This is a genomic window from Bradyrhizobium sp. UFLA03-84, from assembly GCF_002289535.1.
GTDB classification, from domain to species: Bacteria; Pseudomonadota; Alphaproteobacteria; order Rhizobiales; family Xanthobacteraceae; genus Bradyrhizobium; species Bradyrhizobium viridifuturi.
Genome location: NZ_NSJY01000006.1, coordinates 1 through 230,686, shown reverse-complemented (window position 1 = coordinate 230,686; position 230,686 = coordinate 1). Strand labels below are relative to the sequence as shown.

At 64.3% G+C, this 230,686-nt stretch carries 209 protein-coding genes, 4 tRNA genes and 1 pseudogene (1 of these 214 cut by a window edge); 111 read left to right on the top strand and 103 right to left on the bottom strand.

Annotated features, from left to right (window positions below; all coding sequences use genetic code 11):
- Positions 1-817: the 3' portion of an N-acetylmuramoyl-L-alanine amidase gene (locus tag CK489_RS09240; RefSeq protein ID WP_095732078.1), read on the top strand. Its footprint begins 194 nt before the window's first position; only the last 817 of its 1,011 coding nucleotides appear in the window; its start codon lies beyond the left edge, outside the window; it ends in the stop codon at positions 815-817.
- Positions 818-843: 26 nt separating this feature from the next.
- On the opposite strand, the gene CK489_RS09235 is transcribed toward CK489_RS09240, so the two are convergent.
- Positions 844-1,944 (bottom strand): hypothetical protein, encoded by a 1,101-nt coding sequence (locus tag CK489_RS09235; protein ID WP_095732109.1) that lies wholly within the window; start codon positions 1,942-1,944, stop codon positions 844-846.
- A gap of 90 nt (positions 1,945-2,034) precedes the next feature.
- On the bottom strand, positions 2,035-2,409 hold the full coding sequence (locus tag CK489_RS09230; protein ID WP_050631302.1) for a response regulator: 375 nt from the start codon (positions 2,407-2,409) through the stop codon (positions 2,035-2,037).
- A gap of 200 nt (positions 2,410-2,609) precedes the next feature.
- Between CK489_RS09230 and CK489_RS09225 the strand changes: the two genes are divergently transcribed.
- From CK489_RS09225 to CK489_RS09185, 9 genes are all read left to right on the top strand, one after another.
- Positions 2,610-3,374 (top strand): Crp/Fnr family transcriptional regulator, encoded by a 765-nt coding sequence (locus CK489_RS09225; RefSeq protein ID WP_095732077.1) that lies wholly within the window; start codon positions 2,610-2,612, stop codon positions 3,372-3,374.
- 99 nt (positions 3,375-3,473) lie between these two features.
- The gene (locus CK489_RS09220) at positions 3,474-4,193 is read left to right on the top strand and encodes a prolipoprotein diacylglyceryl transferase (protein WP_095732076.1); all 720 of its coding nucleotides are present in this window, start codon (positions 3,474-3,476) and stop codon (positions 4,191-4,193) included.
- Positions 4,174-5,619: a radical SAM protein gene (locus CK489_RS09215; RefSeq protein ID WP_095732075.1), complete on the top strand. Its 1,446-nt coding sequence runs from the start codon at positions 4,174-4,176 to the stop codon at positions 5,617-5,619. Before CK489_RS09220 ends, CK489_RS09215 begins: the two co-directional genes overlap by 20 nt.
- Positions 5,616-5,864 (top strand): hypothetical protein, encoded by a 249-nt coding sequence (locus CK489_RS09210; protein WP_095732074.1) that lies wholly within the window; start codon positions 5,616-5,618, stop codon positions 5,862-5,864. The genes CK489_RS09215 and CK489_RS09210 overlap by 4 nt, the downstream gene beginning before the upstream one ends.
- A 40-nt stretch (positions 5,865-5,904) precedes the next feature.
- Complete coding sequence (locus tag CK489_RS09205; RefSeq protein ID WP_198960878.1) at positions 5,905-6,189, top strand: hypothetical protein; 285 nt, start codon at positions 5,905-5,907, stop codon at positions 6,187-6,189.
- Positions 6,190-6,207: 18 nt separating this feature from the next.
- Entirely contained in the window at positions 6,208-6,441 is a 234-nt protein-coding gene (locus tag CK489_RS09200; protein ID WP_095732073.1) for a hypothetical protein, read from the top strand.
- A 13-nt stretch (positions 6,442-6,454) separates the two neighbouring features.
- Positions 6,455-6,694, top strand: coding sequence for a hypothetical protein (locus CK489_RS09195; RefSeq protein WP_095732072.1), 240 nt, complete (start codon positions 6,455-6,457; stop codon positions 6,692-6,694).
- 282 nt (positions 6,695-6,976) lie between these two features.
- Complete coding sequence (gene typA / locus CK489_RS09190; protein WP_050631296.1) at positions 6,977-8,803, top strand: translational GTPase TypA; 1,827 nt, start codon at positions 6,977-6,979, stop codon at positions 8,801-8,803.
- A 175-nt stretch (positions 8,804-8,978) separates the two neighbouring features.
- Complete coding sequence (locus tag CK489_RS09185; RefSeq protein ID WP_095732071.1) at positions 8,979-10,226, top strand: flavin monoamine oxidase family protein; 1,248 nt, start codon at positions 8,979-8,981, stop codon at positions 10,224-10,226.
- A gap of 98 nt (positions 10,227-10,324) precedes the next feature.
- On the opposite strand, the gene CK489_RS09180 is transcribed toward CK489_RS09185, so the two are convergent.
- The 3 genes from CK489_RS09180 to CK489_RS09170 are packed head-to-tail and all read right to left on the bottom strand — an operon-like array spanning position 10,325 to position 12,603.
- Positions 10,325-10,732, bottom strand: a complete 408-nt coding sequence (locus tag CK489_RS09180; RefSeq protein WP_095732107.1) for a thiol-disulfide oxidoreductase DCC family protein — start codon at positions 10,730-10,732, stop codon at positions 10,325-10,327.
- A gap of 59 nt (positions 10,733-10,791) precedes the next feature.
- Positions 10,792-12,120, bottom strand: coding sequence for an SDR family oxidoreductase (locus CK489_RS09175; RefSeq protein WP_095732106.1), 1,329 nt, complete (start codon positions 12,118-12,120; stop codon positions 10,792-10,794).
- 15 nt (positions 12,121-12,135) lie between these two features.
- Positions 12,136-12,603, bottom strand: coding sequence for a DUF2269 family protein (locus CK489_RS09170; protein WP_095732070.1), 468 nt, complete (start codon positions 12,601-12,603; stop codon positions 12,136-12,138).
- Positions 12,604-12,964: 361 nt separating this feature from the next.
- Between CK489_RS09170 and CK489_RS09165 the strand changes: the two genes are divergently transcribed.
- Complete coding sequence (locus tag CK489_RS09165; RefSeq protein WP_021078234.1) at positions 12,965-13,474, top strand: GNAT family N-acetyltransferase; 510 nt, start codon at positions 12,965-12,967, stop codon at positions 13,472-13,474.
- 166 nt (positions 13,475-13,640) lie between these two features.
- Positions 13,641-14,171, top strand: a complete 531-nt coding sequence (ppa, locus tag CK489_RS09160) for an inorganic diphosphatase (RefSeq protein ID WP_016847249.1) — start codon at positions 13,641-13,643, stop codon at positions 14,169-14,171.
- A 166-nt stretch (positions 14,172-14,337) separates the two neighbouring features.
- Here the strand turns inward: ppa and folD are convergent, their stop codons facing one another.
- Genes folD through CK489_RS09145 form a run of 3 tightly spaced genes read right to left on the bottom strand, consistent with a single transcriptional unit; the run spans position 14,338 to position 15,884 of the window.
- A complete protein-coding gene (gene folD, locus CK489_RS09155; protein ID WP_095732069.1) occupies positions 14,338-15,222 on the bottom strand; it encodes a bifunctional methylenetetrahydrofolate dehydrogenase/methenyltetrahydrofolate cyclohydrolase FolD in 885 nt (294 codons plus the stop codon).
- Position 15,223: 1 nt separating this feature from the next.
- A complete protein-coding gene (locus CK489_RS09150; RefSeq protein ID WP_094194316.1) occupies positions 15,224-15,559 on the bottom strand; it encodes a DUF167 domain-containing protein in 336 nt (111 codons plus the stop codon).
- Positions 15,560-15,593: 34 nt separating this feature from the next.
- The gene (locus tag CK489_RS09145; protein WP_021078230.1) at positions 15,594-15,884 is read right to left on the bottom strand and encodes a YggT family protein; all 291 of its coding nucleotides are present in this window, start codon (positions 15,882-15,884) and stop codon (positions 15,594-15,596) included.
- Between the two features lie 298 nt (positions 15,885-16,182).
- On the opposite strand from CK489_RS09145, the gene CK489_RS09140 reads away from it, so the two are divergent.
- Positions 16,183-16,258: transfer RNA gene (locus CK489_RS09140), tRNA-Ala, on the top strand.
- A gap of 118 nt (positions 16,259-16,376) precedes the next feature.
- Here CK489_RS09140 and CK489_RS09135 read toward each other — a convergent pair.
- The 7 genes from CK489_RS09135 to CK489_RS09105 all read right to left on the bottom strand — a co-directional run bounded on the left by CK489_RS09135 (position 16,377) and on the right by CK489_RS09105 (position 24,192).
- The gene (locus CK489_RS09135) at positions 16,377-17,186 is read right to left on the bottom strand and encodes an enoyl-CoA hydratase (protein WP_050631292.1); all 810 of its coding nucleotides are present in this window, start codon (positions 17,184-17,186) and stop codon (positions 16,377-16,379) included.
- 116 nt (positions 17,187-17,302) lie between these two features.
- Entirely contained in the window at positions 17,303-18,118 is an 816-nt protein-coding gene (locus CK489_RS09130) for a glutamine amidotransferase (RefSeq protein ID WP_095732068.1), read from the bottom strand.
- 163 nt (positions 18,119-18,281) lie between these two features.
- Positions 18,282-19,061: an SDR family NAD(P)-dependent oxidoreductase gene (locus tag CK489_RS09125; protein WP_095732067.1), complete on the bottom strand. Its 780-nt coding sequence runs from the start codon at positions 19,059-19,061 to the stop codon at positions 18,282-18,284.
- Between the two features lie 227 nt (positions 19,062-19,288).
- The gene (locus CK489_RS09120) at positions 19,289-19,792 is read right to left on the bottom strand and encodes a tellurite resistance TerB family protein (RefSeq protein WP_050631291.1); all 504 of its coding nucleotides are present in this window, start codon (positions 19,790-19,792) and stop codon (positions 19,289-19,291) included.
- A gap of 118 nt (positions 19,793-19,910) precedes the next feature.
- On the bottom strand, positions 19,911-21,320 hold the full coding sequence (locus tag CK489_RS09115; protein ID WP_095732066.1) for an adenylate/guanylate cyclase domain-containing protein: 1,410 nt from the start codon (positions 21,318-21,320) through the stop codon (positions 19,911-19,913).
- 41 nt (positions 21,321-21,361) lie between these two features.
- Entirely contained in the window at positions 21,362-22,747 is a 1,386-nt protein-coding gene (locus tag CK489_RS09110; RefSeq protein WP_095732105.1) for a cytochrome P450, read from the bottom strand.
- Between the two features lie 83 nt (positions 22,748-22,830).
- Positions 22,831-24,192 (bottom strand): hydrolase, encoded by a 1,362-nt coding sequence (locus CK489_RS09105; RefSeq protein WP_095732065.1) that lies wholly within the window; start codon positions 24,190-24,192, stop codon positions 22,831-22,833.
- A 151-nt stretch (positions 24,193-24,343) separates the two neighbouring features.
- On the opposite strand from CK489_RS09105, the gene CK489_RS09100 reads away from it, so the two are divergent.
- Complete coding sequence (locus CK489_RS09100; RefSeq protein WP_095732064.1) at positions 24,344-26,023, top strand: MFS transporter; 1,680 nt, start codon at positions 24,344-24,346, stop codon at positions 26,021-26,023.
- A gap of 6 nt (positions 26,024-26,029) precedes the next feature.
- Here the strand turns inward: CK489_RS09100 and CK489_RS09095 are convergent, their stop codons facing one another.
- Together CK489_RS09095 and CK489_RS09090 are read right to left on the bottom strand one after the other, a co-directional pair.
- Positions 26,030-26,245 (bottom strand): cysteine rich repeat-containing protein, encoded by a 216-nt coding sequence (locus CK489_RS09095; protein ID WP_050631287.1) that lies wholly within the window; start codon positions 26,243-26,245, stop codon positions 26,030-26,032.
- A gap of 158 nt (positions 26,246-26,403) precedes the next feature.
- Positions 26,404-26,685 carry a hypothetical protein gene (locus CK489_RS09090; protein ID WP_095732063.1) on the bottom strand — a complete coding sequence of 94 codons (282 nt, stop codon included), beginning with the start codon at positions 26,683-26,685 and terminating at the stop codon, positions 26,404-26,406.
- Between the two features lie 217 nt (positions 26,686-26,902).
- Between CK489_RS09090 and CK489_RS09085 the strand changes: the two genes are divergently transcribed.
- Complete coding sequence (locus CK489_RS09085; protein WP_095732062.1) at positions 26,903-27,961, top strand: polysaccharide deacetylase family protein; 1,059 nt, start codon at positions 26,903-26,905, stop codon at positions 27,959-27,961.
- Positions 27,962-28,044: 83 nt separating this feature from the next.
- On the opposite strand, the gene CK489_RS09080 is transcribed toward CK489_RS09085, so the two are convergent.
- On the bottom strand, positions 28,045-28,473 hold the full coding sequence (locus tag CK489_RS09080) for a hypothetical protein (RefSeq protein WP_095732061.1): 429 nt from the start codon (positions 28,471-28,473) through the stop codon (positions 28,045-28,047).
- A gap of 311 nt (positions 28,474-28,784) precedes the next feature.
- On the opposite strand from CK489_RS09080, the gene CK489_RS09075 reads away from it, so the two are divergent.
- Together CK489_RS09075 and CK489_RS09070 are read left to right on the top strand one after the other, a co-directional pair.
- Complete coding sequence (locus tag CK489_RS09075; protein WP_245350298.1) at positions 28,785-29,852, top strand: hypothetical protein; 1,068 nt, start codon at positions 28,785-28,787, stop codon at positions 29,850-29,852.
- Between the two features lie 406 nt (positions 29,853-30,258).
- Positions 30,259-32,331 (top strand): carboxypeptidase-like regulatory domain-containing protein, encoded by a 2,073-nt coding sequence (locus tag CK489_RS09070; RefSeq protein WP_245350297.1) that lies wholly within the window; start codon positions 30,259-30,261, stop codon positions 32,329-32,331.
- Between the two features lie 268 nt (positions 32,332-32,599).
- Here the strand turns inward: CK489_RS09070 and CK489_RS09065 are convergent, their stop codons facing one another.
- The 5 genes from CK489_RS09065 to CK489_RS09045 form a co-directional block, all read right to left on the bottom strand.
- A complete protein-coding gene (locus CK489_RS09065) occupies positions 32,600-35,197 on the bottom strand; it encodes a glycosyltransferase (RefSeq protein WP_158226423.1) in 2,598 nt (865 codons plus the stop codon).
- Positions 35,198-35,538: 341 nt separating this feature from the next.
- Positions 35,539-35,614 (bottom strand) — tRNA-Thr (locus CK489_RS09060).
- Positions 35,615-35,723: 109 nt separating this feature from the next.
- On the bottom strand, positions 35,724-37,508 hold the full coding sequence (locus CK489_RS09055; protein WP_095732058.1) for a heme biosynthesis HemY N-terminal domain-containing protein: 1,785 nt from the start codon (positions 37,506-37,508) through the stop codon (positions 35,724-35,726).
- A 20-nt stretch (positions 37,509-37,528) separates the two neighbouring features.
- Complete coding sequence (locus tag CK489_RS09050; RefSeq protein WP_095732057.1) at positions 37,529-38,776, bottom strand: COG4223 family protein; 1,248 nt, start codon at positions 38,774-38,776, stop codon at positions 37,529-37,531.
- 189 nt (positions 38,777-38,965) lie between these two features.
- Positions 38,966-39,694 carry a uroporphyrinogen-III synthase gene (locus tag CK489_RS09045; RefSeq protein ID WP_095732056.1) on the bottom strand — a complete coding sequence of 243 codons (729 nt, stop codon included), beginning with the start codon at positions 39,692-39,694 and terminating at the stop codon, positions 38,966-38,968.
- A gap of 173 nt (positions 39,695-39,867) precedes the next feature.
- Between CK489_RS09045 and tsaD the strand changes: the two genes are divergently transcribed.
- Together tsaD and CK489_RS09035 are read left to right on the top strand one after the other, a co-directional pair.
- Positions 39,868-40,941, top strand: coding sequence for a tRNA (adenosine(37)-N6)-threonylcarbamoyltransferase complex transferase subunit TsaD (tsaD, locus tag CK489_RS09040; RefSeq protein ID WP_095732055.1), 1,074 nt, complete (start codon positions 39,868-39,870; stop codon positions 40,939-40,941).
- A gap of 13 nt (positions 40,942-40,954) precedes the next feature.
- Positions 40,955-41,932 carry an NAD(P)H-dependent glycerol-3-phosphate dehydrogenase gene (locus tag CK489_RS09035; protein ID WP_095732054.1) on the top strand — a complete coding sequence of 326 codons (978 nt, stop codon included), beginning with the start codon at positions 40,955-40,957 and terminating at the stop codon, positions 41,930-41,932.
- Between the two features lie 6 nt (positions 41,933-41,938).
- On the opposite strand, the gene CK489_RS09030 is transcribed toward CK489_RS09035, so the two are convergent.
- Entirely contained in the window at positions 41,939-42,700 is a 762-nt protein-coding gene (locus tag CK489_RS09030; RefSeq protein WP_095732053.1) for a haloacid dehalogenase type II, read from the bottom strand.
- A gap of 204 nt (positions 42,701-42,904) precedes the next feature.
- Here CK489_RS09030 and CK489_RS09025 point away from each other — a divergent pair, with 204 nt between their 5' ends.
- Both CK489_RS09025 and CK489_RS09020 read left to right on the top strand, forming a co-directional pair.
- The gene (locus CK489_RS09025) at positions 42,905-44,017 is read left to right on the top strand and encodes an alpha/beta hydrolase (protein WP_095732052.1); all 1,113 of its coding nucleotides are present in this window, start codon (positions 42,905-42,907) and stop codon (positions 44,015-44,017) included.
- 96 nt (positions 44,018-44,113) lie between these two features.
- Positions 44,114-44,527, top strand: coding sequence for an EVE domain-containing protein (locus tag CK489_RS09020; RefSeq protein ID WP_095732051.1), 414 nt, complete (start codon positions 44,114-44,116; stop codon positions 44,525-44,527).
- 163 nt (positions 44,528-44,690) lie between these two features.
- Here the strand turns inward: CK489_RS09020 and CK489_RS09015 are convergent, their stop codons facing one another.
- The gene (locus CK489_RS09015) at positions 44,691-45,866 is read right to left on the bottom strand and encodes a DNA topoisomerase IB (protein WP_050631278.1); all 1,176 of its coding nucleotides are present in this window, start codon (positions 45,864-45,866) and stop codon (positions 44,691-44,693) included.
- Between the two features lie 274 nt (positions 45,867-46,140).
- Positions 46,141-46,653: a DUF2059 domain-containing protein gene (locus CK489_RS09010; protein WP_063781912.1), complete on the bottom strand. Its 513-nt coding sequence runs from the start codon at positions 46,651-46,653 to the stop codon at positions 46,141-46,143.
- Positions 46,654-46,851: 198 nt separating this feature from the next.
- Between CK489_RS09010 and acs the strand changes: the two genes are divergently transcribed.
- Positions 46,852-48,792 (top strand): acetate--CoA ligase, encoded by a 1,941-nt coding sequence (acs, locus tag CK489_RS09005; protein ID WP_095732050.1) that lies wholly within the window; start codon positions 46,852-46,854, stop codon positions 48,790-48,792.
- A 375-nt stretch (positions 48,793-49,167) separates the two neighbouring features.
- Positions 49,168-49,683 (top strand): L,D-transpeptidase, encoded by a 516-nt coding sequence (locus CK489_RS09000; protein WP_095732049.1) that lies wholly within the window; start codon positions 49,168-49,170, stop codon positions 49,681-49,683.
- Between the two features lie 89 nt (positions 49,684-49,772).
- Here the strand turns inward: CK489_RS09000 and CK489_RS08995 are convergent, their stop codons facing one another.
- Both CK489_RS08995 and CK489_RS08990 read right to left on the bottom strand, forming a co-directional pair.
- Positions 49,773-50,381 carry a thermonuclease family protein gene (locus CK489_RS08995; RefSeq protein ID WP_198960877.1) on the bottom strand — a complete coding sequence of 203 codons (609 nt, stop codon included), beginning with the start codon at positions 50,379-50,381 and terminating at the stop codon, positions 49,773-49,775.
- A gap of 51 nt (positions 50,382-50,432) precedes the next feature.
- Positions 50,433-50,666, bottom strand: coding sequence for a DUF1674 domain-containing protein (locus CK489_RS08990; protein WP_245350296.1), 234 nt, complete (start codon positions 50,664-50,666; stop codon positions 50,433-50,435).
- Between the two features lie 194 nt (positions 50,667-50,860).
- On the opposite strand from CK489_RS08990, the gene CK489_RS08985 reads away from it, so the two are divergent.
- The 3 genes from CK489_RS08985 (at position 50,861) to purH (ending at position 55,989) form a co-directional block, all read left to right on the top strand.
- Positions 50,861-52,207: an RsmB/NOP family class I SAM-dependent RNA methyltransferase gene (locus tag CK489_RS08985; RefSeq protein ID WP_095732047.1), complete on the top strand. Its 1,347-nt coding sequence runs from the start codon at positions 50,861-50,863 to the stop codon at positions 52,205-52,207.
- 137 nt (positions 52,208-52,344) lie between these two features.
- Positions 52,345-54,096, top strand: a complete 1,752-nt coding sequence (locus CK489_RS08980) for a heparinase II/III family protein (RefSeq protein WP_050627949.1) — start codon at positions 52,345-52,347, stop codon at positions 54,094-54,096.
- A 300-nt stretch (positions 54,097-54,396) separates the two neighbouring features.
- Positions 54,397-55,989: a bifunctional phosphoribosylaminoimidazolecarboxamide formyltransferase/IMP cyclohydrolase gene (gene purH / locus CK489_RS08975; protein WP_095732046.1), complete on the top strand. Its 1,593-nt coding sequence runs from the start codon at positions 54,397-54,399 to the stop codon at positions 55,987-55,989.
- A gap of 144 nt (positions 55,990-56,133) precedes the next feature.
- Here the strand turns inward: purH and CK489_RS08970 are convergent, their stop codons facing one another.
- Entirely contained in the window at positions 56,134-57,513 is a 1,380-nt protein-coding gene (locus CK489_RS08970; protein WP_095732102.1) for an MFS transporter, read from the bottom strand.
- 125 nt (positions 57,514-57,638) lie between these two features.
- On the opposite strand from CK489_RS08970, the gene ggt reads away from it, so the two are divergent.
- The 3 genes from ggt to CK489_RS08955 all read left to right on the top strand — a co-directional run bounded on the left by ggt (position 57,639) and on the right by CK489_RS08955 (position 61,864).
- Positions 57,639-59,384, top strand: coding sequence for a gamma-glutamyltransferase (gene ggt, locus CK489_RS08965; RefSeq protein WP_095732045.1), 1,746 nt, complete (start codon positions 57,639-57,641; stop codon positions 59,382-59,384).
- 103 nt (positions 59,385-59,487) lie between these two features.
- Positions 59,488-60,786 carry an MFS transporter gene (locus tag CK489_RS08960; RefSeq protein WP_050627952.1) on the top strand — a complete coding sequence of 433 codons (1,299 nt, stop codon included), beginning with the start codon at positions 59,488-59,490 and terminating at the stop codon, positions 60,784-60,786.
- A gap of 202 nt (positions 60,787-60,988) precedes the next feature.
- Positions 60,989-61,864: an SDR family oxidoreductase gene (locus CK489_RS08955; protein ID WP_095732044.1), complete on the top strand. Its 876-nt coding sequence runs from the start codon at positions 60,989-60,991 to the stop codon at positions 61,862-61,864.
- A gap of 1 nt (position 61,865) precedes the next feature.
- Here the strand turns inward: CK489_RS08955 and CK489_RS08950 are convergent, their stop codons facing one another.
- On the bottom strand, positions 61,866-62,201 hold the full coding sequence (locus CK489_RS08950; protein WP_095732043.1) for a GIY-YIG nuclease family protein: 336 nt from the start codon (positions 62,199-62,201) through the stop codon (positions 61,866-61,868).
- Positions 62,202-62,303: 102 nt separating this feature from the next.
- On the opposite strand from CK489_RS08950, the gene CK489_RS08945 reads away from it, so the two are divergent.
- Positions 62,304-62,729, top strand: coding sequence for a DUF1330 domain-containing protein (locus CK489_RS08945; RefSeq protein WP_095732042.1), 426 nt, complete (start codon positions 62,304-62,306; stop codon positions 62,727-62,729).
- A gap of 8 nt (positions 62,730-62,737) precedes the next feature.
- On the opposite strand, the gene CK489_RS08940 is transcribed toward CK489_RS08945, so the two are convergent.
- Positions 62,738-63,403, bottom strand: a complete 666-nt coding sequence (locus tag CK489_RS08940; protein ID WP_095732041.1) for a glutathione S-transferase family protein — start codon at positions 63,401-63,403, stop codon at positions 62,738-62,740.
- 131 nt (positions 63,404-63,534) lie between these two features.
- Here CK489_RS08940 and CK489_RS08935 point away from each other — a divergent pair, with 131 nt between their 5' ends.
- The 4 genes from CK489_RS08935 to panE all read left to right on the top strand — a co-directional run bounded on the left by CK489_RS08935 (position 63,535) and on the right by panE (position 67,450).
- Positions 63,535-64,122 (top strand): DUF2239 family protein, encoded by a 588-nt coding sequence (locus tag CK489_RS08935; protein WP_095732040.1) that lies wholly within the window; start codon positions 63,535-63,537, stop codon positions 64,120-64,122.
- A 254-nt stretch (positions 64,123-64,376) separates the two neighbouring features.
- Entirely contained in the window at positions 64,377-65,693 is a 1,317-nt protein-coding gene (locus CK489_RS08930; protein WP_198960880.1) for an MATE family efflux transporter, read from the top strand.
- 111 nt (positions 65,694-65,804) lie between these two features.
- Positions 65,805-66,410, top strand: a complete 606-nt coding sequence (locus tag CK489_RS08925; protein WP_095732039.1) for a 2-hydroxychromene-2-carboxylate isomerase — start codon at positions 65,805-65,807, stop codon at positions 66,408-66,410.
- A 119-nt stretch (positions 66,411-66,529) separates the two neighbouring features.
- On the top strand, positions 66,530-67,450 hold the full coding sequence (gene panE / locus CK489_RS08920; RefSeq protein ID WP_050627959.1) for a 2-dehydropantoate 2-reductase: 921 nt from the start codon (positions 66,530-66,532) through the stop codon (positions 67,448-67,450).
- Positions 67,451-67,614: 164 nt separating this feature from the next.
- Here panE and CK489_RS08915 read toward each other — a convergent pair whose 3' ends face one another.
- From CK489_RS08915 to CK489_RS08895, 5 genes are all read right to left on the bottom strand, one after another.
- Positions 67,615-68,193, bottom strand: coding sequence for a c-type cytochrome (locus CK489_RS08915; protein ID WP_050627960.1), 579 nt, complete (start codon positions 68,191-68,193; stop codon positions 67,615-67,617).
- 203 nt (positions 68,194-68,396) lie between these two features.
- Positions 68,397-69,674 (bottom strand): PQQ-dependent sugar dehydrogenase, encoded by a 1,278-nt coding sequence (locus tag CK489_RS08910; protein ID WP_095732038.1) that lies wholly within the window; start codon positions 69,672-69,674, stop codon positions 68,397-68,399.
- A gap of 262 nt (positions 69,675-69,936) precedes the next feature.
- The gene (locus tag CK489_RS08905) at positions 69,937-70,590 is read right to left on the bottom strand and encodes a DUF2865 domain-containing protein (protein ID WP_245350295.1); all 654 of its coding nucleotides are present in this window, start codon (positions 70,588-70,590) and stop codon (positions 69,937-69,939) included.
- A 256-nt stretch (positions 70,591-70,846) separates the two neighbouring features.
- Positions 70,847-70,921, bottom strand: a tRNA-Gly gene (locus CK489_RS08900).
- Positions 70,922-71,081: 160 nt separating this feature from the next.
- Complete coding sequence (locus CK489_RS08895) at positions 71,082-71,537, bottom strand: SRPBCC family protein (protein ID WP_095732037.1); 456 nt, start codon at positions 71,535-71,537, stop codon at positions 71,082-71,084.
- Between the two features lie 259 nt (positions 71,538-71,796).
- On the opposite strand from CK489_RS08895, the gene trxA reads away from it, so the two are divergent.
- Positions 71,797-72,717 carry a thioredoxin gene (gene trxA, locus CK489_RS08890; RefSeq protein ID WP_198960876.1) on the top strand — a complete coding sequence of 307 codons (921 nt, stop codon included), beginning with the start codon at positions 71,797-71,799 and terminating at the stop codon, positions 72,715-72,717.
- Between the two features lie 30 nt (positions 72,718-72,747).
- Positions 72,748-73,422, top strand: coding sequence for an LON peptidase substrate-binding domain-containing protein (locus tag CK489_RS08885; RefSeq protein WP_050627964.1), 675 nt, complete (start codon positions 72,748-72,750; stop codon positions 73,420-73,422).
- Between the two features lie 94 nt (positions 73,423-73,516).
- Here the strand turns inward: CK489_RS08885 and CK489_RS08880 are convergent, their stop codons facing one another.
- From CK489_RS08880 to CK489_RS08850, 7 genes and pseudogenes are all read right to left on the bottom strand, one after another.
- Entirely contained in the window at positions 73,517-74,071 is a 555-nt protein-coding gene (locus tag CK489_RS08880) for a cytochrome b/b6 domain-containing protein (protein WP_050627965.1), read from the bottom strand.
- A gap of 34 nt (positions 74,072-74,105) precedes the next feature.
- Positions 74,106-74,389, bottom strand: a pseudogene (locus tag CK489_RS08875) (PepSY domain-containing protein).
- A gap of 217 nt (positions 74,390-74,606) precedes the next feature.
- Entirely contained in the window at positions 74,607-77,141 is a 2,535-nt protein-coding gene (locus tag CK489_RS08870; RefSeq protein ID WP_245350294.1) for a bifunctional diguanylate cyclase/phosphodiesterase, read from the bottom strand.
- 216 nt (positions 77,142-77,357) lie between these two features.
- On the bottom strand, positions 77,358-78,170 hold the full coding sequence (locus CK489_RS08865; RefSeq protein ID WP_095732035.1) for an SDR family oxidoreductase: 813 nt from the start codon (positions 78,168-78,170) through the stop codon (positions 77,358-77,360).
- Positions 78,171-78,193: 23 nt separating this feature from the next.
- Entirely contained in the window at positions 78,194-78,616 is a 423-nt protein-coding gene (locus CK489_RS08860; protein ID WP_095732034.1) for a PaaI family thioesterase, read from the bottom strand.
- The gene (locus CK489_RS08855; RefSeq protein WP_095732033.1) at positions 78,613-79,419 is read right to left on the bottom strand and encodes a crotonase/enoyl-CoA hydratase family protein; all 807 of its coding nucleotides are present in this window, start codon (positions 79,417-79,419) and stop codon (positions 78,613-78,615) included. The genes CK489_RS08860 and CK489_RS08855 overlap by 4 nt, the downstream gene beginning before the upstream one ends.
- An 11-nt stretch (positions 79,420-79,430) precedes the next feature.
- Complete coding sequence (locus tag CK489_RS08850; protein ID WP_050627968.1) at positions 79,431-79,781, bottom strand: hypothetical protein; 351 nt, start codon at positions 79,779-79,781, stop codon at positions 79,431-79,433.
- A gap of 103 nt (positions 79,782-79,884) precedes the next feature.
- Between CK489_RS08850 and CK489_RS08845 the strand changes: the two genes are divergently transcribed.
- Together CK489_RS08845 and CK489_RS08840 are read left to right on the top strand one after the other, a co-directional pair.
- Positions 79,885-80,421, top strand: a complete 537-nt coding sequence (locus CK489_RS08845; protein WP_095732032.1) for a TetR/AcrR family transcriptional regulator — start codon at positions 79,885-79,887, stop codon at positions 80,419-80,421.
- A 127-nt stretch (positions 80,422-80,548) separates the two neighbouring features.
- Positions 80,549-80,746 carry a Trm112 family protein gene (locus tag CK489_RS08840; RefSeq protein ID WP_029080935.1) on the top strand — a complete coding sequence of 66 codons (198 nt, stop codon included), beginning with the start codon at positions 80,549-80,551 and terminating at the stop codon, positions 80,744-80,746.
- Positions 80,747-80,816: 70 nt separating this feature from the next.
- Here CK489_RS08840 and CK489_RS08835 read toward each other — a convergent pair whose 3' ends face one another.
- Positions 80,817-82,037, bottom strand: a complete 1,221-nt coding sequence (locus tag CK489_RS08835; protein ID WP_095732031.1) for a ubiquinone biosynthesis hydroxylase — start codon at positions 82,035-82,037, stop codon at positions 80,817-80,819.
- A 238-nt stretch (positions 82,038-82,275) separates the two neighbouring features.
- On the opposite strand from CK489_RS08835, the gene tesB reads away from it, so the two are divergent.
- On the top strand, positions 82,276-83,136 hold the full coding sequence (gene tesB / locus CK489_RS08830; RefSeq protein WP_095732030.1) for an acyl-CoA thioesterase II: 861 nt from the start codon (positions 82,276-82,278) through the stop codon (positions 83,134-83,136).
- 32 nt (positions 83,137-83,168) lie between these two features.
- Here tesB and CK489_RS42765 read toward each other — a convergent pair whose 3' ends face one another.
- Both CK489_RS42765 and CK489_RS08820 read right to left on the bottom strand, forming a co-directional pair.
- A complete protein-coding gene (locus CK489_RS42765) occupies positions 83,169-83,729 on the bottom strand; it encodes a GYF domain-containing protein (RefSeq protein ID WP_095732029.1) in 561 nt (186 codons plus the stop codon).
- Between the two features lie 147 nt (positions 83,730-83,876).
- Positions 83,877-84,767, bottom strand: a complete 891-nt coding sequence (locus tag CK489_RS08820; protein ID WP_095732028.1) for a DUF4339 domain-containing protein — start codon at positions 84,765-84,767, stop codon at positions 83,877-83,879.
- 304 nt (positions 84,768-85,071) lie between these two features.
- On the opposite strand from CK489_RS08820, the gene CK489_RS08815 reads away from it, so the two are divergent.
- The 8 genes from CK489_RS08815 (at position 85,072) to CK489_RS08780 (ending at position 91,029) form a co-directional block, all read left to right on the top strand.
- Positions 85,072-85,410: a P-II family nitrogen regulator gene (locus CK489_RS08815; protein ID WP_016841426.1), complete on the top strand. Its 339-nt coding sequence runs from the start codon at positions 85,072-85,074 to the stop codon at positions 85,408-85,410.
- Positions 85,411-85,491: 81 nt separating this feature from the next.
- Complete coding sequence (locus CK489_RS08810) at positions 85,492-86,811, top strand: ammonium transporter (protein WP_095732098.1); 1,320 nt, start codon at positions 85,492-85,494, stop codon at positions 86,809-86,811.
- Positions 86,812-86,952: 141 nt separating this feature from the next.
- Positions 86,953-87,267 (top strand): ArsR/SmtB family transcription factor, encoded by a 315-nt coding sequence (locus CK489_RS08805; protein ID WP_095732027.1) that lies wholly within the window; start codon positions 86,953-86,955, stop codon positions 87,265-87,267.
- Entirely contained in the window at positions 87,264-87,617 is a 354-nt protein-coding gene (locus CK489_RS08800) for an SRPBCC family protein (protein WP_095732026.1), read from the top strand. Before CK489_RS08805 ends, CK489_RS08800 begins: the two co-directional genes overlap by 4 nt.
- Before the next feature lie 51 nt (positions 87,618-87,668).
- Positions 87,669-88,271, top strand: a complete 603-nt coding sequence (locus CK489_RS08795; RefSeq protein ID WP_050627975.1) for an ATP-dependent Clp protease proteolytic subunit — start codon at positions 87,669-87,671, stop codon at positions 88,269-88,271.
- A gap of 316 nt (positions 88,272-88,587) precedes the next feature.
- The gene (locus CK489_RS08790; protein ID WP_021082517.1) at positions 88,588-88,926 is read left to right on the top strand and encodes a P-II family nitrogen regulator; all 339 of its coding nucleotides are present in this window, start codon (positions 88,588-88,590) and stop codon (positions 88,924-88,926) included.
- Positions 88,927-88,965: 39 nt separating this feature from the next.
- On the top strand, positions 88,966-90,414 hold the full coding sequence (locus tag CK489_RS08785) for an ammonium transporter (RefSeq protein WP_050627976.1): 1,449 nt from the start codon (positions 88,966-88,968) through the stop codon (positions 90,412-90,414).
- Positions 90,415-90,624: 210 nt separating this feature from the next.
- Positions 90,625-91,029, top strand: coding sequence for a GFA family protein (locus CK489_RS08780; protein WP_095732025.1), 405 nt, complete (start codon positions 90,625-90,627; stop codon positions 91,027-91,029).
- Positions 91,030-91,090: 61 nt separating this feature from the next.
- Here CK489_RS08780 and CK489_RS08775 read toward each other — a convergent pair whose 3' ends face one another.
- From CK489_RS08775 to CK489_RS42135, 3 genes are all read right to left on the bottom strand, one after another.
- Positions 91,091-91,864, bottom strand: a complete 774-nt coding sequence (locus CK489_RS08775; protein WP_158226422.1) for a GGDEF domain-containing protein — start codon at positions 91,862-91,864, stop codon at positions 91,091-91,093.
- A 145-nt stretch (positions 91,865-92,009) separates the two neighbouring features.
- Positions 92,010-92,312 (bottom strand): NUDIX hydrolase, encoded by a 303-nt coding sequence (locus CK489_RS42140; protein WP_245350293.1) that lies wholly within the window; start codon positions 92,310-92,312, stop codon positions 92,010-92,012.
- Complete coding sequence (locus CK489_RS42135) at positions 92,313-92,540, bottom strand: NUDIX domain-containing protein (protein ID WP_245350292.1); 228 nt, start codon at positions 92,538-92,540, stop codon at positions 92,313-92,315. It lies immediately after the preceding gene.
- Between the two features lie 131 nt (positions 92,541-92,671).
- On the opposite strand from CK489_RS42135, the gene CK489_RS08765 reads away from it, so the two are divergent.
- The 4 genes from CK489_RS08765 (at position 92,672) to CK489_RS08750 (ending at position 98,238) form a co-directional block, all read left to right on the top strand.
- The gene (locus CK489_RS08765; RefSeq protein WP_095732023.1) at positions 92,672-93,898 is read left to right on the top strand and encodes an aminotransferase class I/II-fold pyridoxal phosphate-dependent enzyme; all 1,227 of its coding nucleotides are present in this window, start codon (positions 92,672-92,674) and stop codon (positions 93,896-93,898) included.
- A 16-nt stretch (positions 93,899-93,914) separates the two neighbouring features.
- Positions 93,915-96,395 carry a DNA translocase FtsK gene (locus CK489_RS08760; protein WP_095732022.1) on the top strand — a complete coding sequence of 827 codons (2,481 nt, stop codon included), beginning with the start codon at positions 93,915-93,917 and terminating at the stop codon, positions 96,393-96,395.
- Positions 96,396-96,495: 100 nt separating this feature from the next.
- A complete protein-coding gene (locus tag CK489_RS08755) occupies positions 96,496-97,308 on the top strand; it encodes an outer membrane lipoprotein carrier protein LolA (protein WP_050627981.1) in 813 nt (270 codons plus the stop codon).
- 114 nt (positions 97,309-97,422) lie between these two features.
- Positions 97,423-98,238: an exodeoxyribonuclease III gene (locus tag CK489_RS08750; RefSeq protein WP_050627982.1), complete on the top strand. Its 816-nt coding sequence runs from the start codon at positions 97,423-97,425 to the stop codon at positions 98,236-98,238.
- Between the two features lie 135 nt (positions 98,239-98,373).
- On the opposite strand, the gene CK489_RS08745 is transcribed toward CK489_RS08750, so the two are convergent.
- On the bottom strand, positions 98,374-98,814 hold the full coding sequence (locus CK489_RS08745; protein WP_050627983.1) for a Crp/Fnr family transcriptional regulator: 441 nt from the start codon (positions 98,812-98,814) through the stop codon (positions 98,374-98,376).
- A 57-nt stretch (positions 98,815-98,871) separates the two neighbouring features.
- On the bottom strand, positions 98,872-99,558 hold the full coding sequence (locus CK489_RS08740; protein WP_016841446.1) for a response regulator transcription factor: 687 nt from the start codon (positions 99,556-99,558) through the stop codon (positions 98,872-98,874).
- Positions 99,559-99,798: 240 nt separating this feature from the next.
- On the opposite strand from CK489_RS08740, the gene CK489_RS08735 reads away from it, so the two are divergent.
- Together CK489_RS08735 and CK489_RS08730 are read left to right on the top strand one after the other, a co-directional pair.
- Positions 99,799-100,338: a L,D-transpeptidase family protein gene (locus CK489_RS08735; protein WP_095732021.1), complete on the top strand. Its 540-nt coding sequence runs from the start codon at positions 99,799-99,801 to the stop codon at positions 100,336-100,338.
- A gap of 105 nt (positions 100,339-100,443) precedes the next feature.
- Positions 100,444-101,229 carry a 2-keto-4-pentenoate hydratase gene (locus CK489_RS08730; RefSeq protein ID WP_095732020.1) on the top strand — a complete coding sequence of 262 codons (786 nt, stop codon included), beginning with the start codon at positions 100,444-100,446 and terminating at the stop codon, positions 101,227-101,229.
- Positions 101,230-101,385: 156 nt separating this feature from the next.
- Here the strand turns inward: CK489_RS08730 and CK489_RS08725 are convergent, their stop codons facing one another.
- A complete protein-coding gene (locus tag CK489_RS08725; protein WP_050627986.1) occupies positions 101,386-102,090 on the bottom strand; it encodes a YggS family pyridoxal phosphate-dependent enzyme in 705 nt (234 codons plus the stop codon).
- Positions 102,091-102,198: 108 nt separating this feature from the next.
- Here CK489_RS08725 and CK489_RS08720 point away from each other — a divergent pair, with 108 nt between their 5' ends.
- The 5 genes from CK489_RS08720 to holA all read left to right on the top strand — a co-directional run bounded on the left by CK489_RS08720 (position 102,199) and on the right by holA (position 111,429).
- Entirely contained in the window at positions 102,199-103,890 is a 1,692-nt protein-coding gene (locus CK489_RS08720; protein WP_095732019.1) for a sensor domain-containing diguanylate cyclase, read from the top strand.
- A 348-nt stretch (positions 103,891-104,238) separates the two neighbouring features.
- Positions 104,239-106,839 carry an MASE1 domain-containing protein gene (locus tag CK489_RS08715; protein WP_095732018.1) on the top strand — a complete coding sequence of 867 codons (2,601 nt, stop codon included), beginning with the start codon at positions 104,239-104,241 and terminating at the stop codon, positions 106,837-106,839.
- A gap of 381 nt (positions 106,840-107,220) precedes the next feature.
- Entirely contained in the window at positions 107,221-109,845 is a 2,625-nt protein-coding gene (gene leuS / locus CK489_RS08710) for a leucine--tRNA ligase (protein WP_095732017.1), read from the top strand.
- Complete coding sequence (gene lptE, locus CK489_RS08705; protein WP_050627989.1) at positions 109,832-110,389, top strand: LPS assembly lipoprotein LptE; 558 nt, start codon at positions 109,832-109,834, stop codon at positions 110,387-110,389. Before leuS ends, lptE begins: the two co-directional genes overlap by 14 nt.
- 8 nt (positions 110,390-110,397) lie before the next feature.
- On the top strand, positions 110,398-111,429 hold the full coding sequence (holA, locus tag CK489_RS08700) for a DNA polymerase III subunit delta (protein ID WP_095732016.1): 1,032 nt from the start codon (positions 110,398-110,400) through the stop codon (positions 111,427-111,429).
- A 156-nt stretch (positions 111,430-111,585) separates the two neighbouring features.
- On the opposite strand, the gene CK489_RS08695 is transcribed toward holA, so the two are convergent.
- The 5 genes from CK489_RS08695 to mnmE form a co-directional block, all read right to left on the bottom strand.
- Positions 111,586-112,476, bottom strand: a complete 891-nt coding sequence (locus CK489_RS08695; RefSeq protein ID WP_050627991.1) for a ParB/RepB/Spo0J family partition protein — start codon at positions 112,474-112,476, stop codon at positions 111,586-111,588.
- A 141-nt stretch (positions 112,477-112,617) separates the two neighbouring features.
- A complete protein-coding gene (locus CK489_RS08690; RefSeq protein WP_050627992.1) occupies positions 112,618-113,469 on the bottom strand; it encodes a ParA family protein in 852 nt (283 codons plus the stop codon).
- Between the two features lie 31 nt (positions 113,470-113,500).
- Positions 113,501-114,166 (bottom strand): 16S rRNA (guanine(527)-N(7))-methyltransferase RsmG, encoded by a 666-nt coding sequence (gene rsmG, locus CK489_RS08685; RefSeq protein ID WP_095732097.1) that lies wholly within the window; start codon positions 114,164-114,166, stop codon positions 113,501-113,503.
- Between the two features lie 138 nt (positions 114,167-114,304).
- Complete coding sequence (mnmG, locus tag CK489_RS08680) at positions 114,305-116,188, bottom strand: tRNA uridine-5-carboxymethylaminomethyl(34) synthesis enzyme MnmG (protein WP_095732015.1); 1,884 nt, start codon at positions 116,186-116,188, stop codon at positions 114,305-114,307.
- A 231-nt stretch (positions 116,189-116,419) separates the two neighbouring features.
- Entirely contained in the window at positions 116,420-117,688 is a 1,269-nt protein-coding gene (gene mnmE / locus CK489_RS08675) for a tRNA uridine-5-carboxymethylaminomethyl(34) synthesis GTPase MnmE (RefSeq protein ID WP_245350301.1), read from the bottom strand.
- On the opposite strand from mnmE, the gene CK489_RS42595 reads away from it, so the two are divergent.
- Positions 117,645-117,767, top strand: coding sequence for a hypothetical protein (locus tag CK489_RS42595; RefSeq protein WP_283806272.1), 123 nt, complete (start codon positions 117,645-117,647; stop codon positions 117,765-117,767). The genes mnmE and CK489_RS42595 overlap by 44 nt on opposite strands.
- A 290-nt stretch (positions 117,768-118,057) precedes the next feature.
- On the opposite strand, the gene rho is transcribed toward CK489_RS42595, so the two are convergent.
- Both rho and hemJ read right to left on the bottom strand, forming a co-directional pair.
- Positions 118,058-119,323: a transcription termination factor Rho gene (rho, locus tag CK489_RS08665; protein ID WP_021078151.1), complete on the bottom strand. Its 1,266-nt coding sequence runs from the start codon at positions 119,321-119,323 to the stop codon at positions 118,058-118,060.
- 252 nt (positions 119,324-119,575) lie between these two features.
- Positions 119,576-119,998 carry a protoporphyrinogen oxidase HemJ gene (hemJ, locus tag CK489_RS08660; protein ID WP_095732096.1) on the bottom strand — a complete coding sequence of 141 codons (423 nt, stop codon included), beginning with the start codon at positions 119,996-119,998 and terminating at the stop codon, positions 119,576-119,578.
- A gap of 464 nt (positions 119,999-120,462) precedes the next feature.
- Between hemJ and CK489_RS08655 the strand changes: the two genes are divergently transcribed.
- The 4 genes from CK489_RS08655 to dnaQ are packed head-to-tail and all read left to right on the top strand — an operon-like array spanning position 120,463 to position 123,307.
- Complete coding sequence (locus CK489_RS08655) at positions 120,463-121,299, top strand: pyruvate, water dikinase regulatory protein (RefSeq protein ID WP_050627995.1); 837 nt, start codon at positions 120,463-120,465, stop codon at positions 121,297-121,299.
- A gap of 10 nt (positions 121,300-121,309) precedes the next feature.
- On the top strand, positions 121,310-121,918 hold the full coding sequence (locus CK489_RS08650; RefSeq protein ID WP_095732013.1) for a Maf family protein: 609 nt from the start codon (positions 121,310-121,312) through the stop codon (positions 121,916-121,918).
- Between the two features lie 37 nt (positions 121,919-121,955).
- Positions 121,956-122,555: a dephospho-CoA kinase gene (coaE, locus tag CK489_RS08645; protein WP_095732012.1), complete on the top strand. Its 600-nt coding sequence runs from the start codon at positions 121,956-121,958 to the stop codon at positions 122,553-122,555.
- A gap of 29 nt (positions 122,556-122,584) precedes the next feature.
- On the top strand, positions 122,585-123,307 hold the full coding sequence (dnaQ, locus tag CK489_RS08640; protein WP_050627998.1) for a DNA polymerase III subunit epsilon: 723 nt from the start codon (positions 122,585-122,587) through the stop codon (positions 123,305-123,307).
- Positions 123,308-123,435: 128 nt separating this feature from the next.
- Here dnaQ and secB read toward each other — a convergent pair whose 3' ends face one another.
- Positions 123,436-123,924 (bottom strand): protein-export chaperone SecB, encoded by a 489-nt coding sequence (secB, locus tag CK489_RS08635; protein WP_021078157.1) that lies wholly within the window; start codon positions 123,922-123,924, stop codon positions 123,436-123,438.
- Positions 123,925-124,344: 420 nt separating this feature from the next.
- On the opposite strand from secB, the gene CK489_RS08630 reads away from it, so the two are divergent.
- From CK489_RS08630 to CK489_RS08620, 3 genes are read left to right on the top strand one after another with little or no spacing between them, the layout of a single operon-like run.
- A complete protein-coding gene (locus CK489_RS08630; RefSeq protein WP_095732011.1) occupies positions 124,345-125,049 on the top strand; it encodes a Tim44/TimA family putative adaptor protein in 705 nt (234 codons plus the stop codon).
- The gene (mltA, locus tag CK489_RS08625; protein ID WP_198960879.1) at positions 125,033-126,634 is read left to right on the top strand and encodes an MltA domain-containing protein; all 1,602 of its coding nucleotides are present in this window, start codon (positions 125,033-125,035) and stop codon (positions 126,632-126,634) included. Before CK489_RS08630 ends, mltA begins: the two co-directional genes overlap by 17 nt.
- The gene (locus tag CK489_RS08620) at positions 126,631-127,221 is read left to right on the top strand and encodes a Smr/MutS family protein (protein WP_095732009.1); all 591 of its coding nucleotides are present in this window, start codon (positions 126,631-126,633) and stop codon (positions 127,219-127,221) included. Before mltA ends, CK489_RS08620 begins: the two co-directional genes overlap by 4 nt.
- Positions 127,222-127,223: 2 nt before the next feature.
- Here CK489_RS08620 and CK489_RS08615 read toward each other — a convergent pair whose 3' ends face one another.
- The 5 genes from CK489_RS08615 to hslV all read right to left on the bottom strand — a co-directional run bounded on the left by CK489_RS08615 (position 127,224) and on the right by hslV (position 131,494).
- A complete protein-coding gene (locus tag CK489_RS08615; protein ID WP_095732008.1) occupies positions 127,224-128,348 on the bottom strand; it encodes a hypothetical protein in 1,125 nt (374 codons plus the stop codon).
- Between the two features lie 159 nt (positions 128,349-128,507).
- Positions 128,508-129,812 (bottom strand): ATP-dependent protease ATPase subunit HslU, encoded by a 1,305-nt coding sequence (hslU, locus tag CK489_RS08610; protein WP_095732007.1) that lies wholly within the window; start codon positions 129,810-129,812, stop codon positions 128,508-128,510.
- Positions 129,813-129,855: 43 nt separating this feature from the next.
- Positions 129,856-130,452: a DUF2585 domain-containing protein gene (locus CK489_RS08605; protein ID WP_095732006.1), complete on the bottom strand. Its 597-nt coding sequence runs from the start codon at positions 130,450-130,452 to the stop codon at positions 129,856-129,858.
- The gene (locus tag CK489_RS08600) at positions 130,449-130,934 is read right to left on the bottom strand and encodes a GNAT family N-acetyltransferase (protein WP_050628004.1); all 486 of its coding nucleotides are present in this window, start codon (positions 130,932-130,934) and stop codon (positions 130,449-130,451) included. Before CK489_RS08600 ends, CK489_RS08605 begins: the two co-directional genes overlap by 4 nt.
- 2 nt (positions 130,935-130,936) lie before the next feature.
- A complete protein-coding gene (hslV, locus tag CK489_RS08595) occupies positions 130,937-131,494 on the bottom strand; it encodes an ATP-dependent protease subunit HslV (RefSeq protein ID WP_024583062.1) in 558 nt (185 codons plus the stop codon).
- A gap of 184 nt (positions 131,495-131,678) precedes the next feature.
- Here hslV and hisB point away from each other — a divergent pair, with 184 nt between their 5' ends.
- The 7 genes from hisB to coaA all read left to right on the top strand — a co-directional run bounded on the left by hisB (position 131,679) and on the right by coaA (position 136,476).
- Positions 131,679-132,272 (top strand): imidazoleglycerol-phosphate dehydratase HisB, encoded by a 594-nt coding sequence (gene hisB, locus CK489_RS08590; protein WP_021078165.1) that lies wholly within the window; start codon positions 131,679-131,681, stop codon positions 132,270-132,272.
- A gap of 87 nt (positions 132,273-132,359) precedes the next feature.
- Entirely contained in the window at positions 132,360-132,890 is a 531-nt protein-coding gene (locus CK489_RS08585; protein ID WP_095732005.1) for a DUF2628 domain-containing protein, read from the top strand.
- Positions 132,887-133,537, top strand: a complete 651-nt coding sequence (gene hisH, locus CK489_RS08580) for an imidazole glycerol phosphate synthase subunit HisH (RefSeq protein ID WP_050628007.1) — start codon at positions 132,887-132,889, stop codon at positions 133,535-133,537. The genes CK489_RS08585 and hisH overlap by 4 nt, the downstream gene beginning before the upstream one ends.
- Complete coding sequence (gene hisA / locus CK489_RS08575) at positions 133,534-134,265, top strand: 1-(5-phosphoribosyl)-5-[(5-phosphoribosylamino)methylideneamino]imidazole-4-carboxamide isomerase (protein ID WP_095732095.1); 732 nt, start codon at positions 133,534-133,536, stop codon at positions 134,263-134,265. Before hisH ends, hisA begins: the two co-directional genes overlap by 4 nt.
- Before the next feature lie 9 nt (positions 134,266-134,274).
- The gene (hisF, locus tag CK489_RS08570; RefSeq protein ID WP_095732004.1) at positions 134,275-135,051 is read left to right on the top strand and encodes an imidazole glycerol phosphate synthase subunit HisF; all 777 of its coding nucleotides are present in this window, start codon (positions 134,275-134,277) and stop codon (positions 135,049-135,051) included.
- 109 nt (positions 135,052-135,160) lie between these two features.
- Positions 135,161-135,484, top strand: coding sequence for a phosphoribosyl-ATP diphosphatase (locus CK489_RS08565; RefSeq protein ID WP_050628077.1), 324 nt, complete (start codon positions 135,161-135,163; stop codon positions 135,482-135,484).
- A 35-nt stretch (positions 135,485-135,519) separates the two neighbouring features.
- A complete protein-coding gene (coaA, locus tag CK489_RS08560; RefSeq protein WP_050628009.1) occupies positions 135,520-136,476 on the top strand; it encodes a type I pantothenate kinase in 957 nt (318 codons plus the stop codon).
- Between the two features lie 189 nt (positions 136,477-136,665).
- Here coaA and CK489_RS08555 read toward each other — a convergent pair whose 3' ends face one another.
- The 7 genes from CK489_RS08555 to rsmI all read right to left on the bottom strand — a co-directional run bounded on the left by CK489_RS08555 (position 136,666) and on the right by rsmI (position 144,771).
- Complete coding sequence (locus tag CK489_RS08555; protein WP_095732003.1) at positions 136,666-138,915, bottom strand: PAS domain-containing hybrid sensor histidine kinase/response regulator; 2,250 nt, start codon at positions 138,913-138,915, stop codon at positions 136,666-136,668.
- Positions 138,916-139,018: 103 nt separating this feature from the next.
- Entirely contained in the window at positions 139,019-139,534 is a 516-nt protein-coding gene (locus CK489_RS08550) for a hypothetical protein (RefSeq protein ID WP_095732002.1), read from the bottom strand.
- Positions 139,535-139,664: 130 nt separating this feature from the next.
- Complete coding sequence (locus CK489_RS08545) at positions 139,665-141,203, bottom strand: YifB family Mg chelatase-like AAA ATPase (RefSeq protein ID WP_095732001.1); 1,539 nt, start codon at positions 141,201-141,203, stop codon at positions 139,665-139,667.
- Positions 141,204-141,309: 106 nt separating this feature from the next.
- On the bottom strand, positions 141,310-142,281 hold the full coding sequence (locus CK489_RS08540) for an MBL fold metallo-hydrolase (protein WP_050628013.1): 972 nt from the start codon (positions 142,279-142,281) through the stop codon (positions 141,310-141,312).
- Between the two features lie 188 nt (positions 142,282-142,469).
- Positions 142,470-143,417, bottom strand: coding sequence for a glutathione synthase (gene gshB, locus CK489_RS08535; RefSeq protein WP_050628014.1), 948 nt, complete (start codon positions 143,415-143,417; stop codon positions 142,470-142,472).
- A gap of 30 nt (positions 143,418-143,447) precedes the next feature.
- Positions 143,448-143,831, bottom strand: a complete 384-nt coding sequence (locus CK489_RS08530; RefSeq protein ID WP_050628015.1) for a YraN family protein — start codon at positions 143,829-143,831, stop codon at positions 143,448-143,450.
- Positions 143,818-144,771, bottom strand: a complete 954-nt coding sequence (gene rsmI, locus CK489_RS08525; RefSeq protein ID WP_095732000.1) for a 16S rRNA (cytidine(1402)-2'-O)-methyltransferase — start codon at positions 144,769-144,771, stop codon at positions 143,818-143,820. Before rsmI ends, CK489_RS08530 begins: the two co-directional genes overlap by 14 nt.
- Positions 144,772-145,091: 320 nt before the next feature.
- Between rsmI and CK489_RS08520 the strand changes: the two genes are divergently transcribed.
- Positions 145,092-146,297, top strand: a complete 1,206-nt coding sequence (locus CK489_RS08520) for a penicillin-binding protein activator (protein WP_095731999.1) — start codon at positions 145,092-145,094, stop codon at positions 146,295-146,297.
- A gap of 76 nt (positions 146,298-146,373) precedes the next feature.
- Here the strand turns inward: CK489_RS08520 and hemW are convergent, their stop codons facing one another.
- The 3 genes from hemW to rph are packed head-to-tail and all read right to left on the bottom strand — an operon-like array spanning position 146,374 to position 148,878.
- Positions 146,374-147,531, bottom strand: a complete 1,158-nt coding sequence (hemW, locus tag CK489_RS08515) for a radical SAM family heme chaperone HemW (protein ID WP_095731998.1) — start codon at positions 147,529-147,531, stop codon at positions 146,374-146,376.
- Positions 147,518-148,153, bottom strand: coding sequence for an RdgB/HAM1 family non-canonical purine NTP pyrophosphatase (gene rdgB, locus CK489_RS08510; protein ID WP_095731997.1), 636 nt, complete (start codon positions 148,151-148,153; stop codon positions 147,518-147,520). The genes hemW and rdgB overlap by 14 nt, the downstream gene beginning before the upstream one ends.
- 11 nt (positions 148,154-148,164) lie before the next feature.
- Entirely contained in the window at positions 148,165-148,878 is a 714-nt protein-coding gene (gene rph, locus CK489_RS08505) for a ribonuclease PH (RefSeq protein WP_050628020.1), read from the bottom strand.
- A 218-nt stretch (positions 148,879-149,096) separates the two neighbouring features.
- On the opposite strand from rph, the gene hrcA reads away from it, so the two are divergent.
- Together hrcA and grpE are read left to right on the top strand one after the other, a co-directional pair.
- Complete coding sequence (hrcA, locus tag CK489_RS08500; RefSeq protein ID WP_050628021.1) at positions 149,097-150,185, top strand: heat-inducible transcriptional repressor HrcA; 1,089 nt, start codon at positions 149,097-149,099, stop codon at positions 150,183-150,185.
- A gap of 164 nt (positions 150,186-150,349) precedes the next feature.
- Positions 150,350-150,955, top strand: coding sequence for a nucleotide exchange factor GrpE (grpE, locus tag CK489_RS08495; RefSeq protein ID WP_095731996.1), 606 nt, complete (start codon positions 150,350-150,352; stop codon positions 150,953-150,955).
- An 18-nt stretch (positions 150,956-150,973) separates the two neighbouring features.
- Here grpE and pncA read toward each other — a convergent pair whose 3' ends face one another.
- Complete coding sequence (pncA, locus tag CK489_RS08490; protein WP_095731995.1) at positions 150,974-151,684, bottom strand: bifunctional nicotinamidase/pyrazinamidase; 711 nt, start codon at positions 151,682-151,684, stop codon at positions 150,974-150,976.
- A 100-nt stretch (positions 151,685-151,784) separates the two neighbouring features.
- Positions 151,785-152,720 (bottom strand): hypothetical protein, encoded by a 936-nt coding sequence (locus CK489_RS08485; protein ID WP_050628024.1) that lies wholly within the window; start codon positions 152,718-152,720, stop codon positions 151,785-151,787.
- A 577-nt stretch (positions 152,721-153,297) separates the two neighbouring features.
- Here CK489_RS08485 and dnaK point away from each other — a divergent pair.
- The 8 genes from dnaK (at position 153,298) to CK489_RS08445 (ending at position 160,419) form a co-directional block, all read left to right on the top strand.
- On the top strand, positions 153,298-155,199 hold the full coding sequence (gene dnaK, locus CK489_RS08480) for a molecular chaperone DnaK (protein ID WP_050628025.1): 1,902 nt from the start codon (positions 153,298-153,300) through the stop codon (positions 155,197-155,199).
- A 160-nt stretch (positions 155,200-155,359) separates the two neighbouring features.
- A complete protein-coding gene (gene dnaJ / locus CK489_RS08475; RefSeq protein WP_050628026.1) occupies positions 155,360-156,487 on the top strand; it encodes a molecular chaperone DnaJ in 1,128 nt (375 codons plus the stop codon).
- A 100-nt stretch (positions 156,488-156,587) separates the two neighbouring features.
- Complete coding sequence (locus tag CK489_RS08470; protein ID WP_095731994.1) at positions 156,588-157,190, top strand: class I SAM-dependent methyltransferase; 603 nt, start codon at positions 156,588-156,590, stop codon at positions 157,188-157,190.
- Positions 157,191-157,233: 43 nt separating this feature from the next.
- Entirely contained in the window at positions 157,234-157,812 is a 579-nt protein-coding gene (locus CK489_RS08465; protein ID WP_095731993.1) for an NADPH-dependent FMN reductase, read from the top strand.
- 6 nt (positions 157,813-157,818) lie between these two features.
- Complete coding sequence (pyrF, locus tag CK489_RS08460; protein WP_095731992.1) at positions 157,819-158,541, top strand: orotidine-5'-phosphate decarboxylase; 723 nt, start codon at positions 157,819-157,821, stop codon at positions 158,539-158,541.
- A 23-nt stretch (positions 158,542-158,564) separates the two neighbouring features.
- Positions 158,565-158,867, top strand: a complete 303-nt coding sequence (locus CK489_RS08455; protein ID WP_050424071.1) for a DUF1330 domain-containing protein — start codon at positions 158,565-158,567, stop codon at positions 158,865-158,867.
- A 67-nt stretch (positions 158,868-158,934) separates the two neighbouring features.
- Complete coding sequence (gene dapB / locus CK489_RS08450) at positions 158,935-159,747, top strand: 4-hydroxy-tetrahydrodipicolinate reductase (RefSeq protein ID WP_050628029.1); 813 nt, start codon at positions 158,935-158,937, stop codon at positions 159,745-159,747.
- 48 nt (positions 159,748-159,795) lie between these two features.
- Positions 159,796-160,419: a 2,3-bisphosphoglycerate-dependent phosphoglycerate mutase gene (locus CK489_RS08445; RefSeq protein WP_095731991.1), complete on the top strand. Its 624-nt coding sequence runs from the start codon at positions 159,796-159,798 to the stop codon at positions 160,417-160,419.
- A gap of 196 nt (positions 160,420-160,615) precedes the next feature.
- On the opposite strand, the gene CK489_RS08440 is transcribed toward CK489_RS08445, so the two are convergent.
- Both CK489_RS08440 and CK489_RS08435 read right to left on the bottom strand, forming a co-directional pair.
- A complete protein-coding gene (locus CK489_RS08440; RefSeq protein ID WP_095731990.1) occupies positions 160,616-161,512 on the bottom strand; it encodes a methylated-DNA--[protein]-cysteine S-methyltransferase in 897 nt (298 codons plus the stop codon).
- A 111-nt stretch (positions 161,513-161,623) separates the two neighbouring features.
- On the bottom strand, positions 161,624-162,163 hold the full coding sequence (locus CK489_RS08435; RefSeq protein WP_050628031.1) for a DUF2244 domain-containing protein: 540 nt from the start codon (positions 162,161-162,163) through the stop codon (positions 161,624-161,626).
- 22 nt (positions 162,164-162,185) lie between these two features.
- On the opposite strand from CK489_RS08435, the gene nth reads away from it, so the two are divergent.
- From nth to CK489_RS08405, 6 genes are all read left to right on the top strand, one after another.
- Positions 162,186-162,983 carry an endonuclease III gene (nth, locus tag CK489_RS08430; RefSeq protein WP_198960875.1) on the top strand — a complete coding sequence of 266 codons (798 nt, stop codon included), beginning with the start codon at positions 162,186-162,188 and terminating at the stop codon, positions 162,981-162,983.
- A 66-nt stretch (positions 162,984-163,049) separates the two neighbouring features.
- Complete coding sequence (locus tag CK489_RS08425; protein WP_502694108.1) at positions 163,050-164,201, top strand: HlyD family secretion protein; 1,152 nt, start codon at positions 163,050-163,052, stop codon at positions 164,199-164,201.
- Positions 164,188-165,816, top strand: coding sequence for an MFS transporter (locus CK489_RS08420; RefSeq protein ID WP_095731987.1), 1,629 nt, complete (start codon positions 164,188-164,190; stop codon positions 165,814-165,816). The genes CK489_RS08425 and CK489_RS08420 overlap by 14 nt, the downstream gene beginning before the upstream one ends.
- A 132-nt stretch (positions 165,817-165,948) precedes the next feature.
- Positions 165,949-167,010, top strand: coding sequence for a type III polyketide synthase (locus CK489_RS08415; protein WP_095731986.1), 1,062 nt, complete (start codon positions 165,949-165,951; stop codon positions 167,008-167,010).
- Positions 167,007-167,519, top strand: coding sequence for an isoprenylcysteine carboxyl methyltransferase family protein (locus CK489_RS08410; protein ID WP_095731985.1), 513 nt, complete (start codon positions 167,007-167,009; stop codon positions 167,517-167,519). Before CK489_RS08415 ends, CK489_RS08410 begins: the two co-directional genes overlap by 4 nt.
- Positions 167,520-167,581: 62 nt before the next feature.
- Positions 167,582-169,090 carry a DHA2 family efflux MFS transporter permease subunit gene (locus CK489_RS08405; protein ID WP_095732094.1) on the top strand — a complete coding sequence of 503 codons (1,509 nt, stop codon included), beginning with the start codon at positions 167,582-167,584 and terminating at the stop codon, positions 169,088-169,090.
- Here the strand turns inward: CK489_RS08405 and CK489_RS08400 are convergent.
- The 3 genes from CK489_RS08400 to CK489_RS08390 all read right to left on the bottom strand — a co-directional run bounded on the left by CK489_RS08400 (position 169,082) and on the right by CK489_RS08390 (position 172,450).
- Positions 169,082-169,834: a sulfate transporter family protein gene (locus CK489_RS08400; protein WP_095731984.1), complete on the bottom strand. Its 753-nt coding sequence runs from the start codon at positions 169,832-169,834 to the stop codon at positions 169,082-169,084. The genes CK489_RS08405 and CK489_RS08400 overlap by 9 nt on opposite strands.
- A 94-nt stretch (positions 169,835-169,928) precedes the next feature.
- On the bottom strand, positions 169,929-171,341 hold the full coding sequence (locus CK489_RS08395) for an MFS transporter (protein ID WP_095731983.1): 1,413 nt from the start codon (positions 171,339-171,341) through the stop codon (positions 169,929-169,931).
- A gap of 185 nt (positions 171,342-171,526) precedes the next feature.
- Positions 171,527-172,450: a LysR family transcriptional regulator gene (locus CK489_RS08390; protein WP_050628037.1), complete on the bottom strand. Its 924-nt coding sequence runs from the start codon at positions 172,448-172,450 to the stop codon at positions 171,527-171,529.
- Positions 172,451-172,568: 118 nt separating this feature from the next.
- Here CK489_RS08390 and CK489_RS08385 point away from each other — a divergent pair, with 118 nt between their 5' ends.
- Together CK489_RS08385 and CK489_RS08380 are read left to right on the top strand one after the other, a co-directional pair.
- Positions 172,569-173,738 (top strand): CaiB/BaiF CoA transferase family protein, encoded by a 1,170-nt coding sequence (locus CK489_RS08385; RefSeq protein ID WP_095731982.1) that lies wholly within the window; start codon positions 172,569-172,571, stop codon positions 173,736-173,738.
- Between the two features lie 7 nt (positions 173,739-173,745).
- Positions 173,746-174,693 carry a hydroxymethylglutaryl-CoA lyase-like TIM-barrel protein gene (locus CK489_RS08380; RefSeq protein WP_095731981.1) on the top strand — a complete coding sequence of 316 codons (948 nt, stop codon included), beginning with the start codon at positions 173,746-173,748 and terminating at the stop codon, positions 174,691-174,693.
- A 169-nt stretch (positions 174,694-174,862) separates the two neighbouring features.
- Here the strand turns inward: CK489_RS08380 and CK489_RS08375 are convergent, their stop codons facing one another.
- Positions 174,863-175,786: a YiiX/YebB-like N1pC/P60 family cysteine hydrolase gene (locus tag CK489_RS08375; RefSeq protein WP_095731980.1), complete on the bottom strand. Its 924-nt coding sequence runs from the start codon at positions 175,784-175,786 to the stop codon at positions 174,863-174,865.
- 198 nt (positions 175,787-175,984) lie between these two features.
- On the opposite strand from CK489_RS08375, the gene CK489_RS08370 reads away from it, so the two are divergent.
- Positions 175,985-177,394, top strand: coding sequence for a flavin monoamine oxidase family protein (locus CK489_RS08370; protein ID WP_095731979.1), 1,410 nt, complete (start codon positions 175,985-175,987; stop codon positions 177,392-177,394).
- Positions 177,395-177,684: 290 nt separating this feature from the next.
- Here the strand turns inward: CK489_RS08370 and CK489_RS08365 are convergent, their stop codons facing one another.
- From CK489_RS08365 to pheS, 4 genes are all read right to left on the bottom strand, one after another.
- A complete protein-coding gene (locus CK489_RS08365; protein ID WP_050628041.1) occupies positions 177,685-178,629 on the bottom strand; it encodes an MBL fold metallo-hydrolase in 945 nt (314 codons plus the stop codon).
- Between the two features lie 39 nt (positions 178,630-178,668).
- Positions 178,669-179,445, bottom strand: coding sequence for a sulfite exporter TauE/SafE family protein (locus tag CK489_RS08360; protein WP_095731978.1), 777 nt, complete (start codon positions 179,443-179,445; stop codon positions 178,669-178,671).
- Between the two features lie 259 nt (positions 179,446-179,704).
- Positions 179,705-182,113, bottom strand: coding sequence for a phenylalanine--tRNA ligase subunit beta (gene pheT, locus CK489_RS08355; protein WP_095731977.1), 2,409 nt, complete (start codon positions 182,111-182,113; stop codon positions 179,705-179,707).
- 81 nt (positions 182,114-182,194) lie between these two features.
- Positions 182,195-183,277, bottom strand: coding sequence for a phenylalanine--tRNA ligase subunit alpha (gene pheS / locus CK489_RS08350; protein ID WP_095732093.1), 1,083 nt, complete (start codon positions 183,275-183,277; stop codon positions 182,195-182,197).
- A 216-nt stretch (positions 183,278-183,493) separates the two neighbouring features.
- Between pheS and CK489_RS08345 the strand changes: the two genes are divergently transcribed.
- Positions 183,494-183,904, top strand: coding sequence for a hypothetical protein (locus CK489_RS08345; RefSeq protein ID WP_198960873.1), 411 nt, complete (start codon positions 183,494-183,496; stop codon positions 183,902-183,904).
- 15 nt (positions 183,905-183,919) lie between these two features.
- Here the strand turns inward: CK489_RS08345 and rplT are convergent, their stop codons facing one another.
- The 3 genes from rplT to infC all read right to left on the bottom strand — a co-directional run bounded on the left by rplT (position 183,920) and on the right by infC (position 185,445).
- Entirely contained in the window at positions 183,920-184,279 is a 360-nt protein-coding gene (rplT, locus tag CK489_RS08340) for a 50S ribosomal protein L20 (protein WP_018269297.1), read from the bottom strand.
- 74 nt (positions 184,280-184,353) lie between these two features.
- On the bottom strand, positions 184,354-184,554 hold the full coding sequence (gene rpmI / locus CK489_RS08335; RefSeq protein WP_008539890.1) for a 50S ribosomal protein L35: 201 nt from the start codon (positions 184,552-184,554) through the stop codon (positions 184,354-184,356).
- Between the two features lie 351 nt (positions 184,555-184,905).
- On the bottom strand, positions 184,906-185,445 hold the full coding sequence (gene infC / locus CK489_RS08330; protein WP_024584293.1) for a translation initiation factor IF-3: 540 nt from the start codon (positions 185,443-185,445) through the stop codon (positions 184,906-184,908).
- A 227-nt stretch (positions 185,446-185,672) separates the two neighbouring features.
- Between infC and CK489_RS08325 the strand changes: the two genes are divergently transcribed.
- On the top strand, positions 185,673-186,467 hold the full coding sequence (locus CK489_RS08325; protein ID WP_095731976.1) for an alpha/beta hydrolase: 795 nt from the start codon (positions 185,673-185,675) through the stop codon (positions 186,465-186,467).
- Positions 186,468-186,490: 23 nt separating this feature from the next.
- Positions 186,491-186,958, top strand: coding sequence for a nuclear transport factor 2 family protein (locus tag CK489_RS08320; RefSeq protein WP_095731975.1), 468 nt, complete (start codon positions 186,491-186,493; stop codon positions 186,956-186,958).
- A 74-nt stretch (positions 186,959-187,032) separates the two neighbouring features.
- On the opposite strand, the gene CK489_RS08315 is transcribed toward CK489_RS08320, so the two are convergent.
- From CK489_RS08315 to CK489_RS08305, 3 genes are read right to left on the bottom strand one after another with little or no spacing between them, the layout of a single operon-like run.
- The gene (locus CK489_RS08315) at positions 187,033-187,830 is read right to left on the bottom strand and encodes an acyl-CoA thioesterase domain-containing protein (RefSeq protein WP_095731974.1); all 798 of its coding nucleotides are present in this window, start codon (positions 187,828-187,830) and stop codon (positions 187,033-187,035) included.
- A 34-nt stretch (positions 187,831-187,864) separates the two neighbouring features.
- Entirely contained in the window at positions 187,865-189,055 is a 1,191-nt protein-coding gene (gene queG, locus CK489_RS08310; RefSeq protein WP_095731973.1) for a tRNA epoxyqueuosine(34) reductase QueG, read from the bottom strand.
- Positions 189,004-189,696, bottom strand: a complete 693-nt coding sequence (locus tag CK489_RS08305; RefSeq protein WP_050628049.1) for a glutathione S-transferase family protein — start codon at positions 189,694-189,696, stop codon at positions 189,004-189,006. Before CK489_RS08305 ends, queG begins: the two co-directional genes overlap by 52 nt.
- Before the next feature lie 262 nt (positions 189,697-189,958).
- Between CK489_RS08305 and CK489_RS08300 the strand changes: the two genes are divergently transcribed.
- On the top strand, positions 189,959-190,765 hold the full coding sequence (locus CK489_RS08300) for an undecaprenyl-diphosphate phosphatase (RefSeq protein ID WP_050628050.1): 807 nt from the start codon (positions 189,959-189,961) through the stop codon (positions 190,763-190,765).
- Positions 190,766-190,917: 152 nt separating this feature from the next.
- Here CK489_RS08300 and CK489_RS08295 read toward each other — a convergent pair whose 3' ends face one another.
- Positions 190,918-191,886, bottom strand: coding sequence for a complex I NDUFA9 subunit family protein (locus CK489_RS08295; protein ID WP_095731972.1), 969 nt, complete (start codon positions 191,884-191,886; stop codon positions 190,918-190,920).
- 144 nt (positions 191,887-192,030) lie between these two features.
- On the opposite strand from CK489_RS08295, the gene CK489_RS08290 reads away from it, so the two are divergent.
- The 9 genes from CK489_RS08290 to CK489_RS08250 all read left to right on the top strand — a co-directional run bounded on the left by CK489_RS08290 (position 192,031) and on the right by CK489_RS08250 (position 208,466).
- Positions 192,031-192,117: transfer RNA gene (locus CK489_RS08290), tRNA-Leu, on the top strand.
- 85 nt (positions 192,118-192,202) lie between these two features.
- Entirely contained in the window at positions 192,203-193,795 is a 1,593-nt protein-coding gene (locus CK489_RS08285) for a DUF6538 domain-containing protein (protein ID WP_095732091.1), read from the top strand.
- Positions 193,796-194,221: 426 nt separating this feature from the next.
- Complete coding sequence (locus tag CK489_RS08280) at positions 194,222-195,502, top strand: DNA cytosine methyltransferase (RefSeq protein WP_095731971.1); 1,281 nt, start codon at positions 194,222-194,224, stop codon at positions 195,500-195,502.
- 63 nt (positions 195,503-195,565) lie between these two features.
- Entirely contained in the window at positions 195,566-197,650 is a 2,085-nt protein-coding gene (locus CK489_RS08275; RefSeq protein WP_095732090.1) for a DEAD/DEAH box helicase family protein, read from the top strand.
- Positions 197,647-199,170: a hypothetical protein gene (locus CK489_RS08270; protein WP_095731970.1), complete on the top strand. Its 1,524-nt coding sequence runs from the start codon at positions 197,647-197,649 to the stop codon at positions 199,168-199,170. The genes CK489_RS08275 and CK489_RS08270 overlap by 4 nt, the downstream gene beginning before the upstream one ends.
- Positions 199,167-204,638, top strand: coding sequence for an ATP-binding protein (locus CK489_RS08265; RefSeq protein WP_095731969.1), 5,472 nt, complete (start codon positions 199,167-199,169; stop codon positions 204,636-204,638). The genes CK489_RS08270 and CK489_RS08265 overlap by 4 nt, the downstream gene beginning before the upstream one ends.
- Before the next feature lie 42 nt (positions 204,639-204,680).
- A complete protein-coding gene (locus CK489_RS08260; RefSeq protein ID WP_502694109.1) occupies positions 204,681-205,073 on the top strand; it encodes a very short patch repair endonuclease in 393 nt (130 codons plus the stop codon).
- Positions 205,074-205,571: 498 nt separating this feature from the next.
- Positions 205,572-207,836, top strand: a complete 2,265-nt coding sequence (locus CK489_RS08255; protein ID WP_143278111.1) for a hypothetical protein — start codon at positions 205,572-205,574, stop codon at positions 207,834-207,836.
- Positions 207,837-208,130: 294 nt separating this feature from the next.
- Positions 208,131-208,466, top strand: coding sequence for a hypothetical protein (locus CK489_RS08250; protein ID WP_198960872.1), 336 nt, complete (start codon positions 208,131-208,133; stop codon positions 208,464-208,466).
- 11 nt (positions 208,467-208,477) lie between these two features.
- Here the strand turns inward: CK489_RS08250 and CK489_RS08245 are convergent, their stop codons facing one another.
- The 5 genes from CK489_RS08245 to CK489_RS08220 are packed head-to-tail and all read right to left on the bottom strand — an operon-like array spanning position 208,478 to position 219,074.
- Complete coding sequence (locus CK489_RS08245; protein WP_198960871.1) at positions 208,478-211,315, bottom strand: helicase-related protein; 2,838 nt, start codon at positions 211,313-211,315, stop codon at positions 208,478-208,480.
- A complete protein-coding gene (locus CK489_RS08240) occupies positions 211,312-213,357 on the bottom strand; it encodes a phospholipase D-like domain-containing protein (RefSeq protein ID WP_095731966.1) in 2,046 nt (681 codons plus the stop codon). The genes CK489_RS08245 and CK489_RS08240 overlap by 4 nt, the downstream gene beginning before the upstream one ends.
- Positions 213,354-214,670 carry a hypothetical protein gene (locus CK489_RS40655; protein ID WP_143278110.1) on the bottom strand — a complete coding sequence of 439 codons (1,317 nt, stop codon included), beginning with the start codon at positions 214,668-214,670 and terminating at the stop codon, positions 213,354-213,356. Before CK489_RS40655 ends, CK489_RS08240 begins: the two co-directional genes overlap by 4 nt.
- Positions 214,671-214,676: 6 nt before the next feature.
- Positions 214,677-218,000, bottom strand: a complete 3,324-nt coding sequence (locus tag CK489_RS08225) for a TM0106 family RecB-like putative nuclease (RefSeq protein WP_095731963.1) — start codon at positions 217,998-218,000, stop codon at positions 214,677-214,679.
- Between the two features lie 51 nt (positions 218,001-218,051).
- A complete protein-coding gene (locus CK489_RS08220; protein WP_095731962.1) occupies positions 218,052-219,074 on the bottom strand; it encodes a helix-turn-helix transcriptional regulator in 1,023 nt (340 codons plus the stop codon).
- A gap of 101 nt (positions 219,075-219,175) precedes the next feature.
- Between CK489_RS08220 and CK489_RS08215 the strand changes: the two genes are divergently transcribed.
- The 4 genes from CK489_RS08215 (at position 219,176) to CK489_RS08200 (ending at position 227,095) form a co-directional block, all read left to right on the top strand.
- A complete protein-coding gene (locus CK489_RS08215) occupies positions 219,176-219,922 on the top strand; it encodes an E2/UBC family protein (protein WP_095731961.1) in 747 nt (248 codons plus the stop codon).
- The gene (locus CK489_RS08210; protein WP_095731960.1) at positions 219,919-221,307 is read left to right on the top strand and encodes a ThiF family adenylyltransferase; all 1,389 of its coding nucleotides are present in this window, start codon (positions 219,919-219,921) and stop codon (positions 221,305-221,307) included. The genes CK489_RS08215 and CK489_RS08210 overlap by 4 nt, the downstream gene beginning before the upstream one ends.
- The gene (locus CK489_RS08205) at positions 221,304-221,639 is read left to right on the top strand and encodes a ubiquitination-like system serine protease family protein (RefSeq protein WP_095731959.1); all 336 of its coding nucleotides are present in this window, start codon (positions 221,304-221,306) and stop codon (positions 221,637-221,639) included. The genes CK489_RS08210 and CK489_RS08205 overlap by 4 nt, the downstream gene beginning before the upstream one ends.
- A gap of 152 nt (positions 221,640-221,791) precedes the next feature.
- On the top strand, positions 221,792-227,095 hold the full coding sequence (locus CK489_RS08200) for a sacsin N-terminal ATP-binding-like domain-containing protein (RefSeq protein WP_095731958.1): 5,304 nt from the start codon (positions 221,792-221,794) through the stop codon (positions 227,093-227,095).
- 67 nt (positions 227,096-227,162) lie between these two features.
- Here the strand turns inward: CK489_RS08200 and CK489_RS08195 are convergent, their stop codons facing one another.
- The 3 genes from CK489_RS08195 to CK489_RS41270 form a co-directional block, all read right to left on the bottom strand.
- Complete coding sequence (locus CK489_RS08195) at positions 227,163-227,963, bottom strand: PP2C family protein-serine/threonine phosphatase (protein ID WP_095731957.1); 801 nt, start codon at positions 227,961-227,963, stop codon at positions 227,163-227,165.
- Between the two features lie 101 nt (positions 227,964-228,064).
- On the bottom strand, positions 228,065-228,436 hold the full coding sequence (locus tag CK489_RS08190) for a DUF4870 family protein (protein WP_095731956.1): 372 nt from the start codon (positions 228,434-228,436) through the stop codon (positions 228,065-228,067).
- Positions 228,437-228,479: 43 nt separating this feature from the next.
- Positions 228,480-228,653, bottom strand: coding sequence for a hypothetical protein (locus tag CK489_RS41270; RefSeq protein WP_158226421.1), 174 nt, complete (start codon positions 228,651-228,653; stop codon positions 228,480-228,482).
- A 132-nt stretch (positions 228,654-228,785) separates the two neighbouring features.
- Here CK489_RS41270 and CK489_RS08185 point away from each other — a divergent pair, with 132 nt between their 5' ends.
- Complete coding sequence (locus CK489_RS08185) at positions 228,786-229,022, top strand: helix-turn-helix domain-containing protein (protein ID WP_095731955.1); 237 nt, start codon at positions 228,786-228,788, stop codon at positions 229,020-229,022.
- 730 nt (positions 229,023-229,752) lie between these two features.
- Here CK489_RS08185 and CK489_RS08180 read toward each other — a convergent pair.
- A complete protein-coding gene (locus tag CK489_RS08180) occupies positions 229,753-230,454 on the bottom strand; it encodes an ATP-dependent DNA ligase (protein WP_095731954.1) in 702 nt (233 codons plus the stop codon).
- Between the last annotated feature and the right edge of the window lie 232 nt (positions 230,455-230,686).

The window sequence follows — 230,686 nt, the reverse complement described above, 5'->3', positions numbered from 1 at the left end:
ATCGACAAGGCCGGCCAAACTGGCAAGGCACCGCGCACCGCCGAAGCTCCACACCACCCGGCTTGCCGCCCTTGGGCCGGTCGCGCTGCCGCCTTCCGTGCTCAAGCCGTCCGCAGGCAAATGCGATCCCGCGACCTTCCGGATCGTTCTCGACGTCGGACATACCGCGGAATCGGAAGGCGCGATCAGCGCCCGCAATGTTGCCGAGTTCGCCTTCAACCTGCGCCTTGCGCGGCAGATCGAGGAGAGGCTGAAGACCGAAGGCTTTGCCGAAACCAGGCTGCTTCTGACCGAGGGCAAGGCAAGACCCAGCCTGTTCAGGCGGGTCGCGAGCGCCAACAATCTGCGCGCGGATCTGCTGCTGTCGATCCACCACGATTCCGTGCCCAACAAGATGCTCGAGGACTGGGAATTCGAGGGCAGGAAAAGCCACTTCAGCGACCGCTTCAGCGGCTACTCCGTATTCGTCTCCCGGGAGAACCCGGACTTCAAGACGAGCCTGCGGTTCGCCGAACTGGTCGCCGGCGAAATGAAGGCCCAGGGGTTTCGCTATGCCGAGCAATACAGCCAGGCGATCATGGGCCGCGACCAGCATCCGCTGCTGAACAAGGAAATCGGCGTCTACAGCTATGATGAGCTGATCGTGCTGAGAAAGACCGCGATGCCCGCCGTCCTGCTGGAGGCGGGCTCGATCATCAACCGCGACGAAGAGCTCAAAATGGGTTCGCCCGAGCGCCGCAACAGCATCGCCGGCGGCGTCGCTTCGGCCGTGAAGGAGTTCTGCGACCCGCGATGGGCCCTGTTCGGTCCGCTCTGACGGCCGGGCGATCGGCAGTTGCCCGCTCAGCCCGGCTTGCCCGCCTTGAGCTCGCCGAGCTTGGCCAGCGCCTGTTCGAACTTGGCATTGAACAGCCACATCGCATCGAGGATTTCGCGGAAGGTCGCAGATGATTTGGCCCGGTCGGCACGTCCGAAGGCGAAGACGCTGTTGTTGCGCAGATACCCCATGATCCTGGGATCGGAAATCCTGTAGCCGACGAGATTGCCCGACTTCAGCGCGGCCTTGGTCGGGCTGGGAATGATCTGGATCAGCTCGAAGAGCTTCATTTGATCGATTGGATCGGGCAGCGCCTTTGCGATCGCCGGGACCTGCGGGAAGACATCTGCATGTGCGTTCATGAGCGCATCGCGCACCGCGGTCCAGTGATTGAACCGATGGTCGAGATTGCCGGCCCGGGCTTCCTCCCTGTCGTCGCGACGGTTTAGTGCCGGATCGAGGGCTGCAATCGATCCCTTGATGGCGGCCCACTTCTTCTGGCCGTTGCGATCTTCGGACGGGCCGGTCTGCAGGCTTCCCTTGTAGGTGTTCGACCGCGCATTTCCCGCATTCTGCTTGCCGTTCGTCTCGGCAAAGAACAGCCCGAGGCTGATGCGGCCCGCGGTGGCGGCGCCAGTCGCATCGAGCCCCTTGGCGCGCGCAATCACCGTCGCCAGGTCGACCACGTCCTTGAATGGCGTATCGGATGTTTGCGCACCGGCGGGCGGCGCCTCCATGACGTCGAACAGCTTCCGGTACTCGTCGAGCAGCGGCTCATTGTCGGCGTCGAAATAGGCCGGCGGGATTCCGAGCCTGTTGGGCCTGCCGATCCGCGACGGCAGCGCATCGGTGAGATCCTTGTAGGCGCTCATCATCTCGACGCGGGCCAGATAGATCGCCTGGCCCGGCAGGTTCGGCAGCGGCTGCCCGGCATCGATCTGCGCGCGCCGCTGGCGCAGGATCGAGATGAAATTCTTCAGCGCATTGTCATAGGCCTTGAGCGCGGCTGCTTGCTCGCTCGTGAGCGCGGCCGGTTCAGCGATGACTGGACCCGTCGCAACCGGCGCAAGCAGCAACCCGAGAGACAGCGCCGCTGCGCGCGCAGCGGCAGACATCCTGCTCGCCATACTGATTGCCATGACGGCTTCCCGAGGCCTGTTCGTCACCGAATCCGACATCTCGGATCGTAGACCGCGAGGCCGAAGCCCGGCAATCGGTCAAAGCTCGTTTCTCAGCGCAGCTTCGAGCGTCTCGCTCGAACACGGCTTGGACAGCCGCGGCTTGCCGGCGAGCGATTCCGGCAGCCTGATGTCCGCGCCGTAGCCCGTGATAAAAGCGAAAGGCACTTTCAGGGCATCGAGCCGCTCGGCGATCACGAACGTCTTCTCGCCCCTGACGAGGCCGACGTCGAGCAGCGCGAAATCCGGCGCGCGTTCGGCGATCAATTCAAGCGCACGGGCGACATTCGCAGCGGTGCGCACCGTCCGGGCGCCGAAGCCGAGGATGGTGTCCTCGAAATAGAGCGAGATGATCGGATCGTCCTCGACCACAAGGACATCACCGGGCATGCCGGAATTGGGGGCGGATTCCATTGCTCAGGGTCCATTTCTTCGATGATGGATGAGAGACCGGAATCAGTCCGGCCGGATGGCCCGCGACCGGCGCCCGAAAGCACGCCGGCTGTTCCCGAGATGAAACCCACCACATCGCGAGCTGCCGCGTCTGTTCACTAGTGAACATAAAAGCTGGAACTTTTTCAGTATGGTCCGCGTTGGGTTTTCAGGATTTTCCAATGATTGCAAAACGGACCGATTTGGCCGGTACGAGCGACCGGCCGTTCAACAATCTCTTGCGCCGGCTCAATGCCGTCGACTACGAGCTGATCGCGCCGCATCTTGCGGTGGTCGAGGCCGCGGCCGGCGACCTGCTCTACAATCCCGGCGACGACGTCCAGATCGTGCATTTCCCATGCGGGCCGAGCCTTGCGTCCTACATGGTGCCCAACGAAGACGGGCGCGATGTCGAGACCATCCTGGTCGGCCGCGAGGGCGCGGTCGGCGGCATCGTCAGCCAGGGCTTCCTGCCGGCGTACACGCGCATCACCGTCAAGTTCGGTGGGCCGTTCGCGCGGCTGCCGATCAGCAAGCTCGACGCCGCCAAGCTGAAGTCGATTTCGGTGCGCAACATCTTCGCGCGCTACGCCGACTGCATGCTGGCGCAGATCTTCCAGTCGACCGCCTGCAACGCGATCCATTCGATCGAGCAGCGCGCCGCGAAATGGATCATCTCGGCGATGGAGCGCACCAACGGCAATGGCGTGGTGCCGCTGACGCATGAGCAGCTCTCGACCTTGCTCGGCGTCGGCCGCAGCTACACCAGCCGGGTGATCCAGAACTTCAAGGCCGAAGGCGTGCTGGATACCCGCCGCGGCGCGATCGTGATCCGCGACCCCGACAAGCTCAAGCTGCGCTCCTGCATGTGCAACGAGGCGGTGAAGGATCACTTCGAGGAAGTGCTGCGCGGCGTCTATCCAAGCGAGGACAACCCCGCGAATTGACACCGCCGCCGACCTCTTCCCGTAAGAACGGGGAGAGGGAGAACAGCTACCGCGCGGATCAGCTATCGCGGACCGCGAAAATCACGCTACACTCGCCCGATGAGTGGGGCTGAACTTCACGCGATTTTCGACGTTGCAGCATGGGGCGCGGCCGCGGTCGCCATGTGGTGGCTGTCGCGCATACGCGGCCTGCAATTCCCGCGGCAATCCTTCGAACTGACCTATATCGCCGCTTTGGTGTTTGGCGCCGGCATCGGCGCCTACATCTTCGGCACGCTGAACCTGTGGTTCTCGGGCATGCCCGGCATCGCCCGCTCGGTCGAGGGCGCGCTGGCCGGCGGCATCGTCGCGATCGAGCTCTACAAATGGCTGCACGGCATTTCGCTGCGCACCGGGGCGCGGTTCGCACTGCCGTTTGCGATCGGCGTCGCGATCGGCCGGCTCGGCTGCTATTTCGCAGGGCTCGAGGATTTCACCTACGGCACGCCGACCACGCTGCCCTGGGGCCACGATTTCGGCGACGGCGTCCTGCGCCATCCGGCGCAGCTCTATGAAAGCCTGGCGATGGCGGCGTTCGCGGTCTTCTACGTCTGGGCCGTATTGAACCGCAACGCCGCTGTGATCACCAATGGATTCTACCTCGTGCTGTTCTTCTACGGCCTGCAGCGCTTCGTCTGGGAGTTCATCAAGCCGTATGGCGCGCTGATCGGCCCGTTCTCGCTGTTCCACCTGCTGTCGCTGTTTGTCATGGTCTATGCCGCCGTCATGCTCGCGACGGCGCCGAATGTGAGTGTGAAGCATGAACGCGCCGCTGCGTAAGGCCCGCCCCTACATCTTCTGGGGCCAGACCCAGTCGCTCTGCGAGACCTGCCTGACCCTGGTGCCGACCAAGATCCAGATATCGGGCAACGAGGTCTGGTACGAGAAGCGCTGCAAGCAGCACGGCGTGCAGTCGACGCTGGTCTCGACCGATTCGGCCTATTGGCGGCTGTGCAAGGATTTCATCAAGCCGGGCGACCGGCCGCTCGCCTTCCAGCGCCACACCGAATTCGGCTGCCCCTATGATTGCGGGCTGTGCCCGGACCACGAGCAGCATTCCTGCCTGGCGCTGATCGAGATCACCGAGCACTGCAACCTGACCTGCCCGGTGTGCTTTGCGGATTCCTCGCCGGCGCGCACCAGCTTCACGCCGCTGGCCAAGATCGAGAAGATGCTGGACGCGCTGGTAGCAAGCGAGGGCGAGCCCGACCTGGTGCAGATCTCCGGCGGCGAGCCGACGCTGCATCCGGATTTCTTCGCGATCCTGGATGCGGTGCGCGCCCGGCCGATCCGCCATGTCATGATCAACACCAACGGCCTCAGAATCGCGCGCGAGCCTGAGTTCGTGGCAAAGCTCGCCGCGAACAAGCGTGGGCTGGAGGTCTATCTGCAGTTCGATTCGCTCACGCGCGAGGCGCTGGTCAACCTGCGCGGCGCCGACTTGCGCAAGATCCGCCAGCAGGCGCTGGAGAATCTCGAGCACCACGGCGTCTCGACCACGCTGGTCGCGACCATCAAGCGCGGCGTCAACGATGCCGAGATCGGCGACATCGTCCGCCATGCGCTGACCTGGAAGTGCGTCCGCGGCGTCACGCTGCAGCCGGTGCAGGACGCCGGCCGCAACCAGAATTTCGACAAGAACACCGACCGCATCATGCTGTCGGAGATCCGCCAGCGCGTGATCGAGACCGGGGTGTTCGGCGACAAGGACATGATCCCGCTGCCGTGCAATCCCGAGAGCATCTCGATCGGCTACGGCCTGCGCAACGCCGACAAGGTGTTGCCGCTGACCTCGCTGATCCCGCAGGAGCAGCTTGTCGCCGTGATGCCGAACACGATCAGCCCCGAGAAATATCCGGTGTTGCGCGAAAAATTCGTCGACCTGTTCTCGCTGTCGTCGGGCCCGCTCAACACCTCGGAGCGGGTCTGCGAATTGCTGTGCTGCCTGCCGAGCTTCGAAGTGCCGGAAGGCCTCTCCTACGAGAACGTGTTCCGCGTCACCATCGTGCAGTTTCTCGATCGCTTCAATTTCTGCGTCGGCAACGTCAAGCGAAGCTGCATTCACTTCGTCACCGAGAGCGGCGCGATCATCCCGTTCGACACCTACAACCTGTTCTATCGCGACGGAAAGATCGACGGCATCCGCGCGAGCCTCGCCGGCCAGACCTATCGCGAGGCGCGCCTAACGGAGGAGATGCCGAGGTGAGCGATACCAGCGCGCCCCCTTCACCTCCGTCCCGCCCACCGGAGCAGCGCAACGGCTGCGTGACGGCGCTGATGATCGTCGCCGGCATCATTCTGTTGCTGCCCGGTCTCTGCGCGCTGATCTTCGTGTTCGCCGGCGTTGCCAAGACGGCGTCCGATGACCTTCAGGTCGTCGCCGCGTGCCTGCTGGTGGCGTGCTTCGGCGTGGCCCTGATCTGGTGGGCCATCCGCAGGCCTGCGTCCTAGGGACGGCCGGCATCGCGAACCGACTGGTGGACCCACAGCCATGAGCGAGACCAATCCCCCTTCCGTGCCGCCTGCACCAGCGCAGCCGCCCGACGTGCACCTCCCTCCGCCGCTCCCGCCACAACGCGGCGGCTGCGCGACCGCCTTCATGGCGCTGTTCGGGGTGCTCCTGCTGCTGCCCGGGCTCTGCGCCCTCCTGTTCGGGCTCGGCGTCCTGAGCGAGTCGAAAACCGATCCCTCCATCCTGTTCCTGATCCTGCTCGGGCTCGCGGTTTGCTTTGCCGGCGTGATGCTGATCCGTGCCGCGATCAAGGGCGATCGGTAACGGACAAATTTGCAGCCCATGAACACGCCGCCCGAGCCGCCGACGAATCCTCCTACAGCTGCGGAAGGCTGCCTGTCGATGTTGATGTTCCTGGCCGGCATAGTCCTGCTGCTTCCCGCGGCCTGCGCGCTATTGGGTCTCGGGCGCGGCGGGTTCGATTCGTCCTTCATCGGCTTTTGGCTCGCCGTCTCCGCGATTGGCTTCGTGGGCGCCTGGCTGATCAGGCTCGCGACGCGCCCCCGAAGTCACTAGACGGACGATGGTCATGGGCAATTCCGACCAGACTCCGCCGACCGAACCGCCGTGGCGGGAACCGCGACTGCCGCTTGGCTGCGCGATCTTCATGCTGATCATCGGGGTGCTGCTGCTGATCCCGGGCGCGCTCTGCGTGGTCCTCAGCGTCAGTCTGGGTGGGTCCAACGACCCGATCACCGGGCACGCCGTACTGGTGGCGCTTATTGGGCTTGGGCTGATTGTGTTCGGGCGAGCGCTGAAGCGAGGCTGAATCGGCGCCGAAAATCCCCTCAAAACCGGCTTCCGGAACCAAAATCAGTCCTCCAAACGGCCAATAAACCGTTGTTTTTTGGCGTTTTCTGACTATATTGCGCCGCAACGCACGAGGTGCCCGGTCCTGAGACCGGGCTTCCTTTTTGGGGTGATGCGTCCCCGTCAAATTTCTTGGGTATGAGCGTGATCCGGGCCCCTGATGGGCCACGCGAGCGAGCGGCCGGCCAAACTGGTCCGGCGAGATCGCGCATCTGACCATTGCACGACCAGAAGAAGAGCCATGAACCTTCGCAACGTCGCCATCATCGCCCACGTCGACCACGGCAAGACCACCCTCGTCGACCGCTTGCTGCAGCAATCCGGCACCTTCCGTGAGAACCAGAAGGTCACCGAACGCGCCATGGACTCCAACGACCTGGAGCGCGAGCGCGGCATCACCATCCTGGCCAAGGCGGCCTCGGTGCAGTGGAAGGACATCCGCGTCAACATCGTCGACACGCCCGGCCACGCCGATTTCGGCGGTGAGGTCGAGCGCATCCTCAACATGGTGGACGGCGCGCTGGTGCTGGTCGACGCCGCCGAGGGTCCGCTGCCGCAGACCAAGTTCGTGGTCTCGAAGGCGCTCAAGATCGGCCTGAAGCCGATCGTCGTGATCAACAAGGTCGACCGTCCCGACGCGCGCCCGACCGAAGTCATCAACGAGGTGTTCGACCTGTTCGCGGCGCTCGACGCCAGCGAGGAGCAGCTCGACTTCCCGATCCTGTACGGGTCGGCCAAGCAGGGCTGGATGGCGGAGAGCCCGGAGGGTCCGAAGGACCTCGGCATGCAGCCGCTGTTCGATCTGATCGTGCGCCATGTCGAGCCGCCGAAGGTCGAGGAAGGTCCGTTCCGAATGATCGGCACCATCCTCGAGGCCAATCCCTATCTCGGCCGCATCATCACCGGCCGCATCTCCTCCGGTTCGATCAAGCCGAACCAGCAGGTCAAGGTGCTGTCCGCCGACGGCAAGCTGATCGAAACCGGCCGCCTGACCAAGATTCTCGCCTTCCGCGGCCTCGAGCGCACCCCGCTTGAGGAGGCCGAGGCCGGCGACATCGTTGCGATCGCGGGCCTCACCAAGGGCACCGTCGCCGACACCTTCTGCGATCCCTCGGTCGAGACGCCGCTGCCGGCGCAACCGATCGATCCGCCGACCGTGTCGATGTCGTTCATCGTCAACAACTCGCCGCTCGCCGGCACCGAAGGCGACAAGGTGACCTCGCGCATGATCCGCGACCGCCTGATGCGCGAGGCCGAGGGCAACGTCGCGCTGCGCGTCGTCGAGGCCGCCGACAAGGATTCCATGGAAGTCTCCGGCCGCGGCGAACTGCAGCTCGCGATCCTGATCGAGACCATGCGCCGCGAGGGTTTTGAGCTCTCGGTGTCGCGCCCGCGCGTCGTGCTGCAGAAGGACGAGGCGACCGGCAATTGGCAGGAACCGATCGAGGAAGTCGTGATCGACGTCGACGAGGAGCATTCCGGTGTCGTCGTGCAGAAGATGAGCGAGCGCAAGGCCGAGATGATCGAGATGCGCCCGTCCGGCGGCAACCGCCTGCGGCTGGTGTTCTACGCGCCGACCCGTGGCCTGATCGGCTACCAGGGCGAACTGCTCACCGACACCCGCGGCACCGCGATCATGAACCGCATCTTCCACGGCTATGCCGCCTACAAGGGCGAGATCCAGGGCCGCCGCAACGGCGTGCTGATCTCCAACGATCAAGGCGAGGCGGTGGCTTACGCGATGTTCAAGCTGGAAGACCGCGGCCCGATGATGATCGAGCCGGGCTGGAAGGTCTACAAGGGCATGATCGTCGGCGAGCACACCCGCGACAACGATCTCGAGATCAACGTGCTGAAGGGCAAGCAGCTCACCAACATCCGCACCACCTCGAAGGACGAAGCGGTGCGCCTGACGCCGCCGATCCGGATGACGCTGGAAAAGGCGCTGGCCTATATCGAGGACGACGAGCTCGTCGAGGTGACGCCGAAGTCGATCCGGCTGCGCAAGAAGCATCTCGATCCGAACGACCGCAAGCGCGCGGAAAAGGCCAAGGAAGCCGTGGCGTAAGCCATCGCGTAAACCAAACTGTCATGCCCCGGCTCGATCGGGGCATCTAGTACGCCGCGGCCTATCGGTTCAATCACAGCTGTCTCTGGAATACTGGATCACCCGCCTTCGCGGGTGATGACAGTTATGCGTGGGTTGACTTTAGACGCTTCTCCAGACGTGCTAGAGCCGGGACATGAGTTCCCTTCCCTCCACGGTCGATGTTGCCATCATCGGCGCCGGCGCCGCAGGCCTCGGCGCCGCGCATGCGCTGAGGGGCACCGGCCTCTCCACCATCGTGCTGGAAGCCCGCGACCGGCTCGGCGGCCGCGCCCACACCATCCAGGCCGCGCCTGACGTGGTGTTCGACGTCGGCTGCGGCTGGCTGCACTCGGCCGACCAGAACAGCTTTGTCGGCATCGCCCGGCAACTCGGCTTCGAGCTCAACAAGGACCTGCCGCCGTGGCGCGAGCGCGCCTATGGCAAGGCGTTCCCGCAGGCCGACCGCGATGCGTTCATGCTTGCGCTCGACGAGTTCTATGATCGCCTCGAAGAGGCGGCGCGCGGCGGCAAGGACGGTTCAGCCGATCGCTACCTCGAGCCCGGCAACCGCTGGAACCCGATGATCGATGCGATCTCGACCTATGTGAACGGCTGCGAGCTCGACCAACTCTCGATTCTCGATTTCGACGCCTATGAGGACAGCAACGTCAATTGGCGGGTCAGGCGCGGCTATGGTTCGCTGGTCGAGGCCTATGGTCAGCAGGTGTCTGTCGCGCTGAACTGCGAGGTGAGGCTGATCGATCACTCCGGCAAGCGCGTCCGCATCGAGACGTCGCGCGGCACACTCGAAGCGGACAAAGTGATCGTCACCGTGCCGACCAACCTGATCGCCGACGCGGCGATCCGCTTCTCGCCGGCGCTTCCGGAAAAACTCGATGCCGCGCGCGGCCTGCCGCTCGGCCTCGCCGACAAGGTGACCTTGGCGCTCGCCGAGCCCGAGGCGCTGCCGAAGGAAGGCAATCTGCGCGGCGCCACCATGCGCACCGAGATGGGCACCTACCACATCCGTCCGTTCGGCCAGCCCTGCATCGAGGGGTTCTTCGGCGGCCGTTTTGCGCAGGCGCTCGAGGATGCCGGCGACGGCGCCATCGCCGCGCACAGCATCGACGAGATCGTCTCCTTCCTCGGCAATGATTTCCGCCGCAAGCTGAAGCCGCTCAGCGAGTCCCGCTGGGCCCACGACCCGTTCGCCCGCGGCTCCTACTCGCACGCGCTGCCCGGCCACGCCGACAAGCGCGCCGTGCTCGCAGCCCCGGTCGACGGCCGGCTGTTCTTCGCCGGCGAAGCGACGTCGCCGCATTTCTTCTCGACCGCGCACGGCGCGCGGGACAGCGGTGAGCGGGCGGCGAAGGAAGTGTTGGCTGTCGTAGCTAGCAAGTAGCCGCATCGTCATTGCGAGCGGAGCGAAGCAATCCATCGCGCCGCGTAACGGATGGAGTGGATTGCTTCGTCGCGTCGCTCCTCGCAATGACGGGGAAACTACTCCAGCACCCTCGCCCGCTTATCCGCGTCGGGCACGAAGCACGTCTCGTACTTGCCGAAGATTTTGTAACGATTGCGGGCGACGAGGCTGTAGACGGCGTCGCGCAGCGGTTTCGGCACGGCGAACAGCACGCGCGTCCAGCCCCAGCCGGGGAGATGACTCAGCACCGTCAGCGCGGCGTCCGACTTCATCCAGGCGACGCCGCCATGGACCACGGCGTTGGTGTCGGGATTCTCGGGGTCGATACCGAAGGTTTTTGCCAGCCGCGTGCCGTATTCGGACTGGATCGGCGTGAAGCGAAAGCGGCGTGCCTTGTCGCGGTCGACGACGAAGCGGACCCAGCGCGAGCAGAAGATGCAGACGCCGTCGTAGAGGATCACGTCGTCGTCGGGCCAGCTCGTCATCTTGATTCCCTTCGACGCGTTTTCTTCACGCGAACCGGTTGCCACTTCGCTTGAAAACGCTATCGGTTGTCCATTGTCAGCAGCGCCACCAGCATCAGCACGATCGCGGGTCCGGTCTTCACCAGCGCGCCGAGCGGCTCGATCCAGAGATCAGGTGTCAGGACCGCCGATCCCGCCATGTAGCCGAGCGAGGCAATGATGCCGGCGACAAGACCGAACGCCGCGGTGCGGCGGATCGCGATCAGCACGCCGATGCTCATGTCCATCAGGCTGGTCAGTACCGTCACCGGCCCGACCAGGGCGGGCGGGAAGTGATGCGCGCTCAGGATGCCGGCGGCGGCGTCATAGGAGATCACCAGCGAGATGAAGCCGGAGGCGACCCAGAACAGCACGAGGCTTGCGAAGATCAGCGCCTTGATCAGGAACAGCCGCGCGAACCATTTGTCCTGGATGGTCGCGGGTCGGCCGCCGATCGCCTGCGCGATCGTCTTCGGCACGATGCCGGTCGTTGCCACCCAGGCCGTGGGATCGCCGGTGACGCCGCGGCGCAGCTCGGCAATCGCATTGGAGCGCATCGGCGGCATCCAGCCGAGGCGGCTTGTGAGATCGCCGAGACGGGCGCCGAGATCGATCAGGAACGACGGCGAGGCGATGCGGAATTGCTTCGCCGTGCCGAACGACCAGCGGAATTGGGCGATGACGCCGCCGAGCGAGATCGGCTGCTTCTGCATCAGGTCCCAGCTCACCGATCGCACCGCTTCGTCGTCGATGTCGCGCGAGGCAAGCCAGGCGATGGTGGCGGCGATATCCTCGACTGCAACCGGCTGGAATGGCGTAGCGGCCTCGTCGGCCGGCAAATCCACCGGCAGCGCCGCCAGCGCGCGCAGCATGGCGCTGCCGCCATAGGCCGACGGCGCGATGACAAAGCCCGGGCGCAGGATCGCATGGGCGATCCCCGATGCCGCGATCAGCCGTTCGGCTTCGCGCTTGGTGGTGCTGAAGGCGGTGCGATCCTGATCGGCGCTGCCGGGAATCGAAATATGCACCAGACGGATGGCGCGATGGCTGTCGCGGATCGCTTCCAGCAGTCGCGCCACGAAGTCGCGATGCACCGCGCCTGTGTCGCTGCCCGGACCGTCCTGCAGCACGCCGAGGCAATTGACGACGACGTCGGCCTCGTGGGTGCGAAGCAGCTGTGTCAGCTCAGCGACATCCATCGACATCACGGGCAGCTCGAGATCGGCTGCGCTCATCTTTTGTGCAGCCGTGAATTGCCGCGCGATCCCGATCGCGTGAAAGCCGCGCGCCCTGAGATCGTCGGTGACATAGCGTCCGATCAGTCCCGACGCGCCGAGCACGAGGATATTGTGTGATGCGCCGTCACTCATGAATTGGATCATGCGTTAGAATGGTTTTGCGATCATCAGCCAGAGGATGATCATCACCGAGCCGAAGCCGGGAATCCCGAACAGGAACCAGCGGCGAAACAGCGCAGTGTAGCGCGGCGGTAGCGGCAGACCCTTGTCGGCCGCCGCCTGTGCGAGGTCGCGCATCTCCATCTGCATGAAGACAACGGGAACCCAGAACACGCCGGCCAGCGCGTAAAGCGCAAGCGACAGCAACAGCCAGCGCTCGGTGATGCTGGTTGCCGACAGCAACATCAGCAGCCCCCCGCTCACCGGCTGCAGCAGCACTGCGCTCAGGGTGAAGATCATGTCCGCGACCACGACCGTCGACGCCGTGCGCGCGATGAAGGACGGACTTTGCGTGCGATGCGCCGCCAGCATGAAGAAGGCGATCCCGCTCCCGGTGCCGAGGATCACGATGGCGCCGAGCACATGCAGATATTTGATCAGGAAATAGAGCGTCATCACAGTCCGCTCGCGATCGGGCCGGTTTCGGCACGCACAAATGCCGCCGCTGCCATAGGCCGTGCGCGCGCAAAAATCCACTGCGGCTGCGCACCCGGAGTACCCACATCGCGCTTGGATCGCAGGCCAAATCCTGGCGGCGAATCAGCCCCGAATGAGCCATTTCCAAGCGACGGCACTGTCATATTGCGTGCGGGATTCACGCTTTGCACAGGGCCGAACCGGCGATCGGTCGTCTGAACCCGGCAAGTGTCCTCTTTCGGAACAAGTTTTCATGACACTGATGCAAAAAACCCACAGGTTAACCGATAATTAACGATGGACCTTGAAGGCGGCCCGCTGACTTGCTTTGATTGGCTGCATGAGCACAACGCTAATCGAGGTCCGGCCAGCCAAAGCTGCAGACGCAGCCTCAGTGGCGTCTACCCATGACGAAGCCTGGCGCTCGGCGTATCAGGGCATCATCCCCGGCGCCGAACTCGAAAAGCTGATCAATCGCCGTGGCCCGCAGTGGTGGGACAGCGCCATCCGCAAGGGCAGCCGCGTCAGCGTGCTGGTGTTCGGCGACAGGATCGCGGGCTATGCCAATTATGGCCGCAACCGCGCTCGCAGCTTGCATTTCGAAGGCGAGATCTACGAGCTCTATCTGCGGCCGGAATTCCAGGGCCTCGGCTTCGGCCGGCGCCTGTTCGCGGCAGCCCGCCGCGACCTGATGCAGAGCGGCCTGAAGAGCATGGTGATCTGGGCGCTCTCCGACAACGAGCCGGCGACCGAGTTTTACCGCGCGCTGGGCGGCCGGATGGTGGCGCGCTCCTCGGAACGGTTCGGGCCGAAGTCGCTCGACAAGGTCGCTTTCGCCTGGGCGAACTGAAAATCCTGCTTCTCTCGCAGCTGCAGCAAGGCTAAACCAGCCTCTAGCGCTGCGCGCGACGGCCAGCCCGGCCCCACGGCCGGGCCTGATTCCGTTTTGCGGCCTGGCGGCGCCAACCAAAAAATCACATCGTTCTCAACTTCCAAAAGGCCACGCGGAGCAATCCATGCGTATCGACGCCATATCGATCGGAAAAAATCCGCCCCACGACGTCAACGTCATCATCGAGGTTGCCGTCGGCGGCGAGCCCATCAAGTACGAGATGGACAAGGAGGCCGGCACGCTGGTGGTGGACCGCTTCCTCTATACGCCGATGCGCTATCCCGGCAATTACGGCTTCATCCCGCACACGCTGTCCGGCGACGGCGATCCCTGCGACGTGCTGATCGTCAACACCCGCGCGATCGTGCCGGGCGCCGTGATGAGCGTCCGCGTGGTCGGCGTGCTCCTGATGGAGGACGAGGCCGGCGGCGACGAGAAGATCATCGCGGTGCCGTCATCGAAGCTGACCCAGCGCTACGACAAGGTGCAGAACTACAGCGACCTGCCCGACATCACGCTGCAGCAGATCCAGCACTTCTTCGAGCACTACAAGGATCTCGAAAAGGGCAAGTGGGTGAAGGTGCTGCGCTGGGGCGACGCCGACGAAGCCCGCAAGCTGATCCTCGAAGGCATCGAACGCGCGAAGAAGAAGTGACGGCGTAGCCGATACGGCGCCCTCTCCCGTCATTGCGAGCGAAGCGAAGCAATCCATGCCCCCGCACATGCGGGACGATGGATTGCTTCGTCGCTTCAGCGCAAAATTGCTCTGCAATTTTGTCGCGAGCTCCTCGCAATGACGGTTGAAGCAGGTTGCTCTTAGCTCACACCGCCGGCGCCGGCAGGCCGGCAATCGCGCAGGCGGCGCGCAGCGTGTTGACCAGAAGGCACGCCACCGTCATCTGTCCGACGCCGCCGGGCACCGGTGTGATCGCGCCCGCGACGCCGAGCGCTTCCTGGAATGCGACGTCGCCGACCAGCTTCGGCTTGCCGCCGGGCACCGGAATGCGATTGATGCCGACATCGATCACGGTCGCGCCCGGCTTGATCCAGTCGCCGCGCACCATCTCGGGCCTGCCGACCGCGGCATAGACCAGATCGGCCTGGGCGCAGAGCTTGGGCAGGTCGCGCGAACGCGAATGCGCGATCGTCACCGTCGCGTTCTCATTCAGCAGCAACTGCACCAGCGGGCGGCCGACCAGATTGGAGCGGCCGATCACGATCGCGTTCATGCCCTCGAGCGAGGCATGCACGCTCTTGGTCAGGATGATGCAGCCGAGCGGCGTGCAGGGCGACAGCGCGGCAAGGCCGCCGGCGAGCCGGCCGGCATTGTTCGGGTGCAGGCCGTCGACATCCTTGGCCGGGTCGATCGCGTTGATGATGGTCTCGGTGTGCAGCGATTTCGGCAGCGGCAGCTGCACCAGGATGCCGTGCACCATGGGATCGCGGTTGAGCCGCGCGATCAGCGCCAGCAGATCGGCCTGCGACACATCCTCCGGCAGCTTGTGCTCGAACGAGGCCATGCCGGCGGCCTGGGTCTGGGTGTGCTTGCTGCGGACATAGACCTCGCTCGCGGGATCGTGGCCGACCAGCACGACGGCGAGCCCCGGCGTGAGCCCATGGTCGCGCTTGACCCGGGCGACCTCGTCGGCGACGCGGGCGCGAAGCTCTGCAGCGATGGCTTTTCCGTCGATGATGCGGGCAGTCATGTCAGTCCTTCGTGTCTTGATTCGGCCCGGTCGCAGTCAATTTCTTCAAGGTGTCGCCAAGCTGCCTCGGATCGCCATCGACCGCCACCTGCTTCAGCCGCGAAGTGGCCCCCGACAGCAGCTTCACCCTGGCCTTGGGTACGCCGAGCGCCTTCGCCAATAACTCCGTCACCGCCCGGTTGGCCTCACCGCCCTCGGCGATGGCGCGAACCCGCACCTTCACCACCGAACGGCCGTTGGCCAGCGTCTCGATCCCGTCGATGTCGTCGCGGCCGCCGCGCGGCGTCACGCGCAACGCGATGCTGATGCCCTCGGTGGAATAGCGCCAAGGATCCATCAGCAATCCATCAGCAGCGGTCCATCGCCAGGGATCAGATCACGTTGGGATAGATGTAATAGGCGATCACCCGCTGGATGAACATGATGATCAGGATCACGATGATCGGCGAGATATCGAGACCGCCCAGATTCGGCATCACATTGCGAATCGGCCGCAGCACTGGCTCGGTGATCCGGTACAGGAACTCGGCAACCGCCGAGACGAATTGATTGCGCGTGTTGACCACGTTGAAGGCGACCAGCCAGGACAGGATGGCGGAGGCGATCAGAAGCCAGACATAGAGGTCGAGGACGATGATGACGATGTCGAGAACAGCGCGCATATGATGGGGGCTCGCGGGTAGGACGACCAGGTAAAGCGCAACGAAACCGGACTTGAACCGCCAGCGCGCTTCTTGTTTGAGCAGGATCTTCTCGGAAAACCGCTACGTACTTCTCGCTAACGCGGCCCGCCGGGTCCGGATCATGCTCTAAATATCGGTTCGTCCCCCGGCAAACAAGGGAAGTTCCGGGCGGGAAAGGCCGAAAACCGCTGTTTCAGCGTTCTTGACTTGGCCTTGGGCGGGACTGTAAATGGCGCCCGACTGACGGCCGGGACACTCAGCAACACCCGGCCGCAATGGGGCCATAGCTCAGCTGGGAGAGCGCGTCGTTCGCAATGACGAGGTCGGCGGTTCGATCCCGCCTGGCTCCACCAGCCTTCGCTCGCTTCGCGAGCTTCGGCTCGGCAAGCCGTCTCGTAGCGAAGGCTGCCGCGACGTAGCCCGAAGGGCGAAGCCGGGCTGATCGGCAAAATCGCCCCCCACTATCCCCCCTCACGTCCCCGTAAACCTTGGCGGCCGCTTCTCGACAAAGCTCGCGACGCCTTCCCGGAAATCGTTGCCCTTGAGCGCGATCTGCATTTCGCGATTGGCGTCGATGGTGGCTTCCGCGAGGGTCTGGAACGGCACGTCGTAGACTTGGCGCTTGATCACCGCGATCGCGCTCGGCGAGACGAAATCGGCGAGGTCCCGGGCATAGGCGTAAGTTTCCTCGCGCAGCTGCTCCGGCGAAGAGAGCCGGTTGACGAGCCCGATGCGCAGCGCCTCCGCGGCCGACACGCGACGCGCCGACATCAAGAGATCCAGCGCGTTGGCATGGCCGACGATGCGCGGCAGCATCCAGCTGATGCCGTGCTCGGCGATCAGGCCGCGCCGCGCGAAGGCTGTGGTAAACACCGCGCTGTCAGCGGCGAAGCGCAGGTCGCAATAGAGCGCGTGAACCAGGCCGATGCCGGCGGTGGCACCGTTGAGCATCGCAATCACCGGCTTCTTGATGGCGGGATAATAGGCGTAGCGCGTCTGCCAGTCGGCGCGGCGGTTCATGTCGAACGGAATGCTCTCGCCGCGCCTGACCTCGTTGGGATCGATCCCCTGCAGCGCTTCCATGTCGGCGCCGGCGCAGAAGCCGCGGCCCGCGCCGGTCAGGATGATGACGCGCACATTGTCGTCGTTGGATGCGGCCTCCATCGCATGGCGCACGTCGCGCTCCATGATCGCGGTCCACGCATTCATGCGGTCGGGGCGATTGAGCGTGATGGTCGCGATCCGGTCGCTGACCTCATACAGGATGTGCTGGTAGCTCACGGCGTTCTCCCTGGGCCTTGTTGTTATTGATACGCGCGGCGATACGGCCCGCGCGCGGCAGGCGACAGTAGCACATCCATCAGAATGAAAAGGCGGCGCGAAATTCCGCGCGGCGGCTATTCTGCCGCCTGCAACAGCAGCGGCCGCGGTACGCGCGCGATCCAGCCGTCAATGAAATGCTTCAGCCACGCGCGCTCGGCGGCATCGTGCACGGCGCGCCCGGCGAAGTGCTGATGGGCCGGTTGCGCGCCCGGCTGCTCCATCCGCGCGCAACCGCGCGTGGTCCAGCGATGCATCATCGCGTAGGTCACGTCGGGATGGAATTGCAGGCCGAAGGCATTGCCGAACTGGAAAGCCTGCACCGGGAAATCATCGCCCGCAGCAAGCAGGTCCGCGCCGTCGGGCAGTTGGAAGCCCTCGCCATGCCAGTGATAGACGCGCGCCGGCCAATCCGGACAGAGCGCGAGACCCGCCTGCGTCGGCCTGACCGGGTAGTAGCCGACCTCGACACGGCCCTGCGGATGCGGCGCGACGCGCGCGCCGAGTTGCCGCGCCAGCATTTGCGCACCGAGGCAGATGCCGAGGAACGGGCGCTGCTCACGCAAGGGAACCGAAATCCAGTCGATCTCGCGCCGGACGTAGTCGTCGGGATCGTTGGCGCTCATCGGGCCGCCGCAGATCACCGCGCCCGCATGCGCCTCAAGCGTGTCGGGCAGCGCGTCGCCGAAGCGCGGACGGCGGATATCGAGGGGGTAGCCCAGCGCACGCAGGGCGTTGCCGATCCGGCCGGGGGTCGAGGTCTCCTGATGCAGCACGATCAGCACCGGCCGCCGCGAGGCCTGATCCGAAACCTGATCCACCGGCGTGACCGCGGCCGGCCTTCGGCTTGCGAAGGGCACCACGACGCGGGTTTGGTCAGACCGGAACGACATTGCCTCTGCTTGAAGGTTTGGCCTCTGCTTAAGGATTCGGCACGTAAGGTGCGATCATAGCTAAGTGGTCGTTAACATCGTGTGAGTTTGCGCACAGACGTGGCGAAGCAAATCGCGGGCCAGAAACAGCCTTAACGACGATCGAGGGGGCGCTTCAGGAAGGCTAGCGCTTGCGGAGCTGGAAGCCGCCGACCGCCGTCAGGATGAAGGAGCGCGGGAACAGCCGGAGCAGGAACGGCACGACCTTGATGAAGGCGCCAGGCAGCACGGCGCGCTTGTTGGCCATCAGGCCGCGATAGGCCTGACGAGCGACTTCGGCGGGCGCGACGTTGAGGATCGCGGAATCGAACCCGGGCGCGAAGCCGGCGCGGTCCTGGAACTCGGAGGGCACGGGACCCGGGCAAACCACGGTGACGCGCACGCCCTTCGGTGCCAGCTCACAGCGCAATGCCTCGGAGAACGAGAGCACATAGGCCTTGCTGGCGTAGTACACCGCCATGCCGGGGCCCGGCAGGAAGCCGGCGATCGAACCGAGATTGAGGATGCCGCCGCGGTTGCGGATCAACTGATCGGCAAAACGCAGCGTCAGATCGGTCAGCGCGCGGATGTTGAGGTTGATGATGTTGAGCTGCTCGGCACGGTCGCGCTCGACGGCAAGGCCGAACAGGCCGAAGCCGGCATTGTTGACGAGATATTCGACCTCGACCCCGGCCTCGGTCAGGGCTTGCGCGATCCGCTCGCCCGCATCGGTCTGCTGCAGATCGCAGGAGATCACGATCGGGGCCGCGCCGCCCTTGGCTCCGAGCTCATCGGCGAGTGCCGTCAGGCGATCGGCGCGCCGCGCCACCAGCGCCACGCGGTGACCATTCGATGCAAACACGCGCGCCAGTTCGGTGCCTATGCCCGCCGATGCCCCGGTTATCAGCGTCACACGCTCAGTCACGTTTCAAACTCTTATTGCAAATTCTAGTGAGGGTCCCCAACGGGGCGACGAGAGCATAGGCATGCGGTGGGATGCAAGCCGTGTATGGGCTTGTGGATAGCCGCCGGGGCGCCGGTTTCGGGACGAAACGACCGATTTTCAGTCGGATCGCACCCAATCGAGGCAGACATTAAAGTTTCGTCATCCGTGATGCCGGCGACGGTGCTCCGCTTGCGCAGCCGACCGTGTCAGATTGCCGCGTCTGCCGTGCCCCAGGGGCCCTTCGGCAACTCCGCCTGCTTCTCGGCGACCCGGTGCTTGAGGTCGATGCGGTCGCGCGAGGAAATGCCGAGCAGATCGGCCGCGCGCCAGACCACATTGTCCTCGAACTCGCTGACCTGACCGTCGGCATAGACCAGCTCCCACATCATCTCGACGATGCGCAGCCGCCCCTCCTCATTCACCGAGCGCATGATCACACTGGTGAAGTGATAGAGGTCCACGGCCTCGCCTTCGACGCGCATCGCAGAAGCGATCAGCTTGTCGGCGGTGCCGGGATCAAGCTGGAAACGGCTCTCGATCAGGCTGTGCAGCTTGCGCGTCTCGGCAGGCGTCGGCTCGCCGTCCAGCGAGACCACATGCACCAAGAGCGCGGTCGCCGCCAGGCGATAGTCGCTATCATCGAAAGCGCGGTCGGCCTTTGCATCGGGGGAGACGATATCGGCAATGAATTGGCGGAGTCCGTCGAGCATTGCTCTCTCTATGCAATGAAGCTGAAGTGTATATGGCGTGGAAACAGAACCGGCGCAATCCGCGCGGGTTCCCGCTGCAGCATTACGTTTCGGCAAGCATTACATTTCTGCAATATGATTACGGTATTTCATACACCACGAGCTTGTCGGCAATGCCGCGCAGCGCCGCTTCCTTCTGGATCGGCTTGATCGCCGCGCGATCGAGGATGCCGGCCACTTCAGCCGATTCCATCACCGGTTGGGTCAGATGGATCTCCTGCGACGTCGACAGGCTCTGCACCCTGGCTGCGATATTCACGGTCTGGCCGAAATAATCCTGCCGCTCGTTCAGCGTCACCGCGAGGCACGGCCCCTCATGGATGCCGATCTTGACGACGAGATCCTCCTTGCCGCGCTCGGTGTTGAGCTGCTTCATCGCCGCCCGCATGCGCAGGCCGGCCGACAATGCGTGCTCGGGCCGGATGAAGGTCGCCATCACGGCATCGCCGATCGTCTTCACGACGGCGCCGCGCTCGGAGGCGATTATATCGAGCAGTGCGTGGAAATGCGCGCGCACCAGATCGAATGCGGCGAGATCGCCGACCCGCTCATAGAGCGCGGTCGAGCCCTTGAGATCGGTGAACAGGAAGGTCAGCGCGGTAATCTTCAGCCGCTGGTCGACGGTGAGATTGTCGGCCTTGAACACGTCGCGGAAAGTCTGATTCGACAGCATCCGCTTCGCGGTGAGGATCGGCTTGCGCTTGCCGAGCAATTTGTGCAGCGGATCGCCGGCGATCCACACCGACGGCAGCACGCGAACGTCGGCATGATTCTCCAGCACGAGCCGCAGCGGCCCCGGCCGCATTGTCGAAGTGCCGGTCGGCGCATGCGACTTGTTGAACGCGATCGAGAACTGCTGACGATCGGTGGTCGGCTCGCCCTCGACGGCAAAGAAGTGCGCCGAATGCGTCACCGGCTCGAACACGATGACGAACTGGTTGGGCAGGTTGAGCGACAGGATCGCCTTTTCGCCGGGCGGCAGCTCGAGCCCCTCCAGCGTCACCTCATTGATCAGGGTCGACACCGAGCTCTCGTCGAACTCGATCCCGGAACTCCAGAAGATCTGCCGGAAATATTCCCAGATCGGCAGCGTATTGGGATCGTGCGCGGCAATGTGCCGGACGCGCGGGCTGACGGTGAAGGCAACCTCGACCAACTCGTCGACCGAGGCCTCGTAGCCGGCCGCGCACAGCGCGCAATTGTAATCGTCATGGCGCAGCGACTTCAGCGTGGTGTGGGCATCGAGCACGCCGCCACAGCCCGGACACAGCACGTTCCAGCTCATGTCGAACAGGCCGAGCCGCGACGCATGCAGGAAGCCGGAGATCACCTTCTCCTGGTCGAGCCCGGTACGGCCCGCGAAATCCAGAACGTTGATGCGATTGAGCTCGCGATCATGGCCATCGGAGATCAGCTGCTGCATGGCATCGACGACGGCCGGATCGGTCGTCTGCCTGAGGACTGCGAAGTGGGCCTGCGTATCGCTCATGGTGAGCCCCTAGATGAGCATCGGAACACCGCCGCGCAAGGTCAGCGCGGCTTGATCGTGAACACCGGAGAGCGGTTCGGCTGTGTCGTCACCACGCCGATCGGAAGCACCGGGTCCTTGTCCGCCAGCGCGACGCGGAACGCGCCGATGATCTTCGCGAGCGCGAGCGTCGCCTCGACCAGCGCAAAATGTGCGCCGATGCAGACCCTCGCGCCAACACCGAACGGCAGATAGGCAAAGCGATCCGGCGGCGTTTCCGCCATGAAACGCTGTGGTACGAACGCATTCGGGTCGCGCCACAGTTTCTCATGCCGGTGCAACAGCCACGGCGCGATCAGGATTACGTCACCCTTCCTGACCGGACGGCCCATGATGGTGTCGGGACCGCCCGCCGCACGCGCGATCAGGAATGCCGGCGGATAAAGCCGCATGGTTTCATCGATCACGGCGCGGGTGAACTTCAGCTTCTCGAAATCGAGCGCACCCGATGTCGCCACGCTGCTGACTTCTGCTGCCAATTGTTCCTGGGTCTCGGGATCGAGCGCCAACAGATAAAGCGCCCAGAACAGCGCAGTCGCGGTCGTCTCATGGCCGGCCAGGATCATGGTCGCGACCTGGTCGCCAAGCTGGGCATCGGTGAAGGCCTGGCCGGTTTCAGGATCGCGCGCGGCGCCCATCAGGTCGAACAGGTCGCGGGCCGGCGCGTTGTCATCCTTGCCGGCGGCGCGGCGCTCGGCCATCAGCATGCCGACGAATGCGGTCCAGCGCTTGCGGAAGCGGGCGCGGCGGAAATCCTGCGGAGTCGGCCAGCTCAACGGCAACAGCAGGTCCAGCATGTGCGGCCGCGCCAGCGTGTCGCCATACTCCATCACGAAGTCGCGCAGCGCGGCGCCGTGGCGATCCATGCCGAACGAGAACATGGTGCGGCCGGCGATCTCCAGCGTCATGCGTTGCATCACCTCGCGCAGATCGACCGGACCGCCGCTCGCGGTCTTCAGCTTGGCGATGGTCTCGTCGATCGCCGCGATCATGTAGGGCACCAGCGTCGTCACCGCGCGCGGCGTGAACGCCGGCGCCAGGGTGCGGCGCTGATGCTTCCACGCACGGCCCTCGGCGATCAGCAATCCCTCGCCCAGCATCGGACGCAGCACGCGCAGCCCGGCCGGCGTGCGGTGGTAGTTCTCGTAATTGTCGACCAGCACATGGCGGATCGCATCCGGCGTGTTGAGGATGAAGCTCGAATGGTTGAGGAAGCGGCCCTGGACGATGTCGTCCTCATAGGCGCGCTGGCCCCAGGTCTCGATCGGCGAGTTGCGCATCACCCGCATCCGCTGGAACGCGCCCATGTCGGCGGGTGCGCGAGGCGGGGCCGGCGGGACCAAAGGACGCCGCGTGACCGTGATACCGTAGACTTCAGCTATGCTCATGGTCCTCGCTTCCTGCCTCACGCAACGGCCGATCCGGCCATGCGATCCCGGCGCCATGAAGGCGCGCGGACCCTCCACCAGACCTAATAAGTCAGCTCGGCCACCGCAATCCGGTTCTCCGACGCCGGCCAGGCCCGCATCACGATGCGCTCGGCGTTGAAGATCGCGGCGACCGGACGGCCGACCTCGGCGGCTGCGAGCCGCAGCGTCGTCACCGCGTCCGTCGGCACGCCGGATTTGACGTCGGACGGCTCCTTGCCGTCGAACAGCACGATATCGCGCGGCAGGCCGAAGTAGCCGCGCGGCCGCGACATCAGCACGATGGCGCCTGCACCGGCATCGGCCGGCAGCATGGGTCGCGCGGCGCGCAGATGCACGATCTCGGAGGAACGCGGAAACGGCGAGCGATAGATGTGCGTCGTCACCGCATCAGGCGAGGTCAGCACGAATTCGAGCGGCCAGGACGGAGCGACCTGCGCCGGCCCCCAGCGCCCGTCGGCGCCGGTCTGCGAGCTGTGCAGCGGGCCGCCGAGGCGCTCGCCGGTCTCTGCCGACACACGATAGATGTCGACCACGGCGCCCGGCACCGGCCGGTTGGTCGGCACACCGCCCGGCGTGCCCGTGACAAGGCCGCTCAATCGCACCGCCGTCTCCGGCACGATCTCGATCCGCGACGGCTCACGGCCGGCGACGAACCTGTAGATCTCGCGAAAGGCGCGCGGATGATACGCGGTCTCGCGATGATCGACCGCGCCGAGCACCAGATTGGTCGCGCCCTTCAGCGCCGGACCCTCCGTCGTGACGTTGGTCGGCGTACCCGGCTTGCCGATGAAGCGGCCGTCGGCCTGGGCGTATTTGTCGAGCCCGTCGCTGCGCAAGGTCAGGAACGCGGTGCCCGCGGTCACCTCGCTGTCGCCATCGTTCAGCCCGCGCAGGAACGGACCGCGCCCGTTGAACTCGTTGCCGAGGCCGTCGTCGGACGCATAGACGCCGTGATTGGGCGTACCGCACAGCACCGCGTGGCTGATGTCGTCGCCGCCGCCATTCTTGATGGTGTTGCGGATCGCATTGCCGCCACGCGAATTCCCGACCAGCGCGATCCGCGCGGCGCCGCTGCTCTGTTTGAGCTCCCTGACCGCCTCGGCGAGCGCGCGGCGCTGATCCTCGGTCGAGGAGCGGCCCGCCTGCTCGACCTTGTCGTCGGCGCGCGCCAGCGGATCGGTGAAATTGATTGCGGCCATCCGTTCGCGCGGCACGCCGTTGGACTCCATCCGCCACAGCGTCGTCATCCAGAGCGCGGCGTGATCGCCATTGCCGTGCACGAGCAGGATCGGCGGGATGTCGCCGGCCGGCGCCGGCTGGGCGAGGGCCGGGACAGGGAGGCGGCCGGCCAGCAGGGTCAGGGCGCCGGCCCCTTGAAAAAATCTCCGCCGCGACAGCGCCATTGGTCCCCTTCCCCAAGCCTTTCAGGGCTTTAGCTGTGTCCTACCCCCTTAAAGGATACCGTAAGCGCTGGACAGGACACGCGTTTGCCGGGCATCAGTTGATGCAGCCGGAATCATTCAACAAACCATAGCAGGCCAACCGGAACCGGATATGACCGAACCGCCGAAGCGCCCAGACAGTATCACTGCACCGTTGCGGCATTCAATCTTCCGGCGAATCTGGCTCGCCAGCCTGCTCTCCAATCTCGGCATCCTGATCCAGGGCGTCGGCGCCGCCTGGGCGATGACTCAGATGACCGCGGAGGCCGACAAGGTGGCGCTGGTGCAGACCGCGCTGATGCTGCCGGTGATGCTGATCTCGATGCCGGCCGGCGCCATCGCCGACATGCATGACCGCCGCATCGTGGCGCTGGTGTCGCTGGCGATCGCGCTGTCCGGCGCCACCACGCTGACCGTGCTGGCCTGGCTCAACATGGTGACGCCGAACGTCCTGCTCGCGCTTTGCTTCGTGGTCGGCAGCGGCATGGCGCTGTTCGGCCCGGCCTGGCAATCCTCGGTCAGCGAGCAGGTGCCGTCGGAGACGCTGCCCGCCGCGGTCGCGCTGAACGGCATCAGCTACAACATCGCGCGCAGCTTCGGTCCCGCGATCGGCGGCATTGTGGTGGCGTCCGCCGGCGCCGTGGCGGCCTTCGCGGCCAATGCCGTGCTGTATCTGCCGCTGCTGGTGGTGCTGTTCCTGTGGAATCGCGTCAGCGAGCCGTCGCGGCTGCCGCGCGAGCGGCTCAACCGCGCCATCGTCTCCGGCGTGCGCTACATCACCAATTCACCGTCGATCAAGATCGTGCTGACCCGCACCATGGTGACCGGCATCATCGGCGGCTCGGTCTCGGCGCTGATGCCGCTGGTGGCGCGCGACCTCTTGCACGGCGGCGCACAGACCTACGGCATCATGCTCGGCGCCTTCGGCATGGGCGCGGTGATCGGCGCACTCAACATCAGCGAGATCCGCAGCCGGCTCAGCGGCGAGGCCGCGGTGCGGACCTGCGCGCTGCTGATGGGCGTTGCGATCGCGATCGTCGCGGTGAGCAAGCAGCCGGTCATCACCGCCGCCGCGCTGGTGGTTGCCGGCGCGGTATGGATGCTGGCCATCGCGCTGTTCAATATCGGCGTGCAGCTCTCGGCGCCGCGCTGGGTCGCCGGCCGCTCGCTGGCGGCCTTTCAGGCCTCGATCGCCGGCGGCATCGCGATCGGAAGCTGGTGCTGGGGCCGCATCACCGACCTCGGCGGCGTCGAGATGGCGCTGTTGATCTCCGCCGGCCTGATGCTGTTGTCGCCGCTGCTCGGGATCTGGCTCCGGATGCCGCCGGTCGGCGCGCGCAACGAGGACGCGACCGAGACGCTGGCCGATCCCGAAGTGCGGCTGCAACTGACCGGCCGCAGCGGCCCGCTGGTGGTCGAGATCGAATACCGGGTGGCACAGGACAACGCCCGCGCCTTCCACAATGTGATGCAGGACGTGCAGCTCAGCCGTCAGCGCAACGGCGCCTATGGCTGGTCGATCGCGCGCGACATCGCCGATCCCGAATTGTGGACCGAGCGCTATCATTGTCCGACCTGGCTCGATTTCCTGCGCCAGCGCAACCGCGCCACCCAGATCGAGCGCGAGCTGCATCAGAAGGCGGCCGACTTCCACATCGGCGCCGAGCCGATCCGGGTGCGCCGGATGCTGGAGCGGCCGTTCGGCTCGGTACGCTGGAAGGACGAGACCCCGGACCGCGCCGCCAAGGAAGTGATCCCGGTGGTCGCGACCGCGGCGGGCAGCAGCACGTGAATCTGGTTACTGCCCGTTATCGGTGAGCGTCTGCTGGCAGGCCTTGCTGAGCCGGCTGCGATGCTCCTTCAGGCAGGCCAGCACGACCTGATCGCCCTCGCTGAGATGGGCGCGGCAGAACCGCGAGGCATCGCGCGAGCAGGCATCACGCCCCTGCTGCTGTGCCGAGGCGGCCGACGTCAGCAGAACCAGTGGAACGACGGCAAACAGAAATCGGGTCATCTCTCAAAGCCTCTAAGGAATAGAACGCCGGTTCTATAGCGTTTCAGCGCTGCCAAGAAGCTTGAAACTGGCGCGCCGGCTGGTTTCGGCCCGAGGTGACGGCGTGGGGCGGGCCTGCGTCCCGTCGCCGCAGGTCCATCCCAACCGAGGCCGGCAGATCACTCCGCGGCGGCCCGGCGCTGCGCGGCGAGATCGCGATCCAGCACGACGCGGCAGCTGCTGCTCAGCTGGGAGCGATTCCTGACCATGCAGGCGGTGATCCTGGGGATGTTCGGTATCTCGGAGCTGCACAGGCGGAACGCATCGCCTGTGCACATCTGCTGCGCTTCGGCGCTGAACGCAAAACCCGCGGTCGGCGACAGCACGGCAACGGTGGTCACAATCGCCAGTACGATGCTGGCGCTGCGGACGTGAACCCGGCTCTTGAAGATGGCGGTCATGATCGGCTCCCATCGGCGCCGCAAATCGCGGGCCCTTGTTTGATGGTCCGATCCTGCATGGGAGCGGGCTGGCCGACTGTGATGGTCATCACGCATGGATAAGGCCCGCTTTTTCTTGTCGTTCCGCCGCCTTGTTGGGACCGCGTTAAGACCTTGTTGGCATTAATCGCTCGTTACGGCTGTGGCGTATCCTTAAGTTCCGAGAGAGTGTGTAGCGATGCGTAGTGCGTTGGGCCTGATGCTGGCCAGTGTTGTAGCGGCGATCGTGATTGCCGGCGTGTGGTTCTGGACCTCCTCCCCGCGTGCCGACGCGGCTCCTCCGCAGACAACGGCAGCAGCCCAGGCCGATCCGCTCCCCGCGGCGGCAAAGCAGACCGCCAGGGACGACGTCGACACGACCGCTGCGCTGTCGAAGCGCGCCGACGCCACCCAGGCGGCAGCCCCGGCCGCCGCCCCCGCACCGGCGCCGATGCCGGCTCCCGTCGCGGCCATGCCGAAATGCGCCAATCCCGATGGGCTCGGCGTCAGCCGCACGGTCGTGGTCGACACGACAGGTGGCCCGGGCTTCGGCTTCCTGCAGTACAAGCAATATGACTTCCTGACCGACCATGAGGTCGTGCTGACCTTCGACGACGGTCCGTGGCCGACCACGCCCGCCGTGCTCAAGGCGCTGGCGGACGAGTGCACCAAGGCGGTGTTCTTCCCGATCGGCCTGCACACCACCTATCACCCTGACATCCTCCGCCAGGTCGCCGCCGCCGGCCACACCATCGGCGCCCACACCTGGTCGCACGCACATCTGGCGGGCAAGAAGATCACCGAGCAGCAGGCCAAGGACGAGATCGAGAAGGGTTTTAGCGCGGTGAAGCTGGCGCTCGGCGCCAATCCGGCTCCGTTCTTCCGCTTCCCGGCACTGGCGCACACGCCGGCGACCACTGCCTATCTCGGCACCCGCAACATCGCGATGTTCTCGGTCGACGTCGACTCCAACGACTTCAAGTCCAAGAGCTCCGACGAGGTGATCAACAACGTGATGACCAAGCTCGACAAGGAGCACAAGGGCATCATCCTGATGCACGATTTGCAGAAGCATACCGCGCAGGCGCTGCCGACATTGCTGCGCAAGCTGAAGGCCGGCGGCTACAAGGTGGTCTGGATGAAGGCCAAGACCCAGATCGAGACGCTGCCCGAATACGACGCGATGATGGCAAAGACCGAGAAGCCGATCGCAACGGGCCGGCCGATCGGCAACGTCGTGCAGACGGTCGCCGACTAACGCAGCCAACGCATCGAACACGCTCGACGCAAGGCGCCCCTGGATCCGATCCAGGGGCGCTTTCGTTTGTGACGCCGCCGCGTCTACCAATAGATGCCGTGGCGATGCAGCTCGCCGATGATGCGGCCCTCGGTCCAGCGCCGCGCGTGGCGGCGATGGCTCGACCTGTGCCAATTCGTCGGCTGCTGCGGCGCCGGCCGTGCGTCCGATTGCACTGACGGCCGAACATTTTCTTGCTGTTGCGCCGGCGCCTGCTGCGCGGCCGGCTGAGCTTGCGGCTGCGGAGCGGGAGCTGGCGGCGCGACGGGCGCTGCGCGCTCAACATACTTTGGCGCAACCGGCGGCGCGACGGCGGGCACGACCGGCGGATCGGCAACCTTGCCTGCCGTAATGACCGAATTCGACGCCGTCGCCGGCAACGACCCGGCCCCGCCCAACGACAGGCTTCGTTCGCCCGCCTGCGCGGAGGCAGATATCAAAACCATCGCCGCGATCAGGATGAGTTTGCGCATTGTTGTTCTCCCGTTGTTGGGCGGGAAAATAGCGCGGTCGAGCGGCGTACTTTGTGAGATGCCTCACGCCATCTGGACAGCAGCGGTCAACAGATTGGCATAGTCCAGTCGGATTGTTGGAACTTGGTCCTATCGGCGGCCTCGTATCACCGTAGGTTATGGCCCTGAGACATGGTCTCGACACGACGACGTCCGCCCGTGCACGCCGGCGTCGACAGCACGGGCTTGTGTGCCACGCCTCCGATGATGACCTGGAATAGATTCGTCGGTCTGGCCTTCTCTTTCACGATGCTTGAAGTCTGGAGAATTCAGTGAGTGCATTTGATCAAGGTCGCGTGCGGCCCGGCGATGATGGTTTGGCGAATGCGGCCGCCGAAAAGCTCCGTTCGATGACCCCGGTCGCTGGAGCGATGGCTTATCCGTTCCTGCTCGATGCATTTCACCTCGCGGTCTCACCAACCGATGGGCGAATGTCATTCGGGCGACTCGCCCTGGCGGCCCTCTGCCTGCTGGCCGCGACGGTCGTGCCCTTGCTCGGTCTTGCGTGCGCCTATTGGATGACTATGGCCGCGCCTTCGTCGTTCGAACTGCGTGCACGGCGCCTCGCATACATCAGCGTCGGTGCGCCGCCGTTGTTCGTGCTGACCGGCGTCGGCCTCGGACTGCTGCACATCCCCGTCAGCGACGAGCTGGTATGGGTCGCGGCCTGGCTCGCCGCGGGTCTCTACGTGCTGCTCGGCGGCGAGCCGGAACGGCCGGCGACGTCAGCCGCGATTGCTCCCTCCATTGCCAAATGGCGCGTCACGCATGGCATCGCTGCGGCGATCATCCTGTTCTACGTCGCGTTTCATCTCACCAATCATCTGCTGGGCCTGTTCGGACCCGAGGTTCATGGCGCCGTGATGAAGATCGGACGCACGGTCTATCGCTCCTCCGTGATCGAACCGATCCTCGTCGGCCTGATGCTGTTCCAGATCGCCGTCGGTGTGCGGCTGGCATGGCGCTGGAGCGCGCTGCCGGCGGATGCGTACCGCGTGTTTCAGATCGGCTCCGGCGTCTACCTCGCAGCGTTCATCGTCACCCATCTGAATTCCGCATTCGTCTCGGCGCGGGCCGTGCACCACATCGACACCAATTGGGACTGGGCCTCGGGAGCACCGACCGGCCTGATCCATGACGCCTGGAGCATTCGCCTGGTGCCGCACTACGCGCTTGGTGTCTTCTTCGTCCTCGGCCACCTGGCTTCAGGATTGCGCGGCGTGCTGATCGCGCACGGCGTCGCCACCACCATTGCCAACCGGATCTGGGCAACCGGGCTCGCGATGGGCGCGCTGATCGCGATTGCGATCATGAGCGGATTGTGCGGAGTGCGGATCTAGGCGGAGGACGGCCTTGCGAATTGGTGCCGCTTTGTCGCGCCAGGCCGCTACGGGATGTCACCCACGTCTCCAGGCTGGACAGTTCCTGCGTCGCAGCGGGGAGAGGTACTCGGACCTCCGCCCCCGTCATTACGACGGGTGAGTAGGCTGTGTCCGCCGGCGCCATTGCGAATGCTCGCCAAGGAAACCGCCGGGCCTGCTCACGGGAGCGTCTTTCAAAAATGCCCTTGACCCATAGCCAACGTAAGTCGCAGGCTGCCAATCGAAAATAAAAAGCGGAGGAAGGGAGATGATGCCTGTGAACAGGAAAGCGCAATTGCGCGCGGTGTTCAGCTCTCTGGGTGGCGTTATCGCCATCTTTTCCGCGGTATCGGCCGCTTCGGCTCAGTCCGGTGAGCAGGTTTCTGTGGGGCCCACCGACATCGCCGGCATTGTCTCGAGCACTGCGGGACCGGAAGGGGGCGTCTGGGTTATTGCCGAAACGATGGAGCTACCGACGAGGTACGCCAAGATCGTCGTTACGGATGACACGGGCCGCTATCTCATTCCGGATCTGCCGAAGGCAAAATACAAGGTTTGGGTCCGCGGTTACGGCCTGGTCGATTCAAGCCGTGTGGAGGCCGAGCCGGGACAGCAGCTCAGACTGAATGCGACGCTGGCGCCAACCCCGGCCGCGGCTGCGAAATATTATCCCGGCATGTATTGGTACGCGATGCTGAAAATCCCGGCAGCGGATCAGTTTCCCGGCACGGGCGATAACGGCAATCACGTGCCGAGCTTCATGAAGAACCAGGGAAACTGGATCGACCTCATCAAGAACACCTGTCAGTCCTGTCACGCGCTCGGAAGCGAAAACATCCGTTCGCCTCACGTCAAGGAGCTCGGGGAATTCAAGAACTCGACCGAGATGTGGATGCGGCGAATTCAGTCCGGTCAGGCGATGACGCGGATGGCGACCGGCATCGCCCGCGTCGGGCCGGACCTTGGTCTGTCGCTTTTCGCGGATTGGACAGACCGGATCGCGGAGGGCCAATTGCCCGCGACCAAACCGCAGAGGCCCACCGGGCTGGAGCGGAATGTCGTCGTCACACTCTGGGATTGGGCGTCGCCGACACACTACATGCACGACGCCATTTCGACCGACAAGCGCAATCCGCGCGTCAATGCCAACGGCTACATTTACGGCTCGCCGGAGGAATCGACGGATCTGGTGCCGGTCCTCGATCCCGTGAACAACAAGACCTGGAACATCGAGCACCCGTTCATGCCAGGAACACCGTCGGTGAAGGACGATCCGCTCGGAACCTCGGTTTTCTGGGGCGATGAGCCGATCTGGGATGGCCACACCTCCAACCACAATCTCATCATCGATGATGCCAACCGCGTCTGGTTTGCAGCCCGCGTCCGCAGTGCGGACAATCCCGACTGGTGCAAGGCAGGGGGCGATCATCCGTCGGCCAAGGTCGCGCCGCTGAAAGAGTCGGTACGTCACCTCTCGCTCTATGATCCTGCGACGAAGAAGTTCGAGCTCATTCCCACCTGCTTCACCACCCAGCATCTCTACTTCGGGCATGATCGCGACAACACGTTGTGGACCAGTGCCGGTGGAGCAGGTTTTCCCGCGGTCGGCTGGCTGAACACCAGGAAGTATCTGGAGACCCACGATGCCAAGACTTCGCAAGGCTGGGCGCCGCTGATCGTCGACGTCCCGGGATGGGGCAAACGTGGCGAGTATGTCGAGATCGGCCAGCCGGTGGATCTCACGAAGCAGAAGCGCGTGGTGGCAGGTTGGTACGGCGTCCAAGCGAGCCCGGTCGACGACACGATCTGGGGTCAGTCGATGGACAGCGGCTTCTCCAACCTGGATCAGCCGGGATATCTCGTCCACTTCATTCCCGGTTCGGATCCCGCCAACACCGCTTTGGCCGAACTTTTCCAGCCGCCGCCCGGTACCTGGGGGCCGCGCGGTCTCGATATCGACGGCAAGGGCGTCGCCTGGACCGCGCTGTCGAGCGGCCAATTGGCGAGCTTCGACCGATCGAAGTGCAAGGAGCCATTGACGGGAGCCAAGGCGGTCACCGGCGAACAATGCTATGAGGGCTGGACGGTCTATCGCTTCCCCGGTCCGCAGTTCGAGGGGGTCGACAATAGAGGAAGCGCCAACCACGCCTATTATGTCTGGGTCGATCGCTTCAACACCTTCGGCCTCGGTGAGGACGTGCCTCTCGCGATGACAAACGGCGGCGAGGCCATTACTGCGCTGGTCGGCGGCAAGATGCTCGAATTCCACGTCCCCTACCCGGCGTCCTTCTTCACCAAAAACGTGGACGGCCGCATCGACGACCCTAACGGCGGGTGGAAGGGACGCGGACTGTGGACCACGTCGGGTACACGTGCGGTGTTTCATGCCGAAACCGGGAAATCGGAGCAGCCGCGCGTCTACAAGCTGCAACTGCGCCCCGATCCACTGGCGCATTGAAGAGTCGTCGCGACCGAGGACTTCGCTGCTCCGCGCGTCTCAGGCATCGCTCGCACGCCTGGCGTCCGGGTTGGAGGAAACGCGCGCCTTTGGTTTGGGGGCAGGGCGAACATTGCCGGATGCCGGAGCTGATCGCCGGCCCGCGGGTCGGCGGGAGACTAGCCATGTCGCATGAGCGGCTGTGTGAGTGCATGATCGCGACTGCGATCATGAGCTGGCTGTGCGGCGTGCGGATCTAGGGCGTTGAGCGAAGTGGTAGGGAAGGACTCTAAGCGGCGCAAATCGTCCTATAGGCGGCCAGCTGGAGCGCGACCACGCGCTGCGCGGAATGACATTGCTCGAACCACCGACGCGCGGCGTCGCCGCGGCCATCGTCGTCCAGCGGATCGGCAAGAACTTCGGAAATCCGGGCCGCGCACGACCCGATGCTATCGGCGACCAGGCAGGGCGGAGCCACTCCAAAGAACTCCGCCGATTGGGCTTCATCAAGATTGGTGATGACCCGGCGTCCGAGCGCCATGGCCTCAAAGGTCACTCCGCCCATCGCCGGGATCCTGAACTGATCGACCACGACGTCGCTCGCGCAGTAGAGCTGCCGAAGCTCCGCCTTGTTGAGCGACGGGATCCACGAGACCATGTCTTCGATGCGAAGCTCCCGAATGAGCTCCCTGCTTCGGTGAACGTCAACGCCCCACTCGACCAGGATGATGCGAAAATCGCGATCCGTCTGCGCAACCTGCGCTGCGGCGCTCAAGAAGAGATCATTGCCCTTCTGCATCGAGACAGGTGCGGCGCGCCAGTGATGCCGCGTCGGGCTAAAGAATGTGGTGATCTTGGAGTCCCGCTCCGGGATATTGTGCTTTGCGCGAAAGGTGGAAATCTTTTCATCATCGAAGGCGTGCGGAAGGTAAACCGTCCGCTCCCTCTTCAATCTGAGCCGCTTCACGGACGGCAGCACGTCCGAGTTGGTCACGAACGAGAACGCCGCATTCTTGTACGACGCTGAACAAAGAATGCCATTGTAGGTCTTCTCGAAAGGCACTTCCCGCAGCGTGCCGTGTTCATAACACGTATAGTTCTTGAATCCGTTGATGAACGGAATGAACCCGTCGATCGAATACCCCTGAATGATGTCGTAATGCTCCAACACGTCCGCAAACTCATTGGCGACGGACGATGCGAAGGCTTCGACGGAGACCAGTGCGTCTGCCGGGTAGTCCGTGAACTCCCGCAGCACGTCACCAAGCAGTGCCGCACGTTGCGGGGCGTTTCGATCCTCTCCCTTGCCGTACTTTTCGAAGTAGCGAAACTCCGGACGATCGTTGACGTTCGGGCGGGTGACCACGGGGATGACCAGCGCTCCGACGTCGGCGGCCGCGCTCATGCTTGCGGCCGGCGCTGCGGTGCCAGAATCCGGGATCGCAAGGACATGGCTTTCGCTCGCAACCGGCGTCGCGGCGTCAGGATCCGCGGCCGTGAAGGCATCGGCCGGAAACTCGAATCCAAAACGCGGCAGACCGCGGCTGTGTCGCTGACTTCGCCAGATGGCAACCGCCAGGCTCGACCCGGCGGCAACGCCGGTCTCCGCCTCACGCCGCAAATGAATGAACACATGCTTCATGAGCAAGGCACGATAGGTCGATATCAGGCGGCCTGGCCGCTTGGGATCCGGCGGCTGCGGACCGCGAAACGACCGATAGTCGTTGTCTTCGCTTGCAGTTGGCGCAGCGGCGTCGGGATTCGGGATCGTGAAGACTTCAGGCGGAAACTCGAATCCGAAGCACGGCAGGCCGCGGCTGCGTCTCTGGCTCCGCCAGATTGCGACCGCCAAGCTCGGCTCGCGGACAACCCCGGATTCCGCCTCGCGCCGCAAATGAGCAAACACATGCTTCGTGAGCAAGGCGCGATAAATCGATAAGAGGCGGCCTGGTCCCTTGAGGTCTGGCGGCTGCGGACTGCGAACCGCGCGATATTCGTTGCCTTTGCTTGCAGCCGGCACTGCGGTGTCGGGATCCGGGATCGTGAAGACGCCAGGGGGAAACTCGAATCCAAAGCGCGGCAGGCCGCGGCTGCGTCTCTGGCTTCGCCAGATTGCGACTGCCAAACTCGGCCCGGCGACAATTCCGGTTTCCGCCTCGCGGCGCAAATGAGCAAACACATGCTTCGTGAGCAAGGCGCGATAAATCGATATCAGGCGGCCCGGTCCCTCCGGATCTGGCGATCGCGAGCCGCGAAACGCCGGATCTTCGTTGGCGCCTGAGCGGCCTCGCTCAGTCAGCGGATCCGGCGAGGCAATCTTTGATGACGTCGGCGAAACGGCGGAGAGCGCAGGCTCTATTGCCGAATCCGGCGGAGCGATGGTCTGCTCATCGAGCCGCTGCAGGATTTCTGCGGACTTCTGGGCCTGGAAGTCCTGAAAATCGCGTGCAATCGTGATCGCCTCAGCCAGATGCTCCGGCATTTCCGGACGGACCCGGCTCTCTGCGGCGGCGATGCCGTCAAGCATCTCCCAATATCGCGCCTGCAACAGCGTCCAGAAGAATGTTGCGGCTTCACTGTCGCCGGCGTTCTTCGCGCGAAGGTACGAAAGGCAATCGAGCACGGGGCCTTGCACAAACCAATCCGGTCGCCGCCAACCGCCCAACTCGGTGGCCCACCAATCCGGGAACATGTTGTCGACACGGCCGTCGAAGCTTGCGGCCTCCCATTCCGGGCAACCCATGACGTGGTAGTAGTTGTAGCAGACGACGTCCGCTTCGATGCCAAAGCGACGCTGAATCAGCGCATTGTTGTAAGCGTTGTTCGCGATATTACCGATATGCAGGACGCGCAGCGGGCGGTCGTGAGCGCGCTGGAATTCGTTCACGAACGCAAGCTGTCCTTGAAGCTCGCTGTCATGACCCTCGCGTCCCAACGCCATTCCCCCGGCAATCGCATTTCAAAGTATTAAGCCGCGTTTCAAAGTATTAAACCTTTCGCGCGAGCACATACAACCCAGGATCGTACGACCGGCGAATACTAATTCCGTGTGCGGCAATTTTGCGCCACGTCGCGCCCGATCTCACCCATCATTTAGTCGGCTTGCGCGGACCGAATTGCCGTGATGGCGGCGTGGTCGCGGTGGCGATCGTGAGTGGATGGTGCGGCGCGGGAATCCAGCCGGCCAAGGCGCGACCGCGGATCGAGGCGGGAGATGTTCCTGGGGAGTGGTGCCGCAAGAGGGACTCGAACCCCCGACCCCGTCATTACGAATGACGTGCTCTACCAACTGAGCTATTGCGGCGAACCGTTCGGCGACGGCGTGAGCTCGCGCGCCACCTGATATCGGGCATGACCCCGATTGGCAAGGAAAACGCGGCTATCGAACCACCCACCTGCCATCTAACCGCAAATTAGCTTCCCAAACGTGACAGAAATCCGCGCCAACCGCCCGCCTGGGCCTTGGGCGGGCCGATTTGTTCCGCAAACTCGTCCACGGCACCGTCCTCGTCGACGCCGGGGTCGTCAGGGGCCCGGATGATCGGGATCACGGCCGGAATCGGCGCCGGCGCCGCCTTGGGCAGATCGGTCCGCGAACGGAACAGGGGGGCCGGCGCAGGCGGCGCTGATTCGGCCGCCGGCGGCGGAGCCGGCTCCGGTGCTGGGGGACCGGCTGAAACGGGGGCTGGCTCGGCCTCGGTCGCCGCCGGCAGCGGGGCGTTGTCCTGCGCAGCCGGCGTGGCAGGCTCCGCGGGTTTGGGCTCAATTGGTTTGACCTCGACCGCCTCGACCGGCTTGGCTGCTTCCGTCGGCTTGGCCGCCTCCGGCTCGATGGCCACCTCCCTGGGCGGCTCGACCCGGCGCGGTGCCAGCATCGCCTCCTCGAACGGCGAGGGCTCGATCGCATTGCCCTTGTCGGACGGCAGCGCTGCCACCGGCGTCTGCCACTGGAAGGCATCGAGACGGCCGGTGACCGGCGAGACCGGACGCCAGCGATCCGAGACATAGCCATCCGCGGTCCAGACCGGATCGTGCAGCGCGCGCACCGCGCGCAGGGTCCACGCGCGCGCCCGACCGCTGTCACCATGCTCGGTGCGTTCGATCTCGGCCATCAGCAGCGCAACGCGCTGCGTCGGCGCCGCCGTGAACGGCTCCAGCGCCGCGCGCGCTTTGGCAAACTCGGACGCATCGATCGCGGCCCGCGCGATCGCCAGCGCGCCTTCGATATGGCCTGGCGTTTTCGCCGCCAGCGTCTCGACCCGCACCAGGCGCTGGCGCGCGGAATCGCCGAGCCGCACATGCGAATAGGCGTCGGCCAGATCGGGATGCGGCTGCGCCAGCCACGCGGCCTCGACGATGCGCATCGCGCGGCGCACCTGATGTGCTTCGCTCTCGAACTTGGCCGCGAGCACGGCGGCCGGGATCAGCGTCGGCGCCAGCTTGAGCGCCTCCATCGCGCTCGAGCGCGACAGGTCGCGATCGACGGTTTCGAATTCCAGCGCGCGCGCCGTCAGCAGCACGCCGCGCTGCCGCCGATAGGTCGCCTTGTCGATCAACCCGGCAGTCTGGTTGTTGTCGATGATCGACAGCGCGCCGGCCCAATCACCCTTGGCGCAGCAGAAGCCGAGCACCGCATGCGAGGCCCATGACGAGGACGGCGACATCTTCAGCGCCTCCTCGGCGATCATCACGGCCGCCACCGGATCGTCGGCGCGCTGCGCCTCGATGAACAGGCCGCGCAGGCCGAGCAGCCGCGTGTCGGCGCGTTCGGCCATGGCACGGAAGGCGCGCTGCGCGCCGTCGCGGTCGCCGTCGAGCTGCGCCGATTGCGCGTGCAGCAACAGCGCCAGCGGATCACCTGCCGCATGACGCCGCGCCACCTCGGCATGCGCACGCGCCGCAGAGGAATCGCCATGCCCGATCGCGAGCAGGCCCTGCGTGATGGCGTGACGGCCGCGGGCATGGCGCCGCTCGCGCTGGCCGCGGCGGATGTGCCCGGGGACCTTCCACAGCGCGCGCAGGACCATGCCGGCGACCATTGCGACGACGATGATAAGGCCGAGCAGGTACATCGGCTGCTTGGACGTCAGCCGCAAGCCGCCCCAATTCAGCACGAGATCGCCGGGCTGATCGGCCAACCAGGCGGCACCCATTGCAGCGAGCGCGATCAGCAGCAGGAACAGAATGATCCGGATCATCAAGAACCCATTGCAAGAATCTATTGATTGACCGTGGCGAGCGCCGCCATGGCGTTGTCGGCAAATTTCCGCGACGCGTCGAGCGCGGCACGGCGTGCGTCCACCTTGGCGAGCCAGGCTTGCGCCGCGGTGCGATCGGCCGGCGGCAACGACTTCAATTCGCGTTCGGTCAAGGCGAGATCATTATGTACGGCGGCCGATGTCACGCGCGCGACGATGCTGCCGCGGTCGGTGCCCGTGCCGTCGGTCCGCTCGATGCGGATCAGCTTGGATGCGCCTGCCTGCAGGCGGTCGACCAGCCCGGCGCTGGCCGCAGCAGCTTCCGGCGGCGGCGGCGCAAGCTTCGGCACGATCTCGATCAACTCGCGGCACAGCTGGTTCGGATTCGGCACGCCTGACGCAGCGAACACGTCGAGCGGCTTCAGCATGTCGGGATTGTCGGTGATCGCCTTGGCGGCCTCGAGCGCCGACGCATAGGGATCGCCGTGACGCACCGCGACGTCGAGCAGCGACGCCGCGACCACGCGGCGCAGCGGCACGTCATCCGCCTTCGCCTCGGCCTTGGTGTCGGCGATCTTGCTGTCCTGCTTGGCGATCGCGGCACCCTGCGCCTTCACTGCGCCCTCGACCTTGTCGATGCGCGCCGTGATGCCGGAGATGTCAGGCGCCACCGCGCCATCGCGTGGCGCAGACTTCGCGTCATTGACCGCAGTGGCAAGCTTGTCGGATTGCGCCCGCGTCGCGGCAAGCTCGGTGCGCAGTGCGGCGATCGATTTGTCGAGTGCCTCGAGCCTTGCGGTTGCCGCGGGATCGGCGACCGCAGCGGCCGGCCGGCTCGCCTTTGTTTCGAGCGCGGTCAGGCGCGTGCCGAGTTCGTCGATCGTTGCGGCGCCGGGCTGCGGCGCGGACGCCGACGGCACCGAGGGCCAGCCGAGCAGCCAGCCGACCCCGATCACCAGCGCGGCGGCGACCGCGCCCGACACCGGCGCCACCACCCAGGGCGACACCGGCCGCGACGGCTCGGTATCCGGCGCGGCGGATGCGGCCTCCGGCTGCGGCTCTGCATGAGGGGCAGGATCGGGATGCGGCTCCGCCGCAGGCGCAGCTGCCTCCGCGGCCTTGTCAGCGTCGTTGGCGGCGTCCGCGCTGGCCTCGGCCTTCGACGGTTCGCTGGAGATCTCGGTCGCCTGCAGATCGATGGTCGGCGGCGCGCGCTTGGGCCGGGAATCCGGCGAAGGTCCTGTGTCGTCGGGCCTTTCTTCAGCCATCGCGAGGGTCCTCAAAACTACTGGCCGCACATTCTAGAGCATGATCCGACCCGATTGAATCGGATCATGCCCTCATCCATTTGTTTGGTCGCGTTACCTTAACGCGACCCGCTCCGTCAGGCTCTTAGAGCACGATCCGAAAACCGGAGCATTGCCTAACATCATGGTCAGACGAAAGAATTATTCCGCTCACGGCCGCATTGTACGGTCGAGCGCCTCCAGCAGGGCGTTTTCGTCCGGGCGCGCCGCCACCACCACATTGGTCGCGCCGGCGTCATGGAGCACCGCGGCCACCGCAGCCGAGATGCAGCACTGCGGCAGCGCGAGCGCCGAAATCTCCAGGCCGTCGGCCCGGATTGTGTCCAGGAAGGCCTGCGCGCTGCGGCGGGAATAATGCAGCACCGCCGTGATCCGGTTCGCCATGAAGGCGTCGCTGACCTCCCTTGGAAGGGCGGCCACCGGCGCCATCCGGTAGGTGGTGTGGGTGACGACGGTCAGGCCCCCCTCGCTGAGTTCGCCGGCGAGATCGCGCGACAGGTCGGCGCCGGCGAGGTAGAGCAGCATGGCGGACGCCGGCAGCTCGCCGGCCTTGACCCGCGCGAGCACCAGATCGCGCAGCGAGATCGCGTCGCCCTTGGCGGCGATCACCTTGTCGAAGCCCGCCGCGCGCGCGGCATCGGCGGTATGCTCGCCCACCGCGAACAGCGGCAGCCGCAGCAGCCTGCTGGCGCCGAGATCGATCGCCCGCAGCGCGTTGGCGCTGGTCAGGATGACCGCGTCATAATCCGCATCGTCGTCATGGAACGGCAGCGGCTCGAAGCGCAGCACCGGCGCCGCGATCGCCTCGTAGCCGCGCTGGCGCAGCGTCGCGAGCGTCGCGTCACTGTCCGGATGCGGTCGTGTGACAAGGATGGTCACGGGGTCAGGCCTCCAGCCTCGGAAATTGGACCTTGCCGACCGATTGCACTTTCAGACCTCGCAATGCTACCCCGGAGGGGACATTTGATGAGCATGATCTTGCCGGAAACCGGTTCCGGCCTGGCCGGATCATGCTGGTAGCACAAGGGCCGAATTTGGGACACGAACCACCGATGCTGGTGTTGGGGATCGAGACCACCTGCGATGAAACCGCAGCCGCCGTGGTCGAGCGCCAGGCTGACGGACAGGCAAGGATTCTGTCCAACGTCGTCCGCTCGCAGACCGAGGAGCATGCCCGCTTCGGCGGTGTGGTGCCGGAGATCGCGGCGCGCGCCCATGTCGACCTGCTCGACGGCATCGTCGCTTCCGCCATGAAGGAGGCCGGCGTCGGCTACGGCCAATTGTCGGCGGTGGCGGCCGCCGCCGGTCCCGGCCTGATCGGCGGCGTGATCGTCGGCCTAACCACTGCGAAGGCAATCGCGATGGTGCACGACACGCCGTTGATCGCGGTGAACCATCTCGAGGCGCACGCGCTGACGCCGCGGCTGACCTGCGCGCTGGCGTTTCCCTATTGCCTGTTCCTGGCCTCGGGCGGTCACACCCAGATCGTCGCGGTGGTCGGGGTCGGCGAATATGTCCGGCTCGGCACCACGGTCGACGATGCGATGGGCGAGGCGTTCGACAAGGTGGCGAAGATGCTGTCGCTGCCCTATCCCGGCGGACCGCAGGTCGAGCGCGCGGCGGCCGGCGGCGACCCGACGCGGTTTGCCTTTCCGCGCCCGATGCTCGGGCGTCCCGATGCGAACTTCTCGCTGTCGGGATTGAAGACGGCGGTGCGTAATGAAGCGAGCCGGCTGGAGCCATTGGAGCCGCAGGATATCAGCGACCTCTGCGCGAGCTTCCAGGCCGCGGTGCTGGACGCGACCGCGGACCGGCTGACCGTCGGGTTGAAGCTGTTCCAGGAACGCTTCGGCACGCCGCGCGCGCTGGTCGCAGCCGGTGGTGTTGCCGCCAACCACGCGATCCGCAGCGCGCTGCAGGATGTCGCCGCGAAAGCGCAGACCACGCTGATCATTCCGCCGCCGGCGCTCTGCACCGACAACGGCGCGATGATCGCCTGGGCCGGCGCCGAGCGGATGGCGCTCGGACTCATCGACACGCTGGAAGCGCCGCCGCGCGCCCGCTGGCTGCTCGACGCCAACGCCAAGGCGCCGGCCGGCCACGTCAACAGCCGCGCCGGATATTGAACCGAGGGGTCCAATGCCCGCGCACATGTCAGTCAGCGTGATCGGAGCCGGCGCCTGGGGCACGGCATTGGCCGAGGTCGCGGCACGCGCCGGGCGCAAGGTGACGCTGTATGCGCGCAATGCCGGACATGCGGCGCAGATCCAGGCGACGCGGGTAAATCCGAAGCTGGCCGGCGTCCAGCTTCAGCCAAGCATCGCAGTGACGTCGGATATCGCCGCGGCCGCGCGCGCGGACATCATCCTCGCGGTGACCCCGGCGCAGCATCTGCGTGCAGCGGTCGGACATCTTGCGCCGCACCTCAAACCCGACACACCGGTGATTGCCTGCGCCAAGGGCATCGAGCACGGCACGCACAAATTCATGACCGAGGTGGTCGCGGAAGCCGCGCCGCGCGCCGTGCCAGCGATCCTGTCGGGACCGAGCTTTGCCGACGACGTCGCGCGCGGATTGCCGACGGCGGTGACGCTGGCGGCAAATGACGAAGCGCTCGCCCGCGCGCTGGTCCAGGCACTCGGCTCGGCGACGTTCCGGCCCTACCACACCACGGACGTGCGCGGTGTCGAGATCGGTGGCGCGGCCAAGAATGTGCTGGCGATCGCCGCCGGCATCGTCGTCGGCAAGAATCTCGGCGCCTCCGCGCTCGCCGCCCTGACCACGCGCGGTTTCAGCGAGCTCGCACGCCTGGGCCGCGCGTGCGGTGCGCGTACCGAAACGCTTTCCGGCCTCTCGGGGCTTGGCGATCTCCTGCTCAGCTGCTCGACCGCGCAGTCGCGCAATTTCGCGCTCGGCCTCGCGCTGGGACGCGGCGAAGCGGCACCGGTCGGCAAGCTCGCCGAAGGCGCGTTCACCGCGCCGGTGTTGTGCGAGCTCGCCGCCGTACAAAAGGTCGATATGCCGGTGTCAAATGCAGTCGCCGCGATCCTGAGCGACCGCCTGACGATCGATGCCGCGATCGAAGGCTTGCTGACCCGGCCATTCAAGGCCGAGTAACGCACCTCACGCGGTCGCGAAGGTGATGAGATCGTTCAATCCCGATCCGATTCCATCGGGCACGACGCCGAGCTCCTCGACGGTCGCATGGGCGCGATTGATCCAGAAGGTTGGATAGCCGAACCACTTCGCTCCAGCGACATCCCAGCCCGCGAACGCGGCAAAGACGATCTCCTCTTTGCGCAGCCCGAAGGCATCGACACCCATCTGATAGGCGCGGGCGTCGGGTTTGAAGGCGCGAACCTTGTCGGTCGAGAGGTGAGGCTCGAATAGTCCTTCCAGCCCGGAATTCCTGACCACAGCATCGAGCATCGACGCGGTGAGATTTGACACGAACGCCATGCGCACGCCGGCCGCGCGGAGTTGCCTGAGCGCCGGCAGAACATCGGGCCACGCCTTCAGCTCCAGATATGTCTGCATCAGACGGTCGCGCTGTTCCGATGACAGCTCGATCTTCATGGCCTTGGCTGCGAAGACGAGCGCGTCCTCGGTGATATGCCAGAAATCGGTGTAGCGTCCGCCGAGAGTCCTGAGCCAGCCATACTCGAACTGCCGCGTTCGCCAGGAGGCGCTCAACTCGGCGCCCTTGCCCGGGAACATCTCGTCCACCCGCGCGAACACCGGACGCGGATCGATGATCGGAAAGCCGTCGAAGGCAATGGCCTTGAACGATGGACGGCCTGCGGCGCGGGCCCGGTGCGGCAGCACGGCCGCCGTCGCAACGGAAGCCACGGTGAGGGCGGTGAATGTCCGGCGATTCAGAAGCATGTGATCTCCTGCAAGACAGGCCGACACCGTTCACAGGAAAAGCGTCACGGCACAATTGCCGGATTTCGGCAGAGATCATTCCAGATTTCAGAACAATCAGCGCCTGCAGACCTCCCTTCACGGACTGAACCTGCCGTACTAGCGTGGCGGCGAACCGTCGGATCCCGGTCGAACAATCGAGAAACGGGTCCCAAGGAAAAACCCATGCGTCAACCGCATCGCGCCATCCTCCTGATCAGCTTCGCCGTTGCCATCGCCGCCTCGTCCACCGCAGCCCGCGCCCAGACCACGACCTCCTACGACGACCTCGCAAAGATCGAAGCGGCCGCCAATGCCGACAACGGCAAGCGGGTTGCGCCGCTCAAATCAATCGGCAATCCCACCACCGATGTGTCCCCCGAGATGCAGGCGATGATCGGCACGCCCTATCCGCCGCATTTCAACGCCGACCCGAAGACACCAGCGGAATGGAAGGAGCTGATCGATCGTCGCGCCAAGGAGGCCATCGCGAATATTCCGGCGATGAAGGCGAAGCTCGGCGTCAAGGTCGAGGAAACCAGACTTGCCGGCGTGCATTGCTACATCGTGACGCCGAACAAGATCGCGCTCGAGAACCGGCGGCGCCTGCTGATCCACGTGCACGGCGGCGGCTACGTGTTCGGCCCCGGCGAGGCGGCGTTGCCGGAAGCCATCATGATGGCGGGCTTCGGCGGCTACAAGGTCATCTCGATCGACTACCGGATGCCGCCGGACTTCCCGTATCCGGCCGCGATGGACGACGCGATGGCGGTGTGGAAGGAAGTCCTGAAATCACACGAGCGCCACCGGCTGGCGATCTTCGGCACCTCGACCGGCGGCGCGATGACGCTGGCGATGGTGTTGCGGGCCAAGGACGAGAGGCTGCCGCTGCCCGCCGCCATCGCGCCGGGCACGCCATGGTCCGACATTGACAAGATCGGCGACAGCTACGCCAGCAATGAGTGGGTCGACAATGTGCTGGTGACCTGGGACGGATGGCTCGGCCGCGCGGCCAAGCTCTACGCAAACGGGACCAGCCTGAAGAATCCCTACATCTCGCCGATCTACGGCGACTTCAAGGGTTTCCCGCCGACCATCCTGACCTCGGGCACGCGCGACCTGTTCCTCAGCAACACGGTTCGCACCCATCGCAAATTGCGCCGCGCCGGCGTGATCGCCGATCTCAATATCTATGAGGGACAGTCTCACGCGCAGTATCAGATGAACATCGATGCGCCCGAGACCAGGGAGGCGTTCACCGACATCGCCAAGTTCTTCGATCGATATCTGAAGCAATGAGCGCTGCCATCGTGACCAGATGCCTGTGCTTGTCGCGGGCGTCCGGCTGCCTGTAGATTGCCGCTCAATCGGCGTTCAGGAACGGGGTGAGTCGCGATGAATTACTGGCTGGTGAAATCCGAGCCGTCGGTCTGGTCGTGGGACCAGCAGGTCGCCAAGGGCGCGAAGGGCGAGGCGTGGACCGGCGTGCGCAACTTCACGGCACGGCAGAACCTCGTCAACATGAAGAAGGGCGACAAGGCATTCTTCTATCACTCCAACGAGGGCAAGGAGATCGTCGGCATCGCCGAGATCATCAAGGAAGCCTATCCCGATCCGACCGACAAGACCGGCAAGTTCGTCTGCGTCGACATCAAGGCCGACAAACCGCTGAAGACGCCGGTGACGATGGCCGCGATCAAGGCCGACAAGAAACTCGCCGACATGGCGCTGGTGAAATATTCGCGGCTCTCGGTGCAGCCGGTGACATCGGAGGAATGGAAGATGGTCTGCAAGATGGGCGGGCTGTAGCGTTCCATCTCAACCGTCGTCCCTGCGAAAGCAGGGACCCATAACCACAGGGCTGCGTTGTTGAAGCGCGCTGCGGCCCCAACGCACTCGAATGTTTGGCTACTGTGGTTGTGGGTCCCGGCTCGCGCTTCGCTTGGCCGGGACGACGCTGGGGATGCGGAGCTTACGCCCCCGCCGCCAGCACCACCTGCGCCAGCAACTGCTCGCGCTTGCTCTGGGTGCGGTAGCCGCCCATCGTCGCGGCGAAGCGTTCGAGGATGCCGTCCTCGAAGGCGGTAACGATGGTGTCGTGGACGTAGCTCTTGCGGCAGATCGCCGGCGTGTTGGAGAGCTGGTCGGCGGCGGCACGGATTGCGTCCAGCACCTGGCGCTTGCGGCCGCGCTGGCTGGCGGCCGGGGTGATCCGCGACAGCGATTCCACGACGACGGCCGACGCCATCAAGGTGCGGAAATCCTTCAGCGAGATCTTGATGCCGGCGAGCTCGCGCAGGAACGCGTTCACCGCCGTGGTCGAGGCGGCCCGCACCACGCCGGAGCGGTCGTAATACTGGAACATGCGCTTGCCCGGAACGCCGCGCAGGATGCCGATCGCGCGCACCAGCTTGGCCGCGTCGCATTCCTTGCGCACGGCCTTGCCGCCCTTGGCCTTGAAGGTCAGCACAAGGCTGTCGTCTTCCAGCGTGACGTTGGACTTCAGCAGCGTGGTGGCGCCGCGGGTGCCGTTGAGGCGAGCATAGGATTCGTTGCCGGGCCGGATCGCGGTGCGCGCGATCAGCTCGATCACCGCCGACAGCGCGAATTCGCGGGTCGGCTCGTCGCCGGAGAGGAACGCCGAGACCTTGCGCCGGATCTTCGGCAGCGCGGCCACCAGCTTGGCCAGGCGGTGCGCCTTGCGCTGCTCGCGGACCTTCTCCCAATCGGCGTGATAGCGATATTGCAGCCGTCCGGCGGCATCGAGGCCGACCGCCTGCAGATGCGTGTTCGGATCGGTGGAGTAGCGCACCTGGCGATAGGCAGGCGGCATCGCCATCGCGTGCAGCCGGCGGATCGTGCGGGCGTCGCGGACGCGCGAGCCATTGGCGCGCACGAACGAATAATTCTTGCCGCGCTTGACGCGGCGGATGGTCAGCTCGTTCTGGTCGCCAAGCCGCAGGCCCAGGTCGCGGGCGAGATCCTCGACGGAGGTCTTGATGGCGGCCGAAGCGTCGAGCTTGATCTTGGCTCGCGGCGGCAACTTTGCCTGCGGCGGCTTGGGCCATTGGCCCAGCGCCTTCGCCAAGGCGACAGCGGGATCGGCGGACATGGGCCGCACAGCCGCGATGTTCTGCTGATCCATCATACTCGTCAGACGCCTTGTTCCGCTGTTCTCCCGGTAATGCCGTTGCTTCGGGCTTCGTTCCGGTGGCCGTGGGCCTCGGTTTGGCGATTTAGGGCGTCAGGGCTGACATTGCGAGTCGCGAATCGGTTATTGACGGTTTCCAATTACCTTTCATGGGTGCCATTCGCCCGCTAACCTTGATTTTGGCCCCTCCAGGATCGGTCAAAATGGCGGGAGCGCCGGCCGGGAACCGGATGCCAAGGGGCCGATCTGCACGACCTGCCGCGCGAACAGGTCAGAGATCGTGCCCTTTCTTGCGCAGTTCCTCGATGACCCGCTGCTTCATATCGACACCCACCGACTGGCCGAACTTCTGGCCGGCAATCAGGGATTGCTGCGTCACCGCGGGCGTCTTCGCGAGCAATTTCTGCCCGACGGGGCTCTTGTAGAAGGCGATCAGGCCGCGCAGTTCATCCGGGGTGAAGTTGTTCGCGTAGATGATGGCCATGGCGTCGGACAATTCGCTGAACCGTGTCTGGAAGCTTTCGAGCAACACCGGCGTCACGGCATCATAGTCGCGGTCGACATCGGTGCGGCCCTGGACGATGGCCGGCTTGAGGCTTTTCAGGATCGTCGGCATCAGCGCTTTGAATTGGTCCACCAGATGGATGGTGGTGACCAATTCCTTTGCTACGGCGAGCGCCTCAGGTGAGGACGCCGGTGCGGCGTTCTGGGCGCGGGCAAGCGGCACAGCCGACAACATCACTACGACCAAGAGACCAGTGACCCGGAGCAGGCGATGGAGCATAGGTTTCTCTCGTCAATGCGTTGCGGTAAGCCGTCTTATCACAAACGGAAGCCGGCCTGATGTCTGCCGGCTTCGACGCGACAAAAGTGACAGTCCTTTTTCCTTGCCGGGCCGGAATGCGGCAACGCATAATCGCGGCAATGATCAAGACGGCTTGCCGCCGCGACGTTTGCGATCGGCAATGAGTGGAGGAAAGCGATGTCCGAGAAGATCTATGACGTGTCGGCCGAGTGGGCCAAGCGCGCTTATGTCAACGACGCCAAATATCGCGAGATGTACGCGCACTCGGTCAAGGACCCGAACGGCTTCTGGGCCGAGCACGGCAAGCGGATCGGCTGGATCAAGCCCTACACCAAGGTCGAGAACGTCTCCTTCGCGCCCGGCAACATCTCGATCAAATGGTTCGAGGACGGCGTGCTGAACGTCGCCTGGAACTGCATCGACCGCCATCTCGAGAAGCGCGGCGACCAGACCGCGATCATCTGGGAGGGCGACGATCCCTCCGAGTCCAAGCACATCACCTACCGCCAGCTGCATGACGAAGTCTGCAGGATGGCCAACATCCTGCGCACCCGGAACGTCAAGAAGGGCGACCGCGTCACGATCTATCTGCCGATGATTCCGGAAGCGGCCTACGCCATGCTGGCCTGCGCGCGGATCGGTGCGATTCACTCGGTGGTGTTCGGCGGCTTCTCGCCGGACAGCCTCGCCCAGCGCATCAAGGACTGCGATTCCAAGGTGATCATCACCGCCGACGAGGGCCTGCGCGGCGGCAAGAAGGTGCCGCTGAAGGCCAATGTCGATGCCGCGATCGCCAAGACCGGCGGCGTCGACTGGGTCGTGGTGGTGAAGCGCACCGGCGGCAAGATCGACATGAACCCGACCCGCGACCTCTGGTACCACGAGGCCGCCGCCATGGTGACGACGGAATGCCCGGCCGAGCACATGCATGCCGAGGACCCGCTGTTCATCCTCTACACCTCGGGCTCGACCGGCACCCCGAAGGGCGTGCTGCACACCTCGGGCGGCTATCTGGTGTTCGCGTCGATGACGCATCAATACGTGTTCGACTATCACGACGGCGACATCTACTGGTGCACCGCCGACGTCGGCTGGGTCACCGGCCACAGCTACATCCTCTACGGGCCGCTCTGTAACGGCGCGACCACGCTGATGTTCGAGGGCGTGCCGAACTACCCGGACAATTCGCGGTTCTGGAACGTGGTCGACAAGCACAAGGTCAACATCTTCTACACCGCACCGACCGCGATCCGCGCGCTGATGCAGGGCGGCGACGAGCCGGTGAAGAAGACCTCGCGCAAGTCGCTGCGGCTGCTCGGCTCGGTCGGCGAGCCGATCAATCCGGAAGCCTGGGAGTGGTACCATCGCGTGGTCGGCGACGACCGCTGCCCGATCGTCGACACCTGGTGGCAGACCGAGACCGGCGGCATCCTGATCACGCCGCTGCCGGGCGCCACCAAGCTGAAGCCGGGCTCGGCGACGCGGCCGTTCTTCGGCGTGGTGCCCGAGATCGTCGACGCCGACGGCAAGACGCTGGAGGGCGAGACCTCGGGCAATCTCTGCCTGACCAGGTCATGGCCGGGCCAGATGCGTACGGTCTATGGCGACCACGCCCGCTTCGAGCAGACCTATTTCTCGACCTACAAGAACAAGTACTTCACCGGCGACGGCTGCCGGCGCGATGCCGACGGCTACTACTGGATCACCGGCCGCGTCGACGACGTCATCAACGTGTCCGGCCACCGCATGGGCACCGCCGAGGTCGAGAGCTCGCTGGTCGCGCACGAGGCGGTGTCGGAAGCCGCCGTGGTCGGCTATCCGCACGACATCAAGGGCCAGGGCATCTACGCCTATGTCACGCTGATGAAGGGCACCGAGCCGACCGAGGCCTTGCGCAAGGAGCTGGTCGCCTGGGTCCGCAAGGACATCGGCCCGATCGCCTCGCCGGACCTGATCCAGTTCGCGCCCGGCCTGCCGAAGACGCGCTCCGGCAAGATCATGCGCCGCATCCTGCGCAAGATCGCCGAGGACGAGCCGTCGAGCCTCGGCGACACCTCGACCCTGGCCGATCCCGCCGTGGTCGACGACCTCGTGCAGAACCGGCAGAACAAGAAGTAGCCCGCCGACGGCAATATCGAGACATGCAGCAAGGGCCGCGCGCGATCACCGCCGCGGCCCTTCGCTTGTCTCCATGCGATCCGGCGCCGGCTGCCCTTGAAACGTTATGGGATTGGGCATTTCACGGGATTGTCAGAGACAAGGCGCCACTGCGGCGCGTTTGTGGCCGGGTGTTGTTTTCAAGTCATTTACTTTGATCCCAAGTTTTCCTTTTCTGCCGGCCATCTGGACGTGTCTCGCGGCCGGCGTGAAACCACCCGGTTAAGACACGCGGTTAATATTGCGTGCGTGAGACCGGCGGGCCCGGTTTTTTTCAGGGCTCTGCACCTTCGTTTTTGGCTCCCCGCCGGGAGCTGTTGGGAAGTGGAGAGGTTGATGTCGATGAAGTTTGCGGTGGCGTTCGCTGCCACCCTTGGTGCCGTTGCTTTGATGTCGCAGACGGCCGAAGCGCGGCCGGAAATGGTCGGAATCCACGCCGACAATTATGAGCCAGGCACCATCGTGGTGAAGACCAACGAACGGCGGCTCTATCTCATTCTCGATTCCGGCCACGCGATGCGTTACCCGGTCGGCGTCGGCAAGTCCGGCAAGCAGTGGGCTGGCACCACCCGCATCGACGGCAAGTATCGCAACCCGGCCTGGTCGCCGCCCGCCGAGGTCAAGCGCGACAAGCCAAGCATCCCGGACGTGATCGCCGGCGGTTCGCCGCGTAACCCGATGGGCGTCGCGGCGATGACCCTGGCCGGCGGTGAATACGCCATCCATGGCACCAACGTGCCGGGCTCGGTCGGCGGCTTCGTCTCTTACGGCTGCATCCGCATGCTCAACACCGACATCACCGATCTCTATTCGCGCGTCTCGGTCGGCACGACTGTCGTCGTCACCCGCTGATCGCACAGTCCTTCGCCGAAAGAAAAGCCGCGCATCTGCGCGGCTTTTTATTTGTCGGTCCTGCGCCGCCGCGGCGGTGACGCTATCGTCTAGCGCCCGAAATATCCGCACCAGCCGAAGCGATGCCCGCCATTGTAGGCGCGCGCATGACCGGCCGCGAGCAGCGCCGCCGAGACGTTGTCGGTCTTCTTCGTCGCGACGTCGGCGACGACGCGGCCCTGATATTTGTCGGGACCGATATTGTAGATCGCGACCTCGCCCTGGCCGAGCAGATCGCGCAGCGCCACCGTCGCCGCCTGCGCCATCTGCAGCTCGCGCGCACAGGACGCCTTCAGCTCCGGCGCATCGATGCCGCGCAGCCGGACCCGCGTGTACAGATCGGGCCCCGGCGCGAGATGCACCCGCGCCTCGAACGTGTCGCCATCGATCGTCCTGACGACATCGACAGCATGGCGGACGTCAGGTGCGCCGGCCCGCTGCCGGATCATGTCAGCATCGCGCGACCGGTTCAGCGACCAGTGCGACTGCAAAGGCACCCATTCAGGCACCCATCGGCGGATCGGCAACATGCTGCCAACGGCGATGCCGAGAACGAACACCCATGGCAGCGCCGCCGAGACGCGGCGGCCCCAAGGAGAGCGGCGGAAGGGCGGACGTCCCGTCCCATGATAAGGATTTATTCTCTCGTATGGGGACATATTCCCAGACTGACCTGAGTCGATCCGTCAGGCAAGGCACGACAAAGACCCTCAGAAGTCCGAGGCGATGCCCTTGGTCTCCCAATCGCCGTAACGCGTCGGTTCCGGCCCCTTCGGGCCCTGGAATTCCTTCGGCCGCGCGGCCGCTTCCTTCGCAGCCAGCTCCTCGGCCGCCTTGCGCCGCGCCGCGGCCTCGGCGAGTGCGCGCTGGGCTGCCGGCGTCAGCGGCTTGCGCGGTGCGGGTTCCGGCGGCGATGGCGATTTCTCAGTCATGTTCTCAGACATGGCAGGCCTTCTTGGCAAAACTTTCTGCCTGCGAACTTCGTATCTCTGACTTGGCTCAGTGACGACATCACGATCAAGAAATCCGCAAGGCGATTCTTACATTTGGCATATTCGCATGCCAGAGGTGTTTTCGAGTTGATGGGCATGAGCCGAATGTAACTCAGTACTCAGCACCTTCGAGATATCTCCGCTTCATGCCTCCTTCAAGATTTGCAGTTCCTGCCGAAGTCCCCGGTCTCGCGGCGCGCCGCATCGCGGCGGACATCCTCGACGGCGTGCTGCACAAGCACCGCACGCTCGACGATCAGCTCGACGGCGCCGGCGCGCATCCCGGCCTGAAATCGCTGGCCGATCGCGACCGCGCGCTGATGCGCCGGCTGGTCTCGACCATCCTGCGCAAGCTCGGCACGCTCGGCCATCTGCTGTCGCGCCTGCTCGATCGCGGCATCCCGACCGATGCGCCGCGCGCGCAGAGCGCGCTCCTGATCGGCGCCGCGCAGATCCTCTGGATGGATGTGCCTGATCACGCCGCGGTCGATCTCTCGGTGCGCCTCGTGCAGTCCGATCGCCGCGCGGCGAAATATGCCGGGCTCGTCAACGCCGTGCTGCGCCGCTGCGCGCGCGAGGGCCAGGGGCTGATCGACGAGATCAGCACGCAGACGCTGGACCTGCCGCCATGGATGCTGGCGCGCTGGAACGCGCATTACGGCGAGGCCACCGCACGCGAGATGGCGCTGGCGCTCGGCCACGAGCCGTCGCTCGATCTCACGGTGAAGTCCGACGCCGCGCAATGGGCGAGCCGCCTGCACGGCGAGATCTTGCCGACGGGAACCGTGCGCACGCTGCTGCAGGGTTCCGTCACCATGCTGCCGGGCTTTGCCGAAGGCCAATGGTGGGTTCAGGACGCCGCCGCAGCACTGCCGGTGCGGCTGTTCGGCGACATCAAAGGCAAGGCGATAGCGGATCTCTGCGCCGCGCCCGGCGGCAAGACCGCCCAGCTCGCGCTGGCAGGCGCGCAGGTCACCGCGGTCGACCGTTCGCCGGCGCGGATCGCGCGGTTGCGCGAAAATCTCACGCGGCTGGCGCTGCAGGCCGAGACTGTTGTCGCCGACGCCGCCGAATGGCCCGCCGAGGCCGCAAGTTTTGACGGTATCCTGGTCGATGCGCCCTGCACCTCGACGGGAACCATCCGCCGCCATCCCGACGTCGCCTGGCTGCGCCAGGAAGGCGACATCGCCGCATTGTCAGCCTTGCAGAAGCGGCTGCTGCAAAAGGCCACCCATCTGCTGAAGCCCGGCGGCACGCTGGTCTACTGCACCTGCTCGCTGGAGCCGGAGGAAGGCGAGCACGCGATTGCCGCGCTGCTGGCGAGCGAATCGGGCCTGCGCCGTGCGCCGGTCGAGAAGGACGAGGTCGCGGGCCTCGACGACGTCATTACCGCCGACGGCGACCTGCGCACCCTGCCGAGCCACCTGCCCAACGCCGACCCGCGGCTGGGCGGGCTGGACGGCTTTTACGCCGCCCGGCTGGTTAAGGCCTGATTTTAAACTTCAGCCCTCTAAGCTCGAAGTGATTCGCGCGGTATCAAGAGGGTGTCTTGTTTATCAAGAAGGTGTCTTGGCCGCGTTTCCGGATTAAATAAGGATTCGTTGAAAATTCCCTCCCCGCAAGGTTAGGCGTGTCGGTCGCTCAAAGCAGACGCATCTCGACGCTGATTGCTGGCCGCTTCGCCCGCAGCATGCTCGCACGCGCCAGCGGCAGCACGGTTGCGCTGTCGCGGCTGTGGCCAGGCCGCACCGACCGGCTGATCATCGCGCCGCACGACCTGCGGACCGCCGACGCCACCCGCGCTGCCGAGATCTATGCCGGGCGATTCGTGTTCGCCGGCAAGATCGTCACCTGCCACGGCCGCTCGATCTTCGATCTCGAGCCGCCGTCGGAGGATTGGGAGGCCGCCCTGCTCGGCTTCGGCTGGCTGCGCCATCTGCGCGCCGCCGACACCGCGCTGACCCGGGCCAATGCCCGCTCGCTGGTCGACGACTGGATCTCCAACCAGGCCCGCAAGCGGCCGCTGGAACGGCGCGCCGACGTGCGCGCGCGGCGGGTGATCTCGCTGCTGTCGCAAGCTCCCTTGGTGCTCGGCGACACCGACGGAAAATTCTATCGCAAATATCTCCGCGGGCTGGCGCGCGAGATCCGCTATCTGCGCCACTCGACGCTCGACAATGACGGCGTGCCGCGCCTGCAAGTGCTGATTGCGCTGTGCTACGCCTCGCTCTGCCTCGCCAACCAGGCGCGCAACATCAAGTCGGCGACGCGCAGGCTGTCGGACGAATTGCAGCGCCAGATCCTGCCCGATGGCGGCCACATCTCGCGCAATCCCGGCGCGCTGGTCGAATTGCTCAGCGACCTCCTGCCGCTGCGGCAGACCTTTGCCGCACGGAATATCGCGCCGCCGCCGGCGCTGCTCAACGCCATCGATCGCATGATGCCGATGCTGCGCTTCTTCCGGCACGGCGACGGCAGCTTCGCGCTGTTCAACGGCATGAGCACCGCGCCGTCCGATCTGGTCGCGACGCTGCTCGCCTATGACGACACCCGCGGCGTGCCGATGGCGAGCATGCCGCATACCGGCTTCCAGCGGCTCGATGCCGGCAACACCGCGCTGATCATCGACACCGGTCCGCCGCCGCCGGCGAGCGTCAGCCAGGATGCGCATGCCGGCTGCCTGTCGTTCGAGCTCTCCTCGGGGCCGAGCCGCATCGTCGTCAATTGCGGCATGCCGTCCACCGGGCGCGACAATTGGCGGCCGTTCGCGCGCTCCACCGCGGCGCATTCGACGCTGACCTATCGCGACACCTCGTCATGCCAGTTCGTCGAGCTGTCGGCGATGAAGCGGCTGCTGCGCGGCGCGCCGATCACCAGTGGTCCCAGCAATGTCGAAAGCTACCGCGAAGCCGTTCCCGGCGGCGACGTGCTCACCGCCTCGCATGACGGCTATCTCTCGCGCTTCGGCGTGATCCACCGCCGCGTGCTGATGGTCTCCCAGGACGGCACGCGGCTCGAGGGCGAGGACTCGCTGTCGCCGGCGCCGGGCGGCCGCATCAAGGGCAGCGAGGCCGATTTCGCGCTGCGTTTCCATTTGCACCCCTCGGTGAAGGCGAGCCGGCTGTCGGACGCCCGTGGCGTGATGCTGGTGCTGCCCAACCGCGACGTCTGGACCTTCGAGGCGATCGACGACAAGGTCGATCTTGAGGACAGCGTGTTCCTGGCCGGCAATGACGGCCCGCGCCGCACCTCGCAGATCGTGATCCGGCAGGACGCCAGGCACGCTGCCACCATCCGCTGGAGCTTCGTCCGCTCCTCGACCTCGGCCACCGCCACCAACGCGCGCCGCAACGCCCGCCGCGAGCCGGAACTACCGCTGTAGCGGCGGCGGAAACGCGCCAGCTGCATCGCGGACTGACCCATCCCCGTCGTCCTGGCGAAAGCCAGGACCCATAACCACCGAATTTGATCGTGTGCGGGATCGTGGCCCCAGCGTCGCGCAACACCAAGCGGCTGGGGTAATGGGTCCTGGCTTTCGCCAGGACGATGCTGAACGTTTGGCGCCGCTTGCCATTCTCTCAGGGTGACGGGGCTAATTTGCGGGGATTCGGCCCCCAGTACCGGTTTCGTACCGCACAAAACCATGCTACCCGGCTGCCTTAACAGCCAAGGATTTTCCGATATGACCGAGCAGCTTCGCCGCGTGACCCGCGCTCTGTTGTCCGTTTCCGACAAGACCGGACTGATCGATTTCGCCAAGGCGCTGGCCGACCAGGGCGTCGAGCTGGTCTCGACCGGCGGCACCGCCAAGGCGATCGCGGCGGCCGGGCTGAAGGTCAAGGACGTCTCAGAGCTCACCGGTTTTCCGGAGATGATGGACGGCCGGGTCAAGACGCTGCATCCGAAGGTGCATGGCGGCCTGCTCGCGATCCGCGACAACAAGGAACATGCCGCGGCGATGGCCTCGCACGGCATCGCGCCGATCGACCTGCTGGTCGTCAACCTCTATCCGTTCGAAGCCACCGTCGACAAAGGCGCCGGGTTCGAGGAGTGCATCGAGAACATCGACATCGGCGGTCCCGCGATGATCCGCGCCGCGGCGAAGAACCATGACGACGTCGCCGTGGTGGTCGAGGCGAACGACTATTCTGCCGTGCTCGACGAGCTCGCCGCGCACAAGGGCGCGACCTCGCTCGGCCTGCGCCGCCGGCTCGCCGCCAAGGCCTATGCGCGCACCGCGGCCTATGACGCCGCGATCTCGAACTGGTTTGCCGTGCAGCTCGACACCAAGGCGCCGGACTTCCGCGCCTTCGGCGGCAAATTGATCCAGTCGCTGCGTTATGGCGAGAACCCGCACCAGACCGCAGCATTCTATGCCACGCCGGAGAAGCGGCCGGGCGTCGCCACCGCGCGCCAGCTGCAGGGCAAGGAGCTGTCCTACAACAACATCAACGACACCGATGCGGCCTATGAATGCGTCGGCGAGTTCGATCCGCAGCGCACCGCGGCCTGCGTCATCGTCAAGCACGCCAATCCCTGCGGCGTCGCCGAAGGTCCGGATCTCGCCACCGCCTACGCCCGCGCGCTGGCCTGCGACTCCACTTCGGCCTATGGCGGCATCATCGCGGTCAACCGCACGCTCGATGCGGATGCGGCGCGCGCCATCATCGGCATCTTCACCGAGGTGATCATCGCGCCCGACGCGACCGAGGAGGCGATCTCGATCATCGCCGGCCGGCGCAATCTGCGCCTCCTGCTCGCGGGCGGCCTGCCGAACGCGCGCGCGACAGGCCTCACCGCCAAGACCGTCGCCGGCGGCCTGTTGGTGCAGAGCCGCGACAACGCCGTGATCGAGGACATGAACCTGAAGGTCGCAACCAAGCGCGCGCCGACCGACGCCGAGCTGCGCGACCTCAAATTCGCCTTCCGGGTTGCAAAACACGTCAAGTCGAACACCATCATCTACGCCAAGGATCTCGCCACCGTCGGCATCGGCGCCGGCCAGATGAGCCGGGTCGATTCTGCGCGTATCGCCGCGCGCAAGGCGCTGGATGCGGCGGCCGAGCTCAAGCTCGCCGAGCCGCTGACCAAGGGTTCGGTAGTCGCCTCAGATGCGTTCTTCCCGTTCGCCGACGGCATGCTGGCCTGCATCGAGGCCGGCGCCACCGCGGTGATCCAGCCCGGCGGCTCGATGCGCGACGACGAGGTGATCAAGGCCGCCGACGAGCACGGCATCGCCATGGTGTTCACCGGCGTGCGGCATTTCCGGCACTAGCCCCCGTCGTCCCTGCGAAAGCAGGGACCCATAACCACCGCTTCGTGTGTGGCGTTCGCTGGGGCCACAGCGTCGCGCAACAAGTTCACCCTATGGTTATGGGTCCCGGCTCGCGCTTCGCTTGGCCGGGACGACGGCGGTGAGTTACTGCCGCACCTTCGCCAGCAGCGCCAGTCCCACCACGAAGAACGCCACCAGCACCGCCATGCCGGCCTTCTGGCTCGCGGTCGCCGCGGTGATCGTACCGATCATGAGCGGGCCGATGAACGACGTCACCTTTCCGGTCAGCGCGAACAAGCCAAAGTACTGCGCGATGCGATCCTTCGGTGCGAGCCGGATCAGGAGCGAGCGCGAGGCTGCCTGCAGCGGCGCGCCGGTGGCGCCGATCAGGCAGCCCAGCACGATGTAGGCGCGCTCGGCGGCGCCTGCGAACAGCGGACCGCCCGGCACCGGCGGCGCGACCGGGATGAACAGGATGGAATCCTTGTTCACGGTGAGGATCACGACGATCGCAAACAGCAGGATGACGAGGCTGCAGGTGATCACGCGCTTCGGCCCGAACCGATCGTCGAGCTTGCCGCCGATCCAGCCGCCGAACGTGCCGGCCACCGCCAGGATGATGCCGAAGGTGCCGATGCGGATCGTGTCCCAGCCGAACGTGCCGGCAGCATAGATGCCGCCGAACGCGAACAGCGAAACCAGCCCGTCGGTGTAGATCATGTTCGCCAGCAGGAACCGCGCCAGCGATGTCTGCTTCGGCAAGCTCAGCAATGACTCCCTGAGTTCGCGCAGGCCTTCGCCGAGCGCCTCGCGCAGCGGCCGCTTCGCCGGATAGTCCGGCGTGAACAGGAACATCGGCGCCACGAAGATGATGAACCACAGCCCGGTCAGCGGCCCGGTGATGCGATCACCCTCATGCATGACGGGATCGAGCCCGAACAGCGGCGTGAAGCCGAACAGCGTCTTGCCGGTTTCGGCATTGGCGGCGAGGAAGCCGAGCACCAGCACGAGACTGAGGATGCCGCCGACATAGCCGGTGGCCCAGCCGGTGCCCGAGAGGCGCCCGATCCGGTCCGGCGGCACCAGCGTCGGCATCATCGCATTGTTGAACACGGTCGCGAACTCGACGCCGACGCTGGCGATCGCATAGGCGAGCAGCAGCATGGGGATGATGCCGGGATTGCCGGGCTTGCCGATCCACATCGCGCTGGACCCGATCACGAGCAGCGCGCCGAAGCCCGCGATCCACGGCTTGCGTCGGCCGCTGGCATCGGCGATTGCGCCCAGCACCGGCGACAGCAGCGCGATCGCAAGTCCCGCAGCCGCGGTGGCAAAGCCCCACAGCGCCTGGCCGCTCGCGGCATCGGGCGCGACGAAGCTCGCGAAGTACGGCGCGAACACGAAGGTCGTGATCAGCGTGAAATAGGGCTGCGCGGCCCAGTCGAAGAAGATCCAGCTGACGACGGCGGCGCGACCCGGATAGACCCTTGTGGAGGCCAGCGCTTCACCGGCGCGCGTCTGCATTGTTGCCTTCATCGTGAACGATATTCCCCAACTCGAGCCAAATGCAGGCTTTTGCCGCTTCGATCCGCTCCCATATAGCATGAGCCGGTCTGCTGATACGGCGATGAACAGGGCAGGACATTTCGATGGCGCTGACGGCAACGATGTCGCGACGGCTGTTTGCCGCTCTCCTTGTGATCGGCATCGCGTCGCCCGCCCTCGGCCAGGTGCAGCGTCGGGCCTACGAGCCGTCCGCCACGGATGCACCTCACAGCGTCAGCGCCGAACACGGCATGGTGGTGGCGCAGGAGAAGCTCGCCGCGCGGGTCGGCGCCGACATCCTGCGGCAGGGCGGCAATGCGGTCGACGCCGCGGTTGCCACCGGCTTTGCGATGGCAGTGACCTATCCGCGCGCCGGCAATATCGGCGGCGGCGGTTTCATGGTGATCCATCTCGCCGGCCGTAACGAGGATGTCGCGATCGATTATCGCGAGACCGCGCCGCAGGCCGCAACCCGCGACATGTTCCTGAATGCTGAGGGCAAGCCCGATCCCGACAAGTCGCGCAACTCCGCGCTCGCGATCGGCGTGCCCGGCACGGTCGCAGGCCTTGCGCTGGCGCTGGAGAAATACGGCTCCGGCAGGTTCACGCTGGCGCAGATCCTCAAGCCCGCGATCGATCTCGCACGAGACGGCTTCATCGTCACCGACGATACATCCGACACGCTGGCTGACATGTATCGCCGCATGTCGCGCTGGCCCAGCTCTGCCAAGACGTTCTCGCACGCCGACGGCACACCGCTGCGTGAGGGCGATCGCCTGATCCAGGGCGATCTCGCCGGCGTATTGACCGCGATTGCCGAACAGGGCCCGCGCGGCTTCTACGAAGGCGCCGTCGCCGAGAAGCTGGTCAGCGGAATCAAGACTGCCGGCGGCATCTTCGCGCTTGAGGATCTGAAATCCTACCAGCCGGTGATCCGTACGCCGGTCCGCGGCACCTATCGCGGCTATGACATCGTCTCGATGCCGCAGCCCTCGTCCGGCGGCGTCGTGCTGCTGGAAATCCTCAACATCCTCGAAGGCTTCCCGATGTCGGACATGAAGCAGGGCTCGGCCGCTTCGCTGCATGTCATGATCGAGGCGATGAAGCGGGCCTATGCCGATCGCGCCCGCTATCTCGGCGATCCCGCTTTCGTCGAGGCGCCGACGCAATTGCTGGTCGACAAGGACTATGCCGCCAGGCAGCGCGCGACCATCGATCTTGCCCGGACCACGCCCTGGACCGACGTGCGCAATGCCAAGCAACCGCACGAGGGCGACAACACCACGCATTACTCGGTCGTCGATGCCAGCGGCAACGCCGTCAGCAACACCTACACGCTGAACTTCCCGTATGGCGTCGGCCTCGTCGCCGACGGCACCGGCGTGCTGCTCAACAACGAGCTCGACGATTTCACCGCCGCGCCCGGCGCCTCCAACGCGTTCGGCTTGGTCGGCTTCGAGGCCAATCTGCCGGGACCCGGCAAGCGACCGCTGTCGTCGATGTCGCCGACCATCGTACTGAAGGACGGCAAGCCGGTGCTGGTGACGGGATCGCCGGGCGGCAGCCGCATCATATCAGCGGTGACGCAGATCATCGTCGACGTCATCGACTACAGGATGGACATCGCGGCTGCGGTCGCCGCGCCCCGCATGCACCATCAATGGCTGCCCGACGAGGTCCGGATCGAGCGCGGCTTTCCCGACGAGGTGCTCGCCGATCTGCGCGCCAAAGGCCACAAGCTGGTCGAGCCGCTCGGCTACTCCTCCGCGAACTCGATCGTGGTCACGACCAATGGTCTGCTCGGCGCGCCCGATCCGCGCACGCGGGGCTCGGAAGCTGCGGGGTACTAAAGGCGGCTTTGCCCTGCCTGCGACATCGCGATAGATTGGCGGTCCGCGCAATTCCGGCCGCGGATCGCAAAGAGCCGGTGAATGATTTCTCCGGGGAACGCGCATGAGCACGGCCGAAGCCAAACCAATTGAAGTTGCAGAGATCGAGGACACCAGTCTCCTCGCCTTCTATCGTGACATGAACCTGCAGGAGCGTCGCACGTTCTGGGCCTGCGCCTCGGGGTGGACGCTCGACGGCATGGATTTCATGATCTATCCGCTCGTGATCGGCACCATCATCACGCTGTGGAAGGTCGATGCCGGCACCGCCGGGCTCGCCGGCACCGTGACGCTGCTGGCCTCCGCGGTCGGCGGCTGGCTCGGCGGCTATCTCTCCGACCGGATCGGACGGGTGAAGACGCTGCAGCTCACCATCATCTGGTTCTCGTTCTTCTCGCTGGTCTGCGCGGTGGTGCAGAATTTCGACCAGCTGCTGATCGCCCGCGCGCTGCTCGGCCTCGGCTTCGGCGGCGAGTGGGCGGCCGGCGCCGTGCTGATCGGCGAGGCGATCCGGCCGCAATATCGCGGCCGCGCGGTCGGCTCGGTGCAATCGGGCTGGGCGATCGGCTGGGGCCTTGCGGTGCTGGCGCAGGCGGTGCTGTTCTCGATTCTGCCTGCGGAGAACGCCTGGCGCTGGATGTTCGTGATCGGCGCGCTGCCGGCGCTGCTGGTGTTCTATCTGCGCCGCTATGTCACCGAGCCGGAAATATCAGCCGCGACGATGGCGCAGCACCAGGCATCCGGCACCGGGCCCGCCGCACTGTGGGAGATCTTCCAGGGTCCGATCCTGAAAACCACCTTGCTGGCCTCGCTGGTCGGCACCGGCATGCAGGGCGGCTACTACGCCATCACATTCTGGGTGCCGCGCTTCCTCACCACCGAACGCAAGCTCTCGGTGGTCGGCTCGACCGGCTATCTCGCGACGCTGATCATCGGTTCTTTCATCGGCTATCTGGTCGGTGCCTGGCTTGCCGACCGGATCGGCCGGCGCAACCTGTTCCTGATCTTCTCGCTCGGCGCCATCGCGGTCGTGCTGCTCTATACCCAATTGCCGCTCTCCAACGAGGTGCTGTGGGTGCTGGGCTTCCCGCTCGGCTTCTTTGCCTCGGGCTATTTCTCCGGCATGGGCGCGTTCCTGACCGAGCTCTACCCGACCCGGCTGCGCGGCTCCGGCCAGGGCTTCTGCTACAATTTCGGCCGCGGCGTCGGCGCGCTGTTTCCGTTCCTGGTCGGCGCGCTGTCGACCACGACGACGCTCGCCAACGCGATCGCGATCTTCGCGGTGGCGGCCTATGCCGTGTTCTTCATCGCCGCCTACGCGCTGCCGGAAACCCGCGGCCGCGTGCTGCAAGCGGGTGGGTAGAAGTGAGCACGACCGCTCAGCTTGCGCCGCTTCGCCTCTCCCTCGTGGGAGGGGCGGATTGCGTCGGCAGATGCAATCCGGGTGAGAGGTCGCGGTCTCTCCATGCGATGCGCCGGGCGGAGAGATACCCCCTCACCCCAACCCTCTCCCACAAGGGGAGAGGGAGCCTGACATGGTGCGTCCCTGACTGGAGGTTACTGCCATGACATCGCTGAAGGGCAAGACGCTGTTCATCTCGGGTGCGAGCCGCGGCATCGGGCTCGCGATCGCGCTCCGCGCCGCACGTGACGGCGCCAATGTCGCGATCGCGGCGAAGACCGCCGAGCCGCATCCCAAGCTGAAGGGCACGATCTACACCGCTGGCGACGAGGTCCGCGCCGCCGGCGGCAAGGCGTTGCCCGTCATCTGCGACATCAGGGACGAGGCGCAGGTGATGGCGGCGATCGAGCAGACCGTCGCCGAATTCGGCGGCATCGACGTCTGCGTCAACAATGCCAGCGCGATCAGCCTGACCAATTCGCAGGCCACCGACATGAAGCGCTACGACCTCATGATGGGGATCAACACCCGCGGCACCTTCATGGTGTCGAAGTACTGCATTCCGCATCTGAAGAAGGCGGAGAATCCGCACATCCTGATGCTGTCGCCGCCGCTCGACATGAAGACGAAATGGTTCGAGCACTCGACCGCCTACACGATGGCGAAATTCGGCATGAGCATGTGCGTGCTCGGGCTGGCGGGCGAGCTGAAATCGGCCGGCGTCGCGGTCAACGCGCTGTGGCCGCGCACCACGATCGCAACCGCCGCGGTCGGCAATCTGCTCGGCGGCGATGCCATGATGCGCGCAAGCCGCACCCCCGCGATCATGGGCGATGCGGCCTACGCGATCATCACCCGGCCGTCACGCGAATTCAGCGGGCATTTCTGCATCGACGACAAGGTGCTCTATGCCAATGGCGTGCGCGACTTCGAACCCTATCGCGTCGATCCATCGGTGCCGCTGATGTCGGATTTCTTCGTGCCTGACGACGATGTGCCGCCGCCCGGCGTCACCGTGCAGGCACTGCCCGCGCGCTGAGCTACACCGCGGACGCATTGAGTTGCGCGCGCCAGTGCGCCACGCGCTCCTTGAGCAGCGTGTCGCGCACATAGGCGAGCTCCTCGTCCTCGATCCGCTCCAGCATTTCGAGCGACAGGTTGTCCGCGCCATGCGCCGCCCAGCTACGCTGCAATTCGGCATTGCGATGGCTGCCCATCCGTAGCGTGAACCAGATGCGGTTCGCGATCTTGTCGAGATCGAGCGCCTGCCCGACCCAGGCCTCACCTGTCGCGCGGCAGCGGATCGCGAACACGCCGGCAACGCTCGCGCGCTTCTTGTAGTCGGCAATGGCCTGCTTGCGGTCCTCGATCTTCATGGCTGCTCCTGTGTGTCAGTCGCAGCATTTATATCCGGGTATTATTGACAAAACAATTACGCCCGGGTAAAACTCACTCCGCAACGCAATGGGACGGCCAACATGGACACCACCTGCTATCTCGAGCCGACCTGGAACGCCGGACGCGACTTTGCCCAGCGCGAGATCACCGGCGAGCTGGTGATGCTCAATTTGCTGCGGTTCCGCGAGATCGCCGATTATTCGCAAGACCCCGAGCTCGCCCCGCCGCGGCCGATATCCGGCGCGGAGGCGTACGACCGCTATGTCGCCCACACGCTGCCGCATCTGCAGAAGAGCGGCGGCGACATCCTGTTCATGGGCGATGGCGGGGCGTTCCTGATCGGGCCCGAAGCCGAGCGCTGGGACCGCGCGATGCTGATCCGGCAGAAGAGCCGCGGCGCGTTCCTCGCCTTCGCGGTAGCGGAGGCCTATCTGGCCGGCATCGGGCATCGCACCGCGGCGCTCGCCGATTCACGGCTGCTGCCGCTGGTCGAGCTGCCGCGATGAGTGCGCTGTCAGCGACCAACCTCGTACGGCCCGCCCTTCTCCAGGGCCCGCGCATAGGCCGGCCGGGCGTGGATGCGCTCGAGGAACGCAACGCATCGGGGGTGGCCGTCCTCGAGCCCGCCGCGCGCCGCGGCCGCCTCCAGCGGAAAGCTCATCTGGATATCGGCACCGGAGAATTCGCCGCCGGCGAACCATTCGCTCTTGCCGAGTTCGCTTTCCCAGTAAGCCATGTGCTGCTTGATCTGGGGAATGACCAGCGTGGACAGCGCCTGGTTCGATACCTTGCGCACCAGCGGCCGCAGCAGCGCCGGCGCGCGCTTCGGCATCAGCGTGAACAAGAGCTTCAGCAGCAGCGGCGTCATCGCCGAGCCTTCGGCGTAGTGCAGCCAATAGGTATAGCGCAGCCGCTCCGGCGTATCGGCCGGCGGGATCAAGCGGCCGTTGCCGTAGGTCGCGATGATGTATTCGAGGATCGCGCCGGACTCCGCGATGGTGTTGCCGTTGTCGGTGACGACGGGCGACTTGCCGAGCGGATGGATTGCGCGCAGCTCCTTCGGCGCCCGCATGTCGGGCTGCCGCTGGTAGCGAACGATCTCGTAGGGCACGCCCAATTCCTCGAGCAGCCACAGCACGCGCTGCGAGCGGGAATTGTTGAGGTGGTGAACCGTCAGCATGGGCATCCTCTCAAATGTCAGCGCAATCGGGCGGCGTTTGGTGCCAGCCCGGCGCAAGAAAGTCGAGGCGCGCGCGGCTGGATTACCCCGAATTACCCGGGCAATATGCCGCGCAACCGAAGAGATCAGCGATGAACCCAGCCTATGTCGCCTTTCAGAACGAGCACCGCATCGCCGCCGGTGACCTCCCGGAGGTCGCCCGCGCCGCCAAGCAGCTGCTCGACCGGCACACGGATGCCGCGGTCCTGGTGTTCAACGGCCGCACCTCGGCGCTGGTCGATATCGACTTCCGCGGCTCGATCGACGACGTGCTGGCGCGGCTTCCCATGCCGGCCCGTCCGCTCGACGAGGAGCCGGCGGAGCCGGCCGCGCCGCGCGGGCCGGGACGGCCAAAGCTAGGCGTCGTCGCGCGCGAGATCACGCTGTTGCCGCGGCATTGGGACTGGCTCGCGCAGCAGAAAGGCGGCGCATCGGTTGCGATCCGCAAGCTGGTCGACGAGGCGCGACGCTCCAGCGGCGACAGGGACCGCACGCGCAGCGCGCAGGATGCCGCCTATCGCTTCATGACAACAATGGCCGGCAACCGGCCGCATTACGAGGAGGCGATCCGCGCGCTGTTCGCGCACGACCGGCGCCGCTTCACGACGCTGATCGCGGACTGGCCGGCCGATATCCGCGACCACGCGGTCAGCCTCGCCTATAGCGATCAAGCGGACTGATCCGTTTTGAATAGTCTGGATGAGTAACCTCAACCGAGATGTCGTCCCTGCGAAAGCAGGGACCCATAACCACTAGTCCAAATTGTTGTGCGATGCCGGGACGACGAGTCTCTTTCGCAACACCCGCCGCGGAGTATGGGTCCCTGCTTTCGCAGGGACGACAGCGGTGTTGTTGCCCGACCTACTCACTAAGCCGCACACGCTATTTCTGGAATCTCAACGTGCCCAAGTCCCCGTCCCTCCGCAAAGCCTTCATGTCGTTCCTGGCGCCGATGCTGCTGAGCAATGTGCTGCAATCACTGTTCGGCACACTCAATGGCGTCTATCTCGGCCAGATGATCGGGGTCGACGCGCTGGCCGCGGCATCGGTGTTCTTCCCGGTGATGTTCTTCTTCATCTCCTTCGTGATCGGCCTCAGCGCGGGCGCCTCCGTCATGATCGGCCAGGCCTGGGGCGCCGGCGAGCTCGACCGGGTGAAGGCCGTTGCCGGCACCACGATGACGGTGACGCTGCTGCTCGCGCTGGCGATCGCAATCCTCGGCGGCCTGTTCGCCCGTCCGCTCTTGATCGCGCTCGCCACGCCATCAGACGTGCTCGACGCCGCGGTGTCCTATGCACGGATCATGATGATCGCGATGCCGGTGACCTTCGCATTCCTGCTGCTCGCGGCGATGATGCGCGGCGTCGGCGACACCGTGACGCCGCTGGTGGCGCTGACGGTCTCGACCGTCACCGGCCTCGTGGTGACGCCCGCGCTGATCCGCGGCTGGCTCGGCCTGCCGATGCTGGGCGTCGCCAGCGCTGCGATCGCCTCCGCCGTCTCCGGCGTCGTCACGCTGCTCTGGCTGCATGTCCATATGCTCAGGCACAAGCATCCGCTCGCGTTCGACGCGACGTTCCTGCGCGCGATGCGGCCGAACGGCGCGCTGCTGCGCATCGTGCTGCGGCTCGGCATTCCGACCGCGATCGGCATGGTGGTGGTCTCGCTCGCCGAACTGGTGCTGCTCGGCCTCGTCAACGGCTTCGGCTCCGACGCCACTGCCGCCTACGGCGCAGTCAATCAGGTGATCGGCTATGTGCAGTTTCCGGCGATCTCGATCGCGATATCGGTGTCGATCTTCGGCGCACAGGCGATCGGCCGCGGCGACTCCAACCGGGTCGGCGCCATCGTCAGGACCGGGATCGAGATGAACCTGTGGCTCACCGGCGGGCTGGTGCTGCTCGGCTATCTCTTTGCGCGGCCGCTGATGGGCTTCTTCATCACGGACAGCGCCGTCCTCGCGCTCGCCGAGCAGCTGCTGTACATCGTGCTGTGGAGCATGGTGCTGTTCGGCATGGCGACGGTGTTTTCGGGCGCGATGCGCGCCGGCGGCACGGTGTGGATGCCGCTGCTGATCTCGACCCTCGCGATCGCGGTGGTCGAGGTGCCGGTCGCGACGCTGCTGAGCCGCGCCATCGGCATCAGCGGCATCTGGATCGCCTATCCCGTCACCTTCGCAACCATGTTCTTCTTGCAGATGGCCTATTACGCCCTGGTATGGCGCAAGCAGACCATCAAACGGCTGATTTGACATCGCGCACTGCTGCTCACATGATGAGTATCATATTCTACCGATGGCGCCCGCGGCAGCAGGCCCATGCTACAATGAGCTCAAGCCAAACAAGCCGAGGGAGAGACCGCCGTGAGCGCAAATCCGCAATTCCTGTTCGATTTCGGCAGCCCCAACGCTTTCCTCAGCCATGAGGCGATCCCGGCGATCGAACAGCGCACCGGCGTCAAATTCGAGTATGTACCGGTCCTGCTCGGCGGCATCTTCAAGGCCACCAACAACAAGTCGCCGGCCGAGACGCTCGCGGGCGTCAAGAACAAGCCCGAGTTCATGAAGATCGAGACCGAGCGCTTTCTCAAGCGCTTCAACGTCAAACCCTACACCTGGAACCCGTTCTTCCCGGTCAACACGCTGAACCTGATGCGCGCGGCGGTCGCCGCCCAGTTCGAGGGCGTGTTCGAGAAATATGTCGAGGCCGCCTTCCACCATATGTGGGTCGAACCGAAGAAGATGGACGACCCGGAAATCGCCGGCAAAGCGCTCGCGTCCTCCGGCCTGGATGCCGCAAAACTGTTCGCCCGCGCGCAGGACGCCGACGTCAAGGGCAAGCTGATCGAATACACCCAGTCGGCCGTCGAGCGCGGCGCGTTCGGCTCGCCGACCTTCTTCGTCGGCAAGGAGATCTTCTTCGGCAAGGAGCAGCTGCGCGAAGTCGAGGAACTGGTGTCGGGAAAGTGAGATGAGCTGACGGCGAATAGCGAGTAGCGAGTAGCCGGTTCAGACCCCTATCTATTCCCCACTGCCCATTCGCTATTCGCCCCTGGCTTCCGGGCAACTACAAAGAAGGAAAAATTCCCATGCGCGTTCTCGTGGTCGGCGCCGGTGCGATCGGCGGGTATTTCGGCGGCCGGATGCTTCAGGCCGGCCGCGACGTCACTTTCCTGGTGCGACCGCGCCGCGCGTCGGAGCTTGCCTCCGCCGGGCTCGTGATCAAGAGCCCGAACGGCGACGTCACGCTGAACAACCCGCCGACGGTGCAGGCCGACAAGCTCGCGGACAAGTTCGACGTCGTGCTGCTGAGCTGCAAGGCGTTCGATCTCGAGGACGCGATCAAGTCGTTCGCGCCAGCGGTCGGCGACAAGACCGCGATCATCCCGCTGCTCAACGGCATGCTGCACCTCGACGCGCTGGAGAAGAAGTTCGGAGCCCGGCATGTGCTCGGCGGTCTCTGTGCGATCGCGGCGACGCTGAACGAGAAGCGCGAGGTGGTGCAGCTGCAGCCGATGCAGTCGCTCGCGTTCGGCGAACGCGCCGGCGGCCTGTCCGACCGGGTGCGCGCGATCGCCGACACCTTCTCCGCCGTCAACGGCGCGGCCGCCAGCGACCACATCATGCAGGACATGTGGGAGAAGTGGGTGTTCCTGGCGTCGCTCGCCGCCTCCACCAGCCTGATGCGGACCTCGGTCGGCAACATCCTGGCCGCGCCCGGCGGCAGGGATTTCCTGCTCGGCATCCTCGACGAATGCAGCGCGATCGCCGCCGATGCCGGCCATGAACCGGGCGGTCCGTTCTTCCAGCGCACCCGCGGGCTACTCACCACGGAAGGCTCGCCGATGACCGCATCGATGTTCCGCGACATCAAGGCGGGGCTGCCGGTCGAAGCCGACCACGTGATCGGCGACCTGATCGTGCGCGCGGATGCGGCCAAGATCCCGGTGCCGAAGCTGCGCACCGCCTACACGCATCTCAAGGCATATGAGAAACAGCGGCAGGCGTAACGCAACCGTCGTCGTCCCGGCGAAAGCCGGGACCCATACGCCGCGGCCTCGCGATTTGAGGCGGTGCGGGTTGATATCCGTTCAAGACAATTGAAGCCGGTGATTATGGGTCCCTACCCCCGTGCGCAATTGCGCACCAGGCAGGGACGACACCGTCTTTGCCGCTACAGATGCGACAGATAATGCGCGAGCGCGGTGATTTCCTCGTCGCTCAAGGGATACGCGACATCGGCCATCGCGGCCTGCGCGCCGCCGGAACGTTGTCCCGACTTGTAGTCGTGCAGCGCCTTGACGAGATATTCCTCGCGCTGGCCGGCGATGCGGGCGACCGCCTTGGTGCCGGCGAAGGTGTCGCCATGGCATGAGGCGCAGCGGCGGCCGGCGGCGGCCTGCTTGCCCTTCTCGGACAAATCAGGATTGTCGTCCTTGCCGCCCTTGAACGGCGGCAGCGACGCGAAATAGGCGCCGAGATTGCGGATGTCGTCATTGTTGAGCTGCTCGACGATCGGCTGCATCTGCTCGTTCTTGCGCGCGCCGGCGCGGAAGAACACCAGCTGCCACTGAATGAACTGGTCGAGCTGGCCGGCCAGCGAGGGAATGTTCTCGGTCTGCGAGATGCCGTTGTCGCCATGGCAACCGGCGCAGATTTCGGCCTTCGCCTTGCCGGCGGCGACGTCGGCGCCCTGGGCGGACGAAACGAGGAGAATTGCCGTTGCCACAACTCCAAGTGACGCTAGTCGCATGTCAGTTTTCTCCGGCTGTCATCGCCGGGCACCTGTCCTCGAGCTGATCGAGGATGACCCGGCGATCCATCGTGCTTGCTGAACGGTTCTTGTTTGGATGGATGCCCGGATCAAGTCCGGGCATGACGAGGTGGTTCCGTTACCCGATCGCAACAGAGGCTGCGGTCGCCTCACGGCCACCGCAGCCTCATGAGCTTCGACCATTACTTCTTGCTGTAGCTGATGCGATAGATCGCACCAGCCCAGTCGTCGGCGACGAGGATGGAGCCATCCTTGTCGAGCAGGATGTCGGCCGGACGGCCGAGATAGCCCTGGTCACCCTCGATCCAGCCGGAGGCGAAGATCTCCTGCTTGGCATTCTTGCCGTCGGGGCTCGCGGTGATCTTCACGATGCGGCCGCCCTGGTACTTGTGCCGGTTCCAGGAGCCGTGCTCGGCGATCAGGATGCTGTTCTTGTAATCGGCCGGGAATTGGCTGCCGGTATAGAACTTCATGCCGAGCGGAGCCACGTGCGCGCCGAGATTATAGACCGGCGGGGTGAACTCCGAGCACTTGTGACCCATCGCGAACTTGGTGTCCGGCAGGTTGCCCTGGTGGCAATAGGGATAGCCGAAATGCTCGCCGATCTTCGAGATCATGTTGAGCTTATCGCTCGGCAGATCGTCGCTGATCCAGTCGCGGGCGTTTTCGGTGAACCAGTACTTGCCGGTGCGCGGATCGACGTCGCCGCCGACCGAGTTGCGCACGCCGAGCGCCCAGATCTCCGCGTTGCCGGTCTTGGGATCGACGCGGCGGATCTGCGACACCGAGGTCGGCGGGATGCCGATGTTGAAGGGAGGTCCGAACGGAATGTAGAACCAGCCGTCCTTGTCGACGGCGATGTATTTCCAGCCATGCGCCGCATAGGACGGCATGTCGTCATACACCACCTTGCCGCTGCCGAGATTGTCGAGATTGGCTTCGGCATTGTCGTACTTGATCAGCTTGTCGACCGCGATGACATAGAGCGCGCCGTCCTTGAAGGCGAGGCCGGTCGGCATGTTGAGGCCCTTGAGGATGGTCTTGACCTCTTTCTTGCCGTTGTTGTCCTTGATCGCATAGACGTTGCCGAGGCCGAACGAGCCGACGAACAGCGTGCCCTTGTCGCCCCAGGCCATCTGCCGCGCCGCGAGCACGTTCGAGGCATAGACCTCGATCTTGAAGCCCGGCGGCAGCTTGATCTTCTTCATCATGCTGGCGAGTTCGGCGTCGGAGGCGCCGGTCGGCGGACCCGATGGCGGGGCAAGGCCCTTCTGCGCTTCGGTCTCGTCGCCGAGGAACCAGTCATCCGGCGGATGGGTCCAGAATTCCTTGGTGCCGGATTCGTATTTCTTCAGCGCACGGTTCTTGTCAGTTTGTTGCTGCGCATTGGCGAAGGTGGTCCCCGCCAGCAGCGCAACCGCCGCGAACGCAAGTATCGATCGATTGAAAGCCGATTTCATCGCGTCACTCCCCTATGCAAGCCATTGCAGCTTGCCTGTTATTGATTTTGAACGCCCTGAGAGATGATGGTGGCGGTCTGGAGGTAGGTCAGACGGCAAAATGGTAGCACATCCAACGACGCTGAAAAGCGCATGCGGTAGTGTGCGCTGCGTCAAAACAAGTTGAGACGATATTTGAGACGAAATTTTCCTGCGCGATCTGCCTGATAACAAGGCATTCTGCACTGCGGCGTAATATTCGAGCGAAGCTAACGCCCGGAATCTATCGCGACGAGAGGCGCGCCAGGCCGAGCGCCTGCGCCTTGGCCTTGGACAGCGGCCTGAATAACACGCTGCGCTTCGCCCTACTGGAGATCGCCGCGATCTTGAAACCATCATCGGCGGCGATGATGTCGCCGGTCCGCAACGTCATGTCGTCCTCGATCGCGATCGGCGACAGGCCGGTCGAGGCGCTTGCGCTGCAAGAGCATTGCGGCACGATCTCGCGCTGAAACCGGAATGCATTCGCGAGCGTCTTGTAGGTCTCGCCCTCTTCGGTCCTGGCGCTGTCGATGTCCGAGCCGGAATACAGCTTCACCTCGGCAGCGGGACAGGCCGCCTCGCTGACGCGCGGCAGCGGGAAGAAGCGGCCGTCGCAGGTCCGGACGCAGAAGTTCTGCCGGCCGCCCCAATGCGAGCGTGTCGTGATGTAGACCCGGGTCCGCGGCGGCTGCGTAGGCTCGAAGCCTGGCGCCTGCTCGAACCCCGGCATGGGAAAGAAACTGGGCGCCGGGGCATGGGCGGAGTCATTCGGCAGCAACTGCGCCGAAGCGGGCGAACATGTCGCGACGCCGGCAAGCGCGATCAGCGCCGCAACGCTGGCGCGAGCAACGCGGCGCTCCAAGGCGGGATCTGGCGTCCAGCTGATCGACATCATTCACGTGCGCGCCGCGCCGAAAGGCGAGCGGCAGCCATTTCAACGCCGACACAACCACAAATTTCTATCAGTTTTGAGAACGCACGATCCGACGGTTAACGAGCCGGGAAGCGGCCATCGCGGGCCACGGCACCCTGACCGCCGAGCGCCGCCCCGAACAGCAAAACCGCCTGAACAACAAAAAAGCCCGCAGCGGAGGCGGGCCTTCATCAGACTGTCAGCTCTGTCGGCGAAACATTCGGTCAGCGAGAGATTTTGGAGCGGGCGAAGGGGCTCGAACCCTCGACCCCGACCTTGGCAAGGTCGTGCTCTACCACTGAGCTACACCCGCATCCGAAATGGCGGCGATCGCTCGCCGGCAACGGCAGACCTATGCCAAAAGCTGTCTGTGAATGCAACACAAGAGCGCGGTCTGCACCTCACGAAATCGCACGGTTTCGCTAAAAATTGACCCCGAATCGGCCGAAACCGGCCGCTGCGACGATTTCTTTTTATGTTTCCGCCAGAACCGCCCTCAGAGCCATCTCATCCCGGAGCGATTCGAGCCAGGTCTCGAACCAGCCGGCCAGGGTCTGCGCCAGTTCGACGCGGCGGTCGGCCTCGCAATCGAACACCGCCCACCATTCGATAAAGGCCCGGTCGCCGTCGACCACCGGGGTCACCCGCAGGGTGGCGCTGAAATCCGCCATCGGCAGGGTCGGGGGTCCGGCAAATTCGTAAGTCTGGAAGCGCTCGACGTCGGACTGCGCGAGCAGCCGCTGCCGGATCCGCCGCTCCCGGTACAGCACGTTGCGCACGGCACCGACCGTGTCGCCGGACTTGCCGTCCTCGATCTCGCTGCTCCCCGCGCCACGGACCCAGACCGGGTAATTGTTGAAATCGCGGATGATTTTCCAGACTTCGCCGGCCGGCTGCTCGAACACGGTGCTGTAATAGGCCTTCGCCATGGGTGTTCCCCGTTGCCATCAAGGACCGCCATCATCGGCCGCTCCGGGGACGCAGCCCACCCGATCTCCGATCGAGCGGGATCGGACCGCAGGCGATTGAATTTTGCCGGCTCGCCGCCATGTACTGGGCGTGATCGTCGGAAAACCGGTTCCCACTTTTCCGGGATCATGCTCTAGGCTCACAGAACGGCTGAACGTGCCGTGCGGAGCGTGCTAGAACGCCCCCGGAATTCCGACCTCAGAAGCAGGCGAGGACAACGTGACGATAATGGAGCAGGGCGGCCCCACGCCCCAGGCAGCGCCCGATCTGATCAAGGAAACGACGACCCAGACCTTCGTCAAGGACGTCATCGAGGAATCGCGCCGCCAGCCGGTGATGATCGACTTCTGGGCGCCCTGGTGCGGCCCCTGCCGCCAGCTGACGCCGATCCTGGAAAAGGCGGTCAAGAACGCCAAGGGCCGGGTCAAGCTGGTCAAGATGAACATCGACGAGCATCCGCAGATTCCCGGCCAGATGGGCATTCAGTCGATCCCGGCCGTGATCGCGTTCGTCAACGGCCAGCCCGCCGACGGCTTCATGGGCGCGGTGCCGGAGAGCCAGGTCAACGCCTTCATCGAGAAGATCACCAAGGGTGTGCCCGCCGCCGGCGAGCCCAATCTCACCGAGATCCTGGCCGAGGCCGACGCCGCGCTTGCCGAAGGCGACGCCGAAGGTGCGGCGCAGATCTACGCCGAGGTGCTGGCGCACGACGCCACCAATATCGCGGCGCTGGCCGGCCTCGCCAAATGCTACATGACATCAGGCGCGGTCGAGCAGGCCAAGCAGACGCTCGCAATGGTGCCGGAATCCAAGCGCAACGACGCCGCGGTGAAGGCGGTGCAGGCTGCGATCGATCTCGCCGAACAGGCGCAGTCGGTCGGCCCGATCGCCGAGCTCGAACAGAAAGTCGCCGCAAACCCGCTCGATCATCAAGCCCGCTTCGATCTCGCGACCGCGCTCAACGCGATGAACAAGCGCACCGAGGCGACCGAACAGCTGCTCGCCATCGTCAAGCGTGACCGCAAGTGGAACGACGACGGCGCGCGCAAGCAGCTGGTGCAGTTCTTCGAAGCGTGGGGCGGCACCGATCAGGCAACCGTCGAGGGGCGCAGGCGGTTGTCGACGATCCTGTTCTCGTAAAATTCGCCCGTCACAGCAGCGGGACCGCAGATGCCGATCAATGCCGAATATCGCGGGCCCGGCGAGCTCCCCGAGGTGATCCCGGTGTTCCCGCTGCCCGGCGCGCTGTTGTTGCCGCGCGGCCAGATGCCGCTCAACATCTTCGAGCCGCGTTATCTCGCGATGATCGACGACGCGCTGCGCGACGGTCATCGCCTGATCGGCATGATCCAGCCTGATGTGGCCCATTCGCACAAGGAGTCGAAGCCGGTGCTGTTCCGCATCGGCTGCGTCGGCCGCATCACCCAGCTCGCCGAATCCGGCGACGGCCGCTACATCCTCGAACTGACCGGCGTCGCGCGCTTCAAGGTGGTCGAGGAGCTGACCGTGCAGACGCCGTACCGGCAGTGCAAGGTCGACTTCTTCTCCTTCGTCGGCGACTTCACCGCGCGCAAGGGCGAAGACGCCGTCGATCGCAAGGCGCTGCTCGAGGTGCTCGCCGACTTCCTGGAGGCCAACAATCTGAAGGTCGACTGGGAGGGCATCGAGTCCGCGCCCAACGAGGCGCTGGTCAATGCGCTGGCGATGATGTCGCCCTATGGTCCGGCCGAAAAGCAGGCGATGCTCGAGGCGCCCGACCTGAAGACCCGCGCCGAGATCCTGATCGCCGTCACCGAGATGGACCTCGCCAAGAAACGCACCTCAGGGGACCCGCCGGTGCAATAAGCATGATCCGGAAAACTGCGAGGCGGTTTTCCCTCGCGACAAACGCGGAACGCGTTTGCGCGGAGATCATGCCCAAACCAAAGCCACGCGTTCGTCAGCGATTGCGGAGCCGCTTGCGCCCGGTGAGCATTGCGCGCACCAGGTTCTGACGCTGCAGCAATCCCACCACGATGACGCCGAGCACATGCAGGCCAACCAGGATGATCACCGCATCCGAAGCATAGGCGTGGGTGTCCTCGACCCACCAGACGCCGAAGAAGGTGACGGTGACCTCCATCGCACCTGTGATCGCCGAGACCGCGAGCATGAGCAGCAGGGCCACCAGCATCACGGTCCCCGCGGGATTGAGCCCGATATAGCGACCGGTGACGCCGCGGCGGAGATTCCAGATGTAGCGCGGCGCGGCGCGCAGGCGGACGCCGAGCTTGCCGAAACGCGCATAGCGCGTGCCGGCGAAGCCCCAGATCAGCCGGAACGCCAATAGCCCGATCACGGAATAGCCGGCCAGCCGGTGCAGCCGGTCGTAGGTGTTGGGTGTCACCCATGCGGCCAGGACGAGGACGGCGAGCGCCCAGTGCCACAGCCGCAGCGGCAGGTCCCAGACCTGCACGCTGGTCGCGCCGCGAGCGCCCGGCGCCGCCTCCGTCATCGCGCCCGCTTCACTCGACGATTCACTTGACGATTCACTTGGGGATCGTGTGCTTCAGGCTGAGATCTTCCGGGCTGTAGAACAGCTCGTAGAGCTTGCCTTCCTTGACGCCGTAGACTTCGTAGCAGGAGCCTTCGACCTTCGACCGGCGCACCTCGTAGCCCGCCGCCTTGGCCTTCGCTTCGGCATCGCTTGCCGGCTCCACGACGCCTTGTCGAGCTTGGTGCAAGTCTTGTAGCCGTCGGCGAACGCCGCCGATCCGAAGAGCCCCAGGACTCCAGCTGCAATCACAGCGCTCAAAATCACTCTCACGCGCATCCCCTCCGTTGACGATGCCCACAACGCACATCGCGCCGAGCACATGCGTGAACAATGCCGAGGGAATTGCCAAGTCAAGGAAGCGCGTCAGCGGCAGGCTTTAGAGAAGTTCTAACGGTCGCGAAAACCGCTTTGCGCTCCACGCGCAATCTGGTTTTGACCGCGTGCTGCGGCCTTACGCCTCACGGGCATCCGAATCTGCCGATGCGGTGTTCGATCAGGAGGCGGCACCCGCCACCGCGAAACGAACCGCGGGGCGCTCGGCCGCTGCCGGGGCGCGCCCGCCGATCATCTCTGCGACCTTCTCGCTCTGCACCGGCGGGCTGAAGTGGAAGCCCTGCACTTCCACGCAGGCATCGGCGCGGAGGATCTCGAGCTGCTCCCTGGTCTCGACGCCCTCGGCCGTCGTCGTCTTGCCGAGGCTGACGGCGAAGCGAACGATCGCGCGCGCGATCCGGCGCGACTCGTCCGATGCGCCCGAGAGTTCTGACACGAAGCTGCGGTCGATCTTGACCTTGTCGAACGGAAACTTCTGCAGGAAGCTCAGCGAGGAATAACCCGTGCCGAAATCGTCGAGCGCAATCCGCACCCCGAGATCGTGCAGCTGGCTGAGCGCCGCGAACACCGCTTCGCTGTCCTGGATGATGGCCGTTTCAGTGACTTCGAGCTCGAGCCGGTCAGGAGAGATTCCCGCGCTCGCGAGCGCGTGCACGATTACCGGAACCAGCTCCGGGCTCCTGAACTGCACCGGCGACAGATTGATCGCGATCTTGAGGTCGTCGGGCCATTTGGCGGCTTCCGCGCACGCGGTGCGCAGCACCCATTCTCCGAGCGGCACGATCAGGCCGGTCTCTTCCGCGAGCGGAATGAACTGCGCCGGCGAGATCATGCCGCGCTGCGGATGATGCCATCGCAGCAGCGCCTCGAAGCCGCAGGTCTCCCCGCTCGCGACATGGATGAACGGCTGATAGTGCAGCTCGAACTCGCCATTGGCGAGCGCACTGCGCATGTCGCGCTCGAGGCTGCGCCGGGCCTGCAACAACCGGTCGAGCTCCGGCTCGAAGAAACGGAACGAGCCGCGTCCGCCGCTCTTCGCCGAATAGAGCGCAAGATCGGCGCTGCGCAGGACCTCGTCCGAATCGGTGCCGTCGCGCGGTGCGAGCGCGATGCCGATACTGGTCGTGGTGGTCACCCGATGATGGCCGAGATCGATCGGCTCGCTGAGCGCCTTCCTGATCTTCTCCGCGAGCAGGCCGGCCTCGGCGACCGGATCGCTGACGAAATCGATCACGGCGAACTCGTCGCCGCCGAGCCGTGCCACAAGCGTCGTATCACTGACGCAGCGGCGCAGCCGCGCGGCCACCGACTTCAGCAGCGCATCGCCCGCCGGATGTCCGAGCGTGTCGTTGACGTCCTTGAAGCGATCGAGATCGAGCATCAGCACCGCAAGGCTCGGCCCGCCGCACCTCGCGCCGGAAAGCGCCTGCTCCATCCATTCCTTGAGCAGCACGCGATTCGGCAGGTCGGTCAGCGCGTCGTGCTGCGCCATATGGGTGATCTTGGCCTCCGAGCGCCGCTGCTCGGTGACGTCGCGATGCGTCGCCACCCAGCCGCCGCCTGGCATCGGCTGCCGCGTCACGCAGATCAGCCGACCATCGGCCAGCTCGTCGACCCGGCTGCTGATCTCGCCGGCCGGCAGCGCGTTCAGCGTCGCGAGCACCTGCGTCGCGGCGACGTTGCTCGTCTCGCCCTTGAGGATGCCGTTGGCGATCCGATGCGTGATGATCTCGCGATGGGCCGTGCCGGGCACCAGCAGTTCGGGCGGCAGCCGGTACATCTTGGCATAGCGATCATTGCAGACGACGAGGCGCTTCTCCGCATCGAACATGCAAAGGCCCTCGCCCATGTGGTTGATCGCCGTATCCAGCCGCAGCCGCTGCTCCTCCAGCTCCTTCTGCGACGCCTCGACCTGTTGCCGCGCCAGCGACAACTGACTGATGATCTCCTCGAAGCGACGAGTGCGAAGCGCGAGCCGCCGGTCCGCGAGCACGCCGACCAGGCTCATCCCGAGCACCGAGAGCGCCACGCCCGCGATCACGATGGCGAGGAAGGCGGGAGAGAGCGACATGGCCTCCGGAGCCAGCAGCGGATCCGGAATGATCTCGACCGCGCCCATCGCGGTGAAATGATGCGACACGATCGCAAGCGTCAGCAACAGCGCCGCGACCAGCGACATCCAGCGATCCTGGTGACGGACCGCGATCGCCAGCGCGGCGTAGCCGAACAACATGCCGAGCACGATGGAGGCGGCCACGAGGTCCATCGACCACACCACGTGGCCGGGCACTTCCAGCGCCCACATCCCGAGATAATGCATGCTGGCGATGCCGGCCCCGATCACCGCGCCGCCGACCGGCGCGCGCCAGCGGCTGTTCTCGCTGGCGGCAAGGCCGAGGCCGCCGGATGTCAGCATCATCGCCACCGCAAGCGACAGCGCGGTGAGAACGATGCCGTAGCCGGTCGGCACGCCCGGCTCGTAGGCCAGCATGGCGATGAAATGCGTTGCCCAGATGCCGTAGCCGATCGCAGCTCCCGCGATCGCGATCCAGATCAGCCTCGTTCTCGCCTGCGAGGCGATCGCGCGATGGAAGATGTTGACGGCCACAATGCTGGCAACGAAGCAGACCAGTCCGGCCAGCAGAACCAGCCGCCAGTCATGCTCACCTGAAAGGCACGTCAGAACACGAAACATGCGTCGGTCCATGGTTGTCCGCATGGACAAGCTAGGCCGATTGAATTGTCTTCTCGATAATTTTCTACAACTTTCAGTCGCATGGTTATCCGTGCGTAAGCCGATTCCGCACGGAAATTGATGACCCCATAAATATCGCGCCCCCTGCAATAGCGCGGACTCGTTCTCCCTTAGGCCTAAGCCTTGCGCCTCGGCGTTTGCCTGCCGGACAACCGACTACGCGGCCGACCGCCGCTGCGCGAACGCCTGCTTCAACCAGTCCGCCCATGACCGTGTGCCCCGGACCCCTTGGCTGACGACGAAACCCATACCCCGCGCGGCCTTGTCCGACAGTGGCACGGGCAGGACGACCCGGCGAAGTCCGCGTGCGACTTGAAACTGCCGGGCAATCTCGACCAGGCTAAGGTCGTCGGGTCCGCCGATCTCGGCGCGCACGCCGCGTCGCCCGTCGAAGGCGCATCTGGCGAGATAGTCCGCAACGTCAGACGTATCGACCGGATTGAACGTCGCGCGAGGTATCGGCCACACGGGAAGAGCGGTCATGCCTGACAGCAGGTCCGCAAGGAGATAGTGGAACGGCATTGCACGAATCACCGACCATGAGACGCACGATTGCCGGACCAATTGCTCTCCCGCAAGCTTGACGCGCGCATAGGGCAGTGTCGCGTCGTCGAGCCCGACGATCGAGACGTGAAGCAAATGCTGCACGCCGGCGTCGTGGCTGAAGCCGAGCAACCGCGCGGTTCCCTCGACATCCACTGCCGCCGGCGACTTGAAAAAGTCGATTGGCCTGAAGCCGCCGCGGCGAGCGATCGGCGAATGGGTCGCGGCATTGATCACGGTGTGCACGCCGTTCAACGCAGCTCGCAAGCCTTGCCCGCTGGCGAGATCGCCGATCGCCCACTCGACATCGGTCCGTTCCTGTCGGGATCTGGCGAAGACACGCACCGTGTGCCCCGCCTGCACGAGGTGATCGACGAGATCGCGGCCGAGATGGCCCGTCCCGCCGGTGACGAGGACGAGAGACATGTTCAAGCTCCAGAGTTGACCGATCAGCCGGCGAGCGGAATCAGCAACGTCTCGCCGGTCGCAACCAGCACGGTTTTGCCCTGCTCGATCTCGGCAAACAGTTCGGCGCGGGCAAAAATCTGCCGGCGCCCCACACGCGGCGTGACACCCTTGGCGATGAAACAGCGGCCCACGGCCGGCCTCAGGCAATTCATCGAGAAATGTGATGCCGTGACGGAGCCTACGATCGACGCCGCGGCAAAGCCGCACGCGGTGTCGAGCAAGGCTGCGATCATGCCGGCATGCAGGTGCCCCGCATATTGGGTGAGATCGTCGCGCCACGGCAAGCGCAGCTCGACTTCGCCGGCACCGGCGGAGACGACTTCGAAGCCGACAAGCCGATTGAAGGCCGCCGACGCATTGGTCGCAACGAGACGCTCCAGATCGAATCCCGGGCTGGCGGTCATGCAAGACTCCATTGCGGCGGTCGCCGTTCCAGGTTCGCCCTGACGGCCTCGACGTGATTGGGCGTGCCGAGCAGGTTGCTTTGTTCCTCGGTTTCGGCCGCGAGCGCGGTCGCCGCGTCGCGATCGGCGACAAGATTGAGCAGCCGCTTGGCAGCACGGATCGCGTCCGGGCTGCGATCCGCGATCGCACGCGCCGTCTCAAGCGCAGCCACGCGCGGGTCTTCAACGATCCGGGTGGCGAAACCGTAACCGAGCGCGTCCTCGGCTGAAAAGGTGCGCGCGGAGTAGGTCAGCTCGCGGATTACATCTTCGCGCGCGAGGTGGCGCATCAACTGCGTCCCGGCCATGTCGGGCACCAGCCCCCACTTGGCCTCGATGATCGCGAGGCGCGTGCCGGGCGCGAGATATCTGATGTCGGCGCCGAGCATGAGTTGAAAGCCGCCGCCGAAGGCGATGCCGTGAACGGCGGCAAGCACCGGCACCGGCAGCTCGCGCCAGAGCCACACCAGATGCTGGGCGAAATTGGCGATCCCGTGGGTGCGCTGACCGAGATCGGCAAAGGGCAGGATGGATTCGCCCTCGGTCGTTGCGACCAGCCGCTCGATGTCGAGACCGGCGCAGAAGCCTTGGCCGTTGCCCGACAACACCACGGCGCGAACCCTTGGGTTGTCTGCGACCCGTGCGCCGATGTCGGCAATCGCGGTGAACATGTCAGGATCGAGCGCATTGAGCTTGTCCGGTCGATTGAGCCTGACGTCCGCGACACCGTTGGCGATGCTGAGATTGATGCGATCAGTGTTCATGGCAGTGCTCGCTAGTAGCCGGCGGCGGCAAGCGCCACCACGGCGCTCATCGCCATCCAGCCGATGTGGCGGAAGCGGGTCGCGATTGCATTCGCCAGCGCGGCGAAGCCGAACACGACGGCGAGCGTCGCCACGATCCAGTGCCTTGCGGCATCGGAGGCCATCGCCGGCGTTGCAATCAGCAGCACGCCGCCGCCGATCCACGCGACGGTGCCGGCCTGATAGACCAGGCGAAGCAAGAGGCGCAGCCGCGGCGGCTCGATCGTGGCGCGCGCGAAGATCTTGGTCTCGCCGAGAACGCCATGGATCAGGCTGACCAGGATCGCGATGAGCCCGGCGCCTTGCAGCAGAAGATCACGCATCGCCAAGTCTCCATGCAATCATCCATACAGCACTGTATGGATGGGACACCAGACGCTGGCGCATGTCAATACACTTGTGTATGGTCGTCGCGGACGGGGAACCATGACGGAACAGCTATCGGCAAAAGACTGGCTCGATCAGGGCCTGAAGACGCTGGCGCGGCGCGGCTTCACGGCGCTCAAGGCCGAGCCGCTGGCCAAGGCCATGGGCGTCTCGCGCGGCAGCTTCTACTGGCACTTCGCCGATATCGGCGCCTACCGCGCGGCGATCCTCACCCATTGGCGCGAGGTCGCCGCTGAGCAGGTGATCGCCGAGCTCGAGGCCATTCCGCAAGGCGGCGACGCGCTGGCGCTGCTGCTGCGCCGCGCCTTCTCGGCGCGGCTGGCGTTGGAGCGCGCGGTGCGTAGCTGGGCCACAACTGACGCCGCAGCACGCGCCGCCGTGCTCGAGGTCGACCGGCGCCGGATCGGCTATATCGAAACCCTGCTCCGGCAGGCCGGGTTTCCCGCCGACATCGCGCGCGGCCGGGCGCAGATCTTCTATTGGGCGTTCATCGGCTACGCTCTATCAGAGCAGACGCTGCCGAAGGCGCAACAGCAGGCCGCAATCGACGAGCTGCTGCGGATGGCGAAGCGCTGACAGCAGACATTTGGATGTGCTACATCACGGCAGTTTATTCTGACGCGATTTCTTCACGCGAACCGGTACCCATCCGCATCAAGTGCAGGACAGGCTTCGCTCGAAAACGCTGCAGCCGGAGACCGCAATGAACTCGACGACCGATCACCTCGATAGCACCGCCGACCCAAAGCTGCTCGAAATCCTGGTGTGCCCGATCACCAAGGGACCGCTGGAATTCGACGCCGCGCGGCAGGAGCTGATCTCGCGCTCCGCCAAGCTCGCCTATCCGATCCGCGACGGCATCCCGATCATGCTGCCGGAAGAGGCCCGCAAGATCGATTAGGTCCGCACGATCACAGTTGCGTCGTCCCGGCCTGGTGCGCAATTGCGCACGGGGCCAGCACGACAACCAGTTAGAGCGCCTCGCCCTTCAAGAGCCGCGGCACCTCGCCTGACAATCCCGCCGCCTGGCGGATGAACATGCTCTTCAACGGCGGCGCGCGATCGACCAAGCCCAATCCGATGTCGCGTACGGTGCGCAGCAACGTCGATTCGTTGGAGAACAGGAAGTTGAGCGAGTTGGTGGCAACGCCCATCGCCATGGTGTCGAAGCGGCGCCAGCGCTGATAGCGCTCGAGCACGTCGGCCTGTCCGAGATCCATGCCGAGCCGCGCCGCATCGACGACGACTTCGGCAAGCGCCGCGACATCCTTCAGGCCCATGTTGAGCCCCTGCCCCGCGATCGGATGGATGACATGCGCGGCATCACCGATCAGCGCGAGGCGTTCGGCGATGAACGAGCGCGCGACGAAATAGCCGAGCGGAAATGCGCGCGGCCTGTCGAGCGCCTTGATCTCGCCGAGGTGCAAGCCGAAACGCTGCTCGAGCTCGGCGTGGAATTCTTCCTCGCTCAGCGCCGTGATGCGCGCGGCGTCCTTGCGCGTCTCGGTCCAAACCAGCGAGGAGCGATTGCCGGTCAGCGGCAGGATCGCGAACGGGCCCGCCGGCAGGAAATGCTCCTCGGCACGGCCATGATGCTCGCGCTCATGCCCGACCGTGACCACGATGCCGGACTGGTCATAGTCCCAGCCATGGGTGGCAATCCCGGCGCGCTCGCGCAGCTTCGACCGCGCACCATCGGCGGCGACCAGCAGGCTAGCATCGATCACGGTGCCGTCGGCCAACGTGACGCTGACGCCATCGGGCCGCGACTCGAAGCTCGCCACCGCGGTGGCACGCAGCTCGACGCCCTCGGCCTCGGCGCGCGCCGCCAGCGCATCGATCAGATGGCGGTTCTCGACCATATGGGCGAACGGCTCGCCGGGCTCGACATTGCCGGCGAAGGTCAGGAACACCGGACGCGTGGCGTCCTCCAGCTTGGAATCGGTCACGACCATGTCGGTGATCGGCTGCGCGGTCGGCGCCACCTGGCCCCAGACGCCGAGGGTCTCGAACAGCCGACGGCAGGCCGCGACGATCGCGGTCGCGCGCGGATCGCGGCTCGGGCGCTGGCTCAGCGCCGGATCGGCCACGATCACCGGAATGTCCGGCCCAAGCCCCTGGCGCAACGCCACGGCCAGCGCCAGACCGGCGAATGCACCCCCGCAGATGACAATACTTCGCTGTGCCGGCATGCCTTTTCCCTACGCGCCTCACGCCCTCAGACTGTGCTTGCTACCTGATATTAGCTGGGCGAAACAGGGGGCAGAAACAAGGGCGGCTAACCAGCCCCATCCGTCATTCCGGGGCGCGCGCAGCATGAACCCGGAATCCATCAGGCCGCATCTTCCGTGGATGAATGGATTCCGGGCTCGCGGCTGCGCCGCGCCCAGGAATGACGACATTCAAACCGAACCAATCCAGGACGCATCCATGTCCAAGAGCCTGATCGACCTGTTGTCCATCCTCGATCTCGAGCAGCTCGAGGTGAATTTGTTCCGCGGCAACAGCCCGAAGACGAGCTGGCAGCGCGTGTTCGGCGGCCAGGTGATCGGCCAGGCGATGGTCGCGGCCTGCCGCACCGTCGAGGGCCGCCTGCCGCACTCGATCCATTGCTATTTCATCCTGCCCGGCGATCCGCAGATCCCGATCATCTACCAGGTCGAGCGGTTGCGCGACGGCAAGAGCTACACCACCCGCCGCGTCACCGCGATCCAGCACGGCAACGCGATCTTCTCCATCATGGTGTCGTTCCATTCCGACGAAGAGAGCAACTTCAATCATCAGGAGAAGATGCCCGACGTGCCGCCGCCGGAGAAGCTGACAGCGGAGGAGGTGTCGAAGCAGCCGATGTTCAAGGAGATGCCGGAGTTCATCCGCCGCTATTACGAGAGCGACCGGCCGATCGAGCTGCGTCCGGTCGAGCTCGGTCGCTATTTCGGCCAGCAGATCGACGACGGCCGCATCCATGTCTGGATCCGCACCGCCGCGAAGCTGCCCGACGATCCGGCGCTGCATCTGTGCGCGCTCGCCTATGCATCGGACTTCTCGCTGCTCGATGCCGTGATGGCGCGCTACGGCCGCACGCTGTTCGACCGGCGCATGATGCCGGCGAGCCTCGATCACGCGATGTGGTTTCACCGCCCGTTCCGCGCCGACGAATGGCTGCTCTACGCGCAGGATTCGCCGAGCGCGCAGTCGGGCCGCGGCCTGACCCGCGGCATGATCTTCAAGCCCGACGGCACGCTGGTGGCGTCCGTCGCGCAAGAAGGCTCGGTGCGCGAACGTAAATAGAAAGCGCGGCACGGCACCTCGCGCCGGTGCGCTCAGTCGCGCCCGGTCTCGCGCGGCAGGAGCGCGATCCTGAAGTCGCTGTATTTCTTTTCCAGCGCCATCCGAAGGCAGACAATCGACCAGATCAAGCCGACGGCGGCGCCAGCCAGGCCAGTTGTGGTTTGCAGCAGGGTTCTCGGCGCACCGAGCACACCCAGCACAAGGCCGATGATGAACCCGAGCACCGCGCCGATCAGGACCGATCCAACAAACGACCGCCAGATAAACAGCCAGTAGATCCTCAGCAATCTCCCGAGCGTGATGTCGAGATCCAGAATCTTTCCCGCCGCCAGGGCTTGATGCTGCGGCGCGCCGCCGGTGGCCAATGCCGGGTCTAACCCGGCCTCGCCCTGAGCGAAGGATTGCGCTGGCTGCGCCGCGTTGATCAGTAGACCCGGAACGTCGCCGGCTTTGGCCCAGCCCGTCATTCCTTCGCTCCAGACCAGCGTATCCGCGGTCACCTTTCGCCTGGCAATGAGGTCGCGAAGCTCGGCATCCGAGCACGGCCCCTTTTGCTGGCCGTCGGATCCATAGAACCAGGACCTGTCAAACATGTCGGAGCCTCGAGGCGGACGCTATGGCGGGACATCACCCAACGGAACCGGCGGCGAGAAAGTCAGCATTGAGCGAGCGTTTCCAGCATTGTCGATGCGGCGGCTCCTCTCCCTGCGACGTGAAGGGAGAGGAAGCGCCACGCAAGCTTATGCGTTCGCGGCTGCGCCACGCTCGGTCAACGCGAATTGCGAGATGAACCAGTTGGCGTACCAGCGCAGCACCCACGGAATCGGGATCAGGAAGCCGCAGCCGACCGCGAACACGATGGTTCGCCACAGCACGTCGAGACCGGAGGCATTGAAGGTGACCTCGCGGCGCGTGCCCTCGACGTTGCGGCAGATCCAGCGCAGCCATGCGGTCATCACCCAGGCCCAGCCGATGATGGTGATGGACGCGATCACCATTAGCACGTACCAGCCGACATAGACGGCCGGGCTGCCGTTGAACGAGATCGGCAGGTCCTGGCCGCTCGAGCTGAGACGGCCGAAGATCCAGCGAACGATCATCCAGCCCAGGAAAGCCTGCAGCACCAGCGAGAGCAGCGACACGATCGTGCTGTGGGCCGCTCCGGCATAGGTCAGAAGGCCGAGCACGATGAAGACGTACCAGATGTCGAGCGGCTGCCCGGTGAAGGCGAGATGCGGCCGGCCCGGCACGCGGATATAGGGGATCGCAAAGCGGTACAAGCCGGTTGCGGTCCACGGCGCCGGGATGACGAAGACCTGGCCGATGAACATCAGCACGCTGCGTCCGAACAGGCCCCAGATCGGGAAGTCGGCCGACAGCGCGCCGCCGCTGTAGCCTGCCGCTGCCGCAACCGGCGGCGGTCCGCCGGCCTGCGGAAACGCCGGCGGCGCCCCTGCGCTCGGAACAAGACCCGGAATCTCCCCGGCCTTCTGCCAGCCGGCCATCCCCTCGGTCCACACCAGCGTATCGGCGCCCACCATGCCACGGGTAATCAGGTCGCGGAGCTGAGCTTCAGGCAGGGGGCCTTTTTGCTGGCCTTCGGATGCATAAAACCAGTTTCGGTTCGACATTTCTTGTTTCCTCGGGGCGCGCGCTTGGGGACGCACGGTAGGCGAAACGAGCCAGCGGGACCGCTGGCCGGGGCGGGAAAGCCATATTCTGGCCGAGGGTTGTCGTCTCGTACAGTGACGGAGTTCACCCGCTGCGCACGTTTTCCCCTTCAACCTGCAACTTTTTTGTGCCATTTGCCCAGAAAGCTGCCAGATTTGCCGGACGCGAAATGTGCGGGACGGCAAATTGTCGCTCCGGTGGCGGCAAGCGCCGCTCCGGGGACGGGCGCACAGGGAAAACTTCAAGGGAATAAAGGCCTGAACCATGAAACTCGTCGTCGCGATCATCAAACCGTTCAAGCTTGACGAGGTCCGCCAGGCCCTGACCGCGATCGGCGTCCACGGCATGACGGTGACCGAGGTCAAGGGCTATGGCCGCCAGAAGGGCCACACCGAGATCTATCGCGGCGCCGAGTACGTCGTGAACTTCCTGCCCAAGCTCAGGATCGAGATCGCCGTCGACACCGAGCTCGCCGACAAGGCGGTCAGCGTCATCACCCAGCATGCCCGCACCGGCCAGATCGGCGACGGCAAGATCTTCGTGACGCCGATCGACCACGCCCTGCGCATCCGCACCGGCGAGACCGACAACGACGCGCTCTGAGTTCTATCGAGATCGCGCCGGCAATGACGCCGGCGCGCGTCAAATCCACGCCAAGAAAACCACGACCGCCGGGGAATGATGATGGGGGCACGAGCTCTTCGTGCAGCGATATCAGCTGCGCCGATCACTGCTGCAATCCTGCTCACGTGGGGCGCGCCGGCCTTGGCGCAGGATTCTGCGGCCAATCCCGGCATCAACGCCGCCGACACCGCCTGGATGATCGTCGCCACCGCGCTGGTGCTGATGATGACGATCCCGGGACTCGCGCTGTTCTACTCCGGCATGGTGCGCAAGAAGAACGTGCTGGCGACGATGGCGCAGAGCCTTACCGCCGTCGCGCTGATCTCGATCCTCTGGGTCACCTTTGGCTATTCGTTGACCTTCGTCGGCAACGGTCCATGGCTCGGCTCGCTTGACAGCTGGTTCCTGGCCGGCATCACCATGGACAGCGTCAATCCGGCGGCCAAGACCATCCCGGAAGCGCTGTTCATGCTGTACCAGATGACGTTCGCGATCATCACGGTGGCGCTGGTGGCAGGCTCGGTCGCCGACCGCATGCGGTTCTCCGCCTATGTGCTGTTCTCGATCGGCTGGTTCGTCTTCGTCTATGTGCCGCTGGCGCATTGGGTGTGGGGCGGCGGCTTCCTCTTCACGGCGGGCGTGATGGATTTTGCTGGCGGCCTTGTCGTGCATCTCTCCGCCGGCATCAGCGGCCTCGTCGCCGCCAAGGTGATGGGCAACCGGCACGGCTATGGCCATGACAATCTGTCGCCGTTCGATCTGTCGCTCGCCGTGGTCGGCACCGGCCTGCTCTGGGTCGGCTGGTTCGGCTTCAACGGCGGCTCGGCGCTCGCGGCCAATTCGCGCGCAGTGTTTGCAATCACCGCCACGCACCTTGCGGCCTGCGCCGGAGCGTTGACCTGGGGCGCGATCGAATGGGCGACGCGCCGCAAGCCGTCGGTGCTCGGCATGATCTCGGGTGCGGTCGCGGGGCTCGGCACCATCACCCCGGCCTCCGGATTCGTCGCGCCGTGGCACGGCGTCATCATCGGCATCATTGCCGGTCTGGTCTGCTTCTGGGCCTGTACCTGGCTGAAGCACCGCTTCAAGTATGACGATTCGCTCGACGTGTTCGGCGTGCACGGCATCGGCGGCCTGACCGGTACGCTGCTCGCGGGCATTTTCGCGGCCTCCGCGATCGGCGGCACCTCCGGCCTGCTCGAGGGCAATCCGAAGCAACTGCTGATCCAGCTCTACGGCGTCGCCGTCACATTCGTCTGGTGCGGCGGCATCACCTTCGTGCTGCTCAAGCTGGTCTCCGCCTTCGTGCCGCTGCGCGTCTCGATGCAGCAGGAGATGGAAGGCCTCGACATCTCGCAGCACGGCGAGGCGCTGCAGTAGAGCTCACAGGGCCGGTGGGAGCCCGGCGGCAAATTCGCAAAACAACCCCATGCAAAGCACCCGAGCGCTGCGACGTCACGCGGCTCGGCGTGAGGCCAGTTCCCGCTTGCACGACACATAAGTGTATGCTTATGTGTTGTCATGGTCGAAACCGATATCTTCAAGGCGCTGGCCGATCCGACCCGCCGCAAGGTGTTTGAGAAGCTGGCGGGCGGCAGCCTGAACGCCAGCGCCTTGCGCGACGGCCTGGAGATCAGCCAGCCGGCGATGTCGCAGCATCTGGCGGTGCTGCGCGCGGCCGGGCTGGTGCGCGAGCAGCGGCAGGGCCGTTTCGTGAATTACGAGGTCGACCCGGACGGCATCGCCAGCATCGGCAGCTGGCTCGCCCGCTACCGCGCCTATTGGCCGAAGCGCATCGAAGCGCTCTCCGACCTCCTGAAGGACATGGATCAATGAGCGATGCAGTCGAGCCTAACGCGGACCAAGCCCTGGTGATCGAATACGAGCTCGACGCACCGCCCGAGAAAGTATGGCGCGCCGTAACCATTCCGGCACTGCGCGAACGCTGGCTGCCCGATGCCGATCTCGCCGGCGCCGAGCCTGAATCAACGATAACAGGCGAAGAGGTGCGTTACCGGCTCCGCGAGTCCGAGCCGCCGTTTCGCGAAAGCCGCGTCACCTTCCGGATCGAGCCGAACGAGGCCGGCGGCACAAGGTTTCGCATCATCCAGCAAGCCTGCGACATCAGGGAAAAGCAGCCGCAACCGGCCAACAGCAACCGCCGCACCCTGATGCGCGCGGCCTGATCGCAAACTTCACCGCTAAGACTTCATCACCTGCAGCTATGGAGGTCGCCAATGCGCGACATGATGCAACTCGTCCCCATGGTCGTCGAACAATCGAGCCGCGGCGAGCGCTCTTTCGACATCTATTCCAGGCTGCTCCGCGAACGGATCATCTTCCTGAACGGCGAGGTCAATGACGCGATGTCCGGACTGGTCTGCGCCCAATTGCTATTCCTGGAGGCGGACAATCCGAACAAGCCGATCAACCTCTACATCAACTCCTATGGCGGCGTGATCACCAGCGGGCTCGCGATGTACGACACCATGCAGTTCATCAAGGCGCCGGTGCACACGCTGTGCATGGGCACCGCGCGCTCGATGGGCTCGTTCCTGCTGATGGCCGGCGAACCCGGCCACCGCGCCGCGCTGCCGAATGCGAGCCTCCACGTGCACCAGCCGCTCGGCGGGTTCCAGGGCCAGGCGTCCGACATCCTGATCCATGCCACCGAGATGCAGGAGACCAAGCGGCGCATCACCCGGCTTTACGCGCAGCATTGCGGGCGCACCGAGGCCGACGTGGAGCGGACGCTGGACCGCGATCACTTCATGTCCGCGCAGCAGGCACTCGAATGGGGCCTGATCGACAAGGTGTTCGCGGCGCGCGACGCCGCCTAAGTGCCCGGCACCACCCCATCTAGATACCTACGGCTGCTGCCCTGCTAAGCAGAATTGTGTCCGGACCCTGGCTTGCTCACGAATTGAGCCGGCCTGACTAGATTTTAGGCGCGACGGAATGGCGCAGGGCTACCTGGCTCCCGCAATGCGGGAAAATATCCGGATTCATAATCCATTAGCGAACTCCGGCCGGTTGGCACGGCATTTGATTCTAAGGGTCCCGGCTGTGCCCGCGTAGTGGAAGTCCTCCGCGTGGTGAACCTCAGTCGAAACTCCCGGTGTTCGTTCGCACCGGGCCCAAGCGGGGATAGGACTCATGAAAATTGTTATGGCGATCATTAAGCCATTCAAGCTGGAAGAGGTCCGTGACGCCCTGACCGCCATTGGCGTTCACGGTCTCACGGTGACGGAAGTCAAGGGGTACGGCCGTCAGAAGGGTCATACGGAAATCTATCGCGGCGCCGAATACGCCGTGAGCTTCCTGCCCAAGATCAAGATCGAGGTCGCAGTCGGCTCCGACCAGGTCGACAAGACCATCGACGCCATCACCTCCGCCGCCAAGACCGGACAGATCGGCGACGGCAAGATCTTCGTCATCAGCCTCGAGCACGCCGTGCGCATCCGCACCGGCGAGGCCGATGCCGCGGCCCTCTGATTTCGCGCTCAAACCTTAAGACCTCAGGAGTAATATGACATGACGTTCAAGCGTCCCTATGGCGCGGGACTGGCGGCCCTCGCAGTCGGCCTGTTTGCCGCAACCGCCGCCTACGCCGAGCCAACCGTCAACAAGGGCGACAACGCCTGGATGCTGACTTCGACGGTGCTGGTGCTTTTGATGACCATCCCGGGCCTCGCGCTGTTCTATGGCGGCCTCGTTCGCTCCAAGAACATGCTCTCGGTGCTGGCGCAGGTGTTCTACACGGTCTGCCTCGTCACCGTGCTCTGGGCCCTCTACGGCTACAGCCTCGCCTTCACCGGCGGCTCCGACTTCATCGGCGGCTTCTCCAAGGCCTTCCTGATGGGCGTCACGCCGGACTCGAAGGCGGCGACCTTCTCGGTCGACGCCAACATCTCGGAGCTCGTCTATATGTGCTTCCAGATGACCTTCGCGGCGATCACGCCGGCCCTCATCGTCGGCGCCTTTGCCGAGCGCATGAAGTTCGCGGCGATCGCGCTGTTCATCCCGCTCTGGGTGACGCTGATCTACTTCCCGATCGCGCACATGGTCTGGTACTGGCCGGGCCCGGACGCGATCCAGGATGCCGCCAAGGCGCTCGCCGCCGCGGCTGACGGCGATGCCAAGACGAAGGCGCAGGCCGCCCTCGACGCGATCAACGCCGACGCCGGCTGGATCTTCAAGAAGGGGGCGATCGACTTCGCCGGCGGCACCGTCGTGCACATCAACGCCGGCATCGCCGGCCTGGTGGGCGCGCTCCTGATCGGCAAGCGCACCGGCTACGGCAAGGAGCTGATGGCTCCGCACTCGCTGACCATGACCATGATCGGCGCCTCGCTGCTCTGGGTCGGCTGGTTCGGCTTCAACGCTGGTTCGAACCTCGAAGCCAATGGCGGCGCTGCGCTCGCCATGACCAACTCCTTCGTGGCCACGGCTGCGGCGGCGCTGGCCTGGATGTTCGCGGAATGGATCATCAAGGGCCATCCCTCGCTGCTCGGCGCGCTCTCGGGCGCGGTCGCGGGCCTCGTCGCGGTGACACCGGCGGCCGGCTATGCCGGTCCGATGGGCGCCATCGTGCTCGGCCTCGTGGTCGGCGTGGTCTGCCTGTTCTTCTGCACGGTCGTGAAGAACGCGCTCGGCTATGACGACTCGCTCGATGTGTTCGGCGTCCACTGCGTCGGCGGCATCATCGGCGCGCTCGGCACCGGCATCCTGGTCAACCCGGCGCTCGGTGGCGCTGGCATCATCGACTACACCGCGATCCCGCCGAAGGTCGCCGACTACGACTTCGCGGCGCAGATGATCTCGCAGTGCTGGGGCGTCGGCACCACGCTGGTGTGGTCGGGCATCGGTTCGGCGATCCTCTACAAGATCGTCGACGTGATCGTCGGCCTGCGCGCCAACGTCGAGACCGAGCGTGAAGGCCTCGACATCACCGAGCACACGGAGCGCGCGTACAACATGTAAGGGTTCTCCCGGGGCGCGACCTCCCCAAGCGGTCGTTCCCAGAACTACGGTCCGGGCACATTCCCGGCAATGTCCGGACCGTTGAGGGGCTCCAGCGCAAGTTGGAGCCCCTTTCTTTTTTGGGCGGCTTGAGAAAATATTGTCGGAATTGCCTGCCATTGTGGAATGACAGGCTACAAACAACGACGACAACAAAAACGGGAGGACGTCATGAAGGTGCAAGGCGGGTGCTATTGCGGCAACGTGCGCTGTGAGGCCGAAGGCGAACCGATGATGGCGGCGCAATGCCTGTGCCGCGAATGCCAGTACATCACGGGCGGCGGGCCGAACCTGTTCATGGCGATGCCGACCACCGGCTTCAGATACACCGCAAGCGAACCCAAGCAATTTACGCGCAAGGACCTCGAGCGCGCCGTGACCCGGGAATTCTGCCCTGAATGCGGCACCCATCTGGTGACCAAGGTGCCGGGCCTGCCCGCCACGATCCTGAAAGTCGGCACCTTCGACGACCCCAGCGTGTTCACCCCGCAGATGACGATCTACACCTGCGACAAGCAGACCTTCCACCATCTGCCCGAGGGCAAGCCGTCATTCGACAAGCTGCCGGCGCGCTAAGCCTTGCGTATCGATTGTGCGTGGCCCGGATTGCGCTTCGCTCCATCCGGGCTACGAACACTCACGCGGCATCCCGCGCGTGCTCGACGCGGTCGCGGCCGTGGCGCTTGGCCGCGTAGAGCGCCTGGTCGGCGGTGCGCATCAGGCCGCCGAGATCGAATCCGGCGTCCTTCACCGTGAAGCCGATGCTGATCGTCACCGGCAACTGGGTTACGCCGTCGAGGATGGTTCTTGCAGCGCAATCGCGGCGGATTTCCTCGGCGCCGCGCGCGGTCTGCTCGTGGCTCCGGCCCGTCAGCACCGCCGCGAACTCCTCACCGCCGTAACGCGCGACCAGCGCGCCGTGCCGGACCGCGAACTCGCGCAGCACGTCGGCGATCTCGACCAGCACCTTGTCGCCGATCTCATGTCCGTAGCGGTCGTTGATCGACTTGAAATGGTCGATGTCGCACATCAGCACCGCGGCCGACGCGCCATCCGTCTCAGCCTTGTCGAGCGCGATGGCCGCCTCGGCATCGAAGCCGCGCCGGTTCAGCAGCCCGGTCAATTGATCAGTCTGCGAGATCTGCGCCAGCTCGCGGCGGGTCTGCGCCAGCTCCAGCATCAACATCCCTGCGCGGTACGACATGGCGCCGCTGAGCGTAACCCCGATGAAGACGCCCGCGGTCAATCCAAACGCCTGCATCTGCCCGACCGTGATCGGCGCGGCCAAGTCGCGGCCGAACACCAGCATGCCGATGCTGAAGGACATCGCCGCGGTCATGCCGGCGGCAATGACCATCACCTTCCCGGTGCGGCGCAGGACATCGCCGCGTGTCTCGATCTTGATGGCCATATCCGTCTGCACGAACTCGCAATATGCGGGATCATTCATTCGCGCTGTGTTGCGAATTGCTGAAGGGATTTCGTGGCGCGTGCGGCGGCCTTAACGGCGGGTAAAGCGGATCGCTCGAATCCGCGGCAACCGCCGGCAAGTAGCATTAGTCGACCAGCACTTCCTCGTCCGGCAGTTCGCCGGGCGCGCCGTCGCGCAAATAGTTTTCAAGGATGGTGGCGAGCGACAGCGGCGTCAGCCGTTCCTGCGCGCGGGACAGATCGGCGATCGGCCACCAGCGGAAGCAATCGAGCACCCTGACCTCGGCCGCATCAGTCATCACGGGGTGAAAGCGATCCGCATGAACGATCCGGTATTCTTCCTTCTGGGAGATTCGCCGGCCGCCCCAATTGAAGGTGTGGTGACGCCGCCAGACGGCGGGGCCATGCGCGAAATCGACCAACCCCAATTACTCGGCGAGCTCCCGCCGCAACGCCGCTTCAGGCGCCTCGTCGCCCTCGATGCCGCCGCCGGGCGCGATCCAGAAGCAGTCTCCGTGCGGCGGTCGAATCCGCAGCAGCAGGACCTCGCGGTCGTCCGTGACGATGAGCGCCCTGACGGCGCGGCGGTGGATCAAGTCCAAGAGCAATCTCGGAGCAATTTCGATGCGGCATTGTTCGGCCAGCGCTGATATCACGCGCCGGCCGATCGCGCCGCGCCGCCGATGGTTAATCGCGTCTTAACCTCGCCCTATCTATGGTGACTTGATCGGTTTACGGTCGGCGCCCCCTCAACCCCGACCGCAGTGAAAGTGCTGGCATTTCAACCATGGCAATGACCGCCTCATCCGGCTTGGCGCAGGGCGCCGGCGATGTCGCATCCGCCGGCCAGGCCGAGCGTTCCCCATTCGTGCGTACCACCGAGTTGCTGGCGCCGTACCAACCGGCTAAGCCATTGATTACACTGTCGGTCGGCGAGCCGCAGCACCCGGTGCCTGATTTCGTCGGGCCGGTGCTGGCAAAGCACACCGCCGAGTTCGGCCGCTATCCGATGGCCAAGGGCATCGAGCCGTTCCGCCGCGCGGCCGCGACCTGGCTGGGAAGCCGGTTCCAGTTGCCGCGCCCGGTCGATCCGGAGAGCGAGGTGATGGTGCTGAACGGCAGCCGCGAGGGGCTGTTCTTCGCCGCGATCACCGCCGCCCGCTACGTCTCGCCGCGCAAGGGCCGGCCGGCGGTCCTGATGCCGAATCCGTTCTATCCGGCCTATGGCGCCGGTGCCCGCGCGGCCGGCTGCGAGCAGATCTATCTGCCGACCACGCTCAGCAACGGCTTCCTGCCCGACCTCGATTCGATCGACGAGGCGACACTGGCGCGCACCGTGGCGTTCTTCCTTGCCTCGCCGGCCAATCCGCAGGGCTCGGTCGCCTCGCGTGCCTACTTCACCCGCCTGAAGCAGCTCGCCGACCGCCATGGCTTCATGATCCTGAGCGACGAGTGCTACTCGGAGATCTACACCCGCGAAGCACCGGGCAGCATGCTGGAATGCGCCGGACCCGACTTCACCAATGTGGTCGCGTTCCAATCGCTGTCGAAGCGCTCGAACCTGCCGGGGATGCGGGTCGGCTTCGCCGCCGGCGATCGAAAGTTCATGGCCGCCTTCCTCGAGCTGCGCAATGTCGCCGCACCTCAGGTGCCGGTTCCGCTGCAGCATGTTGCGGTCGCCGCCTATGGCGACGAGGCGCATGTCGAGGAGAACCGCCGGCTCTATCGCATCAAGTTCGATCTCGCCGACCAGATCCTCGGCAGCCGCTACGGCTACAAGCGGCCCGCCGGCGGCTTCTGCGTCTGGCTCGACGTCTCCGATCGCGGCGGCGACGAGGCGACGACGGTGAGGCTCTATCGCGACGCCGGCGTTCGCGTGATTCCCGGCAGCTATCTGGCGCGCGAGCAGAACGACGGTTCCAATCCGGGTGCGGGCTATATCCGCCTCGCGCTGGTCTCCGACAGTGAATCGACGGCCGAGGCGATGCATCGCCTGGTCGAAACCCTGGGTTAATCGCGAAGCGCGAAGATTGAGTATGCCAGCGATCGAACGTGTCATCCCCCTGGTCGGCCATCTGCCGCTCTCGCTGCGCGAGGCGCTGGCGCGGCGGCTGCGCGAACTGACCGGGCTCGGCCTGATCGCGCTGTCCGGCGCGATCACCGCTGCGCTGATGACCTGGTCGGTGCAGGACCCGTCGCTGAGCCACGCCACCTCGCGCGCGATCCGCAACGTGCTCGGCTATCCCGGCGCGATCGGCGCCGACCTCCTGATGCAGATCCTCGGCCTTGGCGCGATCATGCTGCTGCTGCCGGTCGCGGTGTGGGGCTGGCGGATGCTGACGCATCGTCCGTTCGACCGCGAGGCGCTGCGGCTCGGCTGCTGGATCCTGTGCACGGTGATCGCGGCGGGCTTTGCCAGCTGCTGGCCGCACAACACGTCGTGGCCGCTGCCGACCGGGCTCGGCGGCGTGGTCGGGGATGCCTTGCTGCGCGCGCCGGCCGTGGTGTTCGGCCCGCCCGGCTTCATCTACCGCGTCGTGCTCGGGCTGATCCTGTTCGTCGCGATGGCGGCGTGCTTCCTGTTCGCCTGCGGCTGGGGCGCCAAGGAGCAGGACGAGGAGCTGACGCCGATCTCTGATGATGACGAGCCGTTCGTCGAAGAGGACGAGGACCGCAGCTCGGTCTCGCTGGGCTGGCTGTTCCACGCCCTGATGAGCGCGAAGGCGCGGCTCGGCTGGCTGTTCACGACAGCCTATAAATCGCTGGTGTCGAGCGGAGCGCAGGGCCGCAGCGCTGCGTTCGAGCGCCAGGAGCCCAATATCGGCGGCGGCCGCGCGGCGCCCTCGATCGCGCCGGCGCATGACGATCACGACGAGGACGAAGACGAGGCCGAGGCTTTCGACGACGAGGAAGAAGAGGACGAGGAGGAGGAAGCTCCCGCCGCCCGCGCCCCGCGCAAGAAGGCCGAGCCGAAGCCGAAGAAGAAGAATTCCGACAAGTTCGAGCTGCCGTCGGTCTCGGTGCTCAGCGCGCCGAAGGCGAGCGATCGCCAGCCGCTGAGCAAGGCCGAGCTGGAAAACAATTCGCGCGCGCTGGAAGGCGTGCTGCAGGATTTCGGCGTGCGCGGCGAGATCGTCAAGGCCAATCCCGGCCCGGTGGTCACGCTGTACGAATTGGAGCCCGCGCCCGGCATCAAGTCGTCGCGCGTGATCGGACTGTCCGACGACATCGCGCGCTCGATGAGCGCGCTGTCGGCCCGCGTTGCCGTGGTCGCCGGCCGCAACGCGATCGGCATCGAGCTGCCGAACGCGCATCGCGAGAAGGTTTATCTGCGCGAGCTCCTGGTCGCCAAGGAAAGCGTCGATTCGGTCGCCAAGCTGCCGCTGTGCCTCGGCAAGACGATCGGCGGCGATCCCGTCATCATCGATCTGGCGCGCACGCCGCACATGCTGATCGCCGGCACCACCGGCTCCGGCAAGTCGGTCGCGATCAACACCATGATCCTGAGCCTGGTCTACCGGCTGCGCCCGGATCAGTGCCGCCTGATCATGGTCGATCCGAAGATGCTCGAACTCTCGGTCTATGACGGCATCCCGCATCTGCTGACGCCGGTCGTCACCGACCCGAAGAAGGCGGTGGTCGCGCTGAAATGGGCCGTGCGCGAGATGGAGGAGCGCTACAAGCGGATGGCCAAGCTCGGCGTCCGCAACATCGACGGCTACAATGCGCGTCTCGTCGAAGCCAAGGGCAAGGGCGAAGAGCTGACCCGCACCGTGCACACCGGCTTCGACAAGGAGACCGGCAAGGCGATCTACGAGGAAGAGAAGCTCGACCTCGAGCCGCTGCCCTACATCGTCATCATCGTCGACGAGATGGCCGACCTGATGATGGTCGCCGGCAAGGACATCGAAGGCGCGGTGCAGCGCCTCGCGCAGATGGCGCGCGCCGCCGGCCTGCACGTGATCCTCGCCACGCAGCGTCCGTCGGTCGACGTCATCACCGGCACGATCAAGGCGAACTTCCCGACCCGCATCGCGTTCCAGGTGACGTCGAAGATCGACAGCCGCACCATCCTCGGCGAGATGGGCGCCGAGCAGCTGCTCGGCCAGGGCGACATGCTCTACATGGCGGGCGGCGGCCGCATCAGCCGCGTGCACGGCCCGTTCGCCTCCGACGAGGAAGTCGAGAAGGTGGTTCGCCACCTCAAGACGCAGGGCGCTCCGGAATATCTCGAAGCGGTCACTGCGGAAGAACCGACCGACGAGGACGGCGCCGTGTTCGATGCCACCGGCATGGGCGGCGACGGCGGCGGCGACCTGTTCACGCAGGCGGTTGCGATCGTCAAGCGCGACCGCAAGGCGTCGACCTCCTACATCCAGCGCCGGCTGCAGATCGGCTATAACCGCGCCGCCTCGCTGATGGAGCGGATGGAACTTGAGGGCATCGTCGGCCCTGCGAATCACGCCGGAAAGCGCGAAATCCTGGTCGGGGAGGAAGAAGGCCAGTTCTGATCGGGGGCGATCATCACGGAAAAACCATATCTCCCTCGGAAGAGGCGGGATAAAATCCGGCGAAGCGGGACGAGCGTCGAACAGAGACCTGACATATCTGATGGCAAAACACCTCATTGACCGCGGCGCGCGCACTGCGCTTGCTCTTCTCGTCACCGCCGCGATCGCCGGCGGCGCGACTGCGCAGAATGCGCCGACGACGCCAAAACCCGCACCGAAGGCTGCGCCCAAAGCCAAGGACGCCGGCGCGCAGAGCAATGCGGACAAGGGACCGACGACGACAGGCGCCACCCAGGCACCGCCGGACCCGGTGATTCCCGATCCGCGCCGCAACGTGCCCGCCAACATCTTCCAGACCTTCGACGCCAACCAGAAGGCGCAGGCCGCCAAGGTCTCGGCCTATCTGTCGTCGTTGCAGACGCTGGTCGGAAATTTCGTGCAGGTCGGCCCTGACGGCACCAAGACCAAGGGCGACTTCTACATCCAGAAGCCCGGCAAGCTGCGTTTCGAGTACGACAATCCGAGCACCATCGAGGTGATCGCCGACGGCTCGTCGGTCGCGGTGCGCGACCGCAGGCTCGCCACCCAGGACATCTATCCGCTGTCGCAGACCCCGCTGCGCTATCTGCTGTCGGACCGCATCGACCTGATGAAGGACACCAACGTCGTCAGCGTCACCGCCGACGACGTGTTCGTCAGCATCACGATCGAGGAGAAGCAGGCGCTGGTCGGCACCAGCCGCTTCCTGCTGATGATCGGCGCCAAGGACGGCAAGCTCAAGCAATGGACCGTCACCGACCCGCAGGGCTACGACACCACGGTTGCGGTCTACAATCTCGACGCCACGCAGAAGCCCGATCCGGGCCTGTTCAAGATCGACTTCACGACCTATCCGGGCTCCTCGCCGGGCTAGCCGTCACGCGTAGCTGCGCAGGATGGGTTTCGCTTCGCTCTCCCCATCCTACGCCTACGACGCTGTGGACAAAGCGCCGACCCGCGCTGAGAACCATGCTAAGACCCAGCTCTCATGCGGTTCTCCGTCACCACCTGGAACATCAATTCGGTGCGCCTGCGCATCGACATCGTCGCCAAATTCCTGAAGAGCGCCCGGCCCGATGTGCTGTGCCTGCAGGAGACCAAGTGCATCGACGATGCGTTTCCGTTGAAGCGCTTCAAGCGGCTCGGCTATGAGCACGTCGCGCTGAACGGGCAGAAGGGCTATCACGGCGTCGCCATCGTCTCGCGGCTGCCGTTCGAGTCGACCGACATCCGGACGTTCTGCGACAAGATCGACTCGCGGCACATCTCGGTTTCGTTCGGCGAGAAGGCGCAGCTTTCAAAGCCGCTGGTGCTGCATAATTTCTACGTGCCGGCCGGCGGCGACATTCCCGATCCCGCGCTCAATCCGAAGTTCGAGCACAAGCTGCAATTCCTCGACGAGATGAAGAGCTGCGAGCCGCTGCATCCGCGCGGCGACGATCGCCACATCCTGGTCGGCGACCTCAACGTCGCACCGCACGAGAACGACGTGTGGTCGCACAAGCAGCTGTTGAAGGTGGTCTCGCACACCCCGGTCGAGACCGAGAAGCTGCTCGCGGCGCAGGCGCATGGCGAATGGTTCGACATCGCGCGCGAGCGGATCCCGATGTCGGAAAAGGTCTACACCTGGTGGAGCTATCGCGCCGCGGACTGGACCGTCGGCGACCGCGGCCGCCGGCTCGACCACATCTGGGTCTCGCGCGCGCTGAAGGATCAGGTCAGCGACTTCAAGATCACCCGCGACGCCCGCAGCTGGGAGCGGCCGTCGGACCATGTGCCGGTGACGGCGGTGATGGAGGTTTAAAATCCAAGACGGTGTCGTCCCGGCGAAGGCCGGGACCCATACACCGTGGCCAGCGTAATGGGCACGCGGCCGGACGATCTTCCGACAACGAGCATTCGTGGTTATGGGTCCCGGCCTTCGCCGGGACGACGGCAGCTACGTACTCAACTTCCCACCCGCCATCAGAATATCGCTGGCGAGCTGGCTGGTGCGCAGCGCGAGTTCGTCGCGCAGGCGGCGGGCTGCGGCGGGGTCGCTTTCCAGCACGCGCTGGAACAGGCTGCGGGCGACGCGGATCACCGAGCCGCGCTCCAGTGCGGTCGCGGTCGACGGCCGCTTCATCGCGACGATCAATGCAAGCTCGCCGATCAGCGCGCCGGGACCTGCGATGATCTCGGCGCCGCCTTCCTCGACGCGAAAGGTACCGCGCTGCACGACATAGCCGGCGTCCGCAGTGTCGCCGGTCTTGAACAGCACCTCGCCTGCGTTGAAGTCGCGTTGCTCGGAGCCGATCGCCAGCATGCGCAAGGAGCTGTCGCCCAACAGACGCATCGTCGGGACCCGCTCGAGCAGGGCTACGTCATCATCGATCGACATTCAGGGCCGGTAACCGCGGTGCGCCTCGATTTCACGAATCGTTGAGCGCGAAGCGTATCACGGCACCAGCTTGTAGCCACCGGCTTCCGTGACCAGGATTTCCGGGTTGGCGGCGTCCTTCTCGATCTTCTGGCGGAGGCGGTAGATGTGGGTTTCCAGCGTGTGGGTGGTGACACCGGAATTGTAGCCCCAGACTTCCTGGAGCAGGGTCTCGCGCGACACCGGCATCTGGCCGGCGCGGTAGAGGAAGCGCAGGATCGCGGTTTCCTTCTCGGTCAGCCGCACCTTCCTGGCATTGGCGCCGGTGAGCATCTTCGAGCCGGGCCGGAACGAGTAGGGGCCGACCGAGAACACCGCGTCCTCGCTGGCCTCGTGCTGGCGCAGTTGCGCCCGGATCCGGGCCAGCAGCACCGCGAAGCGGAACGGCTTGGCCACATAGTCGTTGGCGCCGCTTTCGAGCCCCAGGATGGTGTCGGAATCGGTGTCGTGGCCGGTCAGCATGATAATCGGGGCCTTGAAGCCGCCCTTGCGCAGGCTACGGACCACTTCGCGGCCGTCGGTGTCGGGCAGGCCGACATCCATCAGGACCAGGTCGGGGGAATTGGCTTTGGCGGCAGTGGCGCCCTTGGCGCCGGTATCGACTGCGGAGGCTTCGAATTCCTCGTGCAGGGACAGCTGCTCGACCAGCGTATCGCGCAGATCGGTATCGTCATCCACGATCAAGATCTTGCGGGCATTGGCCATAGGTACAATCCTTCGGGGCGGGCGGTCAGAAGCGGAGGGCGCTTAAGGCCGTAACATCGGCTAGATATCTGCTCAGGTAGGCGATTGTTACCGATTCACAAGGCAACGCAGTCTACCTCAAATCCGGCGGGGCAGGACGTGAATGTCCTGTAATACCGGGTGATAGAATGATCCGAACATCCGAGGCAAGTTCAGTTTGGAACGATTCTTAGGGGAAGGTCAGCTATTTCAATCACTTATATGACAGTCAAACGTGATCGCCCGCTCTCTGTCATCGAGGTCCGCGCCGCCGCCGGCAATCCGCGCCGGGGCTGGCTGACGGCCGACGGCTGGACCGTTCCGGTGGCGCTCGGACGCGGCGGAATCCTCGCCAACAAGCGCGAGGGCGACGGCGGCACGCCGCGCGGCATGTTCCATCCGCGGCAACTCTGGTGGCGCGCCGACCGGCACCGGCGGCCGGTGACCTTGCTGCCGACCCGGCCGATCCGCCGCGAGGACGCCTGGTGCGAGGATCCCGCCGACCGCCATTACAACCAACCGATCCGGCTCGACCGCGACGAGGGCGGCGACCGGCTGACCCGCGAGGATCACCTCTACGACTTCATCGTTGAGATCGACCACAACGCCGCGCCGCGTATCGCCGGCCGCGGCAGCGCCGTGTTCCTGCATCTGGCGCGGCCGAATTTCGGACCGACCGCGGGCTGCGTCTCGATGACGAAAGCGTCGATGCTGCGGCTGTTGCGGCGGATGAGTCCAAAGACAAAGATCATCATCGAGTAGATAGCTGGGCATCGGTTTTCCCACGCGACAGACGCGACGCGTTTGTGCTGAGATTGCGCGCGACCCAAAAACATTCCCCAAAACAATTCTCGCGGGAGCGAAACCATGCTCGACAGCAACCAGATCGCGGCCGCCGCACGAGTCCTGAGCGATCACTGGCACGCCGGCACCAAGCTTGGCGCACTCGATGGCGCGATGCGGCCGCGCGATCGCGCCGAGGGTTACGCGGTGCAGGCCGAGCTGGAAAAGACCTCGCGCGAAAAACTGTTCGGCTGGAAGATCGCGGCGACTAGCGAAGCCGGCCAGAAGCACATCAACGTCGCCGGGCCGCTGGCGGGGCGCATCCTCGCCGAGACGGTGATCGCAGATGGCGGCACCGCGTCGATGAAGGGCATCGAGATGCGCGTCGGCGAGCCGGAATTCGCCTTCCGCATGGCGCGTGACCTCGTGCCGCGCGCAACGCCGTACAGCGTGCAGGAGGTGCTGGATGCCGTCGGCACGCTGCATCCCGCGATCGAGATTCCGGATTCGCGCTTCTCCGATTTCGTCTCCGCCGGCGAGGCGCAGTTGATCGCCGACAATGCCTGCGCGCATCTGTTCGTGCTCGGACCCGCGACATCGGCTGACTGGCGCGCGATCGATCTGGTCGAGGAACGCCCGACCATCACCCTGCGCGGCGAGCGCTACATCGGCCACGGCAAGAACGTGCTCGGCGATCCCCGCGCGGCGCTCGCCTGGTGCGCCAATGAATTGCGCGCGCTCGGGCTGACGTTGCGGGCAGGGGAGGTCGTCACGACAGGCACCTGCCACCCGCCGCTGCCGATCGCGGCCGGAGATGTGTTCGCGGCCGATTTCGGCGCGATCGGAAAGGTGTCGGTGAAGTTTGCTTAGGCGCAGCGCCACCGCAAACACCAATGGCGTCCTGGCGAAAGCCAGGACCCATAACCACAGGGCTTGGTTGTTGAGCACCGACTAGCCGCGTGCCCTTTGCGATGGCCGCGGCGTATGGGTCCCTGCTTTCGCAGGGACGACGCTGGTTATGCGGCTTCAGTTGTGCGGCACCGTCCGCGTGCCGAAAATCGCCGAACCCACCCGCACATGCGTCGCACCCATCGCGATTGCCACGGCGAAATCCGCGCTCATGCCCATCGAGAGATTTTTGAGCCCGCTGCGCGCGGCGATCTTGGCGCAGAGCGCGAAATGCGGCGCCGGGGCCTGGTCGACCGGCGGGATGCACATCAGTCCTGAAATCTGCAGACCGTATTTGTCGCGGCATGCCGCGATGAAGGTATCCGCATCCTGCGGCGCTACGCCGGCCTTCTGTGGTTCCTCGCCGGTATTGATCTGGACGAACAGTTCCGGGTGCTTGCCCTGATTTTTGATTTCCTTGGCTAACGCTTCGCAAATGCTGGTGCGATCGACCGAATGGATCGCATCGAACAGCGCGACCGCCTCCTTGGCCTTGTTCGACTGCAACGGCCCGATCAGGTGCAGCTTCAATCCGGGATGAGCCTGGAGCAGCTCCGGCCACTTGCCCTTGGCCTCCTGCACGCGGTTTTCGCCAAATACGCGCTGTCCGGCGCCGATAATCGGCAAAATTGCGTCGGCCGCGAAGGTCTTCGACACCGCGATCAGCGTCACCGACGCGCGGTCGCGTCGCGCCTCCTTGCAGGCATGCGCGATCTCCTGCTCCACGGCGGCGAGGCCGTGTGGTGAATCAGCCGATAACGGCGTGGTCGGGCTTTGCGTCATGCTTGTGCCGTTCTCTGACAGATGCGGGGTTTGGCTCGAATTTTACCAAATTCGGGAAAGGCTTTTTGAAGCCCTGCATTCTACCTTGCGCGCGGGCAAGGGAACAGAATGTCGGGCGTCACTTTCAACCGCAACCGGGTCAGGCTCAAGAAGGTTCTGGGTATCCGTGCCCGGCTCGCCTTGCTTGCGCTGATGCTGGTCGCGCCCCTGATGCTCGATCGCGTCCGCACGCTGGAAGATTTCCGCAGCAAGCAGATCGCGCAGGCCGCCGCGGGCTACGCCAGCCTCACCGCGCATGCCGCCGAGACCCAGCGCGAAGTGGTCTCCTCGGTCGAGACCATGCTGAAGTCGGCCGCCTATATCCGCGCCTCCGGCGGTATCGGGCAGAGCTGCGAGGTGCTGCGCGCCAGCCTGCCGACGGTGCTGCCCTGGATCCGCAGCATCATGTTCGTCTCCCGGGATGGCGTGGTGCAGTGCTCCACGCTCAACATGCAGGTCGGCCTCGACCTTGGCGACCGCGAATATTTCAAGAAGGCGCAGGATAATCGCGGCTTCGTATTCAGCGATTATCTGCGCGGCAAGACCAATGGCCGGCCGATGATGATGGCCGCCTATCCGGTGGCGGCGATCAATCCGGAGCAGGACGCCGTCGTGGTCGCTGGGATCAACATCGACTGGCTGTCGCAGATCATGGCCAATCTCGGCGGTCAGCCCGGCATGTCGGCCGTCCTGGTCGACTCGACCGGGGTCGTGATCGCGGCTCCCGCGGATCACGCCAGCCTGATCGGCCACTCGCTCGATACTATCCCCTTGATGTCGGCGATTGCCGAGAAGGCGCTGAGCTACGACGAGCCGTCGGGCTCGGTGTCGTTCACGGCCTCTGACGGCGCACAGCGCACGCTGAGCTTCGCCCGCATCGCCGGAACGCAGTCCCGGCTGATCGTCAGCATGGACGAGGCCAAGGTGACGGCGGCGATCAACCGCGAGATCCGCACCGCCTATCTGCAACTCGGCTTCGTCTGCTTGTTCGTGCTGCTCGGCGCCCTGGTCGGCGCGGAGCGGCTCGTCATCCATCCGATCGAGCTGATGACCGGCATGGCGCGGCGATTCGGTGAAGGCGACTGGTCGGCGCGCGTCGCCAAGCACAAACTGCCGTCGGAATTCGTGCCGCTGGCGCGCGCCTTCAACGCGATGGCGGCACAGCTCAGCCAGCGCGAACGCGAGCTCGTTGAGTCCAACGACCGTCTCACCGTGATGGCCTCGATCGACGCGCTGTCCGGCCTTGCCAACCGCCGCGGCTTCCAGAGCCGGCTCGACTTCGAATGGATGCGGGCGCAGCAGTATGAATGCGAGCTGTCGCTGATGATGATCGATGTCGATCATTTCAAGCTCTACAACGACACCTACGGCCATCCCGAAGGCGACGTCTGCCTGACGCGGATCGGCGAAACCCTGGCGGGGATCGCCGCCGACACGATGGGCTTTGCCGGCCGCTATGGCGGCGAGGAATTCTGCCTCTTGCTGCCGAACACCGATGCCGCGCATGCGCTCGCGATCGGCGAAACGGTGCGCACGGCAGTGCTCGGCCTCGCCGTGCCGCACGCGCCCTCCAGCCATTGCGTCGTCACCGTCAGCATCGGCGTCGCGACCACCAAGCCGAACGACACCCAACGCCCCGGCGACCTGATCGAAGCCGCCGACGCCGCCCTCTACGCCGCCAAGCGCCGCGGCCGGAACGCCGTCATCGAGCACGGCTTCCTGCAGACCCTGGACGAAGCGGGGATGGCGCTGGCGAGCTAGCTGCATCGCCCAGTCCAGGTGGGCAGCCTCGAGAGATCATCCCAGACATTGCTGGCGCTCCCATCGACACGTAGCGGGATCGTACCCAATTGGTAGTCCGGATGCCGCCGTGACCCGTTTCGGATAGCCGCTGCTATTAGGTCAATGCTGCTGCCCGATAGCCCCTCGTTCCGAAGTTGCCGGGCATATCTCTACTCACCATCGTGCGGCCATGCTTTGGTCAAAACTGCGTTGAGTGCTTGGCGGGAACATCGACGTCACGACAATGCGATTCGCCGCTTTTGGTGACACTGGATCAGGGGACAGGTCGCCAACGCATTCTTGAGATGCCCTCGGCAAAGGCTTGCGATGGAAAGGGCAACGTTCGATCAGGCCAGGGTGCTCGCTTTTGGCGACGCTCGGAGCATTGCGACCTACGCGGTCGAAATCCTGATAATCGCCGCGATTTGTGGCGGCCTTGCCGAAGCCGCGCGACTGGTTCCCGCGATCAATCCAACCGCGACACCGCTATGGCCACCGACCGGGCTTGCGCTCGCGCTGGTCCTGCTTCGCGGCTACCGGATCTGGCCGGCGATCCTGGTGGGGGCCGTCTCTCCTTACTTCATGGCCGACCGATCGCTCCTGGAGTTTGGCACCGCCGGGATCGGCAGCCTGCTTGCTGCATGTGCCGGAACATGGCTGATCGACCGTTGGTCGAACGGTCGCCAGACGTTTGCCACGCCTGTCGGTGTCGCAAAGTTTGCAATCATTTGCTTTGCGCCGACGACGATCATCAGTTCAGCCATCGCCTCGACCGGCTTTGCCCTCGCCAATGAATCGAGCCTTTCCGATTCCGTCGTCGCCGGGGTCACCTGGTGGCTTGCGGACGCTGCCGGAGCGCTGGTGATTACTCCGCTCATCGTGCTCTGGGCGACGATGCCCTTCCGCATTCCTTCCAAATTGAAGCTGCTGGAATCGATCGCTGTCCCCGCTCTCGCGGGCATCGTCGGGATCGTTGCTTACAGCCCGCTCATCGGTAGCGATCTCATCAGCACTGACCTCGACGCGTTGCTGCCGCATCGGGGCCTTCTGGGCTTTCTGGTTCTGCTGCCCTTGATCTGGGCCGGCCTGCGCGGCGATCGATGCACCGTGTCGACGGCCGCGTTCCTTTTTGTCGGAATGGCCGTGTGGGGGTTCTCGGTGGGGAATGAGCCATTTCCGAAAATGGATCCGAATGGCGCACTGTTATCCTTGCTCGTGCTCTCGATCTGCGTATCGGCACCTCCTCTTGCGCTGGCAGCGGCCATTGCGACGCGCCAGACCACGGAAGACCATCTCGCTTCTGTTCGGGACCAACTGAACGATCAACTCGAACGGAAAGCCCTGGCGCTCGACAACATCAGGCGGCATTTCCAGACCCTTATCGAAGGCGTCGTCGACTATGCGATTTTTGCGCTCGATCGCGAGGGACACGTCACGAGCTGGAATAGCACCGCTCAAAAGATCACCGGCTACAGCTCGGAAGAAATCATCGGCAAGCATTTCGGAATTTTCTATCGGCCGGATGAACGCCGCGCGGGTTCGCCCGCACACGCGCTGGAGACGGCAGTCGAAAGAGGCAAGTACGACGTGGAGGGTTGGCGCATCAGAAAGAATGGTACGCCGTTCTTCATCACGGGCTCCGTGTCATCGAGCCGTGATGACGCTGGAAATCTGATCGGCTTCATCAGTATTCTGCGCGACGCGACCGAGCGGCGCGACGCGGAGGAGAAGCTGGTCCAGGCCCGCGAACAGCTCGCGATGTCGCAGAAAATGGAGGCGATCGGCAAACTGACCGGCGGGATCGCGCACGACTTCAACAATCTATTGATGATCATCGGCGGCAGCGCCCAGATCTTCACGCGCCTGCTTGATCCGAAACTGCCCAAAGCAATCGAAGCCATCCAGACCGCGGCCAAACGCGGCGAGAGCCTGACGCGCCAATTGCTGACCTTCTCCCGTCATCAGCATCTCAGCCCGACGGTCGTCGATCTGAATGCGTCGATCAAGAACATGCGGACGATGATCGAGAGCTCGCTTCGCGGAAACATCGTCTACAACGAGAACGTCGGTGAGGGCGCCGCGTCGGTCAAGGTGGATCTCGCCGAGCTGGAGCTTGCGATCGTCAATATCGCCGTCAATGCGCGCGATGCAATGCCGAGCGGCGGCACGTTCACCTTGTCCGTCCATGCGGTGACCGCGAACCAGGAAGCCGGCGGCGACCGTGCAAAGGCTTTCTTTGCGATCGCGCTTGGCGACACGGGTACCGGCATTCCGCCGCATCTTCTGTCCAAGATGTTCGATCCGTTCTTCACGACCAAGGAGGTCGGCAAGGGGACCGGGCTCGGCTTGTCCCAGGTCTATGGTTTCGCCCACCAGGCCGGTGGAACGGTCACGGCAGACAGCAGGGTTGGTCAGGGAACAACAATTACAATCTATTTGCCGTCCTGTGCAGACGAGCAAACCGCCAGCAAAGACCTCGCCGCTGCCAGAGCAAGACCGAGGCAGCCGCAGCGGCAGACGGTTCTTGTTGTCGACGACAGCCCCGAAGTAGCGGATGTGACATCCTCGCTGTTCGAGCATCTGGGCTATGAAACGATCTACCGGGATTCGGCCGAAGCGGCGTTGAAACTGCTCGATGCCGGCACAAGGATCGATCTCGTCTTCAGCGATATCGTCATGCCGGGAACCATCGATGGCGTCGGGCTCGCGAGAGAAGTGCGGTCACGCTACCCGGGTTTGCCGATCGCCCTGACAACCGGTTACAGCGACGCTGCAAATGCGGCACCGCCAAGCCTGAAGATACTCCGCAAGCCGTTCGACACCGAGGCACTCAGAGATTTCATCCAGGATCTTGCGCCCCCGAGATCGACGCGATCATCCGTCGTGCCTTTGACATCAAACACGACCGACGCTTTGCGCAGACATTGAGGCCCCTCGGCCCCCCAGAACCCATGGGTGCGATCGGCGCCCGACTTTCCCTGCGTCCTCTGATCGAGGAGAGGCGGATCGCGTCGCGAGAATGCGGAACGATGACCACCGGCGAAGCCGTACATTTGGTGTTGTCCTGGCGAAGGCCAGGACCCATTACCCCCCGCTGCTCATGATTGCGCGAAGCTGGGGCCGCGACCCCTTTCCCAACAAACGCCTGTGGTTATGGGTCCTGGCTTTCGCCAGGACGACGGGGGAGGTCGGCGGCCCTTCACAATGACCATTTGGCAGACCCCAAGCCGTTGACCCCATGGGCGTTTTTGTGGCCTAGTCCGCCGTCCCCGGATGGGACCCGAAAATCACCGAAAACCCTGCGATTTCATGACCGCCGAACGCTACAACGCCCGTGAATCCGAACCCCGCTGGCAAGCCACCTGGGACCAGAAGGCGATCTTCGCCTCCAAGAACGACGATCCGCGGCCGAAATATTACGTGCTCGAGATGTTCCCCTATCCGTCGGGGCGCATCCATATCGGCCATGTCCGCAATTACACGCTCGGCGACGTGCTGGCCCGCTTCATGCGCGCCAGGGGTTTCAACGTGCTGCACCCGATGGGCTGGGATGCGTTCGGCCTGCCGGCGGAAAACGCCGCGATCGAGCGCAAGGTGGCGCCGAAGGCCTGGACCTACGACAACATCGCCGCGATGAAGAAGCAGCTGCGGTCGATCGGGCTGTCGCTGGACTGGAGCCGGGAGTTCGCGACCTGCGACCCGAGCTACTACAAGCATCAGCAGAAGATGTTCCTGGACATGCTGGGCGCCGGCCTCGCCGAGCGCGAGAAGCGCAAGCTGAACTGGGACCCGGTCGACATGACCGTGCTTGCCAACGAGCAGGTGATCGACGGCCGCGGCTGGCGCTCGGGCGCCGTCGTCGAACAGCGCGAGATGAGCCAGTGGGTCTTCAAGATCACGAAGTACTCGCAGGAGCTGCTGGAAGCGCTGGATGGCCTGGACCGCTGGCCCGACAAGGTGCGGCTGATGCAGCGCAACTGGATCGGCCGCTCGGAAGGCCTGTTGATCCGCTTCGCGCTGGATGCGGCGACCACGCCGGCCGGCGAGACCGAGCTGAAGATCTTCACCACGCGGCCGGACACGCTGTTCGGCGCCAAGTTCATGGCGATCTCGGCGGATCATCCGCTGGCGCAGGCGGCTGCCGCGAAGAACCCCAAGCTCGCGGAGTTCATCGCCGACATCAAGAAGATCGGCACCGCGCAGTCGATCATCGACACCGCCGAGAAGCAGGGCTTCGACACCGGCATCAAGGCCGTGCATCCGTTCGATCCGAGCTGGAAGCTGCCGGTCTATGTCGCGAACTTCGTGCTGATGGAATACGGCACCGGCGCCATCTTCGGTTGCCCGGCGCACGACCAGCGCGACCTCGACTTCGTCAACAAGTACAATCTCGGCAACGTGCCGGTGGTCTGCCCCGAGGGCCAGGACCCGAAGACCTTCGTGATCACCGACGTCGCCTATGACGGCGACGGCCGCATGATCAACTCGCGCTTCCTCGACGGCATGACGATCGACGCGGCGAAGGAAGAGGTCGCCAAGCGCCTGGAAAGCGAGCTGCGCGGCAATGCGCCGGTCGGCGAGCGTCAGGTGAACTTCCGGCTGCGCGACTGGGGCATCTCGCGCCAGCGCTATTGGGGCTGCCCGATCCCGGTGATCCATTGTCCGAAGTGCGACGTGGTGCCGGTGCCGGACGACCAGTTGCCGGTGACGCTGCCGGAGGACGTCTCTTTCGACAAGCCCGGCAACGCGCTCGACCACCATCCGACCTGGAAGCACGTCAGCTGTCCGAAGTGCGGCGGCAAGGCCGTGCGCGAGACCGACACGATGGACACCTTCGTGGACTCGTCCTGGTACTTCGCGCGCTTCACCGATCCGTGGAACGAGACCGCGCCGACCACGCCCGCGGTCGCCAACCGGATGATGCCGGTCGATCAATATATCGGCGGCGTCGAGCACGCGATCCTGCATCTGCTGTACAGCCGCTTCTTCACCCGCGCGATGAAGGCGACCGGCCACATCGACATGAGCGAGCCGTTCGCCGGCATGTTCACCCAGGGCATGGTGGTGCACGAGACCTACCAGAAGGCCGACGGTAGCTGGGTCACGCCGGCCGAGGTGAAGATCGAGGTCGGAGGCAACGGCCGCCGCGCGGTGCTGCTGGCGACCGGCGAGGACGTCGAGATCGGCCCGATCGAAAAGATGTCGAAGTCGAAGAAGAACACCGTCGACCCCGACGACATCATCGCGAGCTATGGTGCCGACGTGGCGCGCTGGTTCATGCTGTCGGACTCACCGCCGGACCGCGACGTGATCTGGAGCGACGAGCGGGTGCAGGGTGCCGCACGCTTCGTGCAGCGGCTGTGGCGGCTGGTGAACGAATCGGCCGAAATCGGCAAGGCGGCGCCGGCGGCCCGGCCGGCAACGTTCGGACCCGAGGCGCAGGCGCTGCGCAAGGCGGCCCATGGCGCGCTCGACAAGGTGTCGTCCGGGATCGAGCGGCTGCATTTCAACGTCTGCCTCGCCCATATCCGCGAATTCGCCAATGCGCTGGCCGAGGTGCTGGCCAAGGGTGACAAGCCGGCGCCGGATGTCGCCTGGGCCGTCAAGGAGGCCGCGACCATCCTGGTCCAGCTGTTCTCGCCGATGATGCCGCATCTGGCCGAAGAGTGCTGGGTGGTTCTGGGCCAGCGAGGGCTGGTTTCCGAGGCTGATTGGCCGCAAATCGAGCGCGATTTGCTGGTTGAAGACAGCGTGACCCTGGTGGTCCAGGTCAACGGTAAAAAACGAGGTGATGTTACCGTGCCACGCACCGCCCAAAATGCGGAGATAGAGGCTGCCGTTTTGGCGCTCGATGCGGTAAAAGCCGCCTTGGATGGCAAACCCGTCCGCAAGGTGATCGTGGTGCCCATGAGGATCGTCAATGTTGTCGGCTAGGATCAGGATCGCCGCCCGGTTTGTGGCCGTGGCTGCCTTGGCCGCGCTGACGGCCGGATGTTTCCAGCCGATGTATGCCGAGCGCACCCTCGACGGTCAGTCGTCCGCCTTGCGCGACAAGCTGATGGGCGTCGAGGTTCCGCCGGTCGACAAGCCCAACGCCTCGCGCGAGGCCCGGGTCGGCGTCGAGGTCCGCAACGCGCTGGCCTTCAAGCTCTACGGCACCGCCACCGGCGCACCGCCGACGCACCGGCTGGTGCTGCGCTTCTATACGAGCCGCTCGTCGCTGATGATCGATCCGACCACCGCGCTACCGACCAGCGAGAATTACGGCATCGACGCCCAGTTCAACCTTGTCGAGATCGCCTCGAACAAGTCGGTCATGACCGGCACCACGTTCTCGCGCGTGTCCTATGACATGCCGGGCTCCTACCAGCGCTTCTCCCGCCAGCGCGCCCTGCGCGATGCCGAGGACCGCGCCGCGCAGGAGATCGCCGACAATATCCAGACCCGGCTCGCCTCGTTCTTCTCCAGCGGGACCTGATCGCCGCATTGGTCGCACTTCGCGGAAAAGAGATAGACAACTTCCTCGCCCGGCCTGACGCCGGCCGCCCGATCATCCTGCTTTACGGCCCGGACCTCGGCCTCGTGCGCGAGCGCGCCGACGCGCTGATGGCCTCCGCGGTCGACGATCCCAACGATCCGTTCTCGCTGGTGCGGCTCGATGGCGACGAGCTCGCCGCCGAGCCGTCGCGGCTGGTCGATGAAGCGATGACGGTGCCGCTGTTCGGCGGCCGCCGCGCCATCCGCGTCCGCGCCGGCTCGCGCAATTTTTCGAGCGGCGTCGAGACGCTGACCGAGACGCCGGCGCTCAGGGATTGCCGGATCGTGATCGAGGCCGGCGAGCTCAGGCCGGAATCGCCGCTGCGCAAGATCTGCGAGCGCGCCAAGAATGCGGTCGCGATCGGCTGCTATCCCGACACCGAGCGCGACCTGACCAAGCTGATCGAGGACGAGCTGCGGATCTCCAATCTGCGGCTCGCGCAGGACGCGCGCGCGGTGCTGATGTCGCTGCTCGGCGGCGACCGCATGGCCTCGCGCAACGAGCTGCGCAAGCTCGCGCTGTTCGCGCATGGCAAGGGCGAGATCACGCTCGACGACGTGATGACCGTGGTCTCGGACGCCTCCGAGCTGAAGCTCGATCCGATCGTCGACGGCGCCTTCGCCGGCAACGCCGCGCTGGTCGAGAGCGAGTTCACGAAAGCAATGGTCGCCGGCACCTATCCCGGCGTGATCATCTCGGCCGCGCAGCGCCAGGCCGCGTGGCTGCATAAATCGGCGCTGGCGATCGCGGACGGCACGCCGGCGTCAGCCGTGCTCGAAGGCGGATTTCCGCGGCTGCATTTCTCGCGCAAACCCGCGGTCGAGATCGCGCTGCGCAATTTCACGCCGCAGCGTCTGGTGAACATCATCGACCAGCTCGCGACCGCGGCGCTCGACATGCGCAAGCAGGCCGCGCTCGCCGCCGTGATCGCGCAGCGCGCCCTGCTCTCGATCGCGGCGAACGCGAAGCGGCGGGGATGAGACGCTTTATTGGAGAGACGTCATCGCGAGGAGCTCGCGACAAAATTGCGAAAGCAATTTTGCGTTGAAGCGACGAAGCAATCCATCGCTCCGCAGATGCAGAGAAATGGATTGCTTTGCTTACGCTCGCAATGACGCGGAGAGATCTCGGAAGATCTAGCCGCCCTCAAGCCGCCGCACCACCTCGTCGAGCTGCTCGAGGTTGCGGTAGTTGATCTGGACGGTGCCGCCGGGATCGCGATGGCTGACGGTGACCGCAAGGCCGAGCGCATCGCTGACGCGCTTCTCGAGCGCCAGCGTATCGGCATCCTTGTCGACCTTGGCGGCACTGCCGGCGCGCGCCTTCTGCGGCTTGCGCTCCGGCACGCCCTCCTCGTGCGCCAGCGCCTCGGCCTGGCGGACGTTGAGCCCCTCGGCAACGATGCGCTTGGCGGCCGCGATCGGATCCGGCACGCCGATCAGCGCGCGGGCATGGCCGGCGGACAGATCGCCCTTCGAGATCAGCGCCTGCACTTCGGCCGGCAGCTTGGTCAGCCGCATCATGTTGGCGACATGGCTGCGGCTCTTGCCGACGATCTTGGCGATGTCTTCCTGGCTGCGTTTGAACTCGTCGGCGAGTGCGTGATAGCCCAGCGCCTCTTCCATCGCGTTGAGGTCTTCGCGCTGGACGTTCTCGATGATCATGATCTCGAGCGCGTCGGAATCGGAGACCTCGACCGGCACGATCGGCACCTCGTGCAGACCGGCGAGCTGCGAGGCGCGCCAGCGCCGTTCGCCGGCGATGATCTCGAAACGGTCCTGCGCGCCCTTGATCGCGCGCACCACGATCGGCTGGATCACGCCGCGTGCCTTGATCGAATCGGCAAGCTCGCCGAGCTCGGCATCGGCGAAGGTCCGCCGCGGGTTGCGCGGGTTGGCCTTGAGGAATTCGATCGGCACCTTGCGCTGGTTGCGCGGCCGCTCGACATGCGCGGCTGCCTCGCCGCCGACGTCTCCGATCAGGCTTGCCAGCCCGCGCCCCAGTCGCGAACGCGCTTCATCGGCCATTGTTGCGAGCTCCCTTGGATTCACGCGCAGTACTCCAGACTTGAATTTCAGAATCGCAGGATGGACCGCGCGCGGCGAAACCCATCGCTCTCGTTGCATGCCGTGATGGGGTTCGCTTCACCGCGCCCATCCCGTGCATCGTCAGTGCGCGCGCAGCTCGCGCTCGCGCTGGATCACCTCGGTGGCGAGCTTGAGATACGCATCGCTGCCGGCGCATTTGAGATCGTAGACCAGCACCGGCTTGCCGTAGGACGGCGCTTCCGAGATGCGCACGTTGCGCGGGATCATGGTGTCGTACACCTTGTCGCCCATGAACTGGCGCACATCGGCAACCACCTGGTTGGAGAGGTTGTTGCGCGAGTCGAACATGGTCAGCACGATGCCGTGGATCGACAGCGTCGGATTGAGCGTCGAGCGCACCTGCTCCACCGTCTGCAGCAATTGCGACAGACCTTCGAGCGCGAAGAACTCGCATTGCAGCGGCACCAGGATCGCGTCCGACGCGGCCATCGCGTTGACGGTGAGCAGATTGAGCGAGGGCGGGCAGTCGATCAGCACATAGGTGTAATCGGAGTCCGGCGAGACGTTGTTGTTCAATCCTGCGATCGCATCACGCAGCCGGAAGGCGCGGCCCGGCGTGGTGCCGAGCTCGAGCTCGAGGCCGGAGAGGTCCATGGTGGAGGCCGCGATGTGCAGCCGCGGTACCGCGGTCGCGACCACCGCATCGCGCAGCGGCGCTTCGCCGATCAGCACGTCGTAGGTCGAGCAGCTGCGGTTGCGGCGATCGATGCCGAGCCCGGTCGAGGCGTTGCCCTGCGGATCGAGATCGACGATCAGCACACGCTCGCCAATCGCAGCGAGTGCGGTACCAAGGTTGATCGCTGTGGTGGTCTTGCCGACCCCGCCCTTCTGGTTGGCGAGCGACAGGATGCGTGGATGGCCCGGCGCTTGGAGCGCCTTATCCCCTTGATAAACCTCGTCCATCACAGTCATACCAAAATACCATTTGCTCTTGCGGAGTCCCCTAGCGCCGCTCGATTGACCCGAGTTCGACGATCCAGCCCTGTCCGCCGGTCCGGCTGGCGTGTAGCTTTGGCTCAATAATCCAATATTTAGTGGCCTCGGTCAATTCGGCCTCTACATCTTGACCCTTCAAAAACAGCGCCTTGGCGCCCTTTTTGACCCACGGCTCCGCAAAGCCGATCAGTTGATGTAACGGAGCCAGCGCCCGCGCGGTGACGCAATCGATCGGCCCCGCGATTCTATCCACAGTATCCCCGATATCAGCCAGATGCACCGTCCCCGGCGACGCTGTCACCCGAATCGCCTCCCGCAAGAATGCGGCCTTCTTGGCGATTCGCTCCACCAGATGGATCTGGGTGCCCGGCGTCTCGGCCAATGCACAGGCGAGCACGATGCCAGGAAAGCCGCCGCCGCTGCCGAGATCGACCCAGGACTTCGCCGTCGGCGCGAGACTCAGCAGCTGCAGCGAATCGGAGATATGGCGTGTCCAGAGATTCGGCAGCGTGGACGGCGCGACGAGATTGGTCTTGGCCTGCCACTCCAGCAGGAGAGCGACGTAGCGATCGAGCCGGGCTTCCGTTTCACGTGAAACAGGAGTGAGGGCGAGCGCCGCTGCTTTGTCGGCTGCGGAGATTTCGAGGTCTGCAGAACAGGAGGCTGAAGCCATTCTCTTGAATGCCAGGTTGGTGTCCGTCATTGCGAGCGGAGCGAAGCAATCCACCTCACAGCTTGCGGCGACATGGATTGCTTCGTCGCTTCGCTCCTCGCAATGACGGCGTAAGGCCGCATTGTTTCACGTGAAACGTCAGGCGCTGGCCTTGGCCGATTTCCGTCGCGCCTCGCGTCGCAGGTAGGCCGCCAGGATACCCAGGGCCGCCGGTGTCATGCCGTCGATCCGGCCCGCCTGCCCGACCGTCCGCGGCTGCGCCTTCTGCAGCTTGGCGCGCGCTTCGTTCGAGAGACCGGGCACATCAGCATAATCGACATCGGTCAGGACCAAGCCTTCGTCGCGCCGGAAGGCATCAACGTCGGCGGTCTGGCGCTTCAGATAGACATCGTATTTGGCATCGATCTCGAGGTGCACCGCGATCGCAGGGTCAATGGCCGACAACTCCGGCCAGATGGCCTGGACTGCCGGCCATTCGATCTCCGGATAGGCCAGCAACTCAAAGGCGGAGCGGCGATTGCCGTCGCGATTGAGGGCGAGACCATGCTTGGCGGCTTCATTCGGCGTGATCGCAAGCGACTTCGCCAGGGATTTCGCTGCGTCCAGCGCCGACATCTTGGTTCGGTGGCGTTCGGCGCGGGCGGCACCGACACATCCGAGGGCGATGCCCTTGTCGGTCAGCCGCTGGTCGGCATTATCGGCCCGCAGCGTCAGCCGGTACTCGGCGCGCGAGGTGAACATGCGATACGGCTCGGTGATCCCCCGGGTCACGAGGTCGTCGATCATCACGCCGAGATAGCCGTCAGCGCGGTCGAACACGATCGGATCGGTCCCACTGGCGGCCAGTGCGGCGTTGAGGCCGGCAACGATGCCCTGCCCCGCCGCCTCCTCGTATCCCGTGGTGCCGTTGATCTGGCCGGCCAGGAAAAGCCCACGCAGGCGCTTGGTCTGAAGGGTCGGATCGAGCTCCCGCGGATCGACATGATCGTATTCGATTGCGTAACCCGGCCGGACCATCTTCACCCGCTCGAGGCCGGGAATGCTGGCCAGGATCGCGAGCTGAACCTCCTCCGGCAGCGACGTCGAGATGCCGTTGGGATAGACCGTGTCGTCGTCGAGCCCTTCCGGCTCCAGGAAGATCTGATGGCCGTCGCGATCGCCAAAGCGAACGATCTTGTCCTCAATCGAGGGGCAATAGCGCGGTCCGGAGCTCTTGATCTGGCCGGAATACATCGGTGAACGGTGCACATTGGCCCGGATCACGTCATGGGTCGCCGGCGTGGTCCGGGTGATGCCGCACTGGATCTGTGGGGTCGTGATCCGGTCCGTCATGACCGAAAACGTCTCCGGCGGATCGTCTCCGGGCTGCATTTCGACCGCCGACCAGTCTATCGTAGTGCCGTCGAGCCGCGGCGGCGTCCCAGTCTTGAGCCGGCCGAGCACAAAACCCGCCCGTTCGAACGAAGCGGATAGACCCATGGCAGGCGCCTCGCCGACACGGCCGGCCGGCCAGTTCTTCTCACCGAGATGGATCAGGCCGCGCAGGAAGGTTCCGGTCGTGATGACGACCGCACCGGCGGACAATTGACGGCCATCGCCCAGGCGAATGCCGGTGACGCGCCCATCAACGACGACCAACTCATCCGCCTCGCCTTCGATGACGCTGAGGTTCGCGGTCTCGGTGATCGCGGCCTGCATCGCGGCCGCATAAAGCTTGCGGTCGGCCTGGGCCCGCGGACCGCGGACCGCCGGACCCTTGCGGCGATTGAGCATGCGAAACTGGATGCCGCCGGCATCGGCGACCTTACCCATCAGACCATCGAGTGCGTCGACTTCGCGGACCAGATGACCCTTGCCGAGCCCGCCGATGGCAGGATTGCAGGACATCGCGCCGATGGTCGCGAAACGATGCGTCACCAGGGCCGTCTTCGCGCCCATCCGCGCAGCCGCGCTCGCGGCCTCGCAGCCGGCATGGCCGCCGCCGATGACGATAACGTCGAATGAGTCTGCCCTGGAAGTCATGGCCGGACTTCTATCGTGGAGTGATGAAAGCCGGAAGAACGAAGTTGAGATCGCCGGCCGGGGCCGGTCCATCTGACCGAAATATGGATCGATCCTGCCCGCCCGCAACAACATTGGAGCTGTTTCACGTGAAACAGACGGTCACGCCAAGTCAGATGTTTCACGTGAAACGAGAGGGGGTTCATTAACCAGTCCGAAACCATGTTTCACGTGAAACAGTTCCCAGCGCGGCTACTTCCCGACGCAGAACTCGCGGAAAATGACGTCCAGGATGTCCTCGACGTCGACCCGACCGAGCAGACGGCCGAGTGCAGTGGCCGCCCTGCGAAGTTCCTCCGCCGCAAGCTCCTCACCCTGCCCGACCACATCAATGCTGCGCTGGAGAGCGTCAACAGTCTCCTGGAGCAACCCGCGCTGTCGGGCCCGGCTGATCAAGCCGCCTTCGCTGGTTCCGAAATAGTCGTGGGCGAAACCGACCAGTGCGGCGATGAGCTCAGACAGGCCGTCGCCGCGGGCTGCCGAGATCCTAAACTCGGGGGTGCTACCGCCCTCGCCCGACTGAGCCCTGACCAGGTCGATCTTGTTTCGCACCAGCCAGGTCGGCGCCGTACCGCCGTGCCCAGCCTTCGCGACCCCGCTGTCAGCCAGCCAAAGCACAAGGTCAGCTTCCGCGGCACGGGCCCGGGCGCGGCGAACCCCCTCCTGCTCCACCGGGTCGTCGGTCTCGCGAATCCCGGCGGTGTCGATGACTGTGACGGGATAGCCGTCGAGGTCGAGCTGCACCTCGATCACGTCGCGGGTCGTGCCGGCCTGCGGCGAAACGATCGCGACCTCGCGCTTCGCCAGCTGGTTGATCAGGGTCGATTTGCCGACATTCGGTGGGCCCGCGATCGCAACCACCAGGCCGTCGCGCAGCCGTTCACTTTGGCCCTGCCCCGCAAGCACTTCCTTGATCTCGTCGTGCAGCGCGCGGATCCGCTCAAGCGCCGGCGCGACCAGCTCCGCCGGGACATCGCCTTCGTCCGAGAAATCAATGCCGGCCTCGATCAGCGCCGACGCCGCGATGATCCGCTCGCGCCAGTCGCGGGCGCGATCGCCGAGCAGCCCTTTCAACTGCCGCAGCGCCTGGCGCCGCTGGCGATCGGTGTCGGCGTGGATCAGGTCGTCGAGGCCTTCGGCCTCGGTCAGGTCGAGCTTGCCGTTCTCGAACGCCCGCCGGGTGAACTCGCCGGGTTCGGCCGGTCGCACATTGTCGAATGATCCGACGGCATCGAACAACGCCGACAGCACCGCGCGTCCACCATGGACATGGAATTCGGCGACATCCTCGCCGGTCGCACTCGCCGGGCCGGGGAACCACAACACCACCGCGTCGTCGATCGGCAGATGGTTCGAATTGTGGAGTAGCGCGCGGGTTGCCATTCGCGGCGCAGGCGTCTTGCCCACCAGTCCTTCAATGACCGACGCGGCCATTGGGCCAGACAGCCTGACGATGGCGATCGCACTTGGCGGCCGTCCGGAGGATAAAGCGAAGATCGTCTGGTCGCGCGGATGCATCGCTTATTTCTTCCCAAGCTAGTCGGCAAAGGCAATGCCGCTCTCATTTCGCATGCGGTGTTGCAGAATGCTGCGACGCAATATGATCGAGATTCATTGCGGCAGCCATGCAGCAATTTTGCTGCGGTTCAGCCGGTCTGCCCAGAAGCATGTATAATAAACATAAACAATATCAGTATGTTATATGAATATTCGGCGTACCGTCGAAGTTCGATTTATGCTGCACTCCGCCGCAGCAAACCCGCAGCATGAAAAAGGCGCCCCGTTTTGCGGAGCGCCCTATTCTCTTCGGCCGCACTATTCTCTTCGGCCTCAAGTGTTCATGGAATCGAAGAATTCCGAATTGCTCTTCGTGTTCCGGAGCTTGTCGAGCAGGAAGTCGATCGCGTCCATGGTGCCCATCGGATTGAGGATGCGGCGCAGGACGTACATCTTCTTCAGCACCTGCGGATCGGTAATCAGCTCCTCCTTGCGGGTGCCGGAGCGGGCGATGTCGATCGCCGGGAAGGTCCGCTTGTCAGAGACCTTGCGGTCGAGGATCAGTTCGGAGTTACCGGTGCCCTTGAACTCTTCGAAAATGACTTCGTCCATGCGGCTGCCGGTGTCGACCAGCGCGGTCGCGATGATGGTCAGCGAACCGCCCTCCTCGATGTTGCGCGCGGCGCCGAAGAAGCGCTTCGGGCGCTGCAACGCATTGGCGTCGACACCGCCGGTCAGCACCTTGCCGGATGACGGCACAACGGTGTTGTAGGCGCGGCCGAGGCGGGTGATCGAATCGAGCAGGATCACGACGTCGCGGCCGTGCTCGACGAGGCGCTTGGCCTTCTCGATCACCATTTCGGCGACCTGGACGTGGCGCACGGCGGGCTCGTCGAAGGTCGACGACACCACCTCGCCCTTCACCGAACGCTGCATGTCCGTGACTTCTTCCGGACGCTCGTCGATCAGCAGCACGATCAGATAGCAGTCCGGATGATTGGCGGTGATCGAGTGCGCGATGTTCTGCATCAGCACCGTCTTGCCGGTGCGCGGCGGCGCCACGATCAACGCGCGCTGGCCCTTGCCGATCGGCGCGACGATGTCGATGACGCGCGCGGAAAGGTCCTTCTTGGTGGAATCCTCGAGCTCCATGCGGAAACGCTGATTGGGAAACAGCGGCGTGAGGTTGTCGAAATTGACCTTGTGCTTCGACTTTTCCGGGTCTTCGAAATTGAGCGTGTTGACCTTCAGCAGCGCGAAATAGCGTTCGCCTTCCTTCGGGCTGCGAATATGGCCTTCGATCGTATCGCCGGTGCGCAGGCCGAAACGGCGGATCTGCGACGGCGAAACATAGATGTCGTCGGGGCCGGGCAAATAGTTCGCGTCGGGCGAACGAAGGAAGCCGAAGCCGTCGGACAGCACCTCGACAACGCCTTCACCGATAATGTCGGTCTCGGCGATCGCGAGCTGCTTGAGAATTGCGAACATCAGCTCCTGCTTCCGCATGGTGCTGGCATTCTCGACCCCATTCTCTTCCGCAAACGAGACGAGCTCGGCCGGCGTTTTCGATTTGAGGTCCTGGAGTTTGATTTCCCGCATCGGGGTCGTCCTGTGAGGAAGTAAGTAGGGAAGGGGTGCGAGGTGGCTCTGGAAAAAGCGGACGCCAAAGGAAGGTCCGCAGGTCTCAGCCAGGAAAGTGCCGTTTGGGCTTTCAAACCTGATGCGGCGCCGGCCCGAAAAGAACCGGAACGCGACCACATCCGCCTGCGTGGGGTGGGATAAAACCTATATAGAAAATCGATCCGTCCTTCGCAAGAAGGACTGAAGCATGCGTCCTGGGCATCGCAATGTCTAGAACGGCTTCACGACCACCATGATGACGATCAGGATCATCAGCAGCGTCGGCACCTCGTTGATAATGCGGTAGAATTTCTGGGTTCGCTGATTCCGGTCGGCGGCGAAATCCTTCACGCAGCGGGACAAAAAGCCGTGGATACCCGACATGACGAGCACCAGCGTAAATTTGACGTGAAACCAGCCGGAAAGGTACCAGTGTCCGGCCCAGGCCAGGTAAAGCCCGGCGAGCCAGGTCACGATCATCGCGGGATTGATGATCGCCTTCAAAAGCCGGCGTTCCATGACCTTGAAGGTCTCCGACTGCTTCGAGCCGGGCTCGGCCTCGCAATGATAGACGAAAAGTCGCGGCAGATAGAGCATGCCCGCCATCCAGGAAATCACCGCAACGACGTGCAGGGCCTTGATCCAGTCATACAACATCGCGGCGATGCCTTTCGGGGAACAGCTCGGCAGGAAACAACTCAGGTGGGCTCAGCCTTGCGAGCAAAGCTTCACAAGCGAGGGACGGATACATATCCGCACACACGGCTCTCCTAAACCTAATTAATTTTAGAATGTAAGGTTTGAGTCTTAATGGCAGTGAATTTGACTCATGCAATGCGATCCAGCCGTTCTTGCGGGCTTGTTCACATCCCTCAACATCCCGCCCCGCGGCAGCCGATATCCGGAATCTGCCGCTCTGCTCAAATGGTTGCGCAGCTCCATGGCCAGCTTATGAAGAGACAAATCCACACCGGTTCACTATCATCGCCGCCATGACGCCGACTTATCCTTTTGCGGGGTGCTGTGAAGAAAGGGATGAGATATTCACGGGCGGGGCGGCGGACCCGGATTCTTCTCCTCGACCTCCACAGGGATTCACAGGATAGACAGGGGCTCTGGTGCCGACGACTTCCAATTATTTCCACCTGCATCTGGTGTCGGACTCGACCGGCGAGACGCTGATCACCGTGGCCCGCGCGGTCGCCGCGCAATACGCCAACGTGACCGCGGTCGAGCATGTCTATCCGCTGGTGCGCAGCCAGAAGCAGCTCGATCGCGTGCTCGACGAGATTGAGGAATCGCCCGGCATCGTGCTGTTCACGCTGCTGGAGAAGGATCTGGTCGGCCGGCTCGAAGGCAAGTGCAAGGAAATCAACGTTCCGAGCCTGTCGATCATCGGGCCGGTAATGCAATTGTTCGAGGCGTATCTGGGTGCCGCGACGACCGGCCGTGTCGGCGCGCAGCACGTGCTGAACGCGGAATATTTCAGCCGCATCGACGCGCTGAACTACACGATGATCCATGACGACGGTCAGCATGTCGAAGGCCTCGAGGAGGCCGACGTCGTGCTGGTCGGTGTGTCCCGCACCTCGAAGACCCCGACCTCGATTTATCTCGCCAACCGCGGCATAAGAACTGCAAACGTGCCTCTGGTGCCGGGCATTCCGCTGCCGCACCAGCTCGAGACTCTGAAGAAGCCGTTGGTGGTTAGCCTGCATGCGACGCCGGAGCGCCTGATCCAGGTCCGGCAGAACCGCTTGCTCACGATGGGCGACCGTGACAACGACACCTACATCGACAAGCAGGCGGTGGCCGACGAAGTCGCATTCGCGCGTCGTCTGAGCGCGAAGTTCAACTGGGCATTGCTCGACGTGACGCGGCGTTCGATCGAGGAGACAGCGGCTGCGATCATGAAGCTGTACAACGACCGCCAGCGCGCGCGGCCGTCGGAATGATCGCCAAATCATGAGCATCTGGCGCGGCTCCCAAAAGCTGATCCTTGCGTCGCAAAGCCGCGCGCGAAGGATGCTGCTTGAAAACGCTGGTCTCGATTTCGAGGCGTTGCCGGCCGATATCGACGAACGCGCGGTGCAGAAGAATTCCGGCCTTTCGGCGCCGGGCGAGATCGCATCGCTGCTGGCGCGCGAGAAGGCGCTATTCGTCTCGCGGCAGAAACCCGGACAATATGTCGTCGGCGCCGATCAGACGCTGGCACTGGGCGAGCGGATGTTCAGCAAGCCTGCCGGCCGCGTGCAGGCAGCCGAGCAGCTCGGTGTGCTCGCCGGACAGACCCACGCGCTGCACTCGGCGGTTTCGGTGGCGCGCGATGGCAAAGTCCTGTTCGACGATGTCAGCGTCGCCCGGATGACGATGCGGCCGCTCGGTGCCGGCGAGATCGCGGCCTATCTCGACCAGGCCGGGGAGGCGGTGACGACCAGCGTCGGCGCCTATCAGCTCGAAGGTCTCGGCGTGCATCTGTTCGAACGGATCGAAGGCGACCATTTCACCATCCTCGGCCTGCCGCTATTGTCGCTGCTCGCCTTCCTGCGCCACGAAAAACTGCTCGCGGTGTGAAGATGCCGAGGCGCGGCGACGGAGAGATGCTGAACCGATGTTGATTTTGGGACTGACCGGCTCGATCGGGATGGGGAAATCCACCACGGCCAAACTGTTTATAGAGGCGGGCGTGCCGGTCTACGACGCCGATGCGGCCGTGCATCAGCTCTATGAAGGCGAAGCCGCGCCGGCGATCGAGGCCGCCTTTCCCGGCACCACCGCCGGCGGCAAGGTCGACCGTGCAAAACTTTCGGCACGCGTGGTGCAAGACCCCGTGGCGATCAAGCAGCTCGAGCAGATCGTGCATCCGATGCTCGGCGCATCGCGTCAGAAATTCTTCGCCGACGCAGAGGCCGCGGGCGCACCCATCGTCGTCCTCGACATCCCGCTGCTGTTCGAGACCGGCGGCGAGAAACGCGTCGATGCCGTCGTCGTCGTCACCACCTCACCGGAACTGCAGCGCGAGCGCGTGCTGGCGCGCGGCACCATGGATGCCGCCAAGCTGGATGCCATCATCGCCAAGCAGATGCCGGACGCCGAGAAGCGCAAGCGCGCTGATTTCATCGTGGATACCTCGCACGGGCTTGATCCGGTGCGGGCGCGCATCCGCGACATCCTGGCCGAGGTTGCTAAGATGCCGCAGCGGCGGGCCTGATTCGCCCGCGTTCCGGATTACCTTACGTCATGCGCGAAATCGTTCTCGATACCGAAACCACTGGCCTCGATCCGCTGCGCGGCGACCGTCTGGTCGAGATCGGCTGCGTCGAGATCTTCAACCGCATGCCGACGGGGCAGACCTACCACGTCTACATCAATCCCGAACGCGACATGCCGGTGGAAGCGTTCAACGTGCACGGGCTGTCGACCGAGTTCCTGGCTTCCAAGCCGCTGTTCACCGAAGTGGTCGACGAGTTCCTGGCCTTCATCGGCGATACGCCGCTGGTGATCCACAATGCGTCGTTCGACATCAGCTTCATCAATGCCGAGCTCGACCGCATCAAGCGGAAGGCGATCCCGAAGGACCGCCTGGTCGATACGCTGCTGCTGGCGCGGCGCAAGCATCCCGGCGTGTCGAACCGGCTCGACGATCTCTGCTCGCGCTATCAGATCGACAATTCCCGCCGCACCAAGCACGGCGCCTTGCTCGACGCCGAGCTGCTGGCCGAGGTCTATATCGACCTGATCGGGGCGCGGCAGTCGCAGCTCATCCTGGCGTCGGAAGCATCTGACGCGCGCATGGGCGGCCACAGTGATGCGCCGCGGCGGCAGCGCGAGATCCCGCTGGTGGCGCGGGTCAGCGAGGTGGACCGGGAAGCCCACCGGGCCTTTGTCGCCACCCTGGGCGACAAGCCGATCTGGAACGATTACCTGCCGCCGCCAGCGCCTGCTGCAGCCCCGGCGGCTTGAAATCCTTGATTATATTGGGGGCTGTAACTCTTCGTCATTGCGAGGAGCGCAGCGACGAACCAATCCATCTCCCCCTTCGGGGATGGATTGCTTCGCTGCGCTCGCAATGACGGGGGTAGACTAGCCGATCAGCTCGGCTTGGCGCCGGAAGCGGCCTGGGCGGCAGCCTGCCGTTCCATGTTCTGGCGGTAGAGACCGACGAAGTCGACGGGATCGAGCAGCAAGGGCGGGAAGCCGCCGTCGCGCACCGAAGTCGCGACGATCTCGCGGGCGAACGGGAACAGCAGCCGCGGGCACTCGATCATCACCAGCGGGTGGAGGTTCTCCTTCGGCACATTCACGATCCGGAAGACGCCGGCATAGGCGAGGTCGAAGCTGAACATCACTTTGCCGCCGGTCTCGGCCTTGCCCTCGATCGAGAGGATCACCTCGTACTCGTTCTCGGAGAGGTTGTTGGCGCCGACGTTGATCTGGATGTTGATCGCCGGCTGCTGTTGCTGCTGGCCGAGCGAGGCTGGCGCGTTCGGGTTCTCGAACGACAGGTCCTTGGTGTACTGCGCCAGCACGTTGAGCTGGGGAGCGGCCTGTTCGACGGGGGCGCCGTTGCCATTGGTCATGAAATGTCTCCTGGAGCAGCGCTCGATGGACAGGATGTCCGACGGCACGCGTTAGGGTTTGGAAATGCCGATGCCGGGCGAGTGGCTATCATAGGCCCGGCTCGCTCCACAAGGACGACGAAGTGCGTGCCAGCGGGCCTTGCCGCCAAATCGCCGGCGAAGGATGCGCAAGCCGAACCTCCGCCCAATCTCTTAACGGCTTCCTAAATTATTGAAGATGCGCGATTTCCGGGCAGGAACGGGTTTCCCCCCGGGGTCAAAACGCGCTACACTTGCCCGTGCCAAAAAGCGCCATTGGCCGGGCATAGTTTCGTGCCTACATGCTGCGGACTTAATCGGTGATGTAATCTCTGCCGTTCCCGACCGGGAACGCTTTGATGCCCGGCCCGTTGCCGGCAGAGACCAGAAAGCGAACTCGACGTGGATATCTACACCATCATCTTCCTGGCGCTGGCCGTGTTTATCTTCCTGCGCCTGCGCAGCGTTCTCGGACAGCGCACGGGAAGCGAGCGGCCGCCGTATGATCGTGCAGCACCCAACGTCCTGCAGCGCGGCCAGGATAACAACGTCGTGCCGATCCCGGGATCGGTGATTGATCAGCCGGCTCCGGCCGCGCCCGCCGAACCGGTCGAGCCGACCGAACGCTGGAAGGGCATCGCCGAGCCCGGCACGCCGCTGGCGCAGGGTCTCGACACGGTCGCCGCCCAGGATTCCTCGTTCGATCCGCGGCATTTCCTCTCGGGCGCCCGCTCGGCCTATGAAATGATCGTGCTCGCCTTCGCCAATGGCGATCGCCGCGCGCTGCGCGACCTGCTGTCGACCGAGGTCTATGAGAGCTTCGAAGCCGCGATCAAGGATCGCGAGAAGGCCGAGCAGAAGACCGAGACGCGGTTCGTCTCGATCGACAAGGCCGAGATCGTCAGCGCGGAGACGCGCGACCGCTCGACCCAGCTGACTGTCCGTTTCGTGTCGCAGATGATCTCGGTCACCCGCGACAAGGCGGGAGCCATCGTCGACGGCAGCCCGGACAAGGTCGCCGACATCACCGACATCTGGACATTCGCCCGCGACTCGACTTCCCGCGATCCGAATTGGAAGCTGGTTGGCACTGGAAGCGCTCACTAGACATCTCAGCTACGGGCGCCTCGCGATCGCGTGCTGCGCGCTCGCCGTTGTGTGCTCCACCGCGGCGATTGCCGCACGCTACAGGTCGAGCCGGCACCCGCCGCCCCGGCACGAGCATACCCACCCAATCCCCTATCCCAATCTGGAATTGCCGCTGCAGGTCAATGGCAGCCAGTATGAGCCGCTGACCTGGGCCAACGTCGCCGGTTGGGGCGATGACGATCATCTCGCCGCCTACAAGGCGTTCCGTACCAGCTGCAAGCCGATCGCGGCCCAACAGGGCGCGCCGGCGGAGTCGAAAGCGCTTGGCAGCTCGCTGCGCGATCCCTGCCGGATCGCCAAGGGGCTCGAGCTCAGCGACGGCGTCAAGGCAAAGGAATTCTTCGAGCAGAATTTCGTGCCGCTGCGCATCTCGCGGCTCGGCGAGGACGCCGGCTTCGTCACCGGCTATTACGAGCCGGTGCTGGACGGCTCAAAGACGCAGACCGACGTCTACAACGTTCCGGTCTACCGCCGCCCGTCCAACCTGTTCGTGCGCGGCAAGACGCAAGCGTCGGTCGGCCTGCCCAACAGCGGTCCGGTGTACCGCAAGATCGGCCGGCGCAAGCTCGTGCCGTATTACGACCGCGCCCAGATCGAGGACGGCGCGATCGCCGGCCGCGGGCTCGAGATCTGCTGGCTGAAGAGCCAGACCGATCTGTTGTTCGCGCAGATCCAGGGCTCGGCGCGGATCAAGTTCGAGGACGGCACCACGCTGCGCATCAACTACGATGCACATAATGGCTATCCCTACACGCCGGTCGGGCGCGTCCTGATCGACCGCGGCATCATCCCGAGGGAGCAGATGTCGATGCAGAAGATCCGGGAGTGGATGGAGCAGAATCCCGACGGCGCCAACGAGGTGCGGCGGCAGAACCGCGCCTACGTGTTCTTCCGCGAGGTGCCGCTGTCCGACAAGGACGAAGCGGTCGGTGCGCAGGGCGTGCCGCTGACGCCCGGCCGCTCGATCGCGGTCGACAAGGCGTTGCATGTCTACGGCACGCCGTTCTTCATCGCGGGCGAGCTGCCGATCGAATCGGAGCAGTCGAAGACCCCGTTCCACCGGCTGATGATCGCGCAGGACACCGGATCGGCGATCGTCGGCCCCGCGCGCGCCGATCTCTATTTCGGCGCCGGCGCCGACGCCGGAAAGGTCTCGGGCCGGCTGCGGCACAATATGCAGTTCGTGATGCTGGTCCCGAAGGGGCTCGATCCAGTCGCGCGCGGCCACAAGCTGCCGATCCCTGACGAGCGTCCCTCGGCCAAGATCGCAAAACTGTTTCCGCAGACCGATCCGCAGAAGGACAAGCCGGCGGCGAAGCCCGCTGATGTGTCGACGGCGACGGTTGCCAAGGCCGGTAGCAAGGACGCGGCCAAAAGCCCGGCCGCGAAGGATGCCGCGCCCGCCGCTTCTCCGGCAACAACCCCTGTCGCGCAGGCCGCACCTGTGGCAGAACCGGTGCCGTTGCCGGTAGCCCGGCCCGACATTCCGCAGCAACCGGAGAAGCGGCGCTACAGGCGCTATCGCCATCACCGCGAGCAATGAAACGACCCGCGCCGATCCCCGATCTGTCCGCTCCGTCGCGGCGCAAACGCGCGCTGAGCGAGGAGGAGCGTGCGCTATGGGAGAGCGTTGCGAAGCAGGTCAAGCCGCTGCGCAAGAGACCCGCCGTGCCGAAGGCCCATGCTGTCGCCGCTGATCCGGCCACCCATCATGCTGCAGCGAAGCCGATCCCGGTCAAGCCGGTGACGTCGGTCAAGGCCGCACCGGCGCCGCGTCCGCAGGTGCCGCCGCTGGCGCCGATCGGCCGCCGCGATCGTACAAAGCTGTCGCGCGGCCGGCAGGAGATTGACGCGCGACTCGATCTGCACGGCATGACCCAGATGCGCGCGCACCGCGTGCTGTTCGCCTTCCTGCAGCGCGCGCACTCTGACGGGCTGACCTTCGTGCTCGTGATCACCGGCAAGGGCAAGGTCGGCGGACTGGAGTCCGAGCGCGGCGTGCTGCGCCGCCAGGTGCCGGAATGGCTTAGCCTGCCGGAATTCCGCTCGCTGGTGGTCGGCTTCGAGGAGGCGCATATCGGCCATGGCGGCGAGGGCGCGCTCTATGTGCGGGTCCGGCGGGCGCGCTGAACCTAAAAGGGTCTGACGATCCCGACGCGTGGGATCAGCGTGACGATCCAGCCGAGGACCGTTGTTTTGCGGTCGTCCGCGGGGATCACAGGCACATCCTTCGACGCCGGCAGCATTTTTACCGCGTGCAGCATCAGGAACATGCAGACCGCCCAGTTCGAGATCCAGCGCGAATAGTCGAACACGGTCACGAACATCACGCCATAGCCGGCGCTGATCATGACGAGCGCGGCGAGCACGATGCGGCGATGCAGTTCGCTGGCGAGCGCTTCGATCAATCGCGCGAAATAGTGCCACAGCGGCGTGTGCAGCCAGATCAGCAGCGCGAACACCGGCACGCCCAGGATGTTCGAGGGCATCCGCGCCCAGGTGTCGGCGAACTCCTTCGACAGCGGCTGGTACCAGATGTAGCCGAACTGAAGCAGATCGGTGCGGGAGGGATCGGCCATCCGGCTTTGCAGGTGACGGATGAATTCGTCATAGGGCACGTCGACGGTGCCTTCGAACTGCGCGACCAGGAACAGGATGCCGACCGCGGCGAGCGCCGCAAGCCCGACAGCGATGTTTCGCGGTGTCGCGCCCTGCATCAGATAGAAGCGCAGCACCACGATCGCGGCGATCGCCGGCACATACATCAGGACGAAGATGTGATGAACCAGGATCAGCGCGATCGAGAACGTTGCTGCAATCAGCACGTACATGACCGAGCGCGCCGGGATCAGCAGCAGCACGATCGTCAACGCACAGCCATAGATGTCGAAATGGCCGAGCGTGTGCATGAAATTCTTCAGGAAGAACGGCGATCCCGCGATGAAGACGAACAACGGCCAATGCGCATCTTCTAAGCCGAACGTTCGCTGAAACAGTCTGACGAACAGCCCGAGCGTCAGCAGCCAAATCGCGCCGGCCAGCGCGAACACCAGCCACACCGGCACCTTGTCGGTGAACAGCGACACGATCGCGCCGACCAGCGCGCGCTTGGTGAAGCCGTAGTGATAGTCGACCAGGAGATGGATGTAGGGAACGAAGGGCGGCAGCGCGATCTTGTGCAGGAACACCCCGGCCAGCACGGCCGCGTTGACGGCCAGCATCAGGCGCCAGGGGTTTTGCCACGTTCGCAGAATCATTGATTGCCCACTGTCGTCGTCTCGGGCAAGCGAAGCGCGACCCGGGACCCATAACCACCGAACGTAGTTCTAGAAGGAATGTGGGCCCGAGTCTTCGTCACCGCGGGCTGTGGGGGTTATGGGTCCCGGCTTTCGCCGGGACGACTGCGGGGCGGGCGCCTACAAAATAAACCGGCTGAGATCGGCGTTCTTCGCGAGATCGCCGACATGCTTGGTGACGTAGTCGGCGTCGACCTGGATGGTCTCGCCGTGACGATCGGGCGCGGTGAAGGAGATGTCGTCGAGCACCCGCTCCATCACGGTCTGCAGCCGGCGCGCGCCGATATTCTCGACCGTGGAGTTCACGGCGACCGCGACATCGGCGAGCGCGTCGATCGCACCGTCGGTGATGTCGAGGGTGACGCCCTCGGTCTTCATCAGCGCGACGTATTGCTTGATCAGCGACGCCTCCGGCTCGGTCAGGATCCGGCGCATGTCGTCGCGGGTCAGTGCCTGCAATTCGACGCGGATCGGCAGGCGGCCCTGCAACTCCGGCAGCAGGTCCGACGGCTTGGCGATATGGAAGGCGCCCGACGCGATGAACAGGATGTGGTCGGTCTTGACCGCGCCGTGCTTGGTCGAGACCGTGGTGCCCTCGATCAGCGGCAGCAGGTCGCGCTGCACGCCCTCGCGCGAAACATCGCCGCCGGCGCGGTTCTCGCGCACGCAGATCTTGTCGATCTCGTCGAGGAACACGATGCCGTTGTTCTCGACCGCGTTGATCGCCTCCAGCACCAGCTGGTCGGTGTCGAGCAGCTTGTCGGATTCCTCGTTGACGAGGATTTCGTGCGAGCCCTCCACGGTCAGGCGGCGGGTCTTGCTGCGTCCGCCCATCTTGCCGAAGATGTCGCCGAGCGAGATCGCGCCCATCTGGGCGCCGGGCATGCCGGGGATCTCGAACATCGGCATGCCGCTGCCCGACGACTGGGTCTCGATCTCGATTTCCTTGTCGTTGAGCTCGCCGGCGCGCAGCTTCTTGCGGAACGATTCACGCGTCGCCGGGCTCGATCCCGGGCCGACCAGCGCATCCAGCACGCGCTCCTCGGCGGCGAGCTGGGCACGGGCCTGGACGTCTTTTCGCTTGCGCTCACGGGTCTGCGCGATCGCAACCTCGACGAGGTCGCGGACGATCTGTTCGACGTCGCGGCCGACATAGCCGACCTCGGTGAACTTGGTGGCCTCGACCTTGAGGAACGGCGCACCTGCGAGCTTGGCCAGCCGCCGCGCGATCTCGGTCTTGCCGACGCCGGTCGGCCCGATCATCAGGATGTTCTTGGGCAGAACCTCCTCGCGCAGGGAACCGGCCAGCTGCAGCCGCCGCCAGCGGTTGCGCAAGGCGATCGAGACGGCACGCTTGGCGTCGGCCTGGCCGACGATGAAACGGTCAAGTTCAGAAACGATTTCGCGGGGGGAGAAGTCAGTCATGGGCTCTAGCTAGGTTGAAATCGCGCTCTCGGCAAGCGGCCGCCTAAAGGATGGGTGGCCCGGCCTGCCACTGCCTGATCGCCTCGAACGGGTGGATCAGCATGATGATGTTCAGGGTCAGATTGTCGCGAATGTGGAGCAGCATCACGATTTCGAACACGACGCCGAGCGCGACGGTTGCGGCGATCGGCAGCCTGCGCGCCAACAGGAAGCCGAGAACCATTGCGAGCGTGTCCGACACCGAATTGACGATGGTGTCGCCGTAATAGTCGAGCGAGATCGTGCCGGCGCGGTAGCGCTCGATGATCCAGTTGGAGTTCTCGACGAGCTCCCAGCTGCCCTCGATCAGCATCGCGACGATCAGTCGCCCCGGCCAGGCGAGCCGCGGCAGCAGTAGGAACGTCAGGCCATAGAACAGCAGGCCATGCACAACGTGCGACAGCGTGTACCAGTCGGCGATGTGCTGCGAGTTCTCCGAGCTCTGAACCGTGCCGTGCCAGAGCTTGACATAGCCGCAGGCGCAGATCGGCAAGCGGCCCATCGCATAGAGCAGTGCCGCCTGCAATGCGAGCAGTGCAGCGGCGATCGCAAGCCATTGCCACGCTGAAACGCCGGCCTCGGGTTTTGGCGCGACCGTCATGCGTCGCGGACCATCAGCAGCGCCGGGCCATCAGGCGTATCGATCATGCGGACCTTCTGAAAGCCGGCCTTCTCATAGGCACGGATCGCGCGGGGATTGTCCGGATTGGGATCAATGACGATGCGCGGCACGCCTTGCGCGACGAGCTCCTCGACGAAGGCGCGGATCAGCGCCGAACCGTGACCGCCTGTCATCATGCTGGGCTCGCCGATGAAGAGATCGATGCCGCGGGTGCCGGCCGGATGTGCGCCGAAACCGGCATTCCACGCCGTCAGTGCGTAGCACTGGATATAGCCGATATCGCCCTCGTCGGTCGCGGCGATGAACTGGTCCATCGCCGGCTCGTCGAGGTCGCCGCTGACCAGCGCGTACTGCTCCGCCGGATCGCCCCACCATTCCCGGACATGCGGCAGCGACAGCCACTGCTTGATCTGCGGCAGGTCGGCTGGCGTCATCGGGCGGAAATGGTAGCGGCCGGCCATGCTCAGCCGCCGATCGTCTCGATCGTCACGTTACGGTTGGTGTAGACGCAGATATCGGCGGCGATATCCAGCGCGCGGCGGACGATGGTCTCGGCGTCCTTGTCGGTATCGACCAGTGCGCGGGCTGCGGCGAGGGCGTAATTGCCGCCGGAACCGATCGCCATCACCCCGGATTCGGGCTCGAGCACGTCGCCGGTGCCGGTCAGCACCAGGGAGACGTCCTTGTCGGCCACGATCATCATGGCCTCCAGCCGGCGCAGATAGCGGTCGGTCCGCCAGTCCTTGGCGAGCTCGACGGCCGCCCGGGTCAGCTGCCCCGGATACTGCTCCAGCTTGCTTTCCAGCCGCTCGAACAGGGTGAAGGCGTCGGCCGTGGCGCCGGCAAAGCCACCGATCACGTCGCCCTTGCCGATCCGGCGGACCTTCTTGGCGTTGGCCTTGATCACGGTCTGGCCAATCGAGACCTGCCCGTCGCCGCCGATCACCACCTTGCCGCCCTTGCGGACGGTGCAGATCGTGGTGCCATGCCAGACCGGCAGCTCATTTTGGGATGCTTGCATAGGTTACCTCTCTTCCGGGCAGATTTAGGCGGTCGGGCAGGGGGTTACAATCGGGGCCGATTTAGCAAGGATTTCCGGTCACCATGGCCTGAAGTTGGGTCATTTCGAGGTCATCCCGCAGTAGCGAAGGTGACATCAGCCTGTTAAAAGACCGGCGTTTTCGGCACGGGAAAGCTTAATCTTCATGCGCACCGCAACCATCAAGCGCAAGACCAAGGAGACCGACATCGAGGTGACGGTCAACCTCGACGGGGCAGGCGTATCCACGGTTTCGACCGGGATCGGCTTCTTCGACCATATGCTCGATCTCCTCGCCCGGCATTCGCGCATCGACATCACGGTGAAGGCGGATGGCGATCTCCATGTCGATTACCACCACACCACCGAAGACGTCGGGATCGCGCTCGGCCAGGCCGTCAAGCAGGCGCTCGGCAACATGGCCGGCATCACCCGCTACGCCTCGATCCACATGCCGATGGACGAGACGCTGTCGCGCGTCGTGATCGATATTTCCGGCCGTCCGGTGCTCGTCTTCAAGGTCGAGTTCCCGCGCGACAAGATCGGCGAGTTCGACACCGAGCTGGTGCGCGAATGGTTCAACGCCTTCGCGATGAACGCCGGCGTGACTCTCCACGTCGAGACCCTATATGGCGAGAACAGCCATCATATCTCCGAATCCTGTTTCAAGGGTTTGGCGAGGGCGCTCCGGACCGCGGTTGCGATCGATCCGCGGGCCCAGGGCGAGGTGCCCTCGACAAAGGGTCAGCTCGGCGGTTGATCCCCGGGAGCATGATCCGGGCACGGTGGCACCGGTTTTCCCGGAGATCATGCGGTAAGTAAGAGTCCATCCTCGGCGGAGCGTTCGATGCCGGTCTACACAGTGCATGCCCCCGTGGCCAACGGCGCCGATCTCGCGGCGACCGACAAGTTCGTCTTCGTGCGCGACGGCTTCCATGTCTGGGCCGCGGTCGCGGGTGCGATCTGGCTAGCCTGGAACAGGCTCTGGCTAGCGCTGATCGGCTGGCTCGTCCTCACCTTCGCGATCGATTTTGCGCTGGCCAAGCTCGGTATCGGCCGCGGCGCGATCCTGCTCGTCGACCTGGTGTTGATGGTGCTGATCGGGCTGGAGGCCGCAACCTTGCAACGCTGGACGTTGTCGCGGCGCAAATGGCGCCAGCTCGACGTCGTGGTCGCCGACAATGTGGATGCCGCCGAGCGCCGCTTCTTCGAGCGCTGGACCGCGCGGCATCGCGGCGTCCTCAACGACCAGCGCTCGGTCGATCGCGGTGGCCCGCCGCCGACCCGGGACGTGCCGGGCCAGTCATTCTCAAAACCCCCGCCGATGCCGCAAGGCGGCATCATCGGATTGTTTCCAGAGCCAGGAGGATCGCGATGACCGTTGCAATCATCGATTACGGCTCCGGCAATCTGCATTCGGCGGCGAAGGCCTTCGAGCGCGCCGCGCGCAGCATGGAGGATCCGCAAGCCATCAAGGTGACGCGCGATCCCGATGCGGTGTATCGCGCCGACCGCATTGTGCTGCCCGGTGTCGGTGCATTCGCCGATTGCCGCCGCGGCGTCGATGCGGTCGACGGCATGCTGGAAGCGCTGACCGAGGCGGTGCGGGTCAAGGCGCGGCCGTTCTTCGGCATCTGCGTCGGCATGCAGCTGATGGCGACGCGCGGCAAGGAGCACGTGATTACCGAGGGCTTCAACTGGATCGGCGGCGATGTCGTCAAGATCGAGCCGCGCGACGAGAACCTGAAGGTCCCGCACATGGGCTGGAATACGCTCGACATGGTGCGCGAGCACCCGGTGCTGGAGCGGCTGCCGCTCGGACCGAAGGGGCGTCACGCCTATTTCGTGCACTCCTACCACCTCAACGCCGCCAACGAGGCGGATGTGCTGGCGCGCGCCGACTATGGCGGGCCGGTCACCGCGATCGTGGCCAAGGACACCGCGATCGGTACCCAGTTTCACCCCGAGAAGAGCCAGCGCTTCGGCCTCGCTTTGATCTCCAATTTCTTGAAGTGGAAGCCGTGATCCTCTTTCCAGCGGTTGATCTGAAGAACGGCCAGTGCGTGCGCCTGGAGCAGGGCGACATGGCGCGCGCCACCGTGTTCAATCTCGATCCGGCGGCGCAGGCCAAGAGCTTCGCCGCGCAGGGCTTCGAATATCTCCACGTCGTCGATCTCGACGGCGCGTTCGCCGGCAAGCCGATGAACGCCCATGCGGTGGAGGCGATGCTGAAGGCCGTCAAGATGCCGGTGCAGCTCGGCGGCGGCATTCGCGACCTCAAGACCATCGAGGCCTGGCTCGACAAGGGCATCACGCGCGTGATCATCGGCACCGCCGCGGTGCGCGATCCCGAGCTCGTGAAGGGCGCGGCGAGAAAATTCCCCGGCCGCGTCGCGGTGGGCCTCGATGCGCGCGACGGCAAGGTCGCGGTCGAGGGCTGGGCCGAGACCTCGCATGTGACCGCGCTCGAAATCGCGCAGCGATTCGAGGATGCCGGCGTCGCCGCGATCATCTTCACCGACATCGCGCGTGACGGCCTGCTCAAGGGCCTCAACCTCGATGCGACCATCGCGCTCGCCGACCGGATCTCTATTCCGGTGATCGCCTCCGGCGGCTTCGCTTCGATCGACGACGTCAAGGCGCTGCTTGAGCCTCGTGCGAAGAAGCTTGCCGGCGCCATCGTCGGCCGGGCTCTGTACGACGGACGGCTCGATCCGGCGGCTGCCCTCAAGCTGATCCGCAACGCGGCCTAGGAGGAGACCATGTTCAAGGTTCGCGTGATCCCCTGTCTGGACGTCAAGGACGGGCGCGTGGTCAAGGGCGTCAACTTCGTCGATCTGCGCGATGCCGGTGATCCGGTCGAGGCCGCGATCGCCTATGACGCCGCCGGCGCCGACGAGCTCACCTTCCTCGACATCACCGCCACCCATGAAAACCGCGGCATCATGCTGGATGTGGTGCGGCGAACGGCGGAGGCCTGCTTCATGCCGCTGACGGTCGGCGGCGGTGTCCGCACCGTCGACGACATCAAGATCCTGCTGCGCTCCGGCGCCGACAAGGTCTCGATCAACTCGGCGGCGGTCAGCCGGCGTGAGTTCGTCAAGGAAGCCGCCGAGAAGTATGGCGAGCAATGCATCGTGGTTGCGATCGATGCCAAGCGGGTCAAGCGCGCCGGCGGCTCGGACCGCTGGGAGATCTTCACCCATGGTGGGCGTAATGCCACCGGGATCGATGCCATCGAATATGCCCAGGAAGTCGTCGCGCTCGGCGCCGGCGAGATCCTGCTGACCTCGATGGACCGGGACGGCACGCGGCAGGGCTTTGACCTGCCACTGACCCGGGCGATCGCGGACAGTGTCCCCGTACCGGTCGTCGCGTCCGGCGGCGTCGGCAATCTCGATCACCTGGTCGATGGCGTCCGCGAGGGTCACGCTACCGGTGTGCTGGCCGCGTCGATCTTCCACTTCGGGGAATTCACCATCCGCCAGGCCAAGGATCACATGGTGCGCGCCGGCCTGCCGATGCGGCTCGATCCCTAGCGCGTGGTCCGGAAACAGAGTGATCTGGGACTCCTTGTCACAAAAATGCTAAGTCCCCAGTTAGGGATGGCACCCTGGCGGTGCCGGTGCGCATGCTTGAGTTGAGTTGATGTCGCGTTTCACGGTTCACGATCTGGCCGCCACCATCGACGCCCGCGCTGCAACGGGTGGCGAGGCGTCCTATACCCGCAAGCTGCTCGACAAGGGCGCGGAGCACTGCGCCAAGAAATTGGGCGAGGAAGCGGTCGAGACCGTGATCGCCGCAGTCGAGAATGACCGCGATCATCTCATCGCGGAAAGTGCCGATCTCGTGTTTCACCTGCTGGTTCTGTTGAAGTCACGCGGCGTGAAGCTGGAGGATGTCGAGGCCGCGCTGGAGAAGCGCACCACGATGTCGGGACTGCAAGAGAAGGCGTCGCGCAAGCGCGACTAGCGCAAATAATCGAGCGCATTGAGAGGGGCGGCCTCATGGACATCCGGGCACCAGATCAGCAGTACAACCCCTACCGCATCTTCACGCGCCAGCAATGGTCGCATCTGCGCGACGATACGCCGATGACGCTGGAGCCCGGCGAATTCGACCGCCTGCGCTCGATGCACGACCGCCTCGATCTGCAGGAGGTCGAGGACATCTACCTGCCGCTGTCGCGATTGCTCTCGATCTATGTCGATGCGACCCAGCGTCTGTACTATTCGCAGCGCCAGTTCCTCAACATCCGCGACCGCAAGATGCCTTATATCGTCGGCGTCGCCGGCTCGGTCGCGGTCGGCAAGTCGACCACCGCCCGCGTGCTGCAGGCGCTGCTGGCGCGCTGGTCGCCGCGGCCGAAGGTCGATTTGATCACGACCGACGGTTTCCTGTTTCCCAATGCCGTGCTCGAGCGGCAGGGCATCATGCAGAAGAAGGGCTTTCCCGAGAGCTACGACCTGCCGACGCTGCTGTCGTTCCTCAGCGACATCAAGGCGGGACGGCGCCGGGTGCGGGCGCCGGTCTATTCGCATCTGACCTACGACATCGTGCCGAACAAATGGGTCGAAATCGACCAGCCCGACATCCTGATCGTCGAGGGCGTCAACGTGCTGCAGACCGGCCGGCTGCCGCGCGACGGCAAGGCGGTGCCGTTCGTGTCCGACTTCTTCGACTTCTCGGTTTATATCGACGCCGACGAAGCCGTGCTGCGGGAGTGGTACATCAAGCGCTTCCTGGCGCTGCGCGACACCGCGTTCACCGATCCCCGTTCCTACTTCCACCGCTATGCGCTGCTGTCGGACGATGAGGCGACCGCAACCGCGATCGCGATCTGGGAACGCACCAACCTCGCCAATCTCGAGGACAACATCCTGCCCACCCGCCCGCGCGCGACCCTGATCCTGAAGAAGGGCGCGGATCATGTGGTGCAGTCGGTCGCGCTGCGGCGGCTGTAATTATCAGCGCATTCTGGCGAACCACATCACAGCTGTCGTCCCTGCCTAGTGCGCAATTGCGCACGGGAGCAGGGACCCATAACCACCGATGCCGGTATTGCGACGCGCTGTGGCCACAGCCTGCGAACCGCAAACGGCTGTGGTTATGGGTCCCCGCGTTCGCGGGGACGACACCGAGTTTGTGTCTACCTACGCCGCGATATGCCGCCCGGCGGCGAGGCCCGCGAGCGCTTCTTCCAGCTTCTCGCGGTCGAGCGGCTTGATCAGGAAGCCGTCCATGCCGGCTTCGAAGCAGGCGTGGCGGTCCTCCACCAGCGTATTCGCGGTCAGCGCCAGGATCGGGGTCCGGCGTCCGGACTGGCCTGCTTCATGGCTGCGGATCTGCTTGGTGGTCTCGATGCCGTTGAGGCGCGGCATCTGGATGTCCATCAGTACGAGATCATAGGGCGTGCCGGCCGATGTCGCCGACAGCCAGGATTCCATCGCCTGCTCGCCATTGGTGGTGATGACCACGTTGTGGCCGAGCCGGGTGAGCAGCGAGCGCATCAGGAGCGCGTTGATTTCATTGTCTTCCGCAACCAGGATCGAGAGCCCCTTGCCTGGCGGCGCGGCCGCCGGCGCGGTAGTGGTGGGCTCGGCAATTGCCTCTATCACGAGGCTTGGCGCGGCGATCTCGGGTGATGCGGTCAGGCGCGCGGCGAGCGACGACGCGCGCAGCGGCTTGACCAGGTAGCCAGTGAACATCGCCGTCTCGGAGGCCGCGAGGTCCTGTCGGGTCGACGGCGTGACCATCACGATGCGATGGGTGGCGTGGATGCGGGCAGCTTCGGCGAACGCCTCCATAGCCTCTGTGCCGAGCGTGTGGTCGATCAAGACGCTGTGCCAGCTTCGCTCCGGCAGCAATGCCGTGGCGACATCGGCATCCGACACGATGCAGGTCTGCGCGCCCCAGCGCTGCAGCCGCCGCGAGATCAGCGAAGCCTCGATGCTGTGCGGCGCGACCAGCATGATCGACTGGCCGGCGAGGTCGGGCGCGGTGAAGCCGTTGGCCTCGCCGGTGTCGGCGGCCATGAGCGGGATCGACACCTCGAAGGTCGAGCCCGAACCGGGCGTGCTTGCGAGCGTGATGCGGCCGCCCATACGCCTGACGATGCGGTCGCTGATCGAAAGGCCGAGGCCGGTGCCGCCATAGCTGCGTGCGATGCGATCGTCGGCCTGCTCGAACTCCCGGAAGATGCGCTGCTGCGCCTCCGGTGCGATGCCGATCCCGGTATCGCGAACCAGGAAGCTGATCTCGTTCGGCCAGATGCCGGGCTCGACGATCAGCGCCACGCCGCCGGTCGCGGTAAACTTGATGGCGTTGCCGGCGAGATTGAGCAGCACCTGGCGCAGCCGCGCGGCGTCGCCGCTCACCTGCATCGGCAGCCGCTCGTCGACATAGGCCGCGATCTCGATGCCCTTGGTCTGCGCGCGCGGCGCCAGCAACTCGGTGATGTCCTCGATCAGGCCGGACAGCGCAAAAGGGCGGTGTTCGAGATCGATCTTGCCGGCTTCGATCTTGGAATAGTCGAGCAGCTCCTCGATCAGCGCCATCAGCGCGTCGCCGGATGTCTTGACCGCCTTGACGTAGGTCATCTGCTCCGGCGTCAGCTGGGTGTCCATCAACAGGCCGCTCATGCCGATGATGCCGTTCAGCGGCGTCCGGATCTCGTGGCTTGCCATCGCGAGGAAGCGCGACTTGGCGCGGTTGGCGGCGTCGGCCTGATCGCGCGCCTCGGTCAGCGCGCGCTCGCTCTCGGTGCGGTCGGTGACGTCGCGGCCGACGCTCTGCATCTCCGCCGGCGCACCGGCATCGTTGCGCACGAGGCCCTCGCGCCAGGCGATCCAGCGCGGCCCGTGCGGTCCCTCGATCTTCTGGTCGTAGACCCGCGTGCCGTTGGATTCGAGCGCGGTATCGCCTTGCTCGAGCACCTTGAGCGTGGCGGTGCCGCCGATCAGTTCGCTGCGGGAAATCTGCGCCAGCTCGCAATAGGCGTCGTTGGCGTAGGTGATCAGGCCGTCGAGGTCGCGCAGCACGATCAGATCGTCCTGTGCCTCGAACAGGGTGGAGGCGCGCTGCTCGGCTTCCTGCAGTTCCCAGTTGCGGTCGGCCATTGCCTCGTTGTGCATGGCGATGGTGCGCAGCCGTCTGCGCATCAGCCGCAGCCGGATGCCGAGCGTCACGATCCAGAGACAGGCCAGCGCGAACAGGAAGCTGACCCCGATCGCGAATGCGTTGGGATCGTAGCCGCTGTGCGGCGAGAGGGCGCCGGAGATGAACCCGAAGGCGCTGCCGAACGCGACCGAGAAGATCGTGAAGGAGCGGACGATCGTCGCGAGCCAGGAGTGGCGCCGCAGGAAGCGGCGAAGGCGTAACTTGATCCGAAAGAAACGCCCCATCAATGGTGGTCCTGAGAGTGCCCGATCTGGTGATGAGGATGCGTCGGCGACCTTGCAAACTGCTTGAAGTTGGTGGCTGTTTCGCGCTGCCCTCGGAACAGGGTTAGCGCGAGGTTAACTCCGCCATGATCCGGCGCGAAATGTGCCGCTCAGGCGCGAGCGATGCCGCCTCAAGGTGGCGGGGGCCGCGGGCGCTGACGATCAGGGCCGCGGCATCGCGCGCGGAGAACGTCTTCGACTGCACGTAGACGCGGTAATCGAACGGGCCGTCGTGGGAAAGATAGATCACCGGACCGGTTGCGGTCGGCTCGCTGGAAATCGCGACGAGCTGCGGCACCGCATTGCTTTCGCACGCGCCGGCCTCGGCATCGTCGATGTCGTCGATCACGGTGAAGTCGGCGGCATCGGCGCTGTCGGCGATCCGGACCCGGACGGTCGCAAGGCTGGGGTCGTCGGTGAAGCTGACGCGAAGCTGGGCCTGCCAGGGTAGTGGTGCGATCTGCATCGTGGCACCGCCCACCTCGATGCAGGGCCGGGGCCCCGGCAGCAGCTCAGCGCGGGCAAATACCGCGGCAGCGGCAAGGGGGACCACCGAGGCCAGAATCTTCATACGCAACATGACACAACCCACTCGACCCAAGCGTGCCGCGGACCGCGGTGCTTATGGTTTGCGGAGCGTAAATGAGAGTGGTTACCGTCGTGTTGACGCGCGCGATTCCGCCACGAATTGAAACAGGCTCAGGTTGGCGTCAGGCGGCGCGGCGCAGATCGTCGGCCAATGCACGATAGGACAGCGCTTCGGCGAGGTGCAGCCGGCCGATCGTCTCAGCGCCGTCGAGATCGGCGAGCGTGCGCGCCACCCGCAGCACGCGGTGATAGCCGCGCGCGGTGAGGTGCATGGTGTCGGCCGCCTCGCGCAGCAGCTTCTGGCCGTGCGCATCGGGCTGCGCGATGGTCTCGAGCAGCGAGCTCGGCGCTTCCGCATTGGTGCGGACCTGCGGCATGCCGGCCGCGGCATAACGCGCGAGCTGGATGTCGCGTGCAGCCGCGACGCGCGCGGCGACTTCGGCCGAGCCCTCCGCCGGCGGCGGCAGGATCAGGTCCGCCGCAGTCACGGCAGGCACTTCGATCCGCAGATCGATGCGATCCATCAGCGGGCCGGAGATCCGCATCTGGTAGTCGGCGGTGCAGCGGTCGAGCCGGCCGCGCTTGCAGGAATAGCCGGGCTCGTAGGCGTGGCCGCAGCGGCACGGGTTCATCGCCGCGACCAGCATGAAGCGCGCCGGATAGGTGACGCGATGGTTGGCCCGGCTCACCGAGACCTCGCCGTTCTCCAGCGGCTGGCGCAGCGAATCCAGCACGCGCGGATCGAACTCCGGCAGTTCGTCGAGGAACAGCACGCCCTGATGCGCGAGCGAGATCTCGCCCGGCTTGGCGCGCATGCCGCCGCCGGTCAGCGCGGCCATGCTGGCGGAATGGTGCGGGCTGCGGAACGGGCGCCGCGCGGTCAACGCGCCGTCGCGGATCTCGCCGGCCACCGAGGCGATCATCGAAACCTCGAGCAATTCGGACGGCGACAGCGGCGGCAGGATCGAAGGGAGCCGCGCCGCTAGCATCGACTTGCCGGCGCCGGGCGAACCGATCATCAGTAGATGATGCCCGCCGGCGGCCGCGATCTCGAGCGCGCGCTTGGCGCTCTCCTGGCCCTTGATGTCGCGCAAATCGAGCAGCGCTTCCTCGCGCTCATGCACCTTCGGCTGCGGCCGTGACAGCAGCTGCGTGCCCTTAAAGTGATTGGCGATCTGGATCAGCGAGTGCGCCGCGATGATCTGGATGTCCGGGCTCGCCCAGGCGGCTTCCGAGCCGCAGGCGGCCGGACAGATCAGCCCCTCGTCGCGCGAATTGGCGCCGATCGCAGCCGGCAGCACGCCCGCCACCGGAGCGATCGAGCCGTCGAGGCCCAACTCGCCGAGCACGGTGAAGCCGCTCAACGCATCCGGCGGGATTGCGCCGATCGCCGCCATCAGGCCGAGCGCAATCGGCAGGTCGTAATGGCTGCCCTCCTTGGGCAGGTCGGCCGGCGCGAGGTTGACGGTGATGCGGCGGGCGGGCAGCGCCAGCCCTGAGGCGATCAGCGCCGAACGGACCCGTTCGCGCGCCTCAGACACCGCTTTGTCGGGCAGGCCGACGATCGCAAACGCCGGCAATCCCGGCGCGACCTGCACCTGCACGTCGACCGCGCGGGCCTCAATCCCCTCGAACGCGACGGTGGAAACCCGCTGGACCATGCTGCCCCTATCTTCCGCCACCCAAGGTAGCGGAGCGGGCTCTCCAGCGCAAGAACATTAAGAGAACATCCGGGGGCGACGCGCGCCGTCCCCGGATGGGAAACCGTCACAGCGTCATCTGCATCGGCTCGGGATAATAGTGGAAGCCCTCGCCGGCCTTGGCGACGTGGCCGTAGCCCGGCCAGGCGAAGTGATAGGACATCACAGGCGTCTTGTTGGCGGCCAGCATCTCCAAGAGCTTGACCCGCGAGGCCGCCGCCTGCTTCGGGTCGGTGTCGTAGGAGAATTCCATCCGCGGCCGCTCCAGGAGCAGCACCGCGTGATGCGAGAGGTCGCCGAGGAAGGCGAACGACTTGCCGCCCGAGCTCACCATGAAGATGGTGTGGCCCACGGTGTGGCCGGGCGCTGCGATCGCCGTCACGCCGGGCAGGAATTCCTGGCCGTCCTTGAAGAACACGATGCGGTCGCGCACCGGCAGCAGGTTCTTGCGGGCGTGCACGACAAAGTCCTTGAGCGGACTGCCCATCTTGCCTTCGTCGGTCCAGAAATCGAGATCGCTCTGCGCGATGTAGTATTGCGCATTCGGGAACAGCGGCTTGTCGTCGGCGCCGACGATACCGCCGATATGATCGATATGCGCGTGCGACAGCACGACGGCGTCGATGTCCTCCGGCTTGATGCCGGCTTCCTGCATGCTCTTCTGCTGCCGGCCGGTGGTCGGACCGAACGCCTTCGAGGTGCCCATGCCGGTGTCGAACAGGATCAGCTTGTCGCCGGTGTTGACGATCGGCGAATTCTGCTCGAGCACGACATTGTCGGGCGAGAGGAAATTGTCGGAGAGCATCTTCTTCACTTCTTCCTTCGGCACGCCGGTGAATGTGCCGGAGGGATCGCCGAGCGGAAGCGGACCGTCGGAGACGACGGTGACTTCGGCATCGCCGAGCACGAAGCGGTGCCAATAGGGAGTCTGCGTGCCGAGCTTCGGCGCGCGCGCCTGTGCAGTGCCGCCGAGGAGTGTGCTGGCGCCGAGACCGGCACCGAGCGCGAGCAAGGATCGTCGTGAGACATTGAGCGTCATAACGTCTTCCTCCACAATTTTTTGAGATTTTCGCGTTGTTGCCCGCGTTGGCCCGCCGCTTGACCTGACACAGGCAAGAGGATGCTGCCCGCGCCTGCGCAAGCTGGCAAGAAGAATAAGGAGAACGCAGGCGCGACAAAGCGCTGGCTAAAATTCAGCCAGCATGTGCAACGCACAAGGGAGGAGGATTATTTCGCGGCGCGCTTCTTCTCGATGGTATCCCAGATCATCGCTGCGACATCGGGGCCATTGAGCCGCTGGATGGCGCGGATTCCGGTCGGCGAGGTGACGTTGATCTCGGTCAGGTTGCCGTCGATCACGTCGATGCCGACGAACAGCAGGCCGCGCTCGCGCAGCGCGGGTCCGAGCGTGGCGCAGATTTCGCGCTCGCGATCCGACAGCTCGGTTGCCTTGGCCGCGCCGCCGCGCACCATGTTGGAGCGCAGATCGTCCGCCGCCGGCACGCGATTGACGGCACCGGCGAATTCACCGTCGACCAGGATGATGCGCTTGTCGCCATGCTTCACCTCGGGGAGGAAGCGCTGGATCACCCAGGGCTCCCTGAAGGTGACCGAGAACATGTCGAACAGCGAGCCGAAGTTCATGTCCTGCGGCATCACGCGGAACACCGCGGCGCCGCCATGGCCGTGCAACGGCTTCATGACGACGGCGCCATGCTGGTCGCGGAACGCGTTGATCTCGTCGAGGTCGCGCGAGATCAGGGTCGGCGGCATCAGCTGCGGGAAATTCATCACGAACAGCTTTTCCGGCGCATTGCGCACGCTGGCCGGGTTGTTCACGACCAAGGTGTTCGGATGGATGCGCTCGAGGAAATGCGTCGAGGTGATGTAGGCGAGGTCGAACGGCGGATCCTGCCGCAGCAGCACGACGTCGAAGCCGTTGAGCGCCTCGCGCTTCGGCTCGCCCAGCGTGAAGTGATCGCCGACCTCGTCGCGCACGGTGAGTGGCTGCACCGGCGCCACCAGCTCCTCGCCGCGCAGCGACAACTTGTCGGGCGTGTAGTAGGAAATGCCGTGGCCGCGTTTCTGTGCCTCGAGCAGCAGCGCAAAGGTCGAATCGCCGCGGATGTTGATGCGCGCGATGGGATCCATCTGGACGGCGATCTTCAATTTCATAGGCGTATCCCGAGTGGTCTGAGGGTAACTTTAAGGGCTTGCGTCGAATGCCGCTAACAGATGGCGCGGCAGGCTCCTCGGCGCAATCAGCACGGCGTCGAATCTGAGGTCAAATTCGGCATGCTCGGGATGCGCCATCAGCCAGGCTTGGGCGGCATTGACGATGCGCTGCTGCTGGCGCGGCGTTACCGCATAGGCGGCGTCGTCGAGGCTGGCCCGGGCCTTGACCTCGACGAAGGCGACGAGGTTACGCCGCCGCGCCACCAGATCGATCTCGCCATAGGGGGTGCGGAAGCGTTTCGCCAGGATGCGATAACCCTTGGCGATCAGGAGGGCCGCGGCGCGGCTTTCGGCCGACAGGCCGGTTCGGAATGCGGCGACGCGTTCGGGTGAGGCGCTGTCAGTCTTCGCCATCGCCGTCCCCGATGGTCTTGGCCAGCTCGAGCGCGCGGGCGTAGACCTCGCGGCGCGGCCGGCCCGACAGCTCGACCGCATGCGCTACCGCATCCTTGACGCTGCCGCGGGCAAGCTGCGCGCGCAGCAGGTCGTCGAGCGCGTTCTCATCCATCACCCCGGCATCGTCGGCTGGCGGGGCGATGACGAGCACGAACTCGCCGCGCGTCTCCAGCGCGTCCGCATTTACCGCAAGCTCGGCGACCGGCGCGCGCTTGACCTCCTCGTGCAGCTTGGTCAGCTCGCGGCAGATCGCGGCATCGCGATCACCCATGATCGCGGCGAGATCGCGCAGCGTGTCCTGTACGCGATTGCCGGATTCGAACATCACGAGCGTCGCATCGATCCGGGCGAGTTCGGTGAGCCGGGCGCGCCGCGCATGCTCCTTCGCCGGCAAAAATCCCTCGAAGAAGAAGCGGTCGGTCGGCAGCGCCGCAACCGACAGCGCCGTCAGCACCGATGACGGCCCGGGCACCGCGATGACGGCGTGCCCGGCGGCGCAGACCTCGCGCACCAGCTTGAAGCCGGGGTCCGATATCAGCGGGGTCCCCGCATCGGACACCAGCGCGATCGAGGCGCCCTGCGCCAACCGCTCCAGGATCTTGGGCCGGGCCTGCGCGGCATTGTGCTCGTGGTAAAGCGCGAGCTCGGCGCTGATCGCGTAACGCTCAGTCAGCCGGCGCGTAATTCTTGTGTCCTCGCAGGCGATGACGTCGACCCCCGCCAGCGTCTCCAGCGCGCGCAGGGTGATGTCGGCGAGGTTTCCGATCGGGGTCGCAACCAGGTGAAGCCCCGGCTTGGCCTTTGGCGCGGCCAGCTGCTGGCCGCCGATCGAAAAGCTTCTGGCGGCAGCGCCGGTCGCGGCATCCGAATGGTGGAGGGAACTGGCTTTTGCGCGCATAATGGCAATCTAGAGCGTTTTCGAGCGAAGTGGATACCGGTTCGCATGAAGAAAACGCGTCAAACAAGAATCTGGAGCCCCGTTCCGATTCAATCGGAACGGAATAGGCTCTAGATGGAGCGAAGCGCCAGCGCCACATCCGCAATGCTGTGGGTGGGACGGCTGCCAGTCGAGGAAATGGACGCCGCAGCACCGGCGCCACGAGGCTATAATCCTTTTGTTTTAGTTAACTATTCGCCGACAATATGCCCAAATCCACCCGCCTCATCAGAGGTCGATGGAGTCCTGGCCGATCCTGGTCGGCCAAGAGAAGAGAGACGATGGAAGGCCCGCATCACCGCAACTCCCAGCCGTCGGGCGCGACCCGGCGGACGGCGCTCGGCCTGCTCGTGGGCGCGCCGTTGCTCGCGGCCTGTTCCGGCATCCAGCAGAGCCTGAGCCAATTCTCCAGCGGTAACCCGGAAGCCGGTCCCGCCGGCCCACAGCAACAACCGCAGGCGGTCGGCACCGGGCAGGTCAAGATCGGATTGATCCTGCCGCTGTCGGCGTCCGGCAATGCCGGGCTTGCGGCGCAGTCGATGCGCAACGCCGCAGAAATGGCGCTGGCGGAATTCCAGAACCCGAACATCCAGCTCCTGATCAAGGACGACGGCGGCAGCCCGCAAGGCGCATCGCAGGGTGCCCAGCAGGCATTGTCGGAAGGCGCCGAGATCATCCTGGGACCGCTGTTCGCCGGCTCGGTGCCATCAGTCGCGCAACTGACGCGGCCGCGCGGAACCTCGGTGATCGCATTCTCCACCGATTCGAGCGTCGCGGGGCACGGCGTCTATCTGCTGAGCTTCCTCCCCGAATCCGACATCAACCGGATCGTCGATTATTCTTCCGGGATCGGAAAGCGCTCGTTTGCCGCGATGGTACCGGACAACGCCTATGGCAACGTGGTCGAGGCCGCGTTCAAGCAGGCGGTCGGCCGCAAGAACGGCCGCGTCGTCGCCTTCGAGAAATATGGCGCCGATCGCGCGACGCCGGCGCGGACCGTGGCGCAGGCACTCGGCCAGGCCGATGCGCTGCTGATCGCCGACGACGGCGATTCGGTGGTCGCGACCGCCGATGCGCTGACCGCGGCGGGCGCCAATCTGCGCAACATCCAGCTGCTCGGCACCGGGCTGTGGGACAATCCGCGGGTGTTCGCGAGCCCCGTGTTGCAGGGCGGCCTCTACGCCGCGCCCGATCCGTCCGGCTTCCGCAGCTTCGCCGGCCGCTATCGCACCAAATTCGGCGGCGAGCCGGTGCGCACCGCAACGCTTGCCTATGATGCCGTGGCATTGATGGCGGCGCTGGCACGCACCCAAGGGGCACAGCGCTTCGCGCCGGAGACGCTGACCAATCCGTCCGGCTTTGCCGGCATCGACGGCCTGTTCCGTTTCCGCTCCGACGGCACCAACGAGCGCGGCCTTGCGGTCATGAAGGTGGCATCCGGCGGCAGCACGCCGGTTGCGGGTTCGCCAAAGAGCTTTGGGGCCTAGTTTTCGTCAGGCGGTCGAGCTGACTTATCGAGCGCCGGCACCCGCCGGCTGCTTTGCATGGGGTTGTTTTCGATATTTAGGCAGCCAGATCCGCGACGACGGCGTCGAGCACCGGGAATCCCGACTTGGTCACGCGCAGCCGTCCGTCAGCATCGACGGCGATCGCGCCTTCCTCGCGCAGCATCGCGATCCGGTGCGGGTCGAGCTGGCGACCGGAGAGCTGCGCATAACGCTTGGGATCGATGCCCTCGGCGAGCCGCAGCCCCATCAGCAGGAATTCGTCGGCGCGCTCTTCGCTGTTGAGGCTGTCATCGGTGACCACGCCATGGCCGCGTTCCTCGACATTGAGCAGCCAGGCCTCGGGGCGCCGCTCGGTCGCGGTCGCGTGCCTGACGCCATCGATGTCGAGCCTTCCATGCGCGCCGGGGCCGATACCGGCATATTCCTCGCCGCGCCAATACACGAGGTTGTGCTTGCACTCGGCGCCGGCGCGGGCGTGGTTGGAGATCTCGTAGGCCGGCAATCCCTCGCGGGCGCAGACCTCCTGCGTCACGTCATACAGTGCGCGCGCGGTCGCTTCATCCGGGGTCTGCAATTTGCCCGCGGCATGCAGCCCGAAGAACGGCGTGCCTTCCTCGATCGTGAGCTGATAGAGCGACAGATGCTCGGCGGCTTCCGAGATCGCCTGCTTCAATTCATCGGCCCACATCCGCGGCGTCTGGTCGGGCCGCGCATAGATCAGGTCGAACGAGTAGCGGTCGAATGCCGAGCGCGCGATCGCAACTGCATCGAGCGCCTCGCGCGCGGTGTGCAGGCGGCCCAATGCCTTCAGCGACGCATCATCCAGCGCCTGCACCCCGAGCGAGACGCGGTTGACGCCGGCGGCACGATAGCCGCGAAAGCGCGTCGCCTCGACGCTGGTCGGATTGGCCTCGAGCGTGACCTCGACATCGCGTGCGACCTGCCAGTGCTTGCCGATCGCATCGAGCACCGCGCCGACGGTCTGCGGCTGCATCAGCGACGGCGTGCCGCCGCCGAGGAAGATCGAAGTGACCTCGCGGCCCGGCACCCGTGCGGCCGTGGTCTCGATCTCGCGGGCGAACGCGCGGACGAAGCGCGACTCGTCGACCGGCGCATGCCGCACGTGGCTGTTGAAGTCGCAATACGGGCACTTCGACAGGCAGAACGGCCAGTGCACGTAGACGCCGAATGCTTCTCGGTCAGCATGGCTCAAGGCAGATCTCCGCGAGCTTCACGAAGGCGCGGGCGCGATGCGACAGGCCGAGCCCGAGCGGCGGCAGGCCGTGCTTCTCGATGCTGCTCATCTCGCCAAAGGTCCGCGTGTAACCATCGGGCAGGAAAGCTGGATCATAGCCGAAGCCGGCAGTGCCGCGCGGCGGCCAGACCAGGGTTCCATCGACCCGGGCCTCGACCTCTTCGAGGTGATCGTCGGGCCAGGCCACGCACAGCGCGGAGACGAAATGAGCCTTGCGCTTCTCTGGTGTCGTGGCGCCGCGCTCCTGCAGCAGCCGCGCAATCCGCGTCATCGCCGCCATGAAGTCCTTGCCTTCGCCGGCCCAGCGTGCCGAGTAGATCCCCGGCGCGCCGTCGAGCGCGTCGACCACGAGGCCGGAATCGTCGGCGAAGGCCGGCAATCCGGTCGCCTTTGCTGCGGCGATGGCCTTGATCGCCGCATTGGCGCGAAAGCTGTCGCCGGTCTCATCGGGCTCAGCCAGGTCGAGCTCGCCGGCCGACACTGCCTCGACGCCATGCGGCGCCAGCAGTTCCCGCATCTCGGCAAGCTTGCCGGGATTGTGGGTGGCGATGACGAGCCTTCCGGTGATTCGGCGATGCATGACCAATCTGACTACGCCACCGCGATCTTTTGCAAGTCGACCAGACGCGCGACACCTTTGCGTGCCAGCGCCATCAGCGCCAAAAATTCATCCTGCGAGAACGGCGTTTTCTCGGCGGTGCCCTGCACCTCGATGATGCGGCCATCGCCGGTCATGACGAAATTGGCATCGGTATCGGCCTCGGAATCCTCGGCATAATCGAGGTCGAGCACCGGGGTGCCCTGGTAGATGCCGCAGGAGATCGCCGCCACATTGTCGCGCAACACGTTGGTCTTCAGCATGTTGCGGGTCTTCATCCAGTTGATGCAGTCGGCCAGCGCCACCCAGGCACCGGTGATCGAGGCGGTGCGGGTGCCGCCATCGGCCTGGATGACATCGCAATCGACCGTGATCTGGCGCTCGCCGAGCGCCTCGAGATCGACCGCGGCGCGCAGCGAGCGGCCGATCAGCCGTTGAATCTCGACCGTACGGCCGCCCTGCTTGCCGGCGGAGGCCTCGCGGCGGGTGCGTTCCAGGGTGGCGCGCGGCAGCATGCCGTATTCGGCGGTGACCCAGCCGCGGCCCTGGCCCTTCAGCCACGGCGGCAGGCGCTCTTCCAGCGTCGCGGTCACCAGCACATGGGTGTCGCCGAACCTCACCATGCAGGAACCCTCGGCGTATTTGACGACGCCGCGTTCCAGCGACACGGGGCGCAGTTCATCGGGCGCACGGCGGCTTGGCCGCATGAAATCCTCCAAAAATCCGACAGATATGGCTGGGCGTGCTTGTAGGAGCGGCAGGGGGCAGCGGCAAGGGCCTTGGCAGGGGTTTTGGCAAGGGTTTTGGCAAGGGTTTTAGAGAGGGTTTTCGGCCCCGGATTGGTCCGGTACCAGAGGGCCGAATGCATGCTTGTCACCGGCCTCCCGGATCGACAAATTAGGCAGCAATTGTGAGGGACTGGAGTGTGACTCACCACGATCCGATCGGCCTGATCGCCCCGCATGCCGGGCTTGCCCAGCTCAACGAGCGCTCGCGCGACATTTTTCGTCAAATCGTCGAAAGCTATCTCGCGACCGGCGAGCCGGTTGGCTCGCGCAACATCTCGCGCCTGATCGCATTGCCGCTGTCGCCGGCCTCGGTCCGCAATGTGATGTCGGACCTCGAGCAGCTCGGCCTGATCTACGCGCCGCACACCTCGGCCGGCCGGCTGCCGACCGAGCTCGGCCTGCGCTTCTTCGTCGACGCCCTGATGCAGGTTGGCGATCTCACCGAGGCCGAGCGCCAATCGATCCAGACCCAGCTGGCCACCGTCGGCCGCGCGCAATCCGTCGAGGCGGCGCTTGGCGAGGCGTTGACGCGGCTGTCGGGACTGACCCGTGCCGCAGCTGTCGTGCTGACGCAGAAATCGAATGCGCGGCTGAAGCACATCGAATTCGTGCGGCTGGAGCCGGAAAAGGCGCTGGTCGTGCTGGTCGGTGAAGACGGCCAGGTCGAAAACCGGGTGCTGGCGCTGCCGCCGGGCGTTCCGTCCTCGGCCCTGACCGAAGCGACCAATTTCCTCAATGCGCGGATCCGCGGCCGGACGCTGGCCGAAGCGCGGCTCGAGCTCGAGACGGCATTGACGCAGAACCGCGCCGAGCTCGATCAGCTCACCCAGAAGGTGGTCGCGGCCGGCATCGCAAGCTGGTCCGGCGGCGAGAGCGAGGACCGCCAGCTGATCGTGCGCGGTCACGCCAATCTGCTCGAGGATCTGCATGCGCTCGACGATCTCGAGCGGATCAAGTCGCTGTTCGACGATCTCGAGACCAAGCGCGGCGTGATCGACCTGCTCGGCCGCGCCGAGCGCGGCGAGGGCGTGCGGATCTTCATCGGCTCGGAGAACAAGCTGTTCTCGCTGTCGGGTTCCTCGACCATCATCGCACCCTATGGCGACGCCCAGGGCCGGATCGTCGGCGTGCTCGGCGTGATCGGACCGACGCGGCTGAATTATGCGCGGGTGATCCCGACCGTCGATTATGCCGCGCGCATCGTCAGCAAGATGCTGGGCGGCTGAAGCGCCCGGATTTCGCTTTCATTTGACGGGTTTTCTTCGCCCGAACCGGAGGTCCCTGTTCCCGAAGCCGGCATGTTGCGCTTGATTTTCGCCGCCTAAAGCACGATATCCCGGGCAGCAATCCCCAAGATTTGAACCGACGCGAGTTTTCGAGAAGGCACGCCATGACCGATCCGAACCGGGCCAATGACAACACCGAGAATTCGGCGCCGACGGGTGAGCCCGTGGTCTCGAAGCCCTACATCATGCCTGACGATCCCGAGGTGGGATCGGCCGAGGCGCTGAGCAAGGAACTCGCGGAGGCGAAGGACCGCACGCTGCGCACGCTGGCCGAGATGGAGAATCTCCGTCAGCGTACCCGCCGCGAGGTCTCCGACGCCAAGACCTACGGCATCACCGGCTTCGCGCGCGATGTGCTCGATATCGCCGACAATCTGCAGCGCGCGCTCGACGCGGTGCCGGCCGAGACCAAGGAAGCCGCCGATCCCGGCCTGAAGGCGCTGCTCGAAGGCGTTGAGCTGACCGAGCGTTCGCTGCTCAACGCGCTGGAGAAGAACGGCGTCAAGAAGTTCGATCCGATCGGCGAGAAGTTCGATCCGAATTTCCAGCAGGCGATGTTCGAGGTGCCCGATCCGTCGGTGCCGTCGGGCACCGTGGTGCAGGTGGTGCAGGCCGGCTACATGATCGGCGAGCGCATCCTGCGTCCGGCGCTGGTCGGCGTCTCCAAGGGCGGCGCGAAGGCTGCTCCGAGCGCCGACATCACGGTCTGATCCAAGGACTTCCGCGCCTTACGCGATATCTGACGACTGGATGCGCTTGACGCCGGCCTTGTCCATGTCGGACCAGGCCTTGGCGAGCGAGCCCTGGGTGTCGATGCCGCGGCAGGCGTCCTCCACCACATAGGTTTCGAAGCCGGCCTTGCGGGCATCGAGCGCGGTCCATGCCACGCAGAAATCGGTGGCGAGCCCGGCCACGAAAACCCGCCCGACGTTGCGCGCCTTCAGATAGGCGGCAAGCCCGGTGGTGGTCTTGCCGTCGGCTTCGGTGAAGGCGGAGTAGCTGTCGACGTCCTTGTGAAAGCCCTTGCGGATGATCAGCTCGGCCTGCGGGATCGCAAGATCCTTCGACAGCCCTGCGCCGTCGGTGCCTTGCACGCAGTGATCGGGCCACAGCACTTGCTTGCCATAGGCGAGGTCGACGGTCTCGAACGGCTTCTTGCCCGCATGGACCGAGGCAAAGGAGACGTGGCCGGGCGTGTGCCAGTCCTGCGTCATCACCACGTTGGCGAAGCTCTTGGCGATCTTGTTGATGACCGGCACGACCTGCTCGCCGTCCTTCACCGCGAGGCTGCCGCCGGGCAGGAAGCAGTTCTGGACGTCGATCACGAGCAGCGCGGAGCCGTCGTCGGGCTTGATCGCGGCGGCCCAGAGATGTTTGGGAACCAGGGTCGCCAGCACCAACGTGCCGAGCCCAGCAACCACCTGTCGTCGATCCAACATCGCGCCCCTCCTCGCTTTGCGTGATACCGCGCGAGGAGGCTAGTTCCGTTCGGCGAACGACGAAAGCGGGATTTTTCCGACTTGCCTTGCGAAGGGCCGGTCAGCCGCGCGGCTGGATGCCGTCGCGCACCGCGCGGAAGCGCGGGAAGGCGGTTTCCCAATCGGTGCGCGGCGAGCTGCCGATGACCCGCACCGACGTCTGCGCGCCGAACCGCAGCCACTGCACGATGGTCACCGGGGTGTTGTCCTTGCCGCTGACGGCGTCGATCCGGGTCTCGAAGCCGGGCTGGCCGTCGATCCGGATCGGCTCGGACATGGTGATCCGCCCGTCGCGCACGCCGGGGATCGTGGTTGCGATCTGCTGGGCGAAGCGGCCGCGGTCGTCGGGCGTGGCGGGGGCCGACCCGATGACGCCGAGCAGCATGAACGGCTTGGTCTCCAGGCTCTTGTCGTCGCCGTCGGCCATCAGCAGCGCGGCGCCCGGTGCCAGCATGCGGATGTTCTTGAAGCCGCTGAGCTCGGTGACCTTGAACGGCATCATGCCGAGCTGCTCGTCGACCGGCACCTCCTTGCGGATTTCGGCGGAGGCGAACATCTGCCGCACGGCGTCGTCGGTGTAGATCTTGCTGGCGTTCTCCGGCACCTGCACCGCGACATAGCCGGAGAAGGTCGGTCCCGGCAGGATCATGGAATAGCGCCGCACATTGCTGGCGCCGTCGCGCGCGCTTTCCACGGTGTAGTAGGCGAGGCCGGCCGGCGTCTCGAGGCTCTCGGGCTTGATGTTTCCGGTGCCGGCGGGATTGGCTTTGAAGGCGGTCACGACCTCGTTGTAGGCGTCCGCCGGCAGGTCGGCGATCAGGACCTTCACGCCCTGATCCTCGGTCTCGAAGCCGATGAACGACTTGGCCCGGACAAGACCTACCAGCGGCTTCATCCCGACATGCGCGCCCGGCGGAAACACCACGTCGGCGGCAAAGCCACGACAGGTGGCAGCAATCAGCAAGGCAACCGCAACGAGAACTCGAAAAGGCGTCATGGGGGATCTACCGGTTTTGCTTGGTGGCCGCGCAACGGGGCCGGTGCAGGGCTGGATGGCCTCTTTCAGTCGGACCGCTTTTAGCGGTTTTGATGACCCTGCAACAGGCCGCCAACTCTCCGCCCCGGGCCCGCAGGCTCGATTTCGTGGGCTTTTCGCCCTGATTGGCAGGCACTTTCCAGTTTCCCGACATTTCCAAGAATGGTGGCCAGCGGCCAAACAGCGCGCCCTCGACCCGTGCGCGCTCTCGCATACGACGTTTGTGAGTGTTCACTCAACAGCGCTGACGTCGCGCCGCGAACGTTCGCGGCCTACCGCCGGCCGCATCATTGCCGATTTGTTAACTTGGCAGGGGTGCTGGTCGCTGCTTGAACCGGCGCCGCAGTCGGACTGACACAATCTTTCAAACGTCAGTCTTTTCAGGCCTCAACGTTGCGTCCAGTCCTTGCGGGCAGGACCCTCTCTCCTATATCAGGCTCACCGTCGCAATATCGCGAGTATGTGAACGTCTGGGGGTTCGGTACGGAGCGCCGTCAGGGCCCAACCAACCTGCCGTAGCAAAGAGGATATCAAAACCATGGGTAAGGTCATTGGGATCGACCTCGGCACCACGAATTCGTGCGTCGCCGTAATGGATGGCAAGAACGCCAAGGTGATCGAGAATGCCGAGGGCATGCGAACGACGCCGTCGATCGTTGCTTTCACTGACGATGGCGAGCGCCTCGTCGGCCAGCCGGCGAAGCGCCAGGCGGTGACCAATCCCGAGCGTACGTTCTTTGCGGTGAAGCGCCTCATCGGCCGCCGCTATGACGACCCGATGGTCGAGAAGGACAAGAAGCTCGTCCCCTACAAGATCGTCAAGGCATCGAACGGCGACGCCTGGGTCGAAGCCGATGGCAAGACCTATTCGCCCTCGCAGGTCTCGGCCTTCATCCTGCAGAAGATGAAGGAGACCGCTGAGGCGCATCTCGGCCAGAAGGTCGATCAGGCCGTCATCACCGTTCCCGCCTATTTCAACGACGCGCAGCGTCAGGCCACCAAGGACGCCGGCAAGATCGCCGGCCTCGAAGTGCTGCGCATCATCAACGAGCCGACCGCTGCCGCGCTCGCCTATGGTCTCGACAAGACCAAGTCCGGCACGATCGCCGTGTACGACCTCGGCGGCGGCACCTTCGACGTCTCGATCCTTGAGATCGGCGACGGCGTGTTCGAGGTGAAGTCGACCAACGGCGACACCTTCCTCGGTGGTGAAGACTTCGACATGCGCCTGGTCGGCTATCTCGCCGACGAGTTCCAGAAGGAGCAGGGCATCAACCTGCGCAACGACAAGCTCGCTTTGCAGCGCCTGAAGGAAGCTGCGGAGAAGGCCAAGATCGAGCTGTCGTCGACCACGCAGACCGAAATCAACCTGCCGTTCATCACGGCTGACCAGACCGGTCCGAAGCATCTGACGATGAAGCTGACCCGCGCCAAGTTCGAGGCGCTGGTGGCCGATCTCGTCGAGAAGACCATCGAGCCGTGCCGCAAGGCGCTGAAGGATGCCGGCCTGACTGCCGGCGAGATCGGCGAAGTGGTGCTGGTCGGCGGCATGACCCGCATGCCGAAGATCCAGGAAGTGGTGAAGCAGTTCTTCGGCAAGGAGCCGCACAAGGGCGTCAATCCCGACGAAGTCGTCGCGATTGGTGCTGCGATCCAGGCCGGCGTGCTGCAGGGCGACGTCAAGGACGTGCTGCTGCTCGACGTGACCCCGCTGTCGCTGGGCATCGAGACGCTGGGCGGCGTGTTCACCCGCATCATCGACCGCAACACCACGATCCCGACCAAGAAGAGCCAGGTGTTCTCGACCGCCGAAGACAATCAGGGCGCCGTGACCATCCGCGTCTTCCAGGGCGAGCGTGAAATGGCGGCCGACAACAAGATGCTCGGCCAGTTCGACCTGATGGGCATTCCGCCGGCTCCGCGCGGCATGCCGCAGATCGAGGTGACCTTCGACATCGACGCCAACGGCATCGTCAACGTTTCGGCCAAGGACAAGGCGACCGGCAAGGAACAGCAGATCCGGATTCAGGCATCCGGCGGTCTGTCCGAGGCCGATATCGACAAGATGGTCAAGGACGCCGAGGTCAACGCGGCCGAGGACAAGAAGCGCCGCGAGGCCGTCGACGCCAAGAACCATGCCGATGGCCTGGTTCATTCGACCGAGAAGGCCCTGGCCGAACACGGTTCGAAGATCGCCGACACCGAGCGCCGCGCGATCGAAGACGCCGTCAGCGACCTCAAGGAAGCGCTGAAGGGCGACGACGCCGAGGCGATCAAGGCCAAGACCAACACGCTGGCGCAGGCTTCGATGAAGCTCGGCGAGGCCATGTACAAGCAGCAGGCCGAGGCCGATGCGGCCAAGGACGCTGCCAAGGATGACGTTGTCGACGCGGAGTTCACCGAGGTCGACGACGACAAGAACAACAAGAAGTCTGCCTAAGCGGGCTTGCGATCATGACCCTCACGCCAAAGAGCACGCGCCGCGTCTCGGAGGAGTGGGGGTCATTTTTCTTTAAGGCGATCGCTGCATCTTCCAGACAGGCGCAATCCTTGACGCGATCCTATTGATGATCGCGATGAACTTCGGACGGAATTGAAGGATGTCCACCAAGCGCTGCTATTATGAGACCCTCGAGGTTGAGCGGAACGCGGACGAGACCAAGCTGAAATCAGCTTTCCGCAAGCTCGCGATGAAATGGCATCCGGACAAGAATCCGGGCGACGCCACCAGCGAAGTCCGGTTCAAGGAAATCAACGAAGCCTATGAGGTCTTGAAGGACGGCGACAAGCGCGCCGCCTATGACCGCTTCGGCCATGCCGCCTTCGAGCAGGGCATGGGCGGTGGCGGCCCCGGCTTCGGCGCCGGCTTCGCCTCGTCCTTCTCCGACATCTTCGAGGATCTGTTCGGCATGGCCGGGCAGCGCCGCAGCGGCGGCCGCGAGCGCGGCGCCGACCTGCGCTACAACATGGAGATCACGCTCGAGGAGGCCTTCCAGGGCAAGACTGCGCAGATCGAGATTCCGGTCTCGGTCACCTGCGAATCCTGCTCCGGCACCGGTGCCAAGGCCGGCACCAAGCCGAAGACCTGCTCGCATTGCGGCGGCGCCGGCCGTATCCGGCAGGCCCAGGGCTTCTTCACGCTGGAGCGGACCTGCCCCAGCTGCCAGGGCCGCGGTCAGATGATCGAGGACGCCTGCACCTCCTGCGCGGGTTCCGGCCGCGTGACGCGCGAGCGCACGCTGTCGGTCAACATTCCTCCGGGGGTCGAGGACGGCACCCGCATCCGGCTCGCCGGCGAAGGTGAGGCCGGTGTCCGCGGCGGACCGCCCGGCGACCTCTACATCTTCCTGTCGTTGACCACGCACCAGTTCTTCCAGCGCGACGGCGCCGACCTGCACTGCCGCGTGCCGATCTCGATGGTGACCGCAGCGCTCGGCGGCGAGTTCGAGGTGCCGACCATCGACAAGGGCAAGACCAAGGTGAAGGTGCCGGCCGGCACCCAGTCCAGCCGGCGATTCCGCATCGCATCAAAGGGCATGCCGGTGCTGCGCTCGCGCCAGACCGGCGACATGTATGTCCAGGTCGTGGTCGAAACCCCGCAGAATCTGACCAAGAAGCAGCAAGAATTGCTGATGGAGTTCGAAAAACTCTCGTCCGGCGCGACCCAGCCCGAGGCAGCGGGTTTCTTCTCTAAGGTCAAGGACTTCTTCGGAAGCCGCTCCGCCTAGTCGCAGTCGTTATGCTTGACCGTAACGAGTTCGATCTATACGTGTTTATGACTGTTTTCTGACAACCGCTCGATTGTGCGCGGTCCCGCCTGGTAGCGACATGCCTCTGCAATCGTCCGTGCGTGCGTCGAAGAAGCCCCTCCGTCTCGACGACGAGGTTCGTTTTCTCCGTTCATGGATCGAGAAGCCGCTGCACATGGGCGCGGTGATGCCGTCCGGGCGGCTGCTCGCGCGCACCATGGCGCAATATGTCGATCCTGACGCCGAAGGGCCGGTCGTCGAACTTGGGCCCGGCACCGGGGCGATCACCAACGCGCTGATCGAGCACGGCGTCGATCAGAAGCGACTCGTCCTGGTTGAGTACAATCCCGGCTTCTGCGCGTTGCTGCGCGAACGCTATCCGCAGGCCAAGGTGGTCCAGGGCGACGCCTACAGGCTGCGCGATACGCTGTGGGACGTCATGAAATCTCCGGCCTCGGCCGTTGTCTCCGGTCTGCCGCTGGTCACCAAGCCGATGCTGACCCGCCTGAAGCTGGTCCGCGACGCCTTCCTGGCGCTCGCCCCCGGTGCGCCCTTCGTGCAGTTCACCTATTCCGTGGTGCCTCCGATCCCGAAGTCGCTGCCGGGCGTGTCCACAGAGGCCTCGGAGCGGATCTGGATGAACCTTCCGCCCGCGCGGGTCTGGGTGTATCGCAAGGGCTGATCGCCCCGCGCCGGGGCGCACGCCCTGGACCTGCGATTTCAAAATGTCTGCGCTGAAAATCCTCGTGATCCCGGGATCGCTTCGATCCGGCTCGCTCAACGCGAAGCTGGCCGCCGTGCTGGCGCACGAGCTCGCGCAGTCGGGCGCCGACGTGACCCGCATCTCGCTCGGCGATTTTCCGCTGCCGATCTATGACGGCGATCTGCAGGCCAAATCGGGCGTGCCGCAGCACGCCGTCAATCTGAAGCGGATGATCGGCGCCCATCATGGCGTGCTGGTCGTGACGCCCGAATACAATTCCTCGGTGCCGGCGCTGGTGAAGAACACGATCGACTGGGTGAGCCGCGTGCAGGATCCGCACGAGGCGCGCGGCCAGGTGTTCCGCGAGCGCGTGTTCGCGATCGCCGCGGCATCCGGCAACCGGCTCGGCGGCACCCGCGCGCTGGCGGCGCTGCGCCTGATCCTGTCGGCGTGCCACGCCACCGTGATCCCGAACCAGCTCGCGCTGTCATTCGCCGAGCAGGCCTATGACGACATGGATCATCTGAAGCATCAGGCCGACATCGACACGATGCGCGCGCTGGTGCGGCAGCTGATCGACCATTCCCAACGCATGATGTGAGGTGACATGCAGCCAGCCAGGATCGCTCCAAGGATCGCCCCAAGAGACCGGTTGATCGTGGCGCTCGACTTGCCGTCGGTCGCGAGCGCCGAGGCGATGATCGACAGGCTCGGCGACAGCGTCACCTTCTACAAGATCGGCTACCAGCTCGGTTACGCCGGCGGCCTCGGGCTGGCGCAGCAGCTCGCCGCCAGCGGCAAGAAGGTGTTTCTTGATCTGAAGATGCACGACATCGGCAACACGGTTGCGCGCGGGGTCGAGAGCGTCGCCGCCCTCGGCGCGACCTTCCTCACCGTGCACGCCTATCCGCAAACCATGAAGGCGGCCGTCGAGGCCCGCGCCGGCACCAGTCTCAAGATCCTCGCGGTCACGGTGCTGACCTCCTACGACGATGCCGACCTGCACGCCGCAGGCTATCGCCTCAACGTCTCCGATCTCGTCGAGGCGCGCGCCAGGCAGGCGCAGGCGCTCGGTGTCGACGGCCTCGTCAGCTCGCCCGAGGAGGCGGCCGCCTTGCGCAAGATCGTCGGCGATCAGATGAACCTGGTGACGCCGGGCATCCGCCCCGCGGGCTCGGCGACCGGCGACCAGAAGCGCATCATGACGCCGGCCCGTGCCATTGCCGCCGGCGCCGACTATCTGGTGGTCGGCCGCCCGGTGATGGAAGCCGCCGATCCGAAGGCCGCAGCCGAAGCCATTCACACCGAGATCGCCCAGGCGCTCGCCTGAACCAACAACAATGGAGAAGACAGATGGCGAAGGGATACTGGATCGGACGCGTCGACGTTCACAATGACGAGGGCTACAAGCCCTACGCGGTCGCCAACCTTGCGATCTTCAAGAAGTTCGGCGGCCGCTATGTGGTGCGCGGCGGCCAGCTCAACTGCGTCGAGGGCCAGAGCCGCTCGCGCAACGTCGTGATCGAATTTCCCGACTATGCGACCGCGATGGCCTGCTACAACTCGCCGGAATACCAGGCCAACATCAAGGTGCGGCAACCGCATTCGATCGCCGATCTCATCATCATCGAGGGCTATGACGGCCCGCAGCCCTGATCGGCGGCCCCCCCGGTTCGGTTGCCGGAACAGCCATGGCTCGCTATACGGCTTGCAGAGGTGAGCCATGGCTGACATGCGTTTGATCGTTGCGGGAGCCGGCGGCCGGATGGGCCGCACGCTGGTGCGGGTGATTTCCGAGACCCCGGGGGCGGTGCTGGTCGGCGCGCTGGAGGCGCCGGGCTCGGAACTGCTCGGCAAGGACGCCGGCGTGCTCGCCGGGCTTCCCGCCAACGACGTCAAGCTGTCGGCCGATCTGTGGTCGATGTCGGCGGGCGCCGACGGCATCCTCGATTTCACGGTGCCGGCGGCGACCATCGCCAATGTCGCGATCGCGGCCGAACGCGGCCTGGTTCACGTCATCGGCACCACCGGCCTGTCGCAGTCCGACGACGCGGTGATCCGCAGCGTCACCGACCGCGCCATCGTGGTGAAGTCGGGCAATATGAGCCTCGGCGTCAATCTGCTGGCGGCGCTGGTCAAGCGCGTCGCGCAGTCGCTCGACCAGAGCTTCGACATCGAAATTCTCGAAATGCACCACAAGTCCAAGATCGACGCGCCGTCGGGCACCGCCTTGATGCTCGGCGAAGCCGCCGCTGCCGGCCGCAAGATCGCGCTCGACCAGCATTCGGCGCGCGGCCGCGATGGCCTGACCGGCGCACGGCGCGCCGGCGACATCGGCTTTGCCTCATTGCGCGGCGGCACCGCGGCCGGCGATCACAGCGTGATCTTTGCCGGTCCTTCCGAGCGCATCACGCTGTCGCACCATGCCGAGGATCGCGCGCTGTTCGCGCAAGGCGCGCTGAAAGCGGCGCTTTGGGCGCATGGCAAGAAGCCCGGCATGTATTCGATGACCGACGTTCTCGGGTTGAGCGACTGAGGTCGCTTGTCGAGATGAAATCCAGCTCAAGCGAAAACGGAATCTGAAATGAGTGATCGCCTTCTTGTGCTCGTTCGTCACGGTCAGAGCGAATGGAATCTGAAGAACCTGTTCACCGGATGGAAGGATCCTGATCTCACCGAGCAGGGCATCCGTGAGGCCAAGGAGGCCGGCCGCAAGCTGAAGGCGCAGGGCCTGTCGTTCGATGTCGCCTTCACCTCCGACCTGACGCGCGCGCAGCACACGCTGAAGCTGATGCTGGAAGAGATCGGGCAGACCGGGCTGCCGACCATCAAGGATCTCGCGCTCAACGAACGCGACTACGGCGATCTCTCCGGCCTCAACAAGGACGACGCCCGCAAGAAGTGGGGCGAGGATCAGGTGCTGATCTGGCGCCGTTCCTACGACGTGCCGCCGCCCGGCGGCGAGAGCCTGAAGGATACGCTGGCGCGGACGTTGCCCTATTACGTGCAGGAGATCCTGCCCGGCGTGCTGCGCGGCCAGCGCACGCTGATCGCGGCCCACGGCAATTCGCTGCGCGCGCTGATCATGGTGCTGGAGAAGCTTTCGCCCGAGCAGATCCTCAAGCGCGAACTCGCCACCGGCGCGCCGGTAGTCTACCGGCTCAATGCGGATTCGACCGTGGCGTCGAAGGTCGATCTGGCCGGCTGAGCTAGAGCGATGGACCCGTCATCCTGAGGAGCGCGAAGCGCGTCTCGAAGGATGCACGGCCACCAGCCGGGCCGTCGACCCTTCGAGGCTCGCTCGCGCGAGCACCTCAGGGTGACGGTGAGGGACTGGAAGTCTGTCTATTGGCAATCAGGCCGTAGGATGGGTTTCGCTGCGCTCTACCCATCCTACAATCGGATTAGTGCAACCCGACCTGCCCGGCTTCCCAGCCCAGCATCGCCTGCTTGCGGGTGATGCCCCAGTGGTAGCCGGTCAGCGCGCCGCTCTTGCCGAGGGCGCGATGGCAGGGCACCACGAACGACACCGGATTGCGGCCGACCGCGGCGCCGACGGCGCGCGAGGCCTTCGGGCTGTTGATGTTGCAGGCGATGTCGGAATAGCTCACCGCGCGGCCCATCGGGATCTTGAGCAGCGTTTCCCACACCCGCACCTCGAAGTCGCTGCCGATCAGGACGACGCGCAGCGGCTGGTCCGCCCGCCACAACCTCGTGTCGAACACGCGCTGCGCCAATGCGGTGGTGCCGTCGGTGTCCTCGACATAGGTCGCGTTCGGCCAGCGCCGCTTCATGTCGGCGAAGGCGGTCTGCTCGTCGCCGGGATCGGCGAAGGCAAGCCCCGCGAGCCCGCGGTCCGTCGCGATCACGATCGCGGTGCCGAACGGTGAGGGGTGGAAGCCGTAGCGCAGCGTCATGCCGCCGCCGCCGGTCTTCCATTCGCCTGGAGACATCGCCTCGTGGGTGACGAACAGATCGTGCAGCCGTCCCGGTCCCGAAAGGCCGGAGTCGAGCGCCGCGTCGAGCACGCTTGCGGAGTCGCGCAACAGGTTCTTGGCGTGGTCCAGCGTCAGCGCCTGCATGAAGGCCTTCGGCGTCAGCCCGGCCCAGCGGCGGAACAGATGGTGCAGTTCATCTGGCGTGACGGCGGCGGCATCGGCCATCGCTTCGATGGTCGGCTGCGTGCGCCAATGCTCCGAGATGAACGCGATGGCGCGTCGCACCGAGTCATAGTCGCGCAGCGCGGCGTTCTGGAGGCCCGGCTTGGCCAGACGCTGGTCATGTATGGCGAGTGTCATCATGGTGTCTGATTTAGGAGCCATGGCGCATCCAAACCACCCGATTTCCGACAAGCATGATCCGGAAAAGTGGGGACCGGTTTTCCGGCAAGATCATGCTCAAATGAAGCTCGATTAGACGATGGGGTTGTAGGTGGGGCCGCGCTTCGCGGTGTTCAACGCCGCGGTCAAGGCCTTGGAGAAGCTGGCCTTTTCGTCCGGGCTCAGGAAGCTGCCGACGCTCACCCGGCGGCCCCGGGAGACCAGATAAAGCCGCTCGATGCCGAACTCCTCGTGCGAGATCTGCTCGAACCGCACCCACAGCGGATTGAGCACCCATTCGGCCACGTGGCCGCGGTGGCTGATCCTGCGCACCCGCAGTTCCGACGGCGTGACGGTGATCTCCTCGCTCGCCTTGGCGGTGCGGAAATTGACCTTGAAGGCCCAGTAGATCACCAGCACGTCGAGGCCGAAGAAGCCGAAGATCGGCCACGCGCCGAGCCACCAGAACACCGCGCCGGCGATGAAGCTGATCACGGTGACGAACGACATCAGCACGATGAAGCCGGTGCGATTCAGCGAGCGATGCGGCGTTAGCAGCGCCGAGAACAGTTTCGGCTCGGCCTCGGTCGCCTCGGCGTCGTTCGCGGGATCAAAGTCGTTGCCTGCGGTCATGACGTATCAGTATATCCCGTTCATGGCCAAAATCATCCGCTCTCAACGCGCCAGTACCTCAAGCGTTCGGTCGGCGCCGAAGAAGAAAGCCGCGAAATCGGCAAAGCCGCTGCCCAAAGGCGCGGCAAAGAAGCCGGCGACCAAGGTCGCGAAGAAAACCGCAAAGCAGGTCGCAAAGCCGAAGCCGTGGACGGCGGAGGAGGTCTACGAGGCCTTCGATCGGTTCCGCAAGGCCAATCCCGAGCCGAAGGGCGAGCTCGAGCACCTCAACCCCTACACGCTGCTGGTTGCGGTGGTGTTGTCGGCGCAGGCGACCGACGCCGGCGTCAACAAGGCGACGCGGCCGCTGTTCGAGGTGGCCGATACGCCGGAGAAAATGCTTGAGCTCGGCGAAGAAAAAGTACGCGACTACATCAAGACCATCGGGCTCTATCGCAACAAGGCCAAGAACGTCATTGCGCTGTCGGAGAAGCTGATCGCCGAATTCGGCGGCGAGGTGCCGCGCACCCGCGCTGAAATTGAATCGCTGCCCGGCGCCGGGCGCAAGACCGCGAATGTCGTGCTCAACATGGCGTTCGGTGAACACACGATGGCGGTCGACACCCATGTGTTTCGCGTCGGCAACCGCACCGGGCTCGCGCCCGGCAAGACGCCCCTCGAGGTCGAGCTCGGACTGGAGAAGGTGATCCCGACCGAGTTCATGCTGCACGCCCATCACTGGCTGATCCTGCATGGCCGCTATACCTGCCTCGCCCGCGGCCCGCGTTGCGAAGTATGCCTGATCAACGATCTCTGCCGGTGGCCGGAGAAGACCGTCTGAGCCATGATCGTCGTGGTGTGGTAATAGGCCCGTCCGGCGTTCCGGTGCGTGACTGAGGGGTTTAGCGTGACTGAGCAGGTTCAAGAGGGTTCATCGCGAGTTACCCAACCGGCTCTTGCTCCGGCGACAGCGCCAGACGCACCGAAATCGGCGACCAAGGGCTTCTGGCGCCGCTTTGCGATTCCGCTGTTTGCGGTGCTCGTCGCGCTCGCCTTCGTCGTCGTGGCGACCTCGCGCTGGAATGCGTGGGTCGGCAGCGCGACGATCCAGACCACCGATGATGCCTATGTGCGGGCCGAGCTGACCCAGCTCTCCAGCCGCGTCTCGGGCGAGGTGCTCACGGTCGCCGTCTCCGATTTCCAGCGCGTCAAGGCCGGTGATCTCCTGGTGCAGATCGATCCTGCCGACTACCAGGCGCAGGTCGCACAGGCGGAGGCAGGCGTGGTCGGCGCGCAGGCCGCGCTCGACAACCTCAACAACCAGGTCGAGCTGCAATACGCGACGATCGCGCAGGCCGAGGCCTCGCGGTTGTCCGCCGAGGCGCAGCAGACCCTGGCAAAGCAGGAGGAGGAGCGTCAGCAGTCGCTGTCGCAAACCGATGCCGGCACGCGGCAGCGGCTCGAGCAGGCGACGGCTTCCTACGCCAAGGCCGAGGCTGACGTGAAGGCCAGCCGCGCGGTGATCGCCGCGCAGCGCCACCAGCTCGAGGTCCTGCAGGGCACCAAGAAGCAGCGCGCCGCCGACCTCGACGCCGCCAAGGCGCTGCTGGCGTCGGCCAGGCTCAAGCTCGGCTACACCAGGATCGTTGCGCCGTTCGACGGCGTCACCGGCGAGCGCCAGGTGCAGCCGGGCGATTACGTCAACATCGGCACCAATCTGGTCAATGTCGTGCCGCTGCCGAATGTCTATGTGATCGCCAACTACAAGGAAACCCAGCTGACCAACGTCAGACCGGGCCAGCCGGTCGCGGTCACCGTGGATACATTCTCCGGCCAGACGCTGCGCGGCGTCGTCGAACGCATCGCGCCGGCGAGCGGATCGCAATTCGCGCTGCTGCCGCCCGACAACGCCACCGGCAATTTCACTAAGGTGGTGCAGCGCATCCCGGTGCGCATCCAGTTCGACAAGGGCCAGCCATTGCTCGAACGCCTGCTGCCGGGCATGTCGGTCGTCACCCGCATCAACACCGGCGAGGCGGTCGCCAATGGCGGAAAGTGACGACCGCGATCGCGGCCCGGTCTCGCGCGGCGACGTCGCGCGCTATCCGGTGTTCGCGGTCGTCGCCGTGCTGCTCGGCGCATTCCTGGCGAATTTCGACAGCCGCCTGACCACGGTCGGGCTGCCCGATCTGCGCGGCGCGTTCTCACTCACCTTCGACGAGGGCGCGTGGCTCTCGACCGCCGCGATCGGCTCGCAGATCTTCATCGCACCTGCGGTCGCCTGGCTCGCCACCGCGTTCGGCCTGCGTCGCGTGCTCGGAATTCCGAGCCTGGTCTATGCCGTGGTGTCGCTGACCATCCCGTTCGTGCGCGACTACACGACGCTGATCGCGCTCAGCATCGCTCACGGCATGCTGCTCGGCACCTTCGTGCCGGCGACGCTGATGATCATCCTGCGCAACCTGCCGATCCGCTGGTGGGTGCCGGGGATCGCGTTGTATTCGATCCGCGTCGGCTTCGCGCTGGACTCGTCGAGCTCGCTGGTCGGCTTCTATGTCGAGCATCTCGGCTGGCAGTGGCTGTATTGGCAGGGCGTGGTGATCGCGCCGCTGATGGGGTTGATGGTGTATCTCGGCACGCCGAGGGAGCCGGTCAATCGCGACCTGCTGCATCATGCCGATTGGGGCGGCATGCTGCTGCTCGGCGCCGGCGTCGCGATGGTCTATGCCGGGCTCGATCAGGGCAACCGGCTGGACTGGCTCTCATCGGGCACCGTGATGGCGCTGCTGATCGGAGGCGGGCTGCTGATCATCGGCTTCATGATCAACGAGATGGTCGCGCCCCGGCCATGGGCGCATTTCAACGTGCTGTTCTCGCGCAATATCGGGCTCTCGCTGATCGTCATCCTGCTGTACACGCTGACCAGCCTGTCGAACTCGTCCCTGGTGCCGAACTTCCTCGGCACCGTCGCCGCGCTGCGGCCGGAGCAGTCGGGCGTGCTGCTGTTCACCTACGGCGCGCTGCCGATGTTCGCGCTGGTGCCGATCTCGATCCTGCTGCTCCGCCATCTCGATCCGCGTGTCGTCGTGGTGCTCGGCTTCTCGGCCTTCGCGGCCGCCAATCTCTGGGGCACGCAGCTGAGCCACATCTGGGCGCGGGAGGATTTCGTCGGCATCGTCCTGCTCACGTCGCTCGGGCAGGCGTTCACGCTGCTGCCGATCATCATCATGGCGCTGTCCAATTCCGATCCGTCGCGGGCGACGGCGTTCGCGGCCTATATCCAGATCATGCGGCTCGGCGGCGCCGAGATCGGCGTGGCGCTGATGGGGACCTGGCTGCGCGTTCGCGAGCAAATTCATTCGAACTATCTCGGACAGCACGTCCAGAACGGCGACGTCGACGTCGTGAATCTGCTGAAGCGGCTGGCGGGCGAGTTTTCCGGCCACGGCGTGGGGACGGCGATGGGGCGGGCCGTCGGCACGTTGGCGGCCCTGGTGCAGCGCGAGGCCAACACGCTCGCCTACATCGACGGCTTCTGGCTGTGCTTCTGGCTGGCGATCGCGGCGCTGTTCGTCGTAGCCCTGATCGCCCGCGCGCCGCAGGGCCCGCTGTCGCCTGTGCCGCTCGGCTTCATCAGGAATCTGCTGCGCAAGTCGGGCGCCGCCGCGTCCTGATTGGCGAAGAGCGCGACGCGGCTGTCGCCGCCAGGGTCAACTTATAGTGACTGCCGCGCTCCCTCTATCTCGCCGGCGTCTGAAATATTTTGCGCACCGCGTGGTTCCACAACCGGGGGAACTGGAGCCACGATGATCGAGACCACGCAGACGGCCGCACTTGTTTCCATGGCGACGGCGGTTCCACCGCATCTATTCCATCAGGGGCAGATCCTGCAGGCCGCACGCAGCCTTCTTGCCGACCGCTATCCCGAATTCGAGACGCTCTCCAGCCTGTTTGCCAACACCGGCATCCAGCATCGCCATGGCGTGAAGCCGATCGAATGGTATCTCGAACGACGCGGTTGGCCGGAGCGAACGCAGGCATTCCTGGAAGGCGCCGAGGCGCTGTTCGTCGATGCCGCCGGCAAGGCGATCGCGGCCGCCGGCTTGGCCGGCAGCGAGATCGATACCGTGGTCACGGTGTGCTCGACCGGCATCGCCACGCCGACGCTGGAGGCGCGTGTCGCCGGCAAGCTCGGTCTGCGGCCGGATGTGTCGCGTGTGCCGGTGTTTGGTCTCGGCTGCGCGGGCGGCGTGTCTGGCCTCTCGATCGCGGCGCGGCTGGCGCAGGCGCGGCCCGGCGCGAACGTGCTGCTGGTTGCGCTCGAGCTCTGCACGCTCGCGGTTCGCCACGACGAGCTGACCAAGGCGAACATCGTTGCGGCCAGCCTGTTCGGCGATGGCGCCGCGGCGATCGTGCTGCGCGCCGGCGACGGCGGTGCGACGCGAATCGAGGCGGCCGGCGAAAAGCTGTGGCCGGATACGCTCGACGTGATGGGCTGGACGGTCGATCCGGAAGGATTCGGCGTCGTCTTCCAGCGTACCATTCCGGATTTCGTCCGCGACCACGTTGGATCCGCGGTTGCCGAAATTCTGGAACGGATGGAGCTTGCGGCCGATGACATCGATCGCTTCGTCTGCCATCCCGGCGGCTCCAAGGTGATCACGGCGCTGGAGCGGGCGCTCGCGCTAGACCAGGGCACGCTCGATCACGAACGCGATGTCATCGCGGCGTGCGGCAACATGTCGGCCCCGACGGTTCTGTTTGTTCTCGAACGCGCCCGCGCCAAGGGATTGCCGCCGCGCGCGCTGCTCACCGCGCTCGGGCCGGGCTTCACGCTGAGCTGCGTAGCGCTGAGGCACGCGGCGTGAGCTTCGCCTCGGTCATCCTTGCACTGGTCACGCTGCAGCGCCTCGGCGAGCTCGCGCTGTCCCGTCGCAACACGGCGCGGCTGCTGGCGCAAGGCGCGATCGAGGTCGGCGCCGGTCACTACCCGCTGATCGTGCTGCTTCACGCCGGCTGGCTGACCGCGCTGTGGGTCTGGGGCCGTAACCAGGACGTCAACCTGGCTGCGCTGGCGGCCTTCGTGGCGCTGCAGGGCCTGCGGCTGTGGATCCTCGCCGCGCTCGGGCCGCGATGGACCACGCGGATCATCGTGCTGCCGGGTGCGCCGCTGGTCGTATCCGGGCCGTACCGGTACTTCCCGCATCCGAACTATGCCGTCGTCGTCGCTGAAATCGCGCTGCTGCCGCTCGCGCTGCACCTGCCGGTGTTGGCGCTGATCTTCACCGTGCTCAATCTCACGGTGCTTGCAGTACGAATTCGTGCCGAAAGCCGCGCTCTCTCGGTTTTCGACTGGCCTCGCGTCAGCACGTCATGAGCAAGCAGCCAGATCACCCAGCCGACAGCCCATCGGCTGCGACCTGGGCAGGCTTCCTGCTGATGTGCCTCGGCATGTTCATGGCAATCCTCGACATCCAGGTCGTCGCGACCTCGCTGCCGACGATCCAGCGCGCGCTTGCGATCTCGCCTTCGGCGATGAGCTGGATCCAGACCGCCTATCTGATCGCCGAGGTGATCGCAATCCCGCTGACCGGACTGCTCACCCATGCGCTGTCGCTGCGATGGCTGTTCGTCATTGCCGTCAGCCTGTTCACCCTCGCGTCGGTCGGCTGCGCTTTCAGCGGCGGCTTCGCCGTGCTGCTGGCGTTTCGCTTGCTGCAGGGATTTTCCGGCGGCGTCCTGATCCCCGCGGTGTTCTCCGCGGTGTTTACGCTGTTTCCGCCGCGCCTTCATGCGGTGGCCACCACGATCGGCGGCGCCGTCGCCGTGCTCGCGCCGACCGTTGGACCTGTCGTCGGCGGCTGGATCACGCAGACCTGGTCGTGGCCATGGCTGTTCCTGATCAATCTGGTTCCGGGGACGATCGCGGCCCTGGTCACGCCGTTGCTGCTTCCGAAAGCAGGGATGCATCTTCGCGCGTTCTCCATGCTGGACAAATCGTCGCTGGTCCTGCTCGCGGCAGCCCTCGCAAGCCTGATGATCGGGCTCAAGGAAGCGCCGCAGCGCGGCTGGGCCTCGATGCTCTGCCTGAGCCTGCTGATCGGAAGCATTGCCGGGACGGCGCTGCTGATCCGGCGCACGCTCCGCGCGGCGGATCCGATCGCACGATTGCTCCTGTTCCGGCGGCGCTCGTTCGCGATCGGTTGTGCGCTGAGCTTTTGCCTCGGCATCGGCCTGTATGGATCGACCTATCTGATGCCGGTATTCCTCGGCTTCGTCCGCCGCCATGACGCCTTCGAGATCGGCACCATCATGCTGGTCACGGGCGTTGCGCAGCTCGGCGCTGCGCCGCTTGCCACATTCCTCGAGAGTCGCGTCGGCGCGCTGGCGTTAACCGCTACGGGTTTTGCCCTGTTCGCGCTCGGCCTCGGCCTCAGCGCCTTCCAGCCCCGTACGGCCGATTTCGGCGAGATGCTCTGGCCGCAGGTCGTGCGCGGCGTCGCCATCATGTTCTGCCTGCTGCCGCCGACGCGCTTTGCGCTCGGCAGCCTGCCGGAGACCGAGATTGCCGACGCCAGCGGATTGTTCAACCTGATGCGAAATCTGGGTGGCGCGATCGGGATCGCCCTGATCGACACCATCCTCTACGGTCGAAGCCCGATCTATGGCGAGGATTTTCGGGCGCGCCTGCTGGCAGGCGATGTCAACGCGGCACAGGCGATCGGCCTCGATCCGATGTTGCTGATCAACCGTCCTCCGGGTCCGCCTGATGATGCGACGGTGGCGTTTGTCCGCCCGCTGGTCGAGCGGGCGTCGCTCGCACTCACCGTCAACGAGGCATGGGCAATGCTCGCCTGCGTGGCGATCGCAGGACTACTCCTGGTGCCGTTCGCACGCGACCAGGTGCCGGCCTCGTTCGAGGTGCCGCGGGAATGCGAGCTAGATTGAGGAGGCGTTGCTTCGCCTCGCCGGCTCGATCAGTTCGCGGCGCGGGCCCGACAGCCGCTTGTACATGTGGACCATGAAGGCCATGCCGAACAGCGGCGTCGCCAGATTGACGATCGGGATCGAGACGAAGGCCGCGATGAACAGGCCGGCGGTGAACACGGTCGCCGCATTCTCCTTGCGCATCGCCTTGGCGTCGTCGGGCGAGCGGAACCGCATCGCCGCGAGCTCGAAATATTCGCGGCCGAGCAGCCAGGCGGTCGCGATGAAGAAGATGATGAAGCCCGCGCCCGCGAACAGCACGAACGGCAGCGCGACCAGATAGACCAGCACCGTCAGCAGCGCCGTCTTGACGCCCTCGATGGTCGCGAGCGTGACCGGTAGCGCCACGCCGGGATGGTCGGCCGGATAGTGCTCGCGCTCGACATGGTCCGCGACATCATCGACGAACAGGCTCGCCACCAGCGAGGTGATCGCGGGCATCAGGAAGATGCCACCGAGTACGACGCCAAGGCCGGCTGAGATCGAGATGACCCAGGACAGCACGTGCAGCGTGGAATGGAAGTTGGGGCCGAGCATGCCTTCGGCCCAGACCTCGCCGGTGTCGGCAAACCAGCTCAGCAGCCGCTGCAATCCGATCGCCAGCACGGTGATCAGCACCAGCGCAAGCCCGATCGAGCGCCACAGGATCGTGCGCATCGGCGGCGACAGGATTTGCGAAAGCGCCTTGACGGCGGCGTCCAACATGACCGGGTTACCTCTAGCAAATAACGAGCGAGAGGTAGCCACCCAATGTGGCTTCGGCAAGTGCCGTCTGTGCCGCAGTAACAGCGTTTTCGAGCTAGGCGTCGAGTGGCTTGCCGCGGACGTTGGGTCCCCAGACGCCAATGGCAATGATCACGATCACCATCGCCGCGGTGATCAGGCCGAACACCCCGATGACGCCGGCCTCCTTCAACATGAACGCCACGATGAAGCCGGAGAAGGTCGCGCTGAGCCGGCTCATCGAATAGACGAGCCCCGCCGCACGCGCCCGGATCGCGGTCGGGAACACCTCGGTCTGGTAGGCGTGATAGGCGTAGGACAGCGTCATGTTGGCGCCGGTCACCAGCACGCCGCTCGCGATCAGCAGCATAGGCGCGGTGAGCTGCGCGAAGGCGAGGCCGAATATGGAGATCGCGGCGGCGGCGCCGCAGATGATCCATTTGCGCTCGAAGCGGTCGGCGAAGGTTGCGGCGAGCAGCGGCGCGAGCGGATAGGCAAACGCGATGATGAAGGAATATTGCAGGCTCTTGGTGACGTTGATGCCCTTCTCGACCAATAACGCCGGAACCCAGTTGGAGAAGCCGTAGACGCCGAACGCCTGGCAGAGGTTGAAGATCATGAACAGCACGACGAGCGAGGCGTAGGGCGGCCTGAACAGGTCGGCATAGCCGGTCTCCGCCGCCGTACGTGTCGGCGCTGTCGTGGCCGCGGGGACAGCGCGCGGCGCGGCCGCCGGCGATGAGGCTTCGAGCGTCCGCATGATCTTCTCGGCCTCGGCGAGGCGTCCATGGCGGGCCAGCCAGAGCGGGCTTTCCGGCACGTAGAGCCGCAGCACCCAGATGATCATGCTGGCGGCCGCACCGATCAGCACGACCCAGCGCCAGCCGTCGATGCCGTAAGGCGTGAGCGGCACCAGCCACCACGACAATGCGGCGACGATCGGCACCGCCGACAGCATCACCGCCTGGTTGATCGCAAAGGCCCGGCCGCGCATCCAGCTTGGCACCAGCTCGGTGATGTAGGCGTCGATGGTGATGACCTCGATGCCGATCCCGATTCCGGCGACGAAGCGCCACAGCAGCACGCCGCCGGCGCTGGTCTGGCACGCCATGATGACCGATGCCGCGCTGTAGAACAGCAGCGAATAAGTGAAGACGGCCTTGCGCCCGTAACGGTCGGCGAGAAAGCCGAGGCAGAAGGTGCCGATGAACAGGCCGGCGAAGGTCGCTGCGACGAAGGCGCCGATCCCTGAGAAGCCGAAGAAGGCCTGCGTCGTCGTGGTCATCAGCCCGCTGCGGGCGAGGCCCGGCGCGATGTAGCCGGTAAAGAACAGATCGTAGATTTCGAAGCAGCCGCCGAGCGAGAGCAGGATCACGAGCCGCCAGACATAGCCGGACGCCGGCAGTACCTCGAGCCGTCGTGAAATCTGGTCCGGTCCGCTTGTCGTGTTGACGCGATCGGCAACCGAGCCGAGTTCGACGGCGCTCATGATGGTCCTCCCCGTGTGGTCCAGCGGCCGCCTTTCTTGCGAAGGCGTGCCGGTTGCGCATGTTTGGCACCTGGGAGCCAGAAATCCAGACGAACATATCGAAGCAATCGTTCGATATTTTCGATCGTACTATCCAGGACGCGCTTTCTTGACGCGAACCGGCGTCCACTTCGCTTGAAAGCGCTTTAGATCAGGAGGGTCGCCTCCCAGGCGCCGCGGCCGACCTGGTCTGCGATCAGGGCGCGGATCAGGCGGCACATTTCCTCCATGACGTAAGTCATCGGACGGTTGCGCAAGCGGCAGAGATAGAGCGTGCGGGTCAGTTTCGGCTCGACGACTTCGCGTGCGACCAGCAGCCGTGCCTTCAACGGCTCGCTGACGAAATGGGTGGTCGCAATCGTGCAGCCGAGGCCCGCGGTCAGTGCGCCGATCATGCCGCTGGTCGAGTTGAGATGCATGATCGCATTGGCCTCGAGCCGCTTCAGCGGAACGGGATCATCGAGCAGCGCGCGCGCCGAGAGCCCGTGTCGCAGCAGGATCAGCGGCAGCCGCGCCAGTTCCTCGAAGGTGATCGGCGCCTTCCTCCCGATCAGCTTCTCGGTGCCGACGCAGAACATCTGCTCCTCAAGCACCGGCTCGGCGACCAGGTCTTTTTCCGACGGCGGATTGTAGACCAGCGCGAGGTCGACATCGGAGCTCAGCAGGTGCAGCAGCGTCGCGCCGGAGAGGCTCTCGGTCAGCGACAGCTTCAGGTTCGGATATTTCGTCAGCACGGTCCGCATCAGCGGCACGCCGATCGCCTTCATTCCGGAATTGGCCATGCCGATCGAGATGTCGCCGGCGATCTCGCTGCCACCTTCCTTGATCTCGCGTTCGGCCGCCGCCATCGCGCGCAGGATGATGCGGGCATGCTCGTAGAGCCGCTCGCCCGCCGCGGTCGGCTCCATGCCGCGCGGCTTGCGCTCGAACAGCGGCGTGGCGAATTCGGCTTCCAGATTGGCGATGTGGTGGCTGAGCGCGGACTGCGCGACATTGGCCTGATCCGCCGCCCGCGACAGGTTGCGCTGCTCGTAAACCGCGATGAAATAGCGAAGCTGGCGCGAATCCATGGGTTCAGCGTTCTAGAACGGCGAATACACTATTCGACAGATTATATTTTTCAGATAGCGTGCGGAAGCCTAACCTGCGCCAACTACTCAAAACGAGCGCAAGAGCACGGAGATACCGATGACCGGGAGCGGACTGCCGCTGGAGGGGGTGAGGGTCGTCGAGATGACCCACATGGTGATGGGCCCGACCTGCGGGATGATCCTGGCGCAACTCGGCGCCGAGGTGATCAAGGTCGAACCTCCGGCTGGCGACAAGACCCGCTCGCTCGGCGGCATGGGTGTCTCGTTCTTCCCGCTGTTCAATCGCGGCAAGCGCAGCATCGTGCTCGATTTCGCCAAGTCCGAGGACCGCGACACCATGCACCGGCTGCTCGCCGGCGCCGACGTGTTCCTGGAGAATTTCCGCGACGGCCAGCTCGACAAGCAGGGTCTCGGGCCGGAGGAGCTGCGCGCGAAATATCCGCACCTGATCATCGCCGGCCACAAGGGCTTTCTTTCGGGTCCGTACGATCATCGCCCGGCACTCGACGAGGTCGTACAGATGATGTCGGGGCTAGCCGCGATGACCGGCACAAGCAAGAAGCCGCAGCGGGTCGGCTCATCCGCCAACGACATCATGGGCGGCATGTTCGGGGTGATCTCGATCCTTGCCGCGCTCTACCAGAAGCGTGGCGGCAAGGTGGATGGCGCCGACATCCGCATCGGCCTGTTCGAGAACTGCCTGTTCCTGGTCGCCCAGCACATGGTCGAATACGAGATGACCGGGCGCAAGCCGCGCTCGATGCCGGAGCGCGAGCACGCTTGGCCGATCTACGACATCTTCGATGCCGCTGGTGGCGAGCGCATCTTCATTGGCGTCGTGACCGAAGGTCACTGGCAAAGCTTCTGCCGCGAGTTTGGTCTGACGGAATTCGCCGACGATCCGACATTGCGCAGCACCACGGACCGCATCATGGCTCGGGACCGGATCATTCCGCGTGTCGCCGAGGTGATCAGAGGCTGGAACGTGGCCGATCTCTCGGCGAGGCTCGACGCGCTCAACATCTGCTTCTCGCCGATCAACCGGCCGGAAGATCTGTTGCGCGACCCGCATGTATTGCGCCCGGGTGGCCTGGTTCACAATTTCAACGCCGACGGCAAGCCGTTCCGCGTCCCCGCACTGCCGGTCGAATGGAACGGCCACAATATCGGCGAAGGACTGAAGGTGCCGGTGCTTGGCGCCGATACCGACGCGGTCCGCGCCGAGCTCGATCAACAGACAATTTCATCAACCGGAAACGCTGCGTGAGGCTGACATGACCCGCGTCCACGATATCTATCCCAACGACAGAGTGAGCCTGCGCGAGGTCGGTCTGCGCGACGGCCTGCAACTGGTGAAGACATTCCCCTCGACCGCGGCGAAGCAGCGCTGGGTGCGCGACGAATATGCCGCCGGCGTCCGCCATTTCGAGGTCGGCTCGTTCCTGCCGGCCAAGACTTTCCCGCAATTCGTCGATGTCCGCGACGTCATTGCCACCGTCGCGGCGTTGCCCGGCGCGCATGGCGTCGCGTTGGCGCTGAATGAGCGCGGCGTCAACGAGGCGCTGGCCTCTGGTGTCGCCGAGATCGCCTCGGTGGTGTCGGCGACCGAGGAGCACAGCCAGGCCAATGCCAACCGCTCGCGCGAATCCGCGATCGAGAACATCAAGCGGCTTTGCGAGCTGCGCGACGCCAGCGCCCATAAGCCGCTGGTCAATGCCGCGATCTCGATGGGGCTCGGCTGCTCGATCGTCGGCGCGGTCGATCCCAAGGAGGTGCTGCGCCTCACCGAGAAGCTCTACGAGGTCGGGGTCGACATGGTCGCGATCGCCGATACCGTCGGCTATGCCGGACCGAAGGCGGTCGGCGAGCTGACGCGTGGCGCGGTGAAGATCGCGGGCTCCAAGCCGGTCTGCGTGCATCTGCACGACACCCGCGGCATGGGCATCGCCAATGCCTCCGCCGCGCTTGATGAAGGCGCCCGCGTGCTCGACGGCTCGCTCGGCGGCCTCGGCGGCTGTCCGTTCGCTCCGGGCGCGACCGGCAATGTCGTGTTCGAGGACCTCGTCTTCCTCTGCGAGACCAAGGGATTTCCGACCGGCATCGATCTCGACCGGCTGATCGAGGTGCGCTCGATCCTGAAATCCGAGATGCCGGGCGAAGCGCTCTATGGCGGCCTCGCCCGTGCCGGCCTGCCGCATGGCACGAGAGCGAAGGCCGCGTAGCGTGACCAGCCGCGCCCATCGGCAACGTTCTGATCAGTCGTAGGCGCGGCGGTTCGAGCTGAAGTCCTCGACATCGGGGTGTACGGCGGGCGTCTCGCGGTAGGGCGGCACGATCAGCATCACGACCCGCCGTGTCCGGCCGGGTTTGCCCAGCAGCGTCGCCTGGGCGTCAAACTCGGAGCGGAAGACATCCGTCGCGCGCAACGTCGTGCGTGCCCGGCGTGGGCTCCGTGCTTATCACTTCTGCAGCCGGAAGCGTCGCCTCTTCGTCAATCGCTTCAGGAACAAGCGGCGGCGACTTGCGCTCTGGAAACACACTGAATTCGCCGGCTACCTCCTGGAGCGGCTTCTGCTTGTCGGCCCAGTGCAGGGCCGTGTAGTCGAAACCGTGCACGATGGTGGGTTTGACGATTTCGAAATAGGGCGAGATGTCGAAGTCGCGCGGCATGTAGAGCGAGGAATCGCGGATATGCAGGATCTCGCGGCGCGCCTTGCGGCTGGCGGCGCGGGTGATCTTGGGCAGGATCGGATAGCGCACGGCGTCGAACGCCTGCGCGATCAGCGCCGAGCAGATGATCTTGGTCGGATCGCCGGAGCCGAATGCGATCATGCGCCGCCGCCAGCGCTGCGGGATCGGCAGCGGAAACAGGTAGCGCGCGAGATCGACGATGTTCTTGGTGTCGTAGCCGAAGCCGATGCGGTTGATCGCGTAGCGGCACACCGTGGTGCGGTCCTCGTAGGACAGCCCGACCGGCCGGCAGAGCCTGGTGTGATAGGTGAAATATTTCGACAGCGGCGCGGAGGTGACGCCCTCGCCGACATTGGCTTCGATCAGCACGTGCTGTTCGCCGTCAGGCTCGAATGCACCATCGATCGGCCCGACAAACAGCGCGGCATGCGACCAGGTCGATTGCGTCAGGTATTTGATGATGCCGGAGATGCGGTTGTTGCCTTCGACCAGCAGGACATCGCCCTCCTGGATGATGCCACGCAGATGGTCGGGGTCGCTCGGCGTGAACGGCTCGTAGCCGGGCACTTCCTTCGACAGGTACCCCGCAATCCATTTACCAACGGTATCGAGCATTACGCCCATGGATTCCCCCCAGCGGTTCTATGACCGCTTCTGTTCACCTAATCATGGTCGCAAGCCGTTGCAATTTAGTTCATGCGCTCAACCGATCAATCATGATTGATTTACCATGAGTGTTGCTGCGGTCGGTGAGATGCGGCACAGTTCGCGAAGCGTTCCCATTCCCTGCAAGTCCCCGGAAACCATGCCAGAAGCTATGTCATGCCAGTGACCCGCCGCGATTTCCTGTCGGCATCCGCAGGTCTGGCGCTGGCGCCTGTGCTGGGCGGCCGCGGCGTTGCTGCGCCGGCACCGCGCGAAGCCGACATCGTCGTGATCGGCGCGGGTGCCGCAGGCATCGCCGCAGCGCGACGGATCGCCGCCGCGAACCGCAAGGTGATCGTGGTGGAGGCGTCCGGCCAGGTCGGCGGCCGCTGCCAGACCGATGCATCGAGCTTCGACGTGCCGTTCGACCGCGGCGCGCGCTGGATGCACAATCCCGAAACCAATCCGATGATCCGCCTGGCGCGCTCCGCGGGCCTCGACATCGTCACGGCGCCGGTGGGCCAAAAGATTCGCGTCGGCCGGCGCTACGCCCGCCCCGGCGAGACCGAGGAATTCCTGGCGGCGCTGGTGCGCGCCAATCGCGCCATCGACGACGCCTCGCGCAAGGCCGATATCGCCTGCGCCGCGGCAATGCCGAAGGACCTCGGCGATTGGGCCGGTACCGCGGAATTCCTGCTTGGCGCCAGTTTCAGTGGCAAGGATCTGAAGGATCTCTCCGCCGTCGACAAGGTGCGCGCGCAAGACCGCAACACCGCGATCGCCTGCCGGCAGGGGCTCGGCGCATTGATCGCAAAGCTCGGCGAGAGGCTGCCGCTTGTGCTGTCGACGCCGGCGCAGCGCATCCTGTGGAGCAATCGCGACGTGGTGGTCGAGACGCCTTCCGGCAAGATCACCGCGCGCGCCGCCATCGTCACGGTGTCGAGCAACGTGCTCGCGAGCGGCAACATCAAGTTCGCGCCCGAGCTTCCGAAGCGCGCGCTCGATGCCGCCGCCAAGCTGACCCTCGGCAGCTACGATCGCATCGCATTGCAGATCCCCGGCAATCCGCTTGGGCTGTCGCGCGACGACGTCATCATCGAGCAGAGCAATTCGACCAAAACCGCATTGCTCTACGGCAATATCGCCGGCTCCTCGCTGTGCACGATCGACGTCGCCGGCTCGTTCGGCCGCGACCTGTCCGCGCAGGGCGAGAAGGCGATGGCGGCGTTTGCAGTGGAATGGCTGACCAGGCTGTATGGCAGCGAGGTGGGTGCGTCCATCAAGAAGACCAGCGCGACGCGCTGGAATGCACAGCCCTTCATTCAAGGGGCGATGTCGGCCGCAGCCCCCGGCGCGCAATTCTCGCGCCGGATCCTGACCGAGCCGATCGGCGCGATGTATCTTGCGGGCGAGGCCACCCATGAGACGCTGTGGGGCACCGTCGACGGCGCCTGGGAGAGCGGCGAGCGCGCCGCCGACGCCGCGCTGCGCAGGATCGGCGGTGCCAAGGATGCGACGCCGGAGCCCGCCGCGCCCGCCGCAAAACACAAGCGCCGTGCGCCGCGCTCCGCCGGGCCGATGAATTGATGGTTGGATGAGATGACGGCTGCGCGTGGCTGGCTTGATCATCGCGAGTGCGGTGATTTGGCAGCTGGGTGCAGCTGCACAACAGGTGTCGTCCCTGCAAAAGCAGGGACCCATACGCCGCAGCAGATGTTGTGACCGGGGCTCGTCGCTCCAACGTCGCTCGCCAATAACCATTCGTGGTTATGGGTCCCTGCTTTCGCAGGGACGACATCGAGTGTGTTGCGCGGTCAGCGAGACATACATCCGCTTTCCCGCGACATGATTTGTCCGAGTTTTGCCGCGCCTCAGCCTCACACCGGCAGCTTCAGCTCCATCAGATCCTTCGCCACCACGATCCGGCCCTTGAAGTTCGTCTTCACATCGCGGGTCCAGTCGTCGTCGGTGACATCGGGATCGTCGCCGGGGACGAAGTGGCTCAGTACCAGCGTCTTGACGCCGGCGGCGGCGGCGATGCGGCCGACGTCTTCGGTCGAGGTGTGGCTGTCGAGCAGATGCTTCTTCAGCGTCGCGCCGTTCTTGGTCTTTGCGACGAGGCGATCGACCGCGGGAATGTAGAGGCATTCGTGCACCAGCACGTCGGCGCCCTTGGCGAACTCGGCGAGCTTCGGATTGTAGGCGGTGTCGCTGGAGAACACGATCACGCCATCTGGCGTCTCGAACTTGTAGGCGAAATTGTCCGTGATCGGCGGGTGCGGCGTGCGGAATGCCGTGACGGTGACGTCCGATGTCTTCAGCACCACGCCGTCATCGGTGATGTCCTTTGCGATCAGCAGTTTGCGCGGGTCGGGGCGGCCTTCGTCCGCGATCCGGGTCTCGACGTCGAACTTGTTCAGCTCCCAGTATTCTTTTGTCATCGCCTCGATGCCCTTGGGACCGAACGAATGGATCGGCGTGGAGAGGCCCGCGGCCCAGGCGTTGTAGAACAGATTGCCGTATTCGAGATTGTGATCGGAATGATGATGGCTGATGAAGATGTATTTCACCGACGGGATCGGCACGCCGGCGTTGACCAGCTGCCGGCTGACGCCCATGCCGCAATCAATGACAAAGGGCGTGTCGTTGACGACGACGAGATTGGCGGGATTGGAAGCGCCGATGCCGACGCGCGGGCCGCCCTTGGTGCCGAGAAACACGATCCGGGTGCGTGGCTTGGCATTTTGCGCGCGCACGACAGGCGACGCGAGCATCGCGGCGCTGCCGAGCGCCAGTTTCAATGTGGTGCGGCGATCGATCATGGTGTTCCTCCCGCAATCTTCTTCTGAGCCTTGCCGACCCTACCCGCCGCGCAAAATGCCATCAAGCGCCGGCAGGCCGACAATGACGGCGGCGGCGATCAGCGCGTAGCAGATCGCGCGAAACACCTGCTCGCTGGCCTTGCCGAACAGCGAGGCGCCGAACCAGACGCCGATGCCGTAGACGGGACCTACGATCAGCGAGAACTTGGCCGATTCGATCGTGATCAGTCCGGTGAACCAGTAGCTGACCAGCGAGAAGAAATCCGAGGCGCCGAAGAACAGCACGATGTTGGCGCGCGAGATCACCGAAGAGATCGGGCGTCCGAGCCAATAGGCGACGATCGGCGGGCCGCCGGTCTGCGCGAGCCCGCTGCAGAAGCCGGACAGGCCGCCAACGCCGACGGAGAGCGCGGCGTGATCCTTGCCATGGTAGCGCCAGCCCGACAGCAGCAGCACCAGCAGCGCTGCGACGAAGCCGGAGATGATCCAACGGGTCGTCACCGGCTCGAGCACCGTGAGGAAATAGGTGCCGATGGGAACGCCGACCAGCGCACCGGCCACCATCACGGCGGTGGCCTTGCGGTCAGCATGGGTCCAGGCGTTCGGCAGCAGCGGCGCGGCCGCGATGAAGTCGATGATGAGAAGCAGCGCCGCCACCAGCCGCGGCGCAGCGACGCTGCTTGCGAGCGGCATGAAGATCAGCGCCGAGCCGAACCCGGAGAAGCCGCGCGCAGTGCCCGACACGAAGGCGATCGCGCAGATTGCAAGCGCAATGCTGGTCGAGATGTCGGACGGGATCAGGGAGAGGGAGGTCATGGGAAGGCAGTGGGGTTCGATCTGCTTAGGCGCTCGTATCGAGATTCAAAAACCCCTGCAAGTCTGCAAGACCCGTCATCCTGTGGTGCGCGCCCAGCGGCGCGCTTGCGACGCTGGGCGAGCCTCGAAGGATGAATCGGCCACAGTTCCGCCGTCGACCCTTCGAGACGGCCGCTATGCGGCCTCCTCAGGGTGACGGTGACAGGTTCTCCTCGCAAGTGGGCGAGGGAGCATTCCACCGCCCGCGTCAACGTCGGCGTCACGCCCGCAGCGTGCCGCCGGTCTTCTTCGTCACCTCGGCGACGACCTTGGCCGCAACCGCGTCGATCTCCTGGTCGGTCATCGTCTTCTCGCGCGGCTGGATCGTCACTGCGATCGCGATCGATTTCTTGTCGGGATCGATGCCCTTGCCTTCGTAGACGTCGAACACGCTCACGTCTGATATCAGCTTCTTGTCGACACCCTGCGCCGCGCGGACGATGTCGCCTGCCTTGACGCCGCGATCGACGATGAAGGCGAAGTCGCGCGACACCGGTTGGAACGCGGAGAGATCCAGCACCGGCTTGGCGCGCGTCGCCCGCTGCTTGCCTTGCGGGATGCGCTCGAGGAGCACCTCGAACACGATCATCGGGCCGTCGACGCCGAGCGCCTCCGCCGCACGCGGGTGCAGCTCGCCGAAGTATCCCAGCACGTTCTGCGGGCCGATCTGGATGGTGCCTGAGCGTCCCGGATGCAGCCATGCCTGGCCGCCCGGGACGATCTGCAGCGCCTGCATCGGCGCGCCGGCCGCGGCCAGCACCGCGAAGGCGTCGGCCTTGGCGTCCATCGCGTCTGCCGCAGCCGTGCCGGTCCAATGCCGTCCGATCCCCTTCGACGAGGCGTAGCCGTGGCGCACACCGGAAGCGGCAACGAGCTGGTCCTCGGGCTTGTCGCCGCGGAACACCTGGCCTACCTCGAACAGCGCGACATCGGGCGTGCCGCGGTTGATATTGGCCTGAACGGCGGCGACGAGGCCGGGCAGCAGGCTCGGCCGCATGTCGGAGAGGTCGGCCGCGATCGGATTGGCGAGCACGAGCTCGCTCTGGCCGCCGCCGAACAGGTTTGCCGCGTCATTGGTGATGAACGACCAGGTCACGGCTTCCACCATGCCGCGGACGCCGAGCGCACGCTTGGCGCGGCGGGTGCGCAGCTGCATCGGCGTCAGCACCGGCTTGCGCGGCTCCTCGCCGCGGTCGAACGGCGTCATCGGCACCTTGTCGACGCCGACGATCCGCACGATCTCCTCGACGATATCGGCCTTGCCCTGCACATCGGTGCGCCAGGACGGGATCGCGATCTTCACGACGGGGCCGGTGCCGGCCAGCATGAAGCCGAGCCGGGTCAGGATCAGCTTCACCTCGACCAGCGGCACCTCGATGCCGGCAAGGCGCTTGACCTCGGTGAGCGGGAAATCGATGACGCGATCCTCGCCGAACTGCTTGCCGACCACGACATTCTCGGACGGCGTGCCACCGCACAGCTCTAGCACCAGCCTGGTCGCGAGCTCAAGCCCGGGCACCATGAACGCCGGATCGACACCACGCTCGAAGCGATAGCGCGCGTCCGAATTGATGCCGAGCTTGCGGCCGGTCTGCGCGATGTTGATCTCGTTCCACAGCGCGGACTCAATCAGCACATCTGTCGTGTTGTCGTCGCAGCCCGAGGCCTCGCCGCCCATGATGCCGGCGAGCGATTCGACGCCGTGCTCGTCCGCGATCACGCAGACATTGCTGTCGAGCGTATAGGTGCGGCCGTCGAGCGCGAGCAGCGTCTCGCCTTCCTTGGCGCGGCGTACCGTGAGGTTGCCCTGCACCTTCTTGGCGTCGAACACGTGCAGCGGGCGGGCGCGGTCGTAGGTCATGAAGTTGGTGATGTCGACCAGCGCATTGATCGGGCGCAGGCCGATCGAGGTCAGCCGCTTCTGCAGCCATTCCGGCGACGGACCGTTCTTGACGCCGCGCACCAGCCGCAGCGCGAAGCCCGGGCACAGCGAGGCGTCTTCCACCTTGACCTGGACCGGGCAGGGGAATTCGCCCTTGATCGGCTTGATCCCGGGATCCTTGAATTTGCCCATGTCGGCGGCGGCGAGGTCGCGCGCGATGCCGTGCACGCCGGTGCAGTCCTGCCGGTTCGGCGTCAGGTTGATCTCGATGGTGGGATCGCCGAGCCCGGCCCAGTCGGCATAGCCCTTGCCGAGCGGCGCATCGGCCGGCAGCTCCATGATGCCGTCGTGGTCTTCCGAGATCTGCAGTTCGGCCGCCGAGCACAGCATGCCGCGGCTCTCGACGCCGCGGATGGTGCCGATGCCGAGCGTGATGTCCTTGCCGGGGATGTAGGTGCCGGGCGGCGAGAACACGCTGACCAGTCCCGCACGCGCATTGGGCGCACCGCACACCACCTGCACCGGCGCGCCGCCGTCGCCGGTGTCGACCATGCAGACACGCAGCCGGTCGGCATTCGGATGCTGTTCGGCCGAGATCACGCGCGCGATGGTGAACGGCGCAAGCTGCTTCGCCTTGTCCTCAATGTTCTCGACCTCGAGCCCGATCATGGTGAGCTTGTCGGCGAGCTTCTCGAGCGGTTCGTCGGTCTCGAGATGTTCCTTCAGCCAGGAGAGGGTGAACTTCACGGCTGCTTGCCTCGGTTCTTGTTGGTGTTGATCAGGTTAGCTTGGTCGCTCTGTTCGTCATGTCGCGCGCAAGCGCAGACATCACGAACTCAGCCCGCCCGCGATGGTCGGGATGTCGAGCGGCTTGAAGCCGTAGTGGTTGAGCCAGCGGATGTCGTTCTCGAACAGCTGGCGGAGATCGGCGATGCCGTATTTCAGCATCGTGATGCGGTCGAGGCCCATGCCCCAGGCAAAGCCCTGGTAGACGTCGGGATCGATGCCGCAGGCGCGCAGTACGTTCGGGTGCACCATGCCGCAGCCGAGGATCTCCATCCAGTCCTCGCCTTCGCCGAAGCGGATCTCGCCCTTGTCGCGGCGGCACTGGATGTCGACCTCGAGCGACGGCTCGGTGAACGGGAAGAACGACGGCCGGAAGCGCATGTTGATGTGGTCGACCTCGAAGAACGCCTTGCAGAACTCGTGCAGGATCCATTTGAGGTGGCCGAGATGCGAACCCTTGTCGATCACGAGGCCTTCGATCTGGTGGAATTGCGGCGTATGCGTCGCATCGGAGTCGATGCGATAGGTGCGGCCCGGGCAGATGATGCGGATCGGCGGCTTCTGGGTCAGCATCGTGCGCACCTGCACCGGCGAGGTGTGGGTGCGCAACAGCATGCGCGAGCCGTCCTGCTTCGGATTGAAGAAGAAGGTGTCGTGCATCTCCCGCGCCGGGTGGCCTTCGGGGAAGTTCAGCTTGGTGAAGTTGTAATCGTCGGTCTCGATGTCGGGGCCTTCGGCGATTGCAAACCCCATGTCGGCGAAGATGGTGTTGACCTCGTCGAACACCTGGCTCAGCGGATGGATGCGGCCGGTTTCCGCCGGCGCATCGCGCAGCGGCAGCGTGACGTCGATGGTCTCGGCGGCGAGCCGGGCATCGAGCGCGGCCGCCTTCAGCACGTCGCGCCTGGCCGCGAGCGCCTGCGTCACCGCATCCTTGGCGAGGTTGATCTTCGCGCCTTCGGTCTTGCGCTCGTCCGGCGACATCTTGCCGAGGGTGGCGAGCAAGGCCGAGATCGAGCCCTTCTTGCCGAGGGCCGAGACGCGCACCGCCTCGAGGGCGGCTTCATCAGCGGCCGAGGTGATCTGGTCGAGGATGGATTTTTCGAGCGTTGCGAGGTCGGACACGGTCAATTCCTGCGCTGAGCATGATCCGGCGGGAAGAGCCGGCTTCCGAACCATGCGCCAAAATTCGGCTGGGTTGTCGCCGCCCGAAGGCCGTAACGTCAAGCAAAAAGCCGGTCATTTCGGGCCAATGGCCGGTCATTTCGGGCCAATGGCCGGCTGCATTGAACCCAGTGCGGAGGCCGGGCTACCCAAGGGGAGTTGAAGGAGACCCACGCGATGTTGCTGCGATCTTGCCTGGCCGTGCCGGCGGTCCTGTTGATGCTCGGAACGGCGCATGCCGCGACCGAGGGATGTCCCGCCAAATCGACCCAGATGGACGACATCATCGCGGAGCTTCAGAAGGCGCCGAGCTGCGACCGCGCGATGAAGGTCTTCGAGGCGTGCGAATACGGCGCCAGCGGCGACGTCCAGTTCGGCGAAGTGGTCGAGAAAAAATGCGAGGCGGACTTCCTGTCCGGCCTCGGAGCGTCGCAGAAGAAGGCCTATGCCAGCCAGCTCAAGCGCTGCGACCACAAATACGACAACGAAAGCGGCACCATGTACCGCTCGTTCACAGCGTTCTGCCGGGCAATCGTCGCCCAGCGCTTTTCGCAGAAGGGGCTGAAAGCGGGCCAGAAGGCCCGCTAGAAGCACCCGCCAGGATCAAGCAGCGAGGGCAGCCTTGGCCTTCTCGGCGATCGCCTGGAACGCCACCGGCTCGTGGATCGCGAGATCCGACAGCACCTTGCGGTCGACGACGACGCCCGACTTGGACAGGCCGTTGATGAACACGCTGTAGGTCATGCCGAACGGACGGACCGCGGCGTTGATGCGCTGAATCCAGAGCGCGCGGAAGGTGCGCTTCTTGCGCTTGCGGTCGCGAAAGGCGTACTGGCCGGCCTTTTCGACGGCCTGCTTGGCGACGCGGATGGTGTTCTTGCGGCGGCCGTAATAGCCCTTGGCGGCCTTGTAGACTTTCTTGTGCTTGGCGTGAGCGGTCACACCGCGTTTGACGCGAGACATGACGGAAATCCTTGAGATCTAGAAGAGACGGGGCGCCGCGCTAGGAGCGGCAGGGTTCAAGCGAGTGAGCGCGATCAGGCGTTCGGCAAGAAGTACTTCTTGACGTTGTCGCCGTCGGTCTTGAACAGCACGCGGGTGCCGCGGAGCTGACGGATCTGCTTCTTCGTCCGCTTGATCATGCCGTGGCGCTTCCCGCGCTGGGCGTGCATGACCTTGCCAGTGGCGGTCACCTTGAAGCGCTTTTTAGCGCCCGACTTGGTCTTCAACTTGGGCATTTAGCTCTCCTATCGCACAGCACGAAAATCGCCCCGAGAGGCGTCCGGCCGGCTAAAATGCTCGTTAGAGCGTTGAAAGTGCTAAGGTTTTTTCCGAATTGAAAGAACCTGCACTAGACGTCGCCACGGCAGCCCTTGATCAGCCGGGCGGCGAAGGCCCGGCTTATGACAGAGGATCGGCGGTTTTGCAACGTTTGAAGCGGGAAATCGGGCCGGAACCGCCCTCTCCTTCCCCCTGGAAGAGGGGCGTCGGTACCACGGGCTACGGACGACTCCGCTCGGCTACGAAACGAAACAGCCCGCCAGATCGCCTGACAGGCCGTTCCATTTCAACAAAGCGACTAATTCGAATTAGCGCGGCGCCAGCACCATCACGACCTGGCGGCCTTCGAACTTCGCGTCCTGCTCGACCTTGGCGAACTCGGCGACGTCGGCCTTCACCTTGTCGAGGAGCTTGGTGCCGATCTCCTGGTGCGCCATCTCACGACCGCGGTAGCGCAAGGTGATCTTGACCTTGTCGCCTTCCTCGAAGAAGCGCTGCATCGCGCGCATCTTCACGTCGTAGTCGTGATCGTCGATCATCGGGCGGAGCTTGATCTCCTTGATCTCGACGACCTTCTGCTTCTTACGGGCTTCGGCGGCCTTCTTCTGCGCGGAGTATTTGTATTTGCCGTAGTCCATGATCTTGCAGACCGGAGGACTGACGTTCGGCGAAATCTCGACGAGGTCCATGCCGGCTTCCATGGCCATCTTGATGGCAACCATGGTCTCGACGGTGCCCTTGTTGACACCATCGGCATCGATCAGCTGGATCTGTGCGTTGCGAATCTCGTCATTGGTGCGCGGCCCGTCTTTGGCGACTGTGGGCGGGGCTCTATTGGGACGGCGAATGGGTAACTCTCCAAAGTTGTGAAAGGGAGGCGGATATTTTGAAGCAAGACGCTGCGGCGGGCAAGCGAAGTCGCTTCTTTAGGCGGCAAAACCGTCAAATGCGAGGCATTTTAGCCACGCCCGGCACATATGGCCGGCACATCTGCTCCGCAAGGCGGGCCAGCTGCCGTTGACCGCTGCCGCGTGACGATTGAAAAGCAGGTCTCTGACACGCGAGTGACCGAACCATGAGCCAAACCGCCGCATCCGGACAGGAACCCGCCTTTATCGAGGTCGGCGAGGGCCGTGAGGCGCGCCGGATCGCGGTGCGCGCCCGCGCCGGCGGCGGGCCGGGCCTGGTCTGGCTCGGCGGCTTCAAGTCGGACATGACCGGCACCAAGGCGCTCGCGCTCGATGCATGGGCCGCCGAGCACGGCCGCTCCTGCGTCAGGTTCGACTATTCCGGCCACGGCGAATCCAGCGGCGAGTTCGCCGACGGCACGATCGGCCGCTGGCTCGAGGAGAGCGTCGCTGTGTTCTCGCAATTCTGCAGCGGGCCGCAGGTCGTGATCGGCTCCTCGATGGGCGGCTGGATGGCGCTGCTGCTCGCGCGCGAGATCGCGCGGCGAGGTGGCGGGAATGGCAAGCTCGCCGGCCTCGTGCTGATCGCACCGGCGCCCGACTTCACCGAAGAATTGATGTGGAAGGGCTTCTCGCCGGAGATCCGCGCCGAGATCGAGACCAAGGGCGTCTGGCTCAGGCCATCCGAATATGGCGACGGCTCGCCCTATCCGATCACCCGCAATCTGATCGAGGAGGGCCGCAACCATCTGCTGCTCGGAGCCAAGATCGACGTCGGCTGCCCGGTGCGGATCCTGCAGGGCGCGCAGGATCCCGACGTGCCGTGGAAGCATGCGTTCGCATTGGTGCACCGGCTGCCGGCCGAGGACGTGGTGCTGACCATGATCCAGGACGGCGACCACCGCCTGTCGCGGCCGCAGGACATCGCGCGGATCATCGCCGCGGTGGCGGAGATCGGCTAAGCTCCCTGCACAGGGAGAAGCCAATGGACACGACAACGATGCTGCGCGCGTTCTGCGACGCGGTCGAGCAGCGCAACGGCAAGGCCTTCGCGGATCTCTTCACCGAGGACGGCGTCTATCACGACGTGTTCTACGGCGCATTCGCGGGCCGCGCCAAGATCGCCGAGATGATCGACGACTGGTTCTACCGAACTGCGACGGATTTCCGCTGGGTCATGCACGATCCCGTCAGCGACGGCAAAACGCTCTACGCGCGCTACACGTTCAGCTACCGCTCGACCCTGCCGGAGGCCAAGGGGGCGCGTGCGATGTTCGAGGGCGTCGCGATCATGCGGCTGCGCGACGGCAGGATCACGGAGTACCACGAGGTCGCCAACACCGCACCCGCCTTCGTCGATTTGAACTTTGCACCGGAGCGGATCGCGAAGATCGTCGGCAAGCAGGGCACGGCGCTGCGGGCGCGGCCGGAGATGCAGCAGCATCTGGCGTGAGCTGCGACGGGATCTATCCCTGTCATTCCGGGCTCGCGCCAAGAGGCGCGCCCCGGAATGACGACGATGGGAAATTACGGCGGCGGCGGGTTGCTCATCGGCTTGCGCTGCGCGAGCGCCGCAACGGTCGACGTGCCGATCGGGCCGTTTTCGTCATAGAGCCAGCATTCGCCGATCGCGATGCCGTCGGTGGCGTGATGGTTGACGACCTCGAAGCCGATCCAGTTGGTCACCGGCAGACGGTGCAGATAGATCGTGACGTCGCTGTTGATGTAGCCGAGGCCCCGGTCGCCGGCGTTCGCAAAGGGGCTGGCGAAATCGGCGCCGGTCGCGACATGGACGAACGGCGTCATCTTCACGCCCGCGACGAGTTCGCGGACCTCGCTCATCCAGAGCCTGCGCTCGCCGAGCGAACCCATGTGGCCGACGATCGGCCGCGTCTCCCATTTGCCATTCATGCCGAGCCTCGGATCGGTCGGCTTCGGAATGTCGGCGGGGGCCGGCACCTGCCAGTTTGGCGGCGACCACACATTGCCCGGCGCATTTTCCGTCCTGCGCAACAACTGGCAGGAGGCGCGCGCCATGCTGGTGCCGCCGGAGATGAACTCGGCCTCGATCACCTTAATGCGGAGTCCGTCGCGCACGAGCTTGGTCGTCACCTCGACCGGCGTCGTGATGTTGGGCAGCCGGAACATGTCGACGGTCAGCCGCGCGGGGACGAAATCGTCGGAGCCGTGGCGCTCCTCGATGACGAAGCCGAGCAGGCCGATCACGACGCGGCCGTGCATCGATTCCGGGCTCCAGGGGCCGTTGGCGACGGATGTCGGCATGAAGCCGTCGCCGTGCCGGGTGAAGAAAGGCTGGTTTGTCATGGCGGGCGACCATGACGGGAATGGCGCGATGAAATCAAGAGGCGGTAGCCGCGCGCCACTCCTGCTGCACCGTGATGTCGGGCTCGCCGCCGGCCCGTGTCGCCAACGCTGCGAATTCATCGCGCGCGATCAGTTGCGACAGCGCCCACACCGCCGCGCCGCGCACCAGCGGGCTCGCATCGTCGAGCAGGCGCCGCGCTTCGCCGGCGAGCTTTGCGTCGCCGGAATTGCCGATCGCAATCAGCACATTGCGGATGAAGCGGTCGCGGCCGATGCGCTTGACCGGCGACTTGGTGAACAGCGCGCGGAAGGCGGCATCGTCGAGCCGCGCGAGATCGGCGAGACGAGGCGCGCGCAATGCATCGCGCGCGGCGAGCTTCTGCTCGCGCCCCTCTCGTGCGAATTTGTTCCACGGGCACACCGCGAGGCAATCGTCGCAGCCATAGATGCGGTTGCCGATGCCTTTGCGGAATTCGTGCGGGATCGGGCCCTTGTTCTCGATCGTCAGATACGAGATGCAGCGCCGCGCATCGAGTTTGTAGGGTGCGGGAAACGCGGCGGTCGGACAGATGTCCTGACAGGCATTGCAACTGCCGCAATGATCCGTGTCGCTCGCATCGCGCGGCAGCTCGGTCGCCGAATAGATCGCGCCGAGAAACAGCCAGGAGCCGAACGCGCGCGAGACGAGATTGGTGTGCTTGCCCTGCCAGCCGATGCCCGCGGCCTGCGCCAGCGGCTTCTCCATCACGGCGGCGGTGTCGACGAACACCTTCACCTCGTCGCCGGTCGCAGCAGCGAGCCAGCGCGCCAGTACCTTCAGCCGCTTCTTGATGACGTCGTGATAGTCGTCGCCCTGCGCATAGACCGAGATCGCGCCCTGCGAGCGGCGCGCAAGCAGCTTCAGCGGATCATCGTCCGGCCCGTAATTGACGCCGAGCATGATGATCGAGCGCACGCCACTCCACAGCACGCGCGGATCGGCGCGGCGCTCCGGATTGGCGGCGAGCCAGTCCATGTCGCCATGGCCGCCGGAGCCGAGAAACTCGAGGAAATATCTTCCGGCAACGCCGGTCGCATCAGGACCGGTGATGCCGATCGCATCGAAGCCGAGCGCCCGCGCCTCGTGCTGCAGCGCTGCCTTGAGATCGGAAGGAGAGAGTCTGATCGCCGGGTTCAGAAGTCGAGGTCCACATAGGTGCGCGACGCCGGCACCCCCGCCAGCCACTCGCTGAGCAGCGGGCGGAACGAGGGGCGGGATTTCACCCGCGCGTACCACGCCTTTGCCGCGTCGTCCTCGCTCCATGGCACATCGCCCAGATAGTCGATCGCCGAGAGATGCGCCGCGGCGGCGAGGTCCGCGTAAGTGAGGCGGTCGCCGGCGAGGTAGTTCCGCGTCTTCGCCAGCCAGCCGATGTAGCTCAGATGATAGCGCACATTGACCTTGGCGGCGCGCATGATGTCAGGCGCCGGCGGACCGCCGCCATTGTCCTCGCTCATGAAGCGCTTGTAGATCCGCTCGGTCACCAGCGGGTTGGAGGCCTCTTCGAAGAATTTTTCGTTGAACCACGCCATCAGACGGCGCACCTCGACGCGCTCGGCCGACGACGTCGGCAGCAGCCGCCGCTCGCCGGCATCGAGGCCGTGCGTCTCGTCGACATATTCGGCGATGATGGGTGCGCCCGGAATCGGCGGGAAGCCCTCGGCGATCAGCACCGGCGTGGTCGCTGCCGGATTGAGCGCGAGATATGCCTCGCGCCGCTCCCACACCCGTTCCTCGACCAGGCGCAGGTCGAGGCCATACTCGCCGAGCACGAGGCGAATGAAGCGCGAATGCGGACAGAACGGATGGTGATACAGCGTATACATGAAGCCCTTGGTAGTTTCGCGGCGCTTAAGAAACCATCAACCTGTGCGGCTGGGCCGTGCGATTTGGCCAAGCCAGTTCCGCTCGTCTCTATGTCGCGTCAGCACGCAAACCGGTAGCCACCCCGCAGATGGCGCGGGTCACAAAAACGCTATAGCCCAGCAAATCGGCCGGGTAACCCATTGTTTGACGATTTTTTGCGATTGCGGCCAATGTGCGAATAAGCGAGAAGAATCCCGTTTTCCACACAGGGCAGGCCACAACATGATGACGGATATGCTGCGGGCGGTGATTCTCGGCATCGTCGAGGGCGTCACCGAGTTCCTGCCGGTCTCTTCGACGGGCCACCTGCTGCTCGCGGAGCGCTTCTTCAATCTCGGCGAAGGCAACTTCTGGAAGAGCTTCGCGATCCTGATTCAGCTCGGCGCGATCCTCGCGATCCTCGCGCTCTACTTCGTCAAATTGTGGCGCGTGGCGCTCGGCATGTTCTCCAATCCCGACGACCGCCGTTTCGTGATCGGCGTGCTGGTGGCGTTCCTGCCGGCTGTCGTGATCGGCCTGATCGCCGGCAAGTACATCAAGGAATTCCTGTTCAATCCGTGGGTGGTCTGCTTCACGCTGATCGTCGGCGGCGCCGTCCTGCTCTGGGTCGATCAGCTCGATCTCAAGGTGTACGAGGACGACGCGACCCGGTTCCCGCTGCTGATGTATTTCTGGATCGGCGTCGCGCAGTGCCTGGCGATGATCCCCGGCGTGTCGCGCTCCGGCGCCAGCATCGTGGCTGCGATGCTGCTCGGCGCCGACAAGCGGTCGGCGGCGGAGTTCTCGTTCTTCCTCGCGATCCCGACCATGGTCGGCGCATTCGCCTATGATTTCTACAAGAACCGCGCCGACTTCACCTCCGACAATCTCAGCGTGATCGCGGTCGGCTTCGTGGTGTCGTTCATCGTCGCGATGGTCGTGGTGAAGACGTTCCTCAACTACGTCACCCGCCACGGCTTCACCTTCTTTGCCTGGTGGCGCGTGATCGTCGGCACGCTCGGCCTGATCGCGCTGGCGCTGGGAAGGTAATCACAACTCCCTCCGTCGTCCCTGCGAACGCAGGGACCCATAACCACAGTTCTTTCAATGGCGCAGGGCTGCGGCCCCAGCGTTCTACATCTCGGGAGCTGTGGTTATGGGTCCCGGCTCGAGGCCGGGACGACAGGTGGAGAGAGTTCGGCTTACGCGCTCTTCTTCTGGAACTGCCCCGTCGCGCGGAAGCGCCAGAGATATTGCGGGGCGATCGCTTCCATCGAGTCCGGCGTGATGCCGAGGCCGGCGAAGGTCAGGCCGGCGGCCTTGGCGGCGTCGGACACTACATTGTCGACGCGCAGCATCGCGACCTGGTCCGGCGTCAGGGTGAACGGGCCGGGCGCGAATTGGAGGATGTAGGATTCCAGCTTGGCGAGGCCGAACGGCAGCGGCGCCAGCATGCGGTCGCGCTGGGTGATCTGGAGGATGATCTGCATCACCTCGCGCATGGTCAGCACTTCCGGCCCGCCGAGTTCGTAGGTGGCCCCCGCCTTGGCCTTGCCGTCGACGGCATCGGCCACCGCGTCCGCGACGTCGGCGACATAGGCCGGTTGCACCGTGTTGACGCCGCCGCCGACCAGCGGCAGCACCGGCGAGATCCGCGCCAGCGCAGCGAAGCGGTTGGTGAACTGATCCTCGGGCCCGAACAGCAGCGACGGCCGCATGATGGTGGCCGATGGCAGCGCGGCCTGCACCGCCTTCTCGCCTTCCGCCTTGGCGCGGAAATAACCGGACAGGGAATTTTCGTCGGCCCCGATCGCCGAGACATGGACCATCCGCCCGCCATTCGCGGCCGCCGCCTTGGCGATGGTCTCGGCGCCCTTCACCTGCACGGCGTCAAAGCTCTGGCCGCCGCCTTCGGCCAGGATGCCGACCAGGTTGATGGCGACCTGCGAATCACGCATCGCCGCCTCGACCGAGGCCGGGTAGCGCACGTTGGCTTGGACGGCATGAATCTGCCCGACCCGGCCGAGCGGCTGGAGATGGCCGGCCAGCTCAGGCCGCCGCACCGCGACGCGGACCCGGTAATCGCGCTTGCAGAGCGCGCGGACCACGTTCCGCCCCAGAAACCCCGATCCGCCGAAGACTGTGACTGTGGTGTCCAGGTTCGATGCCATGGGGTGGTTCCTGTCGGATTCGGGAGTTATTGACGTGGGTTAGCCATCTGGCGATACGCCATCGACCCCACCATGTACAGGGTATTCGATTTTTCGTTTCCTGAATTTGACAAGCGCGTAACCGAACCTTACTAACGCGCCCACGCCCAGGTGGTGGAATTGGTAGACGCGCTGGCTTCAGGTGCCAGTGGCTTAACGGCCGTGAAGGTTCGAGTCCTTTCCTGGGCACCATCGCTCTTCTAAGAGCGTGAAATCCAAAGCAAATTAGCAAATTCAACGGCTTACCCGCTCCTCAGTGGTACAGAAGGGTGGTACAATGCCGTTAGCTATGTCGCGTCCGTGGAAGCATCCCAAAACTGGAATCTACCAGCTCCGGAAAGCCGTTCCGGACGATTTGCGCAAGATCGTCGGCAAGCGCGAGGAGAAGGTAAGCCTTCAAACCCGCGATCCGGGCGAGGCCAAACAGCGCTTCGCGAAGGCGCTTGCCGAGCTCGAGGTTCGCTGGGCAAACCTGCGTGCCGGACCGAAGCCCCTGACGGAGCGAGAGGCGCACCAATTGGCAATCGCCGAGCATGACCGATGGATCGAGCAGTACGGCGATAATCCGAGCCAACAGACGAGATGGGACGTCAGATTAGGCGATTGGCTGTTTGGAACCCGGGGAAGTGCACCTTTGGTCGAGCCGGGATCGCTCCGATTGGACTCCAGTCAAGAACTGCTCAAGATCCGCCTTATGGAGCAGGACTGTTTAGAAGCAGCAAACGGCTATCTTACCGGCCACGGAATCTTCGCCGATTGGCAAAATCAACAAACCATGGCTTGGGCAATCGGCGCGGCCATACAGCGCGCCTGCCTGACGCTGGCTAAGCTGGCGAGAGGTGAAGGCGATTACTCGCCCCATTCTCAGGCAATTCCGTTCCCGCAAAGGAACGCTGCGGCAGGACGAGGAAGGGCAGCCTTAGAGCCTAGCGCCTCGAACGGGTCGCTATCGGCGTTGGTCGAGGATTGGTGGAAGGAGGCGAAGGCCGCCGGTCGCAAGCAGAGTACCTATGAGAGCTATCAGAAGACGATGATGAAGCTCGTCGCCTTCCTGAAGCATGACGAGGCGGGCCGCGTAACGCCGGAGGACATCGTCCGCTTCAAGGATCACCGGCTGCAGGGCGGGGCAAGTGCGAAGACCGTGAAGGACAGTGACTTAGCCGGCCTAAAGACGGTGTTTGGCTGGGCGGTCATGAACCGCCGCATGCACTCCAATCCTGCCAAAGGACTTACCATCAAGGTCGGCAAGTCGCGCAAACTTAGATCAAAGGGATTTTACGACCGAGAAGCATCTGCCATTCTCAAGCATGCCCGGAATGCTGCTGCAGGGAGGGCTGCTCCCAAGCTGGCGTTGGCGAAACGGTGGGTGCCGTGGTTGTGTGCCTTCACGGGAGCGCGGGTAGGCGAGATGCTTCAGCTTCGCAAAGAGGACGTTCGCCGTGAAGGCGAAGCTTGGGTCGTGCACGTGACGCCCGAGGCGGGCCCCGTGAAGACTGACGAAGCCCGAGATGTGGTGCTGCATCGGCAAATCATCGACGAAGGTTTCCCGGCGTTCTACGAGAGGTCACCAGGGGGGTATCTATTCATTGACCCCAAGCCCGGTGAGCTAGGCGTTCGTAGGGCGGTGAAGACGGTGCGGAATAAGGTCAACGCCTTCGTGCGTGAAGTTGTGAACGACCCGAACGTTGATCCGAGCCATGGCTGGCGCCATCGTTTTAAGACCATCGGCATCGAGCAAGAGGTGGCCATGCGCGTGCTGGACGCCATACAGGGGCACGCGCCGCGCAATGCTTCTGAGGATTACGGGGACGTAACCATTACTGCGAAGGCGAGGGCCGTCGACCGGTTCCCAGATATAGATGTCGACTAAGGGCTTGTTGCCGAGCTTTGTGCCGGTACGCTTTGGCTTGGGAAGGAGTGTCCCAGCAAGGCGCGCTTGGCGATTGCCGGGTCTGTTGACGAGAGCTCGCGTCTCAGGGAGACCGCTTGTTCGGTCCGGTGTCCGCCGTGGGAAATACGGAGAGCACGATCCGTCGCCGTGCTGTCGGACCCGGGCGGGTGAAGCGGGTAAGCCGGTCGGACTCGAAATACAAAGTTCAAACTACGCGACGCTGTTGATCATATCGCTGCATCTACAGTTGCCGACTGTCCGCAACACAATGCGAGCTGCTGGACTTTAGACGAAACAGAGGCTTAAGTGGGAGCGGAGCCAAGCGCCCGCGCATCTGCGCGGGCGCTTGGCTGTGGATGCCTTGGACGATACTCTCTACCGGGCTCGAATCGGCGTGGGAGCTAAATGGGGACGAGCGTGCGGAAGAGCCGTCGGCAGCCTGTTTTTATCGATGCCTTTGCAGGTTGCGGCGGCCTCAGCCTGGGCCTGCTTCGGTCTGGGTGGCGGGGCATGTTTGCGATCGAGAAGGATACGTTCGCGTTCGACACGCTGAAATTCAACTTAATCGAACCCGGCGCGCGGCTTCGCTACGACTGGCCCAATTGGCTTGAACAGCAGCCGTGGACGATCGAGTCCCTAATGAGCTCGCATGGCCGCAGGCTCTTGGCGCTTCGTGGCCAAGTCGATCTCCTTGCGGGAGGGCCGCCTTGCCAAGGCTTCTCCAGCGCAGGCCGCCGGCGCCAGGGAGATCCCCGGAACAGTCTGGTGGAACGCTATTTGGAGTTCGTTGAGCTCGTACGCCCCAAGATGGTGCTGATCGAGAATGTGCGTGGGATTACGTATGACTTTGCTGGTGATGACGACCGCATTCCACCCCGAAACTTTGCGACAGAACTGATTGCGCGGCTCGGTCGGCGCTATCATGTGTACAACGACACCGTTCGTTGCTCCGAATATGGGGTACCGCAGCAACGGCCTCGGTTCTTCCTTATCGGCATGCTGAAATCTGAGATGAGAGAGCTGTCAAGTCGAGATGCCCCATTCGCTCGGCTGCGGTCTGCAAGATCTCGCTTCCTCGCTGAGCGAGGACTTAGCTCAAGGGTGAGTTGTAAGCAGGCGATCTCCGATTTCGAGCGCCCTCATGCGGGTATAGGTCCTTGTCTGGATTCCAAGGGGTACGATGCCCTGCTTACGGCTCGTCCGCGGACTGCCTACCAGCGTTTGATGCGCGATGAATTTGCGGGTGCCGTTCCCGATACCCGGCTCGCCAAGCACCGCCCCGATATTGTCGAGCGCTTCGCGAACATCATCGCAGAATGCAAGGCAGCGGGCCGGCTTAGCGTGCAACTGAATCGCGAGATGCGGGACCGCTACGGGATAAAAAAAATGGCGACTCGTGTGCTCGACCCAGACAAGGCTGCCCCGACTATAACCAGCATGCCTGACGACCTGCTGCATTATTCAGAGCCCAGAACCTTAACGGTCCGCGAGAACGCGCGGCTGCAGACGTTTCCGGACTGGTTTGCGTTCCAGGGGAAATACACGACCGGAGGCGAGCGCCGATCTCGTGAGGTGCCCAGATTTACACAGGTGGCTAACGCAGTGCCGCCACTGATCGCGGAGATGTGGGGGGAAGTGCTTCTGAAGTATCTAGCCGCCGCAAGCTCTGACAGGGTGGCGGCATAGAATGGCTGGCATTAGACGGCATGGCTGATCAATTTGGATAAGTCCGTGAAGCAGGAGGGCCGGATGCTCTATCCAGCAGGCTTGCTCGACTGGGCAGGGCACCGCGGGGGTGGCGTGCGACGGCTGTTCGACCCAAGCAGCGGCCGTCCAGGCGAGGCCGTTTTCGAGACAAATCTTCTCAGCCGGCTTCGAGATTGGGCGAGACGCATCGCGGCGGCGGACCACGGGACGCCCCGCGTAGTGCTACTGGTCGGCGGACCGGGCAACGGGAAGACCGAGGCCGTAGAGGCAACTATAGGAGAACTCGACGAGGCGCTTAATTGCCGCGGGGCGCTCGTCGAGGAATTGGCCAAATCCTATCATCCTCCCCAGGGCAAGGCTGTTCCGCGGCTTGTAGCAGTGGATGCCGGCGCTGCGAGCCAGCCCAAGCGAAATCTCCGGATTGAGGTGGTCCAAGATGCATCAGTCGGAGGACAAGGCAATCACACTCCCGCGATGTTGCTGGTGCAGGAACTGGAGGCCGCGCTGCGGTCACCTGCTGGGGCGTACATCTGCTGTGTGAACCGCGGGGTGCTCGACGACGCATTGATTCACTCGATAGACTTCGGGCTCAGGAGTTCGCAGGACCTGCTTGAGGCGGTCGTGCGGGCGGTGAGCCTCGCACCCGATGCACCGTCGTGCTGGCCGCTAGAAGAATATCCAGTAATCGCTGCATGGCCCATGGACGCCGAGTCACTGGTCGAGCCGACCGACAGCCGCGAAGATGCGCCCGCGGCGGCAGTGCTGGGACGGGCGCTCGATCCGGCGCGCTGGCTAGAAGGCGGGGTTTGTCAGGCTGGCAGCGCCTGTCCTTTCTGTGGCAGTCGAAAGGTGCTGGCCGGCCGAAGGGAGAGTGAGTCTTTTCTCCGCATGCTGCGTTGGTTCGAACTTGGGACCAGCAAGCGCTGGGCTTTTCGGGATCTCTTTTCCCTGACCTCCTACTTATTGGCCGGCAACGGAACTGGACATCGCGGTGCTTCCGTCGATCCGTGTGAATGGGCCTCGAGTCTGGTGGAAAGCGATAAGCAGGCGCAATTGCAAGGACGGCCCAAGAGAGACACGTCGGCAGCGTTGTTTTGGCTCGTGTCCGCGCAATACCAGCACGCACTTTTCCATCGTTGGGATCGCGGCCTCGCATCCTCCTTGCTCCAGGACATCCGCGAACTCGGATTGCAGGAGAACAACACTGCGATGGGGCTGCACTACTTCTTACAGTCACGGATCGCAGGCTACGTCCCGGCGACTATCGCTGCATCGCTGGACGCCTTCGTGGAGCTACTGGATCCCGCGATGTCTTCGCCGGACGCCGAAGTGATACTTTGGCGCGGAGCGGTTCGACTGGGAGAGTTCGACGCCCGCTTCAGCCGGTCTGTTCGCGAAGGCTTGGATTTTGCGGTGGGCTGCCGGGCTTTGTCGCATAACGAGCGAATGTTGCTTGAGCGCCTTGCGGCGCTGGATGAGCTCCTCGCTGTTCCTCGACTGCGGCTCAAGCGACCGGCCGCTGCCAACCGCATCCAGCGCGCCGTGAGGGAATTTGCCTGCAGGATAACGCGCCGTAGCGTCGGCGCGAGAAATGCGGCCGTGCCGGATGCGGCGACATTGGACGCCTTCAAGCGCGTGGTCGCAGACGCCGACGGAGAGGGCCATGACCTGCGGGAGATTGCGAATCAGGTCGAGGATCTCCTCAACGACGACCACAACTTCAATGTCTCGCTGACAACGACGTTCGGCCAGCCACTGCCACCATCCCGTCGTCGAGCGACGCTGGTCGTATCGCGTCGGCGAGTTTTCCCACGCGACGTGGCTCACAATGGACGCCCGCGCCAGTCGATCTGCTTCCTGGATGTAGAAGTTGGATCAACGCCGCAACCGATTGCCCTGACCTACGACCTCTTCAAGGCCGTGACCGACCTTGATCACGGGCTGTCCCCGGCGTCGCTCCCCCGTAGCGTACTTGCCCTTCTGGACACGACGAGGGCCCGGATGGCTGGATCTATGGTCCGGGATCGCGATGTGCGCGAGCGGCCGACAATCATCCTGGGGGAAACAGTCGCTGTCGAACGATACAGGGGCCGGTTCGAGGCAGGCAAGCGCGGGGGTCGTCGATGAGCCTTGCGGAATTCAAGGCATCGCCATGGGCGAAGTCCCACCCGCAGTACAGGGCGGCGGCGCTTTCAGTGACGCCGGCGCCGGAATACGCCAATTCTGAAGTCCTCGTTGCGGGCCTTTATCGAACCATCGGACTGGAAGGGCTCAGCGAGGGAATGGTCCCTATCAAGGGAAGGGACCTCGATCGCAACATCGGCATCCGGCGCGACAAGCGGACCAAACCCGACGGCGCATCGCTGGAAGGTGACTCGCTCCATGCGCTCTTGCACGATGTGCTCGAGAGCCCGAAGCTTCCCAACCAGTCGGCGAAGCGCTTTGTGCAAGTGACGCCTCTTGTCGGGGAGACGGCGTCTTTCTCCGGGTCTGCGCGCCTAGCCGGCAACCCGTGGCCGGCTGGCGCTCTCGTCCGTAGGATGGTCTGGCTTGGATCCACTAACGAAGATGCCGCCAAGGCACGCTGGGCGAGCCTGTTCGACGCATTAATGGTGCACGACGATGACGACGTTTTTGCCCGTTTTCTCAGGGATGAGATATCCGCATGGACTGGGATAAGGTGGGGCCCGGCATGCATCTTACCTGACGAGAACGACGTGCAGTGCCTTCCGCCCGGCGAACTCGAAGGATACGCGTTTCCAGCGCGGCAGTTTGTTCAAGACCTCGATGCTGTCGTTGGCGCAAAGCCTTTGATGACGCGCCGGCAGTGGACAAGCCTCTTAGAAGCCCTGGTGCGGGTCGCGGCCGTGGCACATGTAGCGTGGCTCTGCGAAGTGCAGAAGATGATCTGGGACAGAGTGCGACTTGCGATTGACGGCCAGACGTCACCTGATGATCCTCAGACGCTGTTTTACCCTCGCGTGCTGGGCTACCTCAGCTATGGCACCGGTGCCGTTTCGGAGCTCAAGGACCGGACGTCGAAGTACCTACGTTCACGACTCGGAATGAATGCCGTGCTCTGGAGCCTCGAGGAGGCTGGCGCAGCCTATACGGGGAAACTTTCCTCTGCGGCCGATCTAGGGGCCTTTTGCCGTCACGTCGGTGCACATCGTTCGAAACTGCTGGAAGTCATGAGCCTTGTTGACGACCTTGCCGACAGAGAGGCTCGGGCGCTTCTCTGCCGTAAGGGAGTAGGAGCCAATCTCATGGAGTTCGCGCGGCACGTCCTCTACCAGCGTCAGGCCGCGAACCCGATCCTACGCGGTTATGACCAAGGCTACATCTTGCGCAAACGGGGAGCGGCAAAGTCGAGTCCGTGGGTGTGCGCTCCAGGTCCAGTGGCTGTGCTAGCTTTGGTACACTGTTCGCTAGCGGGCCTTGCTGGCCCCCGATCGGTGCACCGTCTCGCGCAGCATTTGGCCGCCTACGGGATTGCCGTGGACCACCGCGACATTGCTCAAAATGACCTGGGGCATCAGTTACGCATGCTGGGTCTTGTGCTGGACAGTCCCGACGCCGAGAGCGGAATGCTCCTGGTCCCGCCATTCACCGTCGTTCGACAGGGCCACGCGGGCGGGGCGCAATGAGCAAACTTGCCGACTGGCTAGCTGGAGCGATCCGATCGCGTGTCGCCGAAACCTCCGCCGGAGGTGCTAACGGCGGTGAGGCGAGGCTAATCTTTCATGGACCTCCGCTCGAAATCCTCGGCAGAGTTTACGAGCTTCTTGCGGCGGAGACCGGTAGTTTGGGCTTGCCGATCCTTCTCCAAGTCGCCGAGCACGAGTCGGGTAGTGCCAATCCACCGATTGGCGCGTCCGGGCGATGCGACGAAACCCATTTGCTGGACTTGCGGAATTCGCCGACGGCTTCGAGCTACCTTGCCTTGGTACCACCGAGGCAACACGCGATCCGATCGGTGTCGTCGACAACTGACGAATTCGGTGTATCTGGAGCGCGTAATGGCGCCAACGTGCCATTCGACGAATGGTGGGCCGACACCTTCGTTCAACGCGTGGTTACTGCTTCCCTCGCGGCCACACGGGTCTCAGCCGAGCATCGGGATAGCGCTGTCGAGCTTGTGCAGCGCGCGATGCGCGCAGTGGACGACGTTGACCCGTACAAGGATAGCCGCCAAGCGGCGTGGCGGCTCGTGTCGCGTATCTTCGCTGTCGGCGACTCCTCACTCACTGCTACGCGGGGCATCAGCTTGGCGTGCGGCGTGCCGCCAATGGCTGGCGACAAGCTTTCCTCAAGCGAGCAGCATGCTGTTCTTGACGGCATTGCTGCGGCGCTATCCGATGGCTTCAGGTCTGGGCTCGCCACGGCTGTCGACGCCGCAGCGACAGACCAAAAGCCCTTGCTGGAAGCCTTCCTCCAGCACATTCGATCGACATGCGATGTTCCCACTGCCCTGGAGCGTGCCCCGGAAGCATACTACGCCCCCTCGGGAGGCCCGGTCCTCATCGATCCACCGGCCTGGTGGGTGGGCCTAACGACCGAGCTATGGGCCGAACTGCTTAGCGACGAGCCGGAGATTACGGGTGACATCCGGCTGGAGTGCCTCAATCCATTGTTACCGGTGGCAAAGGGAGTTCCCTTGCTGGTCGAGGGCGAAGTGCAGTTTGCAATTCGAGCGGGAGCAGAGGGCGAAGAAACTCTAGTTGTGACAGTCGAGCGCTCGCCCGGCAAGAACGCCGGGGGTTTCCCAGTCGCCATTGACGTCCAAGGGGGAGCCGAATTTACCGACGCGAATCCCCCGACGCACCGTTCACCTATCCAATACAAGGCCATCGCCGAGAACCACAGGCCGGGATCTGTAAAGGCGATATCGCTGGCAACTTGGCTTCCTGGCATCTTCGTGGCCTGCCGGCTCGCCAGAAAAATCGCCGCGCCGAAGGCGCCCGCCAGACGAACGAGGGGAGCGAACTGGGAGACCAGTATCTCGCTTCCAGGTCCCGGACGTTACGAGCTTTTGATATTTATGTCGCCCGGCATGATCCTTGCCGACCGGGCAACAGGGACAGCGGGAGGAGATGGTAACGACGAGGGCGACTCCGAGGAGCTCGCGCTCAAGGAGATGCGTCCCGGCCTGCATCAGCTTGAGATTGAGGCGGACGGTTCGTACCAGGTCGACATTGCGTTCGAGCGGAGCTTACCAAACGGGAAGCTCATCGCTGAGACATGTCGCGTATTTCTTTCGTGCGAAGACGTCGTCGAGGATGGCTGCAGGAGCGAGTTCGAACGGCTGATCAAGCTGAACCGGAGGCAGGTCGATCTGCTTGGATCGAAGCCTGTTGTGCAGCTTAACAGGAGTGCACGGACGAGCAGCTTGCAGGGGTGGATGCTCCAGGATGAAGATGTCTCGCTATCCTATCTGCCTCTCGTCCTCGCCGAGGACTACGGCGAACAGTGGGTGCAACCGAAGTGGTCGGAAGACACCGGACGTATCTTGTCTGCTGGGCGGTTCCTACAGGATCCGCGCCCACCTGCGAGCCACTTTGATCCACCGGCCGCCTTCGTGGAAGCACGGCGAGCGATTGCCGCGCTGATCCGAGGGCCAGACGATCAGTCGGGCCTCATTGAAGCCGCCCCACTGGGGGAATGGCTTCGCCAACACGAGTCCTTTCCCGGGCTCATTGAGCAATACCTCGATGCCTACGCGGTGTGGTTGAAGGCGAGCCCCGAGGTGGCGACGTGGTCCGATGTCGTCGCGATAGCTTCGCTAGAGCCGGGCGGTCGCACATTGTCTCGCGTGCCTAACGCAATCCTTCTTTCGCCTCTGCATCCCCTGCGTTTGGCGTGGCACGCCGTGGCTCAGGGTGTGCTGGAATCATCCGCCGCAAGTAGTCGCCCCTGCCCAGCAGCTGGCGTGCTCGATCCTGGCATGGTGCCAGACGTCCTCCGGCTGCCGGTTGTCTCCCCCGAGGGGGTTGAGCATGTGCCGTTCCTGTCCGTCGAGTCAAACTCTGACTATTGGTCGGTGCTCTGGAACGGGACGCGCCTGCGCGCCTTGCCCGAAAGATCCAGGCACGCGCCTTTCGGACCGGCGCTTGGCCTTTCGGTTGGTGGAATCTCCTCAGGCTTTAGTGCGAGTCAGGTTGAGCGCGCGCTGGACGACGTCTCGAATGTGCTCTGCGCCAAGCCAGTCGTAAGCGTTGTTGTTACTAGCGCAGGAGGCGCGACTGATTCCTGCAACGAAGGCCTCGTCGCCTGGTCTGGTGCGCGCTACGCGGAGGGAGGAAAGCAGGCCAGACGTCACGCATCTGGTCCCCGGCGTCTTGACATATTCGACACTAGAACGGAGGCGGCGAGGCCGGACGAGGCCACAATCGCCAACCTCTCTGAGGACACCCGGAATTATGTCAGGTGGTTCTCGAGACACCCCGTAGGGGTAGGCCTCGACCTGGGCATTATCGCGCAGCTCGACTCATCAGAACCAGAAGCGTCGGAAACGCCGTCACTGTCCGCCCTCGGGGCTGGGGGACTTCTTCGTCATAGGGTGCGCCGTCAGCTTCCAGGTTTTTTCCTGAGCGAGTCTCGGCAGGGGCGACCCACAGGCACCTCGGGCGATCCGCTGGCGGACAAGGTTGCGGCCTGCATTGGGGCACTGGAGAACACGGGTGAGCAGCCGATAGGGCTTCGCTTCGCGCCGAATGTCCATTCGATCGGCGACATGCTCGAGGAGAAGAAGACCGATTTCGTAGCGGTTTCATCATCTGCGGTGGACCCGGCCTGCTTTCTCGGAGGCTGGCTCCCGCAATCGTACCTGTGGGACTACGACCTCCCCTCGTACTCGCATCGCGCCGGGGACACCAACGGCTATTACTTGCTCTCTCGGGTAAAGACCTCGGACCGCGACGGCCTCAGGAAGGTGCTGTCTCGTCTGCCCGGTTGTGATGGCCTTGACGATGCACGGGTGGAAGACATCCTGCTTGAAGTTGCGCGCCGTGGAATCCCGACGATCCGTGGGCTCGCGGGCGACGATACCGGAGCAACAGGTGACCTTGGTCTTTTCATTGCCGCCCGCCTGCTGCAGGACCGGTTCCGGCTAGGATCAAGTGCTAATAGCCTTATGCCCGTAATCAGCGGAAGTAGCGACCAACCAACGGTCTCATTGGTGATCCCGGTCGATCCGTTCCGGGAATACCTTGATGACCTCTCGCGAGCGTTAAGCAAGGATCGGCCCGACGCGACTTTGGCGCGACCGGACCTACTGGTCATTGGCGTTACCTTAGGCTCGGCGAAGATCCGTATCCACCTGACTCCGATCGAGGTAAAGTGCCGGCTTGGCTCGATGTTCCCGGCGGCCGACGTTAAGGATGCTCTGGGACAGGCGAGGTCCCTGGCGGACCTCCTTTGCGCACTCGCGCAGGACGAGGACGCCCTGTCGGCTTGGCGTCTCGCTTACCAGCATCTTCTGTTGTCCTTCATCGGTTTCGGGATGAGGGTCTACAGTGCGCATCAGGATCTGGCCGGTGCCTCCGCGGAGTGGGCTGGATTCCATGAGAGAATCGCTGGCGCTGTCCTGGGGGCGAACGGGGACGTTACCATCGACCGTCGCTGTCGCCTTATCGTTGTTGACGACAGCCCCATCAGCGATGCGACGGATCGCGATGGTGATGGCTTTGAAGAGACAATAGTCATTGGGGCACGCGACGCCGGACGGATTGTCGCGGGTGATGCACAGGAATTCTACGAGAGCGTCCGAGCCAAGGTTGGCGACTGGTCGATGGGAGCACCGCGCGCAGACTACGCCGACGAGTCTGGTGACATAGCCATCGTCGATCCTTTAGACCTTGCCGCCGAACTGATCGCCCTTGCCGATCGCGAACCCACCGAGGTGACCGATGATGTTGCTTCTCCTGGCGCGACAGCTGAGCCGATGGCCGAGGAGGCACTTCCCCAACCGGAAGCTATTGCCGGCGGGACCGGCGTGGAGCTTGCGGTCGGGATGACGGTCGACGGCTTTGAGCGACGCGACGTCTCGCTTCTGCTATCCGATACGAGGCTCAATCAGCTCAATATGGGCGTGGTGGGAGATCTCGGCACGGGGAAGACTCAGCTCTTGAAGTCTTTGGTCTTCCAGATCGCTTCTTCTGCGCCGAGCAACAGGGGGTTAAAACCGCGCATCCTGATCTTCGACTACAAGCGCGACTATGGCAGCGACGACTTCGTTAGGCCCGTGGGGGCGAGGGTGGTGAAGCCTTATCGTCTTCCGCTCAATCTTTTCGATACGGCTGGAATTGAAGGCTCGCTGGTACCTTGGCTCGACCGATTCCGGTTCTTTGCCGACGTGCTAGACAAGATCTATTCCGGAATCGGCCCAGTTCAGCGGGATAAGCTGAAACGCGCCGTGAGGACCGCCTACGAAAAATGTGCGGGGCGGGCGCCGACCATTTATGATGTTCACTCTGCGTATGCCGACCTGTTGGATGGCAAATCAGATTCCCCAATGTCGATCATCGACGACTTAGTCGACATGGAGATCTTCGAACCCGATCCGGCAAAGACAAAGCCATTCGCCGACTTCCTTGATGGCGCTGTGGTGGTTTCGCTTGATGCCCTGGGCCAGGACGATAGAAGTAAGAACATGCTGGTCGCCGTCATGCTGAACATGTTTTACGAGAACATGCTTCGCACACCGAAGCGACCGTTCGTTGGAACGAGCCCTCAGCTTCGCGCCATTGACTCTTATTTGTTGGTTGATGAAGCCGACAACATCATGCGCTATGAATTTGATGTCCTTCGCAAGTTGCTGCTGCAAGGGCGAGAATTCGGCTGCGGCGTAATCCTCGCCTCACAATACCTCCGGCACTTCAAGGTAAACGCAACCGACTATAGGGAGCCGCTGCTGACTTGGTTCGTGCACAAGGTCCCCAACGTCACGGCCGCAGAACTCAGTGCGCTGGGCCTGGCAAGTTCCGCAGGCGAGATCGCCGAACGGATCAAGGTCTTGCCAAACCATCACTGTCTCTACAAATCGTTCGATGTGCCCGGTCAGGTTATCAAGGGCCTGCCTTTCTACGAACTGATGGCGAACAAGGCCGAGGGCTAGGACGTGGCCGACTTCCTCTCGCCCGCGGAGCGCTCCGCTAGAATGGCGCGAATCCGATCCAACGATACCTTGCCGGAGGTCACTCTCCGGAGGGCGCTTCACCGTCTGGGCCTTCGCTACGTGCTTCACAAGAGGGGCCTTCCTGGGAAGCCCGACTTGGTTTTTCCAAAGCATCGTACAGTCGTATTTGTTCACGGTTGCTTCTGGCATCGACACAAGGGCTGCAAGGTTGCCTCTTCGCCGAAGAGCAACTCGCAGTTCTGGACGGACAAGTTTGACCGAAACGTCGCGCGTGATGGACGGGTCCAAGATGAGTTGCAAGCCCAAGGATGGCGCGTTTTCGTGGTATGGGAATGCGAACTTCAGTCGAAAGCGCGGACCAACTTAAGAGCGGAAACCTTAGCAGCCGATATCCGGCGCGTGCGCCGGACATAGAACAAGTCAGGTCGAAAGACTTTCGGTTTCGATAGTCGTAGGTGGGCCGCCGTCCAGAAGCAAAAAGGCCGCGCGCCATGCGCGGCGCATTCCGGCTTCAGCCTCGGCCAATATTGAATAGGACTGCTAAGGCGATGCCCACGGCGGAGTAGGGTCCTAGATGTACGTCAACTTCTCGTTTCGAAGTTGAAGGCTCAGGTGGGTTAGAATTTCGGCCTTGTTGCGATCCGCTCGGGGGTCTGAGCAGCGTGCCACCAACAGGGAAATGTTGTCTCGCGCCTTCGCTCAAAGCCTTAGCAGCAAGCCTACGTGTGACCCGAAGAGCGTCGTTGGCCGTTCTCAAGGTGCTGCCGATGACCTCGGTGAGGCCATTGCTGCACAGGAGCAGGGTCTCTCCGGCAGGAAGCGGCGGGTAGACCACGTTGTTCTCTGTTGTGGCAAACCTCTTGACAGCCAGCCCAAACCGTGAAAACTAAGCGCAGAACAACGGAGAACAACATGATTGCTTCCCCCCGCGCTTCCAAGACCCGTTCCAACCGACCTGGCTGGAGCGTCACTTTTCGGCACCCCATGCGAACCGACAGCCGCGGCCAGCGTGGACTGAAGATTCGCCGTGGCCTCGGCACCGCGGACGATGGCGAAGCTGATCGCCTTGTCGCGCAACTCAACGAGTTGCTTGAGGACGAAAGCTGGTGGAGCGGCGATCGGCGGGCCGAAGCGGAACGGAAGTTCAGCCCGGTCGTCGTCTCGACGTTCTTCGACGGCATTGAAGCGGGCTCTGTGGACTCGCAGGGGCGCCGCACCCAGGTCATTCCATTACCGAGTCGGGAGGATGGCTATAGCCACATCCTGTTTCTTGGTACGACCGGAGCAGGAAAAACCACGCTTCTTCGGCATGTGATCGGATCGGATCCGATTGAAGATCGATTCCCGTCCACATCGACAGCCAAGACCACAACGGCTGACATTGAGATCATCACGGCACCTGGGTCGTTTCGGGCTGCAGTAACTTTCATGCCCGAACACGAGGTGAGGGCGCATATCGAGGAGTGCCTTGAAGAAGCCTGCCTCGAAGCCGTGCAAACCCATTCAGACGCGAAAATCATGGGTGCGTTCTTGCAGCATCGCGAACAGCGCTTCCGGCTGTCTTACGTATTGGGTTCGTGGACCGAGCGCTCGGAGACGGACGAATCGGAATTCGCGTTCGAAGATGAGGGGGAGTTGGAGGCCGAGATCGACGTTGGTGAGATGGTGGGGCCGGAGGAGCGATCCCGGAATTCCGCTCGGCTTCGGGAGTACCTTGGAAGGATCAAAGCACTCGCCGCGGACGTAGAGAAGGGAGTGACAGAGGTTGTGGATCCACTCCAAGATCAAAAGACAGCGGACGACCGCGCTGCTTGGCTCGAGCTTTTCGGGAATGAGGCCTTCACTCGGAAGGAGTTCTCGGAAATTGCTCTCGATGTCATGGACGAGATCTCAGATCGATTTTCTACACTCAGTGCTGGTGCACTTGATCGGGCGGCAAGCGGCTGGCCGATCCTTTGGTCTTACGAAAACCAAGAGCGGGGCGACTTTCTTTCCCATGTTCGTTGGTTCTCCAGCAATCATCATAAGCAATTCGGACGCCTGCTCACTCCCCTTGTCGATGGAATACGTGTCCAGGGACCTCTATATCCGAGCGCCGCGGAACTGAACAAAGCTGACAAATTGGTGCTGCTCGACGGCCAGGGGCTTGGCCATACAGCAACTACTGCTTCATCCGTCTCGACCAGAATCAGTCAGAGATTTGATTCGGTCGACATGATCTTGTTGGTCGACAATGCTCAGCAACCGATGCAGGCCGCGCCTCTGGCACTCCTGAGGGCAGTCGGCAGTGCGGGTTTTGCCGACAAGCTGGCAATTGCCTTCACCCACTTCGACCAAGTGAAAGGAGCCAACCTCGGGTCGTTCGAGCAGAAACGTGAGCACGTCGCGGCTTCGGTCGCAAACGCGATTGCAAGTCTGCGAGACATCGTGGGGGCTGGCGTGGCTGGAGCGCTGGACAGGCAGATCGAACATCAATCGGTCTTTCTCGGCGGACTTGACCGGCCGACCGTGAAGATTCCAGTCGGATACCAGCGAGAGCTAGGCCGCTTGATCGAAGTCATGCAACGAGCGGCCGCACCAGCGGAGCCCGTTGAGATCGCCCCTCAATACGAGTTCAAGGGACTGGAGATCGCCATGCATGATGCCATTGATGCATTCCGAGATCCCTGGAAGGCCCGGCTTGGACTTGCCTACCACGATGCCGTTGCGAAGGAGCATTGGACGCGTGTCAAGGCGCTCAGTAGACGGCTGGCCAATGGCTGGGCAGATGAATATGACAACCTTACCCCTGTGGCTGATCTTCTCGCACGTCTGCAGGAGGAGGCATCGAAGTGGCTTGATCGGCCGGCGGGTTGGACTCGGCTCCCGAAGGACGAAGATGAACGTGAAGCGGCTTTGGATGTCATCCGACGTGCTGTCTTCGCCCGATTGTATGAACTCACGAGGCGTCGTCTTAGAGACGATCAAGTTGCGACGTGGAGAGTAGCCTATGATCATAGCGGGACCGGCTCGGCTACGCGTCGTGCAAAAACAATTGACGACATTCACGGAGCGGCGGCGCCCAATATTAGTGCTGCGATGAGCCAGGATGCGCGTGAATTTCTAACTAGGCTCTATGTGATACTTCGTGAGGCAATCGAGGAAGCAGGCGGCATCGTTCTTCCCGTTGCTGCCTAAGCGAGTAGTGCTCGAGGGCGTTCCGCTAGTGCGAACGGCGGGACGCCTTGCGTCGATTGAATCAAGCCGTGACCAGCGCCAGCAATTTGCTTCGTCCCCTTATGTCGCGATAATGATCGGCGGCTAGCAGCTATTGAGCTGAGCGGACAAAGTCGAGCAGCCTGCGGAACTGCCGGTCACGCCTGCTAGGTAGTAGGAGCGCTCCATCCATTCGCTCAAGGGCGGGAAGAGCTTTAGTAACCGAGGGCTCGTGCGGTCAAGACGGCTCCGCAGCCGTATCGCCGCTAAGTCAACATGAGCAAGGGGCGGGGTGTCGGGTTCTTCGAGGCGGGAAATTTTCATCCCGACTTCATCCTTTGGCTGATCTCGGGTGGACGGCAATTCGTCGCCTTTGTTGATCCGAAGGGCATTAGGAATATCGGCTTCAACGATCCAAAGATTCAATTCTTCCAGACAATCAAGGATATCGAGCGGCGACTCGGCGATCCGTCGGTTACACTGAGCAGCTTCATTGTTTCAAATACGCCGTCGCACGTGATGCGCCTGCTATGGGCAGTCGACAAACCGGCCATGGAGGCGCGAAACCTGCTAGTTGGCAAGATGATGCAGCGGATAACTTCGACGGCTTAGGCGTAAAACCACTAAGTTGCCTGTTTTGCGCCAGTTGGCGACTCTTCGTGCTTCGGGCCATCGCAAGCGGATCTGACAGACAAGTCGAACGCGAGTGCCTTCGCAGCAGCCATGGGCAGGGGAATTCGCTCGGCAGCCTTCTCTGTGAAAGATTCATCGGTTCGGTAGTCGGCCCCCATCAATACTTGGAACCAGCGCTCCCGATCCATGACGACGCGAAATTGCTTTTCGTCCTGCGTGCCACCGACGTAGGGAAGAAAGACCTCAATAGGCTTGGCGACAGTCTCGGCAATGGCGCCAATCCGATCGACCCGGCCGGTTCGTTGCTCAAGCGTGCTAGGGTTCCAACTCAAATCATGATGGATCACATGGCGGCAGCTCAGGTGGAGATCGACACCCTCGGCGAGAACACTTGAGGCGACGAGGACTTCTGGAAAGAACGGGGTGTTGAAAGCGAGCATCAGCCGTTGACGTGTTTCCTGCTTTACAAGTCCGTTCGCGAGCCGAATGTTCGGCATCACGTTGATGGACTTCATCTGGCTGAGATCGTCGTCTATATCGCGTTGGGTCTCTCCCCGGATTCCCGGCTGCATCCGAACTAGGGCGTCGAGATAGTCGTGACGCTCCCGGGGCGAGCAACGTCGAGCAATAAATTTCAAAAAGCCGTCGATCTTTTCCCCGAGCGCGACACCCGATAGGTCGCGTGTGTCGAAGGCCACCTGCAACGTCTCTTTGCCGGAGCGGGCGCGAATATCGAAGTAGCGGGCGACGAATAGAGGCGTTCGAACGAAGCGGCGGACGACGTCATGAACCTGCTCACGTTCCTCGTCGTTCAATTCAGCATAAAGCGCAAGCCGTCGGGTTAGTTCATCATCCAAAGGCTGGCGCATACCGCCGTCCGTGTCGAAGCGGGCGCCAAAATCGATGACAGCCTTCCGAACATCCGCATATTTGAGCTCAAACTTCTGCGCGGCATCGCTCCAAAGCTGCTTTTCCATTGCCGCGGAGAGATGCCTGACGATAGCGCGACCGGTCTCGCGGTAATGGCAAAAGACTACCACCTTCTCACGGTGCCGCCAGAGATCGAGAACGCGCGTAACCAGTGGAGCAATCTTCGGATGTTGCGCGTAAGCCGCTTCATCAGGAAGCGCAGCGGCGAGCTTCTCGACGTAGCGGCTCACAAACTTGTCGGAGGCAAACGTCTTTGCTGCCTCCTCCTCGTCCTCGTGGACCGGTTCGCCGCGACGCGTCTCCAGAAAAGCTTCGTAGCTTGACGCGAGGCCTTCGGCGAACGTGGCTCGCCCAGCTCGCAAGCCCTCGCGGACGACGATGGCCTGTGCACGCGCGGCCAGAAGGAACGGCAGCAGGGCCTCGTCGCCGACGGGCAGTCCTCCGGAGCCGTCGGGCGACAGAGAGATGGCGCGGCCAACCTGCCGGGAACGTCGTGGCACGCTGGTGTTCGGGAGCACCGGGTCGCGGACATGCCTGATCACCCACTTGCGCAAAGGTGCTTCGGCCTCCTTCATGGCGTTTCGGGCCTGCTCGAAGGCCCTCATGACGATCTGAATGCGTTCCGGTCGGGTTGAGGGATTAGACGCTGTGTCCCGCCACCAATCCTCCACTGATGGCTCGCCGTCGTTCGGGCCGGCGACGTCCTCTGGACGGAGAGAGGACCATCGCTTGTCGAGTTCGGCGGCGCGGTGCTGCGCCCGGTCAAGGGTAGTGCCAAGGGACGCTAGTTCGGTTTCAAACTCCTGCTTCGTGCCTTGGGACAGCGTCTTCCAGGCAACGCCTCGAAAGCGGCCAATGACGTTAAGTAATTCATGGTGCCCAAGTTGAAATGGCGTGGCCGTTAAGAACATCATCCGCTCGAACGAACCCTCCAGAGCCCCGGTGATCGTGCCGGCGTCCTCCCGCGCGTCATCGGTCACAAAGAGGGACGCCAGGCGGGTCGCCGGATTTTTCAGATGATGGGCTTCGTCCAAAATGAGGAGTGGTGAGCGAAACCGCACCTTCGCAAGCGTCGACGGCCACATCGTCCGGAGAGCATCATTGATCGCATGGCGCGCGCGTTCCAGGCGCTCGTCAATGGATACCGACTCCCGCGCTGGAAGATCACGCAGGCAATCACGTAAACCAGCGACGTCGATGTCGCTCGAGTCGAGCACCTTCTGAATGGCTTCGGGAACGGGGGTTTCGGTGAGCTGACGGTCCTTGTAGTGGTCGTTGATGACGTGCCGCCAGTCCCGGTTCGGAATGCGCAGGAGCTTGGCGAAAAGTTCGGGGTCGTTGTAGGAAGATTTGGTTCGCAACAACCCGGCAGCAAATCGAGGCAGAGCACTGCGCTTTTCGCCAAGGTGCATGCCGCTGATCGCGCGCTTGATCAGCGCGAGGCGAACCCACTGGTCGATGTTCTGCACATGGAACGCCCCGTGCTTGAGAAAGATAATCCGAGGGCGGCTTTTCGCCTCGCTATCGATGAGCCGGAAAAAATCTAGAGCCGATGCAACAGGTTCTGCGCGAAGTGACGTGTCCCCGGCACGTTTGATCACGCGCTCCTTGAACACGGCAAAATCACGCGGCCATTTTTCATGAAGGGATGATGGGACCATGATAACGACCGGCCGTTTCCCGCGGTCGGCAAGGGCCGCGATCATGGCGACGCCGAGCGCAACGAACGTCTTGCCCATCCCCACTTCGTCGGCGAGTACGATGCCAGGCTGATGACCGAGCCGCCGCAGTATCTCTACAATAGTTCGATGCTGGCGAAGCGCGTCCGAATCACTGACCCGATCGTTCCTCAGATCGAGGCGCGCTCCGAGATCGGCGGTATCGACGGGCCAGGTCACGAGAGAAGCTCCTCAAAAGAGGACGTGACGTAGTTCCGAAGCCCGGGGGCCGCCGGAGCTTGGCAAGCGAGCTCGTGCAGCGACTGCATGATCGTTGCGACCTCGGAGCGGATTGCGGCGGGCCGGAGCGCCCCTAGCGGTCGCCATGCGACGCTCCGCAAGGTCGCGGCAACTTCAGCAATCATGAATGCAGCGCCTTCGGGGTCTTCGTCGGAGAGGCGCTTCGCCAAGGCGACAGGGCCGATCGGTCCGCGCAAGCGCCAGCGGAGCGCTTCGAGCGAACTGACGGGTTGCTGCAGGCGTTCACGCATGCCCTCAAGCGCCTGCGCAACGCGCCGCATACGGCGCAGGAGAAACTGGCTCGTATCGACTTTCTTATGCGGATCGATTTCGATCGTCGCGCCCGACGGCTTTTGGGTGTCCCGGCGCTGAAGGAGGCGAGGTACGACTTCATGCAGCGGCCGAGCGGACGTCAGGATCTCGATCAGCTCCGCGAGCGAAAGGCTGCCAAGCTCATCGGGAGGCGGCAAAGCCGACATATCGGCAACATTTACGACCCATGGCGCGCTGCAGTCACGCCCTTCGGCATCCTGCCAGCGAACATCCAGCGAAGCGGGCAGTCGTTTCGAGTCCCATGAGATAGTGACCGTGCTGGGACTGCCGCTGCTGATCCAGCTTTGGCTGTCCAGCAGCCCTCCTTGCTCTTTGGACTCGACCGCAAAGATAGGCGGTGCATCGGCGCTAATCTCCAATTCCAGCCGTCCCCCGTGGTCGTCTAGGCAAAAGAGGGCGAGACCGAACGCGACCGGTAGTGGCGGGGTGTCCGAGCTGTCCGCCGAGTCGGGTAATCCGCCGAGAAACTGGATGTCGTCGATGTCGTCGAGTTCATTCTGTTCCGGCCAAGACTGCGCGCAGAGCTTGCCGAAGCGCGATCCGCGATCACGGATGATGTAGGCGAGGTTAAGTTCGATGTTATGGCGCGGATGCAGCCCGAGCCCTGCCGCGGTGAAGTTGCTCGATCCGAGCATGTACAGCGCGCGCTCGTCGCGTTCCAACCAGACGGACTTCGCGTGAAGCGGTCGATCCTGCTCTTTGCCGTCTATCTCGGGGCGCTGCTCGACATACGAGAACGCGTGGTGAAGCGATGAATGCGATGGCGCCGTCAGCGCAGCCGGGGCGTCGATCTGCACGGTTCCGTCCGGCAGAGTTCTTCCCGGCGCGGCAAAATGTAGCCAGCGTTCGCCGCGCGTCGTCAGAAGCGTCGCGAATTCTGCCGCTGTCGCTCCGGCACGTAGGTCCTCGTCAAAGAACGGACTAAGGACCCAGGCCCTATCCGGCCGTGGTCCGATCCATCGAGCGTTGAGTTGCTCAACGACCGTATCGCCTCCCGGAACGAGACCAATGAGGACACATTCGGCTTCATCGCGATCGGCCGGCGGAAGAGCGCGCGCGCGTCGTTGGACCTCTGTCAGAAATCCGGCCAATGCGGCCTGCGGACCGACGTCGGACCGGTCAAAGCCGGGAGCAAAGCTGCGCACGCGATTGAGGAACGCGACACATTCGGTCAGCAGCTCCGGTCCTGGGTTGCCGTCGGGCCCGAATTCGAGGGGGGCCATGATCTCTTGATTGCGACGATAGGCTGGTTCGGTGAGATTGGCGGAGCCGACCAAAATCCGGATGAAGTGCTCCCAAACTAGCAGCGTCACTTTTGCGTGCAACACGCCGCCCCCCGGCAGGGTGACGGGCAACATGTGCCAACGTAGGCTTCGGTCGGGAGCAGCGTGTGCGCTATCGACCAGCACGCAGGCGAAAGATTGCGACAGCTTTTCCTCGCGTTCGATAAGATAGGCTTTCGCCGTTTCGTTGGGATTGCTCTGAATCGACAGGAACCGCGCAAGGCACTGCTCCTCGAAGAGTTCGGCGTCGAACGTAAAACTGGTTGTCACGCAACCAATGGGACGGCCAAAGGCCTCCTCGCCGCCCCACCAATCGAGCAGGCGCGCGCGCGTTTGTTCGGAAGCCGATAGCCGCCGCGCGTTCATCGCAGTGCACCGAGGTCGGAGAGAAATCGTGAGAAGGTGGGAACGCGATATTCGTGCACATAGCCGGCTTTGCCGGTGGGTGGTTCACGCAATGTGTAGCCAGAGCGAAGGACGACCCGTCCGCGCGGGCCGCGTTCGAACCAGGCGCGCTTTCCGTTCGGCGGTTTCTCGCGCTGAACCTGCTCATGATGATGGAGGAGCGCCTCGAAGAGATCGTTCGCTGTTTGCACGTCCTCGAACCGATCGACGGCTTGCGCAATGCCCTTTTCGTCGCGCTCCCATTCGAGGAGTGCCGAGTGCGCGCGGACGCGGCCAAGGCCTGTCTTGAGGAGCGCTAGCGACGACCCAACGGTCTTCGAAGCTGAGAAGGTCTGGGCATCCACTGGTGCGCCGCCATGACTTGACGCGCAATAGCGCAGAGCATCGAACGCATCGGTGATTGCGCGCCCGAACGTCTCATACGCATCAATCGCCGTGAGCAATTGCTCAAGATCGGCGGGCGCTTTGCGAGTTAGTTTGCGAAGAAAGGGTGCCTCCTGATCGCGCCCGCTGACGCCGCCTTGCCCGATCAGCGCGTCTTTCAATCGCGCGACCATTTCGACGTCACCAGCGCGGGACAAAATGCGTTCGATCAGGACCGCTTTTTCGCGTCGACCCGGCGTTCGCGGATCAAGTCGGGTGGCGAGATCGCGCCAAAAATCTCCTGGCTGGTAGGTGGTATGACCCTTTTCCATGCCTTGAGCGACTGCGCGTCGGAGCCGATCGCGAAACGCAGGGCCATTGCCAACCGCCGCATCAAGGAAGCCATCGAGTCCCTGGTCCTTAGCCCACGCGGAAACCAATTCGTAGCCGTCGTCATCGAGCGCGCCATCGTCGGTGATGATGCCGATTCCGTGGGCAAGCCGCCGAAACACGCCGGAGAAGCCGAACGCGGTGGGCGTCTTGAGATAGGCGGTAGCGCATACAGGCCGTTGATGTCGAAGGGCGCGTCGCACTTTTTGGATTCCGGGCATGCCGAGGGTTTCGGAGGGCGAATTCTCGGTTCGGACAAAGGCTTCGACGACAAACCATTCCCATACAAGCCAAGGAGGCGTAACCCCGTCAGTGGCAATGGCGTCCCGGTCCCATTCGTCGCAAACGCGAGCGCCAATCGCCATTGCCGTAACAAAACGCGGATTACCCATTCGCACGGTGACCGCGGGCAATAGCCGATCCGCCAGGCGCTCGTAGCCCGGGTTCAATCCGAGCGGATCAATGCTGCCTTCAGCTTCCTCGGAGGGATCGAATTCGGAACTGAAAGGTGCTCTCAACATGTTGCTCTACTCGACGAATGAGCTCAGCGCGATGGACTCGGCATGGGCGAACAGATTTAGGCGGCGAAGGTCGTCGATTTTTGTCCACGCGCCTTCAAGAAGCTCGGCGCCGTGAACCACGAGGGCTAGACATTGCGCGCGGCTCACAGCCACGTTAAAGCGATTCGGGTTGAACAAGAATTCGGTGCCACGCGGCGCTTCGACGCCCTTCGATGTGGTCATCGAGACGATGACGACCGCGGCCTCCTGCCCCTGAAACTTGTCGACGGTGCCGACTTGCGCGTCCGGCGGCAGGAGCTGCTTCAAGAGATTCACTTGCAGGTTATAGGGTGCCACGATCAGGATATCCGCAAGCGTCAAAGGCGATGCCTTGCCGTCCCGGACGATTTCGTGAGTCTGCAAGTCGCTAACCAATGCGGCGACCGCTTCCGCCTCGGGCCGGCTGGATTGCGTGCAGCCGTCATGCGCGACGGGAACGAAGGAGAGGCCGGCCGAGCGAAGTGCGCTATGCGCGCCGGACCGCAGTCGAAGATAGCGGGTCTTGGTCGAGGGGTGTGCCCCAAGCCGTCCGTCGTAGATCGCGTCGGAAATAAACTCGCAAAGCGCCGGATGCAGGCGGCGGCTCTCATTCAACAAGATGCCGCGGTCGTCCGCTACGGTCGCCCGACCCTCCAAAAGGTACTCAAGACTTGACAGGCCGGTCTCGCCGGGATGCACGCCCTGGACGGGCTGCGGAAGCTGCATCTGATCGCCGACCAGCACGATGTTGGCGGCTGCGGCTCCCATGGCGACGAGATTGCCCAGGGACACCTGTCCTGCCTCATCGATGAACAAATAATCGTAGGTTCCACGCTGATCGTCACGGCAGAAGTGAAACACCGTCCCACCGACGAGACGGTGCTGCGGGGTGACATCCTCCGAGTTAAAGACCGTGACAATATTGGCGCTGGTGTGTTCGGTCTCGGGCTTGTCGTCGTTGCCTTTCTTGGCGCCACGGAAACGAAATCCCGTCTCGGCGGCGCGCTTGTCCACCTCGGCAAGCAGCTTGTTGATCGCCTTGTGCGAGTTCGACGACACGCCGATGCGCTTGCCGGCGCGGAGCAGCGCGACGATCGCTTGCGCCGCCGTATAGGTCTTACCTGTTCCGGGTGGTCCTTGAATAAACAGATAGCTATGGTCGAGGTCGGTGACAGCGCGGATCACAGCCTCGGTCAAAGGCTCGTCCGCGGCGCGGACCGGCGATGCAGCTGTACGACCTCTCAGGCGTGGCGGACGGCGCGTCAAAATGTCGAGCAGTGCTTGATCGTTCTGGATCACACCGCGGGCGAAGCGATCGGTAAACGCCAACACCGCGTCCGGGACGCCTTGCAAATCAATCGGCGCAGGAACCAGACTGAAGCGGTTCGGCATGGCTGGCGCTTTCGCGCCTCGCCGAAGCACGACGCGTCCTTCTTCGGCAGAGATCTCAACAATCGTCCCAGCGTTGCCAATCGTTTCGGCGATCTTTGGTTTGTCCCCAACCTTGAGCTTTGTGTCCTGTGGCGAAAAGAAATACGTCGTGTCGAACGAGCGCTTGACCGGCACCGGCGCCGTGGAGACGTCAAGCTGAAGACCACCGAGGCTTTCGGCATCGTCGACCAGTTCGTCTTCTGACCAAGTTTGCCGCTCGAACAGCGCCCACCATCCGGGTTTCTGCGATCGCTGGTGAAACCACAACAGTTCGGCGACAAGGTCGCGCACGCGCTCATCGCCGTGCGGAGATGCTCGCACCGCCGCCGCAAGAGCCTGCTTGCGGGCTTCGCGCTGGGCGCGCTCGGCCGACTGCTCGCGCTTCCCGGCGGCCGTATCGTCGACAATCTCAAGATTTACGCCAGCCGGACGCAGTTTCTCAAGCCACGCGTGCAGATGCGCGGTCGAAACGCAGTCATCCTTGTTGTAGGAGGCAATCGAATCGAGAATGGCGTTGTCCTTGGTGAGACACCACCGCTCGTATTCGACAATGCTGTCGGACGCCGTCTGCACCTCGCCGCTGCGCTCGCGCCAGTAAAGTGCCTCCAGGTCCTTGATCGAGTAGCTTTCGGTCGACGCGCGTAACGCCTGCACCACGACCCGGTAAAGATCAACGAAACGGCGTTCGCGCAAAAGCTGGTCCAGCTCCGCTTCCATCGTGGCGTATCGCATGGCGAGGCGCTTGAGGGCGGTCGTCTCGTAAGCGGCGTAGTGATAGATGTGCGCGTTGGGATGGCGCCCGACCTGTTCAGTGAGGAGGCGCATCAGAGTTTCAAACGCCAGCTTTTCCTCGGCGGGATTGTGCGCCCAGATCGGGCTGAAGGTCAGATCGCGTTCGCCGCACAAGCGGCCATACACGCCGAAGAGATATTCGAGCCCTTCGCCCGCGAGAGGATCGCCTTCCATGTCAAAGTAGAGATCGCCGTCATCGGGCGCCGGAAGCATCGCAAAGCCGCGCCCGCGCGCGTAGGGCAATAGCTCGAAGCCATGTTGGCCGCTCGCTCGGGCGGCACCCTGAAGGCGCGCCTGCGCCGACAGTTTCGCCAGCGTCTCCGCGCCCATGCCGTCGACCTTGGCGCTCGCCGGGAGCGCCGCCAACTGCGCGAGCGTCGCCACGCCCGACGCTGCGAGCTTGGTGACTTGCGCGCCGCTTACGCCGGCCACGAAGAACGGGCTGTCGGCCTCGCGCCATTCGGACTCGCAGCGCGCCTTGTGGTCGCATTGCGCGCAAGCGGCACAGGGATGCGGCTTGGTGACGTGCTTTTCTTCGGCAACGAACCGCTCAAAGCTGCGCATGAGCCGCCGGAGAATAAATCGCGTGCGCCGCAGATCGAAGGGCACTGGTTCGCCGGCGGCGACGTGGATCACGCCACCCCGCACGGGAATCCCGAACATGTGCTCCAGCAACTCGGCATAGATCCCGAGTTGCAGCAGATATTCGCCTTTAGCTGACCGGGAGAGCTTGGCGTCCTCGGGCTCGAACGTGCCCGGGTCTCCGTTCTGCAAGAGAAAGTCAGGATACCCGACCCAGGCTTCCTTCGTCAGCGCGCCTTGGTAGATGAGCTTCGCACCGCGCGCTATTGCTTCTCGCGTCAGCCGGGTCCGGTCGGTGAGACCGCCACCCGAAGGAATACGTTCGGCGGCACCGAAGCGCTCTTCGAGCCGCGCCAGCACCACGGCCTCATGTTCGAACCCCTTATCACGGATGAGTTGCAGGGTCGCATCCGCGTCTTCGGCGGGCTTGACGCCGGCAAGCCAGAGCGCGGCCTGGTGAGGGCAGCCGAGGTAATCAATGAGGCGTGAGGCGGAAAGCGGATGCATGGTGCGGGAGAATAGAAATGGGGTGCGACAAAAATGGACGTAGGGCTCCGGCTAGGACGCCTTTTTCGAATCGAGGACGTAAGTGAAACGCAAAGGTTCTTCGTGATGCGCCAGGGCGGCGCGCATTTCGGTGGTGATCTGCTGGCGCAAGGAGACCGGCTCGACGATCTCGATCTTGTTGCCCCAGGTAAAGAGGTGCCATGCCAGCTCCAGCATGCCGCTTGCGCGGAAGCGCACGATGATACCGCCTTCGGAATGCTCTTCGACGGTCTGGCTTGAATGAAACCGGTGGTTCTTGAAATCGTCCATGCCGCTCGGCAGCACATGCAAGACCACGTTCTCCTGCTCACCCTCATAATAAGCGAAGGAAGTATTGGCGAAGGCCGCGAGGTCGAAGTCCTCCGGAGGCGCGGCCGCCTCGTCGAGGCATTCAAGCTCTTCGATCCGGTCGAGCCGGTAGTGCTTCGGCTTGGTCGTGCCCGCGTCCGCACCGATCAGATAGTTCATGCGGCCAAAGATAATGCCGAAAGGCACCACATTCCGCGAAGTGCCCGGCTTTGAACCGCCGTGATAGATGAAGCGTAAAAGCTTCATCTCAAGCAGTGCGCGGCGAAGCAGCATCAGGACCGCCGGGTCTTCCGCCGGCCGCGGTCCCGCCTGTACCGCAATCCGCTCGGCACGCAGCAAAGCTTCAACGTCGGTCTCGGTAGCCCTCCGGCGCCCATGCCGCATGGCGGCGCGGATTTTCTTTTCGAGGCTGGCAAGCGACTCCGCGCGCGCGGTCGCTCCAGACTCGCGCAGCTCGGCGACGACGACGCCGAGATCGCTGAGTTCTTCGGTCGTCGGGTCCTGAAAAAACCCATCGAGCCCCTTGGGAATATGGAAGCGCTTCTTCGGGTGATCGGCGATTTCTTCCATCTGCGGAAACACCGTGCGGATGGTGTCCCGCATGCGCTCAACAGTGCGGCGCTCGCATCCTGTCACTTGGCACATCTCGTCCAACGTCAGGCCCTCGGCGCTGCTCGCCAGCGCGCGCGCCAATTCCAGGATGTTCCGTGTCTTGTCGTAGCGCATTGCGTGTACGTCCAAATCTGACGCAGCACGGTAGCAAAGTACAGGCTCGCGGTCACTTCGATCGAAAAGCAACGTTAAAACAGCTAGTTACGGAGAATAAAATGAGCCAAGAGAACCATCCCCATCCGCACGGAGAAGGCGAAGAGCCGAATCGCCACCACCGGGAGGGAGGCAATGGCGATCGTCACGGCGGCCACAAGCATCATCAACCCGATCACGAGGTATGGAAACTGAATGTCCAAGGCGTCATCATCGAGTCGCGGAAGCCTGAGATTGTCGTCCGGGAGGCGATCCAGCAAGCGGGATTCAATCCCGATACGCCTTGGATCATCGTGCTCAAGGTGGCGGGCGAGCCAAAGCGGGAGGTGGATCTCGCCTTTGTTATCGACTTGCGCCACAAGGGCATTGAAAAACTCCGACTGACCCCACGGCAGATCAACAACGGAGAGATGTGCGCGCAACGTCGCATTGATTTCGCGATGCTGCCGCAGGACGAGGCGCTCCTCGACCGGCTCGGCTTCGACTGGGAGACGCTGGTCGATGCCGGCCGCCGCTGGCTGATCATCAGGAACTATCTGCTGCCACGAGGGTATCAGGCCGCGGCGGCGACGATCGGCATCGAGGTGCCGGTCAGCTACCCCGGCGCTCAGCTCGACATGTTCTACTGCCATCCGCCGCTCGCGCTTCCCTCGGGCGCGGCGATCCCGCAGACGCAGCAGATCGAGACGGTCATCGGCTTGCCGTTTCAGAGGTGGTCGCGCCACCGCCAATGGGACCCCGCCCGCGACACGGTCGCGACGCATCTCGCTCTCGTGGACGAGTCGCTGCACCGCGAGGTCGGCCAATGAAGCGGCGTCACACCTTGGTGCTGCCTCAGAAGCTGGCAGACGAACTTCGGGCGCATCTTTTTCCGGGCGACGGGCTCGAAGCCGCCGCGCTGTTGCTTTGCACGGTGACCGGCAAGCGCCGCTCGAAATGGCTGGGACGCGAAGTCATTTGCGTCCCTCATGCAGAGTGTACGCGCTGGTGCGATTTTATCACCTGGCCAGGCGACTATGTGGAGGCGGCGATCGACCGCGCGTCAGCGCGCGGTGACGCCGTGATCGCCGTCCACTCGCATCCGGACGGGCTCTTTGCCTTCTCGAGCGCCGACGACGAAAGCGATCGTGTCTTGATGGACGCGATCCGTCACGGCACCGGCCGCTGTCCTGGTTCGGCGATCATGATCGCGAGCGGGGCGATACGGGCGCGCATCTATGAAGACGATCGCGCGACGCCCGTCGACCTCGTGATGAAAGCCGGAGCCGACATCGAAACATGGTGGAATGACGGGGCGACTGGCTCAGGCCCGTTGAAGCCGGCAATGGCCTTCACGGGCGAAATGCGCGCGTCGCTCAGTCGTCTCAGCGTCTGCGTGATCGGCGTGTCGGGGACCGGCTCGATTGTTGCCGAGCAGCTCGCCCGCCTCGGCGTCGGCGAGATCATTCTCATCGATTTTGACGAGATCGAGGAGCGCAACCTCAACCGCATCTTGAACGCAACGCTCGCCGACATCGGCGCACTAAAGGTCGAGATGTTTGCCGACGCCATCCGCCGCTACCGCTCCGATGGCGAAGTGATCAGCGTGTCGGGTTCCGTCGCTACGCGCGAAGCCGTATTGGCGGCGAGCGAGGCCGATATACTCTTTTCCAGCGTCGACTCCGCAGAGGGCCGCCATATCGCCGACCGGCTCAGCGCCTACTTCGCGATGCCTCTGTTCGATGTCGGCGTTGCGATTCCGACCGAGCCGCTGCCAGGCGGCGGACGCCGCATTGCCGAAGTCTACGGGAGGGTGGATTACGTCTATCCGGGCGGCTCAAGCCTGATGGATCGCGGCGTCTACGACGCGGCGCTTCTCGAAGCGGAGTATCTCGCGCGGATGGCGCCCCACGCGCTCGCAAGGAAGGTAGCGGAAGGGTATTTGCGGGGGATGGCGGAGGAGGCGCCGGGGGTTATCACACTTAACATGCGCGCGGCCTCGGCCTGTGTAATCGAATTGATCGCGCGGCTTTTTCCTTTCCGCGAGTTCGCGAACGAGACGCGGGCTCGTACCATCTTCATGCTCGCCGAAGGCGATGAGGACGTTTTTGCGGAAAGCGAGTTCAGAAATCGGCCTTGCTTTCCGATGTCGGATGGCACGGCCGAGCCTCTCCTCGGGCTGCCGTCGCTGGCGGTGCAACGGAGGGTCGCATGACAACGAAGCCGCTTTGGTGGCGTCGGCTCGTCGCCGCCCTTACGCCACGCCGGAGGCTTAAGATCGTTGATGGCGACATGCTGCCGGAAAAGCTGCCTTTTTTGGCTCTTGTCATGGCTCGCGACGATGGCGACGACTGGTCGGTCGGCATGCGGTGCCCATGCGGCTGCGGCAAGCGTTTGGAAATGATGTTGCTAAGGGGCGTGAAGCCGCGGTGGGACGTTTCCGTCGATTCTCGTGGCCATGTATCGTTGCATCCATCCGTCTGGTTGCGCGAAGGATGTAAGTCGCATTTTTGGGTGCGATCAGGCAAGATCACTTGGTGCGACTGACAGTATCTAGCGCCGAACTGGGTGGCAGGATAAGCGGCTGAGGACCGATGTGGAAAGCGCTTCGGCCGGATTGGCATCTACTTCGTTCGCTTATCTGCCAGCGGCCATTAGCGTTCAGCGACGGTTCGAGAGTTTGGATGTGATGTAAAAATATGGATGACTTGGAAGAATCAGCGGAAGAGTTGGCGGGGCAGCTGGTGGCCTTTCCCGCGTCGTCAACCACGGCCGACACGATAGACGCCTTGACGGGCTCGCTACTGGAGCATGCGCTCGACGCGCACCGTCGTAAGCTCAAGACGTACGAGAGTTTGAAGAACCTTAACGACGTGATCGGCACCCAGTATGGTGACCGTGTTCTCTTCGAGCTTCTACAGAATGCGCACGACGCGCACCGCTTCGACGAGGAGGGCGAGATTGCGATCCGTCTTGTCATCGATGGTCCCGACCGCGGCGAGCTTCTCGTCGCGAACAAGGGTCGTCCATTCACAGCCTCGAATCTGGAGGCGATTCGCAACATTGGAACGAGCGACAAAGAGATTGGTGAGGGTATTGGCAACAAGGGACTAGGCTTCCGCAGCGTTGAGGCGTTGACAGATGATGTCCACATTTTCTCGGCCGGTCCGCGCGCGAGGGTAGATGGGTTCGACGGCTATTGCTTCCGCTTTGCCACGGCCAATGAAATTGAGGATCGACTGACTCACCTTGGTGCATCTACAGAAATAGCGGCTGAAGTTGCTTCAAATGTATCGCGTTATCTCATCCCCGTTACTGCTCGAGAGCAGTCCAAAGAGGTGCGCCAGCTTGCTAAGGAAGGGTACGCCACGGTGGTTGTCCTTCCGCTCGCCACGACTCAGGCGGTCGAGTTGGCCCGCAAGCAGGTGGCCGCCGTCCTCGACTCTCCGGCGCCCGTCTTGCTTTTCCTCGACCGGTTGTCGTCCCTGGAAGCTTCCGTCCTGTTAACCGGGCAGCCGCGCATACGCAGACGACTGACGCGCAAGGTCGCACCGATCGAGGCCACGCTTCCTCAAGGCTTCCAAATGGAGTGCGTGACACTCGACCGGACAAACTCTTTCCTCGTTGTCCGGCAAGTTCTACCCAAGCCAGCGGTCCACGACGCGGTTCGCGCCAGCATCGCTGCCGCTCCCCCGCTGAAGCGTTGGCTTTCCTGGAAGGGGGACGCCGTGGTGTCGGTCGCCGTCCCGCTCGACTCCCCCATACTGACCTCGCCACGGCTGTTCAATTTCCTGCCAATGGACGATCGCGCCGTGTCGCCGATGGCGGGGCATATCGACGCCCCCTTCTTCGCGGACATCGACCGACGTTCGATAAAGCCGGATCTGCCGCTCAATAATTATCTGTTGGAGGCGGCGGCGAAGACTGCCGCGCAAGCTGCGCTATCGATCGTCGATGGTGATCTAAGATTACCGCAGAACGCCGTGATCGATCTTGCTACGTGGTCAGCCCCCCATACGTCGAAGATCATAGAGGCTTTTGCTGCTCTCGAGCGCCCCTTGGCAGATGCCGGAATCTGGCCGGTGGTACCGGGTGGCCCAGCGCGCTGGGTCAGCTTCAATGAACTCTATGCATGGCCTGACGTCCGCACGCATCAGCTAACGCCGGCCAAACTCGCCAGTGTCGCTAGTGCGACGATTCTGTCTCCCACAATCGGCGAGGGGCGGACCATGCGCGTCCGTGCTCTCGCCGCCGCTGTGTCGGTGCCACTTGCACCGAATGCGGACATACTCGCGCAGTGGAGTGAAGCAGTCGCTGCGCATCTAGCCTCGAAAGCTCGGCATTCTCCGCGCAGATGGCGCGACTTTTATGACGACGTCGTCGCGATCTACACGGCCGCCTCACTTCAGCTCTCGGCTCTTGAGGGCAAGAAGCTATTTCCGGACAATAACGACAAGTTGCTCCGCGCCACCGCGGGGGGCCTCGATGGAGTGCCACCGGTGTTCCATCGCATTGGCAAAGAGCGCGGGAGACGCAGCGAGGGACCGCCCAACCCGCCTTCCTCACTTTTCCGGAAGTTCCGCTTCTTAAAGCAATCGATCGAGATTTCCGAGGCTAGTTTGCGTGCCTTCGAAAAGGCGGGTTTGCTAAGGCGTTACGATCCGCTGGAGGTGCTCAGCGGCCTTGAGGGGACCCTTAGTCGCTCGCCGACCGAAAACCAACGGCGCGAAATTTTGATCTGGGCGTATCGGGTCTGGCGAAATGCAGGCGGTAAGGCGGTCGAGGACAGTCTTCGCACCGCAGGCTTGTTCGTTCCTTGTCTCGGGGGGTGGTTCGCCGCGCCCGATACGATCTTATCGGCATCGTGGAGCACGCTTGGCCGAATCCTCGAACAATATCTGCACGAAGCGGCGCCACAGTCTCCGGACGCTAACGATCAAAAGAGCAAGCTAGTCATCAGTTTTGCTGATTGGCCGCGCACCGGATCTGACGACCGGCGGGAGGACTGGTTGCGCTTTCTTGGTTTGCTAGGTGTCCGTGATGGGCTGCAGCCTATCGCCAGCGAGATTCAGCGAGCCGGAACGCCTTCAAATTTTTGGAACGGTCTCTTATTTTGGGGCCTGCCGAAGCTGGGCCTCGATGCTCGTTGGACTGCGCATGCGCGGAAAGAGAGCCTCTCTCATCCATATACCGAGTATCAGCTCCAGGGTGAGGTCTGGCGCTTGCCAGGACAGCTTGAGCACTCGTCGCTGTCCCTCGCAGCAAAGGAGGCGCTTTCCGACCTGATCGTCGCGTATCTTCGCGAGAATGGTGCAGCGCATTTCAGTTTCAGAATCAGTCATTGGCGTGGGTATCAGAGCATCGAGTTGCCAACGGCGCTCCAGGTTTTCCTTCGGGAGGGTTGCTGGCCAGCGAGCGTGCGTCGCGATGAGGCCAGCTTCGAGACGCCTAGTCAGAGTTGGTCGACGACGGCGATGCGCCAGGTGCCGCCCCGCTTTGTCCCGCGATTCTCCGCGGAACCCGGCAGTCGCACCACGCTTCCCGCAATCCTCTTCGACAAACGAATCGGGCTTCGCGACTGGGCTGCGGCTGAGTCCGCCCCTGGTCGCCTCGCTTCCCTCGCCACTGCGCTCTCCGATTTGTCAACAGCGGAGCGGCGTGAGATGCGAGAGCAACTCCGTCGCGCATGGAATGATGTTACCGAGCAGCGGCTGGCGCTCGGGACGTCACTGGTGCTCGTCGTCGAGCGCTCGGGTGGGCTCGAATTGCTTTCGCCCGATCCCGAAGCGCCGCCTGTTGTTCACGTGACCACGGAGCGGCAGGGCTTCGCTGCGCGTGCGCTTGCCGATCGCGGTGAGGCCATCCTCGACGTGGGCGAGACCGACGGAGCGATCGTCCGGGACTTGCTGGTAGCCACCGGGGGTTTTGCGCCAAGGCTCGCCGATTCAGGAGACGTCCAGCTGCAAGTAGACGGACAAACGTACCAACCTAACCCGACTGATCCTCACTTCGCTGCTGGAAGCCTCACGTGGCTGAGCGATGTTGCAATCCTTGCCCACGAATATCTCGGCGATGCACTAGAGCTCCGCACCTTGCGGACCGACGAGCTTGACCACCGCCTACGACAAATACGGCTTAGGCGATGCGAGCGGTTCGCGCTTCTGATCGACGACCAGGAAATAACAGCTCATGACGACGATCGCGTCCAGGCGGTCCCGCACGCCCGGTTTCCCACGTTGTTGGTCACCGGCGACGAGCCGATCAGCGTCGATCTCTTACTTGAGGCTGCACCAGCGATCACCAAGCTAGTGGGCTCGCGCAGAAACACTTTGGAGCCCATGTTAGGACGCCTGGCACGGGAGGGTTACTCGGATGCCTCCGTGGCGCCGAGCGAGGATATGCTCGCGCGCGCAATACGTCGTGACGTCAGCGTTGTCCGGGACCATTTCGCTGCAACTCGCGGAGGCGTCGAGCGACGGGTACGCGCAGTGCTGCCGATCGTCTGCTTTATACGAGGGAGGAGCACTGCCGATAGCCTAACGCAGCGGTACGAGAGGCTCGGCCCAGCGCTGAAGTTACGCGACTGGTTGATCACCGAACTGGGAGCGGAAACCGCAAGCGAAGCCCTTGCAGCGATCGACATCACCGACGACCAAGCCCTGATACGCCGGCGAATGGGCTTCGACTTCCAGGCTTACGGCCGAACCCTTGCCGAGTTAGGCTATCCACCCCTCAACAGCGAGGCGGACTTTCGTCGTCTGTTCGGCGTGTTCATGGCTGAGCTTACGCCCTCGCTAGTTGATCGCGTCCGCCGGAGGTTTGCCGGAAATTGGCGCGAGGGCAAGGACCTCGGGGATTATGTCGCGCTCCGGAAGCTTGAGTTTGTCGCGTTCGACTCAGCATGGCCGATCGAGTATGAAACGATTGACCGAGATTTTGTCGCTGGAATCGCTGCTACCGAAGCTGAGGCCCACCTCGGTCCGGACGACCCATCGATCACGTTGCCTGATTTCGAAACTGTCGTCGCAGCTAATCGAAAACTCATCGCGTCGAACCATGCGCGGCTCGCGAGCCTAATACGCGCCTGGTGTCGAAAGAAGGGGGTTGTTCGGCCCCCGCTGATGGACACGGCGGACCCCCAGCCGGTCGTACGCGCCCTCTATGACAAGGGGCTTGTCGACTTTGAAGCGGCCAGTCGGGAATCTCTTCCCGGTCTACTGGCAATGGTCGAGGCGTGGCCACCTGAGATGCCACAAACCGACGCGATTGAAGGTCTTGAGCTGACCGAGACCGATCTCCAGCACGAAGAGCGCGAGATACACGAGGCGCGTCGCAAGGCGGACGTCGAGAAGCGCACGATCAAGTTTGGCGACCAGCCGCTCGACACCGGTGGAGATAGCTTCGCCGCTCTGTTCGAGCAGCTCGCCGAAGCTGCGCTCGTCCAAGGTTCCGATTGGTTCAATCGAAGCCGGCCACCGCGGCTGGTCGTCCAGGAGCAATCCGGGGGAGAGCGCCGGCACCCGGGTCTAAGCGGTGGGAAAGGCCAAGCTTGGCGCAACCAACCTCCAGAGTCTGTTCGCCAGGCGATGGGGGTCGCTAGCGAATGGCTTGCCCGTGAATATCTTCGCCGGCGTCACCCTAAGGAAATGACCGACGATTGTTGGGTATCCTCGAACCGGGCATCCTTTTGTACCGGCAGCGAGGGAGACGATAGCCTTGGCTATGACTTCCGCATTGAAACCGCCAGACACGAGTATCTCTATGAGGTGAAGTCGGCGCTCGACGAAGGTGGCGAATTCGAATTGAGCGCCCGTGAGCTCGAGATCGCAGGCAGTGCCAGCCTTGAACGCAAGCGACGATTCAGGATCTTGTATGTGCCGTTCGTATTCGACCCCTCCCGCTGGCGTGTTCTGCCGTTGAGTAACCCAGTCAGCGCCGACACTAGGAACAGGTTTCGGATCGTACGGAGCGGCTCGGTACGGTATCGCTTCGAGAAGCGGTGATAGTGGCGACCAGCGCTGATTATCGTGCCAAAGAGGCGTGCGGGAAGGAAGGCCCATTAAGCTTCCTTTATCGGGCCACGCTTCCTGGGCCGTCGCGCGAAAAATCCGTGGTATCCGATCGTTCAGCTAGGCGCGCGATAACAAGTGAGATGTTGTCGCGGCCGCCGGCCCGAAGGACCCGGGGGACCAGGTAGCGGATCGCCATGGTTGGACTGGTAGCTCTGCTCAGTATGTCGCGGATGACGTAATCGGGCACCATGTCCGTCAGTCCATCGCTGCAAAGAAGTAACGCTTCACCGGTTGCAAGCGGCGCGTCGGCAGAAACGTGAGGGTCGATCATTGCGGGGAGTGGGGAACCGCCCAGCGCCTGCGTGAGGGCATGGGACCGGTGGGCGCCAAATTGGTTGCGCTTGGCTCCTGGCACATCGTCCTGGCTGAGCTGCAATAGTTGCCCAGAGCTAAAGAGATAGCAACGGCTGTCGCCTACATTGAATGTGACCAGTTGGTCGGCCCCCAAAACGGCGCCCACGATGGTCGAGCCCATGCCGAGCGCTTCCTCATGCTCGTGCATGAGCCCAAAGAGATGCTGATTGGCTTCCTCGATCACCTCGGCGCAGTAAGCAGGGTCTGAAAGCCGATCAGCAGCTGCGACCAGATAATCGAGGACTGCTCGACTAGCCATCGCGCCCTGCGCGTGACCACCCATGCCGTCCGCGATCATCAGGAGAGCGCAACCGGTCTGTGCCGTGATGACCAACGGTGAGTCCATGTCACCGGTCAGGATACGGTTGCCGATGCCGACGGTGTCCTCGTTGTGCGGACGTACGCGGCCACGGTGGGTAAATGCAGCTATCGTCCAGGTCGGCATTCTTTCGGCCGTTCGATGCGGTTTGCGGAGGTGCGCGCGGGAAATGTCGGCACCTCGCTGCCAGGTACGATAAATGGCGCTGCCCGAGGGAGCTCATAGGCCTAACCGAAGAGCCAGGATCTCGGCTCGGGGATCGGGCGCCGGTCGTGCAGCAGGATAGCCCCTTTGATGATGCGAACCAGGGTCCAAATCGTCCACCACAGCACGATGAGGAATCCGATGTAGAAGTAAAGGAGGGCGAAGCCCACGACGAAATAAAGGAACCCAATCCAGAACGTGCGGATCTGGAATTGGAAGTGACTGAGCCAGACGCCACTCGCGCTGGCCGCCTTCACATGAGCGATGATCAGGCCAATGAGAGTGGTGATGACGGTAAAGAAGCCAAGTGCGTAGAGGGCGTAGACGGCAAAAGCGTAGCCTCGGTCATTGCTCGGGTGAGACTGATGAATAGACGGTTCAGCGGTATCGGTCATCGTTGGCAGCTCTTGGTGCGATATCGGTGGATTTCCACAGGCCTCAGTTACGCTTCTGGCGCTCGGCCAAGATGAGGTAGCCGCCGACTGCCGTGATCAAGAGAGCCATGAAGACGACCGCGACCCGATCCTGCGTGCCGTGGCCAAGAAGCCAGAGGAGCACGCCGCCTCCGGTCAATAGGCACAACGGCCACCATCGCTTCATCAGGTTGTTCATTTGCTTCCTCAGAATGTAAGCTCGGACGTGTGAGATTCAGCCAAAGTGTCGACTAATTGTGCTCTTTTGAATACCGATTTTATCGGTATCTGAAAAGTCGGTTTATGTCTCTAGCCCCCTCCGGGAGGCTGGATGCCAAAGACCGTCACGTCACCGATTCAGAAGAAACTCGCAGCCATGCTGGTCGAGTTCAGGAAGGATGCTGGTCTGCGCCAAGTGGACCTCGCCGAGAAGCTCGGCGTCTATCAGAGCTGGATTACGCACCTGGAGTCCGGTCAGCGACGGATCGATGTAGTCGAGCTCATAGAGTTAGGCCGCATCTTGGAATTTGACCCGGCCGAGGTGATACGAAAGTTGAACAAGCGCTAATTGCTTCCGTAGGGGCACGTAAGGAAAGAGCCCCTTTCGGGGCTCTTTGAGCTTCGCACCTTGCGAGTCATCAGGCTACGTCACGTTTCCAAAGCCCTTCACGTGCCGGTACCCCTAATCGCTGCTCTAGGGAGATTCGCACTAAGCCCAACTCGGGTTCGTTCCAGTGTTTACAATATTTCGGTCCGCCGAGGGGAATGCGTAGGCACACACCGGCGGGCTAGGCCGACAAAGCAGCCTCGTAGTTGCGCTTTACCAACATGTCAGGCGTACTGCTGATGGCGCTTGAGCACGCGCATGTTGCAATGTTCTCCGGTCGCGTACCGGCTAACGGCGACGGGAGAAAGCGGTTCGGCCATCCGTGCAGATAATCGACGGGAAGAGCATCAGAGGCGTTGGTGCCCGGCCGCCGCGGGTACGGGCCGTGGGTATGGATGGCTTCGGTTCGACCGGTTAGAGCAGCGAACGCTGCAGGCGGCAGTCGAGGGGCGGTCCAGTCCGCGCCGTCCTCTCCCTGGACTAATCCTAAAACTGGCCTGGAGAGGGCGGGCTGAGCGTGGGGGGTGTGCGGTAGATGGGCGATAGGTGAGGGTGAATGGCGGGTGGTGAGGGGTGGTGTGAGAGTAGGTGGCAGTGGGCGCAAAAAATATACGGACCTGTCAGTAGTGCGTGCCCTGATTTTTTACGCAATGGTCATAGCGAACGGTCGCGGGGACGGACCTTCACGGGATCAAGCAGTATTATTGATCGACTTGTCCGGGCGCATACGGACGAAGACCGGATGCCGGAAGTTGCCATGGTCTGTCAGCTGCATGCAGGTGACCTCGATGACCTGGCCGATCAGTCGCCCGGCATTGGCTTCAGCCCACAAGACTTCGCGCTCGCTGTCCGTAAAGCCCGCGCCCACGGCACCCCTGGCCGTTGTGACGAAGCCTAGCCGGCCCCGGTGCTTGCCCGTGCCTTCTGAGAATCCGGTGATGAGGACGTCATGGGTTTCGTAAGGCTTGATTTTGATCCAGTCGTCGCCCTGGCGAAGGACGATCCCCTCATAACCAAGTTCGTTGGCGCATTTCAACTGGGCGCGGATGGCCCCGGGAGTGGGATTGCTCAGACTGCCGCAATGAAGGCGTGGATCGAAAGGGGCGAGGCCGTAGAGGTGCTGTCGCGTTATGGAGGGCGTGTCTTGTTTGACACACTTGGTCCGGGTGGCTCGGATCGTGTCTCGGAAATTACTGACGAAGACCTCGCAATCTCTTGGTTGGCCCTCTCGCCAAGGAGGAAGGTTATGCAGGGGCTTGTTCGCTCTGCTCATCCAGCCACGCTCGCCCTGCCAGATCGCACGAACGCCATCTAGCTTCAATGTAACCGCCCAGTCGCCGAAGAGGGAGTTTCCGTTCCACGAACGAGGATTGTTGATCTTCGGGGCAGCCATCGTTCCTCACGCAGATTGTGGCTCTCGCGAATTCAGCCGTGGGATCGCTATGTTGTGTTCGCGCAGCCAATCGATGAGGGGAAGTTGCACCGCGCCGGCCTAGGCCATGCCGGAAATAGCGACGCCATTCTTGAGCTTCCCAATGTCTGTGACGTAAAGGGCGGGAAGGTAAGGTGGGGAGGGGAAGGTAGGGGAAGGTAGGGGAAGGTAGGTGGGCGGAGGTGGATGGCGG

Coding starts and splice junctions, on each gene's coding strand:
- CK489_RS09235 (WP_095732109.1), bottom strand. CDS start 1,944: ATGGCGAGCAGGATGTCTGCCGCTGCGCGCGCAGCGGCGCTGTCTCTC.
- CK489_RS09230 (WP_050631302.1), bottom strand. CDS start 2,409: ATGGAATCCGCCCCCAATTCCGGCATGCCCGGTGATGTCCTTGTGGTC.
- CK489_RS09225 (WP_095732077.1), top strand. CDS start 2,610: ATGATTGCAAAACGGACCGATTTGGCCGGTACGAGCGACCGGCCGTTC.
- CK489_RS09220 (WP_095732076.1), top strand. CDS start 3,474: ATGAGTGGGGCTGAACTTCACGCGATTTTCGACGTTGCAGCATGGGGC.
- CK489_RS09215 (WP_095732075.1), top strand. CDS start 4,174: ATGAACGCGCCGCTGCGTAAGGCCCGCCCCTACATCTTCTGGGGCCAG.
- CK489_RS09205 (WP_198960878.1), top strand. CDS start 5,905: ATGAGCGAGACCAATCCCCCTTCCGTGCCGCCTGCACCAGCGCAGCCG.
- CK489_RS09200 (WP_095732073.1), top strand. CDS start 6,208: ATGAACACGCCGCCCGAGCCGCCGACGAATCCTCCTACAGCTGCGGAA.
- CK489_RS09195 (WP_095732072.1), top strand. CDS start 6,455: ATGGGCAATTCCGACCAGACTCCGCCGACCGAACCGCCGTGGCGGGAA.
- typA (WP_050631296.1), top strand. CDS start 6,977: ATGAACCTTCGCAACGTCGCCATCATCGCCCACGTCGACCACGGCAAG.
- CK489_RS09185 (WP_095732071.1), top strand. CDS start 8,979: ATGAGTTCCCTTCCCTCCACGGTCGATGTTGCCATCATCGGCGCCGGC.
- CK489_RS09180 (WP_095732107.1), bottom strand. CDS start 10,732: ATGACGAGCTGGCCCGACGACGACGTGATCCTCTACGACGGCGTCTGC.
- CK489_RS09175 (WP_095732106.1), bottom strand. CDS start 12,120: ATGAGTGACGGCGCATCACACAATATCCTCGTGCTCGGCGCGTCGGGA.
- CK489_RS09170 (WP_095732070.1), bottom strand. CDS start 12,603: ATGACGCTCTATTTCCTGATCAAATATCTGCATGTGCTCGGCGCCATC.
- CK489_RS09165 (WP_021078234.1), top strand. CDS start 12,965: ATGAGCACAACGCTAATCGAGGTCCGGCCAGCCAAAGCTGCAGACGCA.
- ppa (WP_016847249.1), top strand. CDS start 13,641: ATGCGTATCGACGCCATATCGATCGGAAAAAATCCGCCCCACGACGTC.
- folD (WP_095732069.1), bottom strand. CDS start 15,222: ATGACTGCCCGCATCATCGACGGAAAAGCCATCGCTGCAGAGCTTCGC.
- CK489_RS09150 (WP_094194316.1), bottom strand. CDS start 15,559: ATGGATCCTTGGCGCTATTCCACCGAGGGCATCAGCATCGCGTTGCGC.
- CK489_RS09145 (WP_021078230.1), bottom strand. CDS start 15,884: ATGCGCGCTGTTCTCGACATCGTCATCATCGTCCTCGACCTCTATGTC.
- CK489_RS09130 (WP_095732068.1), bottom strand. CDS start 18,118: ATGTCGTTCCGGTCTGACCAAACCCGCGTCGTGGTGCCCTTCGCAAGC.
- CK489_RS09120 (WP_050631291.1), bottom strand. CDS start 19,792: ATGCTCGACGGACTCCGCCAATTCATTGCCGATATCGTCTCCCCCGAT.
- CK489_RS09115 (WP_095732066.1), bottom strand. CDS start 21,320: ATGAGCGATACGCAGGCCCACTTCGCAGTCCTCAGGCAGACGACCGAT.
- CK489_RS09110 (WP_095732105.1), bottom strand. CDS start 22,747: ATGAGCATAGCTGAAGTCTACGGTATCACGGTCACGCGGCGTCCTTTG.
- CK489_RS09105 (WP_095732065.1), bottom strand. CDS start 24,192: ATGGCGCTGTCGCGGCGGAGATTTTTTCAAGGGGCCGGCGCCCTGACC.
- CK489_RS09100 (WP_095732064.1), top strand. CDS start 24,344: ATGACCGAACCGCCGAAGCGCCCAGACAGTATCACTGCACCGTTGCGG.
- CK489_RS09095 (WP_050631287.1), bottom strand. CDS start 26,245: ATGACCCGATTTCTGTTTGCCGTCGTTCCACTGGTTCTGCTGACGTCG.
- CK489_RS09090 (WP_095732063.1), bottom strand. CDS start 26,685: ATGACCGCCATCTTCAAGAGCCGGGTTCACGTCCGCAGCGCCAGCATC.
- CK489_RS09085 (WP_095732062.1), top strand. CDS start 26,903: ATGCGTAGTGCGTTGGGCCTGATGCTGGCCAGTGTTGTAGCGGCGATC.
- CK489_RS09080 (WP_095732061.1), bottom strand. CDS start 28,473: ATGCGCAAACTCATCCTGATCGCGGCGATGGTTTTGATATCTGCCTCC.
- CK489_RS09055 (WP_095732058.1), bottom strand. CDS start 37,508: ATGATCCGGATCATTCTGTTCCTGCTGCTGATCGCGCTCGCTGCAATG.
- CK489_RS09050 (WP_095732057.1), bottom strand. CDS start 38,776: ATGGCTGAAGAAAGGCCCGACGACACAGGACCTTCGCCGGATTCCCGG.
- tsaD (WP_095732055.1), top strand. CDS start 39,868: ATGCTGGTGTTGGGGATCGAGACCACCTGCGATGAAACCGCAGCCGCC.
- CK489_RS09035 (WP_095732054.1), top strand. CDS start 40,955: ATGCCCGCGCACATGTCAGTCAGCGTGATCGGAGCCGGCGCCTGGGGC.
- CK489_RS09030 (WP_095732053.1), bottom strand. CDS start 42,700: ATGCTTCTGAATCGCCGGACATTCACCGCCCTCACCGTGGCTTCCGTT.
- CK489_RS09025 (WP_095732052.1), top strand. CDS start 42,905: ATGCGTCAACCGCATCGCGCCATCCTCCTGATCAGCTTCGCCGTTGCC.
- CK489_RS09020 (WP_095732051.1), top strand. CDS start 44,114: ATGAATTACTGGCTGGTGAAATCCGAGCCGTCGGTCTGGTCGTGGGAC.
- CK489_RS09015 (WP_050631278.1), bottom strand. CDS start 45,866: ATGATGGATCAGCAGAACATCGCGGCTGTGCGGCCCATGTCCGCCGAT.
- CK489_RS09010 (WP_063781912.1), bottom strand. CDS start 46,653: ATGCTCCATCGCCTGCTCCGGGTCACTGGTCTCTTGGTCGTAGTGATG.
- acs (WP_095732050.1), top strand. CDS start 46,852: ATGTCCGAGAAGATCTATGACGTGTCGGCCGAGTGGGCCAAGCGCGCT.
- CK489_RS09000 (WP_095732049.1), top strand. CDS start 49,168: ATGTCGATGAAGTTTGCGGTGGCGTTCGCTGCCACCCTTGGTGCCGTT.
- CK489_RS08995 (WP_198960877.1), bottom strand. CDS start 50,381: ATGTCCCCATACGAGAGAATAAATCCTTATCATGGGACGGGACGTCCG.
- CK489_RS08990 (WP_245350296.1), bottom strand. CDS start 50,666: ATGTCTGAGAACATGACTGAGAAATCGCCATCGCCGCCGGAACCCGCA.
- CK489_RS08985 (WP_095732047.1), top strand. CDS start 50,861: ATGCCTCCTTCAAGATTTGCAGTTCCTGCCGAAGTCCCCGGTCTCGCG.
- purH (WP_095732046.1), top strand. CDS start 54,397: ATGACCGAGCAGCTTCGCCGCGTGACCCGCGCTCTGTTGTCCGTTTCC.
- CK489_RS08970 (WP_095732102.1), bottom strand. CDS start 57,513: ATGCAGACGCGCGCCGGTGAAGCGCTGGCCTCCACAAGGGTCTATCCG.
- ggt (WP_095732045.1), top strand. CDS start 57,639: ATGGCGCTGACGGCAACGATGTCGCGACGGCTGTTTGCCGCTCTCCTT.
- CK489_RS08960 (WP_050627952.1), top strand. CDS start 59,488: ATGAGCACGGCCGAAGCCAAACCAATTGAAGTTGCAGAGATCGAGGAC.
- CK489_RS08955 (WP_095732044.1), top strand. CDS start 60,989: ATGACATCGCTGAAGGGCAAGACGCTGTTCATCTCGGGTGCGAGCCGC.
- CK489_RS08950 (WP_095732043.1), bottom strand. CDS start 62,201: ATGAAGATCGAGGACCGCAAGCAGGCCATTGCCGACTACAAGAAGCGC.
- CK489_RS08945 (WP_095732042.1), top strand. CDS start 62,304: ATGGACACCACCTGCTATCTCGAGCCGACCTGGAACGCCGGACGCGAC.
- CK489_RS08940 (WP_095732041.1), bottom strand. CDS start 63,403: ATGCTGACGGTTCACCACCTCAACAATTCCCGCTCGCAGCGCGTGCTG.
- CK489_RS08935 (WP_095732040.1), top strand. CDS start 63,535: ATGAACCCAGCCTATGTCGCCTTTCAGAACGAGCACCGCATCGCCGCC.
- CK489_RS08930 (WP_198960880.1), top strand. CDS start 64,377: ATGTCGTTCCTGGCGCCGATGCTGCTGAGCAATGTGCTGCAATCACTG.
- panE (WP_050627959.1), top strand. CDS start 66,530: ATGCGCGTTCTCGTGGTCGGCGCCGGTGCGATCGGCGGGTATTTCGGC.
- CK489_RS08915 (WP_050627960.1), bottom strand. CDS start 68,193: ATGCGACTAGCGTCACTTGGAGTTGTGGCAACGGCAATTCTCCTCGTT.
- CK489_RS08910 (WP_095732038.1), bottom strand. CDS start 69,674: ATGAAATCGGCTTTCAATCGATCGATACTTGCGTTCGCGGCGGTTGCG.
- CK489_RS08905 (WP_245350295.1), bottom strand. CDS start 70,590: ATGATGTCGATCAGCTGGACGCCAGATCCCGCCTTGGAGCGCCGCGTT.
- CK489_RS08895 (WP_095732037.1), bottom strand. CDS start 71,537: ATGGCGAAGGCCTATTACAGCACCGTGTTCGAGCAGCCGGCCGGCGAA.
- CK489_RS08885 (WP_050627964.1), top strand. CDS start 72,748: ATGCCGATCAATGCCGAATATCGCGGGCCCGGCGAGCTCCCCGAGGTG.
- CK489_RS08880 (WP_050627965.1), bottom strand. CDS start 74,071: ATGACGGAGGCGGCGCCGGGCGCTCGCGGCGCGACCAGCGTGCAGGTC.
- CK489_RS08870 (WP_245350294.1), bottom strand. CDS start 77,141: ATGTTTCGTGTTCTGACGTGCCTTTCAGGTGAGCATGACTGGCGGCTG.
- CK489_RS08865 (WP_095732035.1), bottom strand. CDS start 78,170: ATGTCTCTCGTCCTCGTCACCGGCGGGACGGGCCATCTCGGCCGCGAT.
- CK489_RS08860 (WP_095732034.1), bottom strand. CDS start 78,616: ATGACCGCCAGCCCGGGATTCGATCTGGAGCGTCTCGTTGCGACCAAT.
- CK489_RS08855 (WP_095732033.1), bottom strand. CDS start 79,419: ATGAACACTGATCGCATCAATCTCAGCATCGCCAACGGTGTCGCGGAC.
- CK489_RS08850 (WP_050627968.1), bottom strand. CDS start 79,781: ATGCGTGATCTTCTGCTGCAAGGCGCCGGGCTCATCGCGATCCTGGTC.
- CK489_RS08845 (WP_095732032.1), top strand. CDS start 79,885: ATGACGGAACAGCTATCGGCAAAAGACTGGCTCGATCAGGGCCTGAAG.
- CK489_RS08840 (WP_029080935.1), top strand. CDS start 80,549: ATGAACTCGACGACCGATCACCTCGATAGCACCGCCGACCCAAAGCTG.
- CK489_RS08835 (WP_095732031.1), bottom strand. CDS start 82,037: ATGCCGGCACAGCGAAGTATTGTCATCTGCGGGGGTGCATTCGCCGGT.
- tesB (WP_095732030.1), top strand. CDS start 82,276: ATGTCCAAGAGCCTGATCGACCTGTTGTCCATCCTCGATCTCGAGCAG.
- CK489_RS42765 (WP_095732029.1), bottom strand. CDS start 83,729: ATGTTTGACAGGTCCTGGTTCTATGGATCCGACGGCCAGCAAAAGGGG.
- CK489_RS08820 (WP_095732028.1), bottom strand. CDS start 84,767: ATGTCGAACCGAAACTGGTTTTATGCATCCGAAGGCCAGCAAAAAGGC.
- CK489_RS08815 (WP_016841426.1), top strand. CDS start 85,072: ATGAAACTCGTCGTCGCGATCATCAAACCGTTCAAGCTTGACGAGGTC.
- CK489_RS08810 (WP_095732098.1), top strand. CDS start 85,492: ATGGGGGCACGAGCTCTTCGTGCAGCGATATCAGCTGCGCCGATCACT.
- CK489_RS08805 (WP_095732027.1), top strand. CDS start 86,953: ATGGTCGAAACCGATATCTTCAAGGCGCTGGCCGATCCGACCCGCCGC.
- CK489_RS08800 (WP_095732026.1), top strand. CDS start 87,264: ATGAGCGATGCAGTCGAGCCTAACGCGGACCAAGCCCTGGTGATCGAA.
- CK489_RS08795 (WP_050627975.1), top strand. CDS start 87,669: ATGCGCGACATGATGCAACTCGTCCCCATGGTCGTCGAACAATCGAGC.
- CK489_RS08790 (WP_021082517.1), top strand. CDS start 88,588: ATGAAAATTGTTATGGCGATCATTAAGCCATTCAAGCTGGAAGAGGTC.
- CK489_RS08785 (WP_050627976.1), top strand. CDS start 88,966: ATGACGTTCAAGCGTCCCTATGGCGCGGGACTGGCGGCCCTCGCAGTC.
- CK489_RS08780 (WP_095732025.1), top strand. CDS start 90,625: ATGAAGGTGCAAGGCGGGTGCTATTGCGGCAACGTGCGCTGTGAGGCC.
- CK489_RS08775 (WP_158226422.1), bottom strand. CDS start 91,864: ATGGCCATCAAGATCGAGACACGCGGCGATGTCCTGCGCCGCACCGGG.
- CK489_RS08765 (WP_095732023.1), top strand. CDS start 92,672: ATGGCAATGACCGCCTCATCCGGCTTGGCGCAGGGCGCCGGCGATGTC.
- CK489_RS08755 (WP_050627981.1), top strand. CDS start 96,496: ATGGCAAAACACCTCATTGACCGCGGCGCGCGCACTGCGCTTGCTCTT.
- CK489_RS08750 (WP_050627982.1), top strand. CDS start 97,423: ATGCGGTTCTCCGTCACCACCTGGAACATCAATTCGGTGCGCCTGCGC.
- CK489_RS08745 (WP_050627983.1), bottom strand. CDS start 98,814: ATGTCGATCGATGATGACGTAGCCCTGCTCGAGCGGGTCCCGACGATG.
- CK489_RS08740 (WP_016841446.1), bottom strand. CDS start 99,558: ATGGCCAATGCCCGCAAGATCTTGATCGTGGATGACGATACCGATCTG.
- CK489_RS08735 (WP_095732021.1), top strand. CDS start 99,799: ATGACAGTCAAACGTGATCGCCCGCTCTCTGTCATCGAGGTCCGCGCC.
- CK489_RS08730 (WP_095732020.1), top strand. CDS start 100,444: ATGCTCGACAGCAACCAGATCGCGGCCGCCGCACGAGTCCTGAGCGAT.
- CK489_RS08725 (WP_050627986.1), bottom strand. CDS start 102,090: ATGACGCAAAGCCCGACCACGCCGTTATCGGCTGATTCACCACACGGC.
- CK489_RS08720 (WP_095732019.1), top strand. CDS start 102,199: ATGTCGGGCGTCACTTTCAACCGCAACCGGGTCAGGCTCAAGAAGGTT.
- CK489_RS08715 (WP_095732018.1), top strand. CDS start 104,239: ATGGAAAGGGCAACGTTCGATCAGGCCAGGGTGCTCGCTTTTGGCGAC.
- leuS (WP_095732017.1), top strand. CDS start 107,221: ATGACCGCCGAACGCTACAACGCCCGTGAATCCGAACCCCGCTGGCAA.
- lptE (WP_050627989.1), top strand. CDS start 109,832: ATGTTGTCGGCTAGGATCAGGATCGCCGCCCGGTTTGTGGCCGTGGCT.
- CK489_RS08695 (WP_050627991.1), bottom strand. CDS start 112,476: ATGGCCGATGAAGCGCGTTCGCGACTGGGGCGCGGGCTGGCAAGCCTG.
- CK489_RS08690 (WP_050627992.1), bottom strand. CDS start 113,469: ATGACTGTGATGGACGAGGTTTATCAAGGGGATAAGGCGCTCCAAGCG.
- rsmG (WP_095732097.1), bottom strand. CDS start 114,166: ATGGCTTCAGCCTCCTGTTCTGCAGACCTCGAAATCTCCGCAGCCGAC.
- mnmG (WP_095732015.1), bottom strand. CDS start 116,188: ATGACTTCCAGGGCAGACTCATTCGACGTTATCGTCATCGGCGGCGGC.
- CK489_RS42595 (WP_283806272.1), top strand. CDS start 117,645: ATGACCGACGCGGCCATTGGGCCAGACAGCCTGACGATGGCGATCGCA.
- rho (WP_021078151.1), bottom strand. CDS start 119,323: ATGCGGGAAATCAAACTCCAGGACCTCAAATCGAAAACGCCGGCCGAG.
- CK489_RS08650 (WP_095732013.1), top strand. CDS start 121,310: ATGAGCATCTGGCGCGGCTCCCAAAAGCTGATCCTTGCGTCGCAAAGC.
- coaE (WP_095732012.1), top strand. CDS start 121,956: ATGTTGATTTTGGGACTGACCGGCTCGATCGGGATGGGGAAATCCACC.
- dnaQ (WP_050627998.1), top strand. CDS start 122,585: ATGCGCGAAATCGTTCTCGATACCGAAACCACTGGCCTCGATCCGCTG.
- secB (WP_021078157.1), bottom strand. CDS start 123,924: ATGACCAATGGCAACGGCGCCCCCGTCGAACAGGCCGCTCCCCAGCTC.
- CK489_RS08620 (WP_095732009.1), top strand. CDS start 126,631: ATGAAACGACCCGCGCCGATCCCCGATCTGTCCGCTCCGTCGCGGCGC.
- CK489_RS08615 (WP_095732008.1), bottom strand. CDS start 128,348: ATGATTCTGCGAACGTGGCAAAACCCCTGGCGCCTGATGCTGGCCGTC.
- hslU (WP_095732007.1), bottom strand. CDS start 129,812: ATGACTGACTTCTCCCCCCGCGAAATCGTTTCTGAACTTGACCGTTTC.
- CK489_RS08605 (WP_095732006.1), bottom strand. CDS start 130,452: ATGACGGTCGCGCCAAAACCCGAGGCCGGCGTTTCAGCGTGGCAATGG.
- CK489_RS08600 (WP_050628004.1), bottom strand. CDS start 130,934: ATGGCCGGCCGCTACCATTTCCGCCCGATGACGCCAGCCGACCTGCCG.
- hslV (WP_024583062.1), bottom strand. CDS start 131,494: ATGCAAGCATCCCAAAATGAGCTGCCGGTCTGGCATGGCACCACGATC.
- hisB (WP_021078165.1), top strand. CDS start 131,679: ATGCGCACCGCAACCATCAAGCGCAAGACCAAGGAGACCGACATCGAG.
- CK489_RS08585 (WP_095732005.1), top strand. CDS start 132,360: ATGCCGGTCTACACAGTGCATGCCCCCGTGGCCAACGGCGCCGATCTC.
- hisH (WP_050628007.1), top strand. CDS start 132,887: ATGACCGTTGCAATCATCGATTACGGCTCCGGCAATCTGCATTCGGCG.
- hisF (WP_095732004.1), top strand. CDS start 134,275: ATGTTCAAGGTTCGCGTGATCCCCTGTCTGGACGTCAAGGACGGGCGC.
- CK489_RS08565 (WP_050628077.1), top strand. CDS start 135,161: ATGTCGCGTTTCACGGTTCACGATCTGGCCGCCACCATCGACGCCCGC.
- coaA (WP_050628009.1), top strand. CDS start 135,520: ATGGACATCCGGGCACCAGATCAGCAGTACAACCCCTACCGCATCTTC.
- CK489_RS08555 (WP_095732003.1), bottom strand. CDS start 138,915: ATGGGGCGTTTCTTTCGGATCAAGTTACGCCTTCGCCGCTTCCTGCGG.
- CK489_RS08550 (WP_095732002.1), bottom strand. CDS start 139,534: ATGTTGCGTATGAAGATTCTGGCCTCGGTGGTCCCCCTTGCCGCTGCC.
- CK489_RS08545 (WP_095732001.1), bottom strand. CDS start 141,203: ATGGTCCAGCGGGTTTCCACCGTCGCGTTCGAGGGGATTGAGGCCCGC.
- CK489_RS08540 (WP_050628013.1), bottom strand. CDS start 142,281: ATGACGCTCAATGTCTCACGACGATCCTTGCTCGCGCTCGGTGCCGGT.
- gshB (WP_050628014.1), bottom strand. CDS start 143,417: ATGAAATTGAAGATCGCCGTCCAGATGGATCCCATCGCGCGCATCAAC.
- CK489_RS08530 (WP_050628015.1), bottom strand. CDS start 143,831: ATGGCGAAGACTGACAGCGCCTCACCCGAACGCGTCGCCGCATTCCGA.
- rsmI (WP_095732000.1), bottom strand. CDS start 144,771: ATGCGCGCAAAAGCCAGTTCCCTCCACCATTCGGATGCCGCGACCGGC.
- CK489_RS08520 (WP_095731999.1), top strand. CDS start 145,092: ATGGAAGGCCCGCATCACCGCAACTCCCAGCCGTCGGGCGCGACCCGG.
- rdgB (WP_095731997.1), bottom strand. CDS start 148,153: ATGCATCGCCGAATCACCGGAAGGCTCGTCATCGCCACCCACAATCCC.
- rph (WP_050628020.1), bottom strand. CDS start 148,878: ATGCGGCCAAGCCGCCGTGCGCCCGATGAACTGCGCCCCGTGTCGCTG.
- grpE (WP_095731996.1), top strand. CDS start 150,350: ATGACCGATCCGAACCGGGCCAATGACAACACCGAGAATTCGGCGCCG.
- pncA (WP_095731995.1), bottom strand. CDS start 151,684: ATGTTGGATCGACGACAGGTGGTTGCTGGGCTCGGCACGTTGGTGCTG.
- CK489_RS08485 (WP_050628024.1), bottom strand. CDS start 152,720: ATGACGCCTTTTCGAGTTCTCGTTGCGGTTGCCTTGCTGATTGCTGCC.
- dnaK (WP_050628025.1), top strand. CDS start 153,298: ATGGGTAAGGTCATTGGGATCGACCTCGGCACCACGAATTCGTGCGTC.
- dnaJ (WP_050628026.1), top strand. CDS start 155,360: ATGTCCACCAAGCGCTGCTATTATGAGACCCTCGAGGTTGAGCGGAAC.
- CK489_RS08470 (WP_095731994.1), top strand. CDS start 156,588: ATGCCTCTGCAATCGTCCGTGCGTGCGTCGAAGAAGCCCCTCCGTCTC.
- CK489_RS08465 (WP_095731993.1), top strand. CDS start 157,234: ATGTCTGCGCTGAAAATCCTCGTGATCCCGGGATCGCTTCGATCCGGC.
- pyrF (WP_095731992.1), top strand. CDS start 157,819: ATGCAGCCAGCCAGGATCGCTCCAAGGATCGCCCCAAGAGACCGGTTG.
- CK489_RS08455 (WP_050424071.1), top strand. CDS start 158,565: ATGGCGAAGGGATACTGGATCGGACGCGTCGACGTTCACAATGACGAG.
- dapB (WP_050628029.1), top strand. CDS start 158,935: ATGGCTGACATGCGTTTGATCGTTGCGGGAGCCGGCGGCCGGATGGGC.
- CK489_RS08445 (WP_095731991.1), top strand. CDS start 159,796: ATGAGTGATCGCCTTCTTGTGCTCGTTCGTCACGGTCAGAGCGAATGG.
- CK489_RS08440 (WP_095731990.1), bottom strand. CDS start 161,512: ATGATGACACTCGCCATACATGACCAGCGTCTGGCCAAGCCGGGCCTC.
- CK489_RS08435 (WP_050628031.1), bottom strand. CDS start 162,163: ATGACCGCAGGCAACGACTTTGATCCCGCGAACGACGCCGAGGCGACC.
- nth (WP_198960875.1), top strand. CDS start 162,186: ATGGCCAAAATCATCCGCTCTCAACGCGCCAGTACCTCAAGCGTTCGG.
- CK489_RS08420 (WP_095731987.1), top strand. CDS start 164,188: ATGGCGGAAAGTGACGACCGCGATCGCGGCCCGGTCTCGCGCGGCGAC.
- CK489_RS08415 (WP_095731986.1), top strand. CDS start 165,949: ATGATCGAGACCACGCAGACGGCCGCACTTGTTTCCATGGCGACGGCG.
- CK489_RS08405 (WP_095732094.1), top strand. CDS start 167,582: ATGTGCCTCGGCATGTTCATGGCAATCCTCGACATCCAGGTCGTCGCG.
- CK489_RS08400 (WP_095731984.1), bottom strand. CDS start 169,834: ATGTTGGACGCCGCCGTCAAGGCGCTTTCGCAAATCCTGTCGCCGCCG.
- CK489_RS08395 (WP_095731983.1), bottom strand. CDS start 171,341: ATGAGCGCCGTCGAACTCGGCTCGGTTGCCGATCGCGTCAACACGACA.
- CK489_RS08390 (WP_050628037.1), bottom strand. CDS start 172,450: ATGGATTCGCGCCAGCTTCGCTATTTCATCGCGGTTTACGAGCAGCGC.
- CK489_RS08385 (WP_095731982.1), top strand. CDS start 172,569: ATGACCGGGAGCGGACTGCCGCTGGAGGGGGTGAGGGTCGTCGAGATG.
- CK489_RS08380 (WP_095731981.1), top strand. CDS start 173,746: ATGACCCGCGTCCACGATATCTATCCCAACGACAGAGTGAGCCTGCGC.
- CK489_RS08375 (WP_095731980.1), bottom strand. CDS start 175,786: ATGGGCGTAATGCTCGATACCGTTGGTAAATGGATTGCGGGGTACCTG.
- CK489_RS08370 (WP_095731979.1), top strand. CDS start 175,985: ATGCCAGTGACCCGCCGCGATTTCCTGTCGGCATCCGCAGGTCTGGCG.
- CK489_RS08365 (WP_050628041.1), bottom strand. CDS start 178,629: ATGATCGATCGCCGCACCACATTGAAACTGGCGCTCGGCAGCGCCGCG.
- CK489_RS08360 (WP_095731978.1), bottom strand. CDS start 179,445: ATGACCTCCCTCTCCCTGATCCCGTCCGACATCTCGACCAGCATTGCG.
- CK489_RS08345 (WP_198960873.1), top strand. CDS start 183,494: ATGTTGCTGCGATCTTGCCTGGCCGTGCCGGCGGTCCTGTTGATGCTC.
- rplT (WP_018269297.1), bottom strand. CDS start 184,279: ATGTCTCGCGTCAAACGCGGTGTGACCGCTCACGCCAAGCACAAGAAA.
- rpmI (WP_008539890.1), bottom strand. CDS start 184,554: ATGCCCAAGTTGAAGACCAAGTCGGGCGCTAAAAAGCGCTTCAAGGTG.
- CK489_RS08325 (WP_095731976.1), top strand. CDS start 185,673: ATGAGCCAAACCGCCGCATCCGGACAGGAACCCGCCTTTATCGAGGTC.
- CK489_RS08320 (WP_095731975.1), top strand. CDS start 186,491: ATGGACACGACAACGATGCTGCGCGCGTTCTGCGACGCGGTCGAGCAG.
- CK489_RS08315 (WP_095731974.1), bottom strand. CDS start 187,830: ATGACAAACCAGCCTTTCTTCACCCGGCACGGCGACGGCTTCATGCCG.
- CK489_RS08305 (WP_050628049.1), bottom strand. CDS start 189,696: ATGTATACGCTGTATCACCATCCGTTCTGTCCGCATTCGCGCTTCATT.
- CK489_RS08300 (WP_050628050.1), top strand. CDS start 189,959: ATGATGACGGATATGCTGCGGGCGGTGATTCTCGGCATCGTCGAGGGC.
- CK489_RS08295 (WP_095731972.1), bottom strand. CDS start 191,886: ATGGCATCGAACCTGGACACCACAGTCACAGTCTTCGGCGGATCGGGG.
- CK489_RS08285 (WP_095732091.1), top strand. CDS start 192,203: ATGCCGTTAGCTATGTCGCGTCCGTGGAAGCATCCCAAAACTGGAATC.
- CK489_RS08280 (WP_095731971.1), top strand. CDS start 194,222: ATGGGGACGAGCGTGCGGAAGAGCCGTCGGCAGCCTGTTTTTATCGAT.
- CK489_RS08275 (WP_095732090.1), top strand. CDS start 195,566: ATGCTCTATCCAGCAGGCTTGCTCGACTGGGCAGGGCACCGCGGGGGT.
- CK489_RS08270 (WP_095731970.1), top strand. CDS start 197,647: ATGAGCCTTGCGGAATTCAAGGCATCGCCATGGGCGAAGTCCCACCCG.
- CK489_RS08265 (WP_095731969.1), top strand. CDS start 199,167: ATGAGCAAACTTGCCGACTGGCTAGCTGGAGCGATCCGATCGCGTGTC.
- CK489_RS08260 (WP_502694109.1), top strand. CDS start 204,681: ATGGCGCGAATCCGATCCAACGATACCTTGCCGGAGGTCACTCTCCGG.
- CK489_RS08255 (WP_143278111.1), top strand. CDS start 205,572: ATGATTGCTTCCCCCCGCGCTTCCAAGACCCGTTCCAACCGACCTGGC.
- CK489_RS08250 (WP_198960872.1), top strand. CDS start 208,131: ATGAGCAAGGGGCGGGGTGTCGGGTTCTTCGAGGCGGGAAATTTTCAT.
- CK489_RS08240 (WP_095731966.1), bottom strand. CDS start 213,357: ATGAACGCGCGGCGGCTATCGGCTTCCGAACAAACGCGCGCGCGCCTG.
- CK489_RS40655 (WP_143278110.1), bottom strand. CDS start 214,670: ATGTTGAGAGCACCTTTCAGTTCCGAATTCGATCCCTCCGAGGAAGCT.
- CK489_RS08225 (WP_095731963.1), bottom strand. CDS start 218,000: ATGCATCCGCTTTCCGCCTCACGCCTCATTGATTACCTCGGCTGCCCT.
- CK489_RS08220 (WP_095731962.1), bottom strand. CDS start 219,074: ATGCGCTACGACAAGACACGGAACATCCTGGAATTGGCGCGCGCGCTG.
- CK489_RS08215 (WP_095731961.1), top strand. CDS start 219,176: ATGAGCCAAGAGAACCATCCCCATCCGCACGGAGAAGGCGAAGAGCCG.
- CK489_RS08210 (WP_095731960.1), top strand. CDS start 219,919: ATGAAGCGGCGTCACACCTTGGTGCTGCCTCAGAAGCTGGCAGACGAA.
- CK489_RS08205 (WP_095731959.1), top strand. CDS start 221,304: ATGACAACGAAGCCGCTTTGGTGGCGTCGGCTCGTCGCCGCCCTTACG.
- CK489_RS08200 (WP_095731958.1), top strand. CDS start 221,792: ATGGATGACTTGGAAGAATCAGCGGAAGAGTTGGCGGGGCAGCTGGTG.
- CK489_RS08195 (WP_095731957.1), bottom strand. CDS start 227,963: ATGCCGACCTGGACGATAGCTGCATTTACCCACCGTGGCCGCGTACGT.
- CK489_RS08190 (WP_095731956.1), bottom strand. CDS start 228,436: ATGACCGATACCGCTGAACCGTCTATTCATCAGTCTCACCCGAGCAAT.
- CK489_RS41270 (WP_158226421.1), bottom strand. CDS start 228,653: ATGAACAACCTGATGAAGCGATGGTGGCCGTTGTGCCTATTGACCGGA.
- CK489_RS08185 (WP_095731955.1), top strand. CDS start 228,786: ATGCCAAAGACCGTCACGTCACCGATTCAGAAGAAACTCGCAGCCATG.
- CK489_RS08180 (WP_095731954.1), bottom strand. CDS start 230,454: ATGGCTGCCCCGAAGATCAACAATCCTCGTTCGTGGAACGGAAACTCC.